We start from the raw sequence: 230,686 nt of genomic DNA, 5'->3' as shown, positions 1-230,686 counted from the left end.
CGCTGGATCGACAGGCCCCGGTCCGGCCCCTTGCCGACCAGGGCGGCCAGCGCGGTGCGGGCCGCGTCGATGCGCTGCTGCGCGGCCAGCACCTGCTGCTGTGCGGCCGGCACGCGGGCCTCGGCCTGGCGCACCTGCAGGTCGCTGTCGATGCCGGCACTGCGCCGCTGGCGGGTCAACTGCAGCGACTTCTGCGAGCGGCTCAGTTCTTCCTCGGCCACGTCGTTGAGCTGCCACGCGTAGGCCAGATCGGCATAGGCCTGGGCAATGCCGGTGGACAGGCTCAGCCGTGCGGCCTGGGCTTCGACGGTGGCGGCATGCGCGCCATCCACCGCAGCTTCCCAGGCAGCGCGCTTGCCGCCCCACAGGTCCACGCCATAGCTGAAATCGAAGGCAACCTGGCTGCTGCCCGCATAATGGCCGCCCATCTCGCTGCCGGCCATCGACTCGGGCAGGCGCAGGCCGGTGTAGCCACCGGACACCGACAGGCTGGGCAGGCGATCGGCACGCGCGGTACCGACCTGGGCCTGGGCCTGGCGCAGGCGCGCATCGGCGGCGTCCAGGCTCGGGTGGCCGGCCAGGCCTTCGGCAACCAGCGCGTCCAGCTGCGCATCGCCCAGCGCCTTCCACCAGTCCTGCGCCGGGAAGCCGGTGGCGCTCAGGTCAGTGTCGGCCAGGGTGCGTTCGCTGTGCAGGCTGTCCACGTCGAGCACGTGGCCCTGCGGGTTGAGGCCACGACTGCTGGCGCAGGCGGCCAGGGCCAGGGCCAGCGCTGACACCAGCAGCGCGCGCCCGGACCGGCGGAGAGTGGAATGCGGGATCGGGTTCATGGGGTCGTCAGTGAATCGCGGATTCGGGTAAGGAGAGACAGCAGCAGCGTGCGCTCGTCGGCGGAAAGATCACGCAGGGCGTAATCCATCACCGCGTCGCCGCGCAGCTTCAGCCGTGCCCACAGCGCGCGGCCTTCGTCGGTGAGCACGATCTGCAGTGCACGCCGGTCCTGCGCATGCGGCTCGCGGCGGACGCAACCCAGCGCTTCCAGCTTGTCCAGCAGGCGGGTGACCGCGCTGGGCACCTGGTCGATGGCCTGGGCCAGCTCGTTGGCCGTGCACGGGGCCATGTTGGAAAGCACCTTCAGCCCGATGTAGTGGGTGAAGCCGATACCCAGATCTTCTTCAGCCATGGACGCGTCGAGTTGCCGGACCAGGCCGTCGCGCACCTGGCGCAGCAGCAGGCCGAAGCTGGGGGGAGTGGTTGCAGGACAGATCATGGGGGAGCATTCTCTTCCAAAAAAAATATTTCTCAATGGAAATATTCGATCTGGCATCGAATGCTGTGTTGCAGCAGCGGGCTGGATCAGTGAAGGCGCCTACCTTAATGATCCGCTCAGGTGGCCCGGTAGTACAATTAAGCCAATGGATGACACATTTCAGCCAGCGGACATGATGAACAAGGCAGAAATCCCCCCTCCCAAGCGGCTGTTGCGTGATGACGCCCTGGATTGGTTCGAGCGCAATGACGGGCCACCGGTCGTCGCATTCCGCTTTGACAGCCCGCTGGGTCTGGTCCGTGAAGTGGACTGGCACCACCACGAGCGTGCCCAGCTGATCTGCGTCGAACGTGGCCTGCTGACCACCCGCACCTCGCATGGGACGTGGTCGCTGGCACCGGGCTCGGCCGGCTGGATGCCGCCGCTGGAGCCGCATACGGTCACCCTCGACGGCCCGCTGCGCGGCTGGGGCATGGCGCTGGCCGCGCCGGCCTGCGCCACCCTGCCCGCCGATCCCTGCGTACTGGGCCTGTCCAAGCTGGCGCAGGCACTGGCCGACCGCATCTGCGAATGGCCGCTGGGCTATGACACCACGCCCGAGCGCCAGCACATCATCGACGTGCTGCTGGACGAGATCCGCACCGCACCACGCCAGCGCATGCACCTGCCGATGCCACACGACCGGCGCCTGCTGAAGATCGCCTCTCAGCTGCTGGCCGACCCCTCCGACGAACGCAGCCTGGCCGAATGGGCGCATTGGGCGGGCCTGTCGCCGCGCAGCCTGACCCGCCACTTCCGCGACGAGACCACGCTCAGCTTCGCCCAATGGCGGCAACAGGCCCGCCTTTCCGAGGCCCTGCGACAGCTCACCGACGGCCGCAGCGTGGCCGACATCGCCCACGCGCTGGGCTTCAGCAGCGCCAGCGCCTTCGTCACCGTGTTCCGCCGCCACTTCGGGCTGCCACCGGGGCGCTACCTGGCACGGGCCGGGCACGGCCTGGAAACCGGGCTGGATCCTGCGCGCGGCTTGGCATCCCCCGCCGCATCCGGATAATCACAGGATTGCGAGCGGCGACCGCCGTCGCCGCCTCCCGACATAGGTAACAACGCCGCATGACCGAACTTGCCCGCCCCGTGTTCCACGGATTCGAACAACTGCCGCTGCGCGAGTACGCCGAACGCGCCTACCTCGACTACTCGATGTACGTGGTCCTGGACCGTGCCCTGCCGTTCATCGGCGACGGCCTGAAGCCGGTGCAGCGCCGCATCATCTATTCGATGAGCGAGCTGGGCCTGAATGCCGCGTCCAAGCCGAAGAAGTCCGCGCGCACCGTCGGTGACGTCATCGGCAAGTACCACCCGCACGGCGACAGCGCGTGCTACGAGGCGCTGGTGCTGATGGCCCAGCCGTTCTCGTACCGCTACCCGCTGATCGAGGGCCAGGGCAACTTCGGCTCCAGCGACGACCCGAAGTCGTTCGCGGCGATGCGTTACACCGAATCCAAGCTGACCCCGATCGCCGAAGTGCTGCTGGGCGAACTGGGCCAGGGCACCACCGACTGGGCACCGAACTTCGACGGCACCCTGCAGGAGCCGACCTGGATGCCGGCGCGGCTGCCGCACCTGCTGCTGAACGGCACCACCGGCATCGCCGTGGGCATGGCCACCGACGTGCCGCCGCACAATCTCAACGAGATCGTCAGCGCGCTGCTGCACCTGCTGGACAACCCCGATGCCAGCGTGCGCGACCTGTGCGAGCACGTGCAGGGCCCGGACTACCCGTCCAGCGCCGAGATCATCACCCCGGCCAACGACCTGCGGAACATCTACGAGACCGGCAACGGCAGCGTGCGTGCGCGTGCCACCTTCACCAAGGAAGCGCACAACATCGTGGTCACCGCGCTGCCGTTCCAGGTGTCGCCGTCGAAGGTGATCGAGCAGATCGCCGCGCAGATGCGCGCCAAGAAGCTGCCGTGGCTGGAGGACATCCGCGATGAATCCGACCACGCCAACCCGGTGCGCGTGGTGCTGGTGCCGCGCTCCAACCGCGTCGACGCCGAGCAGCTGATGGGCCACCTGTTCGCGACCACGGACATGGAACGCAGCTACCGCGTCAACCTCAACGTGATCGGGCTGGACGGCCGTCCGCAGGTGAAGAACCTGAAGATGCTGCTCAGCGAATGGCTGACCTTCCGCAGCAACACCGTCACCCGCCGCCTGCAGCACCGCCTGCAGAAGGTCGAGCGCCGCCTGCACCTGCTGGAAGGCCTGCTGGTCGCCTTCCTCAACCTGGACGAGGTGATCCACATCATCCGTACCGAGGACGAACCGAAGGCGGCGCTGATCGCGCGCTTCGGCCTGTCCGAGGAACAGGCCGAGTACATCCTGGAAACCAAGCTGAAGCAGCTGGCCCGCCTGGAAGAGATGAAGATCCGCGGCGAGCAGGACGAGCTGGCCAAGGAACGCGAGAAGATCCTCGGCATCCTCGACAGCAAGGCCAAGCTGAAGAAGCTGATCCGCGACGAACTGACCGCCGATGCCAAGAAGTTCGGCGACGCACGGCGTTCGCCGCTGGTGCAGCGCCAGGCCGCGCAGGCCATCGACGAGACCGAGCTGGTGCCGAGCGAGCCGATGACGGTGGTGCTGTCGGAGAAGGGCTGGATCCGTGCCGCCAAGGGCCACGACGTCGATGCGTCCGCCCTGTCCTACCGCGACGGCGACGCCCTGCAGGGCGCGGTACGTGCGCGCAGCACCCAGCAGGTTGCGTTCCTCGACAGCGAGGGCCGCGCCTACTCGACGCCGGTGCACACCCTGCCCTCCGCGCGTGGCAACGGTGAACCGCTGACCGGCCGCTTCTCGCCGGCGCCGGGCACCAGCTTCGTGACCCTGGCCAGCGCCGAGCCGGATACCCGCTTCGTGCTGGCCTCCACCCACGGCTATGGCTTCGTCACCCGCTTCGAGAACCTGATCGGCCGCAACAAGGCCGGCAAGGCGATGCTGAACCTGTCGGCGGGTTCGTCGGTGCTGGCCCCGTCGGTAGTCGCCAACGTCGCCACCGACCGCATCGTGGCGGTGACCAGTTCGGGCAACCTGCTGGCGATCGCCGCCAACGACCTGCCGGAACTGGACAAGGGCAAGGGCAACAAGATCATCGAGATCCCGAAGGCCAAGCTCGCCACCGAACGCGTGGTCGCCATCGTGGCGATCAGCCCGGGCCAGACCCTGCAGGTCCGCGCCGGCCAGCGCACCATGGGCCTGAAGTTCAACGAGCTCGATGCCTACCTCGGCGCGCGCGCGACCCGCGGCCACCTGCTGCCGCGCGGCTGGCAGAAGGTGGAAGGGCTGTCGGTGGAATGAGGGCAGGTGTCAACCCTGGTTGACACGCCTCGCCTGACGCAGGACACGAAAAAGCCGGGGCATTCCCCGGCTTTTTCGTTGTCGGCTGGCGGGCGGTGGAGCGGCTGGCGGGCGAAGGCTGGCTGGCGGTGCTCCGGTGCTGGCGGGCGACAGAACGCTGTGCTTCCGGTACAGCCGACCGCTGGTCGGCTGCTTTCTGCTGCTAGTAGAGCCGACTGTCAGTCGGCTGCCCTTTGAAGATCAGCCGAGCATGACTCCGGCTCTACGGAAGGGGACGTCGGCTCAGTGCGCCGGGGCACCGTTGCCGTCGATCTTGCTCAGCTGGTACAGCTCCAGGCCGATGCGCTTGATCAGGCCCAGCTGCTGCTCCAGCCACCAGGCGTGGTCTTCCTCGGTGTCCTTCAGCTGCGCCAGCAGCATGTCGCGGCTCACGTAGTCCCCCTTCTCCTCGCACAGCTTCATGCCGGCGGCGAGATTGTTCCGAACCGCGTATTCAGTGTCGAGATCCTTCTGCAGCATCTCCTCCACGGTCTTGCCCGGCTCGGTGGCATGCGGGCGCATGTCCGGGTCGCCGCCGAGGAACAGGATGCGGCGCAGCAGTGCATCGGCGTGCTGGGTCTCTTCTTCCATCTCGTGGTTCAGGCGTTCGTAAAGCGCGAACAGGCCCTGGTCCTCGTAGCGGCGGGAGTGGATGAAGTACTGGTCGCGGGCAGCAAGCTCGCCGCGCAGCAGTTCCTTCAGGCAGGCGATGACGTCCGGGTTGCCTTTCATGGGGGGGCTCCTGTGAATCGATGTGGCATAGGGTGCCGCATTTCAGAATCCGGTGATCTAATCGGAATCAGTCGCAGTTGCGCCTGCGGCTACAATCCGCCCACGAGTTCGGAAAGGACGTGCGATGCGACGTACATGGCGTTGGGTGGTGGGCGTGTTGATCGCCATCATGCTGGTCACCGCACTGGTCCTGTGGCTGCTGCTGCGCGGCAGCCTGGCCGACCTCGACGGCGAGCATGCACTGCCTGGGCTGGCCAGGCCGGTCACCGTCGAGCGCGATGCGCTGGGCGTGGTCACCATCACCGCCGGCAGCCAGGCCGACGCGATGCGCGCGCTGGGCCGCGTGCATGCGCAGGAACGCTATTTCGAAATGGACCTGATGCGCCGCAGCGCGGCCGGCGAGCTGTCGGCGCTGTTCGGGCCGAAGGCCATCGACGCCGACAAGCGCATGCGCGTGCACCGCCTGCGCGCGCGCACCGAGGCGCATCTGGACGCCGCGCTGGGCGGCAGCGGTGCGGTTGTGCGCGCCTATGTGGACGGCGTCAACGAAGGCCTTGCAGATCTCTCGGTGCGTCCATGGGCTTACCTGCTGCTGCGGCAGTCACCACACCCGTGGCAGGCCAGCGACAGTGTGCTGACCGGGCTGGCCATGTACGCCGACCTGCAGGACCCGGGCAACCAGACCGAGCTTGCGCTCAGCCGCATCCGCGCGGTAGTGCCGCCTGCGCTGTACGCGCTGATCGCCCACGACGGCACCGAATGGGATGCACCGCTGTTTGGTGAACCCACCGGCAACGCACCCCTGCCCGATGCCAGCCAGCTGGACCTGCGCACATTGAAGGAAAAACCAGGCGCCGAGCAGGAAGAGGCCGATGCCGTCGGCAGCAACAACTTCGCGGTAGCCGGGGCGCTCACCGCCGACGGCCGCGCGATCATCGCCGACGACATGCACCTGGGCCTGCGCGCCCCCGGCCTGTGGTTCCGCGTGCGGCTGCGCTACCCCGACCCGCAGGCCGCTGGCGGCCAGGTCGATGTCACCGGCTTCTCGCTGCCCGGCCTGCCGGCAGTGATCGTCGGCAGCAACGGGCACGTTGCCTGGGGCTTCACCAACAGTTACATCGACACGGCGGACTACCGTACGGAAGCAGCGAATGCCGCCGTGACCGTGCATGAAGAACGCATCACCGTGGCCGGCCAGGCCGACGTGGTGTTCCCGGTGCGCGAAACCGCCTGGGGGCCGATCCTGCACACCCATGCCGATGGCAGCGGCGATGCCCTGCGTTGGGTCGCGCACCTGCCCGGCGCGGTGCGCCTGGACTTTGGTGACCTGGCCCGTGCAGGAGACCTCGACAGCGCGCTGCGCTTCGCCGACGAGGCAGGCATCCCTGCGCAGAACCTGGTGGTCGGCGATCGCAGCGGACGCATCGCCTGGCGCCTGATCGGCGCCCGTCCGGACCGCGGCCCCGGCTGTGCACCGGCCGGCTTCAATGCGGCCAGCAACCAGGACTGCGCGCCCTGGCCAATCCGCAGCGATGCCTCGCCGGCACTGATCGATCCCCCCAACCATCGCCTGTGGACCGCCAACGGTCGCGTCCTCGACGGCGAGGCACTGGCTACCGTCGGCAACAGCGGCTATGACCTCGGTGCCCGGGCGCGGCAGATCCGCGACCTGCTGGCGATCCAGGACCGCTTCGATGAGCACGACCTGCTGGCGATCCAGCTCGATGACCGCGCCGTGTTCCTGCAGCGCTGGTGGGCCCTGCTGCACGACGCGATCGAACCCAGTGACGACCCTGCGCTGAAGCGCTTGAAGTCCGTCAGCCACCAATGGGACGGCCGGGCTTCGGCCAGCTCGGTCAGCTACCGGGTGGTGCGCGAGTTCCGCGCGCAGGTGATGGAGACGCTATCCGATGCACTGCTGGCGCCGGCCCATGCGCAGCTGGGCGATGCCTATCTGGAGCCGCGCCTGGCCCAGCTGGAAGGCGTGGCCTGGCCGATGCTGGAACAGCGCCCGGCCAACCTGCTGCCACCCGCTTTCGACAGCTGGGACGCGCTGCTGCTTGATGCAGCGCGCCGCACCGAGAGCGAGCTGGCCAAGCACGGCCCGCTGGCCCAGCGCAGCTGGGGGGAGCGCAACACTGCGGCGCTCTGTCACCCGCTTGCACGGGCGTTGCCCAGGATCACCCAGCGCTGGCTGTGCATGCCCGCCGACCACCTGCCCGGCGACCGCGACATGCCGCGCGTGCAGACGCCGAATTTCGGCGCCTCTGAACGCATGGTGGTCTCGCCCGGCCACGAGGCCGACGGCATCGTGCATATGCCCGGCGGCCAGAGCGGCCATCCGCTGTCACCGTACTGGGGCGCCGGCCACGAAGACTGGGTGCATGGGCGCCCGACGCCGTTCCTGCCCGGCAAGGCGCAGCACACCATGACGCTGGTCCCGGCGAGGTAGCGCCAGCACGGTCAGCCTCTACGCCGCTCGATCAGGCCCAGCAGCGGCCCGGTCATCGCCGTGGTCACCAGCGCCATGATCACCAGCACCGCGAACAGGCGGTCGCCGAGCAGGCCCAGTTCGTAGCCCAGGTTGAGCACGATCAGCTCCATCAGGCCACGGGTGTTCATCAGCACACCCAGCCGCCACGCTTCGCGCGATGGCATGCCCGCACTGCGCGCCGCACTGAAGGTACCCAGCAGCTTGCCGGCCGCGGCCACCACGATCACCACCACGCACAACACGATGTCGCTGGCCTGCAGCGCATCGGCGCGCATGCGCAGCCCGGTCATGGCGAAGAACAACGGCAGCAGCAGGGTCACCGCGAACGGTTCGACCCGGGCCATCAGCAGGTCGCGCAGATTCGCGTTGGACGATACCGCGACGCCCGCGGCGAACGCGCCGAACAGCGCGTGGATGCCCAGCATTTCGGTGACCAGCGCACTGCCCAGCGACAGCAGCAGGATGCCAAGCAGCCAGCGCCCCTCACGGCCCGGCGCAATCTGCTGGCGCGCGAACCATGGCTTCACCAGCCCCAGCATCAACGCCACGAACGCCACCACGCACAGCAGGTTCAGGCTGGCCGGCAACCAGCCGCTGGCCTGCGCAGCCGCCACGATCAATGCCAGCAGGCACCATGCCGTGGCATCGCCCAATGCCGCGCAAGCGATGGCGGTCTGACCCAGCGGCGTCTGCGTGATACCGCGGTCGGCAAGGATGCGCAGCAGCACGGGAAACGCGGTAATGCTCATCGAGATGCCGACGAACAACGCGAATGCGGTAAAGCCCACACCCTGCGGACCGTGTTGCGGATACAGCCAGATGGCCAGCGCCACGCCAAGCGCGAACGGCACTGCAATGCCGGCATGGCTGACCGTGAAGGCAAAGCGCCGGCGGCCACGCAGCGCCGCCAGGTCCAGCTCGGCACCGGCCACCAGCAGGAACATCAGCACGCCCAACTGGCTGAGCATGCTCAGCGGCCCCAGAGAACTGGCCGGGAACAAGGCGCCATGCAGCTGCGGCACCAGGCTGCCGAGCACCAGCGGCCCCATCATCAGGCCAGCGGCCATCTCGCAGATCACGGCAGGCTGGCCGAGGCGCTTGAGCAGTGCGCCCGCGCCCTTTGCCACCAGCAGCAGCACCAGCAGTTGCAGCAGGAACAGGGCCAGCGGTGACGCCAGATGCTGCACCCAGCGGCCTTCAGCCGCAGCCGTGGCGCGGGCAACCGCCTCAGGCGCCGCCGGCCCGGCATACCGCGCCAGCAGCACGCCGGCCAGCAAGGGCACCCCGGCCCAGGCCAGGTAGCGCCATCCCCACTTGATCGGCGGCGCCTGGCCCCCGGTCCGTACGTCCATGAACATTCCCCAATGTGCAGGGAGCGATGATACGAAAATGGGGACGGAGGGGATCAAGTCATTTGAGGCACAAACGACTTGATCCCCTCCGTCCCCTTTTCGGCGCTTAAGCCAGTGCCTGCGCGTGCACGCCGGCGATCGCGCGACCCGACGGATCTGCAGCGGCGGCGAAGCTGGCATCCCAGGCAATCGCCGCCGGCGACGAGCAGGCGATCGACTTGCCGCCCGGCACGGTTTCGGCAGCCGCACGGCTCGGGAAGAACTGCTCGAACAGGTGGCGGTAGTAATACGCCTCCTTGGTCTGCGGCGGGTTGTGCGGGAAGCGCTTGTCGGCCGCCGCCAGTACGCGATCGCTCACCTGCGCTTCGGCATGCGCCTTCAGCCCATCGATCCAGCCGTAGCCAACGCCATCGCTGAACTGCTCCTTCTGCCGCCACAGGATGCTGTCAGGCAGGTAGCCGTCGAAGGCCTCACGCAGCACCGCCTTCTCGATGCGGCGGCCACCAAAGCCGGCACCGACCATCTTGTGCGCGGCATCGAAGCGCATCGCCACATCAAGGAACTCCCGGTCGAGGAACGGCACGCGTGGCTCCACGCCCCAGGCCATCATCGACTTGTTGGCGCGCAGGCAGTCGTAGTTGTGCAGAGCGTCGAGCTTGCGCACCAGCTCATCGTGGAATTCACGCGCATCCGGTGCCTTGTGGAAGTACAGGTAGCCACCGAAGATCTCGTCGCTGCCTTCGCCCGAGAGCACCATCTTCACGCCCATCGCCTTGATCCGCCGCGCCAGCAGGAACATCGGCGTCGATGCGCGGATGGTGGTGACGTCGTAGGTCTCGATGTGGCGGATCACTTCCGGCAGCGCATCGAGGCCTTCCTCGAAGGTGTACTCGAAACCGTGATGCACGGTGCCCAGCGCTTCGGCGGCGATCGCAGCGGCGGCCAGGTCGGGCGAGCCCTTCAAGCCGATCGCGAACGAGTGCAGGCGCGGCCACCAGGCTTCGGTCTGCCCGCCATCCTCGATGCGGCGACGCGCATAGCGCGCGGCAACGGCCGCCACCAGCGACGAATCGAGGCCACCGGACAGCAGCACGCCGTACGGCACGTCGCTCATCAGCTGGCGCTCCACCGCATGCTCGAACGCCTGGCGCAGCTCGGCCAGGTCGGCCTGGCGGCCCTGCACGTCGGCATAGTCGCGCCACGGCTGCTGGTAATAGCGCACCAGCTCACCACTGGCACTGTCGAAATAATGGCCCGGCGGGAATTGCGCGACGTCGGCACAGGTATCGACCAGCGCCTTCATTTCCGACGCGACGCGCAGGCGCCCCTGGGCATCGTGGCCCCAGTACAAGGGCACCACGCCCACCGGGTCGCGCGCCACCAGCACGCGCCCGCTGTCACGGTCCCACAGCGCGAAGGCGAAGATGCCATTGAGCTGTTCCAGCCACTGCGCCGGCGAACCACCCTGGCGGTACAGCGCGTTGATCACCTCACAGTCCGAGCCGGTCTGGAAGTCGTAGGCGGTGGTCAGCGCCGCCTTCAATGCCTGGTGGTTGTAGATCTCGCCGTTGACCGCCAGTGCCAGCCGGCCATCGGCCGACAGCAGCGGCTGCGAGCCACCAGCCGGGTCGACGATGGCCAGCCGCTCGTGGACCAGCAGCGCACCTTCGTCGAGGTACACGCCGCTCCAGTCCGGGCCGCGGTGGCGCTGGCGCTGCGACAGTTCCAGCGCATGGCGGCGCAGGGCGGGAAGATCGTCACCGGCCTGCAGGCCGAAGATTCCGAAGATCGAACACATGGGGGGGGGGGCTCCTGTTGGGGGATTTCACGGGTGGGAGGTGTTCGACCGGCCATCCAGGCCCGGGTGGGGCTGCGCCCGGGCACAAAAAAACCCGCATCGACCGATGCGGGTTTTCTGGTGTCCGGGCGTATGTTGCTGTCTATCTGCCCAGGGCGCAGTCCCGCATCGGCCGCGCACGATTATTCGCGCGCAGATTATTGCGGTTGTTGTTGACGGCGGTGGCCAGGCGGATCGACATGGAAACGACCCTACCCCGGTTTCCAGCACGGCGCAACCGTTGCGTTGGCAACCACTTCCCGAAGCGCAGGTGGACCTGGGCGCGCTGCTCGAGAAGGTCGTGGGGCTACCGCGTGATCCGGCGCATGCGTTTCAGCTGTATCAGCACGCCGGTGAGCACGGGTTCGCCCGGGCCGAAGCTCAGCACTTCTGCATGGCGGCGCCCAGCTACTGGGAAAAAGCGATCAGGCCGCCGTTCTTCATTCTTTCAGGGAGCAGTGCCGGCGGGCGGTGTGCCGACCAACGGTCGGCACCCACCAACCTCACGCCAGCAGCCGTTCCACCAGCCGCTGGTACAGCCCTGGCAACGCCTCCAGATCGTCCACGCGCACGTTCTCGTCCACCTGGTGGATGCTGGCGTTGACCGGCCCCACTTCGATGCACTGCGCGCCCAACGGCGCGATGAAGCGTGCATCGGACGTGCCGCCGCCGGTGCTTTCTTCCGGCGCACGACCGATGTGCTCGGCCAGCACCGCACGCGCGGTGGCGCGCAACGTGCCTTCCGGGGTGTAGAACGGCTCGCCGCTGCGATGCCACTTCAGCGTGTACTGCAGGCCATGCCGATCCAGCAGCGCGGTGATCTCCGCTTCCAGCTTCGGTGCATCCCAGTGCGGGTTGTAGCGGATGTTGAAATCCACCTCCAGCTCGCCGGGAATCACATTGTTGGCACCGGTCCCGGCATGGATGTTGGAGATCTGCAGGCTGGTCGGCGGGAAACTCTCGTAGCCGTCATCCCAGCGCCGTGCACTCAGCTCGGCCAAGGCTGGCGCCGCCTGGTGGATCGGGTTGCGTGCCTTCTCCGGATACGCCACGTGGCCCTGCACGCCCTGCACGCGCAGCTTGGCCGACAGGCTGCCACGGCGACCTACGCGCAGCAGGTCACCCAGCGTCGCGGTCGACGACGGCTCGCCGGTGATGCACCAGTCGATGCGCTGGCCGCGCTCGGCGAACAGCCGTGCGACGTGGCGCACGCCATCGATGGCATCGCCCTCCTCGTCGCTGGTCAGCAGCACCGCCAGCGTGCCGGGGTGATCGGGATGTGCGGCGACGAACTGCTCGGCGGCCACCACGAACGCCGCCACGCTGCCCTTCATGTCGGCGGTACCACGGCCGTACAGCACGCCATCACGGATCTGCGGCGCGAACGGGTCGCTGGTCCAGGCCTCGCGCGGGCCCGCCGGCACCACGTCGGTATGGCCCAGCAACACCAGTACCGGCGCGCCCTGGCCGTGGGTCGCCCACAGGTTGTCGACCTCACCCAGCCGCAGGTGGTCGCACTGGAACCCGGCCTGCTGCAGGCGGGCTGCCAGCAGCGCCTGGCAACCGGCATCCTCCGGCGTCACCGAGGGCCGTGCGATCAGCTCGCAGGTCAGGTCGAGGACCGCGCTCATGCGTCACCCACGCCGAAGCGGGCCTTGAAGCCGTTGTCACTGAAACCCTGGCTGACCGTGCCGTCGGCGGTGACCACCAGCGGGCGCTTGATCAGTTGCGGGTACTCGCGCAGCAGCAGCTTCCATTCGGCCTCGGAGTCGGCGGCCTTGCGGTTGTCCGGCAGCTGCCGCCAGGTGGTGGAGGACTTGTTGACCATCGCGGCCAGGCCACCCAGCTGCGCCGCCCACGCCAGCAGCGTTTCCGGGCCGGGCGTGTTGTCGCGGTAGTCGACGAAGGTGTACGGCACGCCGAAGCGGTCCAGCCACTTGGTCGCCTTCTTGCAGGTATCGCAGTTCTTCAAACCGTAGACAGTGGTGCTCATGGCCATCTGTGATGCTGGAAAACAGACAGCCAGAATCTCACAACAGGCGCTCTGACACGACCCGGAACGGAACCGCTGGCAGGCGGAACGCCAGTCCATCGGCCAGGTTCACGCCCATCGCCTGCAACCGCGGGCAATGCAGCTCGCCTTCCAGCTGCAGCGGTTGCAGCTGCGCGATGTCCACCGGCAGCGCGATGCGGGTGCTGGCCCAGCGCTGGTCGCAGGTACGGGCGATGGCCTCGTCCTGGCAGGTCAGGAAGCGCAGCAGGGTTTGATGGCCGCCGAAGGAAGCCGTCCACGCCCCCGCGTCCCAGCCTGCAGCAGCCTGCCACTGCAGGTGAAGTGCTGGCGCACTGCCCTGCCCGCCTTCGATCAGGGTGTACCCATCGCCATCGGCGCGCACCCCGTGCTCGAAGTGCGCGGACAGGTGCGGCTGCATGGCATCGCTGAAGGCGCGCGCGCCGGCGACGAAGGCCAGCTGGTCCATCACGTTGCGATCGAACAGCACCACCGGCGTCCCGTCCGGATCGTCGTCACGACGCAGGTACCAGCGCCAGTTGCTCTGCCTGGGAGACGGCATCAGGGAGCGCAGCAGCCCCGCCAGCGCGGGCCCGAAGTGCCCGTGCTGGTAGCTGAGGATGGTGTAAGGCGTGCGTCCGGCATGGACCACGTAATGATGGCCCGGTGGTGGCGTCGGCGCGTGGCGCACGTCGACCCACCAGCTCACGTAGACCACGTCCACCACATCGCTGACCAGCCCCGGCATCGGCCAGCGCCGCAACAACCCGCGGCGCAACCGGGTCCAGCGCGGAGCGTGCAGCAGGCGCGGCAGCATCCGACCGAGCACGGTGCCGGACGGATGCTGGTAGATCGCGGACTGCGCCAGATCCGCCGGTGCCGCCATCTTCAGTCGGCCAGGCCGCGCAGCAGGTCGTTGACGCTGGTCTTGCTGCGGGTCTTGGCATCGACCTGCTTGACGATCACCGCGCAATACAACGAGTGGGTGCCGTCCTTGCTCGGCAGCGAGCCGGACACCACCACGCTGTACGGCGGGATGTAGCCGTAGGTGATCTCGCCGGTGGCACGGTTGTAGATGCGGGTGCTCTGGCTGAGGAACACGCCCATGCCGATCACGCTGTGATGGCCGACCACCACGCCCTCCACCACTTCGGAGCGCGCACCGATGAAGCAGTGGTCCTCGATGATGGTCGGGCTGGCCTGCAGCGGTTCCAGCACGCCGCCGATGCCGGCGCCGCCGGACAGGTGGCAGTGCTGGCCGATCTGCGCGCAGGAACCGACGGTGGCCCAGGTGTCGACCATGGTGCCTTCGCCGACGTAGGCGCCGATGTTGGTGAAGCTCGGCATCAGCACCACGTCCTTGCCGAAGTAGGTACCGCGGCGGGCGATCGCGCCCGGCACCACGCGCACGCCGCCACGACGGAACTTCGCTTCGTCATAGCCTGCGAAGCGCGACTCGACCTTGTCCCAGAACGGCGCCGGACGGGCGTCGACCACCGCCATGTCATTGACGCGGAAGTACAGCAGCACCGCCTTCTTCAGCCACTCGTTGACCTTCCAGCCGCCTTGGCCATCCGGCTCGGCGACGCGGAACTCACCACTCTCCAGGCCATCGATCACGCGATTGACCAGCGGCTTGGTCGAGCCTTCCAGTTCGTGCAGGGTCAAGGTGGCACGGCGCTCGAAGGCGCTCTCGATGCCGAACTTCAGCTCTTCCACGCCCGGTGCCGACGGCTTGCGCAGCGATTTGCGCGCGATGGTTTCGGCGCGGACCGCTTCGGCGCTCCTGGCCGGCGCCGGCTTCTTCACAGCACGCTTCACTGCAGCCGTTTTCTTCGCCGGGGCCTTCACCGCAGCGGCCTTCTTCGGCGCAGGGGTCTTCTTCGCGGCCGGTGCGGCGGCAGCAGGTTTCCGGGCCGCTGCGCTCTTCGGGGTCGCGGCGGTCTTCTTGGCGGGCTTGGTGGCCATCAGGCGGGGTCTCCGGCGTTTCGATCAGGGTCCAGGCAGGCCAGCATCGCGTCATGCAGCTGCTGCCGGGCAGGTTCAGTCAGGGGGAGGTCGTGTTCGTCACTGATCACGAAGGTGTCTTCGGCGCGTTCGCCGAACGTGGCAATGCGCGCATCATGCACGCGCAGGCCCTGGTTGCGCAGCACGAACGCCACGTCGGCCAGCAGGCCGGGGCGGTCGGGTGCGACCAGGGCGAATCGGGTTGCGCCCGGCTCATCGCGGAACTCGATGCGCGGGGCGAAGCGGAAGTGCCGCAGCTGCCGCGGCACCACCCGGCGTGACGGCCGCAGGCGCGACAGGTCACCGCTGAGTGCCTCGCGCAGGGCCGTTTCCAGGTTGGCGCTGCTGCCGTCGGCGAAGGTGTCGGCCGGGTTCACCTCGAAGGTATCGAAGATGGTGTCGGCCGGACCGTCCAGCACGCGTGCGCGATGGATGCCGTAGCCCTTGCGGTCCAGGGTCATCACGATCGCGGCGAACAGGCCGTCGCGGTCGGGCGAATGCACGAACACTTCCAGCGCCGGGTCGTCGACGCTGATCCGGCGTACCTTCACCAGCACCTGGCCCTGCTTCACCGGTACCAGTGCGGCGGCCTGCCAGGCCAGCTGCTCCGGGCGCAGGCGGATGAAGCCCTCATCAGGCATCACCGCGAACTGACGGTCGATGGTGGCATCGTCGTAGCCCTGCTCGCGCACCAGCGCGCGTACGCTGTCACGCGCCTCGGCCACGCGCTCGGCAGCCGGTACCGGGTGCTCCAGGCCCTCGCGCAGCGCGCGCCGGGTGGCGAAGTACAGATCGGCCAGCAGTCGATCCTTCCAGGCATTCCACAGTTTCGGGCTGGTGCCAGCGATATCGGCACAGGTCAGCAGGTACAGGTAGTCCAGGCGGTCGCGGCTGCCGACCAGGGTGGCGAAGCGATGGATCACCACCGGATCGGCGATGTCCTGCTTCTGCGCGGTCACCGACATGCGCAGGTGCTGTTCGACCAGCCATGCCACCAGCTCGGTATCGGTGCCACTGAGCGCATGCGCCTGGCAGAACGCACGCGCGTCCACCGCCCCCAGCTCCGAGTGATCGCCACCACGGCCCTTGGCGATGTCATGGAACAGGCCGGCCAGCAGCAGCAGCTCCGGCTTGCGCAGGCGCGGCCACACTTCGTGCGCGATCGAAAAGCGTTCGTCGGCGCGGCTGCTGGCAAACTGGCCGATGTTGCGCAGGACCATCAGCGTGTGCTGGTCGACCGTGTAGACATGGAACAGGTCGAACTGCATGCGCCCGCTGACCTGGGCGAAGGCGGGAATCCACTGGCCAAGCACGCCCAGCCGCGCCATGCGCGAAAGCGTATCAACCGGACGCTGGCCGCGCAGCAGGCCCAGGAACTGCTCGCGCGCATCGGTGTCGGCCTGGTCATGGGCCGGCAGCAGCGGCAGCGACTCGGCCAGCGCACGCGCGGTCAGCGAGTGCAGGCCGCGCACCTGCGGGTTGTTGGCCCAGCTGGAAAACAGTGCAAACACCTGGCCGATGTCGCCACGCGGCCAGTCGGCCTCGTTGGCAGCCAGGTAGCCACGGCGCAGGGAAAAACCCACGGTCAACGGTTCCGGCTGGGCCTCGCCATCGAACTGTTCCTCGAAGCGCTGCAGCAGGCGGTCGCTGATCCGGCGCACCACCAGCGCGGCGCGGTAGAAGCCCTGCATCATTTTCTCGACGCCGAGGTTCTCGGCATCGTCTTCGAAGCCCAGACGCGCGGCCAGGGTCTTCTGGTAATCGAAACGCAGGCGCTCTTCCGGACGACGCGCGACCAGATGCAGGCCGAAGCGCAACCGCGCCAGCACTGCACGTTCGCGCTTCAACGCCGCAGCTTCGTCAGCGCCCAGATGGCCCAGCCCGACCAGTGCATCCAGGTCACGCACGCCAAATGCACGCAGCGCCATCCAGCCCAGCGTATTGAGATCGCGCAGGCCGCCCGGGCCATCCTTCAGGTCCGGCTCCAGGTTGTCGGCGGTATCGCCAAAGCGCTGGTGGCGGTTGCGCATCTCTTCCAGTTTGGCCAGGAAAAAGGTGCGCGCCGGCCACAGCTCACGGTCGTCGATGGCCTCGCGCAGCGCGCGGCGCGCGGCATCATCGGCCAGGATCGGGCGCGCCTCGATCAGTGCGGTCAGCACGGTCTGGTCAGCCGCCGCCTCGCGGCACTGCGGCGCCGAACGCACCGCATGGCTGACCGCCAGCCCACAGTCCCACAGCAGTGCGAACAGGCGTGCCAGTGCCGCCTCATGAGCCAGCTGCGCCGGCGGATCGCCGAACACCAGCAGGTCGATGTCAGAACACGGGAACAGTTCGCCGCGGCCATAGCCACCGACCGCGAACAGCGACAGGCCGCTGTCGGCCGGCAGGCAGCGCTGCCACGCCAAGCGGATCAGGTGGTCGGCTGCGCGCGCGCGCAGCGCCAGCAGGCGCTCGATGTTGTCGCCCTGGTCGAAGCGGCGATACAGGCGCGCGTCGGCCTGCTGCAGCGCCTGGCGCGCGGCAGCAGCCCAGTCCGGGTCGTTCAGCGACGCGGCCGGCGTGTCCAGCAGCGAACTCGCCGGCAGCATCCTCAGGAGACCTGCGACTCGCCTGGCGACAGGGTCAGCACGTCCACGCCGGTCTCGGTGACCGCGATCATGTGCTCCCACTGCGCCGACAGCTTGCGGTCCTTGGTCACCACGGTCCAGCCATCCGGCAGCACCTTGTTGTAGCGGGTGCCCTCGTTGATCATCGGCTCGATGGTGAAGGTCATGCCCGGCTGCAGCACCAGGCCCTGGCCCGGGCGGCCGTAGTGCACTACCTGCGGCTCGTCGTGGTAGACCTTGCCGATGCCGTGGCCGCAGTACTCGCGCACCACGCTGAAACGCTCGCCTTCGGCATAGCTCTGGATGGCATGGCCGATGTCGCCCAAGGTGGCGCCCGGGCGCACCGCGCGGATGCCGCGCCACATGGCCTCGTAGGTGGTTTCCACCAGGCGGCGTGCCATCACCGACGGGGTGCCGACGAAGTACATCCGGCTGGTGTCGCCATGCCAGCCGTCCTTGATGACGGTGACGTCGATGTTGATGATGTCGCCATCCTTGAGCACCTTCCCTTCGCTGGGGATGCCGTGGCAGATGACATTGTTGACCGAGGTGCACACGGTCTTGGGGAAGCCGCGGTAGCCGACGTTGGCCGGAATGGCGCCCTGCACGTTCACGATGTGGTCGTGGCAGATGCGGTCCAGTTCCTCGGTGGTGACACCGGGCTTGACGTGGGGGGTGACGATGTCGAGCACTTCGCTGGCCAGGCGGCCGGCGATACGCATCATCTCGATTTCCTGCGGGGTTTTCAGATTCACGCTCATGGCACCCATTATCGCCGATCCGGCCGCAATCTGAACGAACGCCACCCAACTGGCGTTGCGGGCCATGCGCGCTTCCGGCAAGGAAAGTGAAAGCGTGATGACCTCCACCCTTTAGGTTCCCTCTTTCTCACGAAATACAGACACTTGCGCTGCCTAAGCTGGGGTCACCGACGTAAATGCGGCGCTGAATGCGCTGTCTTCGCTCTGTTCAACGGACCTTCGGGTCAGGGAGGTTGTCCATGCGATCCGCCGTTCGTTCCCCGCTGGCCTGGGCCCTGGCCCTGCTGGTGGCAGGCCCCGCCTCCGCCGCCGATACCGTCACCTTCAACGTGCTGCTGACCATCAACAAGGCCTGCACGATCACCGCGGCATCGGCCACCAACGTCAACTTCGGCAATGCCGATTCCAGCTCGACCACGCCGCTGAACGCGCAGGGCACGGTCACCGCGCAGTGCAGCGTCACCACGCCCTACACCATCGCGCTCAATGCCGGCCTCAACCCGGCCACGGCCGGCGACGTCACCACCCGGCGCATGCGCAATACCGATTCGGCGGTGACCGCCAACAACTTCGTCGGCTACCAGCTCTACCAGGACTCCGGACACAACACGGTCTGGGGCGCGACCACCGGCACCAACACGGTGGCCGGCACCGGCACCGGCGCCAACCAGGTCTACCAGGTCTACGGGCAGGTGGCCAACCCCAGCGTCAACAACGCCGCACCCGGTTCCTACCAGGACACCATCACCGCCACCATCACCTACTGAGGGCGTGCCGATGCCACTGCCCCCTGTGCGCCGGTTGCTGCGGCTGGCGTTGAGCGCGTTCGCGCTGCTGCCGGCCGTCTGCCTGGCGGCCAGCCTGCAGGTTTCGCCGACCCAGTTCGAGCTGCGCCCCGGCCAGAACGCCGAGGCGCTGTGGATCAGCAACAGCGGTACCGAGCCGGTGCAGGTGCAGGTCCGCATCTACCGCTGGCAACAGGTCGACGGCCGCGACCAGCTGGAACCCAGCGATGCGCTGCTGCCCAGCCCCCCGATGCAGTCGCTGGCCGCCGGCCAGCGCCAGCTGATACGACTGGTCCGTACCGACCCGGGCCCAGCGGCCGGGCAGCAGGCGTTCCGGGTGATCGTCGATGAGATACCGGTCTACGACCCGGCACGGCAGGGCATGCAGTTCGTGCTGCGCTACTCGATTCCCCTGTTCGTGCAGCCCGAAGGCGATGCACCGGCGCCGCAGCTGCAGGCGCGGCTGCTCGCGGCAGATGCCGGCCCGGCCACGCTGGAAGTGCACAACCGTGGCAACGGCCAGGCCCAGATTGCCGACCTCGCCGTAGCCATCGGCGGGCGCAGCACCCCCCTGCTGCCGGGTCTGGTCGGCTATGTGCTGCCCGGGCAGACCATGCGCTGGACCCTGCCGCAGGCGCCGGCAGGCCTGGCCAGCGGCACCTTCAGCGCGAGGATCAATGGTGGGTCGCAGCTTACGCCCCTGCCTGCAACGCCGCCGGCTCGCTGAGGCCTGCGTGCTGGCCTGCTGCACCGGCCTGGCTTCCGTCTCCGCGCACGCGGCCAGCCGTGCCCTGAGCGCGCCGGGCGCCGATATCGCCGCCGAGGCATCGCTGCCGGCGCCGACCCCGCTGACCGCGCCGCAGGCGCTGTACCTGGACACCACGCTGAACCAGGCGCGGCGTGGCCTGCTGCTGTTCCATGAACTGGCCGGGCGTCTGCAGGCGCCGGCAGCGACCCTGCGCCAGCTCGGCTTCCCGGTGAAGGGAGACGCGCCGGTCTACCTGGACCAGATCGCGCAGCTGGTGGTGCACTACGACGCCAGCCTGCAGGTACTGGATCTGCAGGTGCCGCTGCAGCAGCTGCAGCTGCCGGTCACGCAGCTGGGCAGGACCGCGGAAGCCGACGCCGTCGCCCAGGCATCGCCCGGCATGGCGCTCAACTACGACCTCTACGCCAGCCACAGCAACGGCCTGGGCAATGTCAGCCTCAACAGTGACCTGCGCGTGTTCGGCTTCGGCAACGGCAGCCTGCGCAACACGGCGATGATGCGCAGCTACCAGCTGCCCGGCGAAGGCTGGCGGCAGGAGTCGGTACGGCTGGACACCAGCTGGCGGCTGGACCTGCCTGATCAGGCCCTGAGCCTGACCGTGGGCGACTTCTACAGTGGCTTCCTGGAGTGGACGCGCCCGGCGCGCATGGCCGGCGTGCAGATCGGCCGCAACTATGGCCTGCAACCCTACCGTGTCCTGACACCGACGCCGGCCTTCCTTGGCGAAGCGGTGGTGCCGTCCAGCGTGGAGCTGTACATCGACGGCCTGCGCCAGTACAGCGGCCAGGTCCCGGTGGGGCCGTTCCAGCTGGCGGCGCAACCCGGCATCAGCGGCACCGGCAGCGCCCAGGTCGTGGTCACCGATGCCTTCGGCCGCATGCAGACCCTGGATTTCGCCTTCTACGGCACCCAGCAGCTGCTCGCCGCAGGCCTGTCGGACTGGTCGGCCGGCGTTGGCCGCCTGCGCCGTGACTATGGCATCCGCTCGTTCCGCTATGACACCGATACCGTGGCCAGCGCCACCCTGCGCCGCGGCGTGAGCAACCGCTTCACCGCCGAGGCCCACGCCGAAGGTGGCGGCGGAATCGTCAATGCCGGCCTCGGTGGCGCCTGGCTGCTCGGTCAGGCCGGCGTGCTCAGTGCCAACTGGAGCGAAAGCCGCGACGGACCGCGCAGCGGGCGCCAGTACGGGCTGGGCTACAACTGGAACAACCGCCGCTTCAACGTCAATCTCGCCAGCCGCCGCACCCACGGCGACTACCGCGACCTCGGCAGCCTGCAGGACAGCGTGCCGCCACGGATCAGCGAGCAGGCCTCGTTCGGCGTCGACCTGCAGCAGCTGGGGTCGTTCAGCATCAGCTACCTGCGCCTGGACCAGCCGCAGCCGCTGCTCGACGCCCCACAACCGGCGCCGCCGCAGGCACTGCCGTTCAGCCGCAGCCGCTACCTCAGCCTGTTCTGGTCGCGCGCCTTCGGCCGCTGGAACGCCTACCTGTCTGCCACCCAGGACATCGACCGGCGCCGCAATCGCAGTGTCTACCTGTCGCTGGGCACCCGCCTGGGCGAAGACCGCCAGGCCAGCCTGTCGGCCCAGCGCAATGGCGACCGCCACTACGCCAGCGCCGAGGTGATGCGGCCGGTGCCCGGCGACGGCGGCCGCGGCGGCCCGGGCTGGCGGCTGCAGGCCCGCGATGATGGTGGCGGACTGGCCGAAATCGGCGCGCTGGGCACCCATGGCCGCTACTCGGCCGGCGTCTCGCGCGACAGTGGCCAGACCTTCGCCTATGCCAATGCCAGCGGCAGCCTGGTCTGGATGGCCGGCAGCGTGTTCGCCGCCCGCGAGGTCCCGGACGCGTTCGCAGTAGTGTCCACCGGGCGCCCCGGCGTGCCGGTCCTGCTTGAGAACCGGCCGATCGGCGTGACCGATGCCAAGGGCCTGCTGCTGGTCACCCCGCTGCTGTCGTGGCAGCGCAACCGCCTGACCATCGACACCCTGGGCCTGCCGGCCGACCTGCGCGCCGACCAGGTGGAGACCCTGGCCACGCCGCGCCAGGGCGCAGGCATGCGCGTGGACTTCACCCTGCGCCAGTCGCGCGGCGCGCTGGCCACCCTGCTCGACGCCCAGGGCCAGCCGCTGCCGCTGGGTGCCCGGGTGCAGGGCGACGGGGTGACGCCGACCGTGGTGGGCCACGATGGCCAGGCATGGCTGGAGTTCAGCGCCGATGCGGCCACGCTGCTCATCGACAGCGAACAGGGCCGCTGCCGGGTGCAGGTACAACGGCCCGAGGCGGGCGTGCGTCGGCTTGCACCGGTGCGCTGCCTGCCGGAGCCGCAGCCATGACCCGCGTGCTCGGCCTGCTGCTGGCGCTGTGGCTGGGCAGCCTCGCACTGCCGGCCCAGGCTGCCACCAGCTGCTCGCTGACCAGCCCCACGCTGTCGTTCGGCCCGGTGTCCAACGGCCAGGTCGATACCACCACCACCTTCACCATCAACTGCACCACCGGTGCGGTCGCGCTGCTGGCCAATGTCCGGGTGACCTTCTGCGTGGGCCTGCCGGCCGGTACCGGCGGCACCACCATCACCCCCTCGCGCACGTTCGCCAATACCTTCGGCGACCGCCTCAACTATCAGATCTACAGCAATTCCACCCGTACCACCGTGATCGGCAGCAGCAGCGCCAGCAGCCCGGCGTGGGCCATGTACCAGATGCAGTACTCGGTTCCCGCGCTGGGCGGCTCCGGCGCCGGCACGGTCACCCTGTATGGCCGCTACCCCGCCAACCAGGTGCTGTCGGCCGGCACGTTCACCAGCACCCTGGCCGCCACCTTCCAGTACGCCTACAACGAGCCGGTGCTGGGCACCCCGGCCTACCCGGCCAACTGCACGACCGCCCCGCCCACCGTGACCGGCAATTCCGGCCTGATCACGGCGACGATGTCGGTGGTTGCCAACGCCACGGTCAACCCGGCCTGTGGCACCTATGTGACTGCACCGATGGATTTCGGCATCAGCACCGGCGCGGTGACGGCCAACATCGACCGCACCGCCGTGTTCAGCCTGACCTGCGTCAACCGCAGCCCCTTCCAGGTGGGACTGAACAACGGCAGCAATGCCGATGGCAGCGGCAACCGGCGCATGCGCATCGGCAGCACCGGCGCCACCGTCCCGTACGAGCTGTACCAGGACGCCGCGCGCACCGTGCGCTGGGGCAACGTGCTCAACACCAGCACCGTGCCCGGCACCGGCACCGGATCGGCGCAGACCCTGACCATCTACGGACGGGTCGCCCCCACCAGCGCAACGCTCACGCCGCCCGGCGCCTATACCGACACCGTCACGGTCACCATCACCTACTGAGCGGCCGGCCTGCGCCCTGGCGTGCTTCAGATCGGACCGCAGCGGCCGATACCGCCAGCGTCTCCTTCCACCGGCCCATGATGCACCTGCGTTCCCTCCTCGCGCTGGCCTGCGCCGCGTCATCGTGCATCGCCTCCGCGCAGGCGGCCGATGCGCCCGCGCAGGCTGGCCTGGCCATCACCCTGCAGATCACCGACCCGCGCGCCGCGCCACCGCCCCAGCAACGCAGCGACGCCGCCGAAACGGTGCCGCCGCAGGTCCAGGCGTTGTCGCCGGCACTGTCGGCGGACGAGGCCGCACAGCGCACGGTGACGGTGACCTACTGATGCTGCGCCGGCTCTGTCTCGCGCTCGCGCTGGCGGTGCCGGCGCACACCGTAGCGGCGCTGGAACTGTCCAGCACCCGGCTGCGGCTGCCGGCCACCCAGGCCGATGGCGAGCTGTGGCTGCGCAATCCGGAGGCGGCGGCCTGGAGCGGTGAGGCGCGGCTGTACCGTTGGGAGCAGCAGGGCGCGGGTGAACGGTTGCTGCCCGCAGACGGGGTCGCGCTCAGCCCGGGCCGGCTGCAGATCGGCGCGGGGCAGCGGCAACGGCTGCGGGTGGTCCGGTTGCGTCCGGCGCCCGTCGCCGCGCAGCAGGCCTACCGGCTGGTGATCAGCCCGACGCCCGGCCCGCAGGCCGCATCCGCCATCCGCTACTCGCTGCCGGTGTTCCTTGATCCGCCTGCACCGCTGGCCGCCGCCCTCCAGGTGAAACTGCAGGCGGAGGCCGGACAGCCGCCCCGGTTGTGGCTCTACAATGCCGGCAATGGCCATGCGCAGCTGGCCGATCTGGTGTTCATCGATGCCGGGGGGCAGCACCACCCGGTGATTGCCGGCCTGGCCGGTTACGTGCTGCCGGGCCGACAGCGCCTGTGGCCCTTGCCGGCGCGGGCCGGAGGCTACGCCGACGGCCATTTCCAGGCCCGCCTGCAGGACGGCCGCGTGGTCGAACTGACCGCGCCGGACCCGGCAATTGCAGCGAGCGCTCGCAGCGGGCTATAATCGTCCGGATTCCTGCTGCCTGCGTGCGCGGGAACCCGTCCACACCGGACGTCACCGGTGAATCCACACCTGCTGCCCCCATCCGTGCCGGGGTGCTCCGCAAGGAGTTCGGCCACGGAGGCAACAGGGAAGCCCAACCCCGGAACCGATCGCGTTTCCACGCGTCCCGCATACCTAATCCCGCGGGCGGAATCGCTGGTTCCATATCAGGAGTATTGCAATGCCCCAGGTCACCATGCGTCAGATGCTGGAAGCCGGCGTCCACTTCGGCCACCAGACCCGCTACTGGAACCCGAAGATGGCTCCGTACATCTTCGGCGCCCGCGGCAAGATCCACATCATCAACCTGGAAAAGACCGTCCCGCTGTTCAACGACGCGATGAACTTCATCTCGTCGGTTGCCCAGAAGCGCGGCACCGTCCTGTTCCTGGGCACCAAGCGCAGCGCCCGCGAAACCATCAAGGAAGAAGCCGAGCGTTGCGGCATGCCGTTCATGAACCAGCGTTGGCTGGGCGGCACCCTGACCAACTTCCGCACCGTCAAGCAGTCGGTTGCCCGCCTGAAGGAACTGGAAGCCGGTGAAACCGACGGCACCTTCGAGAAGCTGGTCAAGCACGAAGTGCTGGGCCTGCGTCGCGAGCGCGACAAGCTGGAAGCCTCGCTGGGCGGCATCAAGGACATGAACCGCCTGCCGGACGCCATCTTCGTGATCGACATCGGCCACGAAGACATCGCGATCAAGGAAGCCAAGAAGCTGGGCATCCCGGTCATCGCCGTGGTCGACACCAACTACAACCCGGAACTGGTGGACTACGCCATCCCGGGCAACGACGACGCCATCCGCGCTGTGCAGCTGTACGCCCGCGCCGCTGCCGACGCCGTGCTGGAAGGCAAGGCCGCTGCGCCGCACGCCGCTTCGGTGCGCGAGGAAGAGTTCGCTGAAGCCGCTGCTGAAGGCGAAGAGAAGCCGGCCCGCCGCGCTCCGGCCAAGAAGGCTGCCAAGAAGGGCGACGACGCCCAGGCCTGATCCAGGCCCCGGGGTGGACGCCCGGCGTCCACCCTCCCTGCGCGCAGCCCTTGGCGCGTGACAGGACCGTGTCACACGGGCCGGCCACCATGCCGGCCCAACCCCTTTCTTTCGTGAGGTAATCCCGTGGAAATCACTGCTTCCCTGGTCAAGGAACTGCGCGAGCGCACCGGCGCCGGCATGATGGAGTGCAAGAAGGCTCTCACCGAAGCCAACGGCGACATCGACGCTGCTGCTGAAGCCATGCGCAAGTCCGGCGCTGCCAAGGCCGACAAGAAGGCTGACCGTGTGGCCGCTGAAGGCCGCGTGGGCCTGGCCCAGGACGGCGGCAAGGCCGTGCTGATCGAGATCAACTCGGAAACCGACTTCGTTGCCAACGACGTCAACTTCAAGACCTTCGTCGACGCCGTCGCCGCTGCCGCCCTGGCATCGGGCGCCACCGACGTCGAAGCCGTGAAGGCCGCCAAGCTGGCCGACGGCCGTACCGTCGAGGAAGCCCGCGCCACCGCCGTGCAGACCCTGGGTGAGAACATCCAGATCCGCCGCATGGTGAAGGTCGACACCACCGGCAACATCGGTGCCTACGTCCACACCAACGGCAAGGTTGGCGTGCTGGTCGACCTGATCGGCGGCGACGTCGAACTGGCCCGCGGCCTGGCGATGCACGTGGCTGCGCTGAAGCCGCCGCACAACAAGGCGGCCGACGTGCCGGCCGAGTACATCGCCAAGGAAAAGGAAATCGAGCTGGCCAAGATGTCCGACAAGGACAAGGCCAAGCCGGCTGAAATCCTGGAAAAGATCATGGCTGGCAAGATCAACAAGATCGTCAGCGACGTGACCCTGTACGGCCAGACCTACGTGCTGGGCGACACCAGCGTCGAGCAGGTCGTCAAGGCCGCTGGCGCCGACGTGGCAGGCTTCAAGCTGCTGGTCGTCGGCGAAGGCATCGAGAAGGTGGTGGAAGACTACGCCGCCGAAGTTGCCAAGGCGATGCAGGTCTGATTCCAGCCCTCCGGCTGTGAAGCGACCAGAAGGAGCCGCGGGAAACCGCGGCTCTTTTTTTATGCCGGTGGGCCTGTGGGTGCGCACCGTGGGTGCGCACAGCGTCCGTTGGTGCGCACAGCGACACCCAGGCGCTTTGCGTTGCGCGCGAATCAAGCCGATACTCGGCGCAGGGAATCCACAGTCACCTAGCAGGAACGAAAATCGCGGACTGTGATGCATTCCTAGGTATTCTTGTCCCAATGGAATTGAACGACCCGACATGCCTCCCGAGCTGACAGCTGCCCTGGCACTCTGCCGCAACCTGCCTTCGCCACCCGGTATTGCCCTGCGCATCATCGAACTGGCCCAGGACCCGGAAGCGGACATCGCCACCGCCGCCGACATCATCGCCATCGACATGGCGCTGAGCGCTCGCATGCTGCGCATCGCCAATTCGCCGCTGTACGCCAGCCGCCGCCGCATCGAGAACCTCGGCCAGGCGCTGACCATGCTGGGCCTGAACGCCACGATCAGCCTCGCCCTCGGCTTCACCGTCACCCAGGGCCTGACCGGCGGCACCGGCGCCGACCAGGACCTGCGCCAGCGCGCGTGGAAGCGCAGCATCCTCAGCGCCCTGGCCGCCAGCCAGCTGGGCCAGGCGCGCGGCCTGCGCCGGCTGGAGGAACTGATGCTGGCCGGCCTGCTGCAGGACCTGGGCGTGCTGTGCCTGGCCCAGGCCGAGTCGGAACGCTACCTGCCGCTGTTGCGCGAGGCACGCGACAACATCGACCTGGTCGCCCGCGAGCGCGAAGAACTGGGCTGCAGCCACGCCGAGGTCGGCGCATGGGTGGCCGAGCAATGGGGCCTGCCGCGCTACCTGGTCGAGAGCATCAGCCACAGCGAGGACGAGGACACCGCCGAATCGCCGTTCCAGGCCTGCGTGCAGCTGTCCGGCGCCGTGGCCGACATCTGGCTGGATGCCGACGCCGATGCCGCGCGCGAGCGCGCCCTGCAGCAGGTGCACGACCGCCTGGAACTGGACAGCGCGCGCTTCGACCAGGTACTGGCCCGCATCAGCGAGGCCCTGCCGGACATCGCCAGCCTGTTCGATGCCGGCCTCAATTCACCATCGCGGGTGCGCGAGCTGATCGATCACGCGCAGGAGCTGGCCACCCTGCGCAACCTGCGCGAACTGCAGGATGCCGACCAGGCACGCCGCCGCGCCGACGAGTTCGAAGCGCGCGCCAAGCGCCTCGCCGACCAGGCCCATCGCGACGCGTTGACCGGCGTGCTCAACCGACGCCAGCTGGAAGCGGTGCTGGAGCAGGAATTCCTGCGCGCCGGCCGCCAGGGCTGGCCGCTGTCGGTGGCCTTCATCGACCTGGATGACTTCAAGAAGATCAACGACGCCCACGGCCACCTGACCGGCGACGAGGTGCTGCGCGCCTTCGCCGGCAAGCTGCAGGGACAGCTGCGCAACAGCGACACCGTCGCCCGATTCGGCGGCGAGGAATTCGTCGCGCTACTGCCCAATACCAGTGAATCGGTGGCCCTGGACGTGATCCGCCGGGTGCTGGCCAACATCGTCGCCACGCCGATGGCCGAACTGGAAGGCGGGCCGCTGTTCGTCACCTTCTCCGCAGGCGTGGCCACCCAGGGTGGCTACGAGCGCTTCGCCGACGTACAGGACCTGCTGCGTGCGGCCGACGATGTGCTCTACCGCTCCAAGAACCTGGGCCGCAACCGGGTGATCGCCCGCTCACCGGGCGCCCTCGGCCACGACGAGCTGTCGGCCACCGCCAGCGCCGAGCTGGGCTGAACGGGACGCCCGTTGACCCGGGCGAACCGCCGGATTCTGCGCCGCAGTGCACAAAACACTTTGGCACGACGCCGCATGCGCGTAGAATCGCCCGCGATTTCCACGCACCCGAGGTCCCCATGTCCAAGCTCGCCTATCGCCGCATCCTTCTGAAACTGTCCGGGGAGGCGCTGATGGGAGACGAGGACTACGGCATCGACCCGAAAGTCATCAATCGCCTGGCCCGTGAAGTCATCGAAGCCCAGCAGGCCGGTGCCGAAGTGGCGCTGGTGATCGGTGGTGGCAACATCTTCCGCGGCGCCGGCCTGGCCGCTGGCGGCATGGACCGGGTCACCGGCGACCAGATGGGCATGCTGGCCACGGTCATCAACGCCCTGGCCATGCAGGACGCCCTGGAGAAGCTGGGCGCCAAGGCGCGCGTGATGAGCGCGATCAAGATCAACGACGTGTGCGAGGACTACATCCGCCGCCGCGCCATCCGCCACCTGGAAAAGGGCCGCCTGGTGATCTTCGCTGCCGGCGTCGGCAGCCCGTTCTTCACCACCGATTCCGGCGCCGCCCTGCGCGCGATCGAGATCGGCGCCGACCTGCTGCTGAAGGCCACCAAGGTCGATGGCGTGTACGACAAGGACCCGAACAAGCACAGCGATGCGGTCCGCTTCGACAGCCTGAGCTACGACGAAGTGATCCGCCGCGGCCTGGAAGTGATGGACACCGCGGCCTTCGCACTGGCCCGCGACAGCGACCTGCCGATGCGCGTGTTCGACATGGGCCAACCCGGCGAACTGCTGAAGATCCTCAACGGCGCGAACATCGGCACCCTGGTCCAGGGCCGCGACCCGGCCTGAGGCTGAGCGCAAAGCGACGTCCGGGCCGATTCAGGCCCGGCAGCGTCCCGTATTCGCCTATAATCGCCCGATTCCAGATACATCCAGGACCGGGCGATGCTCAACGACATCAAGAACAACGCGCAGACGCGCATGGCCAAGAGCATCGACGCTCTGAAGCACACCCTCACTTCCATCCGGACCGGGCGTGCCACGCCGGCCCTGCTGGACCGCGTGACGGTCAGTGCCTATGGCAACGCCAGCACCCCGCTGAACCAGGTTGCGTCGATCTCCAACGCCGACGCGCACTCGCTGCTGGTCACCCCGTTCGACAAGAGCATGATCAAGGAGATCGAAAAGGGGCTCTACAATGCCGAGTTCACCCCGAACACCCTCGGCACCGCGATCCGCATCAACATGCCGCCGCCGACCGAAGAGCGCCGCAAGGAGCTGGCCAAGCAGGTGCAGAAGGAAGGTGAAGGCGCCAAGATCGCGATCCGCAACATCCGTCAGGACGCGAACAAGGAAATCGCCAAGCTGGTCAAGGACAAGGCGATCAGCGAAGACGAGAAGAAGCGCGGCGAAGACGACATCCAGAAGCTGACCGACGCCAACATCAAGGACGTCGACAAGGTCGTTGCCGACAAGGAAAAAGAACTGCTTTCGGTCTGAAGTCGATGCCTTCAGCCCCGCCTCCGTTGCCGGCCGCCCTGCCCCGCCACATTGCCATCATCATGGACGGCAATGGGCGCTGGGCACAGCAGCGCCGTCGCCCGCGCGTGATCGGCCACCGTGCCGGCGCGCGCGCGGTCAACCGCACCATCGAGCGCTGCCTTGAACTGGGCATTCCGGCGCTGACCCTGTTCGCCTTCTCCAGCGAGAACTGGGGCCGGCCGCAGGAGGAAGTGGATGCGTTGATGAAGCTCTTCCTCGGCGCGCTCGACCGCGAAGTGGACGAGCTGCACCGGCGCGGCGTGCGCGTGCGCTTCATCGGCGAACGCGAGCGCTTCGGCGCCGGGCTGGTCAGCCGCATGCAGCTGGCCGAGCAGCGCACCGCCGACAACACCACCCTGACCCTGTCGATCGCCGCCAGCTATGGCGGCCGCCAGGACATTGCCCGTGCCGCGCGCGCCCTGGCCGCCGAGGTGGCAGCCGGTCGCCTGTTGCCCGAGCAGATCGACGAATCGCTGCTGGGCAGCCAGGTGGCCCTGGCCGACCTGCCGCCGCCGGATCTGTTCATCCGCACCGGCGGCGACACCCGCATCAGCAACTTCCTGCTGTGGCAGCTGGCCTATACCGAGCTGTGGTTCACCGAGGCCCTGTGGCCGGACTTCGATGCCGGGCAGCTGCAGCAGGCGCTGGACGCCTATGCCGGCCGCGAACGTCGTTTCGGCCTGACCAGCGCCCAGATCGCCGCACTGGCCACCGAGACTTCCAGCCCATGACCAAGACCCGAGTCCTTGCCGCGCTGATCATGGCGCCGGTTGCCATTGCTGCGATCCTGCTGCTGCCCACGCAATGGCTGGCCGCCGCCGCCGCCGCGGTGCTGCTGATCGGCCTGTGGGAATGGCTGAAGCTGGCCGGTATCGAAGACACCCTGGCGCGCACCGTGCTGCTGGTGCTGAACCTGCTGCTGATGGTGCTGCTGGTCTGGGCCGATGGCAGTACGTTGGTGCTGTTCCAGATAACCACCCTGGCCGGCGTTGCCTGGTGGCTGGCCGCACTGGTCTGGCTGCGTTTCTTCAACTTCGGCGCACAACCGTCGGCGCCCTCGCGGATCCTGAAGATGCTGGCCGGTACCCTGGCCATCGTCCCGGCCTGGGCCGCACTGGTACTGATCCATGCCGGTGGCGATCCGCCGGGCAGGCAGGGCCACCTGTGGCTGCTGGCTGCGCTGGCACTGGTGTGGGCGGCCGACTCGGGCGCCTATTTCGCCGGCCGCCATTTCGGCAAGCACAAGCTGGCCCCGCGGATCAGCCCCAACAAGACCTGGGAAGGCCTGTTCGGCGGCCTGCTGGCCGGTGTCGCGGTGGCCCTCGGCCTGGGCTGGCTGGCCGGTCTCGATACCGCACACCTGCCGGGGTTGCTGATCACCGCGGTGGTGGCCGTGTTCGCCTCGGTGCTGGGCGACCTGTTCGAGAGCCTGATCAAGCGCCACGCCGGCGCCAAGGACTCGGGCCACCTGATCCCGGGCCATGGCGGTGTGCTCGACCGGGTCGACGGCGTCCTGGCCGCCGTACCGGTGTTCGCGCTGGGCAAGGAAATCTTCGGGTTCTGACCATGAATGCTGCTGCAGACCTGCGTCGGGTCGCCGTATTCGGCGCTACCGGCTCGATCGGTGCCTCCACGCTGGACGTGATCGCCCGCCACCCGCAGCGCTACCAGGCCACCGTGCTCGCCGCCGGGCGCCAGGTGCAGGCGCTGCTGGCGTTGTGCCGCCAGCACAAGCCGGCGCACGCGGTGATCGCCGACGCATCGCTGTTCGCCGAACTGCGCGACGGCCTGCGCGAGGCCGGCCTGGCCACCGAGGCCCATGCCGGCCAGGCCGCGCTGGACCAGCTGGCCGCCAGCGACGCCTGCGATACCGTGGTCGCGGCCATCGTCGGCGCGGCCGGCCTGTCCTCGACCCTGGCCGCGGCTGCCGCCGGCAAGCGCATCCTGCTGGCCAACAAGGAATCGCTGGTGCTGGCCGGCGAACTGCTGACCCGCACCGCCGAACGTGCCGGGGCCGAAATCATCCCGATCGACAGCGAACACAGCGCCATCTTCCAGTGCCTGCGCTCGCGCGACGCCAGCGTCGATGGCGCCGGGGTGCGCCGGATCCTGCTGACCGCCTCCGGCGGCCCGTTCCGTGGCCGCAGCCGCGCTGAGCTGGCCCAGGTGACCCCGGCGCAGGCCGTTGCCCACCCGAAGTGGTCGATGGGACCGAAGATCTCGGTCGATTCGGCGACGTTGATGAACAAGGGCCTGGAAGTGATCGAGGCCCACCACCTGTTCGCCGTGCCCGGTGACCGCATCGAAGTGCTGGTGCACCCGCAGAGCCTGGTGCATTCGCTGGTCGAGTTCGTCGATGGTTCGACCCTGGCACAGATGGGCCTGCCGGACATGCGCACCACCCTGGCCGTTGGCCTGGGCTGGCCGCAGCGCATCGAATCGGGCGTGGCCGGGCTGGACCTGCTGGCCCAGGGCCGCCTGGATTTCGAGGCCCCCGACACCGACGCCTTCCCCTGCCTGGCCCTGGCCTGGCAGGCGATGCAGGCCGGCGGCACCGCGCCGGCAGTGCTGAACGCCGCCAACGAGGAGGCGGTTTCAGCGTTTCTTCAGGGCCGGATCGGTTTCCTGACAATCCCGGAGCTGGTTGCTAACGCTCTTTCAACACTGCCGACGCAAGCAGCCGATACACTGGAAGTCCTGTTGTCCGCCGACCAGCGGGCACGCCAGCTGACCCTGAACGCCATCGACGCCGCCTGAACGACCGCCTCGCCCAGCATGACGACGCCGCCCCTGCCCGCCACTGTGAGCCTGCATGACTGACTTCATCGGATCGGTCTGGTGGATGATTGTCAGCCTCGGGCTGCTGGTCACGTTCCACGAGTTCGGGCATTACTGGGTCGGGCGCCTGTGCGGGGTCAAGATCCTGCGTTTCTCGGTCGGCTTCGGCCGGCCGCTGTGGTCGCGCCGCGACAGGCACGGTACCGAGTTCGCCATTGCCGCCATCCCGCTGGGTGGCTACGTGAAGTTCCTCGACGAACGCGAGGTCGAAGTCCACCCGCACGAGCGCGGCCAGGCCTTCAACCACAAGACCGTCTGGCAGCGCATCGCCATCGTCGCCGCCGGCCCGATCGCCAACCTGCTCCTGTGCATCCTGCTGCTGTGGGCGATGTTCGTGATCGGCAAGCAGGATTACTCGCCTACCATCGGCAGCGCCAGCGGCATCGCCGCCAGCGCCGGCCTGGCCAGCGGCGACCGCGTGCTGCGCGTGGACGAGCGCGCGGTGGCCACCCTCGGTGAGGCCAGCATGGCGCTGACCGCCGCTGCCATGGACCGCCGTGACGTGAAGCTGGAAGTACTGGATCCGGCCGACCAGGTGCGCGTGCGCACCCTGCCGCTGTCACAGCTGCCGGCCGGTTTCGATGAACGGCGGGTGCCGATCCTGGCCGGCCTGTACTGGCAGTCGTGGCTGCAACCGGCGCGGGTCGACTCGCTCACCGCAGACTCCGTGGTGGCCGGGCAACTGCAGCCGGGCGACCTGATCGTGGCCATCGATGGCCAGCGCATCGACAGCGTCGACCAGGTGATCGGCGAGATCCAGGCGCTGGGCCGCGCCGGTGGCCCGGGCATGATCGAGGTCATGCGAGGCGGAGAGCGCCTGGCGCTGGAAGTCACCCCGCGCCAGGGCAAGGACGGCAAGGGCAACCCGGTCTGGCAGATCGGCGTCGGCTTCCCCACCACCTACAGCCCCGCCTACGACACCCTGCTGCGCTACGGGCCGCTGGATGCAGTGACCGTCGCGGTGCGCGAGACCGGGCGCCTGGCGGCCGACTCGCTGGGCATGATGGGCCGCATCATCACCGGCAAGGCCTCGCTGCAGAACGTTTCCGGGCCGGTCACCATCGCCCGCGTGGCCAATGTCTCGGCCAAGCGCGGCCTCGACTGGTTCCTGCAGTTCCTTGCCCTGCTGTCGCTCAGCCTGTGCATCATCAACCTGCTGCCGATCCCGATCTTGGACGGCGGCCACCTGCTGTATTACCTTATCGAGTTGGTCAAGGGCAGCCCGCTGAGCGAGCGTGCCATCGCCGCCGGCCAATACATCGGCCTGGCGTTGCTGGCCGGGCTGATGGGGTTGGCGTTCTACAACGACATCCTCGGCCTGGTCCCGCGATGAACTTTTCCACGTTGTTGCCGTCTACAGCGTCGGCATCCCGCACCAATGAAATCGACCTTCCTACCGGACGTGACATGACGCGACTCCCCAATCGCCGCCTGCTGGCCCTCGCCCTCGCCGCCGTCACCGGCGCTCCCGCCCTGGCCCAGGCAGCCGAGCCCTTCACTGTCAGCGACATCCGCGTCGATGGCCTGCAGCGCATCAGCTCGGGCACGGTGTTCACCTACCTGCCGGTGGAACGTGGCGAGACGGTAACCGACAACAAGGTCGGCGAGACGATCCGCGCCCTGTACAAGACCGGCTTCTTCGAAGACGTGCAGCTGGACCGCCAGGGCACCATCCTGGTGGTGACCGTCAAGGAACGCCCGGCGATCAACAAGCTGACCGTGACCGGCAACAAGGACATCAAGTCCGACCAGCTGCTCAAGGGCCTGTCCGACATCGGCCTGACCGAGGGCGGCACCTTCGATCGCCTGAGCCTGGACCGCGTGACCCAGGAACTGCGCCGCCAGTACAACGACCGCGGCAAGTACAACGTCGACATCACTCCGACGGTGAGCCCGCTGGACCGCAACCGCGTGGACATCGCCATCGCCATCAAGGAAGGCAAGGCGGCCAAGATCCGCCACGTCAACCTGGTCGGCACCGAGAAGTTCGAGAGCAAGGACATCCTGGAGACCTGGGAGTCCAAGGAGCACAACTGGGCCTCGTGGTACCGCCGTGACGACCAGTACTCCAAGGAAAAGCTGTCCGGCGACCTGGAAAAGCTCAACTCCTGGTACCTGGACCGCGGCTACGTCGATTTCAGCATCGATTCCACCCAGGTATCGATCAGCCCCGACAAGCGCGACATGTTCCTGACCGCGGGCGTGACCGAGGGTGCGCAGTACAAGATTTCCGAGATCAAGGTCAGCGGCGACACCATCCTCCCGCAGGAGGACGTCGAGCGCATGGTGATCCAGAAGTCCGGCGACACGTTCTCGCGTGCCCTGCTGGAATTCAGTTCGGACACCATCACCAATTCGCTGTCCAACATCGGCTACGCGTTCGCCAAGGTGAACCCGATCCCGACCACCAACCGCGCCGAGCAGACCGTCGCCATCAACATGCAGGTCGTGCCCGGCCCGCGCGTATCGGTGCGTCGCATCCTGTTCCGCGGCAATACCCGTACTTCCGACGAAGTGATGCGCCGCGAGCTGCGCCAGTTCGAGAACAGCTGGTACTCGCAGGCCGCGATCGACCGCTCCAAGATCCGCCTGCAGCGCCTGGGCTACTTCGAATCGGTGGAAGTGGAGACCCCGGCGGTCAGCGGCAGCAACGACCAGGTCGACGTCGTCTACAACGTCAAGGAAACCACCTCGGGCAGCTTCGTGTTCGGCCTGGGCTATTCGCAGTCCTACGGCATGACCACCTCGGTGCAGCTGTCGCAGAACAACTTCCTCGGCGGCGGCAACCGTGTGTCGGTCGAAGCCTCGCGCAGCAGCTACCTGCAGCGCTACGGCTTCAGCTACACCAACCCGTACTTCACCGATGACGGCGTGTCGCTGGGCTACAACCTGTCCTGGCGCGAACTGGACTACTCCGACTTCAACACCGCGCAGTACAACAGCACCAATGGTTCGGCGCAGGTGGTGTTCGGCGTGCCGCTGACCGAGACCGATACCGTCTCGCTGATGTTCGGCATCGACAGCAACCAGATCACCACTTACGAAGGCTCGACCCCGCAGTCGATCATCGACTACATCAATGCGGTCGGTCAGCGCACCTTCCATGCCTGGCGTACCGAGCTGGGCTGGGCCCGCGACTCGCGCAACGACTACTTCATGCCGACCCGCGGCACCTACCAGCGCGTGGGCCTGGAAACCACGCTGCCGGGTTCGACCATCGAGTACTACAAGCTGAACTACCAGATCAGCAAGTACTGGCCGATCATGCCGTCGCTGGTGATCAACACCCGCGCGGAAATCGGCTACGGCGATGCCTACGGCAAGGACTACACCCGTACGCTGACCAATCCGGATGGCACCACCCGCACCGTCACCGCCAGCGGCCTGCCGTTCTTCGAGAACTTCTACGCCGGTGGCACCAACTCGGTGCGCGGCTTCGAGGACAACACCCTCGGCCCGCGCGAAGTCACCCGCGGTTATCCGGAAGGCCAGCCGCTGGGCGGTTCGCTGAAGACCGTCGGTTCGGTGGAAGCCTACTTCCCGCGCCTGTTCGACAGCCCGTCGGCGCGTGTGTCGGCCTTCGTCGACTTCGGCAACGTGTATACCGGCGTGGACAACTTCAAGGCCAACGAACTGCGCGTATCCACCGGTGTGGCGCTACTGTGGCGCGCCCCGGTCGGCCCGATCTCGATCAGCTACGCCTTCCCGCTGAAGAAGGAAGACGATGACAAGATCGAACGCCTGCAATTCACGTTCGGTGGCCAGTTCTGAGGAACTCTGTTCCTCAGAACTGATCCACCTCCGGTGAATTGCCCCCGCATTTCACCTATCCCCCGCGCCGTTACGCATGCCATCCATGGCATGCGCCCTTCGGGCCGTTGCATGGCAACGTTGGGAATCGCTCCTGCGATTCCCAGCGGCGCGCCCCCCTTAACAAAGGGGGGCTCTCCACCAGACGGGGTGCGAAGCGCCGGGCATTGCCCGGCGTTTTCGTTTTGCTTGCTCGCCGCCAGCCGTTACTTCCCGCGCTCGCGTGAAATCATCTGGTGATGGCGCAGGGGGCTGACCAGGACCGTTGGCGCCATGGATGGCGCCATCGAGCCCCCAGGGATGGGTTTACGGCGTGTCCTGGGCTGCCCCCTGCGCCATCACCCCGGGACATCAGGCAGGCGCCGCTTTTGACCCCGCATGACCGCAATGCCGTCACACGTTAAACTCCCGCCGTGAATACTCCCACCTACACCGCCCAGCAACTCGCCGAGCAGTTCGGCCTGCAGGTCCATGGCGACCCCGCCACCGCCATCCATGGCGTGGCCACCCTCGCCCATGCCGGCCCAGGCCAGCTGACCTTCCTCGCCAACCCGCGCTACCGCGCCCAGCTGGCCGACAGCCAGGCCTCGCTGGTGGTGCTGCGTGCCGACGACGCCGAGGCCGCCCCCGGCGCCGCGCTCGTGGCCAAGGATCCGTACACCACCTTCGCCAAGATCGCCGCGCTGTTCGACATCGCGCCGACGCGGCCGCCGGGCATCCACCCCAGCGCCGTCATCGATCCCAGCGCACAGGTCGCCGCCAGCGCCCATATCGGTCCGTTCGTCTCCATCGGCGCACGCAGCGTGGTCGGCGAGAACTGCATCATCGGCACCGGCAGCGTGATCGGCGAAGACTGCAGCCTGGGCAGCGGCTGCGAGCTGATCGCGCGGGTCACCCTGGTCACCCGGGTCAAGCTCGGCAAGCGCGTCCGCGTGCATCCCGGTGCCGTACTCGGCGCCGATGGCTTCGGCCTGGCCATGGACGCTGGCAAGTGGATCAAGGTGCCGCAGCTCGGCGGCGTGCGCATCGGCGATGACTGCGAGATCGGCGCCAACACCTGCGTCGACCGCGGTGCGCTGGAAGACACCGTGCTGGACGAAGACGTGCGCCTGGACAACCTGGTGCAGATCGCGCACAACGTGCAGATCGGCGCGCACTCGGCCATCGCCGGGTGTACCGGCATCGCCGGCAGTGCCAGGATCGGCCGCTACTGCCTGCTCGGCGGCCACGTCGGCGTGGTCGGCCACCTTGAAATCTGCGACAAGGTCGTGATCACCGGCAAGTCGGTGGTCCGCAACTCCATCCATGAGCCGGGCGAGTACTCGTCCGGTACCCCGTTGACCGACAACCGCACGTGGCGCAAGAACGCCGCGCGCTTCAAGCAGCTGGACGCACTGGCTCGCCGCGTCCTGGCTGCTGGCAAGGAGAAAGAATGAACGATTCGCTGCAGCTTCCGATCGACGTCTGCCAGATCCAGGAACTGCTCCCGCACCGCTACCCGTTCCTGCTGGTGGACCGGGTGCTTGAACTCGACGTCGAGGCCAAGCGCATCCTTGCGCAGAAGAACGTCAGCATCAACGAGCCCTTCTTCCAGGGCCACTTCCCGGGCCGCCCGATCATGCCTGGCGTGCTGATCATCGAAGCGCTGGCGCAGGCCGGTGGCGTGATGACCCAGCTCACGCTCGGCCGCGACTCGCAGTCCAAGCTGTTCTACATGGTCAAGGTGGAAAACGCCCGCTTCAACAAGCAGGTCGTTCCCGGCGACGTGTTGATGCTGGATGTGCAGATGAAGCGCCTGATCCGCAACATGGGCTGGTACTACGGCGAAGCCAAGGTCAACGGCGAAGTCGTTGCCTCGGCCGAAGTCATGTGTGCCGGCGCCAAGGGCTGATCCACTGGAGGCAGGAATGACTGACAACGCACCGCGGATCCACCCCACCGCCGTCATCGATCCGGACGCGCGCCTGGCCGATGACGTCCAGGTGGGCGCGTTCACCCTGATCGGGGCCGATGTGGAAATCGGTGCTGGCACGGTGGTCGGCCCTCATTGCAGCATCCACGGCCCGACGAAGATCGGCCGCGACAACCGCTTCATCGGCCACGCCGCGGTCGGTGGCGAACCGCAGGACAAGAAGTATGCAGGGGAGCGCACCGAACTGGTGATCGGCGACCGCAACGTGTTCCGTGAATTCGTCACCCTGAACCGCGGCACCGGCGGCGGCGGCGGCATCACCACCATCGGCGACGACAACTGGATGCTGGCCTACACGCACGTGGCGCATGACTGCCATGTCGGCAACTTCTGCGTGTTCTCCAACAACACCACCCTGGCCGGCCACGTGACCGTGGGCGATTACGTGATCATCAGCGGCTTCGCCGGTGCCCACCAGTTCTGCCGCATCGGCGCGCATGCCTTCCTCGGCATGGGCGCGCTGACCAACGGCGACGTGCCTCCGTTCACCATGGTCGGCACCGACTCGCTGGGCCGCCCGCGTGGCATCAACAGCGAAGGCCTGAAGCGCCGCGGCTTCGACGCCGAGCGCATTTCCGCCATCAAGCGTGCCTACCGCACGCTGTACGTGGCGGGCCTGCCGCTGGCCGAAGCCAAGGTGCAGCTGACCGAACAGGCGCGTGACAGCGATGACGTGAAGGCCATGCTGGACTTCATCGAGCACGCCGAGAGGCCTTTGCTGCGATGAGCAGCACGACCGGCCAGGCGCCGGCCGGCGCCGCGGTGATCCCGCTGGCCTCGATGGTCGGCAGCGTTCCCGCGCAGCGGGTGCTCAGCGAGCGCCCGTTGCGGATCGCACTGGTGGCCGGCGAGGCCTCCGGAGACCTGCTCGGTGCGGGCCTGGTGCGTGAACTGAAGGCACGCTTCCCGAATGCCGAATTCGCCGGCATCGGTGGCGATGCCATGCGCAGCGCCGGCTGCCAGACCTGGCACGATGCCAGCGAGCTGGCGGTGATGGGCCTGACCGAAGTGCTGCGCCACCTGCCGCGGCTGCTCAAGCTGCGCTCGGCGTTCCGCCAGCGCGCCCTGGAATGGCAACCAGACGTGTTCATCGGCATCGATGCGCCCGACTTCAACCTAGGCATCGAGCGCTGGCTGAAGCAGCGTGGCGTGCGCACCGTACATTACGTCAGCCCTTCGGTCTGGGCCTGGCGCGAGAAGCGCGCCGAGAAAATCGGCAGCAGCGCCGACCTGGTGCTGTGCCTGTTCCCGATGGAACCGCCGATCTATGCCAGGCACGGCATCGACGCGCGCTTCGTCGGCCACCCGATGGCCGATGACATTCCGCTGCAGGGCAACCGCGAGGACGCACGCGCCGCGCTCGGGCTGCCGGCCTCGGCCAAGGTGCTGGCGGTGTTGCCGGGCAGCCGCCTGGGCGAGATCTCGCGCCTGGGCGAACCCTTCTTCGAAGCCGCCTGGCAGGTTTCCGAACGCATTCCGGGCCTGCATGTGGTGGTGCCTGCCGCCAACCCGGCGTGCAGGCAGCTGATCGAAGAACAGCTGTCGCGCTCCGCGTTGCCGGTGGCCTACTCGCATGTGCTTGATGGCCAGGCGCGCAACGCGATGATCGCCGCCGACGTGGTGGTGCTGGCCTCCGGCACTGCGACCCTGGAAGCCATGCTGGTGAAGCGGCCGATGGTGGTCGGTTACCGCGTCAATGAACTGACCTACCGACTGGTCAAGGCGCTTGGCCTGATCAAGGTCGACCGCTTTGCCCTGCCCAACATCCTGGCCGGCCAGGACCTGGCGCCGGAGCTGATGCAGCACGACTGCACGCCGGACAGGCTGGCGGCGGCCATCCAGCAATGGTTCGACCATCCGCAGCGGGTGATCGACCTGCAGGACACGTACGTGCGCCTACACGAGCGCCTGCGCCGAAACGCCTCGGCGCGTGCCGCCGATGCCGTTGGCGAGCTGCTGATGCGCGACCAGGCGCAGGCATGAACCGCCGCCACGCCGCAGCGGCCAGCCTGGCCCTGTTCGACGGCACGGCAGTAGTCGAGCCGGAACGCCTGGTTGCCGGTGTCGACGAGGCCGGGCGTGGCCCACTGGCCGGGCCGGTAGCGGTCGCGGCAGTGGTGTTCGACCCGTCCCGGCCACGCATCAACGGCCTGGATGACTCCAAGCAGCTGACGGCGGCCCGCCGCGAGCAGTTGCATGACCGCATCATCGAGCGCGCCCTGGCCTGGCATGTGGTGCTGGTGGACGTGGACACGATCGATCGCCTGAACATCTACCAGGCCACCCTGCAGGGCATGCGTGACGTTGTTGCAGCGGTCGCGCACGTGGCCGGTTTCGCCCGCATCGATGGCAACGTGGTGCCCAAGGGTCTGGTGCTGCCGGCACAGGCCCTGGTCGGCGGCGACGGCATCGACCGGGCGATCATGGCCGCCTCGATCCTGGCCAAGGTCTCGCGCGACCGCTACATGCTGGATATCCACTCCCGCCATCCGCAGTACGGCTTCGAGCAGCACAAGGGCTACGGCACCCCCGCCCACCTGGCCGCACTGCGCGAACATGGCCCCTGCGTGGAACACCGGCGCAGCTTCGCCCCGGTGCGTGAATGCCTGGAAGCGGCGCAGGCAGCGGCCCCTGCCATCGCGGTGGCCTGAATCGCCTGAACGGCTGCCGCAACCCAGCGGGGGAACAGTCCCCCTGAGTCAGGGGACGCGCCAAGGGCGCGGGGGCGTGGAAGCGTGCTGAGACAGGGCCCGCGGTTCGCCTGCGAACCGTGGGAAGCGATAGCGCGAATGCGATATCGCGTGCCGTCAAGAGCTTGTCGCCTCCCCCTGCCCTCGCTACCCTGACCGGGCACTCCAGCGCATCCCGACCCCGGCGACGATCTTCCGTCAGCACCCGGGGCCCGCGCGCTCCAACCTGGTCCGGCATGTCCAACTCCCGCTTCGTACATCTCCACGTCCACACCGAGTTCTCGCTGGCGGACTCGACCATCCGCGTGCCGGCCAAGCCCGACCAGGCGGACCCGAAGAAGGCCAAGCAGGCCAACCTGCTGTCGCGCTCGGTCGAACTCGGCCTGCCCGCGCTGGCGGTGACCGACCTCAACAACCTGTTCGCCCTGGTCAAGTTCTACAAGGCCGCCGAAGGCGTGGGCATCAAGCCGATCGCCGGCGCTGACGTGCTGATCGCCGAGGAAGGCCAGGATCCGTGGCGGATGACCCTGCTGTGCCGCGATCGCGAGGGCTACCTGAGCCTGTCGCGGCTGCTGACCCGCGCCTGGATGGAAGGCCATCGCCCGGAGGGCGGCGTGGCAGTGCACCCGGACTGGCTGAAAGCCGGCAACGCCAACCTGTTCGCGCTGGCCGGCCGGCAGAGCCTGGCCGGGCGCCTGGCGCTGGACGGCAAGCATGAGCTGGCCGAGCAGCAGCTGGCCGACTGGCAGCGCGTGTTCGGCGATGGCCTGCACCTGGAGCTGACCCGCACCGGCCGCGAGGGCGAGGAAACCTTCAACCAGTTCGCGCTGATGGCCGCCGGCCAGCGTGGCCTGCCGGTGGTGGCCAGCAATGACGTGCGCTTCCTGTCACCGTCGGATTTCAGCGCGCACGAAGCGCGTGTCTGCATTTCCACCGGCCGCGTGCTGGACGACCCCAAGCGCCCGCGCGAATACAGCGACCAGCAGTACCTGAAGTCGGCCGAGGAGATGTGCGCGCTGTTCGCCGACATTCCCGATGCAATCGACAACACGCTGGCGCTGGCCGAGCGCTGCAACATCGAGATGCGGCTGGGCACCTACTTCCTGCCCAACTACCCGGTGCCGGACGATGAGACCCTGGACACCTGGATCCAGAAGATGTCGCGCGACGGCCTGGAAGAGCGCCTGCAGAAGAATCCGCTGGCGCCGGGCAAGACCCGTGAGGAGTACTTCGAGCGCCTGGAATTCGAGCTCAACACCATCATCAAGATGGGCTTCCCAGGCTACTTCCTGATCGTGGCCGACTTCATCCAGTGGGGCAAGAACCAGGGCATTCCGATCGGCCCCGGCCGTGGTTCGGGTGCCGGTTCGCTGGTGGCGTGGGCGCTGAAGATCACCGATCTGGACCCGCTGCCGTACAACCTGCTGTTCGAGCGCTTCCTGAATCCGGAACGCGTGTCGATGCCCGACTTCGACATCGACTTCTGCATGGACCGCCGCGACGAAGTGATCGACTACGTCGCGCGCAAGTACGGGCGCGAGCGCGTCAGCCAGATCATCACCTACGGCACCATGGCGGCCAAGGCGGTGGTGCGCGACTCCGGCCGCGTGCTCGGTTTCCCGTACGGCCTGGTCGACGGCGTCTCCAAGCTGATCCCGAACATCCTGGGCATCCACCTGAAGGATGCGCTGGGCAAGGGCAAGGAAGGCCCGAGCTCGGAAATGGCCTCGGCCGAACTGATCCAGCGCTACGAGACCGAGGACGATGTCCGCGACCTGATCGATCTGGCGCTGCAGCTGGAAGACCTGACCCGCAACGCCGGCAAGCATGCCGGTGGCGTGGTGATCGGTCCCGAGCCGCTGAGCGAGTTCTGCCCGCTGTACGCCGAACACGACGAGAACGGCCTCGGCAAGAACCCGGTCACCCAGTTCGACAAGAACGACGTGGAAGAAGTGGGCCTGGTGAAGTTCGACTTCCTGGGCCTGCGCACGCTGACCATCATCGACTGGGCGGTGAAGGCGATCAACAAGCGCCACGAGCGCGCCGGCATCCCGCCGGTGGACATCGCCGCAATCCCGCTGGACGACACGCCCACCTACAAGGACATCTTCGCCAACGGCAACACCGGCGCGGTGTTCCAGTTCGAATCCTCGGGCATGCGCCGCCTGCTGAAGGACGCGCGCCCCGATCGTTTCGAAGACCTGATCGCGCTGGTGTCGCTGTACCGCCCCGGCCCGATGGACCTGATTCCTTCGTTCAACGCGCGTAAGCACGGCCAGGAAGAAATCATCTATCCCGATCCGCGCACCGAAGCCATCCTGAAGGACACCTACGGCATCATGGTGTACCAGGAGCAGGTGATGCAGATGGCGCAGATCGTCGGCGGCTACTCGCTGGGCGGCGCCGACCTGCTGCGCCGCGCGATGGGCAAGAAGGTGCCTGCCGAAATGGCCAAGCACCGCGAGATCTTCCGCGAAGGCGCAGCCAAGGACGGCGTGGACGAGGCCAAGGCCGATGCCATCTTCGACCTGATGGAGAAGTTCGCCGGCTACGGTTTCAACAAGTCGCACGCCGCTGCATACGCACTGGTCAGCTACCAGACCGCCTGGCTGAAGCGCCACTATCCGGCCGAGTTCATGGCAGCCACGCTGTCCTCGGACCTGGACAACACCGACAAGGTGGTCGGCTTCCTCGACGAGGTGCGCAATCTGGGCCTGACCGTGCTGCCGCCGAAGGTGAACCAGTCGGCCTTCATGTTCGAGGCGGTGACGCCTGACACCATCCAGTACGGCCTGGGCGCGATCAAGGGCGTCGGCCAGGGTGCCTGCGAAGCGGTGGTGGACGAGCGCCTGAGGGGCGGCGAGTACAAGGACCTGCTCGACTTCTGCACCCGCGTCGGTTCGGCCAAGCTCAACCGCCGCACGCTGGAAGCGATGATCAACTGCGGCGCACTGGACGAACTCGGGCGCAACCGCGCCTCGCTGATGCTGCAGCTGCCGGAGGTGATCAAGGCCACCGACCAGATGGCGCGTGAGCGCGCCTCCGGCCAGAACTCGCTGTTCGGCGGCCCTGACCCGAGCGCGGCCTCGATCCAGCTGGACCTGCCCGAAGCCGAGGAATGGCCGCTGCTGCAGCGCCTGAACGGCGAGCGCGACACGCTGGGCTTCTACCTCAGCGGCCACCCGTTCGATCCCTGGCGCGACGACGTGCGCGACCTGGTCGGCAACGATCTGGGTTCGGTGGAGAAGATCTGGAGCGCCAACAGTGGTGGCGGTGGTGGCGGCGAGAAGCGCTGGCGCCCGGAAGTGCAGACCGTGCTGGCCGGCCAGGTGGTCGGCGTGCGCCGCAAGGGTGAGAGCCAGATCTTCATCCAGCTCGAAGACGGCCGCGGCCGCGTCGAGTGCAGCGCGTTCTCCGACGCGATGGCCGAGTTCGGCCACCTGATGACCAAGGACCGCATCCTGGTGGTCAAGGGCGGCCTGCGCGAGGACGAGTTCAACGGCGGCTTCGCGCTGCGCATCCGCCAGTGCTGGGATTTCGACGAAGTCTGCGCCAACTACGCCACGCGGCTGTCGCTGCGCCTGGACCTGCGCCAGCAGCGCCCGGTCTGGGAACGCATCGATGCCCTGCTCGACCGCCATCGCCCGGGGCGAACGCCGCTGCGCCTGGACCTGCTGCTGAAGGGCCCGCATGGTGGCGTCGCCGGCATGCTTGATGTGTCCGGGCAGAGCGCGGTGCGCATCGATTCCAAGCTGATGGAGGCGCTGCGTGCCGACCCGGCCGTGCGCACGCTGAAGGTGCGCTACAGCCCGCCATGGGCCAGCTAAGGCCTGCTCCCTGGTTTTGCCGAAACCCCTGCTTTCCCGTTCCATGTATCAAGGACGATTGCCGATGAAGACCCTGCTGTTCCCGTTCGCTGCCGCGCTGGCCCTGGCCGCCTGTTCGCCCTCGAAGGTCGAGTTCCAGATCGACAACCCGACCGACACGCCGCTGGCACTGAGCATCGATGGCCAGGACCTGCCGGTCGCCGCGCAGGGCTCGCGCCCGATCTCGCTGGCCGTGGGCGAGCATCGCCTGCACACCGACAAGCTCGGTGATGTGCGCTTCATCGTCTACGTCGACGGTCGTGGTGGCCTGATCAACCCGACCCTGAGCGAGTACGTGATCGCCCGCGAGATCTATGTCACCGACGAGAGCAAGCTGAAGAACTTCGGCACCGGCAAGGCCGGCATCGAGCTGGGCGGCGTCGACTTCGAGGGTCCGTTCGAGAAGAGCCACGCATTGTTCATCGACAAGACCTGGACCTACGGCGTGCGCGAACCGTTCCCGAAGGAAAAGGTGGTCGCCCACGTCGATTCCAGCGGCGGCCAGATCGTGGCCAAGGTGTTCACCGCGCCGGATTTCATCGCCTACGTGGAAGAAGGCATGGGCGAGCCCGGCGCCTTCAAGCGCGAGCAGCCGGCCGGCTACGTGGCCCCGGTGTTCAGCCTGGAACCGGCCCCGGCCAGCCTGCCGGCGCTGGTGCCGGCCTTCGAGGCGCATGCCGCGCCGCTGCGCGAGGTGTATGCGCGCTGGCTGAAGGCCACCACCGCCGATGAACAGAAGGCCCTGCGCAAGCAGGACTTCGCCGCGCAGATGGCCTTCACCTCGGCCACCGCCACCCTGGGCAGCGGGCTGGGCCGTGAGGCCAACGAGGCCTACAACGACTTCGTTTCCCAGCGCAGCCAGCTGATGGGCCGCAGTGCCCTGGTGGTGCCCTGAGCTGACTGGCGCCCCCCGCCCGGCTGCGCTACCGTCGCCTTCCAGACGAAGGCGTACGGGTGGTTTGCACGCATTCGGCTAGAATTCCCCTCTTCTTTACACGACGGCTTCCGATGAATCCGAACTACCTCGACTTCGAGCAACCCATCGCCGACCTGGAAGCCAAGATCCAGGAACTGCGCAACGCCAGTGCCGGGCCGGCGGTCAATGTCGAGGCGGAAGTGCACGCGCTGCAGGACAAGCTGCGCATGCGCACCGCGCAGATCTTCCGCAACCTGACTTCGTGGCAGGTGCTGCAGCTGGCCCGTCACCCGTCGCGCCCGTACACCGCCGACTACATCCGTATCATCTGCGATGAGTTCCAGGAGCTGGCCGGTGACCGTGCCTTCGCCGACGACAAGGCCATCATGGGCGGCCTGGCCCGCATCAATGGCCGCGCGGTGATGGTGATCGGCCACCAGAAGGGCCGTGACACCAAGGAAAAGATCAAGCGCAATTTCGGCATGCCCAAGCCGGAGGGCTACCGCAAGGCGCTGCGCCTGATGAAGATGGCCGAACGCTTCGGCCTGCCGGTGCTGACCCTGATCGACACCGCCGGCGCCTGGCCGGGCATCGATGCCGAATCGCGCGGCCAGTCCGAAGCGATCGCGCGCAACCTGATCGAGATGGCCGAACTGAAGGTGCCGATCATCTGCACCGTGATCGGTGAAGGCGGCTCCGGTGGCGCGCTGGCGCTGGGCGTGGGCGACCGCACCGTGATGCTGGAGTACGCGGTGTACTCGACCATCACCCCGGAAGGCTGCGCCTCGATCCTGTGGAAGGACGCCGGCAAGGCCAAGGATGCCGCCGAGCAGCTGGGCCTGACCGCGCCACGCCTGAAGAGCCTGGGCCTGGTCGACAAGGTCGTGCGCGAGCCCACCGGTGGCGCCCACCGCAACCCGACGCAGATGGCCAAGCGCCTGAAGGCCGTGCTGCTGAACGAACTGGACGCGCTGGACAAGCTGTCCACCGAACAGCTGCTGGAACAGCGCTATGCCCGCCTGCGCAGCTACGGCACGTACGAAGCGGCCTGATCGCTACCTGACGTCGGACAAAAAAGAGCCGGGCAGATGCCCGGCTTTTTTTGTCTGCACCTCGCACAGCATCTACGCATGGCATGAATCTACTGGGTGCAGCTGCGGCCGTTGACGTTCGGGTCCGCCATGAGTGAGCCGAGCATCGCAGGGGAATCAGGGGCGAAGAGGCGCCGGTGTCTGAGCGCAGCGAGTTCGGCGCCGTCCCCTGATTCACCGAGAAGCGCAGGGAACCGGTGCTCAGCACCGGCTCGCGTTCGGCGGCGTGTTCTTTGGTTACTTTCTTGCACGAGCAAGAAAGTGACATGTTCGAGCGCGCGGGATCTCAGAACGGCTTGGCCAACACCAGCCACACGATCGGGATGAACGCCAGCAGCGGGATCTCGTTGATCCAGCGCAGCGCGCGCGACGACGGCAGCGCCCTGCCCTTGGCCACGCCCTTCAGCAGGCGACCGATCCAGATGAAGTAGGCCAGAAGCACCACCACCAGGCCCAGCTTGGCGTGCAACCACCCGGCACCGTCCGCGGCGACCATGGTCGGGAAATCCGGGATGACCTTGTAGCCCAGCCACAGCACCAGCCCGAGCAGGAATGCCAGGCCGAACATCGAGTGGCCGAAGCGGTACAGGCGCAGGCCCATCAGCTGCAGGCGCTCGGTCACCGCCGGCTGGCCTGCAGTCTCGGCCAGGTTCACCAGGATGCGCGGCAGGTAGAACACCGTGGCCATCCACGCCACCACGAACACGATGTGGAAGGTCTTGACCCAGTAGTAGCTCTGCATGCGCTTGCTCCGGCGGCTGGCGTAGGTTGGCGGCCATTCTCGCACGCCATGGCGAGGTGGCCGCAGGCACGCGCGCCGCGACACATCGACGCATGGCGCGCCGCAACACCGTACGATAGGCGCCGTTTTCCCCGACCGCGCACCGCCCCATGGACAAGACCTACGACGCCGCCTACTTCCAACGCTGGTACCGCCGTGCCGACATCGGCGGCAGCGCCCGCCTGGCGCGCAAGGTCGCGTTGGCCGTGGCCAGTGCCGAGTACTACCTGGAGCGACCGATCCGCAGCGTGCTGGATATCGGCTGCGGTGAAGGCGCCTGGCGCGCGCCGCTGCTGAAGCTGCGTCCGAAGGTCGAATACCTGGGCTTCGACAGCAGCGAGTACGCTGTGCGCCGCTACGGCAGGACCCGCAACCTGCACCTGGCCCGCTTTGGCGATTTCGCCTGGCTGCGGCCCTGTGCCCCGGTCGACCTGCTGGTGTGTTCGGACGTGATGCACTACGTGCCCGATCGCGAGCTGCGTGCCGGACTGGCCGGCGTGGCGGAGCTGACCGGCGGCATGGCCTTCCTGGAGACCTTCGCCGCCGAGGATGCGTTCGAGGGCGACCACGAGGGTTTCCAGGCCCGCCCGGCCCGCTGGTACCGGCGTGAATTGACCCGGCAGGGCCTGCAGTCGGTCGGTTCGCACCTGTGGCTGGGCCCGTCCCTGGCCGGCGAGGCCGCAGCGCTGGAACGGATGTGAATCCGGATTCATTATTTTCAGCCGACTTAACCTGCGGGACGCCTGGATGGGATATGCTGCGCGGCAACATATGACCATACATATTCGGTCGTCATGCTCTATCAACTGCACGAACTGACCCGCAACCTGCTCGCCCCCTGGGTGCACCAGGCCCAGGCCAACGCCAAGTTCTTCGCCAACCCGGGCCACTGGTGGTCGCAGATGCCGGGTGCCGATCGCCTGGCCGCGGTCAACGAGCTGTTCCATCGCATCGGCAAGGATTACGAGAAGCCCGAGTGGGGCATCAACGAAATCGACGTCGATGGCGAACGCGTGCCGATCGTCGTGCACGAGGAAGTGAGCAAGCCGTTCTGCAAGCTGCTGCGCTTCAAGCGCCACAGCAATGAAGCCGACCAGCTGCACACCATGCTCAACCAGCCGTTCGTGCTGGTGGTGGCACCGCTGTCCGGCCACCACGCCACGCTGCTGCGCGATACCGTGCGCACCCTGCTGCGCGACCACCGCGTGTACGTCACCGACTGGGTCGACGCGCGCATGGTGCCGTCCAGCGAAGGCGAATTCGGCCTGGACGATTACATCGCCTACATCCAGGAGTTCATCCGCCACCTTGGTGTGGAGCGCCTGCATGTGGTGAGCGTGTGCCAGCCGACCGTGCCGGTACTGGCTGCGGTTTCGCTGATGGCCAGCCGTGGCGAACCGACGCCGCGCACGCTGGTGATGATGGGTGGCCCGATCGATGCACGCTGCAGCCCGACCGCAGTGAACAACCTGGCTACGCAGAACCCGCTGTCATGGTTCGAGAACAACGTCATCCACACCGTGCCGGCCAGCTATCCCGGCGTCGGCCGCCGCGTGTACCCAGGCTTCCTGCAGCACGCCGGGTTCCTGTCGATGAACCCGAGCCGCCACTTCAGCTCGCACTGGGATTTCTACACCGACCTGGTCAAGGGCGACCTGGAAGACGCCGACGCGCACCGTCGCTTCTACGACGAGTACAACGCGGTGCTGGACATGCCGGCCAAGTACTACCTCGATACCATCCGCGTGGTGTTCCAGGACTTCCTGCTGCCGCGCGGCGAGTGGGTGGTCAACGGCGAGAAGGTCGATCCGTCGGCGATCCGCGATACCGCGCTACTGAGCATCGAAGGCGAGCTGGACGACATCGCCGGCCTCGGCCAGACCGAAGCCGCGCAGGCGCTGTGCACCGGTATCGCGGCTGACCAGCGCGAGCATTTCATCGTCGAAGGCGCCGGCCACTACGGCATCTTCAGCGGCCGTCGCTGGCGCGAAGTGGTGTATCCCAAGGTGCGCGACTTCTTCGCCGCGCATGCCGATGCACCGGCAGCGAAGGCCACGAAGAAGAAGAGCAACGTCACCCCGTTGCGGCGAAAGGCGGGGTAATGCCCCGCCCGACCCGGGGTCGGATCCCTTTCCAACGGAAAGGGCTCTGACCCCAGCACGATCGGATCCGGGGTCAGAGCCCTGTTCTGCGAACAGGGATCCGACCCCTGACCGCTTACAACCGCACCAGCAGGTTCTTGGCGATCAGCCCGTGCAGTTTGCCGATGCCGCGTGCCAGGTGCATCGTCAGCAGCAGCAGCAACGCGCCCACGGCGGCAACCACGATCGCCACCAGCGGCGAGGCCGCCATCGGCAGCACGTTCACGCCGTCGACGTACACGCCCGGAATGTCACCACTGAAGATCGCCGCGACCGGCGCCCAGATCAGGCTCAGCGACAGCGACAGCAACGTCACCGCGATGGTGAAGTAGATGATGCCCAACGGCAGCATCAGCACGAAATACAGCAGGGTCAGCCAGGTGCGGCCATCGGTGAACATGTCGCCGATGCGCTGCAGCCACGTGCGGCTGCGGTCGGTGTAGCGCGGGCGGCGCGGCATGCGCTCGCCCAGCAGCGCTTCCACCAGCCGCCCTTCCAGCAGCGCCAGCCCGCGCACCGAGCCGAAGAACAGCACGGTCAGCGGAATGCCGATGATCAGGATCAACAGGCCCAGCGACAAAGACAGGCCGGTCACCACCCAGGTGAAGAAGAAGATGCCGGTGGCCAGCGACAGCAGCATGTAGAACAGCGCACCGTAGGTGTGCGGGTCGGTCACCACGCCAAAGAAGCGCGCCAGCAGGGAGCGCTGCACCGGCGCCGGCGGCGGCGCGGCCGGCTCCACGCCACTGGCTTCCGCCGCAGCACGCAGCACCGGCGTGGTATCCGCACGTGGCGTGCGCAGCGCGCGATTCACCGTCACTTCGGTCTCGCGGTAGATCTCGGCCACTTCGTCCGGCGCACCGTAGCTGCCGGCAACGTCGGCGATCACCTCGGCCTCGCTGCGGCCGGGCTGCGCCGCCAGCTCCGAGCGCAGGTATTCCTCGGCGTCGTACAGCGCGTCCTGCACCATCGCCGGGTCGGCACCTTCCAGCGCCGCACGCAGCTGCGCCAGGTACTGCGGGATGGTGCTGGGCAGGCCTGCGCCCGCCGGGTTCGGGACGTTCATTGCGGTACCCCCTCCAACACGGAATCGACGGAATCGCGGGTGGCCTGCCAGGCCTGGCGCCACTGCGCCAGCACGTCGCGGCCACGTTCGTTGATGCGGTAGTAGCGTCGCGGCGGCCCGCTGCTGGACGGCTCTACGTGGCTTTCCAGCAAGCCGGCGCCCTCCAGGTTGCGCAGCACCGGGTACAGCGCGCTCTGCTTGCCGCTCAGCACGCCCTCGCCCACCCGTTCCAGCTCCTTGGCGATCAGGTACCCGTACAGCGGCTCGCCGGCCCGGGCCAGCACTGCCAGCAGGGCCAGCGACACCGTTCCGGCGCTGAGCTCCTTCTGGAACTTCTTCAGCTGGACATCGTCCTCGGACATGACCGCCCTCCACTACGTTGAAGTCCACAGTAGTGCGAAGTTCGGTATAGCGAATGTGTCGTTAGTCATCGTGCCGGTTGGCGTCGCTGGGCGGCTCGCGCAGAATCGAAGCCTCGTTCATGTTCCGGGGTTCCCATGCCGCACCGTCGTCGCCTTGCCCTGACTGCCCTCGCCCTGTCCTGCCTGCTTCCCGCCATGGCCAGTGCGGCCACGCCCTACCGCAGCCCGCAGCAGATCCTCGATGCGTCGGCGGCCAGCGACTGGCGCACGCCGGACCCGGCCAACCTGCTGTACATGGACCTGCCGGCCGGGCGGGTGATCATCGAGCTGGCGCCGCAGTTCGCCCCGCGCCATGTCGCCAACATCCAGACCTTCGCCCACGAGCACTTCTGGGACGGCACCAGCATCTACCGTTCGCAGGACAACTTCGTGGTGCAGTTCGGCGATGCCGACGCCGATGATGCGGCCAAGGCCAAGCCGTTCGGCAGTGCCGCGCGCAAGCTGCCGGCCGAGTTCGAGCGCGCCAGCGCTGGCCTGAAGGTCAGCGTGCTGCCGGATCGCGATGGCTGGGCGGCGCAGACCGGTTTCGTCGACGGCTTCCCGGTCGGCCAGGACCCGCAGGCCGGCAAGGCCTGGCTGGCGCATTGCTACGGCATGCTGGGCGCGGGCCGCAGCAACGAGGAAGACAGCAGCATCGGCGCCGAACTGTACGTGGTGACGGGGCAGTCACCGCGCCAGCTGGACCGCAACATCACCCTGGTCGGCCGCGTGCTGAAGGGCATGGAGCTGCTCAGCGCGGTCCCGCGCGGCCCGGCGCCGATGGGCTTCTACACCGACCCGAAGCTGCGTACGCCGATCGTGTCGATCCGCCGCGCCAGCGATGTGCCGGCGGCCGAGCGCACGCCAATCCAGGTGCTGCGCACCGATTCGAAGACCTTCGCCGATACGGTGGAGGCGCGGCGCAATCGCGTGGATGATTTCTACAAGCGCCCAGCGGGGCATATCGATCTTTGCAATGTTCCGGTGCCGGTGAAGTAACGCCGTTGCGGGTTCTGCGCGTGGCGCGTGCTGAAGGTGCTTCATCGTTCATGGGCGTCACTTTTCTTTTCTCGCGAAAAGAAAAGTAACCAAAAGAAACGTTCCGCCGGTCACGAGCCGATGCGCGTTGCGCATCGGTGCCCTGCGCTCCTCGGCCCGTCGAGGGACGGCGCGGGAACTCGCTGCGCTCAAACATCGGCGCCTCTTCGCCCCTGATTCCCCTGCGATGCTCGGCTCGCTCAAGGCGGACTGGAAGGTCAAGATCAACCGCAAAAGCATCCACGCATGGCGTGGATCTACTGGGTGCAGCTGCGGCCTTTGATCTGGGTCCGCCTTGAGCGAGCCGAGCACCGCAGGTCCGGCGAGGGCGAAGAGGCGCGGGTGTCTGAGCGCAGCGAGTTCCCGCGCCGTCCCTCGACGGGCCGAGGAGCGCAGGGCACCGATGCGCAACGCGCATCGGCTCGTGACCGGCGGAACGTTTCTTTTGGTTACTTTTCTTGATGGCGCACATCCCTGTGCGCCACCCTCCGGGCCGGCTGCGCCGTTCCGCGCTGCTCCTGCAGCGCGGCGCGCGTACAAAGAAAAGTAACGCCCATGAACGATGAAGCACCTTCAGCACGCGCCACACGCAAAACGCCAACGCCTCAGCCCTTCTGACTCACCGCCACGCTACCCAGGATCAACACACCGGCAATCAGCATCTGCAGCGTCACCGGCTCACCCAGGAACAACCACGCAAACGCCGCACCGAACAGCGGAATCAGGTAGGTCACCGTCGACGCGCGCGACGGGCCGATACGCCCGATCAGGCGATAGAACATCAGGAACGCCAGCCCGGTGCAGGCCACGCCCAGGGCAATCGCCGCGCCCCAGGCCTTGGCCGGAATCGCCGCCTGCGGCCAATGGCTGACCGCCATCGGCAGCATCCACAGCGAGGCACACGACAGCGTTGCCGCAGCCGCCGCCGCCGACGGCAGGCCGGTCATGTGCCGCTTCACCAGGTTGACGCCCAGGCCGTACAGCAGCGAGGCCGCCGCACCGGCCAGCACCGCGGTGCCGATGCTCAGGCCCGACACCTTGGCCGTGGCCAGCACGACCACGCCGGCAAAGCCGACCAGCAACGCGCCAGCGCGGCGCATGCCGATCTTCTCGCCAAAGAACAGGAATGCGATCAGCGCAGCGAACAACACGGTCATCGCATTGCAGATCGCGCCGATCGCAGCAGGGGCCCGCTCCGCCGCATAAGCGAACAGCACGAACGGCAGCGCCGAGTTGATCAGGCCGATCGGTGCCAGCCACAGCCAGCGCCGCGGTGGGAACTGCGCGCGAGCGCGCCACAGGAATGGCAGCAGCACCAGCGCGCCCAGCACCAGCCGTACCTCGACCAGCGCGAACGGGCCGAACGACGGCACCGCCACCCGCATGAACAGGAACGAGCAGCCCCAGATGGCGCCCAGCAGGGTCAACTCCAGCGGTGTGCGCCAGTCGCGCTCGGCCGCCTGTGGGACCGCATTCATGTCCTGCCTCCGTCCATCGTCTGATCCTCGCAAGGCAGACAGGATCAGGCGCAGACGCCTGCCGCACAAGCGCGTAGTATCGCTGCCAGCCACAAATATGGTTTGAGGCTGGACATGCAGCTACGCCCTTCCCTGCTCCCCGCGCTGGCCGTGTTCGCTGTCGCCGCGCGCCACCAGAACTTCGCCCAGGCCGCACAGGAACTGCACCTGACCGCCAGCGCGGTCAGCCATCACGTGCGCCGCCTGGAGGAGGTGCTGGAGACCCGGCTGTTCCTGCGCCATGCCCGCGGCGTGCGCCTGACCGCCGAGGGGCGGCAGCTGGCCGATGCGGCCAGTGCAGCCTTCACCGATGTCGCGGCGGTCGCCCACCATCTGCACCCGGATGCGGACAGCGTGCCGTTGCGGATCACCACGCTGCGCTCGCTGTCGTACTGCTGGCTGCTGCCGCGGTTGCCACGCTTCACCCAGGCCCATCCGCACATCCGCATCGAGCTGCACACCGGCAGCGGCCTGGACCGCTACGACGATAGCGGGCCGGAGGTCGGCATCCGCTACGGCCTGGGCCAATGGCCGGGCCTGCGTGCGCAGCACCTGATGGATGACTACCTGTTTCCGGTCGCCTCACCGGCACTGGCCGGGGTGGAAACGCTGGTCGACCCGGCGCGCATCGCCGACCTCCCGCTGCTGACCGATCTGTCGCCGCAGGGCTGGCGCGACTGGTTCCGTCATGCCGGCGTGCGCCCGCCGTCGCCGCTGCCGCCGATGCACACCTTCGCCGACAGTACCGATGCGATGCGCGCGGCGGTGTACGGCATGGGCGCGGTGCTGGCACGCACCCACATCGCGCAGCCCTACCTGCAGCGCTACGAGGTGGTACGCCTGCCCGGCCCGGCGCTGAAAGCGCGCTATGCGTATCACGTGGTGCATGCCGAAGGGCAACCGCCGAGCCACGCCGCGCGCCTGTTCATCGACTGGTTGCTGGAGCAGGCGCAGGTCGAACGCACGCCGATTCCCGCATTGCCGGACAGCCTGCTCGGGCGCCCGGCCACGCACGGCTGACTGCGCCCTCACCCGTTCTTTGCTTCACGCTGGCTAGGCTGCTGGCGAACCCACAACGTACCTATGCCATGGCCATGCTGCGACTGCGCATCACCGGAACCGAAGACGACGCCCGTGCGATCAGCGATCTGCTGCTCGGCCTGGATGGCATCGAACATGTCGAGGAAACCGACGACCTGATGCCACACATGGACGACGACGATTCCAGTTCGGCCGGGCTGTCCGATGACATCGGCCCGGGCATCCACGAACTGGAAGTGGAAGTCGGCAATGAAAGCACCGCGCAGAAGGTGCGCGATGCGGTGCAGGAGCTGGCGCTGGAGCTGGATGTGTTCGTCGAGTACGAGACTGACGAGGGCTGATGCCGGCGGGCTACCGGCATCAACCATTGCCTCAGAGGGTGGGCGGCAGCTTGCGGCGGCGGCGACGCCACCACGCCCGCGCACCCCATGCCACGATCAGGGCCAGCACCGCCACCGGCAGCAGCGCGGCCGCAGCGCGGATCAGGAACGCAATGCTGGTGCTGAGGATGCTGCCCGATTCGCTCAGCGCCTCACCGATCTCGCTGCGGCTGCGCTGGCCGGACGTGGTATCGAAGTGGATCGTCACCAGCTGGGTATCGATGCGCCGGCGCTGCTGGGCGGCATCCTTGTTGGCCTGCTCGACGCCCGCTTCGATCTCCGACAGGCGCGTGGTGATCGCCATCAGGTCTTCGATCTTCAGGTCCTTGCGGTCCTGGTAGGACAGCAGCCGCGCATGTTCCTTCTCCAGCCGCGCCTTGGTCAGCGCCGTATCGGCCACGGCTTGCGCGAGATCTTCGGCACGCGTGTTGCGCGACTGCAGTTTTCCACCTTCACCGGCCATCGCGATCAGCGGCTCGGTGCCCTTCGGCGCGATGCGTACCCTGACCTCGCCGCTGGGCTGCTCGCCACTGCGCTGGTCGACCTGCAGCACCGCGCAGTCACCGAACTTCGCGTTCTGACAGGCCTGTGCCACCTGCTGGATGCGCGGTGCGATCTGCGCCGCCTCCAGCTGTACCTGCACGTCATGTTCATAGGCCAGGAAGGCACCTTCCGGTGATGCGACGGCAGCCTCGGCGGCAGTGGCGCCTGCATCGGCCGCCGCATCGCCGTGCTTGGCACAGGCCGCCAGCGCCAGCAGCAGTACCGGCATCGTCACCACACGCGTCCACGCACGCACCGGCCTCACAGTGCGGCTCCGTCATAGGACATCACCGCCAACGTGCCCAGATCCACCTGCGGCACGCAGCGCACGTTCACCGCCACCATCGGCGTACCTGTGCGCGGGTCCACCGCTTCGCTGTACGGCGCAACGCCGCACTCACGGCAATGGTGATGATCGATGTGGGCCTTGTTGAAATGATAGGTGGCCACGTCCGCCGGATCGGTCGTCAGCTGGAACGCCTCACGCGGCGTGAACCACAGCAGGCTGCCGCGGCGGCGGCACATCGAGCAGTTGCAGTCGATGACGTCGCTGATCGGCGCCCCGGCCTGTACGGTGAATGCGATCCTGCCGCAATGGCAGCTTCCCTGGTATTCCATGTCCTGCGCTCCGCTGGAGAGTCCTTGTCTGCCACCATGGTAATCCTATGGCACGGGGACAAAGCAGCCCCGGGGCCCTATGCTCGGGGTTTGACCCTGTACAGGAACGCCGATGCGCCCGCATCTTCTTGCCCTCGCCCTGGTCGCCGCCCTGGCCGGTTGCCAGCCGGCCGACGCCCCGACCAACGGTTCCACCCCGGCCGCCAGCCAGCAGGCCGGTGAGGCGGCGGTCGATGCCGCCTTCGCCGACCTGTCCAAGCGCGCCCTGGACACCTGGATGCAGCTGTCCCCGGTCAGCGCCACCCAGATCGGTGACCACCGCTACGACAGCGAGCTGGACGACCTGAGCGCCGCCGGCCAGCAGAAGACCGTGGCCGCCTACAAGGCACTGCTGGGCGAGCTGGACAAGATCGACGTGGCCAAGCTCGGCCGCGAAAACCAGGTGGACGCGGCGATCCTGCGCAACCAGCTGCAGTCGGAAATCTGGAACGCCGAAGTGCTGCAGTCCGGCAAGTGGGACCCGCAGCTGTACAACGGCATCGCCGGTAGCGCGATCTACGGCCTGATGGCGCGCGAGTTCGCGCCGCTGCCGGAGCGCCTGAAGTCGGCCACCGCACGCATGGAAAAGCTGCCGGCGATCTTCGCCCAGGCCCGCGAGAACCTGGATCCGGCCCGCGTGCCGAAGATCCATGCCGAGACGGTGGCCAAGCAGAACAAGGGCATCCTCAGCATCGTCGATACCTTCATCACGCCGCACATCGGTGAACTGCCGCAGGCCGACCAGCAGCGCCTGCAGGCCGCCATCGACGGCCTGAAGAAAGCGGTGGACGAACAGCAGGCCTGGCTGGACAAGACCCTGGTGCCGAATGCCAAGGGTGATTTCCGCATCGGTGCGGAAAAATACGACCAGAAACTGAAGTTCGCACTGAGCTCCTCGCTGTCGCGCCAGGAGATCGGTGAGCGTGCCCGCGCCGAACTCAAGCGCGTGCGCGAAGACATGTACGGCATCGCGCAGACCGTGCTGAAGGACAAGCCGGGTGCACCGGAAATGCCGGCCCAGCCGACCGACGAGCAGCAGCAGAAGGCGATCGAGGCCGCGCTGGAACTGGCCTACGCCGACAAGCCGGCACGCGACAAGGTGGTCGATGATGCCAAGGCCGCGCTGGAGCAGTCCACCGCATTCGTGCGCGAGCATGATCTGATGACGCTGCCCGACGCGCCGGTGGACATCATCCTGATGCCGGAATTCCAGCGTGGCGTGGCCGTGGCCTACTGCGATTCGCCGGGCCCGCTGGACAAGAACCTGAAGACCTTCTACGCCGTGTCGCCGATTCCGGACAACTGGAGCGAGAAGCAGGTCGACTCGTTCCTGCGTGAATACAACTCGCGCATGATCCACCTGCTGAGCATCCACGAAGGCACCCCGGGCCACTACCTGGAAGGCTGGCACTCGGCCAAGTTCCCCTCCACCCTGCGTGCGGTGCTGCGTTCGGGCCTGTTCGCCGAAGGCTGGGCGGTCTACACCGAGCGCATGATGCAGGAGCAGGGTTACCTCAACAACGACCCGCTGTTCCACCTGGTGCAGCTGAAGTTCTATCTGCGCACGATCTCCAACGCGATCCTCGACCAGGGCGTGCACGTGGACAACTGGGATCGCGAGAAGGCGATGCACCTGATGACACACGACGCGTTCCAGCAGGAAAGCGAAGCCGCCGGCAAGTGGGTGCGCGCGCAGCTGACCTCGGCGCAGCTGCCGACCTACTTCGTCGGCGCGCAGGAACACTTCGACACCCGCAAGGCGGTGCAGGACAAGCTCGGCGACAAATTCAACCTGAAGGCGTACCACGACCAGGTGCTGTCCTACGGCGCCCCGCCGGTGCGTTTCGCACGCCAGCTGATGCTGGACCAGCCGATCGAGTGATTGAGCCGGTGTGAGTTGAAAACAGAATGGCCCGGGGAAACCCGGGCCATTTTTTCTCCGGCGCTGCCCAAGTCAGAGCATGTGGATATACATTTTGCTCGAACCCTGCCGTGGATCCAAAAAGTACTCTGCACCACAGCCGCGGCAGACCGCTGGATGCTCTTCATCACTGCCTCTCTGGTTCTCCAGTGCGACCGCCACTATCGGGTGCTCGCAATCGAAGCAGTTGAAGGCCACGTTGTTGCCATGCGGATCAGCCTGAATCCGGTCACCATCACCGTTCATTACGAGAAAATCCGTGATTCTCACAAGCCGCACCTCGCGCTGGATTGATGGCATGAGGGTAGCTGAATCAGGAGCATGGATTGCGCCAGTGAGGGCATGCATTTCAATGCGGCGTGACGCCTGCCGCTCGCTGACTCCTGCCTGCCCGTCCCGAATACCCGCCGCTCGGCCTACTCCGCCTCACACATGGACAACATCTGCGGGCGCATTGTTCGCATCATCTCCCTGTTCCCGCAGACTCCAATGCGCCACCTGGTGTTAGTTCTTGGCTTGCTCTCCTCTGCAATGGCCGCCGCTACGGCCTTCGCCGCCTGCCCGTCGCCGCCGGCCGGGCAACCCGACATCCGGGCCGTGGGCTACTACACCGACAAGGCCGGTTCGGTGATCGACCCGGTACTGCACCAGCAGAACAAGGACGCCACCGCGCCTCTTGACCGCTATGCCGCCGACGTGGCGCGCATGAGCGACGACTACCTGCGCGACGGTGACCCGGCAGCGGCACAGTGCACCCTGAGCTGGCTGGGTGCGTGGGCCGACGATGGCGCCATGCTCGGGCAGATGGTCCGGGTCAACAACAACCAGTCGTTCTACATGCGGCAGTGGATGCTCGATGCGGTAGCGATGGCCTACCTGAAGGTGCATGACCAAGCTGATACCCGGCAGCGCGAGCGCATCGACCTCTGGTTGCAGAAGCTGGCACGGGCCAATCTGGCGTATTGGGACAATCCGAAACGGCGCCGCAACAACCACTACTACTGGGGCGGCCTGGGCGTGCTGGCCACCGGCCTGGCCACGAGTGACGAGACCTTGTGGCAGGCCGGCCACGCCGCCTTCCAGAAGGGCATCGATGACATTCAGGACGATGGCAGCCTGCCGCTGGAAATGGCGCGCGGGCAACGTGCCCTGCACTACCACGATTACGCATTGGCGCCGCTGGTGATGATGGCTGAGCTGGCGCGGCTGCGCGGCCAGGACTGGTACGCCAGCAGGGATCACGCTATCGACCGCCTTGCCCGCCGCGTCATCGAAGGCAGCAAGGACCCTGCATGGTTCAACGAACACACCGGCGTTGCACAGCTGCCCCTGCAGGCCAGCGGCTGGGTCGAGTTCTACCGGTTGCGATCACCGGATGGCGGCCTGTTCGATGTCGCGCATGCGCGCGGCCCGTTCCACTCGCCACGGCTGGGCGGCGACCTTACGCTGATGGCCACGCATGGCATCGTGCGCGCGCCGCTGCGTTAGCGGCGTACCTCAGCGGGCTGCCGGATGCAGCAGACGTTGGAACTCGGCGACGGTGCAGCCCTGTGCCGCGCACCCCGGCACACGAAGCGCGACGCGGCCCGCCGGCTGCGCGTTGGTCAGAGGCAGCACATCGCGCAGCTGCGCGGTGGTCGGGTAGACGTAGGCCAGGCGGATCCTTTCCTCACCGCTGTGGCGATCACGCCAGCGCTCGAACTGCAGCAGGCCGCCGATCGGCGTCTTCTCGTACTGGCCCGGCAGGCTGTAGTCGCTGATTCCCAACGCCGCCAGCACCGAACCGATGTTGGAATCGTGGCCGACCAGCAGGCTCACCTTCGGTGACGCCGGATCTTCGAACAGCGCGTTTATTCTTGCCAGAAGCGGCGCGGCCACGTCCCGCGCCACCTCGGGCGTTCCGAACAGGATGTCCTGGTAGCGGTTGCGGATCTGCGCCAACGCCTGCCATTGGCCTTCCGTGTTCAAGCGGCCCCACCCTTCGCGCGAAGTACTGCTTCCCTGGTAGTGCTCCATCAACAAGGCATCGACCAGTCCACTGGCCAGGGCCAGCGAACCGGACGCGCGTGGCTCCTTGCCCGGTTCCGCACTGAAGGTCGTGTCGGCCAGCATTAGATGGCAGTCGCTGCGCCCCATGCATGCCGCCGACTGCGGATAGCGGGTGATCGCCTCCACCACCGCCAACGCCGGTGCCAGATCCGATGCGGCCCGTGCCTGTTGCATCGCCGACACCGCACGTGCGCGGAAGGCCGCGTCATCGCGGTGGATCACCGGATTGAACAGCGGGTCCATCGTGCCCAGCGGCATGCGCTGCTCGATTGCAACATGGCAGCCCGGGAAGGCTCCGGCAACGAAGAACTGCGCGGTGGCCTGGGTGCGCTGCAGGCTGTTGGCGTGGGCGTGGAAGTCACCCGGCTGCGGGCAATCCGACGGCGGCAGCAGCTGCGCCTGCCGCAGCCACTGGCCGATGTAGCGGCCCATGTAGACCTCCAGCACGCCGCCCTTGGCGGTCAGCTCGCCTGGGGCGACGTCCCAGCCTGGCCAGCGCTCTGGCGTGGCATTGGCCAGCGCACCCGATGCCACCACCGGCGCGCGCAGGTTGTGGCGGCTGAGCAGGACCACCTGTTCGAGCTGGTCGCCTTGCATGGGGGCTGGCGTGGCTGCCGCCGCTGAACTGACCAGGGCAAGCGCGAGCAGCAAAGGGCGTAGCGGGTGGATCATGCGGGTCTCCGGAAACACACTGGGGTCAGAGCCCTTTCCTGCGGAAAGGGATCCGGCCCCAAGGGATGCATCCACGCATGGCGTGGATCTACTGATCGGCAGCCACAAAACCACCGGTCTGCCGCGCCCACAACCGCGCGTACAGGCCACCGGCCGTAATCAGCTCGGCGTGGGTGCCGGTCTCGACGATGCGGCCCTGGTCCATCACCACCAACCGGTCCATGCGCGCGATGGTCGACAACCGGTGCGCGATCGCGATCACCGTCTTGCCGCCCATCAGCTCGTCCAGGCTGTCCTGGATCGCCGCTTCCACTTCCGAATCCAGCGCCGAGGTCGCCTCGTCCAGCACCAGGATCGGTGCGTCCTTCAGCAGTACGCGGGCAATGGCGATGCGCTGGCGCTGGCCGCCGGACAGCTTCACGCCGCGCTCGCCGACATGCGCGTCGTAGCCACGACGCCCCTGCCCGTCCACCAGCGTATCGATGAAGGCTTCGGCACGCGCCTTGGTTACGGCTGCGCGCAACTGCTCATCGGTCGCGTCGGGACGGCCGTACAGCAGATTGTCGCGGATCGAGCGATGCAGCAGCGAGGTATCCTGGGTGACCACGCCGATCTGCTGGCGCAGGCTTTCCTGGGTGACGTACGCAATGTCCTGGTCGTCGATCAGGATGCGGCCACTTTCCAGGTCGTACAGGCGCAGCAGCACGTTGACCAGGGTCGACTTGCCGGCACCGGAAGGACCCACCAGGCCGATCTTCTCGCCGGGCTTCACCACCAGGTCGAGGCCGGCGATCACCCCGCCCTTCTTGCCATAGTGGAAGTGGATGTCCTGGAAATGCACGCCACCACGGGTCACCTGCAATGGCACTGCATCCTCGCGGTCCTGCACGGTCAGCGGCTGGGCGATGGTGGTGATGCCGTCCTGCACCGTGCCGATGTCCTCGAAGATGCCGTTGATGGTCCACATGATCCAGCCGGACATGTTGTGGATGCGGATCACCAGGCCGGTGGCCAGGGTGATCGCGCCGACGGTGATGTGGCCACCATTCCACAGCCACAGCGCCAGCCCGCAGGTACCGGCGATCAGGAAGCCGTTGACGATGGAGATGGTCAGGTCCATGCCGGTGGTGACCCGGGTCTGCGCGCGGTGCTTGACCGCCAGTTCCTGGATCGATTCGGCAACGTAGGCCTGCTCGCGTCCGCCATGGGCGAACAGCTTCAGCGTGGGAATGTTGGTGTAGCCATCGACGATGCGGCCCATCGCCTTGGAACGTGCCTCGGAAGCGATCCAGGCGCGTTCCTTCGCGCGCGGCACGAAGTAGACCATGATCACCGCATAGGCCAGCAGCCACAGGATCAGCGGCACCATCAGCCGCCAGTCGGCCTGCGCGAACAGGTACAGCGCGGTGCCGGTATAGACCACGATGTACCAGAGCGAATCGACCATCTGTACGGCCGATTCGCGCAGCGAGGTACCGGTCTGCATCACCCGGTTGGCGACGCTGCCGGCGAAGTCGTTCTGGAAGAAGCTCAGGCTCTGCCGCACCACGTAGTTGTGCATCAGCCAGCGCGAGCGGTTGCTCAGTCCGGGCACGATGGCCTGGTTGACCAGCAGGTTGTGCAGGCCGACCAGGATCGGCCGCGCGATGACCGTGATGAACAGCATCCAGCCCAGGTCATTGGCGTGGCGCTTGAAGAAATCGGCCCCCGGCTGCTCGGCGACCATGTCGACGATGCGGCCCAGGTAATCGAACATCGCCACTTCCACCAGCGCCAGCAGCAGGCCAGCGATCAGGGTCGCCAGCAGCACCGGCCACACCGGGCGCAGGTAGTGCAGGTAGAACGGCAGCACCTTGCGCGGTGGCATGCGCCCATCCACGGGCGGGAACACCGGGATCAGGGATTCAAACCAACGGAACATCGCACTCCCTCGCCTCTTGCAAGCGGCGAAGTATCCCACGCCGGATGTGTACGCCAGCCGATGATCGCCGCGGCTCCGGTCGTGCCGGCCGCCGGCCGGCACTACCCTCACTCCTTGACCGGGGTGAACAGCAGGTCCTGGAAATCGAAGCTGAAATCGGTCAGGTCGGAGATCGGCTGCATGCGCACCTCGCGCACCTTGCCGTCCGGGTCCAGGCTGAAGTTCACGAACGCATCGGCGTTGAGCGAGCGGTCATCCCAGCGCACGATGAAGGTATCGTGCTGCCAGTGCTCCAGGCGACCGCTCAGCTGCGCGGTCTTCATGAAGCGCAGGCGCAGGCCCCTGCCCTCTGCACTGACCTGCATGTCGCCATACCAGCGGTCGCGGAACGTGCCGGTGTAGCCGGCCAGTGCCAGCGATGGCTTGCTGCCCTTGTCGCGCGCGCTCTGGTGCTTGGCCCAGGCTTCGTCGGCCTTGCCCTGGCCCTTGGCCACGGCCTTGGCATAGGCGTCCACCCAGTCGTGCTTCTCGCCACCCAGATAGGCATCCAGCACGCTCAGGGTGATCGCGTTGAACGCCGCGCCCACTTCCTGGTTGGTCAGCACCACCACGCCCAGCTTCTCGCCCGGCACCAGGGTCAGCCGCGAAACCATGCCCGGCCAGCCACCGGTATGCCAGACCAGTTTCTGCCCACGGTAGTCGCTCAGGCTCCAGCCTTCGCCGTAGCCGGCAAAGTTGGCCCGCGCCGGCGCCAGCTCCGGCACGCTCGGCGCCGGGATCGACTGCGGGGTGATCATCCGCCACATCTGCTGCTGGCTCTTTTCACTGAACAGCGCAGTGCCGTCGGCCAGCTTGCCTTCGGCCAGCTGCACCTGCATCCAGCGTGCCATGTCGTGGGCGCTGGAATAGATGCCACCGGCGCCGGCATTGTTCGACCAGGTCAGCGGCGCGACGGTACGCAGGTCCTTGAAGTCGTACTTGGCGTGGCCGACCGCTGCCTTATCACCGGGCTTGAGGTGGTCGGCGTTGTAGCGCGTACCGGCCATGCCCACCTTGTCGAAGATGCGGGTCTGCAGGAACTGCTGGTAGCTCATGCCGGAGACGCGTTCGATCACCTGCTGGGCAACCGCGTACAGGATGTTGTCGTAGGCGTAGCTCTCGCGGAAGCCGCCCTTCAGCGGCACCTTGCCCAGCCGCTGCACCACTTCGGCGTTGCTGTAGGAAGTGGTCGGCCAGAACAGCAGGTCACCGGCCCCCAGGCTCAGGCCGCTGCGATGCGACAGCAGGTCGCGGATCGTCATCTGCCCGGTCACGAACGGATCGGACATGCGGAACGACGGCAGGTGATCGATCACCTTGTCGTCCATCTTCAGCTTGCCGTCCTCGGCCAGCAGGTTCAACGAGGTGGCCGTGAACGCCTTGGTGTTGGAGGCGATCGCGAACAGCGTATCGGCCTGCACCGGCTCCGGCTTGCCCTGCTCGCGCACGCCCCAGCCACGCTCCAGCACCACCTGGCCGTCCTTGACCACGGCCACGGCGATGCCGGGCACGTCGAACTGCGCGCGCACGCGCTCGACGGTCGCATCCAGGTCCTGCAGTGGCGGCGGGGTCGCCGCGCTCGCCATGGTCGTGCACGCCAGCAGCACGGCACCTCCGATCCAGGGTTTCATCCAGCACGATCTCCGAACAGGGGTAGCGGCCGTGTGCAGGCCGTCACCGGGGTTTCGCGGGATGGTAACGGTCCGCGGCGCACCCTGCCCTGTGCCATAGGAGGGGTGTCATGGGCGGGAACGGTCAACCCAGCAGCGGCTCCACCATCATTCCGTGCCTGCGCTACCGCGACGCGCAGGCCGCCATCGACTGGCTGCAGCGCGCCTTCGGTTTTCACGTCCAGGCGGTGTATGCCGACGGCGATACCGTGTTCCATGCGCAGCTGACATATGGCAACGGCATGATCATGCTTGGTTCGAGCAGCAGTAGTGGCGAATGGTCCAAGCTGGCGGTGATGCCGGACGAGGTCGGCGGACGCCAGACCCAGAGTGCCTGCGTGATCGTCACCGATGTCGATGCGCACTATGCCCGGGCCAAGTCTGCCGGCGCGCGCATCGTCATCGACATCGCCGACCAGGACTACGGCGGCCGTGGCTATGCCTGCGCCGATCCGGAAGGCTACCTGTGGTGGTTCGGCAGCTACGATCCGTGGCGCGCGGACCACGGCCAATGACCGCAACTGCCAGCCAGGCGGCGATCCGCTGCGGCATCGGCGGCTGGGTGTTTCCCGAATGGCGCGGCGGTGTGTTCTATCCAGCGGGCCTGCCGCAGCGCGAGGAACTGGCCCACGCCAGCCGCGCCCTGCGCTGCATCGAGATCAACGGCACGTTCTATCGCACGCCAACGGCGGCCCAGTGCGCACAATGGGCCGCACAGACACCCGACGGTTTCCGCTTCTCGATGAAGGCGCCGCGCTACCTGGTGCAGCGCCGCGACCTGTCCAGCACGGTGGAGGCCGCCGCACCGTTCCTTGAGGCGGCACTCGCGCTCGGTGACCGTCTCGGCCCGTTGCTGTGGCAGTTCGATCCGCGCCACCCCGCCGATGCTGAAGCACTCGGGGCTCTGATGGGGCAATTGCCGCATCAGCTGGAGGGCGTTCCGCTGCAGCACGCGCTGGAGGTGCGCAACGCCGAGGCACATGGCCCGGCGCTGGTCGCTGCCGCGCGCCGCCACGACGTGGCGCTGGTGATCGAGGACAGCGACGAGGCGCCCCTGCACGGTGATGTCAGTGCCGGCTTCGTCTACGCCAGGATCAAGCGCAGCCAGGCCCGCTTGAACGAGGGCTTGCCGGCACCCGTGCAGCAGCGCTGGGCCGAACGCGCGCTCCACTGGTCACGCGGCGAACCGGTGGACGACCTGCCCTGCCTGTCCGGGCCGGCACCGTCAGAGCCGCGCGAGGTCTACCTGCTGTGCATCGGCGCCGGCAAGGCACGCAACCCGCCCGCGGCGATGGCCCTGCAGCGGCGGGTAGATGGGGCCAGCAATTCCTCACGCGGATAGCGCTGCGGTCATCGCCTTGCCTCACAATAGGCCGATGAGCACACCCGACACCCGCAAAGCGCTGTGGCAGATCCATTTCTGTGTCCTGCTGTGGGGCGTCACCGCCATCCTCGGCAAGCTGATCACCCTGCCGGCGCTGCCGCTGGTGTGGTGGCGCATGCTGCTGGTGACGGCGATGCTGGCCCTGCTGCCGCGGGTCTGGCGTGGATTGCGCACGCTGCCCCTGCGGCTGGTGGCGGGCTACGCCGGCATCGGCGCGTTGGTCGCGCTGCACTGGCTGACGTTCTACGGTGCGGTGAAGCTGGCCAATGCCTCGGTAGCCGCCACCTGCATCGCGCTGGCGCCAGTGTTCACCTCGATCATCGAACCCTGGGTGGCCAAGCGGCCGTTCCAGCTGCGTGAACTCGCCTTCGGCCTGGCCGTGCTGCCGGGTGTCGCACTGGTGGTCGGTGGCGTGCCCGATGGCATGCGCCTGGGTGTGTTGATCGGTGCGATCTCGGCGCTGCTGGTGGCGGTATTCGGCTCGCTCAACAAGCGCATGGTCAGCCATGCGGATCCGCTCACGGTCACCGCACTGGAACTGGGTGCGGGCACCCTCACCCTGACCCTGCTGGCACCGCTGATGCCGTACCTGCTGCCAGCGCTGGCCAGCCCGCTGTGGGTGGTTCCGGACCTGCACGACGGCATCCTGCTGCTGGTGCTGGCCGGGTTCTGCACGCTGCTGCCGTTCGCCCTGGCCCTGGTCGCACTGCGCCATCTGAGCGCCTACACGGTGCAGCTGGTGACCAACCTGGAGCCGGTCTATGCGGTGGTGCTGGCGGTGGTGCTGCTGCGCGAGCAGCACGAAGTCACCCCATGGTTCTACCTGGGCGTGGCGATCATCGTCGGTGCCGTATTCCTGCATCCACTGCTGAACCGTCGCAAGCCGATGCAGCACCCGGAGATCCTCGGTACGGCCGAGGCGCGCAACATCGCCGATTGAGTGCATCCACGCATGGCGTGGATCTACCGGTCGTGGATCGCCGTATCAACGCTGCGGCCAATGCCATGCCGGGGCATCCAGCAGGCCCTGCCCGCTGAGCAATGTGCGGCCCTGTTCCTTGTGCAGGTGCAGCGAATGGCAACCCGGTGCCTGTTCCAGCGCCGCGATCAGTCGGCTGGCATGTGACACCACCCATACCTGGCTGCGTGCACTGGCCGCGATGATCAGCCGCGCCAGTGCCGGCAGCAGGTCTGGATGCAGGCTGGTCTCCGGCTCGTTGAGCACCAGCAGCGGCGGCGGACGCGGCGTGTGCAGCGCAGCGGCCAGCAGCAGGAAGCGCAGCGTGCCGTCGGAGAGTTCGGCCATCGACAATGGCCGCAGCAGCCCCGGCTGGTGGAAGCGCAATGCCAACCGGCCATCCAGCGGCTCGAAGCTGACCGTGGCACCCGGGAACGCATCGTCGACACTGCGCGCCAGTGCGCCCGGATCTCCGATCTCGAGGATGGCACCCACGCTGCGGCCAGATCGCGACCGTCGTGATGCAGCACCGGCGTGCGTGTGGCCATTGCCGGCTGTCGCGCCGGAGCATCGGCATCACTTCGGAAATGATCGTAGAAGCGCCAGCGACGGATGTACTCTCGCAGCGCGATGGTTTCCGGCATGCGCTGCGGGTCGCCCACCTGGGTGAACAGGCTGTCGAACAGTGACAAGCGATCGTCGACCAGATCCCAGCCACGCCCATGGCGTTGCCGCACCATCGCCCCGCGCCGGTCGACCAGCAGGTTGGCGCTGCGCAGGAACGGGCCCGCCCAGATCGCCTCGGCCTTGATCTGCGGGTCCAGCGCGAAGGCGGAGCGGCTGGGCGGCGGGTAGCCCAGATCGATGGCGTAGCCGAATTCGTCGGTGGCGAAGCCCAGCTTCAGTCCCACCGATTCCTGTCGCGGGCCGCCCTGCAATGGGATTTCGCCGGCAGTGACCCGGCGGTCCATTTTTTCGGGGCCCGCCCACAGCGCCGAAGCGAGGCCGCCTTCGCGGGCCAGCACCGCCGCGACGCCGCCCTGTGCGGTCTCCGCGAGCAGGCGCAGCGCGCGGTACAGGCTGGACTTGCCACTGCCGTTGTCCCCGGTGACTACGTTCAACTGCTGCAGCGGCAGTACCAGCCCATGCAGTGAGCGATAGTGGGCGATGGCCAGGGTCTGCAGCATGGTTGTGTCCGTGGGAACAGGAACGGCATATTCGCCGGGCGCAATCGCACAGGCCGCGACACGGCGTTACCCAATCGGCAAAAGCATCCACGCATGGCGTGGATCTACTGCATGCAGGGCTCAGCCCGCCCGTTCCACCCGGTTGCGGCCATTGCCCTTGGCGCGGTACAGCGCCTTGTCGGCGCGCGCCAGCGTGTCATCCACGCTTTCACCGGGCTGGTGCTGGGCCACACCAATACTGATCGTGACCGGAAATCCCAGCGGAAGGGCTGCCACAGCCAGGCGCAGGAACTCGCACTGCAGTTCGGCCGTGTGCAGGTCGGTGCCCGGCATCACCGCCACGAACTCTTCGCCGCCATAGCGCGCGGCCATGCCACGGCCGGCAAAGTGCGAGCGCAGCAGCACGCCCAGCTCGGCCAGCACCCGGTCGCCAGTGGCGTGGCCCTGGAAGTCGTTGATGTGCTTGAAATGGTCGATGTCCAGCAGCGCGACACAGGCCAGTCCAGGTTGCCCATCGATCTCCGCCACCGCCTCTTCCAGCGCTGCCGCCATCGCGCGACGGTTCGGCAGGCCGGTCAATGCATCGGTGCGGCTCTGCTCGGCCAGATCGGCATTCTGCGCCAGCAGCACGTCCTGGTACTCCGACAGCAGGCGCTCGTAGTCATCACGCTCCAGCATGTGTTTCTGGATGTCGAGCGCGAAGCGGCGCAGTTCCATCACCAGCATCACCTGCCGCGACAGCGCGGCCAGCGCTTCGGCCTTGTCGCTGGGCAGGCGCTGCGGTTGCGCATCGAATACGCACAGCGTGCCCAGTGGCAGGCCATCGGAACTGATCAAGGGTGCACCGGCATAGAAGCGGATGTGCGGGTCGCCGGTCACCACCGGGTTGTCGTGGAAGCGGATGTCCTGCAATGCATCCTCCACCACCATGATTTCCTGCGGCTGCAGGATGGCGTGGCCACACATCGATTCGCTGCGCAGGTTCTCCGCCGCGTCGATACCCTGGATCGATTTGAACCACTGCCGTTCGACGTCGATCAGGGTCACCGCCGCCATCGAGGTACCGCAGACCGCCCTGGCGATCGCCACCAGGTCGTCGAATGACTTCTCGCGCTGCGAATCAAGGATCCGGTAGCGGTACAGCGCCTCGAGCCGAAGAGCTTCGTTGGCAGGCTTGTCGGGCTTGATCATGCAGCGTCAGGTTCCGGCAGGTCACTTCGGAGTCTAGCTGATGCAGAACCGGGTCCATGCTCGGCTCTGCACCTATCGGTTTACCAGTCCAGCTGCTTCGGCAGCAGGCCCTGCAGTTCCTGCTCGGTCAGGTTGCGCCACTGGCCTGGCTTCAGCGCGCCAATCTTGATGTTGTCGATGCGCACGCGGCGCAGCTGGGTCACCCGATAGCCGAACTCAGCCGCCATCAGGCGGATCTGCCGGTTCAGGCCCTGCTGCAGCGTGATGCGGAAACCGAACTTGGCGATGCGCGAGGTCTTGCACGGCAGCGTCATCTGGTCGTGGATGCGAACGCCACGGGCCATGCCGCGCAGGAATTCATCGGTGACCGGCTTGTTCACCGCCACCAGGTATTCCTTCTGGTGGCCGTTCTCGGCACGCAGGATCTGGTTGACGATGTCGCCGTTGCTGGTCATCAGGATCAGCCCCTCCGATTCCTTGTCCAGGCGGCCGATCGGGAAAATGCGCTGTTCGTGGCCGACGAAATCGACGATGTTGCCCTTGACCGACGTCTCGGTCGTGCAGGTGACGCCGACCGGCTTGTTCAGCGCGATGTAGACGTGGCGACGGGCACCAGGCTTGCGGGCCACGCGCGCGCGCAGCGGCTGGCCGTCGACCAGCACCTGGTCTTCCTCGCCCACCACCGCGCCGGTGCCGGCCGGATGGCCGTTGACGGTGACCCGGCGGGCAGCGATCAGGCGATCGGCCTCGCGGCGGGAGCAGAAGCCGGTGTCGGCGATATGTTTGTTGAGTCGGGTGGTCATCGGTCCATTATCCGGCATCGCCGCCCGCTGCGCTTCATGCCGGGGCCGGCGGATCGAGTTCTTCACCGTCGAACACCCGGTCGCGGCCCGCACGCTTGGCCACGTACATGGCGTGGTCAGCCCGGCGCAACAGCGCAGCCAGGTCGTCCTCGCCCGGCCGCCACTGCGCCAGGCCGATGCTGGCGGTCACCTCCAGGCCCGGCACCTGCAGCGCCCGGCCCGCTTCGGTGATGTGCTGGCGCAGGCGATCCAGGCGTGCCGACGCCGCCTCGCGCGGCATGCCCGGCATCAGCAGCAGGAACTCCTCGCCGCCCATCCGCACCACCTGGTCCTGGCTGCGCACCGCCGCACGCAGTGCACGTGCCACCGCCACCAGCACCTGGTCGCCTACGGCGTGGCCATGGCGGTCATTGATGTCCTTGAACAGGTCGATGTCGAGGAAGCCGATCACCAGCGGACCACCTTCGCGTTCGACCCGTTCCAGCTGCCGTGCCAGCTGCTGCAGCCCGGCACGGCGGTTGGGCAGCCCGGTCAGGCCATCGGTTTCGGCCAGCTGGCGCAGCTCATCGCGCTGCTGGCGCAGGCGGCCCAGCCGCTGGTTCAGCGCATAGGCGGCCATCATCAGCAGCCAGGTCACCGACAGCTGCAGCGCCTCCACGCGGTACTCCAGCAACCACGCAGCGCGGCAGGCGTCAGCCAGGATCAACACCAGCATCGGCGCCAGCGCCGCCAACCCGGCCTGCGCCCAGCGGTCACCGCGCAGCCGCGCCCACACCCCGACCATCAATGCCAGGCCACAGCCCAGCAGGTAGGACACCTGCAGGCCCTGCGCCACCCAACCCAGGCTGTCCCACTGCAGCCAGGGCACCCATGCGGCCAGCACCAGCAATCCCCATAGCGCCAGCAGCTGCACCGGGCGCGAACGCGGCAGCAGGCGGTCGCCGCCGTTCAGACGCCACAGCGCCGGCAGCACCAATGCCTGGGACGCGGCGGTCAATGCCAGCAGCCACCAGGCACCGCGCTCGCCCACCGGCAGCCACGGCTCCGGGTAGCCGCTGAGGCCACCAAGGATGGCCTGCCACAGCACCAGCACGGTGGTACCGGCGATGTAGACCAGGAAGCTGCGGTCGCGGGTAGTGAGGAAGGCCATCAGCGCCGACAACGCCAATGCGATCGCCACGGCGATGCAGGCCGCACGCACCAGCAGGCGAGCGGTATCGTTCTGCTGCACGGGGCTGGGCGCCCCCAACCGCAGGGTCGGTACCCAGCGCGCCTTCAGCGGCGTCTGCCATGACACCAGGAATGGTTCATGGCTGCCCGCCGGCGGTACCGCGACCAGGCCGATGCCTGCGCGGAACCGTGAATCACGGGTACGGGCATCATGCATGTTGCCGCAGATTTCGCGATCCCCATGCTGCACGCGCACTTCGCCAGCGAACACATTGAACACGTCCAGTGCCTGCGGCTGGCCCGACCAGCCGCCGGCGGGCGCGGCCACCTGCACCTGCTGCCGTGGCCCCTGCAGCATCTCCGGCGTGCAGCCGCGATGCGGGGTGGGTTCATCGGTGGCTGCACCGACCAGCAGGTAATCGCGCCCGGCTTCGGCCACAGCGGCCCACAGCGGCCACGGCGTTGCCAACCACACCAGCAGCACGACCAGCACCGCTCCTGTTCCGTACTGCCACTGCCTGCCGCCCACGCCACGTCCTGTTCCTGCTTACGCCCGCGCCCGCTGCGCGTCGCCCCTGCCGGGCATTATCGCAGCCGCGGCTGCAGCGCACGTGTAGACCAAAGTCGCCGACAGTCGTTCAGCCAGCCGCCGGAGGCCCCTTCACCGCCACCAGGCGGACCGGCCTCAGGTCACTCAGGGTCATCCGTTCCAGCGGCTGCGGCCGCTCGACCGCATAGCCCTGCAGGCCCTGCACGCCGAGCCGGGTCAGCGCGGCGGCGACTTCGGCGGTCTCCACCCATTCGGCCACCACCTCCATCTGCAGTTCGCGCCCCAGTTCACTGATCGCGCGCACGGTGGCGTGGCTGACCGGATCGGTATCCATGTCGCGCACGAAGGCACCGTCGATCTTCAGGATGTCGGCCGGCAGCTGGCGCAGGTAGCCAAACGAGGACAGTCCGGAGCCGAAATCGTCCAACGCCATCCGGCAGCCACGCGCCTTCACCGCATCGATGAAGGCACGCGCCTGGCTGAGGTTGCTGATCGCAGCGGTCTCGGTGATTTCGAAGCACAGCTTGGAGGCCACTGCGCGGTTGCGCTCCAGCAGGTCGCAGACGAAGGCGAGGAAGCCTGGCTCGGCGATCGACTGCGCCGAGACGTTGACGTTGCACAGGCCCAGCTGCCGGACGTGCGCCGGGCACACCTGCAGATGCCGGAACAGCAGGCCCAGCACATGCCGGTCCAGCGCCACGGCCATGCCATAACGCTCCACCGCCGGCATGAACTGGCCCGGCAGGTGCAGGCTGCCATCGCTGCCGCGCATGCGCACCAGCACCTCATAGTGCAGGTACGCGGGATCGCCAACGCGGGCAATGCGCTGCGCATACAGCACCATGCGGTTCTCGGCCATGGCCAGGCTGACGCCCTGCAGGCGTTCGGCTTCCCGGCGCCGTTCCTCCAGCGCCATGCGGTTTTCGTTGAAGCAGTGCACGCGGTTGCGCCCGGCCTGCTTGGCCGCATAGCAGGCGCTGTCGGCGGCGCTCATCAGCCAGTTCACATCCGGTGCCTCGGCGCTGACCTCGACCACGCCGATGCTGCAGCTCAACTGCGGGCTGCCCTCGCTGACCGGGAACGTGGCCTGGCCCAAGTGGCGGATCACCCGCTGCAGCACGCGCTTGGCCTCGTCCTGCCCGGCATGGGCAAGGAACACCGCGAACTCGTCCGCACCCAGCCGGCCCACCCAGTCGCCATCGCGCACTGCCGCCACCAGGTAGTCGGCGAAGCTGCGCAGCATCTGGTCGCCGGCGGCGTGGCCGAAGCTGTCGTTGACCAGCTTGAAATGGTCCAGGTTGATGTAGCACAGCGCGTGCGTGCCGCCCTCGCTGCGCACCTGCAACAGCGCGCGCTCCAGCAGCCGCTCGATCTCCCGGCGGTTGATCAGGCCGGTCAGCGGATCATGGCTGGCGTGGTGCTCGATCTCGCGCGCCAATGCATGGTTCTGGCTGACGTCCTCGATGATTGCGAACACCGACAGGCCACCGCCGGTACTGCGCACGCCGGTGCCACTCCAGCGGCCCCAGACCAGGCTGCCGTCGCGACGGCGGAAGCGCAGTTCGCTCGGTCGCAGCTGGCGGTCCCAATCGATGCGCCCCACCCCATCGATGACCAGCTCGCCATCCATCAGCAGGTCCCCCAGCGACAGCTGCAGCAGCATGTCACGACGGTGATCGAGGATATCGGCCATCGCCTGGTTGGCCTCGACCACCTTGCCTTCGGCATCGAGCTTGAGCATGCCAACGTTGGCCTGGTAGAACGCAGCGCGGAAACGGCTCTCGTGTTCTGTCAGATCCTTGCCCACGCGCCGCGCCAGCGCGACCGCCATCAGGCTGATCGCCAGCACCGACAGGCCCGCAACCATCAACGTGGCCAGCCTCACCAGCGTCGCCATCCGCAACAGCGCCTGCGAGAACGCCTGGCTCTGTACCTGCATCCGCCGGTCGAGGTCGCGCAGCTGTTGCAGGTATTGGTCACGTACGGCGATCGGCACCGGGCCACCGTCATGCCGCAGCTGCAACTCCTCGATCAGGCGCTGCACGGCCATCAGGTCACCGTCGGTCTTCCGCCACAGCGCGGTCGCCTCGCGGAAGGCACCGATGTCGCGTGCATAGCGGAACGAGAACACCAGCCGCGGGATATCGGCGCGCGCATTGCCGCCCTGCAGGAATCCCTGCCTGGCTTTGGCTTCGTCCGGCTCGCCCTGTTCCAGCGCCAGCCGCGCCTGCAGATCACCCAATGGCACCTGCAGCGCCCTGCGTGCATCGTCCAGGTCCTGCGCATCGCCGTGCGCAAGATAGCGGCTGAGCGCAGCGGTCGCATCCTGCTGCCCCCGTGACCAGTAGCCCTGGCCGGCAATCCAGGCGGTGGAGGCCGCCTGCAGTTCCTGGATCAATGCGGACAGCGCAACCAACCCGATCGCCATGCCCGTCAACAACGCAAAGCGCAATCCCAGCCCACGGGTCATCGGCACCCGCCGGCTCTGCTGGTCCGTGCCACTTCTACCCATCCCGGATCCCCCCGAATGTGCTGCGGTGACAACCTCCCTGGAACCGGCCCAGCCTATGACCGGCAATGTGTGGGCCATGCGAAAAAGGGGACGGAGGGGATTAAGTCGTTTCCGGCATAAGCGCATGGCCTGCCATATACGACTTAATCCCCTCCGTCCCCTTTTTCTGGACGCCAGCCCCGAGGCTGGCGTTGTTCTGGACGGCTGCGGGTGCGGATCAGTAGCTGCGCGGGCCGCGCGGCTTGAAGCCATCGCGACGCGGCGGGCGGCTGTCGCGGTCACCGCCGCGGTCGCCACCGTGGCCACCCGGACCGCCCGGGCCACCACGACGCGGGCCACCCGGGCCGCCCGGACCACGCTTGTCGAAGCGCGGCTTGAACGGACGCGGGGCCGGGTTGGTGTCTTCACCCGGGGCCAGCGCACGCATCTGCAACTGCTGGCCCGATACCCAGACCTTCTGCAGGTGCGACAGCACGTCCGGCGGCATCTGTGCCGGCAGGTCCAGCAGCGAGAAGTCATCGTGGATGTCGATGCGGCCGATGAAGCGGCTTTCCAGGCCGGCTTCGTTGGCGATGGCGCCGACGATGTTGGCCGGCTTCACGCCGTGCTGGTGGCCAACCGAAATGCGGTAGGTCTCCATGCCCTGCTCCGGAGCACCACGCGGAGGAACCTCGCGGCGCGGACGCTGCTCGAAACCACCTTCGGCGTCATCGCGGCGCGGGCCACGCTCGAAGCGCGGACCACGCTCGTTGCGGTCGAAGCGATCGCCACGTTCCGGGCGGTCACCACGGTCGAAGCGTTCGCGCGGTGCGCGCTCTTCACGCGGGGCACGCACCGGCGGCTGCAGCAGGAACGGGGTGTCACCCTGCAGCATCTTGGCCAGTGCGGCAGCCACTTCAATGGCCGGCACGTTCTGCTCGCTCTCGAAACGCTCCAGCAGCTGGCGGTAGAAATCCAGGCCGCCAGCGCCAAGGGTTTCGCTGATGCGCGAGGTGAACTTGTTGATGCGGGTGTCGTTGACCGCTTCCACGCTCGGCAGCTGCATCTCTTCGATCGGCTGGCGGGTGGCGCGCTCGATCTGGCGCAGCATGCCCTTCTCGCGCGGGGTGGCGAACAGGATCGCCTCGCCGCTGCGGCCGGCACGGCCGGTACGGCCGATGCGGTGCACGTAGCTTTCGGTGTCGTACGGGATGTCGTAGTTCAGCACGTGGCTGATGCGCTCCACGTCCAGGCCACGGGCGGCCACGTCGGTGGCAACCAGGATGTCCAGCTTGCCTTCCTTCAGCATGGCGATGGTGCGCTCACGCTGGGCCTGCTGCATGTCACCGTTGATGGCGGCAGCGGCCAGGCCACGGGCCTGCAGCTTGCTGGCCAGTTCTTCAGTGCCGGCCTTGGTGCGCGCGAAGATGATCATCGCGTCGAACGGCTCGACTTCCAGGATGCGGGTCAGCGCGTCCAGCTTGTGCATGCCGCTCACCCACCAATAGCGCTGGCGGATGTTGGCCGAGGTGGTGGTCTTGGCCGCGATGGTCACTTCCACCGGGTCCTGCAGGTAGGTCTGCGCGATGCGGCGGATCTGCGGCGGCATGGTGGCCGAGAACAGGGCCACCTGGCGCTGCTCCGGCAGCTTCTTCAGCACGGCTTCGACGTCGTCGATGAAGCCCATGCGCAGCATTTCATCGGCTTCGTCCAGCACCAGCGTCTTCAGCTCGGACAGGTCCAGGGTGCTGCGGTCCAGGTGATCGATCACGCGGCCGGGAGTACCGACCACGATGTGCACGCCACGGCGCAGCGCCGACAGCTGCTGGCCGTAGGGCTGGCCACCGTACACCGGCAGCACGCGGAAGCCCGGGATCTTCGACGAATAGGACTGGAACGCCTCGGCGACCTGGATGGCCAGTTCGCGGGTCGGCGCCAGGATCAGGGCCTGGGGCTTGATCTGCTGCAGGTCGATGTTGGACAGTACCGGCAGCGCAAACGCAGCGGTCTTGCCGGTACCGGTCTGCGCCTGGCCCAGCACGTCGCGGCCTTCCAGCATCGCCGGGATGGTGGCGGCCTGGATCGGCGACGGAGTTTCGTAGCCAATGGCGGTGACCGCCTGCATCACGGGCTCGGACAGGCCGAGCTGCGCAAACTGCAGCGGCGCTTGGGAATCTTGGGACATGGGGAACTCCGAAGGCACTGCCGTCTTCCTGGCAGTGCGATAAAAAAGGGATGGTCCGCGCTTTGGGCGCCCTTCTTATCGCGTGCCCTGGCGCTGCTCGGTCGGAGGAGATTTCACTCGCTCAGAGCGGAATGATACCGCATTGATCCTGAACAACGCATACAGCTTTCCGTGCGCGTGCCGTCCTGCCCCGTGCTGGCGCACAATACGCGCCCTCTTTCCGGTCCGGCCGCTGGCCTGCCCTCTTCCCAGGAACCCCGCTCCATGCAGATTCTCGAATTCGACCTCGACGGTGACTACGTCGAACTCAAGCAGCTGCTCAAGCTGGCCGACCTGGTCACCAGTGGCGGCGAGGCCAAGATGGTCATCAGCGAGGGGCAGGTGCGGGTCGACGGCGAAGTCGAACTGCGCAAGGCCTGCAAGATCCGCGCAGGCCAGGTGGTCGAATTCGCCGACAGCCAGATCCGCGTGCTGGCTGCCGGCTGATCTGAAGCTGTTCAGGCCACGCGCTGGGTCAGGTGCGAGGCAATCAGCTGCCTGAACGGTGCCACGCCCTGCGCCAGGCGCAGGCCGGCCGCGCGCAGCAGGCGCGCCGGGCGGCGGTCGTCGGTATACAGGCTGGCGATCGCATTGGTGGCTTCGTACAACGGACGCGATGCCAGCCGATGACCGCGCTGGTAGCTGGCCAGCATGCCGGCGGCGGCAATGTCGGCGCCACGGCGCTGTTGCGCGATGATGCCCTGCGCCAGCCGCTGTGCGCTGGCCAGGCCCAGGTTGAAGCCATGCGCCGTGACCGGATGCATGCCCACTGCGGCATCGCCGATCAGCGCCGAACGCTCGCCGACGAAACGATGCGCGTACACCCCCACCAGCGGATACGCCTGCGGCGTGGCCACCGGCTGCATCCGGCCCAGGCGGTGCTCGAAGCAGGCACTGATGGCTTCACCGAAGGCCACCTCGTCCATCGCCAGCAGTTCTTCGATCTGCCGCGGCGGCAGCGTGATCACCGCCGATGCCTGGCCCTCGTTGAGCGGCAGCAGCGCCATCGTGCGGCCGTAGCCGAACCACTCCCACGCGGTGTGATGATGGTCGCGCTCGACCTGCATGCGGCACACCAGCATCGACTTGCCGAAGTCGCGCATCTGCGCACCGATGCCGAGCATGCGGCGGGTGGCGGAGAAGCGGCTGTCGGCAGCCACCAGCAGCCGCGCGTGCAGTTGGCTGCCGTCATCGAGCTTGACCACGTGGCCCTGCGCATCGGCCTGCACGCCCAGCACCTTGCGCCCGTCGAACAGTTCCAGGCCGTCCTGGCCCTGCACGGCATCCCAGGCAGCGCGGCGGATCAGATGATTGGGCACCAGCCAACCCAGCGGCTGGCCATCGACCTGGCTGCTGGCGAAGGTCAGCGCGAATGGCGAGCCGCCGTTCATCACCTTGGCATCGCGCAGCTCAGCGACTTCTGCCTGCGGCAGGCGCTGCCACAACCCCAGCTGTTCCATGCTCTGCCGCGAGGCATGGGTCAGCGCGATCTCGCGGCCATCGAAGGCGGCCTCGGCCAGGGCCTGGCGCGGCTGCACTTCGACCAGCCCGACCTGCAACCCGCTGCCGGCCAGCGCGCGCGCGAAGCACAGGCCTGCCGGTCCGGCGCCGACCACCACCACGTCCATCCTGCGCATGCGCGCCTCCTGCCGTTGATTCAGTCCGGGCCAGCATAGCGCCACGCACCTGACCGGCCTTGATCTGGATCAGGCCCGGATCACAACAACGCGAACACCAGCGCCAGGATCGACAGCAGCGACACCAGCCATACCAGGCTGCGCACATAGGGCACGCCTGCGGCATACAGTGGCAGATAGGCCACGCGCGCCCAGAAGTAGGCCTGCGCGGCCAGCGCTGTGGTGTCGTTGCTGCGCCCGGCCACGACCACTGCGATGGCGGCGGCGGCGAAGAACGGGAAGGTTTCCAGGAAGTTGGACTGGGCCCGCTGCAGGCGACCGGCCAGTGGACTGAGCGGCTTGGCCTCGCCATCACGCGCCGAGGCATTCCACTTCATCCCGCGCTCGCGGGTGACCACGGTGGAGGTGGCGAAGATGTAGGCGAAGCCCAGCAGCACCGACCAGGCCAGCATCGTCAGTTCAGTTGCCATCGTTCTTCTCCTCAGGGGGCCGACGCACGCAGGCTGTAACCGGCCAGGCGCCACACCTGGTCCTCGTCGAAACGGAACGAAACCAGCTCGCGTACCGGTTGTGCACTGTTGGCGAAGCGGGTCGGGAAGCTGACGTTGATGTACAGCCCTTCCGGCACTGCGGCACCGGCGCTGTACTTGACCCGGGTGATGGTTGGTTGGCCACGCCCGGCAAGTGCCCCCAGGCGCGTGCGCTCGGTGGCCAGCTGACTGACGAAGGCCGCCTTCGGTACCGCACGGCGCGCGACGGCCGAAGCGCCATCCCACAATTCCCCGGCGCGGTTGGCATCGACCAGCTGCGCTGCCTTCATTGCGGCCGCGCCCATTTCCGCATCCTGCTTCTGCACCTGGGCCTGCTGTGCAGCGGTCAACGCGGGGGTACCGGCGGTAGCGGGCTTCGCGGCCGCCGGCGAGGCGGGGGCCGGGCGTGCCGGGGCCGGTGCAGGCGTGGCCGGGGCAGGTGCCTGCGCCAATGCGGTCACGGGCAGCAGGGACAGCAGCAGGAGCACGCGCTTCATGGACACCGCCGGTTCTCGGGAAAGAACCGCAGTCTACGCCAGCGCCGTGAGCCGTTCGTCAGCGCGCGTTGGGGCTGCTTTCCACCGCTGCGGCATCGGCCTGCGCAGAAGGCGTTCCTGTGTCTGCCGGCGCCTGCTCGGCCACCGGCGGCGGCTCGGACGGTGCCGGTGGCAGCGTCGCCACATCGATCTCCGACAGCGGGCTTTCTTCCGGGCACACCGCATCCGGGAAACCGTAGCGCTGCTTCAGGGCCTGGCCGCAGCTGTTGATCGCTTCCATATCGGCGCCTTCGCGCTTGCACTGCTGGTCGAAAGCGATCAGGAAAGCGTCCTTGCGCTGCACGAAATCATCACCGCAGGCACGCATCTGCTTGATCCGTTCCAGATCGTCCTGCACCGCGTTGGTGCCATCCAGGCCGTACTGGCGCAACTCGTCCGGCGTCAGCAGGCGCAGGCTGCGGTTCGGCACGGTCATCATCAGATCGGCCACGCCCACCGCCACGCCATTGCGCTGCAGGTAGTCCTTCACGTTGTCGTAGACCTCGTGCAGCTCGCGGTTGAGCTCGGCGCGCGAAGTGGCCTTGGAGCTGATGCGCATCATGCGGTGGATGCCGACCTTGCCCGACAGCAGTCGATTGTCACCTGCGGCCAGCACGAACACGCAGGCGCTGTGGCAGATCGCGCCCTCGCGCACCCAGATGGTCCAGCCGGATTCACCGATGCTGTCACCGGCAACAATCGCCGATTCCACCTGGCCACCGCTGGAATCCAGATCGAGGATGCGCTTGTGGATCTTCTGTTCATCGGCGACCACCGCCAGCCGCCACATCATTTCGGCGAAGCCCGGGTTGATCTTGCCGGCGTAACGCACGCGCATCAGGCCACGCTCGGCGCACGGTGCCAGGGCCTGGCTGATCTGCTCGCGCTGCAGGCCTTCCAGCTCGACACCGTCGCCGGCATCGCCCGCATATTCCGTGCTGCAGCTGATCCACGCACGACCATTTTCCAGCTGCGCCTGCGGCCATGGCCGATCCGCCCGGCTGCGCGGCGGTGCCGGCGGCGGTGGCGCGTCGGCGGCATTGATTGAGACCATGTTCTCGCCATCACTGGCCGGCGCCCGCGCCGCCTTGTCGGCAGCGGTCACATTGCCCGGATTCTCCAGCTGACTGCAGCCCGCCAGGGCCAGGCACAACAGGGGCAACCAGCGGAATTTGGCGGACATCGGGCAACCGGGATTGAAGGGAGCAAGGCCCACAGTCTACCCGTCCAGGCCGCGCATTCAGCGCGTGGCACTGAACCCCTTCTGACCCTTGGGGAAGCGTGTCGACCAAGGTCGACACCCACCAGCACCAAAGCGTGCCGACCAACGGTCGGCACCCACCAACTGCAGCGACCAACTGTCAGAGGTGGGGCGATGGGGGCTGGCAGGACCGTTGGCGCCATGGATGGCGCCATCGAGCCCCCATGGACGGGTTTACGGCGTGTCCTGCCAGCCCACACCGCCCCGCTATCCCACGGACTGCCAGCTTTTGATTGAGACGTTGACGGTGACGTTGACGTTGCGGGTGCAGGGCTGCAAGCCCTGCCAGTACCCTCTCCAGCATCCATGTCCGAATGTGGCGAGTATTGCCACCCGCACCCGCCTAGACTGGCGCCATGGACACCGCCCTCGCCCTCGACACCGCCGCCTGTGACCGCGCCCGCCTGGCCCGCGACGCACGCTTCGACGGCGTGTTCTTCACCGCCGTGCGCAGCACCGGCATCTATTGCCGCCCGGTCTGCCCGGCGCCCCCGCCGAAGCCGCGCAACATCACCTATTACCCGACCGCCGCCGCCGCCGCCGCCGCCGGCTACCGCCCGTGCCTGCGCTGCCGTCCCGAACTGGCACCGCAGGCCCAGCAGGCATTGGCCGGGCAGACCGTGCAGCGCGCCCTGGCCCTGATCCATGGCGGCTTCCTGCAGGAGCAACCGGTGGCCGATCTTGCAACGAAGCTCGGCCTCAGCGCGCGCCAATTGCAGCGCCTGTTCGTCGAACACCTGGGCGCGACGCCCGGGCAGATCCATGCCACCCATCGCCTGCTGCTGGCCAAGCAGCTGCTGACTGAAACCACCCTCGCGGTGACCGACGTCGCACTGGCCGCCGGCTACAACAGCCTGCGCCGTTTCAATACCGCGTTCCTGCAGGGCTGCGGCATGGCGCCCACCGCACTGCGCCGCCAGCATCAACCGCTGGCCGCCGACGATGGCGGCCTGGTGCTGCGCCTGGGCTACCGGCCACCGCTGGACTTCCCGCGCATGCTGGCTTTCCTGCGCAAGCGCAGCCTGCCCGGCATCGAACTGATCGGCGAGGACAGCTACCAGCGCGTGCTCGGTACGCCGGAGCGCCCCACCCTGCTGCGCGTCACTGCGGACCCGAAGCGACCGGAGCTTCGCCTGCAGCTGGGCGCGGTGGATCCGCGCCTGATCCCGGACATCGTGCGCCGCGTGCGTCGCGTATTCGATCTGGATGCCGACCTGCAGCAGGTCCACGCCGCGCTGCATGAAGAACCATTGCTCGCGCGTGGCATCGCCGAGCGCCCGGGGCTGCGCGTGCCCGGTGGCTGGGATGGCTTCGAGGTCGGCGTGCGCGCCGTGCTCGGCCAGCAGGTCACAGTTGCCGCAGCCACCACCTTCGCGCGGCGGCTGGTCGATGCCTATGGCGCGCACCTGCCGGGCATGCCGTCCGACTTCGATCGCCAGTTCCCGGCACCCGAGGTATTGGCCGAGGCGCCCCTGGAATCGATCGGCCTGCCGCGCAGCCGCGCCGCCACCGTGCGTGCATTGGCCACCGCCTGCGCCAACGGCCAGCTCGACTTCGGGCCCGGCCAGGCGCTGGAAGAATTTGTTGTCCGCTGCGTTGCACTGCCCGGCATCGGCCCATGGACCGCGCAGTACATCGCCCTGCGCGGACTCGGCCAGCCCGACGCCTTCCCGGCCGGCGATCTTGTGCTGCAGCAAGTCCTCGGCCACGCGCAGGGCCAGCGCCTGAGCGAACGTGCAACCGAAGCGCGCTCGCAACCGTGGCGCCCGTGGCGCGCCTATGCCGTGCTGCACCTGTGGCACCTGTCCGGCACTTTCGTTGGAGAACCGACATGACCCTGTTGTTCGATCGTTTCGACAGCCCGATCGGCGTATTGACCATCGCCGGTGACGAGCATGGTCTTTCGCATGTGCTGTTCCCCGAGAACCGCCACCCCGCGCGCGGGCGCGATGGCTGGCACTACGCACCGGATGCATTGCCGCAGGCGCGCGAACAGCTGCTGCAGTTCCTGCACGGTGAGCGCAGCCACTTTGAATTGGAGCTGGCCCCCCGTGGCACGCCATTCCAGCTGCGCGTCTGGCAGGCGCTGGCGCTGATTCCGTTCGGCCAGACCTGGAGCTACCTGCAGCTGGCCCAGCACCTGGGGCAACCCAGTGCAACCCGCGCGGTAGGTGCAGCCAACGGCCGCAATCCGTTGCCGATCATCCTGCCCTGCCATCGCGTGATCGGCAGCAACGGCGCGCTGACCGGCTTCGGTGGCGGCCTGGAAACCAAGGCTGCGCTGCTGCGGCTGGAACAACGCCAGGCCCCGCTGTTCGCCTGAGAGGGCCGGCCGGGCGGCGCCCGGCACCCGCAGGGGCAACGGCAACGACAACAGCCGAAACAACAGCAGCATTCCGTGGGATGGCGTGGTGGGTCCACGCCATGCGTGGATGGAAGCATCAGGAACATGTCCGGGGAAAAGCCCCTTCTTGATGAAGGGCGCGCGCGGACAGGCGCGGGGATCAGGAAAAACGCGCGGACACGCTGCGCCCTTCGGCGCAAAGTGTCTCGGCTTGGTCATTGCAGCGGATTATCATAAGCAGATGACTTCCGTACGCCTGACCTGCGCGCTGGCGCTGCTGCTGCCATTGGCTGCCTGCACCACTGCGCCCGCCCCTACCGCCTCCGTTCCCACGTCCGTCGCTGCGGCTGCACCACCGAAGTTGCTGCTGATCTCCATCGACGGCCTGCGCGCCGATGCGCTGGACCGTGGGCTGACCCCGAACCTGCAGCGGATGATCGACGGTGGCGTGCGCGCCCGCTGGATGACGCCGTCCTATCCTTCCCTGACCTTCCCCAACCACTACACGATCGTGACCGGCCTGCGTCCGGACCACCACGGCATCGTCAATAACAGCATGGACGACGCCGCCCTCGGCCGGTTCGAACTGAGCAACCGTGAGGCGGTGACCGACAGCCGCTGGTGGGGCGGCGAACCCATCTGGGTCGGCGCGGAAAACGCGGGGGTGCGCACCGCCACTACGTCGTGGCCGGGCAGCGAATCGGAAATCCGCGGCGTGCGCCCGAGCCAGTGGCGCGTTTACGACGGCAAGGAACCGCTGGAACAACGCGCGGGCATCGTGCTGGACTGGCTTGCACAGACCGACGCCGACGCCCCCCGCCTGACCACGCTGTACATGGAGCACGTGGACAAGGCGGGGCACAACCATGGCCCCGAGTCGAAGCAGTACGCCGACGCGATCGCACGCGCCGATCTTATCGTCGGCCAGGTGCTCGATGGGCTGCAGCAACGCGGCCTGGCCGCCACCACCAACGTGATCGTGGTCTCCGACCATGGCATGGCATCGGTGCCTGAAAACCAGGTGATTTCCATCGAATCGATGGTCGATCCGGCCATCGCGCGCACTGTCAGCCAAGGCCAGTCGGTGGGCTTCGCGCCAGTGCCCGGTCGTGAGGCGGAGGCTGAACGTGCCCTGCTCGGCCGCCACGCGCACTACGAGTGCTGGAAGAAGGAAAACCTGCCGGCTCGCTTGCACTACGGCACCCATCCGCGCATTCCGGCCATCATCTGCAACATGGATGAAGGCTGGGACGCACTGCACCAGCAGAAGCTTGCCAAGCGCATCCATCAGGACCGCGGCTCGCACGGTTATGACAATGCCCTGCCGTCGATGCGCGCAGTATTCGTGGCCAGCGGCCCGTCGTTCCGCCAGGGCCTGGTGATCGACGGCTTCGACAATGTCGACGTCTACCCGCTGCTGGCCCACCTGCTGCAGGTGCCGGCCGCGCCGAACGACGGCAATGCGGAGACGCTGAAGAAGACGCTGCGCTGATCCGTTTGTAGAGCCGGGCCCACGCTCGGCTCGCCGAACAGGCATAAAAAAACGCGGCGCCAGGCGCCGCGTTTTCTTTGGACCGGTCGGTCAGCCCGATCAGGCCTTGGCGACGGTCTTCTTCGCCACAGCCTTCTTCGCCGGAGCCTTGGCCACGGTCTTCTTGGCAACCGGGGCGGCGGCGCCTACGGCGACCTTGCTCACGGTGTGCGAACGGGCGTTGCCGTAGCTGGCGTTGTAGCGCTTGCCCTTGGCGGTCTTGCGGTCACCCTTACCCATGTCTTCAACTCCTCAAGTGTGAAATCTGGTTACCCCGTACTGACACGGGTTCGGCGGGGCCGCCTTGCTGGGCGCCCCCGCGCACGATCGGAAATCCTATCACGGCGCACCTAGTGCGCGCAGCTGGCGTCGTGCACGTGGCCGTGGTTGAGGCGCAGGTTGACCAGATGGGCAACGCCCACCAGCAGGCCACCGATGGTCATCACCACCGCATGGGGCACCGCGTTGTGATGCAGCGGGTCGTACAGCACACCGGCCCACAACGCGACCAGGCCGGGGATCAGGAAGCCCAGCGCGCGCAGCGCACCGTGACGGCGGTAGCCCCAGACCAGGCTGAACAGCCCAAGCAGGGTCACGAACACCACCAGCGCCTGTTCCACGCCATCGCTCAGCCAGAACGACAGCCCCAGCGACGGCGCCGCCGCCAGCAGCACGGGGATCACCGCGCAATGCACGGCGCACAGCATCGAACCAGTGGCACCGAAACGGTCGAGCAGGTGGCGCAGGCGTGAGGACAGGGACATGACTTCCAGCAGGGTCGGCGAATCGTTATGGAATAATATAACATCCCTCTCCGACCCGCACGGTTTCCCTCCCCCTGTCCCATCGACGGGATTCGTGCGCCCCGTGATTGATACATTGTAACAAAGGACCCGTCCATGCCCGCCCACACCCCACGGCTCAAGCCGCATTCCCTGGCACTGGCCCTGGCCACCCTGCTGCCATCCGTCGCCCTTGCAGCCGGCCAGGACACCTCCCATCGTGACCGCCACCTGACCGAGCTGTCGTCGGTGCAGGTCACCGCATCGCCGCTGCAGGGCGATGCCGAATCGCTGGCGCGCCCGGTGGACGTGCTGGCCGGTGAGCGCCTGGACGAGCAGAAGGCCGGCACCCTCGGCGATACCGTGGCCAAGCTGCCCGGCGTGCAGAGCACCTTCTTCGGCCCCGGCGTCGGCCGCCCGATCATCCGCGGCCAGGAAGGCCCGCGCGTGGCCGTGCTGTCCAACGGCATGGGCAACATGGACGCCTCCACGGTCAGCGCCGACCACGCCACCAGCATCGAGCCGTTCCTGGCCGACCAGATCGAAGTGCTGAAGGGTCCGGCCACGCTGCTGTTCGGCAGCGGCGCCATTGGTGGTGCGGTCAACGTGGTCGATGGCCGCATCGCGCGCGAGCTGCCGGAGCGCCCACTCAGCGGCCGCGCCGAGCTGCGCGGCAATTCGGTGAACAATGAGCGCAGCGGCATGTTCCGCCTCGACGGCGTCAGTGGCAATGTCGTGCTGCATGTGGATGGCCTGGTCCGCAACGGCGACGACTACCGCATTCCCGGGTACGCGGTGATCGACAGCCTTGAAGATCATCATGAGCACGATCACGACCATGATCACGATGCGGCTGAGGGCGAAGAACCGCGCCGGGGCCGTCTGGACAACAGCTCGATCCGCACCCGCGCCGGCGGCGTCGGCGCAACGTGGCTGGGCGAAGGCGGCTACTTCGGTGTGTCGGCCAGCACCTACCGCACCAACTACGGCATTCCCAATGGTGCACACGTGCACGCCGACGGTGATGATCATGGCCATGACCACGATCACGACCATGGCGATGAAGAGGAAGGCGGCGACGAGCATGACGTGCGCATCGACATGGTGCAGAACCGCTTCGAGACCAAGGCCGGCATCTACAACCCGGTCTCGTTCCTGAAGAACATCAACGCACGCGTGGCCTACACCGACTACGAGCACGTGGAGCTGGAGGCCGGCACGCCGTCCACCCGCTTCACCAACCGCGGCATCGAAGCGCGCCTGGAAGCCGTGCAGCAGCAGATCGGCGGCTGGGACGGTGCCTTCGGCCTGCAGTTCGGCAACAGCGATTTCGGTGCCAAGGGCGAAGAGGCGTTCGTACCGGATACCGGCACGAAGAACATCGGCCTGTTCGTGCTGCAGGAAAAGCAGTTCGGCCCGTTCAAGCTGGAACTCGGCGGCCGCCACGACCAGGTCAAGCTGGACCCGACCGGCGACTACCGCCGCCGCACGTTCGGCGCCACCAATCTGTCTGCCGCCGGCATCTGGAAGCTCAACGATGCCGTTGACCTGCGCATCGGCGTGGACAGCTCCGAGCGTGCACCGACCAACGAAGAGCTGTACGCCGCTGGCGCGCACATCGCCACCCGCTCGTTGGAAATCGGCGACACCAACCTGAAGACCGAGCGCGGCCAGCGCGTGGAACTGGGTATCCACACCCACAGCGAGCGCCTGGACTTCTCCGCGTCGATCTACCAGACCAAGTTCAAGGACTTCATCTACCTCGCCGACACCGGCGTCACCGAGGGCCTGCCGGTCCGCGCCTGGACCCAGCAGGACGCGGTGTTCCGCGGTGCCGAGGCTGAAGCACTGGTGCACCTGTTCGAGGGTGGCGCCGGTGACTGGGATCTGCGCCTGTTCGGCGACTACGTGAAGGCCAAGCTGGATGGCAGCGGCAGCCGCGACCTGGACATTGCCGTGCCGCATGGCGACCACAACCACAACTACACGGTGGAGCTGGCCAACACCGGCTACCTGCCGCGCATCGCTCCGGCCCGTGTCGGTGCCGACCTGCGCTGGTCGAAGGATGGCTGGCGCGCCTCGGTCGGTGCGGTGCGTTACAGCCGCCAGAAGGATGTCGCCCAGAACGAAGCCCCGAGCGATGGCTACACCCTGGTCGACGCGCATCTGGCCTACCGCTGGGATCGCAACGCGAGCAACAGCTACGAGGTGTTCCTGGATGGCAGCAACCTGACCAACCGCGAAGTGCGCCCGCATACCTCGCTGCTGCGCGACTACTCGCCGCTGCCGGGCCGCGGTGTCGCATTCGGCATCCGCGCGTTCTTCTGATCGCGCACGGCGGGGTCGGATCCCTTTCCCACTGGAAAGGGCCCGGCCCCTCCTGCATCCACACAGGACGTGGATCTACCTGCCACTCCTTCCACACGTACCCAGCAGCGGGGGCCTTCGGGCCCCCGTTTTCATTTCAACCGATGCCATCACACACCCATCACAAAGATGTGCGTACGACAACAACCGGACAATCCCGTCACCCGATGTCTCGCCAAACGGACACTTTTGTCCGAAAATAATTCCATGACTGCCCAACGTGCCGATGCCGCTGCCCGCCGTGCCCTCATCCTCGACGCCGCCGACCATGTGTTCGGCCAACATGGCGTCACCGCCCCGCTGGACCTGGTGGTCGAACGCGCCCAGGTGGGCCGCGCCACCCTGTACCGCAACTTTCCCGACCGCACCGCGCTGATCCAGGCGCTGCTGCAACGCACGGTCGACCGCATCCGGCGCCAGGTTGAACAGCTCGGCGACCGCGACGATGCCCTGTTCGAAGTTTTCGAGGGCATGGCCCAGCGCATCATCGATTCACCGGCACTGGCCGATTACTGGCGCGCCGTCGATTCGGATGTGCCAGCCATGCGTACCGCGCGCGAAACCGTGCGCGACCTGCTGGAAGTGCCGATCGCCCGCGCCAAAGCGGCAGGCCTGTGCCGGGCTGATCTGGAAAAGACGGATATTTCACTGATCTCGGGCATGCTGGGCGCGGCCCTGCGCGGCAAGACCCGCGACGAGCGTGCCCAGTTGGCCGGGCGTGCCCTGCAGCTGCTGCGCGGGGGTCTCCAGGGAGCAACCAGCGAGGCCCGCTGATGGTCCAGCCGTATCTGAAGCCGGTTCCGGATTGGGAGGAGCACGAGAAGCCGACCATGCCCGGTTCGGCATCGATGCCCTGGCACCCACCGCACCGTCGGTTGGCGTATGCCCTGGTGTCGCTGCTGGTGGCGATCACCGGCGGCCTCGGCAACGCGCTGGTCACCGCCAACCTGCCGTTCCTGCAGGGCCAGCTGGCCCTGACCCCGACCCAGGGCAGCTGGCTGGTGGCCGCGTATGCGATGGTGAATGTCACCGCCAACCTGCTGGCCTTCAAGTTCCGCCAGCAATACGGCATCCGCCTGTTCGCCGAGATCGGCCTGGGCCTGTACGCGGCGCTCGCGGTGCTGCACCTGTTCGTCGGCAGCTTCGAGACCACGATGCTGACCCGTGCTGCCAGCGGCTTTGCTGGCGCGGCCTGTTCAACGCTGGGCACGCTGTACATGCTGCAGGCCCTGCCACGGCGGTTCACCGGCAACCTGCTGGTGGTGGGCGTGGGCCTCTCGCAGCTGGCGGTGCCGATCGCCTGGATCGTCTCACCGACGCTGGTCGATACCGGCCAGTGGCACCAGCTGTATTCGTTCGAAGCCGGCCTCGCCCTGTGCGCGTTCGCGGCGGTGGTGGTGCTGAAGCTGCCGCCGGGCATCCAGGTGAAGGCCTTCGAGCCGCTGGACTTCCTCACCTTCGCCCTGCTTGCGCCGGCCGTCGCGCTGCTGGTGATCGTGCTGGCGCAGGGCTACACGCGCTGGTGGCTCAACACACCGTGGCTGGGCTGGGCGCTGGTCACCTCGATCGCGCTGTCCACCACCGCTTTCATCATCGAACACTACCGGCGCAATCCGCTGTTGCAGATCCGCTGGCTGTCGAAGCTGCCGGTGCTGCACTTCATCGTCGGCGCGTTCCTGATCCGCTTCCTGACCACCGAGCAGTCCTACGGCGTGGTCAACCTGATGCGCACGTTGGGCATGGGACCGGACCAGATGCGCCCGCTGTTCGTGGTGATCCTGGCCGGGGTGATCGTCGGCATCGTCGGCGCCTCGCTGACCTTCGGCCCGAAGCGGCTGATCGCGCAGCTGTTGATGGCGATCCTGCTGCTGGGCGCCGCCGCGTTCTTCGACCAGCACCGCACCAGCTTGGACCGGCCGCATGACTTCTACGTCAGCCAGTTCCTGGCCTCGGTCGGTGCGGGCATGTTCATGGGCCCGTTGATCATGCTCGGCATTTCCGCCGCGCTGAAGCAGGGCGTGGATCACATGATCACCTTCCTGGTGACGCTGTCGATCACGCAGACGCTGGGCGGCCTGGCCGGCTCGGCGGTGCTGGGCACCTTCCAGCTGCATCGCGAGCAGTTGTACTCCAGCGCATTGACCAGCCAGCTCGACCCGGCCGACCCGGTGGTGGCACAACGCCTGCGTATCCAGCAGCAGCTTTACAGTGCACAGATCACCGACCCGGTGCTGCGCAGCGCGCAGGGCAGCGCGCAGCTGGCGCAGACCGCGCGCCGCGAAGCCAACGTGCGCGGCTTCAATGATGTGTTCACCCTGAGCGGCTGGCTGGCGATCGGCTTCCTGTGCTGGTTGCTGCTGCTTTCGCTGCGCACCGCTGTGCTCAAGCAATGGCGCAAGCGCCATCCCCCCATTCCCTCTGCGGCCACGCCGGCCGCGTCCCGTTGAGTCCCCCCATGCCTCCCGTCCCGCCCCGCTCCGACGACGCCGACAACGTTTCCCCGCCGCCTCCGACCGACGCGGCCCCCACGCCAACGCCGGTAGAACCCGCGGTCGCGCCGAAGTACCTCAAGCCCAGCGCACGCAGCGTAGTGGTGATGGTGGTGGTGGCCTTGCTGGGCATCGCGCTGATCCTGCGCGCCTGGCACCTGTGGCCGTTCACCAGCACCGTGATGGTGACCGACAACGCCTATGTGCGCGGGCAGATCACGGTGATGGCACCACAGGTGAACGGCTACGTCACCGAAGTGCTGGTGAAGGACTTCCAGCATGTGAAGCAGGGCGAGCCGCTGCTGCGCATCGATGACCGCATCTATGCCCAGCGCGTGGCCCAGGCGCAGGCGACGCTGGCCAGCGCACGCGCGGCACTGGCCAACTCGGACCAGTCGCAGGCGCAGAACCGCGCACAGATCGCGTCCGCGCAGGCCACGCTGTCGGCCGGCCAGGCCGAGCTGCAGCGCTCACGCAACGAGGCCAAGCGCTACGAGGAGCTGGCCGCGCAGCAGCTGGTGTCGATCAATGATCGCGACAAGTTCCGCACCACCCAGGCATCGGCACAGGCCAGCGTGCAGCAGTCGCAGGCGCAGATCCGCATCGCCGAGGAAACGCTGGTGTCGACCCGGGTCGCGCGCAAGAGCCTGGAGGCGCAGGTCGAAAGCGCGCAGGCACAGCTGGAACTGGCGCGCATCGACCTGGCCAACACGGTGATCCACGCACCGCGCGACGGCCAGATCAGCGAAGCCAGCGTGCGCGTGGGCCAGTACGTCGCCGCCGGTTCGCAGCTGCTGTTCCTGGTGCCTGACGCGCTGTGGGTGGTGGCCAACTACAAGGAAGGCCAGACCTGGGGCATGGCGATCGGCCAGCCGGCCACGTTCTCGGTGGACGCGTTCCAGGGCGAGGTGCTGCGGGGCCGCGTGGAAGAGATCGCACCGGCCACCGGGTCGGAGTTCAGCGTACTGCGCCCGGACAATGCCAGCGGCAACTTCACCAAGGTGGTGCAGCGGCTACCGGTGCGGATCTCGATTGATCCCGGCCAGAAACTGGCGGCAAGGCTACGGCCGGGCATGTCGGTGATCGCGCGCGTGGATACTGCGACCAAGCCGATGGATTAGGGTGCACGCCCGGTTGCGCCGATATGAAACGGGGTCAGATTCCTTTGCCAATGGCAAAGGAATCTGACCCCGCTCCCGCCCGTCCTCAGCCTGCGCAGCGCGCGCAGAGGCCGTGCACTTCCAGGGTCTGTGCCTGCGGCTGGAAGCCCAGCTCCTTGGCGCGCTTTTCCAGCTGGGTGACGATCTCGCGGTCTTCCAGCTCCACCGCGCTGTGGCAGCTGTTGCAGATCAGGAACGGCACCGAGTGCGCGGCGCTGCTGGGATGGTGGCAGGCCACGAAGGCATTGACCGACTCCAGCTTGTGCACGAAGCCATTGGCCATCAGGAAGTCCAGCGCGCGGTACACGGTGGGCGGGGCATCAGCGCCCACGCCCTTGCCGTTGCGCACCCATTCCAGCAGCTCGTAGGCCTTGACCGGCTTGCCGGCCTCGGCGATCAGCTTCAGCACATTGGCGCGGATCGGGGTCAGGCGCAGCCCGCGTTCGCGCGAGACACGCTCGACCACCGCCACGAAATCCGACGCGTCGTGGACGTGGTGGTGCGGGGCGGTACAGGCAGTGGCGGTCTTGGCGGGCATGCGTGTTCTCCGGTTCGGGCCTGGCAAGGATGCCTCAGGCCGTTGCTACCTTGGTGATGGCCACATCAATGCGTTTCAAGGCCTGCTCGCGGCCGGCCAGGTAAACGGTATGGGAAATGTCAGGACTGACCTGGGTGCCAGTGATGGCCACGCGCAACGGCTGGGCCACCTTGCCCATACCGATCTCCAGCGCCGCAGCCGCGTCGTGCAGGGCCACGCCCACCGATTCGGCGGTCCATTCCGGCAGGGCTGCAAGCAGCTCGCGGGCCTTGCCCAGCGCCACCTCGGCGCCGGCCTTGAAGTGCTTGGCCACCGCCGCTTCGTCGTACTCGGTCAACGGCTGGTACCAGACCACCGCCTTCTCGGCCATTTCCTTCAGGGTCTGCACGCGCTCACGCAGGGCGACCACCACGTCCTCCGGGGCGGGGCCGGCGGCCACGTCCAGGCCCAGCTTCTGCAGCTGGTAGACCAGGTGCGGCACGATCGCGCCCACGTCCTCGGTCTTCAGGAAGTGCTGGTTGACCCAGCCCAGCTTGGCCATGTCCAGGCGCGAGGCCTTGGAGTTGCAGTCCTTCACGTCGAACAGGTCGATCAGCTCCTGGCGGCTGAACAGCTCCTGGTCGCCGTGCGACCAGCCGAGGCGGGCCAGGTAGCTCAGCAGCGCGTCGGGCAGGTAGCCGGCGTCCTTGTACTGCATCACGTCGGCTGCGCCGGTGCGCTTGGACAGCTTGGCGCCCTGCTCGTCCAGGATCATCGGCATGTGGCCGAACTTCGGCACCGGCGCGCCGATGCCTTCGTACAGGTTGATCTGGCGCGGGGTGTTGTTGATATGGTCGTCGCCGCGGATGACCTCGGTGATGCCCATGTCCCAGTCATCCACCACCACCGCGAAGTTGTAGGTGGGGTAGCCATCCGGGCGGAAGATGACCATGTCATCCAGCTCGCTGTTGGCGATCTCGATGCGGCCCTTGATCAGGTCGTCGAACACCACCGTGCCTTCCAGCGGATTCTTGAAGCGGATGACGCGATTCGGGTCGTCCTTGTACGGCAGGCCCAGCTCGCGCGCCGCGCCGTTGTAACGCGGCTTTTCCTGCCTGGCCATGGCGGCCTCGCGCATCGCGTCCAGCTCTTCGCGGGTTTCGTAGGCGTAGTACGCCTTGCCGTCGGCGATCAGCTGCTCGGCCACTTCCTGGTAACGGGCGACGCGGTCGGTCTGGTAGATCGGGCCCTCGTCGTAGTCCAGCCCCAGCCACTCCATCGCTTCCAGGATGGCGTCGATCGCGCCCTGGGTGCTGCGTTCGCGGTCGGTGTCCTCGATGCGCAGCACGAACTCGCCGCCACGGTGGCGGGCCTCCAGCCAGCAGTACAGCGCAGTGCGGGCACCACCGATGTGCAGGTAGCCGGTGGGACTGGGGGCGAAGCGGGTGCGGCAGGTCATGGACGGCTCGAGGAACGGGAATCCCCCGATTTTACCAGCCCTCCGCCCCCGACGGAAAAAGGGGACGGAGGGGATTAAGTCGCGATTGCCCAGCCGCTGGTCCTGCAACCGGGAAACGGAGGGGAGATACGACTTAATCCCCTCCGTCCCCTTTTACGGTTCTACCTTGCGCGGGAAGGACTGCTCGCGCATCGCGGCGTTGTAGGCAAAGGAGGCGACGACGGCGGCGGCCTGCTTCAAGTCTTCCGGTTCCGCGTGGTCCCAGGTGTCCAGGTGGCTGTGGTGGACGTTGGTGAAGTAGTCCAGCCGGTCCTGGATGAACTGGAAGCCCGGCAGGCCGATGCGGTCGAAGCTGATGTGGTCGGTGCTGCCGGTGTTGCGGGTCGCCACGGTGGTAGCGCCGACGTCATGGAACGGGGCCAGCCAGGCTTCGAAGATCGGCATCGCCGCCAGGTTTTCCTGCGCATAGATGCCACGGAATCGGCCTGAGCCGTTGTCCATGTTGAAGTAGACCTGGAACTTGCTGTAATCGCGGGTCTTCTGCAACGCGCCGGTTGGCTCGCGCAGCGAGGCCGGCAGCGCCTTCTGCGCCGGGTCGGTGGGTTCCGGGAAACGACCGAAGTGCTTGGCCACATAGGACTGCGAGCCGACCAGGCCCTGCTCCTCGCCGCTCCACAACGCCACGCGGATGGTGCGCTTGGGCTTGGCACCGGTAGCCTTGAGGATGCGCATCGCCTCCATCATCACCGCCACGCCAGCCGCGTTGTCGGCCGCACCGGTACCGCTGTGCCAGGAATCCAGGTGCGCACCGATCATCACCACTTCATCAGGCTTGCTGCTGCCACGGATCTCGGCCAGCGTGTTGTAACCCGGCTGGTCGGCCTCGTCGGTGAAGCGCGCGGCCACATCCACGCGCAGGCGGACCGCCTGCTTGGACTCCAACGCACGCACCAGCGGGTTGAAGTGCTCGCTGATCATCGCCAGCTCGGGAATGCCCACCGACTCACCGGCCTTGCGTGAACCGCCACCGGCAACGCGGATGATGCCGTTGTCCCAGCTGCTGATGCTGATCGAGGCCAGCGCGCCCTCTTCCACGAAGAACGCATTGACCTTGGCCGCCAGTTGCTGGCGCTCCTGGTACTCCTTTACCCGCTTGGCACGTTCGGCAGTGGCGTCCTTGTCCTTGGGCAGGGTGAACTCCTGCAGACCTTCCAGCGAGGTGGCATCGTGGCGATGCGAATCCGCCTCGGTGCCGCGCTTGTACTCGCGCGCCTCGCCCAGCAGCAGGATCTTGCCGCGCAGCTTGCCGCGGTACTTCTCGATGTCCTCGGGCTTCTTGATCTCGACCTGCACCAGTTCGCCTTCAACCGGGCCCTGGGTGCCAGGCGTCCACGCCTTCGGCAGCGCGTGAAGCGGCTGCACCCGGTCACCCAGCATCTCCACGCTGGCCGAGGTGAACTCCCAGCCACGACCGAAGTCATCGAAGGCTTCGTCGTGGACGTTGTCCAGCTTCCATTCGTTGAACTTGCCACGGGTCCACGCGTTGGCGCGGCCCATCGCCGGCGAGTTGGTCAGCCGCGGGCCGATGCGCTCGGTGAGATAACTGAAGGTATCCATCACCTGCGACCGGTGGAAGGCCTCCTGGCGGATGCGGCTGACCATGTCCAGGTCCACCGTCTCGCGCTGCTGCGCGCCTGCATTGCCACCCATCGCCAGCGCTACCGCCAACATGCCCCACTTCATCACATCGCACCCCTGCCTTCCGGCCTGCTCATCAACCCATCGAGTCTAGCCAGCAGGGGCGCGCCGATACCGTCCCATCGGTCATGGACGGCGCGGAAGCGTGCGAACCAAGGTTCGCACCCACAGGAGAGTGGTTGGTTCGCACCTGCCACGCCACCTCACCCACTCCACCCCAGCCACAACTGCGCCCGTTCCGGCAGCAGCAGCAACCAGTGCCGCCGGTCGATGCTGCTGCAGCCGTACACCGCCGCATGTGCAGGCCAGTCATCAGGCAGGCCACCGATGCCGATCTCGGCCAGTGCCTCCGCCCCGGCCTTCCATGGCCGGTAGCGCGGCACCCGCCCAGCCAGCGCGCCGCGTCCCTGCCGCGCGCCCTGCAACCAGTCCAGCCCGTTGCCCTGCAATCCCTCGCAGGTCACCGCCGCCAGCTGGAAGCGGACCAGGCCGGGGGCGATCCGTGCCCCCGGCAGGGCCGCCAGCACGCCATGTGCCTGCAGCAGTGCATCCACTTCCAGCAGGGCCGGAATGCCCTGCCGTGCCCGTTGCCGCAATCCCTGGCGCCAGCTCATGGCGTGCTCCTTACTTCAGTTCCGCGCCAAGCGCGTACCAGTCCACCCGGCGGGTTACCCACATCGCCAGCGCCAGGATCACGAACAGCAGCAGCGACCCCATCAGCAGCGCGTTGTTCTCCGACACCAGCAGGCCATACAGCGCGCCGTACAGCACAGTCAGCAGCGCCGCGAAGCCGAGGCCGCGCTTCCAGTGGCCCAGCACGTTGGCCAGGTACACCGCCTGCAGGCCGATACAGGCCAGCGCCGAGGCCAGGTAGGCCTTCCAGAACGCGATGTGCTCGGACAGGCTGATCAGCAGCAGGAAGAAGATCGCCAGTGCAAGGCCGACCATCAGGTACTGCAGCGGATGGATGCGCAACGACTTGATCAGTTCGAACAGGATGAAGCCGACGAAGGTCAGCACCACGAACAACACGCCGTACTTCGAGGCACGGTCGGCCTGGGTGTAGGCATCGACCGGATCAACCAGCGACACCGTCACCGCCTGCGAATCGATCGGCCCCTCGCTGCGCAGCTGGCGCTGTGCGTCGGAGGCCAGCGAGGACACGGCCCAGCGTGCATCGAAACCCTGTGCATCGACGCGACGCTCGTTGGGCAGGAAGGCGCCGCTGAACGACGGGTGCGGCCAGCTCGAACGCAGCGCAATGCGGGTGTCATCGCCCACCGGCACCACCGACAGCATGCGGCTGCCGTCCAGGCGCAGCTCGAGTTCAACGGTGCTGGCAGCCAGCGTGCCGCCCTGTTCCGCAGCGAAACCGGCCACCGGCGCATGCAGGCCTCGCCCCACCTCGCTGGCCGCACCAACGCCCGGCAGCAACCGCAGCTGCTTGCCATCCACGCGCAGGTTCGGCGTACCGACCAGGCCACGCACATCGGACACACCCACCGCCACATACGGCTGGCCGTAACTGCGGCCGGACTTCACCGGATAGTCGTCTGCGGCGAAGGTCGCCTTCATCTGCCCGTTCCAGCTGTATACCGGCACCTTGAACAAGCCGACTTCGCGCTGGCTCGGCAGCATCTCGCCGCCCACCTCCAGCGACGCCGGCATCTGCAGCCAGTGGCCCTCGGTGACCTGCACCTCGGTCTTCTTGACGCCCAGCGGGTCGACCAATTCAACTTCCTTGCGCTCCACCCACGGCACCACCCGTACCGGGCCCACCAGCTGCTGCGTGCCGGCACGGCTGTCGGCCACCCGGGCAAAGGCCTCGTCGCGGTACTGGCTGCGCTCGGTGATGACCCCGCGGATCATCATCAGCGGCACCAGCAGCAGCAGGATCAGCCCGCCGACAATGGCGAACCGCAGCAGCATCTTCAGGGATTTCATGGTCCATCCTCGTTGGAGAGGGCTGCAGGATGGACCGCTGGGGTGAGCAGGGTTTGTGGCGAATTTGAAGCGAGTGTGAAGTCAGCGGCGCGGACGCTGGCCCGGCACTGCCAACGGCAGCCACAGGCTGGCCACGGTACCGCCGCCATCGCGGGCGTCGAGGCTGGCGCGACCATCATGCAGGCGCGCGACCTCCTGCACGAACGGCAGGCCCAGGCCGGAACTGCGCCGGCCGCTGCCGGGGCGGGCCAGCGAATAGAAGCGTTCGAACACCCGTTCTCGCGCGTAGTCGGGAATGCCGGCACCACGATCCGCTACCTGCAGGCGCACGCCCTGCCCGTCCACCTCGGCCTGCAGCGCGATGTCCGCGCCGGGCGGTGAGAAAGCAATCGCGTTGTCGATCAGGTTGTGCAACGCCTGCCGCAGCAGGTAGGCATCCCCCTGCACGCGCAGGTCGGGCACGCTGCCGATGCGGACCTGCACGCCGGCCGCCTGCGCACGCACCTGCGCCGCCGCTGCCGCGTCGGCCAGCAAGGTGGGCAGCGCGATCGGATCGCGGGTCTGCAGCCAGCCGTGCTGTTCCACTTCGGCCAGCGCCAGCAGCTTGTCGATGGTCTCGGTCAGCCGCTCCTGTTGATCGACGATGCTGCGCGCGAAGTGCACGCGGTCGGCCTCGGGCAGCGGCTCCTGCAGCAGCTCGGCGGCACCGCGGATCGCCGCCAGCGGGCTCTTCATTTCGTGCGTCAGCGACTGTACGTACTGTTCAACGTAGGCCTTGCCTTCCAGCTTGCGGCGCATGGTTTCCAGCGCCTGGCCGAGGTCACCGATCTCATCGCGGCGGCGCCGTGGCGGTGGCACCGGTTCGCCGGCGCTGACCGCGCGTGCATAGCGGCTGAGCTGGCCGAGGCCGGTGGTGAGCCACATCGTCACCAGCACACCGACCAGCGCCGACAGCCCGATCAACCAGGCGCCGCGCTCGATGATGGCGCGCTGGCTGGCGGCGATGAACGGATCGATGCTGCGGTTGGGCTGGGCCAGGCTGAGCACGCCGATCAGGGTGCGCTCATCGGCCGGGTCGTACACCGGCGCCGCCACATGCATCACCGTATCGCCTTCTTCGCCTGGCACTTCCGGGCTGGAGCGGGCGCCGTACTCGCCACGCAGGGTGCGGTAGACATCGTTCCAGCGCGAATTGTCACGCCCCAGGTCGCGGCCCAGCGAGTCGTAGATGACGATGCCCTTGGCATCGGTGATGGTCACCCGGTAATCCAGCGAGCGCTTGGGGAAACGCCAGACCATCGCCTTCAGGTCACGCTGCCGCGCCTTGGCCAGGTTGCGGGTGAAGCTGCCGCTGCGGATGGTGCCGTCCTTGACGTCGGCGGCGGCCATCTCGGCCAGCACGTTGGCCGCATCGACCAGGGTCGATTCCATCGCCTGGCGCACCCCCGGCTTCACCTCGTTGACGAACACGCGCATCACGAAGAACGCGGCGATGCCGGTGATCAGGAAGAAGCCGAGGAACAGCTTCAGTACCAGGCGCATCAGCTAGACCTCCAGCGCGTAGCCGAGGCCACGGTGGGTGCGGATCGGGTCATCGCTGGCACCGGCCGCACGCAGCTTGGCACGCAGCGTCTTTACATGGGTATCGACGGTGCGGTCGGCACTGTCGGCACTGCTGTCCCAGCCGCGATCCATCAGCTGGGCACGGCTGAGAATCGCCCCCGGCCGCTGCAGCAATGCCTCCAGCAACGCGTACTCGTAACGAGTCAGGTCCAGTGCCTGGCCACGGAAGCGGATGCGCCGGCCTTCGCGGTCGATGGCGAACGCACCATGTTCCTGCCAGCCGGCATCCGCGCGGGGCGCCGCGGCGACCGGTGCCGCACGGCGCAGGCGTGCACGCACCCGCGCCACCAGCTCGCGCGGCGAGAAAGGCTTGGTCATGTAATCGTCGGCGCCCAGTTCCAGGCCAAGCACGCGGTCCACTTCATCGTTGCGGGCGGTCAGGAAGATCACCGGCAACTGCGCCGCCGGCCCGGGCTGCGCGCGCAGCCGCCGGCAGACCTCGAAACCGCCCAGGTCCGGCAGGCCCACGTCCAGCACCACCACGTCGATATCGCCGGCCTGCAGCCGTTGCAGGGCTTCCCCGCCCAGCAGGCAGTGGCTGGCGGCATAGCCTTCGCTGCGCAGCGCATAGAGCACGGTTTCGGCGATGGCGGCTTCGTCCTCGACCACCAGGACATGGGCAACGGGAGCTGTCATGGCGCGCAGCATAGCCGCTGCGGCCGCCGCCCCGTACACTGCCGCCCATGAACTATCGCCACGCCTTCCATGCCGGCAACCACGCCGATGTGCTCAAGCACATCGTGCAGCTGGCCCTGATCGACAGCTTCAAGCGCAAGGACAGCCCGTTCTTCGTGCTCGACACCCACGGTGGTGCCGGCCGCTACCTGCTGGCCAGCGAAGAGAGCCGCAAGACCCTGGAGGCCGAATCCGGAATCATGCGGCTGATGGCCCAGCCCAAGCTGCCGGAGGTGGTCGAGCGCTACCTGAAGGCGGTGCAGGCCGACAACCCGGTGGGCGCGCTGACCAACTACCCGGGCTCGCCGCTGCTGAGCGCGCAGGCGATGCGCGCGCAGGACCGCATGGCGGTCTGTGAGCTGCAGGAGGCCGAAACGGCCACGCTGAAGGCCCTGTTCGCCCATGACAGCCGCGTCGATGTGCGCCCGGGCGATGGCTACGCGTTGCTGCGCTCGCTGCTGCCGCCGAAGTTCAACGGCAGCAAGATCGGTCGCGGCCTGGTGCTGATCGACCCGCCCTACGAGGCCCAGGACGCCGAATACCAGGCCGTCCTGGCCGCGCTGGCCGAAACCCTGGCACGCTGGCCGCAGGCCACCTGCGCGGTCTGGTTCCCGATCAAGCAGCGCCGCACCATCCTGCACTTCCTGCGCAAGGCCACCGCCCTGCCGGTGAAATCGGCAATGACGATCGAGTTCCTGGTGCGCCCGGACGACTCGCCGCTGCGCCTCAACGGCAGCGGCATGCTGCTGCTCAACCCGCCCTGGCAGTTCGACCGGGTGGTCGGCCCGGCCCTGCCGGCGCTGCGCCAGCACCTGGGCGAACCCGGGGCCAGCACCCGCCTGGATTGGCTCAAAGCCCCCGAATGACGGCCTTCACGAGGCTGTACCGCCGTGAGCCTTTCGTTCACGGAATGCAGCCCCGGTGATGCCACAATCGATGGACCACCAAGGAATCACCCGGTATGGCCACTCGCAACCGCATGCCGCCCTGGCATGAGATCTTCAAGGCTCCCAGCGGCCACGAGCTGCTGATCCGCCCCATCCGCCCGGAAGACGGCGCACCGCTGCAAGCGGCGTTCAGCCTGTTCGGGCCGGAAGAAATCCGTGATCGTTTCCTGCAGGCGGTGACCGAGCTGTCGCCGGAAACCACCCAGCGCCTGACCCACCCCAATCCCAAGACCGAGATCACCCTGGTCGCCGCCGAATCCCTGCCCGCTGGTGAGGCGGTGGTCGGCGCGGTCGCCCGGGCCTCGATCATCCCCGGCACCCGTGAAGCCGAGTACGCGATCCTGATCAGCCGCTTCCTCATTGGCCAGGGCCTGGGCCGGCAGCTGATGCGCAAGCTGGTGAAGTGGGGCCGCGGCAAGTACCTGGACCGCCTGTATGGCGACGTTGCCGCCGAGAACGAGCCGATGAAGCAGCTGGCCGCGTCGCTGGGCTTCAAACCGGTGCCACACCCGACCGGTGCCGAGGGCCTGGTACGGATGGTGCTGGAGCTGGACAACTGACGATAGCGCCGGGACATGCCCGGCGATGCATTCCTGTAGTGCCGGCCGCTGGCCGGCTTTCCGCCAGCCCAACGGCGCATGAGGCCGCCGGCCAGCGGCCGTCACGACCTGCCGGGCTTCGATCGGGCTTCTGCTAAAATCCGGGGTCCATGTCGCGTACCTCATACCCCGCCCCGCCGCTGCCGCGCGCCGGCCAGCTCCGCGCCTGGTGGCGCGCCCCCGCATCGCCGACCGCCCTGGCCTGGTACCTGGCCCAGGCCGCGCGTGCGCACGACGCGCCCCTGCTGGTGATCGCCCGTGACAACCACGGTGCCAACCAGCTCGAAGCCGACCTGCATACCCTGCTCGGTGGCGATCCGGCCCTGCCGGTGGTCGCCTTCCCGGACTGGGAAACCCTGCCCTACGACCGCTTCAGCCCGCATCCGGACATCATTTCGCAGCGCCTGTCCGCCCTGCACCGCCTGCCCACGCTGAAGCGCGGCCTGGTGATCGTGCCGGTGCAGACCCTGCTGCAGCAGCTGGCCCCGCGCAGCTACGTGATCGGTGGCAGCTTCGACCTGAAAGTCGGCCAGCGCCTGGACCTGGAGGCCGAGAAGCGCCGCCTGGAAAGCGCCGGCTACCGCAACGTGCCGCAGGTGATGGACCCGGGCGACTTCGCTGTGCGCGGTGGCCTGCTCGACGTGTACCCGATGGGTGCCGACCAGCCGCTGCGGGTAGAGCTGCTGGACGAGGACATCGACTCGATCCGTGCCTTTGACCCGGAAAGCCAGCGTTCGCTGGACAGGGTCGAGGCGGTGCACATGCTGCCGGGCCGTGAAGTGCCGATGGACGAGACCAGCATCGCCCGCGTGCTGTCCACGCTGCGCGAGCGCTTCGATGTCGATACCCGGCGCAGCGCGCTGTACCAGGACCTGAAGTCCGGGCTGGCGCCGGCCGGCGTCGAGTACTACCTGCCGCTGTTCTTCGAACGCACCGCGACCCTGTTCGATTACCTGCCCGACGGCAGCCTGCCAGTGGTCTGCGCCGGTGCCGGCGAGGCTGCCGAAGCGTTCTGGGCGCAGACCGGCGAGCGCTACGAACAGCGCCGCCACGATGTGGAACGGCCGCTGCTGCCGCCGTCGGCGCTGTACCTGTCGCCGGAACTGCTGCGCGAGCGGCTGAACGATGCCCCGCGCATCGAGGTATGGGCCGCCGACCACGCACGCATCACCGACGCGCACGCGCTGGGCGACCAGCCGCTGCCGCCGCTGCCGGTGGCCGCGCGCGAAGCACCGGCCGGCGATGCGCTGAAATCCTTCCTCGGCCACTACCCGGGCCGGGTGCTGATCGCCGCCGATTCGCCCGGCCGCCGCGAGGCGTTGCTGGAAGTGCTGCAGGCCGCCGAGCTGAAGCCGCCGGTGGTGGCCGACCTGCCCAGCTTCCTCGCCAACGATGCGCGCTTCGCGATCGCAGTGGCGCCACTGGAAGATGGCTTCGCGCTGGACGATCCGCGCATCGCGGTACTGACCGAGCGCCAGCTGTTCCCCGAGCGCGCCGGCAGCACCCGTCGCACGCGCCGCGCGGGCCGCGAGCCGGAAGCGATCATCCGCGACCTCGGTGAACTGACCGAGGGCGCACCGATCGTGCACGAGGACCATGGCGTCGGCCGCTATCGCGGGCTGATCGCGATGGACGTCGGCGGCATGCCCGGCGAATTCCTTGAAATCGAATATGCCAAGGGTGACCGCCTGTATGTGCCGGTCGCCCAGCTGCACCTGATCAGCCGCTACTCCGGCGCTTCGGCGGAAACCGCACCACTGCATTCGCTCGGTGGCGAGCAGTGGAGCAAGGCCAAGCGCAAGGCCGCCGAGAAGGTGCGCGACGTCGCCGCCGAGCTGCTGGAGATCCAGGCCCGCCGCCAGGCGCGTGCCGGCCTGGCACTGCAGGTGGACCGCGCGATGTACGAGCCGTTCGCGGCCGGCTTCCCGTTCGAGGAAACGCCGGACCAGCTGGCCGCGATCGACGCCACCCTGCGCGACCTGGCCAGCAGCCAGCCGATGGACCGTGTGGTCTGCGGCGACGTCGGCTTCGGCAAGACCGAGGTGGCGGTGCGTGCTGCATTCGCCGCCGCCAGTGCCGGCAAGCAGGTGGCTGTGCTGGTGCCGACCACGCTGCTGGCCGAACAGCATTACCGCAACTTCCGCGACCGCTTCGCCGATTACCCGCTGAAGGTCGAGGTGCTGTCGCGCTTCAAGACCACCAAGGAAATCAAGGCCGAGCTGGAGAAGGTCGCCGCCGGCACCATCGACGTCATCGTCGGTACCCATCGCCTGCTGCAGCCGGACGTGAAGTTCAAGGACCTGGGCATGGTCATCGTCGACGAGGAGCAGCGTTTCGGCGTACGCCAGAAGGAAGCGCTGAAGGCGCTGCGCGCCAACGTGCACCTGCTGACCCTGACCGCCACGCCGATTCCGCGCACGCTGAACATGGCCATGGCCGGCCTGCGCGACCTGTCGATCATCGCCACGCCGCCGCCGAACCGGCTGGCGGTGCAGACCTTCATCACCCAGTGGGACAACGCGCTGCTGCGCGAAGCGTTCCAGCGCGAACTCGCGCGTGGTGGCCAGCTGTATTTCCTGCACAACGACGTAGAAAGCATCGGCCGCATGCAGCGCGAGCTGTCCGAGCTGGTGCCGGAGGCGCGCATCGGCATCGCCCACGGGCAGATGCCCGAGCGCGAGCTGGAAAAGGTGATGCTGGATTTCCAGAAGCAGCGCTTCAACGTGCTGCTGTCGACCACGATCATCGAATCGGGCATCGACATCCCCAACGCCAACACCATCATCATCAACCGCGCCGACCGCTTCGGCCTTGCCCAGCTGCACCAGCTGCGTGGCCGCGTCGGTCGTTCGCACCATCGCGCTTACGCGTACCTGGTGGCACCCGACCGCCGTTCGATCACCCCGGATGCGGAGAAGCGCCTGGAAGCGATCGCCTCGATGGACGAACTCGGCGCTGGCTTCACCCTGGCCACGCACGATCTGGAGATCCGCGGTGCAGGTGAACTGCTCGGCGAGGACCAGAGCGGGCAGATGGCCGAGGTCGGCTTCAGCCTGTACACCGAGCTGCTGGAGCGCGCGGTGCGCAGCATCAAGCAGGGCAAGCTGCCCGATCTGGATGCGGGCGAAGAAGTGCGTGGTGCCGAGGTCGAACTGCATGTGCCGGCGCTGATTCCGGAAGACTACCTGCCGGACGTGCATACCCGCCTGACCCTGTACAAGCGCATTTCCAGCGCGCGCGACAGCGATGCCCTGCGCGAGCTGCAGGTGGAGATGATCGACCGCTTCGGCCTGCTGCCGGATGCGGCCAAGCATCTCTTCGCCATCGCCGAGCTGAAGCTGAAGGCCAACACGCTCGGCATCCGCAAGCTGGACCTGGGCGAGAACGGTGGCCGCATCGCGTTCGAGTCCAAGCCGAACATCGACCCGATGGCGGTGATCCAGCTGATCCAGAAACAACCGAACCTCTACGCCATGGAAGGGCCCGACAAGCTGCGCATCAAGCACCCGCTGCCGTTGCCGGAAGACCGCTTCAATGCGGCCCGCGCTCTTCTGACCACCCTCGCCCCGGGTTGATCGCCCCCTGAACACCCCGCACCGGTCCCCACCCGGTGCGGGCGGATGACCATGCTTCCTGACGCCGTACCCGCTCCCGACCTGCTGCACGCGCAGGCCTGCCTGATCGATGCCCTCTCGATGTCGCTGCAGATGCGCGACGCCTACACCCGCCACCATTGCGACCGCGTCGGCCGACTCGCGCAGCGCCTGGCCACGCACTGCGATCTCGATGACGATGCCTGTTCGCAGATCGGCCTGGCCGCGCGCTTCCACGACATCGGCAAGATCGGCATTCCCGACGATGTGCTGTTGGCGCCGCGTCGGCACACCGATGAGGAGCGCGCGATCATGCGCGAGCATCCGGTGCGCGGCGAGCATATTTTCCTGACCACCGGCCGCAGCGACGCGGCACCGGTCGCGCGGCTGATCCGCGCCCACCACGAAGCCTTCGATGGCAACGGTTATCCCGATGGGCTGCGCGGCGAATCCATCCCGCTGGGCGCGCGCATCGTCACCATCGCCGATGCCTACGATGCGATGACCAGCGTGCGCCCGTATCGTGCCGCGATGGAACGCGAAACCGCATTGCGGATCATCGAAGCGCAATCTGGAGGGCTGGTGGACCCCTACGTGTTGCAGCGCTTCCATCGCATGCTGGCGCGGGAGCCGGAGCTGGCCTGAGATTTCCACCGGGCATGGCCCGGTGCTACCGGCGACACAAACAAAAGGCCCGGCATTCGCCGGGCCTTCTGCATCACGCATTACGTGCGATCGATTACCAGATCACCACGCGCTTGTCGTCGGCGCGCACCATCGCGTCGCCGGCCTTGCACTGGAACGCAGCGGCATAGGACGGCATGTTCGACGGCGCGCCGTTGGCACGGAAGTTGGCCGGCGCATGTGGGTCGGTGTTCAGGCGGACGCGCAGCTCACCATCGGTGAAGTTGCGGCGCCACACGGTGGCCCAGTTCATGAAGAAGCGCTGGTCCTGGCTGTGGCCATCGACTTCGACATTCGCCTTCGGATCTTCCTTCAGCGCCATCTGCAGCGCATCGTAGGCCACGGTCAGGCCACCCAGGTCGCCGATGTTCTCGCCCAGGGTCAGCTTGCCCTTCACGAACACGCCCGGCACCGATTCATAGCCGTCGAACTGCGCGACCAGCTGGTCGGTACGCTCGGTGAAAGCCTTGCGGTCGGCGTCGGTCCACCAGTTGTCGAAGTTGCCGTTGGCGGCGAACTGGCTGCCCGAGTCGTCGTAGCCGTGCATCATCTCGTGGCCGATGACCGCACCGATGCCGCCGTAGTTCAGCGCCGGATCGGCTTTGGCGTCGAAGAACGGCGCCTGCAGGATTGCCGCCGGGAACACGATCTCGTTCTTGGTGGCGTTGTAGTACGCGTTGACGGTCTGCGGGGTCATGCCCCACTCGGTCTTGTCCACCGGCTTGCCGATCTTGTCCAGCATGTAGCGGTAGTTGAACGCACGCGCCGCCTGCATGTTGCCCAGGTAGCTGTCGCCGTTGGTCTGCAGGCCTGCCCAGTCACGCCACTTGTCCGGGTAACCGATCTTCGGGGTGAAGCTGGCCCACTTTTCCAGCGCCTTCTTCTTGGTTTCTTCGCCCATCCACGGCAGCTGCTCCAGGCGCGCCTTCAGCGCCACCGAGAGGTTCTCCACCAGGTGCTGCATGGCCACCTTGGATTCGGCCGGGAACACGGCGTCGACGTACAGCTGGCCCAGGGCCTCACCCATGCCACCGTTGACCGACTCCAGCACGCGCTTCCAGCGCGGCTGCATTTCCTTCTGGCCACGCAGGGTGGTGCCATAGAAATCGAAGTTGGCCTTCTCGAACTGGCTGCTCAGGTACGGCGAGGCGTCGTCGATGGTGTGGAAGCGCAGGTAGGCCTGCCACGTGGCAGCCGGCACGTCAGCCAGCATCTTGTCCATTTCACCGAAGAAGCCCGGCTGTGCCAGCGAGAACTTCTGCGCGGCCGGCACCTTCAGGGTGTCGAACAGCGCGGTCCAGCTGAAGTTCGGGGTCAGCTTGTCGGCGTCGGCCGCGCTGAGCGGGTTGTAGCGCTTGGCCGGGTCACGCATCTCGATGCGCGACATCGAGGCCTTGGCCAGGCGGGTTTCGAAGGCCATCACGGCCTTGGCCTGCTCGGCGGCCTGCGCCGCGTCCACGCCGGACAGGGTCAGCACCTGTGCGATGTAGGCCACGTAGGCGTCGCGGATCTTGGCCTGGGCGTCGTCAAAGTAGTAGCCCTTCTCCGGCAGGCCGAGACCGCCCTGGCCGACGTAGGCGATGACGTTGGCCGAATCCTTGTAATCGGCATTGGCGAACAGCGAGAAGAGCACGCCCTTGCCCTCGGCCTGGCTGTCGCGCAGGTACTGGGTGATGGCGGCGGTATCGTTCAGCGCAGTGATCTTGTCCAGCTGCGGCTGCAGCGGAGCGAGGCCGGCGGCTTCGATCTTGGCTTCATCGTTGCCGGTCTTCCAGATGTCACCGATCTTGGCTTCCACCGAGCCGGCCTTGGCCTGGCTGGCCGCAGCCTGCTGCACCAGCGCGTGCTGCACTTCCAGCGAGCGCTCGCGCAGGATCTCGAAGCTGCCCCAGGTGGTCTGGTCGCCCGGCACCGGGTTGGCCTTCAGCCACTTGCTGTTGACGAAGCCATTGAGGTCGGTACAGGCCGAAATGGCCGGATCCAGATCGGCGCTGCTGAGCGAGATCAGCGGCGTCTTGATCTGCGACAGGTCGAAGGCCGGCTTGGCGTCGGCGCTGGCCGCCGGCGCGGTTTCATTCTTGCCACAGGCCGCCAGCGAGGCAGCGATGGCGATGGTCAGGCCCAGCGGGACCAGGTTGCGGACGTTCATGAGGCTCTCCTGCGGGTAATTTCACAGGGTAGCCCCAGACAAGGCGGACGGGGACCGCCAAAGGTCACACTCAACCCCGGCCCCCATCGCCAGCCAGCGCATTGACCGCAGAGGGCCGCCTTGTGCAAATTGCAGGAGCTGCAGATTCAATACAACTGCTGCCACCAACATGCCACGCGGTTAGCCTGCTAGGAGGGCAATAATGACGTCCAGGATATTCATCGGCCTCAGCGGCCCAACGTTCTACGATTATCAGAATCCAGCGAACCAGACAAGGAATGATGGCGTAGGCGCTCCGAATCCGATCCTTGAAAATTCGTTGGCGCTAACAGTGTTCTATGACGAAATCTGGTTCCTTTGCGAAAGCCTCTGCCCGCAATCCCTGCGCGGCCATCCAAGCATCCGCTATCTGGACCGGGAAATCGACAGGCAGCCCACTCATGTCCAGGACAACGTAAGGAGCGCACTGAAACTCCCCCCGGACTACGGGGACGACGGCATGCGCGAGGTGATCCGTCGGAACTTTGAAGAATATTGGCCGAAAGCAGAACATGCCGGAGCATACTGGTGGGATTCTGAAGGCCGAAGAATCGACAATCACACGCGCTCGCTTGACATTCTTGGCGTCCATTGCATTGCCAACTCCAACTCACCCGCCACCCTTGCAACTGATATCGCAGTTCACAAGGCGCTTGAGAAATCACTCCCTACCACGCTCTCATTGAACTCCTTCTCGCAGGCTCTTTTTGCCAAACGATTCCCAACACAGTTCCATCCAACCCGGGACAAAAACACCAGGGACAGGACCGGAAGCTTTGTAATCAATGCAATGGTCGACAACTGCGTGTCATTTCAGGGACCTGACCCGGTCATTTTTGATCGCATTGCCACAAGTGATTACACCAAGCAATTCCGCGGTTACATCGCGAACAAGAACATTGAGGATGCGGCGAGAAGCTACCTTGATGTGACCGCCGAAATTCGCGATGCCACGACAAGGGCAATCAGGGGTCAGGCCGACCAAGCCCGTGTGGTTCGAGGGCTGGCCTCAGTTTTTCTCGATGTGGTCATTGATGCTCTCGGGATCGGAACGTACTTGAAAGCCTCGAAATGGCTCTATGGATTGGCCTCCCCTCCCCCTATCTCAGCAGCGGCCTTCCTTCTCGACCTCCAGGAGCAGAAGCCCACCGGCCCAAACTCCGATTCCAATGAGCAGCGATCCAAGTAAAGAAAAGGCCGGCTTGCGCCGGCCTTCTGCTTCTTTATTTCGCCTTGCCCTGGTTGGCCACGGCTTCAGCGGCCTTGCGCGCCGCTTCCGGATCACCCAGGTAGCGGAACGACTGCACGGTCAGATCGTCGTTCAGCTCGAACAGCAGCGGGATGCCGGTCGGAATGTTCAGCTCGAGGATTTCCTCGCGCGAGACGTTGTTGAGGTACTTGTACAGCGCGCGCAGCGAGTTGCCGTGGGCCGTGACCAGCACGGTCTTGCCGTCCTTCAGCTGCGGCGCGATGGCGTCGTGCCAGTACGGCAGCACGCGGTCCAGCGTGGTCGCCAGCGACTCGGTACCCGGCAGCGCGTTGCGGTCCAGGCCGGCGTAGCGACGGTCATGGATCGGGTGGCCCGGATCTTCCAGATCCATCGGCGGCGGCGGGATGTCGTACGAACGGCGCCACACCTTGACCTGCTCCTCGCCATGCTTGGCAGCGGTCTCGGCCTTGTCCAGGCCCTGCAGGCCACCGTAATGGCGTTCATTGAGGCGCCAGGACTTGTTCACCGGCAGCCAGTCCTGCTCCAGCTCGGCCAGCGCACCCTGCAGGGTGTGGATGGCGCGCTTGAGCACCGAGGTGTGGGCGATGTCGAACTGCAGGCCTTCCTCGCGCATCAGCCGACCGGCGGCGGCCGCTTCCCGGCGCCCCTGCTCGGTCAGGTCGACATCGACCCAGCCGGTGAAGCGGTTGTCCAGGTTCCACTGGCTCTGGCCATGGCGCAACAGTACGAGTTTACGGGTCACTGCAGGGTCTCCAACGCGAGGAAAGGCAGGCTGCCATTGTAGCCCCGGCCGCCGCTCACCGGGCCGTGGCACCGCGCATGCGATGCTGTGACCAATGAATACGGTGATCGACCCCGGGCGCTGGGAAGGCAGCGTCGCCGCTGCCCGCGCGCAGCAGATCCAGCTGGCTGGCCGCGTGGAGCGCCAGGACCGGCTGCCACGCAACGTGCGCTGGCTGGCCGGGCTGGATGTTGGCTTTGAGGACAATGGCGCCGTCACCCGTGCCGCGGCAGTGCTGCTGGATGCGAAGACGCTGCGGCCCGTGGCTCAGGAAGTCGCGCGCATCGCCACGGTGATGCCCTACATCCCCGGCCTGCTCAGCTTCCGCGAGTTGCCAGCGCTGTTGGCCGCGCTGGCGCTGCTGCCGCGCACGCCGGACCTGGTGTTCGTCGATGGCCACGGCATCAGCCATCCGCGCAGGCTGGGCGTGGCCGCGCATCTGGGCGTGGTCACCAACCTGCCAAGCATCGGCGTGGCCAAGTCGAAACTGGTGGGCCGGTTCGTCGAACCGGGCGCCGAGGCCGGTGCACATACGCCGCTGCTGGATGGCGATGAACAACTGGGCTGGGTGCTGCGCAGCAAAGTGCGCTGCAAGCCGCTGTTCGTGGCCGGCGGCCATCGGGTCAGTGCCGGTACCGCGCTGGACTGGGTGCAGCGCACCCTGCGCGGGTACCGGCTGCCGGAACCGACCCGGCTGGCGGATCGGCTGGCCTCGCGGCGGGACGAATAGCCACGCCGGGCACCACCCGGCGCGGCCCTCAGTTTCAATCAACGATGCACGTGACCGCGATGGCCCTGCGCGTCCTCGCCATGGTGGTGGCCTTCATGGCCCTCGTGCTCGCCGCCCTTGGCCGGCGCCGGCTCACCACAGGCTTCGCCGCAGTGGTCCGCTTCGATCTGCAGTGTCACGTGCTCGATGCCGAAGTCATCGTGCAGGCGCCCGCCCAACTCACGGCGCAGCGCATCGGCATCGGTGCCGTCGCGCATCACGATGTGCGCGGTCAGCGCCGGCGTGCTGGAGGCCAGCGCCCACACGTGCAGGTCATGCACGTCCAGCACCGCAGCGTGGCCTGACAGGCTGTCGCGCACCTTGGCCACGTCCATGCCCTTGGGCACGCCTTCCAGCAGCACGTTGATCGCCTCACGCATCAGCACGTAGGTGCGTGGCAGTACCCACAAACCGATCAGCACCGCCAGGATCGGGTCGATCGGCTTCCAGCCGGTCCACTTGATCAACAACGCGCCGGCAATCACCGCCACCGAGCCGAGCATGTCCGCCCACACTTCCAGGTAGGCGCCCTTCACGTTGAGGCTCTCGCCACTGCCGGCCTGCAGAAGGCGCATCGCGATCAGGTTGATGACCAGGCCTGCGGCGGCGATCACCAGCATGCCGGAGGAGGCGATCTCCTGCGGCTCGCGGAAGCGCCCGACCGCCTCCCACAGGATGTAGGCGGCAACCACGAACAGCATGGCGCCGTTGATCATTGCGCCCAGCGCTTCCAGACGTGCATAGCCGTAGGTGCGGCGTGCGTCCGGCGGGCGCCGACTCAGCCGCACCGCGACCAGCGCGATCATCAGCGCCAGCGCATCGGTGGCCATGTGCGCGGCGTCTGACAGCAGTGCGAGGCTGTTGGTCCAGAACGCGCCCACCACCTCCACGACGAGGAAGGTGGAGGTCAGGCCGAGTGCCCACCACAAGGGTTTCTCGTGACGGATCTCGGATGGCAGGTGATCGTGGTCGTGGCCCATGGCAACAGCTCCTTTGCGATGCGGTGCAGGCTACGCCGTGCTGGCGGGGGAGACTATTACGCTGTTTATAACATTGCAGGCCACGCGGTCCCTCACCGGACATGGCCCGGCGCTACCGGAGCGTGGCCGGCAGCGCCAGGCCACGCCTGGCGAACGCAGCGGATCGACGTCCGCGTGCGGTCAGAACCCGAAGCGCAGGCTGGCCCAGTACGCGCGGCCCGGCTCGTTGTAGGTCGCCGCGCCGGCATCGCTGCTGTTGGCCTCGCGGAACAGGCGCTTGTCGGCCAGGTTGTTGACGCCGAAGCCGAAGCTGACCGTCTCGGTCACCTTGTAGCGCGCGCTCACGCCCCAGATGTTGTACGCACCGCGATCCTGCAGCGCGATCGACGGGTCGCACGTGCCAGTGCAGCGCGGATCGTTGTTGATGTTGGTGGTGGCCGGCTTCTGCTTGCCATAGAAGGTGCCGGTCAGCAGCAGCGACAGCTTGTCGGTGGCCTGCCAGTCCAGCATCGTGTTGACGGTGTACTTCGGAATCACCGACAGCGGCTGGCCGGTGCTCTTGTTCTCGTTCTCCACCATGTAGGTGAAGTTGTTGCTCCACTTCAGGCGGTTGCCCTGCTCGCCCAGCAGCGGGATCACCAGGTTGCCTTCAAGCCCCTGCACGATCGCCTTGGGTGCGTTCTCCCAGCGGAAGATGCGGCCGCGGCCATCGGCAGTCAGGCCGATCTGGTCGTAGCCGGCCTGGATCTTGTCCTTGTAGTCGTTGTGGAAGTAAGTCAGCGACGCCTGCCAGCCGCTCTGCGGTGCCCACTCGATGCCCAGTTCCTTGTTCAGGCTGGTTTCCGCCTTCAGATCTGCGTTGCCACGCATGTAGCAACCGGCGCCGAGGCTCGGCAGTGCATTCGGGCAACCATTGCCACGGGTGTAGTAGAGATAGTCCGGATTCGACTGGTACAGGTTCGGCGCCTTGAACGCACGCGCGATGCCGCCCTTCACCACCCAGTCGCTGTTGATGCGGAACTGCGCATTGAGGCTGGGGCTGGTGTTGTTGCCGAACTGGCTGTGGTGGTCGAAGCGCAGGCCCGGGGTAACGATCCAGCGCTCGCCCAGATAGATGTTGTCTTCCACGAATACGGCGGTGGTCTGCGCATCGGCCTTGCCGCGCGCACGGTCGGCCGACAGCCCCGGGATGCCGCCGCCACTGCTGCTGGACTGGCTCATCGAATACGGGTCGGTCAGGCGGCTGTCGAGGTATTCAAAGCCCAGCGTCCAGATGTTCTCGGCCCCACCCAGCGTGGTCGGGAAACTCACTTCGCCATCCAGCTGGTAGTTGCGCAGGCGCGAAGTCGACCAGTCGGTGCCGTTGAAGCTGCCCTCCGGGCCCCCGGCCAGGCCTTCGTTGATGCGCGAGTTGTTCACCGCTTCCACTGCGGCCGTTACCCGCGAGGTCACGTCCCCCCAGCGGCCGCGATGGGTGATCGCGCCGGTGTTGCGGTACATGCGGTTGGTTTCCGCCTCGCCCTCGGCCAAGGCGGCCAGGTCGACTCCGGTCGAGGTACCGGTGGTGCTGACGGCGCGGTCACCGGCGTAGATGTTGCCCTGGCGGCTGGTGCCGGCTTCGAACTCCACCACCTGGTCGGCGGTGATGTCCCAGCGCAGCAACGCGTTGACGTCGCGGTTCTTGACGCCCTCGCGGCCAGCCGGCGGCACCGCGTTCGGGTTGGTCGCGTACTGGCGGTTGAGGTCCAGTGAGTCGGCGTCGGTCTTGTTGAGATTGCCGTACAGGCGGAACGACAGGGTATCGGTCATCGGCCCACTGAGCTGCAGGCCGACGCGCTCGCTGCCGCCTTCGGCGCTGTGCTCGGGCACCAGCCCATACAGGTCGACCGCACCGGTCAGGTCGCCGGTCGGGCGCTTGGTGATGATGTTGACCACGCCGCCGGAAGCACCGGAGCCGTAGCGCGCCGCTGCAGGGCCGCGCAGCACTTCGATGCGCTCGATCATTTCCGCCGGTACCCAGTTGGTATCGCCGCGCGTATTGCGTTCGCCGCTGCGGCCCATGCGCACGGCATCCCGCGCACCGATGCGCTTGCCATCGACCAGGATCAGCGTGTTCTCCGGCCCCATGCCACGCAGGTCGATCTGGCGGTTGTTGCCGTACTGGCCCGAGGCGCTGTTGCCGGTGAGGTTGACGCCCGGCATGGTGCGCAGCAGTTCGGCGATGTCGTTGGCCGGCGGGCGCCTGGCGATGTCCTCGGCGGTGATGGTCGAAGTACCCAGTGCCTGGCGGGCAATCTGCGAGGCAGTGACATGCACCGTGTCGATATCGGTGGCGTCGGTTTCGGCGTGGGCGATCAGGGCGCTGCCCGCCAGCAGGGCGGCAACGGCGAGCGCCAGCGGGCGCGGCGAAAGGACAACGGCAGGAGACATGATCTGGACCTTCTGGCAGGGCAACGGGGCCTCTGGCAAAGGGCTTGAGGCAACGACGAGGGGGAGTCGGAGCGTCGCCGCAGTCACCTGCGGCCCGATCCGTGCGCGCATTGTCCCATCAATGCAAGTGATTCTCAAATGCGTTCACTCATTGCCGCAGTGCCGCCGATGTGCTCCGCGCACCGTGCAACCCTGCATCGCGCTTAAACTGGCGGGCTTACCTGCCATCAACCGCACGCCACCGCGGCCGATACCCGTGGTTTGTCGTACGCAGCCAGAGATCGACGTGGAACCACCCCAACTGGACGATGCCAGCCAGCCGCTGGCCGAGGCCTGGCAGCACTGCCTGCAACAGGCCGGCCCCGCCGCCACTGCGCTGTTGCACGCGGCCGCCGACGACGCGCCCCCCACACTGGCCCAGCGCTTCTATGACGTCCTGCTGCAGGACCCGCGCGCGCGCCGTTTCCTGTCCCATGACCAGGTCAAGCAGCGCCTGCAGCCAGCCATGCAGCGCTGGCTCGTGCAGCTGCTGACCACCGATGCCAACGGCATTGCCGCCACTGTCGCCTCGCAACGGGTGATCGGCGATGTGCATGCCCGGGTCGGCATTCCGGTCGATCTGGTGACCCGTGGCGCGCGCGTGCTCAAGCACGAGCTGTTCGTGCGCCTGCGCGATGATGCGCCCGACAGCGCTACCGCATTCGCCGCCATCGACTGCCTCAGCGCGATCATGGACATCGCCATGGAAGGCATGACCCTGGCCTACACCCATGCCCGCGAGCGCTCCACCCGTGCCGATGCTGCGTACCGGCTGTTCTCACTGGTGCAGAACGTCGGCACCGAGCGCGAGCGCCAGCGGGCACTGCTGCTGGACTGGGAGAACGCCCTGCTCTACGCGTTGGCCGGTCATGTGCAGGCCAGCGACAGCGCCAGCCTGGCCACCTCGGAATTCGGCCTGTGGTTCACCCACAAGGGCATCCCCAGTTTCGGCGAGAGCAGCGAGACCCGGCAGGTCGGCCAGCTGATGGCCCGCATCGACAGCAACCTGCAGCGGGCAAGCAACGATGCCCCGGCGCAGCGCCTGGCGGTGCTGCCGGCCATCCGCGAGGACCTGGCCGCCATCCGCACCCTGATGACGCTGCTGTTCGAGCGCATCGGTGAACTGGATGCCGGCAGCGATGCACTGACCAACCTGCTCAACCGCCGCTTCCTGCCAACGGTGCTGCGCCGTGAGATCGAACTGGCCACGCGCAACCGCACACCGTTCTCGCTGCTGCTGCTCGACCTGGATCACTTCAAGGCGATCAACGACGGCCACGGCCACGATGCCGGCGACCGCGCGTTGCAGCACGTCGCCGGCCTGCTAGGCCAGCTGACCCGCGGCAGTGACTACCTGTTCCGCTATGGCGGCGAGGAATTCGTGGTGGTGCTGGTCGCGGCCAGCGAGTCGCAGGCCTCGGTGATCGCCGAAAGCCTGCGCCGGCAGATCGCGCAGTCGCCGGTGGCATTGGCCAACGGCCAGGTTCTGTCGCTGACTGCCAGCATCGGCGTGGCCGGCCATGACGGCCATCCGGACTACGAGCGGCTGATGGCACGTGCCGACGCAGCGATGTACGAGGCCAAGCGCAGCGGCCGCAACCGCGTGGTGGTGGCCAGTGCGGACCTGCAGGAAGCCCCGGGACGGCGCGCACTGCAGCGTTGACGGCATGCCGACGCTACCGACAGCCGGCTCTACCGATACGGGTGGCAGCCGCTCATTTCCCCGCCACCGCCCGCCACCCCGCCCACCACAGCAACGCCAGCGCCGCGATGCCGGCGCCCAGCAGGCACACCGCGGGCCAGCCATGCCGGGCCTGCATCCAGGGCCCGGCAGCCGCACCGGCACCACTGCCCACCGCATAGAACAGCATGTACAGCGCCACCAGGCGCCCATGCTGTTCTGCCGGTGCACGCAGCAGCAGCGCCTGGTTCGATACGTGCAGTGCCTGCCCACCGAGGTCGAGCACGATGACGCCCAGCAGCAGCAACGACAGCGACTGCGACAGGCCCAGCAGCGGCCACCACGCGGCAAGCATCAGCAGTAACGCGCCAAGGCTGACCCGACCAGTGAAACCGCGGTCCATCCAGTGCCCGACCCGCGCCGCCATCAATGCGCCCACTACGCCGGCCAGGCCGAGCGCACCGATGGCCGCGGTGGACCACTGCAAAGGAGGCGCCGACAACGGCAGCGGCGCCGCCGCCCAGAACACGTTGAGGCCAGCAAACAACAACAGAGCCAGCGGCCCACGCTCGCGCAGCGTGCGGTTCCGGCGCAGCATGCCCAGCATCGAACCCAGCAGTTCGCGCCAACGCGGTGGTAGCACCGGTACCGGCACCGCCGGCAGGCGCCGCCACAACAGTAACGCCAAGGCCCCCATCACCGCTGCCGACAGCAGGTAGACCGCCCGCCAGCCGATGGTGGCTGCGACCGCACCCGATACCACGCGCGCCAACAGCAGGCCGATGAACACACCGCCCTGCACCACACCGACCACGCGACCGCGCTGCTCGGGCGGTGCCAGCATGGCGGTGTAGGCGATCAGGCCCTGGGTCAGCGCCGTGCCCAGCAGGCCGGCCAGCAGCATGCCCGACAACAGCCAGCCCGCCGTGCGTGCCGATGCCAACCACAGCAAGCCCAGCACCAACGCCATCAACTGCAGCCGCAGCAGGCGTCGCCGGTCACCACGATCGGCCAGCGGCAGCAAGCCAAGCAACGCCAGCACGCTACCGGCCTGGGTAGCAGCCAGCACCGCGCCGGCCACGGCACGGTCCAGCGCAAAGGCACGTGCAAGCTGATCCAACAGTGGCTGTGCGTAATAGACGTTGGCGACGCTGGCGCCGGCGGCAACCGCAAGCAGGACCTGCAGCGGGCGGGGAAGCGATGTGGCACTCATGATGTGGTTGCAATTTGAAACTTGATGCAGGCTACCGACATTGGTTTTAAACTGCAACCACATTCGGAGATTCCCAGCATGCACGCCGACAGCCCCTGCCCCGTCGCCCGCAGCGCCGATCTGCTCGGTGACCGCTGGGCATTGCTGGTGATCCGCGACGCGTTCGACGGCATCACCCGCTTCGGTGATTTCCAGCGCAGCCTCGGCGCGGCGCGCAACATCCTCAGCGACCGCCTGCGCCGGCTGGTCGAGGCCGGCATCCTGCGGCTGCAGCCGGCCTCCGATGGAACGGCCTACCAGGAGTACGTGCTCACCGCCGCTGGCCAGGAACTGTTCCCGCTGCTGGTCGCACTGCGCCAGTGGGGAGAGCGCCATCGCTTCGAGGCCGGTGAAGCCCATTCGCAGCTGATCGAATCCAGCACGCGGCGACCGCTGCCCTACATGCAACCGCACGGGCGCGACGGTCGGCCCCTGCAGGCCGCCGCGACCCGCGTGCGCAAGCTCAAGGACGACGGGCGCGGCGCCTGATCCGCCCATTCGCGCACACCACGATCCGGCCGCGCCGGTTAGCATCGGATGTTTCCGCCGCCGGACGCCGCCGATGCCGCGCTATCGCCCTTCCCTGATGACCGCCCTGCTGCTGCCACTGCTGGCCTGCAGCGCCGGAGCCACGCAGGCCCGCGAAGTTGCCGCGCCCGCCGGCCACGTGCAGGCCGATGGTCCCTATGTATTCCGCGAGGGCACGCAGCTGCAGGCCAAGTGGATCTGCGACGACAAGGTCGAGTCGCACACGCTGGCCGCGCAGGCCGCAGGCACCGATATCGCCCCACGCTGCGGCTACGGGCACACCGTGCGTGTGGCCGCGCCGGATGCACCTTCGATCTCCGTACTGCCGGCCACACCGCGCATCGTCGCCCTGTCCGACATCCACGGCCAGTACGGGCTGCTGGTGCGCCTGCTGCGCGCCAACAAGGTGATCGATGCGCAGGACCGCTGGGCGCTGGGCACCAGCACCCTGGTCATTGCCGGCGATGTGTTCGATCGTGGCCCGCAGGTGACCGAAGCCTTCTGGCTGCTGTATGGCCTGCAGCAGCAGGCGGCAGCCGCCGGAGGCGCGGTGCACTTCGTGCTCGGCAACCATGAGACCATGGTGCTGTACGACGACCTGCGCTACGTCAACCCGAAGTACCTGCGCAGCGCCCAGCTGCTCGGCCAAAGCTACCCGAAGCTGTACGGTGCCGATTCGGTGATCGGGCAGTGGCTGCGTACCCGCCCGGTGCTGCTGAAGATCGGCGACACCCTGTTCCTGCACGGCGGCATCTCGCCCGAGGCGGTGGAACTGGCGCTGGACCCGGCGCGCACCAACGCGGCCTACCAGGCGTCACTGGGCCTGCCCAAGGCCGAGGTGAAGGCCGACCCGGCCACTGCGCCGTTGTATGACGGCAAGACCAGCCCGATCTGGTACCGCGGCTACTTCGATGGACGCCTCGACGCGGCGGGTGTACAGGCAGTGCTTGACCGCCTGCAGCTCAAGCGCATCGTCGTCGGCCACACCTCGATGCCCCACGTCAGCAGCTTCCATGGCGACCGCGTGATCGCCATCGACAGCAGCATCAAGAACGGCGAGAACGGCGAACTGCTGTTCATCGAGGAAGGCAGGCTCAGCCGTGGCCTGCTGGATGGCTCACGGGTGCCGCTGGCACAAGGCAAGCCCGGCCTGCAGGACTGAATGGCGGGACAGCGCGACCGCCGCCGGCGGTGCCGCCGCGCTCCACCTTCAGCCGGTTTGCCGCTACCCTCGGCAACCGAGAGGTCCACCCCGTCCTTCCGGTGGGCCTGACCGTCACAGGAGCCCCCCGCACATGCGCGTTCTGATTGCTGAAGACGACCCGGATATCGCCTCCGGCCTGTGCGCCTCGCTGCGCCGGCAGGGGCACGTGGTTGACCACGTCGACAACGGTGCGCACGCCGACGCTGCGCTGGGCTCGACCCAGTACGCATTGCTGGTGCTGGACCTGGGCCTGCCACAGCTGGACGGCCGCGACGTGCTGCAGCGCCTGCGCCAGCGCGGTGATGGCCTGGCGGTGCTGGTGGTGACCGCCCGCGATGGCCTGGCCGAACGCGTGCGCGTGCTCGACCTCGGCGCCGACGACTATCTGGTCAAGCCGTTCGCACTGGACGAATTCGAAGCACGCGTGCGCGCACAGCTGCGCCGGGTCACCAGCAATGGCAACCCGGACCTGCGCATCGGCCGCCTGCGCCTGGACCTGGCCGGGCACCGCGTATGGATCGACGACCAGCCGCTGGAACTGACCGCACGCGAGTTCGGCCTGCTGTCGGCGCTGGCGGTACGCGCCGAGCGCATCGTCTCGCGCGCGCAGCTGGTGGAAGCACTGTGCGACTGGGGCCAGGACCTCACCGACAACGGCCTGGACATCGCCCTGCACCGCCTGCGCCGCAAGCTGCAACCCGGTGGCATGGGCATCCGCACCGTGCGCGGGCTGGGCTACATGCTGGAAGACGCGCAGGACGAAAGCGCCTCGTGATCAGTGGCCCCCCCAGCCTGCGTCGACGCCTGCTCGCCTTCCTGGCGTTGCCGATGCTGGGCCTGCTCACCTTCAATACGATCCTGGCCTATTACGTTGCGCTGGACTATTCCAACCGCATCCATGACCGCAACCTGATCGATGACACGCATTCGTTCGCGCAGATGCTGAGCACCATGCCGGTGACCAGCGACCTGTCTCCGCAGGCACGCTTCCTGATCGAGTACGACCCCGACGGCCATCGCTACTTCAACGTCGACAGCAGCCGCATGGGTACGCTCAGCGGCAACGCGGACTTCAGCCCGTACGCCCCTTCGCAGGACTGCACCGGTGTGCATCCGGCGCTGTACGACGGCAACCTCAATGGCCAGCAGGTGCGCATGGCCACCGTCTGCACGCAGGCGATGAACGACCCGCAGGACCAGCTGGCGGTGACCGTGGCCGAAAGCATGGCCGACCGCCGCCAGCGTGCGCGCGAGATCCTGATGATCATCATTCCGCTGATGACCATGCTGGCGCTGGGCACCGCCGCCCTGGTCTGGTTCGGCGTGACCTACGGCCTGCGCATCCTGACCCCGCTGAGGACCCGCCTGGCGCAGCGCCGCGGCGAACTGGCGCCGATCTCCGATGCCGACGTTCCGGAAGAAATCCAGCCGCTGATCAGTACCATCGACGATCTGTTTGCCCGCCAGGCGGAAATGATCACGCTGCAGAACCGTTTCATCGCCGATGCCGCGCACCAGCTGCGCTCGCCATTGGCCGGCATGGCCCTGCACGTGGATCAGGCGCTGGCGCATGGTGACCCGGACACGGTGCGCGAAGCACTGCAGCACATCCGCCGGCTCAACCAGCGCACCGCGCGGGTCAGCACCCAGCTGCTGGCACTGAGCCGGGCGCAGACCGTCCCGGAAACCGTGGAAGCGCTGGACCTGTGCGAACGGGTGCCGCACTGGGTCCGGTTGCGCGTGCCCGAAGCCATCCGCGATGGCATTGATCTGGGTTACCGCGGCAGCCCTCGCCCGCTGCGCGTGCTCGGCAACGGTGCCCAGCTGCAGGAGGCACTGGACAACCTGATCGACAATGCGCTGCGCTATGCCGGCCGCGGCGCGACCGTCACGGTCGGCGTGCACGCGCTGGACGACAATGACGTCGAGCTGTATGTGGAGGACAACGGACCCGGCGTACCCGAGGACGTGATGCCGCGGCTGGGCGAGCGCTTCTTCCGCGCGCCCGGCACCACCGCCAGCGGCACCGGCCTGGGCCTGGCCATCGCCCACGAAGCGGTGGAGCACTTCGGCGGCCGCCTGACCTTCCTCAACCGTGCCGGCGGGGGCCTCAAGGTTGCCATCACGTTGCCGCTGCTGAAGGCCCCCTGACCCGGACCGGGACGCTGAAAGGCTGGCGAAAATCGCGCTTGCGATCCTGACCATCCCCACTGCCGTCCCGGAGCCGCCAGGTGACCGAATCGCACGACTTCTTCCTCCCCGGTGGCCCGCAGGGCGTGCTGCTGGTCCACGGCCTGACCGGCACCCCTGCGGAAATGCGCATGCTGGGCAAGGGCCTGAACAACGCCGGCTTCACCGTCCACGGCGTGCAGCTGCCCGGCCATTGCGGCACCGTGGATGACCTGCTGGCGACCACTTGGGAACAGTGGTACCAGGGTGTGGAAGATGCGGCGGCGAGCCTGCGTGGCAAGGTCGACCAGCTGTTCGTCGGTGGCCTGTCGATGGGTGCGGTACTGTCGCTGGCGCTGGCCGCGCGCCGCCCCGAGTGGGTGTCCGGCGTCGGCGTTTACGGCGCCACCTTCCGCTATGACGGCTGGAACATTCCCGCCGTGGCCCGCTTCTCGTTCCTGCTGCCGTGGTTCAAGCGCTTCAACATCGGCCGCGACCGCATGTTCATGGAAGAACCGCCGTACGGCCTGCGCGACGAACGCCTGCGCGCACAGGTCAGCGCCGCCATGCTGTCCGGCGACAGCGCTGCCGCCGGCCTTCCGGGCAACCCCTGGCACGCGTTGGCCGAGATGCGCGCCCTGAGCAACTGGACCCGCCGCCACCTGCACCAGGTCACCGCACCGTGCCTGGTGATGCACGCCCGCGAAGACGACGTGGCCAGCATGGGCAACGCCGAGCTGGTGATGTCGCGGGTCAGCGGCCCGAAGGAACTGGTGGTACTGGAAGACAGCTACCACATGATCACCATCGACCGCGAACGCCGCGACGTGATCCGCCGCAGCGCGCGCTTCTTCACCGAAATCGGTGAGCGCAGCGGCGTCCTCAAGGCGGTGGCCTGAAATGGGAGCACTCGCCACGCTGCTGTGGCTGGCCAATGTCGTGCTCGATACCGGTGGCCAGCTCGCCTTCAAGGCCGCCGCCAGCGACCCGCAGGACGGCGAAGGATTGCAACGCTGGAAACACATGCTCAGCCGCCCCTGGCTGTGGATCGGCATCGCCTGCTATGTGCTTGAATTCGTCGCCTGGATCGCGTTCCTGTCACTGGTACCGCTGTCCAAGGGCGTGCTGCTGGGCTCGATCAACATCGTGGCGCTGATGATCGCCGGCCGCTTCCTGTTCCGCGAGAAACTCACGCCATTGCGGGTAACCGGCATGCTGCTGGTCACTGCGGGCGTGGCGGTGGTGGGGGCCGGCTCATGAGGCGCCTGTATGTGATCGGCTTCCCCCTGCTGATGGCCTTCGACACGCTGGCCCAGCTGTGCTTCAAGTATGCCGGTGATGCGGCGCTGCCGGTCGAGGCCAACACGGCATGGCTGCTGCGCGTGCTGTCGCAGCCATGGGTGTACGGTGCCATCCTTGGCTACGTCGGTGCATTTTTCACCTGGATGAGCCTGCTGCGCCACGCACCCATCGGTCCTGCTTTCGCGGCTTCGCACCTGGAAGTGATCAGCGTGCTGCTGCTGTCGGCGTGGCTGTTGAACGAACCACTGACCCTGCACCACCTGGTGGGCGCGGTACTGATCGTGGCCGGCATCGTCTGCCTCGGCCGCGCCGAAGCGGATGACCCGCACAGCCCCGCCGAAAGCACCTCGTGAGCGGGCTGCGATGAACCTGTTCGCGCGCGAACTGCCTCCGACCGCCGGCCTGCCGATGCAGGCCAGCGACTTCCTCCCGGGGGGCGGCGACCTGCGCGACATCCTGGCCCACCAGCTCGGCACACCGCCGCTGCAGCTGACCTGTTCCGGCACCCACGCGCTGCTGATCGCGCTGCGCACCTTGCGCAAGCGTGCGCCCCAGCGCGATACCGTGATCCTGCCGGCCTACACCTGCCCGCTGGTGCCGATTGCCGTGCACAGCCTCGGCCTGCGCGTGCAACTGTGTGATACCCGCCGCGGCCACTTCGACTTTGATCCGGCACAGCTCTCGCGCCTGGCCGACGCACGCACGTTGGCGATCCTGCCCACGCACCTGGGCGGGCGCATCGCCGATGTCGAACTGGCCAATGACATCGCGCGTGGCGCCGGTGCCTGGGTCATCGAAGATGCCGCGCAGGCGCTGGGCGCCCGGGTCGGCAACAGCAGTGTCGGCCTGCGTGGCGATATCGGATTCTTCAGCCTGGCCGCCGGCAAGGGGCTGAGCCTGCACGAAGGCGGCCTGCTGGTCAGCCGCGATGACGAGCTGCGTGCCGCGCTGGCCGAACATGCCGCCGAGCAGGTGCGTTTCAGCCTGCGCTGGGAGCTGCTTCGCAGCGTGCAGCTGCTGGGCCTTGCCGCCTGCTACCGCCCCTCGCTGCTGTCGCTGGTGTACGGCAATCCACTGCGTAGCGCACTGCAGCGTGGCGATCTGGAAGAAGCAGTCGGTGACATCTTCCCGCTGGACATCCCGCAGCACCGGGTCAGCCAATGGCGGCAGAACATCGGCGCCCATGCTGCACGGCGGCTGCCTGCGTTCCTGCAGGCCGGGCGCCTGCGCGCATTGCAGCTGCGTGTGCAGCTGGCACAGCTGCCGGCCGTGGAGGTGGTCGATGGCCTGGCGGGCACCGGCGGCACCTGGCCGATGCTGATGCTGCTGCTGCCCAGCCAGCGCGCGCGCGATGCCGCACTGGACGAACTGTGGCCGCGCGGCCTCGGTGCCAGCCGCATGTTCATCCATGCCTTGCCCGACTACGCCTACCTGCGTGGCATCGTGCCGCAGGACGACATGCCGAACGCGCGCGACTTCGCTGCACGCATGCTGACCCTCGGCAACAGCGCCTGGCAGACCCGCGAAGAGACCGCGCAGATCCTGCGCGCACTGGCTGCAGCGCAGCCCTGAAACCGCGATTTCCGGGGCATTGCGCCTGTTCAGGGCACTCGATTCCTGAACACTTTCCTCATCCTGCGGTGCAGGCTTTCAACAGGAAAGGAACGAGAAAGGCTGCCTGCCTACATTGAGCCTGCCCCGGCACCGTGCCGGACGACTTTCTCATCGACGGACCTGCCATGCACTGGAGCATCCTGTGTGACTTCGACGGCACCATCAGCCTCGAAGATGTCATCGACTCGCTGCTGGAGAAGTACGGCCAGCCGGGGTGGCAGGAACTGGAAGACCAGTGGAAGTCGGGAAAGATCGGCTCGCGTGAATGCATGCAGGGCCAGGTTCGGCTGCTGGAACTGGACCCGGCCACGCTCGACGCACACCTGGACCAGGTACAGATCGACCCGGGCTTCGCTGCCTTCGTCGCCCGCGCCGAGCAGCTGGGCCTGCCACTGCGCATCGTCAGCGACGGCCTGGACTACGCGATCCACCGCATCCTCGCCAACCACGGCCTGCCGCCGTTGCCAGTGGTGGCCAACCACCTGCGCTGGTGCGAAGACCATTGGGAACTGGAATCGCCCTACCAGGCCGAAGGGTGCCGCAGCGGTACCTGCAAGTGCACCTGCGCCGCGCAGGCACGTGCCAACCAGGCACCGCGCGTGCTGATGATCGGCGACGGCAGTTCGGACTTCTGCGTGTCCGAAGATGCCGACTTCGTGTTCGCCAAGCGCCGCCTCATCACCCATTGCACGAACGCCGGCATCGAGCATGCCGCCATCGATACCTTCCACGATGCAATCGCACTGCTGCCGCGCTTGCTCGATGGCAGCCTGCTGCAGCCACGTCGCCTCGACGCCAGCCCACCGCCCGCCGGACTGCCCCTGCTGCTGGCCACCGCCTGAGCACGCCCCCCCCTTCCCCCTTTCGAACGTCCTTCACGGAACCGAACTGCATGAACATTTTTGACAAGAACGCCGACGCCGCTGCCTTCGACGCGCAGCTGCTGGCAGACGAAGCCCGCTACAGCTCCTTCGGCGATACCGTCCACTACGTCGACCCGCCGAAGATCTTCCAGCGTGGCGAAGGCAGCTACATGTTCGACGGCGCGGGCGTGCCCTACCTCGACCTGCAGATGTGGTACTCGGCCTGCAACTTCGGCTACAGCAACAAGCGCCTGAACGACGCGCTGAAGGACCAGATCGACACCCTGCCGCAGGTCGCCAGCCAGTACCTGCACCCGACCCGCGTGCAGCTGGCCAAGACCATTGCCGTGGACATGCACGAAAAGTTCGGCCTCGACGGCCGCGTGCACTTCAACGTCGGCGGCGCGCAGGCCGTTGAAGACTCGCTGAAGATCGTGCGCAACGCCCGCGGCGGCAAGAGCCTGATGTTCGCCTTCGAAGGTGGCTACCACGGGCGTACCCTGGGTGCCTCGTCGATCACCTCCAGCTACCGCTACCGCCGCCGCTACGGCCACTTCGGCGAGCGCGCGATGTTCATCCCGTTCCCGTACCCCTTCCGTCGCCCGAAGGGCATGACCCCGGACGAGTACTCCGACCACTGCGTCTGGCAGTTCGAGCGCCTGTTCGAAAGCGAATACAACGGCGTGTGGGATCCCAAGGTCGGCCAGGCCGAATACGCCGCGTTCTACGTCGAGCCGATCCAGGGCACCGGCGGCTACGTCATCCCGCCGCGCAACTTCTTCACCGGCCTCAAGCGCGTGCTGGACAAGTACGGCATCCTGATGGTCGTCGATGAGATCCAGATGGGCTTCTGGCGCACCGGCAAGCTGTGGTCGATCGAGCACTTCGGCGTGACCCCGGACGTGCTGGTGTTCGGCAAGGCGCTGACCAACGGCCTGAACCCGCTGTCGGGCCTGTGGGCGCGCGAAGAGCTGATCAACCCGACCGTGTTCCCGCCGGGCTCCACCCACTCCACCTTCAACTCCAACCCGCTGGGCACCCGCATGGGCCTGGAAGTGCTGAAGCTGGGCAAGGAAATGGATTACGAGCGCACCGTGCCGGAAAAGGGCGCGTACTTCCTCGACGGCCTGCGTGGCCTGCAGAAGCGCCACCCGGAAATCGGCGACGTCGACGGACTGGGCCTGGCCCTGCGCGCCGAGATCTGCCAGACCGACGGCTACACCCCGAACAAGGAACTGCTGGACCGCATGGTCGACATCGGCCTGGCCGGTGACCTGCTGCACGATGGCAAGCGCATGGGCCTCGTACTCGACGTGGGTGGCTGGTACAAGAACGTGATCACCTTCGCGCCGTCGCTGGACATCAGCTACCAGGAGATCGACCTGGCGATCACCCTGCTCGACCAGGCGATGACCAAGGCCAAGGGCTGAGGTCGATGCGCTGCCGGTTCCCGTGCCGATGGAGATGACGTCACGCGCGTCCAGCACCGCGCTGGAACCGGCCGCGCTGCTGGAGGGCTTCCTGGCCCACCCGCCGCTCGGGTTCGAGGCGGGCCGCCTTCCCAGCGGCCTGCCGACCTTCCGTGCGCCGCTGGACCTGACCACCACGATGGATGACGACCTGCGCGGCAAGCTGCTTGGCCTGCCGCTGTCGCGCCTGTGGCGGCCCTGGATCACCTGGAAGACCCGCTTCGTCGGTGCCACCAGCACCGAGTACACCCCGCTGCCCGCGCACGTCGCACCAGAGGCATTGGCCGAGGACGTGACGCGTCACGCGACCGGCGATACCCGGCTGCTGGTGGTCAAGGACCTGGCGATCGATTCGCCGCTGCTGGACGACGCCGCCAATGCACACAGCGGTGCCTTCCTGCAGGCGCTGCTGGCACGCGGCTTCGTCGAACTGGAAGGCATGCCGCTGGCCTGGGTGGCGATCGATTTCGATTCACTCGATGGCTATCTCGGCCGACTATCGTCCTCGCGCCGCAAGAACATCCGGCGCAAGCTGCGTTCGCGTGACCAGCTGCAGGTCGAGTGCATCGCCACCGGTGATCCGGCCCTGGCCGACCCGCAGCTGCAGGCCGAACTGTATGCGCTTTACCTGGGCGTGTACGCACAGAGCGCCGTGCATTTCGACCAGCTCGACCTGCCTTATTTCCAGTACCTGCTGGCCGACAGCCTGGGCCAGGGACGGATGTTCCTCTACCGCCACCAAGGCCAGCTGATCGGCTGGAACCTGTGCTACGCGCATGCCGGCAAGCTGGTGGACAAGTACATCGGCCTGGCTTATCCGCAGTCGCGCGAGCACAACCTGTACGCGGTCAGCTGGATGCACAACCTCGAATACGCGCTGCAGCACGGCCTGAGCCACTACGTGGCCGGCTGGACCGACTCGCGGATCAAGGCCGAGCTGGGCGCCCGCTTCACCTCCACCCGGCACGCGGTCCACGCACGCTCGCCGCTGCTGCGCGCCGCCCTGCGCAAGCTGGCCCCGCATCTGCAGGGCGAACCTGATGGAGGCGGTTGAACGATGCCATTGCGCTCCCCGTTGATCCTGGACCTTGACGGTGGCGTGCTGCCGCTGCCCCAGGCGCAGACCCTGGCCCTGCCGCAGTGGCACGATCCGCTGCGGTTCGCCTGCAGCAATACGACGCTGGGCCGTTTCGCGGCGGAAGTGCTGGCAGCGCTGCCGGCCCAGCTCGGCACGGTGATGCTCGGCAGTGGCGACTTCCATCACCTCAGCCTGCCGCTGCTGCAGCGCATGCGCGCGCAGGAACCGTTCCAGCTGGTGGTGCTGGACAACCATCCGGACAACATGCGTTTCCCGTTCGGCATGCACTGCGGATCGTGGGTGAACGCCGCCAGCAAGCTGCCGCAGATCTCGCACATCCACGTGCTCGGCATCACCTCCAGCGACATCGGCCTCGGCCATGCCTGGGAGAACCACTGGCGTCCGCTGATGGGCGGGCGGTTGACGTACTGGTGCATGGACGTGGACGTGGGCTGGGGGCAGCGCCTCGGCATGGGCCACGCCTTCCGCCGTTTCGAGCATCCCGAAGCGCTGGTGGCCGCATTCGCCGCAGAGCAGGCGAAGTCGCCACAGCCGACCTACCTGTCGATCGACAAGGACGTGTTCGCCGAGAACGTCGCCCGCAGCAACTGGGACCAGGGCCGCTTCCAGCTGGAACACGCACTGGTGGTGATCGAAGCGCTGCGCGCCGGCGGCCTGGTCGGCAGTGACATCACCGGTGAGGTGTCGCTGGCCAACTACCGGAGCCGCTTCAAGCGCTGGCTGTCCTCACTGGATGGCCAGCCCGACATCAGCGCCGACGATCTGCCGGTGTGGCAGGCACGGCACCAGCAGGTGAACCGTGAACTGCTGGCGGCGATGGCCGCCGTGCCGACGGCCTGCTGACCGCTTCCGGTAGTGCCGGCCATTGGCTCGGCAACTTCCTGTTCCCGGGCTCACGAGGATGCCGGCCCACAGCCGGCACTACACTGGGCGCCTGCCCCAGGAGCTCTCGTCATGCCCCAGACCGTCATCCCGCAACTGCGCGTGCGCCATGCCGACACCACCCTGCCGTTCTACGTGCAGGGGCTGGGTTTCGTGGTCGACTGGGAACACCGCTTCGAACCTGGTTTCCCGCTGTTCGCCCAGCTCACCCGCGACGGTCAGACGATCTTCCTCACCGAACACAGCGGTGACTGCGAGGTCGGTGGCGCCGTGTACTTCATCGTCGAGGACGTCGACGCCCTCTACCGCGCCTTCAGCGCTGCGGGCGTACCCATCGAACAGCCGCCGCATGACACCGAATGGGGCAGCCGCGAGATGCTGCTGCGTGACCCCGAAGGTAACCGCCTGCGCTTCGCTACCGACGCCAGCTGAACCAGGCGGCCTTGAGCGGGATATACGAAACATATACGCTTCGTATACTCACTGATCCAGGACCGCCCATGGGCATCGTCAACATCGATGACACCCTGCACGACCAGCTGCGCCGTGCCTGCACCGTCTCCAGCCGCTCGATCAACGCCCAGGCCAACTTCTGGATCCGGGTCGGCATGCTGTGCGAGATGAACCCCACGCTGAGCTTCCAGGACATCGTCGCCAGCGAACTGCGGGCAGCCGGCGTGCAGCCGCAGGCGCTGGCCCCCGGGCGGGCGTGACGTGGCGATCATCAAGCGCCCCGACGAGATCGCGCTGATGGCCGAATCCGGGCGCCTGCTGGCGCAGGTGTTCGCCGCGCTCGACCGGCTACCGCTGCAGGGTCGCAGCACCATGGAGATCAACGATTTCGTCGAACGCATGATCGTCGATGAGTTGCAGGCGCGACCGGCCAGCAAGGGGCAGTACGGCTTCCCGTATGTGCTCAACACCTCGATCGACAACGTGATCTGCCACGGCGTACCCAGCACCACCGACGTGCTGCGCAACGGCCAGATCGTCAACCTCGACATCACCCTGGAGAAGAACGGCTACATCGCCGACTCCAGCACCACCTACCTGGTGGGCGAGGCCAACTACGCGGCGCGCAGGCTGGTGCAGGCCACCTACCAGGCGATGTGGAAAGGCATCGCCGCGGTGCGCCCCGGCGCGCGCCTGGGCGACATCGGCCACGCCATCGCCCGCCATGCACGCAGCCAGGGCTATAGCGTGGTGAAGGAATACTGCGGCCATGGCATCGGCCAGGAGATGCACGAGGAACCGCAGATCCTGCACTACGGCCATCCCAACACCGGCATGGTGCTGGAAGAAGGCATGGTGTTCACCATCGAGCCGATGCTCAACCAAGGCAAGCCGGCCATCCGCCAACAGCCGGACGAATGGCCGGTCTACACCCGCGACGGCAAGCTGTCGGCGCAGTTCGAGCACACCGTGGCAGTTACCCGCAGCGGCGTGCGCGTGCTGACCCTGCGCCCCGGCGAAACGCCGTTGTGCGCGATGGACGCGGCCTAGAGCGGGCGCAACAGCAGCAGCGTGGCGAGGCAGAACATGAAGATCGCCACGCCGGCGTCCAGCACGCGCCAGGCGCCCGGCCTGCGGAACACCGGCTGCAACAGGCGCGCGCCATAGCCCAGCGTGCAGAACCAGGCCACGCTGGCGGCGCAGGCACCGGCGGCGAAGGCCCAGCGCAGGTCACCGGGATAGCGCGTGGACAGGCTGCCCAGCAGCACCACGGTATCCAGGTAGACATGCGGGTTGAGCAGGGTGAAGGCCAGGCAGGTCAGCAGTACCTGGCGTCCGGTGCCGCCCTGCCCCTCGGCGGCAGACAGCGCACTGCCACCGCGCCACGCCCGCAGCCCGGCCTGCAGGCCGTACCAGAGCAGGAACGCCGCGCCACCGAAACGCAGCACCTGCAGCAGCAGTGGCCACTGCAGCACCAGCGCGCCCATGCCGCCGACGCCAGCCAGGATCAGCGCGATGTCCGCGCCGGCACAGGCCAGCACCACCCTGCCCACATGGCGCTGCTGCAGGCCCTGGCGCAGCACGAAGGCGTTCTGCGCACCGATGGCGATGATCAGGCCGGCACCTGCGAACAGGCCGGCGGCGGTAGCGGCGATCCACATCAGGACAGGCCAGGCAGCGAGGGGATGCGCAGGGTGCGGCCGCCGCCCCTGTTTAGACAATCTGATTTTTCTTTATCCTGTGCAGCAAAACTGAAGAGGCTCCGGCATGGATCTGGTACATCCGCAACTGGCCGCGTTTGCCGCGGTGCTGGAGGAAGGCAGCTTCGAGGCTGCGGCACGCCGCCTGTCGATCAGCCCGTCGGCCCTGTCGCAGCGGATCAAGGCGCTGGAGGACAGGCTCGGGCAGGTCCTGGTAGTGCGCCAGGCACCGTGCCGGCCGACCGCGGCGGGTGAAGCGCTGCTGCGGCGGGTACGACCGATGCAGGCACTGGAAGCCGAGGCGCTGGCCGAGCTGCTGCCCGAGCGTGGCAGCGACGCTGCGCGCACGCCGATCCCGCTGGCGGTCAACGACGACTCGCTCGATACCTGGTTCGTACCGGCCATCGCCGACCTGCACCAGCGTCACGGTTACCTGTTCGACCTGCGCATGGACGACCAGGACCACACCCTGCAGCTGCTGCGCGATGGCAGCGTGCTCGGCGCGGTCACTGCCGAAGGCCAAGCGGTGAAGGGATGCAACGTGCACCCGCTCGGCGCGATGCGCTACCACGCCATCGCCTCGCCCGGCTTCGCCCGCCAGTACTTCCGCGACGGCATGCAGGCTGCGGCCGTGGCGCGCGCGCCGATGCTGGTGTTCAACCGCAAGGATGAACTGCAGTGGCGTTTCGCGCGGCGACTGACCCGCGCGCGGCTGCAGCCACCGTTACACTACCTGCCCTCCTCCACCGGTTTCGTCGAAGCCGCCGCGTGCGGACTCGGCTGGGGCATGGCCCCGGAAACCCTGGTCGCGCCCGCGGTGCGCGCCGGACGCGTGGTGGTACTGGAACCCCGCCGTTGGCTCGATGTGCCGCTGTACTGGCAGCATGCCGCCGTGCGCTCAAGCACGCTGCAGCACATCACCCAGGCGCTGCGCACTGCGGCCAGCGGCACCCTTCGTTGAGGACAAACCGATGATCGCAGACCCGGGCTTCACGCCGCGCGCACTACCGTTTGCGCACTTCATTACCACTGGGACGGCATGGGCGTGATCGGCCGACGTACAAGGACGCACCGCGCGAAGGCCGTGCTGGGGCTGGCGCTGGCAACCTGCCTGCCATTCGCTGCGCCCGCGCAGAGCAACACCGACGCACCCGCATTGGACTGGGAACAGGCACGGCAACGCCTGGAGCAGGTCTCCGATGCGCTGGCCGCCGCCGACGCCGCCGTGCGCAACAAGCAGGACCTGCAGGACGCGACCCGCCTGCTGCGCCTGCCGGAGATCACCGGCGAAGTGCGCCGACTGCAGTTCCAGAAGACCCTCACCCTGCCACTGGGTTCACTGGCACCGGTGGCCGAGGCCTATGGCATCGACTCGCCGCTGTCGTTCACCGAACGCGACTGGCGTACCCGCCCGGTGGTGACCGCGGTGCTGCCGCTGTACACCGGCGGCGTGATTCCGGCCGCGCAACGTGCGGCCAGCGCCGCGCACGAACAGGCCAGTGCCGAGCGCGAAGCCCAGCGTCAATCGTTGACCGTGCAGCTGGCCCAGGCCTATTTCGGCCAACGCTTGGCCGAGCAGGCGGTGGACGTGCGCCGCGACGTGCGCGATGGCCTCAACCGCCACCTCTCCGACGCAGAGAAGCTGGAGCGCGAGGGCTTCGCCACCCGCGCCCAGCGCCTGCAGGCCACCGTGGCCCGCGACAAGGCCGAGCGCGAATACCAGAAGACGGTGAACGACCTGGCCACGCTGAAGGCCGCGTTGGCCACGCTGCTGCGCAGTGGCGGCGAGGTGCAGCCGGTGTCACCGCTGTTCGTGCAGCGCGTGCCACTGGAACCGGTGGCCAGCTTCGAGCGCACCGCGCAGGCACGCCAGCCGCAGATCGCACGCCTGCGCGCGATGGTGGCGCAGGCCGAACAGGGCGTGCGCGTGCAGCAGGCCAAGCTGAAGCCGCAGATCTTCGCCTTCGGCCAGTACGACTTCCGCCGCCGCGACGAGATGCTGACCGATCCGGACTGGGCGTTCGGCATCGGCCTGAAGTACACCTTCCTGTCGCCGAACTCCCGGCCGGCGCAGATCAGCGCCGCGCGTGCGCAGCAGGACCAGGCCGAAGCGGGCCTGCGCGAGGCCGAGAACCAGGTCGCACTGGGCGTGCGCAAAGCCTGGAACGAGCTGGAAACCGCGCGCCAGCAGTACGTGCTGCTCGACAGCAGCATTGCCCAGGCACAGGAAAACCTGCGCCTGCAGGAGCTGGCGTTCCGCGAAGGCCAGGCGACTTCGCTGGATGTGATCGACGCGCGGCTCGGCCTCGGCGGCGCCCGCGTCGAGCGCGCACAGGCCGCCTACCAATACGATATTGCGCTGGCACAGTTGCTGGAGGTCAGTGGACAGATGGACCGTTTCGAAGAGTTCCGGCGGCGTGCGGACGAGGTGATCGACCATGAGTGATGTGCTGCACGACGATGCGACGACACCCCCAGGCAGGCGCCGGTTGGGACCGATCCTGATAGTGGTGCTGCTGGTCGTGGTGGTGCTCGGCCTGTGGCTGGCCTGGCGCAGCCCGGGCGACCAGATCCAGGGCATGGCCGATGCGGACACGATCAACGTGGCCGCCAAGATCACCGCGCGCGTGGCCGAGCTGAAGGTGCGCGAGGGTGACCGCGTGCAGCCCGGGCAGGTGCTGTTCCTGCTCGACAGCCCGGAAGTGGCCGCCAAGGAACAGCAGGCACACGGCGCATTGGCCGCCGCACAGGCGGTGGCCGACAAGGCCGACGAAGGCGCGCGCAGCGAGGACATCCGCGCCGCCGAAGCGAACTGGAAGCGGGCCGAAGCCGGTGCGACGCTGGCTGAAGCCACCTACCAGCGCGTGCAGAACCTGTTCAACGAAGGGGTGATGACCCGGCAGAAGCGCGATGAAGCACATGCCCAGGCCACCAGTTCGCGCGAACTGGCCCGTGCCGCCCGCGCGCAGTACGACATGGCCTTGGCCGGCGCACGCGAGCAGGACAAGCGTGCCGCGCAGGGCCAGGTGCAGCAGGCACAGGGCGCGGTGGCCGAGGTCAACGCCGCGCGTGTCGAAGTGGAAGGGCGCGCGCCGGTGGCCGGCGAGATCAACAAGCGCATGGCCGATCCGGGCGAACTGGTGCCGGCCGGCTACCCGGTGTTCACCCTGGTCGACATCGATCGCATGTGGGTGGCGATGAACCTGCGCGAATCGCAGATGCAGGGCCTGAAGGTCGGCAGCAAGCTGCAGGGCAGCGTGCCGGCACTCGGCCTGGACGGCGAATTCGAGGTCTACTTCATCAACCCGGCCGGCGACTATGCTACCTGGCGTACCACCCGCCAGTCGTCCGGCTACGACGTCCGCAGCTTCGAGGTGCGGGTGCGCCCGGTACGCCGCATCGAGGGCTTCCGCCCCGGCATGAGCGTGCTGTTCGCATGGCCCCAGCACTGAGCCCTGGCCGCGGCGGCTTCGCCGCCAGCTGGCGGCGCGAGCTGTGGTCGCTGCGCGGCAACCGCGCCGACCTGCTTCTCGTCACCCTGCTGCCCCTGCTGATGCTGGTGGTGATGGCGTGGATGTTCACGCCCTCGGTGATGCGCGACATCCCGGTCGCTGTGGTCGACCTCGACCACAGCAGTGACAGCCGCCTGCTGCTGCGCATGCTCGATGCCAGCCCCGGCGTGCGCGTCGCCAGCCAGCCGGTGGACCTGGAAGACGCACGCGCGCAGCTGCGCAGCCTGGATGTGTTCGCCATCGTACTGGTGCCGCGCGATGTCACCCGGCAGGCGCTGCGCGGGCGCCAGGGCACGGTGTTCGCCTATTACAACGCCACCTACATGACCACCGGCCAGTCCGCGTCGCGCGATATCGGCGACGCGGTCTCGGCCTGGAACGCACGCCTGCTGCGCGAGCGCATCGGCCTGCAGGTCGGCCCGGCCAAGCTGCGCGCGGCACCGATCGCGGTGCAGTCGGACATCCTGTACAACCCGGCGCGCAGCTACGAGCTGTTCCTGCTGCCGCTGATCTTCCCTGCGGTGCTGTCGCTGGTGCTGGCGCTGGCAGTGGCCGGCAGCCTCGGCCGCGAGATCCGCGACGGCACCCTGCCCGCCTGGCTGGGCCGCACGCCGTGGTCGGCGATTGCCGGCAAGGTCGCACCGTACATCCTGCTGTTCTCGGTGTATGGCGCACTCGGCATCGGCTACCTGGCCTGGCTGCGCGGCGATGGCGTGGCGGGCAGCGTGCTCCTGCTGCTGCTTGCACAGCCACTGTTCTACCTGGCCACGGCCGCCTACGCGCTGTTCTTCGTCGGCGTCACCCGCGACATGGGTACCGCGCTGTCCGCAGTCGGCCTCAGCATCGGCACCGCACTGGCGTTCTCCAGCGCCACCTTCCCGGTGCTGGACGGCCCTCTGTTCACCCGAATCTGGCATCAGCTGCTGCCGCTCAGCGCCTACATCAAGCTGCAGACCCAGCAACAGTTCATCGGTTCGCCGTTGCTGGTTTCGGTGTGGCCGCTGGCCACATTGCTGCTGATGTCGGTGGTCGCCGGTGGCATCGGCGGCCTGCGCCTGATCGCCTTCGCGCGCACGCCCGAAGCCGCACAACCGGCAGGAGCCGACGCATGAGCGCATTCTGGCGCAGCCTGCGGCAGACCCTGATGGCGGTGCTGTGCGACCGCTATGCGATCGTGGTGATGGTCGGCGCGGTGATCCTGTACTCGTTCTTCTACCCGGCCGCGTACCGTCACCAGGTGGCCGGCAACCTGCCGGTGCTGGTGGTGGATGAAGACCACAGCGCGACCAGCCGCGAGCTGCTGCGCAAGCTCGATGCACTCCGTGTTGCGCGCGTGGTCGGGCAACCGACGGACATCGACAGTGCCCGCCAGCAGCTGGAAGCCGGCCACGCCGAAGGCATCGTGCTGATCCCGGCCAACCTGGAGCGCGACATCCTGCGCGGCCACCCGGCCAAGCTGGTGCTGCTCGGTAACGGCGCCTACCTGGGCCGTGCCAGCTGGGTGCTGGGCAGCGTGGCCGATGCACTGGGCGCATTCGGGCGTGAGGCGGTAGTCGGCCAGGCCGCCTTCATGGGCGCGCCGCAGGCACCACCGGTCACCCTGGTGCAGCGCCCGCTGTACAACACCCAGGAAGGCTATGGCAGCGCCATCGTGCCCGGCGTGGCCGAGCTGATCGTGCACCAGACGCTGCTGATGGGTATCGGCGTCCTGCTCGGTGGCCGTCGTCTCGCACTTGGCCGGCGCCTGCGCTTCGACCTCCCGACCCTGGCCGGCATGGCGTTGGGCTTCGCCCTCATCGGCCTGTTTGGCCTGTTCTATTACGCCGGATTCACCGCCTGGGTGCAGGACTATCCGCGCGGCGGCAATCCGATGGGCCAGCTGCTGGGCGGCACCTTGTTCATCGCCGCCACCGTGGCCTTCGGCCTGTTCGTCGGCAGCTTCTTCCGCACCCGCGAACGCGCCTTCCAGTACATCATCGCCACCTCGATCCCGCTGTTCTTCCTGGCCAACCTGTCCTGGCCGGCAGTGATGACGCCACAACCGCTGGTCTGGCTGGCTCAGCTGTTGCCGACCACCTCGGGCATCAACCTGATGGTGCGCCTGAACCAGATGGACGCCAGCCTGGCCGAAGTTGGCCATGAACTGATCACCCTCACCGCCCTGCTGCTGCTCTACGGCAGCCTCGCCACCTGGCGCCTCCTCGCAAAAAAGGGGACGGAGGGGATTAAGTCGTAAGCGGCCGGTTGGGGGGATTGCGACTTAATCCCCTCCGTCCCCTTTTCCTGCAACGACGAACGCCGGCGCAGGGCCGGCGTTCGAGTACTGCGATGTGGAAGGGGAAAACGGGGCTGCCGGCGATCGATCAGCGATAGACACGTTCGCAGCGGCGCTCGACCACGCGGTCGCCGTTCTTCTGCTGGCTGTTGCCCTGGATCTGGCGGCCGGCCGCACCACCGGCAACAGCACCTGCCACGGTAGCGAGCTTCTTGCCATTGCCGCCGCCCACCTGGTTGCCCAGCAGGCCGCCGATCACCGCGCCGGTCGCAGTACCGGCAATGCGGTTCGGATCGCGCGAGTTGCGCTGCACTTCCACGTTCTTGCAGACCACTCGGCTGCCATCGTTGAACTTGCGTCCCTCATCGCGCGGCCCATAGGTCTGCGCGCCGGCCACCGACGAAGCCGCCAGCAGGGTGCCCAGCACAAGCAATCGGGTCGAGGTCTTCATGGCCATCTCCTGAGTTCCGGTATGGCGCAAGTGTCCTCCCGCGGTTGGCAACCGGAAGTGAAATGCGCGTGTCCGCGGGCTCATCGGCCATCGCACGTTCAGGAAGAAAATCCACGCCCACCACGATCAGCCATCGTGATGGGCGCCGTCTCCCTACCGGCGTGCTGCCTCGCTAGAACTCTTCCCAGCCACCGGCGTTGGCCGCCAGTGTCGGTTCGATGCGGGGTGAAAGCGCAGCGGGCCGGCGCACCGGGGTGACCGTCGCAGCCACCGCTGCCAATGCAGGGCGTACCACCGCCGCTGCCGTCGCCGCACCCGTGCGGAACACCGAAACCGCCTCGGCCAGCAGGTTGGCCTGCTCTTCCATCGAGCGTGCCGCCGCACTGGCCTCTTCCACCAGCGCCGCATTCTGCTGCGTGGTCTCGTCCATCTGCACCACCGCCTGGTTCACCTGCTCGATACCCGAGCTCTGCTCCTGCGATGCGGCGGAGATATCGGCCATGATGTCGGTCACGCGCTGCACCGACGCCACGATCTCACCCATCGTGGTGCCAGCCTGGCGGACCAGCGCCGAGCCGTCAGCGACCTTGCCGACCGAATCCTCGATCAGGCCCTTGATCTCCTTGGCCGCACCGGCCGAGCGCTGTGCCAGCGTGCGCACCTCACTGGCCACCACCGCAAAGCCCCTGCCCTGTTCACCGGCACGCGCGGCTTCCACCGCCGCGTTCAAGGCCAGGATGTTGGTCTGGAAGGCGATGCCGTCGATGACGCTGATGATCTCGGCGATCTTCTTCGACGAGGCTTCGATGGCCGACATCGTGGTGACCACCTGTCCGACCACCTCGCCGCCCTGCGAAGCAACACCATGTGCGCCGATGGCGAGCTGGTTGGCCTGGCGGGCATGCTCGGCGTTCTGCTTCACGGTAGAGGTCAGCTCCTCCATCGACGCAGCCGTTTCTTCCAGGTTCGCCGCCTGCTGTTCGGTACGCCGCGACAGATCGGTGTTGCCCGAGGCGATCTCGCCTGCCGCCAGGTTGATGCTGGACGCGCTGGACTGGATGCGACCGACAATCTGCTTGAGCTGGTCGACGGTGGCATTGCAGTCATCGCGCATGCGGGCGAACACGCCGTGGAAGTCACCCTGCATGCGCACGGTCAGGTCGCCGCGCGATATCGCCTGCAGCAGAGTCGACACCTGCACCAGGTTCTCGTCGGTGGTCTGCATCAGGCGATTGAGCCCGGCCACCATGTCGCGGAAATCATAGGCGAAGCGGTCTTCGTCGCCGCGCAGGCTGAAGTCACCCGCCGCCGCTGCCGTCGCCAGCCGGCGGATCTCACCATTGATCGCCGACAGGCTGGTCTTGGTCTCGTCCATTGCCTGGGTGATCGCCGCCTTCTCGCCCGGCAGCGGATCCATGTCCACCGACAGGTCGCCACGGGCGTAATGCTTCATCACCTCGATCAACCGGTTCTGCACCTGCACGTGCGAACCGACCAGCGCATTGGTCTCATGCACCATGCGCCCGTAGTCGCCGGGGAAGGCACTCTCGTCCATGCGGTAGCTGAGACTGCCCGCATCGTGCTGGCGTGCCAACTCGCCCTGCGCCGCCATCACCGACTGCAGCTGCGCCTGCATGCGCTGCATCGACCGGAGCAACTGGGTGACCTCGTCATTGCCGGAGGCGTCGATGCTGTTGTCCAAGCGACCGTTGGCGATGCCATCGGCCAGCTTCACCGCCCCTTCCAGCGGACGAGTCAGGCTGCGGGTGATCGCCCACGCGGCCAGTGCGCCGAGAATCAGGCTGAGCACACCGAAGGCGATGGACAGGGTTCCCGTCCACGCTTCCGTGGCACGGTATTCCTCACGGCTGCGTTCGGTCAGGGTTTCCTGATGCCGCAGCAATGTCGAGATGGCCTCGTTCCATGCGGTTGCCAGCCCATGCTCGGCGAGCAGTTCCTTGGCCGCGCCGTCGAAATCACCCGCCTTCATGCGCTCGTGCAGATGCTGGGTCGAGGCGTCGGTCGCCTTGCGTGCCGCGTCGATTTTCGCCACCAAGGCATCGCCGGTGGCATCGCGCGGAATCTTGATGTACTTGGCCCAGATGCCGTCGTAGGTCTGCGACAGCTCCTGCGCCTTCTGATAATCCTTGTCGAATTCTTCGCCGCGCTTGATCACCATCAGCCGGCGGTGCATCAACACCGCGTTGTTGGTATCCAGCATGTCGTTCAACAGCCGCATCTTGACCATGTTCACGCCCACCACTTTCTCGAACTGGGCGGACTTCAGATGGTTTCCGTACAGCACCAGGCCGACGATGGCCAGGATGAACAGCAGCAGCAGACCGAACCCGGCACCCAGCCGGGATCCCACTCGGAGGTTGCGTAAGGCGAGCATCTCAATTCCCTTGATCATGGCCGTACGATCGATGGCGGCGCAGGCAGGGGAAACTTTATGGGCCGATATTATTATATCGATCCAAAACTCTGGAACTGTGCAGACAGGTGTGAAATCAGACGACTCACGAAGGCGTTATATCCATAAGGTATATCGCCACGGGTAGCCAGAATGGGATCAGACCGGGGCCTGCCGCCCCGCTATCCGGCATTACGGCGCAGCAGGCCCCGGGAAGACCAGATCCTTCCCGAGCCTTGCCGCATAGACGCTCTCGAACTGGAACGAGAGCACAAACCGGTGCCCGCACGTCGCAGCGTAGCGCTTTGTGAAGCGGCAGATTTCCTCCCAGGCGCTTTCAAACCCGCTCGCGCGGAAATGAAACGAGCCGAGCAGGCCCACCTGCCACTCGGCTTCAATCCCTTCCGCTACGAGCGCCTCCAGCGGGTCGACGATGCCGAACCCGAAGCCGGTGTTGGACACTGGAAGATTCCCATGCAGACCGTCAGTACCGTCGGAGTACTCGGCCTGGATCGAATCCAGGGCATGCAGCACGGCATCCAGGTCGGCGCCGGCTTCGGCTTCGAGAAACAGCGAAATGCTCATTATCGAACCATCATTCTGAAGCCGACAGTTTCATGACTCGGCATGGCCGCTTTCGTCTTCCGCTTCATTTCTGTCCTGAAGAATTCCTGATTCATATGGACTGCCCCTGCCCCCCTCACCCATGGGAGCTCGCAATAATCCGACTACCGCTTCAGATCAGTGTAGGTAGCGCTCATATCCTTTATGCCCTGCTCGCTGTTCCCCATGGACGTTCTCACCGCGTCCAACCAGTCCTCCCACGCGCCTGGATCCATGGGACTTCGATCCTCCTTAAGACTCCAGCCAAGTGAACCCAGCAGCCCCCCGATCTCATCGCTGGGGCCACGGGAATAGTCGATCTGGAGGAAGTAGAACATCGCCATATAGGCTTCCTCGATCGTCAAGAGCTGTTCTTTCACCAATAATCTCCCTGCATGACCCCATTTCCGAAACCATCCTCGCCGGATGTCAGCGATCACAATCCAATGAGGGTATGCCGGTTGAAGAACCGCATCTTCCCCTCGATCGTGAAGTCCGTGCGCCTGATTTCGACCAGCATCATCTCGCGTTGGACGTCGTTCAACGTGCAGGGCTCCAGAACGGTGGCCTCCAGCACGCGCCCCGGGGGCGCCAGACGCAGCTCGACAATGCAGGCATTGCCCTCGGTTGGAACGCCCGCTGGCCACGCCGTCATTGCGATCGCACGCATTTGCTCCTGGTACACCACCCGCTCCGCTTCCTCTATCTGCGGGTCCGGCGGATACGGCGGGTTCGCCGCCACGTGCACAGCGGACTGCGTGGGCGTTGGCTCTGATATCGAACCAACGATCAGTTTGATAAGGGTGTTCTGTGAGGCCGTTACCGCCAAGGCGATCACCAGAGCGGTGTAGCTGACGCCGCCAGCCTTCTGCAGTTCAAGGTGCCGACGATGTGCCCCGCGATGCTCGGCATCAACCTTGCGGACAATCCTTCGACAGTGCGCCAGGTACAGCGGATTCGCCAGGATTCCTGCAAGTACGCGAAACACCACGAAAGAGAGCAAGGACAACCATGGCAGCCCCAGCAGCGCGAAGGTGGTCATCATCAACGGCGAAAGGATAAACCAGAGCGCTCCCCACGCATGCATGCGCCGGAAGAAGAACCAGAGTGACGAGAACAGGAATGCCGGCCAGTTCCATCGCCTTGGCGCCCTGCCGCATGCTTCGTACAGCCTCCAGTAGTGGAGATAGGTGGAGAACCTGTCGCCTACCACGATCGCCAGTGCGTCCTTCTCGCTCAGCCCATCGGAGGCTGTATCTGTGCGCTGTACTGCTTCACCGTCGGCGCCACCGAAGGTGGGTTCAATCCTTACTCTCATTATCTTCCATCCAAACTCACCACGAAATCACTCAAGTCCGATTCCCACGTAGCATCCCGGCCATTGAGATACGCCTGCCTGCATTCAAAGGCGATGCAGCGATGATTTGATCACTGCGGTTCGACAGAAATCCAACACACCAGTCAAACAGAAGGCCTCACCCGATGAAGCAGACGCTCAAATCAGGTCCAGACGTCTCCCTCAGGCGCGATCCAAACCAATCCAAACGGAGCATCTGTAAGAAACCAAAGTCCGTCCTCATCGAGATCTTCCTGATCTCTTGTGCTAGGCCACGCACGGCGCAGAACACCCAATTGCGCATCGATATCGCCATCGGCAAAGACGCCGTCCGAGGCAAGTTTCAGCTTCCCTTCCTCCATCAGCATCCTAAGCATAGAAAAGAACTCTTCCGTCTGCCGCTCAAACGCCCCCTCAAACTCCATATTCATATTTCTCCACAGAACCCCCATGGAGCATCCATAAGAGTAATGAAGAACATTCCTGATCGTGTCAGAAATCATTTGAACTCGACGCCCACAATTCTATACATCCAGCGCGCAATTTACTCCAATGGTATCGGCATTGATACCCAGCTCTGCCACCGACGTCCGTTTACCTCCGATGGCGGCATTGCTCTCGGTCAACGTGGCAAGAGGGTAGAGCCGCTGTCGCCAGTTCAATCAAGAAGAAATCGATATAAGAGAACCTTCACGCCACGCCACTCCCGACATAGAAAACAATCTATCAATCTCCTCAAAAAATCCCGACGCGAACACGGGCCCTTCTGCAGAAATCAAACATCTTGAAACCATGCTGGAGGATACCGAGGAGCCAACCATATAGGAATCAAGCCAATACTTCTCCCCATCTTCGGAAAGCGCAAACGGATCGAACTGCGACAGTCGAGCACAAAACTCCTCATCACTAGCCAACCCAAGCTCATCAAGAATGTTCGGGACTGAGAACATCCACACCCCTGAAACAAGACACCTGAGTGTCAAATCAACCGCAAACTGCCATTTCGCATCGTTACTAACCGCCCCCACTCCCAAAAGCGCGTGCGGCGAGCACTCATCCAAACTGAGCAAATACACGTACCACTCAGTCGCCTCGACAATATCAATCAATTCATGCGAATTCATGGCACCCCACTTCTCACAGGGAACTTCAATTTCAAAATCTGATCCTTAGCCTTATTGGCATTCAAAGAACTCACTCGCGCACTATTTATCTCGACAGTCGCGGTAGTAGCGGAATCTGATTCCAAATACGAAGTTGAGGAAGACAATCGGCCACGCGATCAGGCACGCCGACCAGATGGACAGATACACGCACTTCAACACGTCAATATGCCACGCATTTGTCCACTTCCCATGTGCTGACGTGATTGCCTCAACGGCCCCTCTGCCAGAAGGCACTCTCGAACCGCGATCTACAGGAACTTCTGAAGGTCATGCTCAGAAGTCGTCCTCAAGCCTGGAGACATCCCCGCCTGCATCCTTGAATCGACGGACAGCCTCTTCACCCTCAGCCTCATACTCGAACTCGAACGCCGCTGGAGGTCGATCCTTCTTTCGCGGGCTGACTGCTCGGAAGGAAGAGTACATATCCAGGACACTGATAATCTGCGCCTGCTTCAACAATGCAACATTATTTTTATTCCATCTGGAAAAAATCAGGAACAGGTCCCCCACGCGCAAGACTGCATGCCCCTCCCCATAGTGAACGCACTCTCCGCCACTGGCAGCAGGTGCCGCAGTTTCGAATAATTTCCGAACGCGTCGCTCACTGCCTGTGCCAAGAAAACCGAAGTCACCATCCAACCATGCAGCAATCTCCCCGACCCCATCCCCCTGACCATACAAGACAGGCTCTGAATCACCAATTCTCTCATCTGACGAGACAACATACTCATCACCATTCCAATAAGGAAACAAAATTGCACCCATAACCATTCTATTTAGCCCCATAAACCGGATATGCCGTGGCTGCTCCGCCATCCGGGCGTGTGTAGTAGCCTTCAATCTTAACACCACTGGAAGAAGTGCCCTCCCAATATGGCTGACCATTCCTGTACTTCGTTGACGATTTCGCAAATGCGCTTTCGATCTCCATCTCCACCCTGCGCCGGGTCCACTCTCTCGGGAAAAATGTTGTCTCGGCCCTCTTGGCCACCCACTTACCAGTTGCGGGATCACGAATTTCGACCATCCCCCGCGTGATGCCCTTTCGATCCGGCCCCATGGTCACTTCAACAACCCTTACATTATCTGATCGCAGATAATGACCACCAACACCATCACCACGCGCATTCAAGTTCCCGTCTAGAATGTGTTCATAATCTACCGGCGCAGTTCTGCCTGCCGTCCCCCTTTGCTGTTCGATCAGTTCGGCGGGCGTTTTTGACGCCTCTACTTCATTGAGATAGTCGTTCTTGGGGCGTCTTTCACCCATATCCACAGGCGATTTCGGTTTTCCAGCACCAGATGCGGCCTCACGCTCCAGCGCCGCCAGCGTCCTCGCCTTGGCCGCAGCGCGGATTGCAGTGATGTCACCCAGGCTGACCACGGCCAATGCTGCATCAAGTCCCATATCGCCCTTGGTGAAACCGTTGCCCGCAACATCCGCAAGGTTCCACTTCTGGTTCAGACCGAGCTCGTAGGTCGCCGCATCCCAGCCATTTCCGAAGTAGCCAGTGATGGATGACCAGGCGCCGATACCCTTCTCCTTGACGAGGCCCCACCCACCTATTTCCAGCGCACGATCATAGTCATGCTTGGCTTGCTTGAAACTCTCCACAGTGGCATAGATCTGGTTCATCTTGGCCACGTCCATCACCATGCCGCCCGCGTTGGTCGTAACGCCCGCAGCAGCCCCAGCCTTGTCAAACAACAGATTGATGGCGAAATTGGTCATCGCCTCCTGCATTCGTCCATCCAGGACCAGTGCACCCGCAGTGAACGGATCGCATCGCCCGGCGGCGGCGCAGGTGATCTTGTACTTAGCATCGATCGAAGAAGTATGAGTGAGCAGATCCGACGCGATCTTGCCCCCATTCCCCTTCGTCAGGGCCGCCTCAGCCAGGGCAAGCCCGTTGTCCTTGATCCATTGGGTATAGACGGATTCACCCTGTGCGAGCGTCCAGTACGCGTCTCCCAGTTTGGACTTCTCCGCCTGGCACGCTGACGAGTTCGCCGCTCCCGTGCACGCGGCAATCAAGGCCGAATTCCTCGCGTCGGACAACGCAGCGAGTTCTTCCTTCTCGCCGCAGCGTTCACCGCTCTTCGTGCAGCTCAGCATGGCGTCCAGGAACTGCATGCGCTCTGCATGATTCAGGTAGTTGTTCTCGACGGAGTTCTTGGCAATGGTGGCTCCCAAAGCCGCCCCCATCGCGCCATCCCCACCGATTCCACCAGCCATCGCTCCAACGGCCTGCCCCAGTACTTTGATCTTCTGTTCCTGCTCGGGACTCAGCTGCCCTCCATTCTGGCGCGCGTAGTAGTCGCCCAGGACCTTCGCCGCCAACTCACCACCACCAGCCGCCAACGCCCCGCTCCCCGCCTTGCCACCATTGGCCTCAGCCAGCAGCGCGCCCAGCAGCGCGTGCGACAGCATCTGCATGGCCTCGCTAGGCACAGCACTCTGCTTGTTCGGATCAAACGTCTTGCCGATCAGTTCAGCCGCATACGGCGCCAGCGCGCTGGAACCCAGCTGACCCAGCCCCTGCCCTTCAACACCACCGACCAACGCGCTGGTCACTGCGCCGAGCGCGCGACCATAGACACCATCAGGGGCCCACTTCTGCTGGGTCACCAGTGCATCGGGGTAGGATGCATCGAACGCGACGAGGCGCTTGAACTGCTCGTCCGAAGGAAGCGCATCGAACGCCCGTCTCTCTTCGGGACTCATCGGCTCCCGATATTTATCCGTGATCTTCTTCGCATCTGCACTGCCAATATCCCAGGCAATCTGCTGGCTGGTGGCCATCACCGTCCCCGCCGCAGCCGCCATCGCCTGCTGGTCCGCCAGCAGCTTGCTCGCATCCGGCAATGCCTCCAGCGCACGATGCGCTCCACTGGCGTCGGTATTGATGCCCAGCTCAGCCGCCGACGTCTGCTTGCCACCGATGGTGATGTTGCCCTCGGTCAAAGTGGCAAGGGTGGAGCTGCTGTCGCTGCCCTTTTCCATCATCGGCAGGCCCGGACCACCACGGGGCGCGGCCGTTCCCGGCTTGGGCGTCCAGCCATCCATCTCACCGCCGGCACCACCACTGATGCTGCCCGAACTGGCCGTGTAGTCCATGTGGTTCTGCAGGTCGGTGAACGTCAGCGAGCCCGCAGTCAGTTCACTGTTGCCCGCATGGGTGCTGGCAATCGCGCCGCCCACCAGGTTCACGTGACCTGCATCGACGTGGTACCCGCCATTGCCGGCGAACAGGCCGCTCTGCTGGCCAACACCCTGGTAGCTGCCGCTGGCCTTGCCTGCACTGGCATACCCGTCAGCATTCCATGCGGTGCCGATCGACACCTGCACGCGGCCACCCACCTGGCTGTTCCTGGACATGCTCTCGGCGATGTCCTGCAGCGATTCGATGGTCAGCGTCCCGCCGGTCTTGACGTCGATTCGGTCAGCGGTCGCCGTGGCGCCACGCAGGGTGGTATCGCCCTCGGCCTTCATCGAAATGTTCTTGCCGGTCAGCGTGGTGTTCTGCCAGGTGCTGCTCTCGGCATTGGCCTTGCTGCTGCCGACACTCGCTTCGGCGTACACGTACACGCCGGTCTGCGCGCCTACAGAGACGCCTACGCCGACTTCGGCGCCGGCATTGCTGCTCTTGCTGCGGTCGGCCACATGCGCCTTGCCAGCTTCCAGCAGGATATCTCCGGCCGAATCCAGGCTGAGCGTGTTGCCTGCGCTCAGGTTGCCCTGCACCACATGGATGTTGCCCTGGGTGCTGGTCAGGTTCACGTTTCCACCACCCTGGATGGTCGAGCCACGCGACACCATGCTGCTGCCATCGGCACTGCTGTTGGCGGTCTTGAAGCCGATGCCTGCTTCAGCACGGAACAGTTCGCCACTGCCGCCACGGCCGGACAGTGCCGAGATCGCACTGGCTGCCTGGTAGGCATTGGCGCCTGCCGCCATGCCCTGCATCTTCTGCAGGCGATCATCGGACTGACGGGCCGCATCCACGTTGTTGATCAGGTCGATCAACGGCGACCTCACCCGCGCGAACACGCCGATCTTCAGGTCCTTGTCGCTCTGCGAGTAGTGACCGCTCTCATCGGCGGTCAGCAGCTCGATTTCGGCGGCGGTGATGTTCACATCCTTGGCGGCCACCACGTTGCTGGCCGTCTGCGTGTACTTGCCACCGGCGGTAAGGTTCACGCTGCCGCCCAGACTGCCGATGCTGCTGGCCACCTGTGACACCTGCGCGCTGTCGTCCTGGTGCTGCTCGCGGTGCCAGCCGGAGAACTTCTCGGTATCCGATATCTGTACCGTGCCGATCGCCTTGCTGTCCGACGTATTGGCGTTGCTGACCGTATCCTGCCCGCTGCGGACCAGCAGATCACCGGCCGCACGGATGCTGACGTCCTTTTCGGCGGCGATGTTGGCTGCGGTCAGGCTGATGTTGCCCTCGGTGGTGGCCATGCGCACGCCGCCGCCGACCGACAGCTGCGTGCCGGTGATGGTGTCACTGCTGCCGCTGCCCTGGCTCTGCGAGTTGTTGGTACCGAACGGCAGGCCGCTGGTGTTGTTGGCAAAGCCCCAGCCCTTGCCGCGGCTGCTGCTGTCGCTGCGCTCGGTGTTGTGGGCCACGTCGAACACGATGTCCTTGGTGGCCAGCAGCACAGCGTTGCCCTCGGCCGACATCTGCGTGCCCTGGCTGAGGATCGAGCCCCCATTGGCAATCAAACTGAGATCGCCGCCTGCAGCCAACTGGCTGACGCGGGCATCACTGGTCGAATGGCTCTGCTCGCTGTTGGCGCGCTGGCTGCCGGCAGTCACCACGGTCGAAGTAGTGGCCGCACGCAGGCCGGAGGCTGCGCCTTATATCCATAAGGTATATCGCCACGTGAAGCGAGGTGGAATCAGGCTAGGAACTGCGACCCTGTTGTAGGGCATTACGGGACAACAGGCTCCGGGAAGACCAGATTCTTCCCGAGCCTTGCCGCACAGGCGCTCTCGAACTGAAAGGAGAGCACAAAGCGGAATCCGCAGGTCGCGGCGTAGCACATGATGAAGCACACAGGACTCCATCTGAGGTCGCACTTACTTCTTGCTCATACGTGAATTGTAGCTTCCCGCATTCCAGCCACTCTCAAATGGCCGACCCTGTTTCAGTGCCCACCCCTGCTTCTGCTGTTTCACCAGATAAAAACCGTCGCGTGCATCAAGGCATCACAGGCGCCTATCCACGGAAATTGACTCCCAAGATGGAGCAATTGAATTCTCCTCAAGATAGGTCTCAAGATCCCGAAACGGAGAAACGCCGATGTCACTCAAAGAAAACCATACAGCATCACATTCGTCGCAGACAAAAATCTGAGCCACACTCTCCTTGACGCGAGCCTCAAGTATCTCACCTTGCTCACACCGCGGACAAATCACGAAACACCTCACTGTACGGGATACGCAGACATTATTTTATTGGCGCCAGGCTTAACAATAATTCTTATGTTCTTCTCGCCGGCAGTGCCAATCACTCGCCCCATTGGGACGATGAACGTCCCCGGATCTCCAGGCACCGCACGCCCTTCATCCTCCAAGCCTCGTCGATAAGAGAGATCAACTTGGATCTATCCTCAACGAAAACCGAATGCGTGGCCTTTGCGGGGTTTTGAATCGTATGTGCCAATATGTACTTGATACGATTTCCATGTATAGAGCCCATCCCGCAGCATCCCGGCCATTGAGGTGCGCTTGCCTGTCAAGCGCGGCTTTTCACGAACTCAATGCAACGACCAGAAACACCCTCAAGCCACAACGCAGATTGCAGTCACGACCTGCTCCGGCTCATCCTCGAGCGGCACACCCCAACCGGAAATTTCGAGGACCCCGTAATCACCTCCGCTACAGAACCACTCCTCCGCCTCATCGAAATGCAACTCGCTAAAAACAAGAAAATCAGAAACCAGACTACCCAGGCCAATTGATCCTGCCGCAAGTCCACGATAGGACTTACGTGCAACAACATCCCACGGCATCCCCAATGCGTAAACCTTGAGCGCCCGCACAACCCAGCCCTCGATCGTAATAGAGAGCGCAGCCATGTCACCAGCGCGATCACCGCCAGGCAGGGAGAACAGGAGCCCGCCATTTCCGTGCTCGTCAGGACCACATCTTTCCAGACGAAGATCAGGCCCGCCCTCAAACCTGTACAGCTGAGCATCCGCGTCAATCAGATATGCGGCGAGAACCGCGTCCAGATCACCGTATGACGCATGCAGAGGTATAGCTGCCATCGATACACCAGGAACAATAGGTGCATCCCACGCAATGGAGAAACTAATGGAGATATTCATTCTGGAATCCAAGTATTCGTTGAATGATTAAATTTAACTTTCTGACCCTGCGGATTCAAGTATATCGTATTGTTGTCGTAAATCGGATCACCGGGGCCACGGAACTTAGGACGGTACCCCGAAGGATCAATAACCTTAACCTTACTCCCATCGAAATAGGTCAACTTGTAATATTCCCCAACGTGCACCGATTTTTGCGCCGACCCTGCTGTTGAGGGACTGTATTGAATCTCTCTGATGCCCGTTGCCCCGCCGCTAACCCTATATACCTGAGCATTGCCAGAGCTATTCGCTTTCGCAGGAATTCGCACCAACGTCGCACCATCCAAACTAAATGACTGCCGAATCAGATCAATTGACTTTCCCCATATATTGGCTGGAGCCTTAAGAATATCCCTTGGAATTCCCGCCTGCCCCGCCAAACTTTCGCGCAACCCAACTCTTGCGGTCGCTGAACTTGCAGGCACCATCCTGCCCTGCGGCATCCCGGCCAATCCGAGGGTCATCGAAACCGCAAGATCCTGCCAGTACTCGCCACTGGTGAAGATGTTGGACATATCACCAAACGCTTGGCCGAAATTCCCTCTCAAGCCGTGTGAAAAATAGGAACCCAGATCCAATGCGTAACCAGGCGTCATGCCCCAAAGCGGCGGAGGCAGTCCAGATACAACGAAATCGTTGTACTCATCCTTCTGCATGATGAGCCGAGGAGTTCCGTCTGACTCTGTCAGCGTGAAGCTGACAGTCTCGCCAGTTTCCTTGTTCTGATTCGCTATGACTTTATAGGCAACCTCATCACTACTGTCGGAAATAACAACCGCCTTGGTGTTGTCCGACATCTCAAGAATGGTGGAACAGCCTCGCACAGCGGGGTTTGCCTTGCAGACATCCAGAGCTTCCAGGTACTGGTCCCAGTGCATCTGACGGTTGAACTGATCTCCCAGCAGCGCAGTGCCCGCACCATCGGTACCACCCACGACCCCGCCCAACGCAGCACTGGCCAGTTCGATCAAGCTGTTGAACTCACCACTTCGCGGATCCATGCCCTGACCGGTAAGGAAGCGTGTCATTGCCTCCTTGGCCAGCGCTGCACCGGTGGCACCCGCAGCGGCGCCACTAATATCGCCGCCACTCAATGCCGCAACGGCAGCGCCTGTCAGGCCATGCAGCAAGACCTTATTGCGCCCGCTTTCACCCCACTCGCTGATCCGCCGCAGCGCGTCGGCCTCGGCCTCGGCATCACCATTGGCGCGCGCAACTTCCAGGTCCACCTTGGCCTGGGCACTCTTCTTGGAGGCCAGATTGCCAACGGCCTTGAAACCGATCTCTCCCAGGATATGCGTGAGTTCCTGCCGCTCCTGAACCTTCTTCTCGTCAAAGATGGGCGCAAACCCGTTGGCGTTGTCCAGACTGGTTACGCCGCGCTGCAGGTCTGCCAGCGTGCTGCTGTCTCCGTTTCTAATATCGATCGTGCCGTCGGCTACGCCGCTCCGCGTGGTGGTGCTCTTGCGGTCACCCGTTGGCATGCCCGGCATCACCGACGGGTTGAAATTGAACCCGTCCGAGGGGCTCCCACCGCCGCTGGTACCGCCACTGATCGATGCAGAAAGGAACTCCGCCCGGTTCTTGAGATCCTCAACCGTCAAGCTACCCGTCGACAGCAGATTCTTCGACGGATCCGCGGTACTTGCGATGACGGCTCCGGCCAGATGCGTGTTGCCCCCAACCTGCAACTGGAAGCCCCCATCACCAGCGGCGATTCCCGTCTGCTCACGGACACTGCGGTAGTCACTGTCAATCAAGGCGGCGCTGCCGCTGGCACTACCCTCGAAGCCATAGCCAATCGTGGCTTCACCTTTTGCCGCAAGCTGCTGACTCTTGTATCTATCCGTGTCCTGCTCTGTGCGCACCGCCAGATTGCCCGCCACTTGGCCAATCACCTGGTTGGCAACCAGCTGTGCGCCCTGCAGAGTCGTGTCTCCACCACTCGCAAACGTAAGGCGATCCCCGGCCTTGATGATACTTTCGTTGTGGACGGTGCCGTTCCCGTCGGCCTTGCCACGCGCGGCATTGGCGCCAACATAGACACCGATCGCTGCACCGCCGCCGCTGCTTCCACTGATCGCAACACCGATCTCTCCACCCTGGGACTGGTTTCTGCTGTCCTGGGCGTAGCGATCCTCGCTGCTTCTGATCATCAGATCCTTGGCCGCCGCAAGATCTACGTTGCGACCCGACACGCTACTGCCCACCACGGTCAGATCACCGCCCGTGGCTGCGATCACCACATCGCCATCACTGTGCAATGTGCTGCCACGATGGGTCGTCTGCTCCATCGTCGTTTCCGACTGGGATCGCTGGGTTCCTGCGGTCACCCGGACGTTCAATCCGGCGCCGCCACCTCCATCGCCCGACTGCTGCCCCGCAGCCTGGGCCACAGCGATTGCCCCCTGGGCCGCCTTGTACGCATAGAGCGCCTTGAGGCGATCGTCTTCGACCTCGTCTGCGCGTTTGGCTAAGGCGTACACGGCGCGTGCACCTTGAATCGTATCAACGGTCGCACCGCCCACGGCGACGTTCAGACCTGACTGCCTGAAGTAGTTCCTGTCGTTGTACTCCGAGTGCTGTTCTGCTGAATCGATGCGTACATCCTTGCCAAGCAACGTCATTCCGTTCTTGGAGAGAACATCGGATCCGCCGATGTGCAGCGTTTCTCCCGCCGTTAGTGTCACGCTGCCCAGCGCGCTGCCGATGATGCTTCCTTCCGCGACCGTTTCGGTCAGGGAGCTGCTGTTGCCGGCACTTCGGCTGCCGAAGGTAACTCCGAAGCTGCCATTCATCCCCCCAAGCAGCCCGGACTTCTTGCGATCGCTACTGTGCTGTTCGGAATGAATGGACTCCGCAGCAACAATACTGAGATTGCCCTTGGCGGCCATCACTACATCGCCAGTGGCCGCAATCTTGGCGCCCTCGGCTGTGATGTCACGACCTGCGCCGATGCTGATCCGCTCACCCGACAAAACCGTGCCAACGACCAGGATGTCTTGGGTCGCATCGTGCGTTGCGGTACGCGTAGTGGACGTTAGTCCACGCTTCTTGCGCTGGGTGTCTTGCTCCCAGGTGTGCTCTTCCTGCGCGGATGTCAGATTCACATCACGGCCAGCACCAATACTGATCGCGTCCTTTTCGCTTCGTACCTCCGCGGCTACCAGGTTCGCATCGCGGCCTGCACTGAGTGCGATTCCGCCGTCAGCAGACAACTGGCTACCCCGCACCGTCTCATCACGCTGGCTGACCTGCAGCGAGCTGCGCTTGCCTGCATTGGCAAAATCGCGGCTCTCGCTGTCCACCAGCGCCTGGCTGTTGATGTCCCCACCGGCCTGCAGTGCCAGGCCGCCCCCCGCCTTGATCTGCGCGGCGGCCAGGGTGATGTCCTTGCCAGCGGCCAGCACCACATCGCCAGCGCCCTGTACCGACGAGGCAGCGTGTGTCGTCCTGCTGCTGCGCTGGTGGTTGCGCTCATCGAAGGTGGCGTCGCGGCGTTCTTCCAGCGCAATAGCGCCAACATCCAGATTGCCGCCTGCGGCCAGCTGGGTCAGGCCGTCAGTGCCAGCGTTGCGGAGCTGTGCGGCCTGCAGGCTGATGTCCCCGCCAGCCACCACCGACAGCATGCCGTCGCCACTGGGGTTGGTTACATACAGGCCGGCGACCCGATCGATGCGATTGGTTTCGTACTGGTAGGTGCCACCGCCCCGCTGTGTCTCCACCGTGGAGGCCACCGAGACGTTGCCCGCCGCCTTGACCGACAGCGCATCGGTGGCCGTCACGGCGGCACCGACAACGCGGATGTCCTTGTCCGACGACAGCCCGACGTACTGGCCGGAAATGCTGCCGCCCAGATGCTCGATGTTGCCGGCATCGATGGTCACCAGCTTGCGGCCGGCGATATTGCCGGTGTTGACCAGGCCATTGCCCAGTTTGATATCGACATTGGCGCCGGCCAGCAGTGCACCGTTGCCGTCCAGGTCGCCCGGTCGCAGGCGCAGGTAGACCTGCGGCACCAGCGCGGTGGTGGTGCTGCCATCGGCCAGGGTGACGGTCTGCTCGACCAGCCAGACGATGTCACTGGTCAGCTGTGCCATCTGTGCTTCGGTCAGCGCCACGCCAGGGCGCAGGCCCCATTCGCTGGCCACCGTGGCACCGGCCTCCAGCAGCGCGCGGTACTGCGCCTCGTCACTGGCGTAGCCGTCGAGGAAGCGTCGACCGGTCAGCTGGCCGATCTGCTCGCGCACCAGCTTCTGCTCGTAGTAGCCATCGCCCAGGCGCTTGTGCACGGTATCGGGCGAGTAGCCCATCTGACCCAGCAGGTGGTCCGAGCTCAGCCAGGTCTTGTGGTCGGTAAAGCGCGGATCGGTCTCGACCAGGTAGTGGCCACCGTTGGGATTGACGTTGAACAGGCTGGCGCTCGGCGCGCGCGTGTCCGGTGCGCCCATCGCGATCCGGTCCGGCGATCCACCACTGGCCGCGACCACGCGCGGCCCGGAGCTGCTGCTGTTGCCGCTCACGCCGCCGACGCTGCCGCCCTGCTGGGTGCCGGCGGCATCGGCCGCCTGTGCCAGCGCGCGTTCGGCACCGGTGCCGGTGGACTGGCCGGGCCCCTGCGCACCGCCGTGGCCCGGCCCATCCGGCAGGGTCTTGGGACCCTGCACGTTGAGGTTGGCCATGGCCGAACCGTTCTGCACGTTCGGCGCGTTTCGCCCTTGGTTGAGGTTGCTCAGGTCACCGACGTCGATGCTCAACGAGCCGCCGCTGACAATGCTGCCGCCAATTTTACCGGTCACCTCGGAAATGGCCGGCGTGCTCCAGGTCATTACGTCACCGCCGAAGGTATGGCTGACGTTGGAGAACTGATGCGTGCGATACAGCGTGGCCGCCAGGTTTTCCACCTTCGCCGCGCCGCTCAGGCCGACAATGTCCAGATCGCCGCCGGCGGCGATGCTGCCGTAGTGGTTGCGCAGGCCATCGGTGCGGATGCGCATCGCGCCCCCGGACCGGATGACCGCATCGGCACCGACGCCCGGCTGCAACACATCTTCGGTCACCGTGCGCGTGGCCAGGCGGTACTGCTCGTTGGCACTGGTTGAATTGCCGCCCGCAAACTGTGGGCTGGTCAGAATGCGGTCGGGATCGTAGTCCTTGAAGGTCCACAACTGCACGCAATTGGTCGTGCAGGTGCCATACGCCGAGGAATAGGTGAGTCTGTCATCGACGTAGCGGAATGCCGGCGAATCGGGATGCAGGGTGGTCAGCTCGGCAAAGGGATCGTCGGCACCACCGGCAGCCTGGTCCGGATTGACCTGGTTGTCCTGGCGACCGACGTAGTACATCACCACCGTGCCATCCTGCACGTTCAGGCGCGATCGCTCTCCCAGCGCGGCATACAGTCCACCACGCCCGAAGAAGTACGCGCTGGTCTGCGCGGTCAGCCGCACCACGGCACGGTGCACGGTGAAGCCGTCCGGCGTGATGTGCGGTGTGTCCTCCAGGATGTCGGCCGGGTTGAGGTAGTACACCTCGTGCGCGGAGTAATGGCTGGTACTGCGGATGTTCTCGGTAGCGTTCTTGCCGTTGCGCCACCATGCGGGCCGGTCCATGCGCACCGGGGCATTCACGGTCGTGGCCTGTGTGATGACCACGTTCTCGCGGATGTTGTTGACCACGTGCGCATCGATGGACAGGGTGCCGGTCACATCGATGACCGAGCTGATGTTGTCGATCCGCCCGGCAATGCCGCTGGCGATCCGATCGGCCCCCAGCGATCCACCGATGGCCGCATCACCGCCGCTGTAGATCAGGCCCTTGCCGGTGTTCTGCAGTTCGCGCACGCCCAGGTCCAGCCGCTCGCGTGCGGCCACGGTGCCGACGCGGGTGGCACCACCGGCCTCTTCGGCGCGGTTCTTCAGCACGCCGGTGGAGATCGCCACGCGATCGCCGTAGATACGCCCGGTGCCGAGATTGTCGATCTCGCCGGCCTCCAGGTGGGTCAGCGCGCCATCGATCAGGCCGCGGTTGGTCAGCTGGCCACGGGCGTTGAGGTGGGTCGTGCCCTGGCTGGAGATCTCACCCGAGGCTGCGTTGGTGATGTTCTGGGCGTTGAGGTCGAGGTTGCCACCGCGCATCACACCCTGGTTGTCGAGGTCGCCGGACAGGTTCAGCGACAGCGTGCCGTTGGCGATCCATTCGCCACGTTGGCGCATGCCCTGCTGCAGGGTGAGGCCGAGGTCACGCTGCGCATGCACCTGGCCGTCTTCGCTGAGCACACGTGCCACCAGGGTCTGGCTGCCGTCGGCCCGCAGCAGGCCGCCACTGTTGGCGACGTTGTCCGCCCGGCTGTCCAGGTTGCCGCCGGTGCTGATCACGCCGCCGGTGTTCTGCAGCTGGCCGTTGATCTGCAGCCGCGCCCCGCCATCGGTGACGACCTGGCCCTGGCTGTTGTCCAGCCACTGCGTTGCGAACTGCAACTCGCCCGCCTGCAGGCCGCGGGTGCCATCGCCACCGCGGGTATTGCGGTTGTCGACGCTGGCGGCGGTGAGGGTCAGCAGCTGACCGGCGGCGATTGCACCGGCAGCGTTGTCCAGATGCCCGCTCAGGGTCAGGTCGAGATTGCGCCCGGCCTGCACGCGCCCCGCGCCGTTGGCCAGCGTCGTGGCCTGCAGCGACAGGCCTGCAGCGCTGACAAGCGTACCGCCGGCGCTGTTGTCGGCACTGGCCAGCAGCAGCCGCGCATCGCCCTGCGCGTTCAGCGTGCCACCACGGTTGTCCAGCGCGCCTCCTTCCAGCTGCAGCTTGCCCCCCGCCAACAGGCCGCCACTGCTGGCCGTGCCGCGGTTGTCGATGGCTTGCCCTGTGGTATCGATCAGCAGATCGGCGGCCGACTGCACCCGGCCACCCTGGTTGTCCAGCGCGCCGCTGTGCACGGTCAGCGCACCCTTCTGCGTACCCAGCGTACCTGCGCTGTTGTCCAGCCGCTGGCCGCGGGTATCGACGGTCAGCTGGCCACCCAGCAGCGTGCCGCGCTGGTTGTCAAGGCCATTGGCCTGCAGCTGCAGCAGCTCGCCGGCCTGCATCGCGCCATCGCTGTTGTTCACGCCTGCAACCGTGGTCAGCAGCAGGTCCTTGCCTGCCACCACCGTGCCGTGCCGGTTGTCGAGGCTGGCGGCGTCCAGCGTCATCGCACCAGCGCTGGACAGCAGCCCCTGGCTGCCATTGTCGAGGCGACTGTCGATGCCCAGTACCAGCTCGCTGCCACCGGCGTGGACGGTACCGCCGAGGTTGTCGAGGCTGGCGGCATTGAGCGTGCCCGCGCCACCCAGCAGGATGCGCCCGCTCTGGTTGTCCAATGCCTGGCCGATGGCCAGGGTGGAACGGCCGCTGCCGGCGCCCTGCAGGATGCCCTGCGCATTGATCAGCTGCCGCGCGGAAACGTCGAGCACGCCATTGCTGGCCAGCGAGCCGCCGCGATTGTCCAGCAGCCCCTGTACCCGCAGGCGCAGCGCCTCGTCGCCGGTGGCAGTGAGTGCACCTCCGGCCGTGATCAGGCTATCGGCAATGACGTCGATGCGTCGCGCCGAGGTGGTCGCCTTCGACAGGTCAAGCGTTTTGCCCTCCAGCACCAACGTGCCATTGCTGAGCACACTGCCGCTTGCACCCAGCAGGGTCTGCGCGAGCACCTGCAACCGGCCGCTGCCGGCGTGCTGGATCTTGCCTGCGCTGTTGTCCAGCGCCTGCGCCTGCAGCGTCAGGTCACCATTGCTGGCCAGCGTGCCGCCGGCATTGCCCAGCGTGGTGGCATGCATGCGGCTGGCACCCTCGCCACTGGCGACGATGCGGCCACCGGCGTTGTCCAGCGTTCCGGCCTCGAGGTCGAAGCGATCCGCCCCCAGCGTTGCGTCGCGATGGTCTACCTCATCCGCGCGCAGGGTGAGCGTAGCCGCAGAGACCAGCGTGCCCTTGCTTCCATCCAGGCGGGTCGTGGTGATATCCAGGCCCTGGTTGCCGGCGTGGCGGATGGCACCGGCGGTGTTGTCGACCCGCGCGGCAGCAATGGTCAGCCGGTTGGCATTGCTGGCGATGGTGCCTTCATGGTTGTCCAGCGTACCGTTGACCTGCAACGTGCTGCCGGCTGTACCGGCAGCACTGAGCGTGCCCTTGCGGTTGAGCAGTTCACCGGCCTGCACATCCAGGGCACCGTTGCCTGCGATCGTGCCGCCGCTGTTGTCCACGCTCTGTGCCACGAGCAACTGCAGTGCATCGCTGCCGGTGGCGCTGAGGTTGCCGCCGGCGTTGTCCAGGCGTTCGGCATTGATCGCAATGTGCTCTGCCTGGGTGATACTGCCGGCACCCAGCACCAGCTCGCCGCCCTCGAGCGTCAGCGTGGACTGGCTGAGGATCCGCCCCGCCGCGCCCTGCAACGCATCGGCACGGATCTGCAGCGTGCCGCTGCCGGCGTGTTCGATTGCACCGCTGCGGTTGTCCAGCCGCGCCGCCTGCAACAGCACGTTGCCGCTGCCCGCCAAGCGGCCGCCATCGCGATTGTCCAGCAGTTCGCGGGCCTGCACCTGCAACAGGCCGCTCCCCGCAGCAAGTACCTTGCCGCCCTGGTTGAGCAGGCTGCCGACGTGCAGCTGCAACTGGCCGTTGCCAGAGATCGCACCGGCGCTGTTGTCCAGATCGTCGCGCACGGTCAGGGTCGCGCCCTGGCTACCAGCCGACTGCAGCGTGCCCTTCTGGTTGTCGATGCGGCCCGCATCGATGCGCAGGCCCGCATTGCCAAGCACCTGCCCGCCGTTGTTGTCGAAGGTGCCACGTACCTCCAGCGCCAGCTCGGAATTGCTCAGCGAAACGATCTGGCCACCGGCGTTGCGCAGGCCGTCTGCCTGGATCTGCACGCGCTGCGCCGAGGTGGTGCCGCCACTCACATCCAGCTGGCCACCGGTCAGCGACAGGTCGCCGTTGCTGAGCAGGCGGCCTTCGCTGCCACGCAGCGTATCGGCGTGAACACGCAACGCGCCGCTGCCTGCCTGCTGCAGCAGGCCCTTGCTGTTATCCAGCGTGGTCGCCGAGACGGTCAGTTCACCATTGCCGGCTACGGTGCCACCGGCACTGTTGTCCAGCATACCGGCCCGCAGCATGCTGCCCTGGTTGCCCAGCGACAGCAGGCTGCCGCCGCGGTTGTCCAGCGTGTCGGCGGCGATCTGGAACAGCGCTGCGCTGAGCGTGCCATTGCGCACATCCGCGTTGCCCACCGTCCAGTCCAGGCGACCGAGCGTGCCCAGGCGACCGCCGGCACCGGTCCAGTCGCCCGTGGTCAGCGACAGGCCGCCGCTACCGGCATGCTCGATGCGGCCACCGGCATTGAAGACCCGACCTGCCCCCAGCGTCAGGCGCTCGGCATTGGTCGCCAACAGGCCGCCCTCGTTGTTGAACGCGCCTTGCACGGTCCAGGCCGACTCGGCACTGCCGGCATGGCGCAGCTCGCCTGCCCGGTTGTCCAGCGACTGTGTCAGCAGCTGCAGCGCACCGGCCACACTCAGCGCGCCCTTCTGGTTGGACAGCGTGCCCAGCTGCAGCGCAGCGTCACCGTGCACCTGCAGAGTGCCGCCATCGTTGTTCAGATCGCCCGTGGCGCGCAGCGAGGCCACACCAAGGCGGCCTCCGCTGTTGTCCAGGCCATTGCCCGCAACCAGCGAAACACGACCGCCGTTGCTGATGCTGCCGCCGTTGTTGTCGAGCGTGCCGGCGATGTCCAGCACACCGGCGGCCAACGGAACCGCCGGCGTCACCGGCGCACCGCCTGCGCCCGTACCCGGAGTACCCGTACCGGGCATGCCGGTTCCGGGCGTACCGGTACCTGGCGTTCCACCGCTTCCCGGCGAGGTGCCACTGCCAGGGGTACCACCGGTGCCGCCCGACGCCACCGCATCCAGCGCACCGATCAGGCCTTCACTGCGATTGCTCACGCTGCCAGCGGTGAGGCTCAACGCCTGCACGCCGGTCTGCTCGATGGCGCCGCCACGGTTGCGCAGGGCCTGCGCCTGCAGCTGCAGGCGCTGTGCATTGAGCTTGCCGCCACTGTTGTCCAGCGTGCCGCCGGAGATGATCGCCGCTTCATGCGTGGCAGCGATGGTGCCGGCATTGGCCAGATCCCCGCTCGCCTGCACGCGCACGTTCTGCAGTGACTGCAGCGCGCCGGTGTTCTCCAGCCGGCCGTCCACCGTGACCACGAGTTCGCCGGCCTGCGCGCCAATGCTGCCAGCATTGCGCACGCCCACGCCGTGCTCGTTGCCGACCAGCCAGATCTTGTTGGCGAACATGCCGCCCAGCGCGCCCACGTCCAGCGCGAAGGTCGGCGCTTCGCCACTGGCCGCGCTCGCGCTGGCCTGGCTGTGGTCGGCACTGACCACGTTGCTGCCCAGCGTCGCCTGCAGCTGGTTGGCCCAGATGCCGGCATTGACCTTCAACGAACGGGTGATCAGGTCGGTGTAGTCGGCACGACTGGCATCGAGGCCATCGCCGTTGACCTCGATTGCCCCAGCACTGACCCGATAACCTTCCAGCGAGCCGCTGCCGCTGAACATCGGGGTGCCGGTGGTCAGGGTCACCCGGCTGGCATTGAGGAAGCCCCCCCCGTTGACCTGGATGCCGGCCGGATTGGCGATGATCACCTCGGCGCGCTGTCCGGCCACTTCCACGTAGCCATTGAGTCGGCTCGCCGGGCCGTTGACCTCGTTGAGGATGACCCGTGCGCTGCCGGTGGCCAGCCATGGATTGCCCTGCACCCAACCGCCCAGCTGCGTCTGCACCTGGCCACGCGCGTTGTTGAGGATCACGCCCTCGCGGCCGACATCGAACTGCGAGTAACGGTTGCGCGAAACACCACCGGCCGACGGCGTGGTGATGTTGACCATCGGCACACCGCTCGGCGCGGTGACCACGGTGGGACGCTCACGACCGGGCGCATTGGGATCGGACGCGATGTGGCCGACCGATTGCGCTGCAGCCACGGGCACCAGGCTGACCCATCCCAACGCGCACATCAGCGCGAAGCCAAGCGGCGACACGGCCGCCGTCTGCCGGCCGGCAACCTGGCCGACCAGGCCACCACCGCCTTTCACCAGTTCCGAGGCGACCTGCCACACGCGCAGCGCGCGGTTGAAAACCAAGCGATAGATGCTGTTCATTTCACGAATCCTTGTGCCAGATCAGTAGCGCCACGCCAGGCTGAAGCCGAAGGTGGTGTAGTCAGTCGGGAAGTTGGAGGGCTTGTGCAGGGCCGAGCCCACGAAGCCGTCCCAGGAAAGCTGCTGCCAGCCGCCGCGCAGGCCCAACGCCATGCCGGCCAGATCCCGGCCGGATTGCCATTGCGCCGAAGGCCCGCCGATGCGGCCGTAGTCGGCGGCCACGTAGAATTCCTGGCCGCCACCGATGCCCAGCGAAAGATCGTTGCGCAGCGACCAGCCACGCTCACCGCTGAGCGAGCTTTCACCGTCGAAACCGCGCACGGTGTAGCGGCCACCGATGGCGAAGCGGTCCTGCGGCGAGAGTGGCGTGCGGTTCCACTGCGCGCGCCAGGCGGCGGTGTAGCGCAGGCGCTGCGTGCCCAGCTGGAACGGCACGCTGAACTGCGCGTCGGCGGTGATCAGCTTCATCCGCGAGGTGCCTTCCAGCGGCAGCGTCGGGTCCCACTGCTGCGCCCTCTCTTCCGGCGAGCGCAGGGCGTGGAAGGCGCCCGTGCCACGCCGGTAGGCCACGCTGGCATCGAGCGTGGCACTGCCGATGAACTGCTTGTGGGTCAGGCCGAGCTCCCAGCCCGAGGTACGGCGACGCTGCACCTCGATCTCGGTATCGTCGATGTAGTTCTTCGACGTGCGCTGCCAACCGCGGCCATAGATACCCAGCTTGGTCTTGGCGTTGCGCAGCAGCAGGCGATCCACGCGTGCCTCGGCGTTGCCGCTGCGGCCGCTGTAGTCATAGCTTTCGTACGCGCCCACCACGTTCTGGCTGTAGTCGTAGGCGCTGGCGGTGGCGCCGAACAGCCAGTAGCCGTAGGGCACGTCGTAGTGCGCGGTCCAGCTGTTGGTGTCCTTTCCCCGGCCATTGAACACGCCACGGCCGGCGCTGACGTAGAACAGCTCGTTCAGGCCCAGCGGATTGTCCAGCGACAGCGTCGCGTTGGCTTGCAGCTTGCCGGTCCCGCGGCTGCCGGCATCGTCCAGGGTGACGCTGGCGCGTACCGGTGAGCGCTGCTTCCAGTCGATCTGCAGGTCGCTCTGGCCCGGCGCCGCACCCTCGCCGTCGGCCGGCGCGATCTTGATGTCGGCGCTGACCGTGGGCACGCGCTGCAGGTTCTCCAGCCCCTGCTCGATGTCACGCAGGTTGAGCAGGCCGCCGCTGCGGATCGGCAGCGCATTGGCGATGGCCGGATGCCGGCCCTGCGGATCGGAGAACACGGCCTCGCGGAACCGGCCCGGCACCACCGACAGCGTCAGCGTGCCCTGGTTGAGGTCCTGCGGTGCAGACAGCACCCGCGTGGTGACATAGCCACGGGCGATGATCGCGTTCTGCACGCGCTTCATCACCACGTTGATGCCCTCGGTGCCGAGGCAGCGCCCGCTGGCCGGATCATGTGCGGGGTCGGCCGCGGCCAACGCCCACTGGAAGCGCGCCGCGTCATCGCCCTGCAGCACGATGTGATCCACGCGTACGCAGGGCGCTTCCTGCACGGGCAGACGATCGCCCTGCGCTTCCTCGCTGCGCTCAAGGCGTACGTCGGGTCGGCTTTCCTGCTGCTCGCGCAGCACGCGTTCGCGTTCCTGTTGCCGCAGCAGTTCCTGCGTCGCTGGATCGCCCCCCTGCTGGGCGGCAACATTGAAGGCCATGCCAAGCAGCACCAGGCACCCACCACGACGGCATGCATGCCGCCCCTGCTTCTTCCCTGATTGCACAATCTGTCCCTGAGTCTTGACGCTACGCGCCGGCCGCCCTTTCCCGGGAGTGAGGGAGCCGGCACATCAGCTTGAATGAGGTCTGCCGGCACACAAGCGACAGCACGCCACCGCGCGAAGCGCGAAGTGGCGGAACCGTAATCGGCCACCCAGGGAATTTCTATAGGGGCAAATTCAAAGCCGCACCGATACACGGATGCCAGCCCCCTCCGGCGACCGCGACAGGCAAGCGCCAGCCGGGCCTCTCCAGCACACGGGCCTTCTCCCGCCAACGCTATAGTCCGCCCATGACCCTCCACCTGCAGATCGAAGGCGCGGCCATTGGCGACATTCCCAGCCTCTATGCCGAGATCAACCGCGTATTCATGACCGGCGAGGACTGGCAACTGGGGCCCAGCCTGGATGCGCTGGACGACCTCCTCTACGGCGGCTACGGCGCCCTGGCCGGGCATGCAACGGCCACCGTGGTCTGGCGCGACATCGAACACAGCCGTGCGTCGCTCGGCGTGGATGCCACCCTGGCATGGCTGGACGCGAAGCTGGAGCAACCCGGCACCTTCAACGCCGATGCGATCAGCCGTCAGCGTGCCGCACTGGCGCGCGGCAATGGCCAGACCTATTTCGAGATCGTGATGGAGATCTTCGCCGGGCATCCCCGGATCAGGCTGGTGCCGGCCTGAAAGCCACGCGGCACCTGCATCGGGTGCCCGCCGACCCGCCTCCAGCCGTTACCATGGGCGGCCCTGTACCCGCTGCAGCCTGCCGCCGACCGGCGCGGGCGCATGCCCCAGATCCACGAGCCCCATGTCCAAAGACAAGTCCGCCGAACACACCCCGCTGATGAAGCAGTTCTTCGCAGCCAAGTCCGACTATCCGGACCTGCTGCTGTTCTTCCGCATGGGCGACTTCTACGAGCTGTTCTACGACGATGCGCGCAAGGCCGCGCGCCTGCTCGACATCACCCTGACCCAGCGCGGCAGCTCCGGCGGCGCGCCGATCCCGATGGCCGGCGTGCCGGTGCACGCGTATGAAGGCTACCTGGCACGGCTGGTGGCGCTGGGCGAATCGGTGGCGATCTGCGAACAGATCGGTGACCCGGCGCTGGCCAAGGGCCTGGTCGAGCGCAAGGTGGTGCGCATCGTCACCCCCGGCACCGTCACCGACGAAGCGCTGCTGGACGAGCGCCGCGACACCCTGCTGATGGCGCTCTCGCGCAGCAAGCAGGGCTACGGCCTGGCCTGGGCCGACCTGGCCGGTGGCCGCTTCCTGGTCAATGAAGTCGAGACCGACGACGCCCTGGAAGCCGAACTGGCCCGGCTGGAGCCGGCAGAGCTGCTGGTGCCCGACGAAGAGAACTGGCCGGAGTTCCTGCGCCAGCGCACCGGCGTACGCCGCCGTGCGCCGTGGCTGTTCGACGCCGACAGCGGCCGCCGCCAGCTGCTGGGCTTCTTCAAGCTGCATGACCTGAGCGGCTTCGGCATCGACGACAAGCCGCGCGCGACCGCTGCCGCCGGTGCCCTGCTCGGCTATGTCGAGGAAACCCAGAAGCAGCGCCTGCCGCACCTGACCTCGATCGCGATGGAAACCGCAGGCGAAGCGATCGCGATGAACGCCGCCACCCGCCGCCACCTGGAACTGGATACGCGCGTCGACGGCGATACCCGCAATACCCTGCTGGGCGTGCTCGACAGCACGGTGACCCCGATGGGCGGCCGCCTGCTGCGGCGCTGGCTGCACCGCCCGCTGCGCCTGCGCGAGGTGCTGGTGCAGCGCCACCACGCAGTGGAAACCCTGATCGACCGCGGCAGCGACGCCGATATCCGCGAGCAGTTCCGCCGCCTCGGCGACCTGGAGCGCATCCTCACCCGCGTCGCACTGCGCTCGGCGCGTCCGCGCGATTTCTCCACCCTGCGCGATGGCCTGGGCCTGCTGCCGGCGGTGCGCGACGTGCTGGCGCCGCTGGATTCGCCGCGCCTGCAGGCCCTGCATGCCGCGCTGGGCGAACACGGTGAGTGCGCGCAGCTGCTGGCCAGCGCCATCGCCGAAATGCCGCCGCTGAAGCTGAGCGACGGCGGTGTGCTCGCCGATGGCTTCGATGAAGAGCTGGACGAGCTGCGCCGCCTGTCCACCCATGCCGACCAGTTCCTGGTCGACCTGGAACTGCGCGAGCGCGAGAGCAGCGGCATCCCCACCCTGAAGGTGGGCTACAACCGCGTGCACGGCTACTACATCGAAATCAGCAAGGGCCAGTCCGACCGTGCGCCGGTGCACTACACGCGCCGCCAGACGCTGACCAATGCCGAGCGCTACATCACCGAAGAACTGAAGGCGTTCGAGGACAAGGTGCTGTCCGCGCGTGACCGTTCGCTGTCGCGCGAGAAGTACCTGTACGAACAGCTGCTGGATACCCTTGGCGGGCAGCTGGAACCGCTGAAGCAGTGCGCCGCTGCGCTGAGCGAACTGGATGTGCTGGCCGCCTTCGCCGAACGCGCGCAGGCGCTGGACTGGGCGCGCCCGGAGCTGCAGGCAGAGCCGTGCCTGAAGATCGAGCGCGGCCGCCACCCGGTGGTCGAGGCGGTACGCGAGCAGCCGTTCGAACCGAACGATCTGGACCTGCATCCGGACCGCCGCATGCTGGTCATCACCGGCCCGAACATGGGCGGTAAATCGACCTATATGCGGCAGAACGCGCTGATCGTGCTGCTGGCCCACATCGGCAGCTTCGTGCCGGCCAGCCGTGCGCTGATCGGGCCGATCGACCGCATCCTCACCCGCATCGGCGCCGGCGATGACCTCGCGCGCGGGCAGTCGACCTTCATGGTCGAAATGGCCGAGACCAGCTACATCCTGCACCACGCCACCGCGCATTCGCTGGTGCTGATGGATGAGATCGGCCGTGGCACCTCCACCTACGACGGCCTGGCGCTGGCCGATGCAGTGGCCCGCCACCTGGCCTACCAGAACCGCTGCTACACGCTGTTTGCCACCCACTACTTCGAGCTGACCGCGCTGGCCGACGAGCAGCACGAGGGCGGCCGCAGCGGCATCGCCAACGTGCACCTGGATGCGGTCGAGCACGGCGAAGCGCTGGTGTTCATGCACGCAGTGAAGGACGGCCCCGCCAACCGCAGCTTCGGCCTGCAGGTGGCCGCACTGGCCGGCCTGCCGCGCGCCACCGTGGCGCAGGCGCGTCGTCGCCTGGCCGAGCTGGAGCAACGTGGCGGTGAAAGCCATGCCGCCGAACTGGCGCCGCAGGCGCTGGATGCGCCACAGCAGTTCGGGCTGTTCGCAGCACCGTCGAACAAGGCCCAGGAAGCGCTGGCCGCCATCGACCCGGACGAGCTGACCCCGAAGCAGGCGCTGGAAGCCCTGTACCGGTTGAAGGCGCTGCTGTAACCGCAGCGCACGCCCAAGGCCTCCCGCCTACCTTGCGGGAGGCCCATCGAAAGGCTCTGCAAATCCGTTTCTGATTTTCAATTGACAGAATCTATCATCATGAATGGATCATTCGATTATTCATTTCATCTGGCCCTAGCTAAAGTCGAGTGAAGATGTTCCACCCCGTCTTCACCCGCAGGAGCCAGCCATGAGCCAGTCCGATAACAACAGTGCCAAATGCCCGTACCACACCGCGCCGTCGCCTGCGGAAGGCGCCGAGCAGCAGCGCGAGCTGAGCACCACGCCGAAGCAGAAGCACGGCGACGATCCGGTCACGCCGATGACCACGGCCTTCGGCGCGCCGGTGGTGGACAACCAGAACAGCAAGACCGCCGGCCCGCGCGGCCCGCTGCTGATGGAAGACGTCTGGCTGCTGGAAAAGCTGGCCAACCTCAATCGCGAGATCATTCCCGAGCGCCGCATGCACGCCAAGGGCTCGGGCGCGTTCGGTACCTTCACCGTCACCCACGACATCAGCAAGTACACCCGCGCCAAGCTGTTCGAGAAGGTCGGCAAGCAGACCGAGATGTTCGCCCGCTTCACCACGGTGGCCGGCGAGCGTGGCGCCGCCGACGCCGAGCGCGACATCCGCGGTTTCGCACTGAAGTTCTACACCGAAGAAGGCAACTGGGACCTGGTCGGCAACAACACCCCGGTGTTCTTCCTGCGCGACCCGCGCAAGTTCGCCGACCTCAACAAGGCGGTCAAGCGCGACCCGCACACCAACCTGCGCAGCGCGCGCAACAACTGGGACTTCTGGACGCTGCTGCCCGAAGCGCTGCTCCAGGTGACCGTGGTGATGAGCGACCGCGGCATTCCGCGCAGCTTCCGCCACATGCACGGTTTCGGCTCGCACACCTACAGCTTCACCAACGCCGACAGCGAACGTTTCTGGGTGAAGTTCCACTTCGTCAGCCAGCAGGGCATCGAATCGCTGACCGACGCGCAGGCGCAGATCCTGGTCGGCCATGACCGCGAAAGCCACGGCCGCGACCTGTTCGCCGCGATCGAGAAGGGCGACTTCCCGAAGTGGAAGCTGTTCATCCAGGTCATGCCGGAGCTGGATGCGGAAACCTACCGCGTGCATCCGTTCGACCTGACCAAGGTGTGGCCGAAGAGCGACTACCCGCTGATCGAAGTGGGCCAGTTCGAACTGAACCGCAACCCGGTCAACTGGTACCAGGACGTGGAGCAGTCGGCGTTCGCACCGAGCAACCTGGTGCCGGGCATCGGCCCGTCGCCGGACAAGATGCTGCAGGCTCGCCTGTTCGCCTACTCCGATGCGCAGCGCTACCGCCTGGGCGTGAACCACCACCAGATTCCGGTGAACGCCGCGCGCTGCCCGGTGCACAGCAACCACCGCGACGGTGCGATGCGCGTGGACGGCAACTACGGCGGCCTGCCGCACTACGAGCCGAACAGCTACGGCCAGTGGCAGGAGCAGCCGCAGTACCGCGAACCGCCGATGAAGATCCGGGGCGACGCCGACTTCTGGAACTTCCGCGAGGACGACGCCGACTACTTCAGCCAGCCCGGCGCGCTGTTCCGCAGCTACAACCAGGCACAGAAGGACCGCCTGTTCGCCAACACCGCCCGTGCCCTGGGCGATGCGCCGGACTTCATCAAGCAGCGCCACATCGACAACTGCAGCAAGGCCGACCCGGCCTACGGCGCCGGCGTCGCCGCGGCGCTGAAGGCGCTGGCCAGCCAGCCGTCGGATCCGTTCAAGCCGGCGCAGCCGGAAGCGGACTTCCCCACCGCCACCCCGGGCGCCGAAGACATCGAGCTCTGATTGCCCTCCCCCATGAACGGCACGCCGCCTCCCCGTGAGGCGGCGTCGCCGTTTTAACGGTCCGCGTCGTACCTTCTGCACGCCCAACCCCAATCAAGGATTCCGCAGATGAGCCTGACCGACGAACTTCTCGCCAAATTGCAGGGCGCTCCGCTGCAGCAGGTATCGCAGCAGCTCGGCATCAGCGATACCCAGGCGTCCGGCGCGATCAGTGCCGCGCTGCCGGTGCTGATGGGCGCGCTGGGCAACAACGCCTCGCAGCCGCAGGGCGCGCAGGCCCTGCTCGGCGCCTTGCAGAACAACCACAGCGGCCTGGACCTGGGCAGCGTGCTCGGCTCGGTGCTGGGCGGCGGTGGCGGTGGTGCCGCCAGCGACGGCGCCGGCATCCTCGGCCACATCTTCGGCGGCAACCAGCAGAAGGTGGAAACCGGCCTGGCCCAGGCCACCCAGCTCGACAGCGGCCGTACCAGCCAGCTGCTGCAGATCCTCGCACCAATCGTCATGGCCTTCCTCGCCCAGCGCCTCGGCGGCGGCCAGGCCGATGCCGGCTCGCTCAGCCAGGCGCTCGGCCAGGAAAAGCAGCAGGTACAGCAACAGGGCGGTCTTGCCGGTGGCCTGCTCGGCAGCCTGCTGGACCAAGACGGTGACGGCCAGCTCGGCGTGGGCGACCTGCTGAAGATCGGCGGCAGCCTGCTGGGCGGCAAGCGCTGAGGCCGGCGGGCGCCGGGAGCACGCCGGCGCCCGCTACAACGCGTCGATATCGCCCAGCGCGCGGATCAACCGTCGCGCGCGTTTGTCAGGCTTGTGCTCCGGCGGCTGGAAACCATCGCGTGCAGCGATGCGCAGCGCACGCTGCTCGGCGCGACGGGCCCTGGAGGCCTCACTCTCGGCATACAGCTGCTGCGCCGTCGGCGCCGGCCCGCGCTGGTCGCTCAGCCCCAGCACCTGGATCTCGAAATGTTCCTCGCCACGGTGGACCTGCAACTGCTCGCCGACACGCACCGCGCGCGAGGATTTCGGGCGCTGCCCGGCGACGCTGACCTTGCCGGTCTCGATGGCCTGCTTGGCCAGGCTGCGGGTCTTGAAGAAACGGGCCGCCCACAGCCAGATGTCCAGGCGGACACTGGGCGACAGCGGGGAAAGCTCGGTCATCGGCAGGAACTACTCCGTTCGCTTGTTCAGGGGCCGCGGGTTGTCGGGGTCGGTGCGGCAGCCGCTGCCCCCGATCAGGGTGGGAACGCCGGCGGAAAGATCCTGGCGCTGGCTGCCGACCAGGCACTCGGGGCGGTCGGTTGGCCGCACCTGGGTATCGCCCAGCCGGTCACCTGTCGAACATGCGGCCAGTACGGCGCCGATCAAGGCCAACGCCATGCTCCATTTCACCTGCGGTCGTTGATGCATTGCCACATCCTGCAAACCGGCTTGGTGCTAGTGTGCGCCTCCCGGGATTCGATCACCACTCCATGGCCAAAGCGCCGCTTGACCTGACCTCCGGCCCGATCGGCCGCAATCTTCTGCTGTTTTCCCTGCCGATCCTGGCAGGCAACATCGCGCAGTCGCTGAACGGTTCGGTGAATGCGGTCTGGGTCGGGCGCTTCCTCGGCGAGGCGGCGCTGACCGCCACCGCGAACGCCAACAACATCATGTTCTTCCTGATCGGCTCGGTGTTCGGCTTCGGCATGGCCTCGACCATCCTGATCGGCCAGGCGATCGGCGCGCGCGATATCGCACAGGCGCGGCGCGTGGTCGGCACCAGCGCCACCTTCTTCATCGGCCTGTCGGTGATCATCGCCATCGCCGGCTGGTTCATGGCCCATCCGCTGCTGGCGGCGATGGGCACGCCGGCCGCCTCGCTGCCGCTGGCCGAGGCCTACCTGCAGATCATCTTCCTGGCGATGCCGACGCTGTACGCGTTCGCCTTCCTCACCGCCGCACTGCGCGGTGCCGGTGACTCGCGCACGCCGTTCCGTTTCCTGATGGTGTCGGTGGCACTGGACATCGTGCTGAATCCGGTGCTGATCTTTGGCATGGGGCCGCTCCCTGCGCTGGGCATCGCCGGCTCGGCCTGGGCCACGCTGGTCGCGCAGACGCTATCGCTGGCCGGCCTGCTGCTGTACATGCGGCACAAGCGCCACACGCTGTGGCTGGGCCGCGCCGACATGCGCCTGTTCAAGCTCGACATGACCATCCTCAAGTCGCTGGTGGTCAAGGGCGTGCCGATGGGCCTGCAGATGGTGCTGATCTCGCTGTCGGTGATCCTGTTGATGACCATGGTCAACCAGTACGGCACCGATACCGGTGCAGGTTATGGCGCCGCGCTGCAACTGTGGAACTACCTGCAGATGCCGGCGATGGCGATCGGTGCGGCGTGCTCGTCGATGGCCGCGCAGAACGTCGGTGCGCAACGCTGGGACCGCGTGCGCGGCACCGCGCGCCAGGGCGTGCTGTTCAACTTCCTGCTCACCGGCGCGCTGATCCTGCCGCTGGTGGTGTTCGATCGCCAGCTGCTGGCGCTGTTCCTGCCACCGGCCAGCCAGGCGCTGGACATCGCCCGCCACCTCAACCACGTGGTGATCGGCTCGTTCCTGTTCTTCGGCGTCAGCTTCGTCATCTCCGGCGTGGTGCGCTCCACCGGCGCAGTGATTCCGCCGCTGCTGATCCTGGCCGGTTCGCTGTGGGGCGTACGCGTGCCGTTCGCCGAACTGCTGCAGCCGTACTGGGGCGCCGATGCGATCTGGTGGAGCTTCCCGGTCAGCTCGCTGGTGTCGATGCTGCTGTCGCTGGCCTATTACCGCTGGGGCGGCTGGCGCAAGGCGAAGATGATCGGCAAGCCCTCGCACGCCGAGGAACTGGCCACGCCCTCGGAGATTCCTGCCTGCCCACCTTCGCCGGTGGCCGACCCGGATGCAGCGCTGGAGCCAGCCCCGCCACGTTGAGGTGGGTGCGGACGGTTGGTCCGCACAGGCCTGTCAGCCGAGCATGGGCTCGCCGCTACAGAAGACGGTCAGCGCTTCTTTTTCGCCGCGTTGAACGTCGCCGCCTCGCGCAGCAGCGCCTTCAACGCCGCCGCATTGGGCATCGCGCCTTCATGGATGTCGATCGCGCGCCGCGTGTTGCCCTCCAGGCTGGCGTTGAACAGGCCCTTCGGGTCCGCCAACGCTGCACCGTGGGCAAAGGTCAACTTCACCGCCTGCTTGTAGGTTTCGCCAGTGCACAGGATGCCGTCTTGCTCCCACACCGGCGTGCCGCGCCACTTCCAGGTTTCCTGCACGTCGGGCAGTGCTTCATGGATCAACGCACGCACGCGTGCCAGCGTTTCGCCACGCCAGTCACCCAGCTCGGCAATGCGCGCATCAATCAGTTGAGCCGCCGGTGTCCCGGCATCGGCAGGGTTCGGTGCATGCGTGGCCATCATGGGGCTCTCGTCGGGAAAGAAGTCGGAAGGTCGGGCTTACATCTGCTCGCCGGGCAAGGCGGCAGCCTGGCGCACCCAGTCGAGGAACTGTGCTTCATCCAGCGCGCCATCCTGCGGAATGTGCAGGTAGCGCGTATCGGCACTTCTGGACGGCTCGGGCGGCACCGGCTTCAGCGCAGCACCGCGGAAGAACGCCACCTTGATGTAGCGGGTGAAGCAATGGAAGCTGAGGAACCAGCCCGCGCCCGGCGCAACCGCATACATCGGCGAGTTCCACTTCACCGCCTTGTGCACGCCAGGTACGGCCTGTTCGACCAGCGCATCCAATTGTGCGCCGATCGGACGTTTCCAGTCCGGCATGGCGGCGATGTACGCCTGCACCGGAGCGTCGCCCTCGCCCTTGGCGATCTGCGGGTTGCCGCCGGACAGCAGCGTGGGCGCGGTGGAAGGTGCGGTTCGCTTGGCAGGCATCGCACGGTACGTCCATCGGGATGAAGCCGCAGCCTAGCGCGGTGCGTGCCTGTCGGTCACGGCGCAGTGCGCCATCGGCTCAGTCCGCTTGCCGCGCCCGGAACTGCTGCCAGTCCGGCAGCTTGCGGTGGCGGCGCAGCGAGCGCATCAGCGCCGCCATCACCACACCGAACAGGGCCGGCCAACAGCCCGGCCACCAGCAGCAAGGCCAGCGGGCGCTCGCTGCCCTGCCACAACATCAGCCACATCAGCGCGGTCCAGAACAGTCCGAACAGCAGGCCCTGCACCAGCGCATTGGTGCCGAAGCCGGCCAGGATCGGCGGCGGCAGCGCGATGCCCGCACGCCACAGCAGGCGATGCAGCAGCGGTGCCGACTGCACGCGTGCCAGCCCCTTGCCGTCGAGGAAGCGCAGCGCCGACTGGATCACGGCCGGATAGCGCGGGTTGATGTCATTCATCGCCTGATCGTGGCCGATGCGGTGCCGGAAACGCAAACGGCCACCCGAAGGTGGCCGTCGCGGCAACAACCGAAGTTGTTTATCAGGCCTTTTCGGCCAGACGGGCAGCCTTGGCGGCAGCAGCGGCAGCCAGGTCTTCCTTGATGCGGGCAGCCTTGCCTTCCAGGCCACGCAGGTAGTACAGCTTGCCGGCGCGGACCTTACCACGACGCTTCACTTCGACCGAGTCGATGATGGCGCTGTGGGTCTGGAAAACGCGCTCGACGCCGTAGCCGTGCGAGATCTTGCGGACGGTGAACGAGGAGTTCAGGCCGGCGTTCTTGGTGGCGATGACAACGCCTTCGTAGGCCTGCACGCGCTCGCGGCTGCCTTCCTTCACCTTCACGTTGACGACAACGGTGTCGCCCTGGCTGAACTTCGGCAGTTCACGGGTGATCTGGGCGGATTCGAATTCCGCGACGATGGACTTGTTCAGCTTGCTCATGGGTTACACCGATTCTTGTTCGGGTGGGCGTGTCGTATCGACAACGTAGGCTCATGCAGTCACCGGACTGTGCTGCACGTTTGTTTTGGGTACTGCGCGCGCCGGCCGGGGCCGACGGGAATTGGCCATGATAGCCGATAACGCCAGCCCTGCGCTAGGGGCTGGCCTTGTGTTTCTGGGCCTGGCGGCCCTCCTCCAGCAGCCTGCGGTCGGCCTTGCCCAGCGCCTGTTCATCCAGCAGGTCCGGGCGCCGCTGCGCGGTACGGAGCAAGGACTGCTGGCGACGCCAGGCCGCGATGGCCGCGTGGTTGCCCGAGCGCAGCACGTCCGGCACGTCACCCAGCGGGTGCTGGGCCGGCTGGCTGTAGTGCGGGCAGTCGAGCAGGCCGAGGTCGCCCTCGAAGCTGTCCTGCGCCGCCGATTGCGCGTCGTTCAGGGCACCGTCCTGCAGGCGGGCCACGGCGTCGATGATCACCGCCGCGCCGAGCTCGCCACCGGACAGCACGTAGTCGCCGAGGGAAATCTCCTCGTCGACATTGGCCTCCAGGAAACGCTCGTCGATGCCTTCGTAGCGGCCACAGAGCAGGACCATGCGCGGCAGCGCCGCCAGTTCCCGCACCTTGGCCTGGGTCAACGGCGCCCCCTGCGGGCTGAGATGGATCACCCGCGCCGGGGTCGGATCAGCATCACGGATCGCCTGCAGGCAGGCCTGCAGCGGCTCGATCAGCATCACCATGCCCGGGCCACCACCGAACGGGCGGTCGTCCACCCGGCGGTAGTTGCCTTCGGCGTAATCACGGGGGTTCCAGCCGTGCAGGCTGAACAGGCCCTTCTCCTGCGCGCGCCCGACCACGCCCAGTCCAGCGGACTGGGCGAGGAACTCAGGGAACAGGGTGATGACGTCGAAACGCATGCTCACACTCAGAACTCGGGATCCCAGTCGACCACGACCAGGTTCGCCTCGAAGTCGACCGACTTGACGAAGTCCGGCTGCACGAACGGAATCATCCGCTCGCGGTCACCCCGGACCACCACCACGTCGTTGGCACCGGTGCTGAACAGATGCGAGACCTGGCCCAGGGCAACGCCCTCGGTGGTCTTCACGTCCAGGCCTTCCAGATCCACCCAGTAGTACTCGTCGGGCTTCGGCGGCGGCAGTGCACTGCGGGCCACGTAGATCTCGGTGCCGCGCATCGCTTCGACGGTATCGCGGTCCTCGACGCCGGGGAAACGGGCGACCAGGTGCTTGCCGCTGTCGCGGCCACGCACACCTTCAATCGTGGTTTCCACGCCGGACGGGCTGCGCACGATCCACGGCTGGTAACGAAAAATGGCGGAACGTGGCTCGGTCCAGGACTCGAGCTTGATCTCGCCGCGCACACCAAAAGCGCCGACAACCCTGCCCAGCAGGATGCGGCGCTCGATATCTTTCATCTGCTTCAACCAAGAGGGCCACGCCGAAGCGTGGCCCGTCAGGATCAGGCCGCAGCGGCCTGGGACTTGGTCGCTTCCTTGATCAGGTTGCGGACCTTGTCGGTCGGCTGGGCGCCGTTCTTGACCCAATGGTCAACGCGGGCCAGGTCCAGCTCGATGCGCTTCTCGGCGCCCTGGGCGACCGGGTTGTAGAAGCCAACGCGCTCGATGTTGCGGCCGTCGCGCGCGCTGCGCACGTCGGTGACGATGATGTGGTAGAACGGACGCTTCTTGGCGCCGCCGCGGGTCAGTCGAATCTTGACCATGGTGTTTTTCCTATTGCCCAGTCGCCAGGATGGCGAGGTAAGCGGGCGATTATAGCGGCAGAGCCCGGCCGAGCCAAGCCCAGGGATGAACTCCCGGGGTCAGATCCCTTTTACACCGCAAAAGGGGTCTGACCTCAATCTGTCCCAAGCCACCTCCGCCAGCACCGCCCTTCCCTGTTCAGCCAAGGCCTGCGAGCCGGGCAGGACATGCCCGTCGATGGCCTCCAGTGCCCACAGGCCGCTGGCGTTGCAGGCAAAAGCGGCGTTCACACCGGCCAGGTCCGCCAGCCGCAACGGCTGCGTGGCCTGTGCCCCCGGCCAATGCTGCTTCAACAGCGCCTCGGCGGTACCGCGCAGCGCCGGCGCCTGCGGCCAGAGCAGCCGTTCACCATCGTGCACGGCCAGGTTCCAGGTGCTTCCTTCACTCACTTTGCCATCGGCAGTCACGAACAGCACATCGTCGTATCCTTCCGCCATCGCCGCGCGACGCTCGGCAAACAAGCCAAACGTGCCGACGTGCTTGATCTGCGGCAGTTCACGCTGCCAGGTCACGCTGCGCACGCGCTTGGGTGCGGCCAGCGCCACCGGCGCGGATATCGCCACCAGCACGTCCACCGGCACGGCCGTCAGCGGATTGCGGAAATCGAAGCGGCGCGAATACACCGTCACCCGCAGCGAGGCATCGGCCAGGCCGGCCTGCTGCAGCGCCTGCGCCATCCAGCCCTGCACCTGCGCCATATCCAGTTCGCTGCCGAACAGTTCGCGCGTGGCCTGCGACAGCCGTTCCAGATGCAGGTCCAGCCCCTGCACCGCTCCGCCCCGCACCTGCAGCGAGGTGAAGTGGCCGTAGTTCACCAGCGCCGGCAGCAGATCCTTCACCTGCGCCGGCTGGCCGTTGCAGGTCAGCGTCATCGCAGCAGCGCCTGCGCCTGTTTCCACATATCACGCAGCACGTCGGCAGCGGGCTGTGCCTGGGCCATCCACGCTGATTGCCCGGCCCAGGCCTGCATCGCGGCAAGGCGGTTTTCCTGCGCCGCCTGCTTGCGCATCGGCGCGGTCAGGCCGCGCTGTACCGGGTACGGGCGCGGCGCCGGGGCACCCTCTGCGGCGGCGGCGCGCACATAGGGTGTCGCCAGGCCACGGCCCAGGCGACCGCTGAAGGCGCGGGTCGGCCAGGTGTCTTCCGGCTCGCTGGCCGCCAATCCATCGGCCCACGCCGAGGCGATTGCCGCTTCGGGTGTGCGCAGGAAGGCGGTGCCGATCTGCACGGCGCTGGCCCCCAGGGTGAGTGCGGCAGCGATGCCGCGGCCATCGGCGATGCCACCGGCGGCGATCACCGGAATCTGCAGGTGATCGGCCAGGCGCGGCAACAGCGCGAACAGGCCGACCAGCTGGCGTTCGGCCATCGCCGGATCAAAGGAACCGCGATGTCCACCGGCTTCCACGCCCTGCGCAACCACTGCATCGGCGCCGGCATCCTGTGCCGCGCGTGCTTCGGACAAGGTGGTCGCACAGGCGATCCAGGCAATGCCGGCGTCCTTCAACTGCTGCACGTGGCGCGGCAGCAGCACGCCCATGATGGTCGAGGCCACCGCCGGGCGCGCCGCCAGCAGCGCGGCGAACTGTTCTTCGAAGTCGGCGGGCGTGGCATCGGCGGCGCTGGCCGGCACGTCCGGGCCCCACTGCGCGAGGAAGGCGCGGCTGGCGGCCTCGGCAGCGACATCCCGGGTCGGTGCGGGGTCCGGCACCCACAGGTTCACCTGCGCCGGGCCGGTGGAGGCCGCGCGGAAGTCCTCCATCCAGCGACCGATATCGGCCGACGACGACAGCACCGCGCCCATTGCGCCCATGCTGCCGGCATTGGCCAGCGCGGCCGACAGCGGCACCGGGCAGGCACCGGCCATCGGTGCCAGCAGGATCGGAAGCTGCAATGAAAAACGCCGACAGAAGGTGTCGGCGCGCTCAAGAATCGGCGATGCGTTCACGCGACATACCAGTTGGAGAAGTCGCCGCCCAGCATACGCCAGTCATTGTGACCGAGGCCGGATCGCAATGCGCGCCGGCCCCGTCGCTGCATCAACGGAACGGCATGCCGCGGCCGCCCATGGCGCCCATCATGCCCTTCATGCTGCGCAACATGCCCTTCATGCCGCCGCCGGCCATCTTGCTCATCATCTTTTCCATCTGCATGTACTGCTTCATCAGCTTGTTGACGTCGGCCGGGGTCACGCCCGAGCCCTTGGCGATGCGCGCACGGCGCGAGCCATTGAGCAGGTTCGGGTTGCGCCGTTCCTTCTTGGTCATCGAGCTGATGATGGCGATCATGCGCGGCACCTCCTTGCCCTGGCTGACCTGCTGCTTCAGATGGTCCGGGATGTTGCCCAGGCCCGGCAGCTTGTCCATCAGGCCGCCGATGCCGCCCATGTTCTGCATCTGCTCGAGCTGGTCACGCATGTCGTTCAGGTCGAACTTCTTGCCCTTGGCAACCTTCTCGGCCAGCTTGGCGGCCTTGTCCTTGTCGACCTGCTGCTCGACCTGCTCGACCAGCGACAGCACGTCGCCCATGTCGAGGATGCGGCTGGCGATACGGTCCGGGTGGAATACGTCCAGGCCTTCCGGCTTTTCGCTGACACCGACGAACTTGATCGGCTTGCCGGTGATGTAGCGCACGCTCAGCGCGGCACCGCCGCGGGCGTCGCCGTCGGTCTTGGTCAGCACCACGCCGGTCAGCGGCAGCGCATCACCGAAGGCCTTGGCGGTGTTGGCCGCGTCCTGGCCGGTCATGGCGTCGACCACGAACAGGGTTTCGGCCGGGTTCACGGCAGCGTGCAGGGCCTTGATCTCGGCCATCATCGCTTCGTCGATGGCAAGGCGACCGGCGGTATCGACCAGCAGCACGTCGACGAACGACTTGCGCGCATCGTCGATGGCGGCGCGGACGATGGCTTCCGGCTTCTGGTCGGCGCTGGACGGGAAGAACAGCACACCGACCTGCTCGGCCAGGGTCTTCAGCTGCTCGATCGCGGCCGGGCGGTAGACGTCGGCCGAAACCACCATCACCTTCTTCTTGCGCTTTTCCTTCAGGTGCTTGGCCAGCTTGCCCACGGTGGTGGTCTTGCCGGCACCCTGCAGGCCCGCCATCAGGATGATCGCCGGGGCGGGTACGTTGAGGTTCAGGTCGCTGGCTTCGGCGCCCATCACCGCGGTCAGCTCGTCGCGCACGACCTTGATCAGGGCCTGGCCCGGGGTCAGCGACTTCAGCACTTCCTGGCCGACCGCACGCACCTTGATGCGCTCGATCAGGGCCTGCACCACCGGCAGCGCAACGTCGGCTTCGAGCAGCGCGATGCGCACTTCGCGGGTCGCCTCGCGGATGTTCTCCTCGGTCAGGCGGCCGCGGCCACGCAGGCGCTCGATGGTGCCGGAAAGGCGCTGGGTCAGGGACTCGAACATGCGGCGCAACCTGTCTGAAAGCGGGGGACAATAAGGCAGACAGTATAACGGGTCCGGCTGTCTGCCCGGACTGCGGCCACGGGGCCGTCGCCAGCATCCCGGGGGTATGCGAAACTGCAACGATGACAATCGTTCTCATCGCCGTCCTGCTCTATCTGGCCGCCAGTGCCCTGCTGGTGCGCGCGCTTGGCCGCGATGAAACCACCGGCTCCCCCACCTGGCTGTGGCCCGCCCTGCCGGCGATGCTGCTGCATGGTGGCTACCACGTGATGGTAGCGATGCGCACCAACGGCGGCCCGGACATGCACTTCTTCGCCGCGCTGTCGCTGGTTGGCCTGGGCATGGCCTGGCTGACCTCGCTGGTCGGCGCGCGCGGGCGGATGTCGGCGCTGGGGGTGGTGGTGTTTCCGCTGGCCGCGGTCCTGCTGCTGGCCTACCACGGCTACGGCCACGAACCGAGCAAGGTGCTGGGCTGGCGCCTGGCCAGCCACGCCTGGCTGGCGCTGCTGGCCTACGCCACGCTGAGCATCGCCGCGCTGCTGGCGATCATGCTGTGGCTGCAGGAACGCGCCCTGCGCCGCCGCGAATTCCGCCCGTGGCTGCGTGCACTGCCGCCGCTGGCCGACCTGGAATCACTGCTGTTCCGGGTGATCACCGTCGGCTTCGCACTGCTGACCCTGACCCTGGTCACCGGCGTGCTGTTCGTCGACGACCTGCTGGCGCAGAAGCTGGTGCACAAGACCGTGCTGAGCGTGCTGTCGTGGATCGTGTTCGGCGTGCTGCTGATCGGCCGCCGGCGCTACGGCTGGCGCGGCATGAAGGCGGTGCACTGGACGCTGGCGGCGATGCTGTTGCTGCTGCTGGCGTTCTTCGGCAGCCAGTTCGTGATCGAACTGGTGTTCGGGCATACGCGATAAGGCATGCCGACCAACGGTCGGCCCCCGCCCCGGTAGTGCCGGCCGCTGGCCCGCAACTGGGCCGCCCCCTGCGTGGATGCCGCAGGCGGTTCAGGGCACCGTCTGGGCCAGAATCTTCCGCACCGAGCGGCCGCTGTTGGTGAGGATGTCATCGACCTGCCAGCAGCCCTGCCCCTGGCGCACCATCGGCAGGTGGGTCACGTAGGCCTTCTTCCATACCGAATAGCGCATCTCGACCTGGCCGGCGGTGGCCGACGCCTCTTTCCAGCTGTAACGCACCGGGGTTTCGATGTCGCCGTCCTGCGCATCCAGCCACGGATCGGAATCGATCGTGCAGATGCCTTCTTCCCGCTGTTGGCAGGCGCGCTCGCCGCGCAGCGCCTTGCCGAAGGCGGGGCTGACCAGCGCCGGGGGCGGCTCCAGCAGGTCGCCATCGCCCGTCGTTGCCTCGTAGAAGGCGCGGGCCACAGCCACGGGTTCCTGGCAGGCTGGTGACGCCTGCACGTTGGCGGCCAGCAGCAGCCCGGCGATCACGAACATCCCTGTTTTCCGCATGTATTTTTCCTTGAGGTAGTGCCGGCCGCTGGCCGGCACTACAGGATATCCCGGCGCTGCCGGCCAGCGGCCGGCACTACCCGATACCCGGCTTACAACCCGTAACGCTCGATCACATCCAGATGCGGCTGGCGGTCCTGGTCACAGGCTTCGGCCAATCGCAGCCAGCAATGCGGATGCGGCCACTTCGCGGTCTCCTGCTGCAGGAAGCGGTGCAGCGCCAGCGGCGCATGGTCCTGCGGCTGGGCGACGGTGAACAGCAGGCCCGGCAGGGTGCCTTCCTCCATGCCGGGGTCGGTGACCGTGTAGTCCGGGCGGCTGTGCGACCACACCTTCCAGCCCTGCGCCTCGGCGGCTTCGACGAAGGCATTCCACGCGTCTTCGCCCGGGTGCGCGCCGTCGACCAGCCAGCTGCGGGCGAAGCCGCCGCGCTCCAGCACATGTACCTGCGCATAGGTCGGGATGAAATGCTCGCGCGCTTCTTCCTCCTCCGGCGCCGGGTGCACCAGCGCGGCATCGAACACCACCCAGTCGCCGACCTGCTGGGCACGGTTGGCCGGCGCGTTCTCGACGATGCGCGCGGTGACCGGGCCGCTGCGACGGGCGTAGTACTCCATCGGCTCGCCGTTCTCTTCGCTGCGGATGATCACCCAGCCCCATGGCTCCTCGACCACACCGTCCTGGCTGGACAGCTCCATGCCGATCGCTGCCGCCGAGCGGCGCACCGCATCCCAGTCGCGTGCCGCGCTGGCTGCACTCATATGGTCCCAATGTGCCGCGTTGGGTTCTTCCAGCAACTCCACCAGCTGCGCATAGCAGGCCTGGGCCTCGCTGAAGCGGCCGGTTTCCATGTACATCCGTGCCAACGTGCCACGTGCACCGTGCGAACCCGGCGATGCCGCCAGCAGCGCCTGCGCGGCCCGCTCCAGCGCTGGCCAGTCGGACACCCGACGGGCGCGCTGCACGTCGCACCAGTGCGCGAACACCGGCACGCTGCCGCGATAGAGGTCGGCCAACTGGCGCAGGCCATCGTCGTCGCCCTGCTCGGCCAGCCAGCGCATCAACGTATAGGCGGCCGGACCGTCATCCTGCGTGTGTGCGCGCACGAAGCGCCACAGCAATGCACGCGCTTCGGTCTGTGCACCACAGGCGCTCAGCGCAGAGGCGGCCATCTCGGCCAAGGCCTCGTCATCGGGCAGCTGCGCCTGTGCCTGCAGCAGCCACTGCGCCTCACGCTCCGGGTCGCGCGCCTGGTTCTGCTCCCCCTGCGCCTCCAGCCATGCCAGCAGTTCGGCGGCCGGCACCGGCAGCGGTGCGACATCCGGCAAGGCGTCGATGCGTGCGGCCAGGCCGGCCACCAGGGCAGCTGCGCCACGGTCCTGCCGCAGCTGCGCAAGATGGGTGCGGGCCAGTTCCAGCTGGCGCTGTGCTACCCAGCGCGCCCCCCGCTGCAACGCCAGCTCCAGGCTGAGCGCCGCGACTTCGATCAGCAGGCGATGCGAACCGACCCGGGCGAAGTGCTCGATGATCGTGTTGAAGCGCGTGCCCAGGTCCCACGTATTGCGTGCCGGGTCGCGCTGGCACAGCGCTGCGGCGGTGTTCGCCCACAGCCGCCAGTAGTTCGGGGTCAGCTCGCTCCACGGCACCAGCTGCTGCAGCGCCGCTTCGTCGCGACCCAGCTGCGCCAGCGCCCACGCCTTGGACAGGCGGCGCGGCACCGTGCAGTTGGCCGGTTCGTACTCACCCGAAGCCGCCACTTCGGCCTCGCGTTTCTCGATCAGTGCCAGCGCCTCTTCGGCCCGGCCGACCGCGAGCAGGATCTTGATCTGCATCTCCGGGAAGCTGTCGAACACTTCCTTGCCACAGGCCTCGATCGCATCGGACTGCACCTGCAGGTAATCCAGCGCCTCCTGGCCACGGCCGTCGTCGAGCAGCGCATCGGCTTTCTCGCAGCTCAGGCACTGGAAGCAGGCCCAGCTGGGATCGATGCGGCCGAGGGTCTCGTCGCACACCTCGATGCGCTCGGGCACCCAGCCCGGGCCATCGATGTTGCCGTAGCAGGCCGCCAGGTCCTGGGTCACGCAGATCGACTGCGGACATTCCAGCGTGTCCTCGCGGTGTGCGCGCTCGAACAGCGCTACGGCTTCGCCAAGTGCACTCTCGCCTTCCACGCGGTTGCCGACGCGGTTGCGCAGCGCCCAGTGGCCGACGTAGACATCGACCCAGGGGTTGTCGAGCGCCTTGCCCAGCGCACGCGCTTCGGGCAGCAGTGCATCGACGCGATCGATCTGCAGCTCACTGACCTCGTCGGCGAGGCGGTTCAGCAGGTGCGCGTTCTGCGCCTGGCCGGCCTGGCGCAGGTCTCCCTGCAGTTTTTCGACCCAGTTCCAGATGTCCATGGGGTAAGTGCTCCTGTCTAGCGAAGGCTGGATGAGAGGGTGCGGTGCTCAGCGCAGCATCTGCTGCAGGGCACCGGCGATATCGGTAAAGGCGCCATTGAGATCCGGGCCTGGCGTGGCGGTCGCTGCCCGGGCCAGGGGACGGCCCTGTGCAGCGACGATGATCTTCAGCGAGCGCAGCAGGCGCGCTGCGGCTTCGGCCTGTGGATGGCCCTCGCGCTGGGCGCGCAGCAGCGCCTGCACCGCCGGGTTGTCGAGATTGAGGTACAACCGCGAGGGTGCACGCGATTCGATCCGCGCGGTGAACTGCCGGGCCAGGCGCAGCGCCGCCATCGATACGCGCTTGTCGTTCTCGTCATCCTCCAAGCGCTGCTTCAATTCGGCTTCGCGGTCGGGCACCACCACCACGGGCAGCGCCTCCGGGCTGAAGCGCGCCGGCAGCAGCTGCTCGCCGTCACCCAGCTGCTCGCGCAGCCACGCCAGCTGCGTCTCATCAAGGCTGTCATCCGTACGGAACAGCGCGCGGTTGCCCTGCTCGGTGCCGAGTTCGACCAGGCGCAGGCCCTTGGCCTGGGCCCAACGCCGCAGGAACGGCACCACCGCATAGCGATGACCATGCGCGACCGGTACGCCCATCGCGCGGAACAGCATCTCTTCGAAACCACCGCCATTGTCGAGGATGACGTGCACCGCGCCACGCGCCGGCAATGCGCTGGCCGGCAGGTCGCCCTGCGAGGTCGGCACGCGCACGTGCTCCAGCAGCAGGTCGAACAGGCGGTCATCGCACAGCGCCGCGCCCAGCAGCGCCTCGTTGTGGCGGCTCAACACGCGCCGCCACGCTTCCGGTTGCTGCTTCGCAACGTCGGCCAGGCCTTCGATCAGCGCCTCCAGCAAGGCATGCTGCACGGCGCGGTACTGGTCATCGCGCTGCAGGTCTTCGCGGCTGGCGGTGGGGGTCAGCCGCGAGGATTCGATCACCCCGCCGATGAAGCCGGCCCACGGCGGCAGCAGATCACGAGCGTCGTCGTCCAGCAGCATGCCGCGCACGAACACCGACAGGTTGCGGTTGTCGCTGGTGCCATAGGTGGCGCCGTCCTGCACCCACAGCAGGCCGGTGGCATCGCTGCTGCCATCGGCGCGCAGCGGCACGGTGACGATCGGCTCGAAGTCGTGCTCGAAGCGCGCGGCGAACTGCAGCGCCTGGCGACGCGCCTGCACCGGATGCACGGCGACATCCCCCTGGCCGCGCCACGGCGGCGGCTCGGGGTTGAGCGCCTCGCCCGCAGCGCCGATGAAGATCGGCTCGGACAGCAACGCGCAGTAGCGGCCCAGCACCTCGTGCAGGCGCGCCTCGTTGGCCAGCGGCAGGAAGTCCGGATGCAGCTCCAGCTCCACCTCGGTCCCCACCGCGCGTGCCGGCACTTCGCTGACGGTGTACTGCTCGGCGTTGCTGGACACGTACAGATGGCCCAGATCCGGCGCCTGGTACGAGGTGGTACGCACGCTGACCCGGCGCGCCAGCACGAAGGCCGACAGGAAGCCGAGGCCGAACATGCCGATCAGGCCCTCATCATCCTCGCCGCCCTGGCGCAGGCCACGGGTATAACCAACGCCGACGGTGGCCAGGTAATCGTGGATCTCCTGGCGGGTCAGGCCAGCACCGGTATCCGTGATGCGCAGCACGCCGGCACCGGCATCGACCTGCACCGAAATGCGCGAAGGCACCTCGATGCCAGGCTGTTCGATGCGGCGGCGGATGATCGAGTCGTGCGCGTTCTGCACCAGCTCACGCAGCGCCACCACCGGGGTGGAATACAGGTGCTTGCCCAGCACCGTCATCAGTCCATTGAGATCGACCCCGGCACGCCGGATCTCGGCGTCGGGCGTGGTGAACGCGGTGTCCTGCATGTAATCGTTTACTCCTGGGCACGGAAAGACGCCAGGGGGCGTCTTCGTCGAGCGGGAAAAACTAGCACAAGCTGACCCTTGCCGTGTTTGACGTCTGTGCGCCTACAGCAAGGGCATCACGCCGCGTCGATGGCCTCGGACAGGCGCTCCACCGCGATCACTTCCATGCCTTTCACCGAGCCCCCCTTGGGCGCATTGGCCTTGGGCACGATGGCGCGCTTGAAGCCATGGGTGGCGGCCTCGCGCAGGCGGTCTTCGCCATTGGGCACCGGACGGATCTCGCCGGACAGGCCTACCTCGCCGAAGGCAATGGTCTTTTCCGCCAACGGCCGATCCTGCAGCGAGGACAGCACCGCCAGCAGCACCGGCAGGTCGGCCGCGGTCTCCTGCACGCGGATGCCACCGACCACGTTGACGAACACGTCCTGGTCGCCGACCAGCACGCCGCCGTGGCGATGCAGTACCGCCAGCAGCATGGCCAAGCGGTTCTGCTCCAGGCCGACCGCGACACGGCGCGGGTTCGACAGCGGCGACGCATCGACCAGTGCCTGCACCTCCACCAGCAGCGGCCGGGTGCCCTCGCGGGTGACCATCACGCAGCTGCCCGGCTGGTGGGTGCTGCCGCCGGACAGGAAGATCGCCGACGGATTGGAGACCTCCTTCAGGCCCTTGTCGCCCATCGCGAACACGCCCAGTTCGTTGACCGCGCCGAAGCGGTTCTTGAACGCACGCAGCAGGCGGAAGCGGCTGCCGCTCTCACCCTCGAAGTACAGCACCGCGTCGACCATGTGTTCGAGCACGCGCGGGCCAGCGATGCCGCCCTCCTTGGTGACGTGGCCAACCAGGAACACGGCGGTCCCGGTCTCCTTCGCAAAACGCACCAGCCGCGCCGCGCTCTCGCGCACCTGGCTGACCGAGCCCGGCGCAGCGGTCAGGCTCTCGGTCCACAGGGTCTGCACGGAGTCGGCCACGATCAGCCGCGGGCCGGCCTTGGACGCATGCTGCAGGATCGATTCGACCCCGGTTTCGGCCAGTGCGTTGACCCCGTCCAGCGGCAGCTCCAGCCGGTGCGCGCGGCCGGCCACCTGCGCCAGTGATTCCTCGCCGGTGACGTACAGCACCGGCAGCTCGGCCGCCATCTTCGCTACCGCCTGCAGCAGCAGGGTCGACTTGCCGATGCCCGGGTCACCGCCCACCAGCACCACCGCGCCCTCGACCAGGCCACCGCCCAGCACCCGGTCGAACTCGCCGATGCCGGTGGAGACCCGGCGATGCTCGGTCTGCTCCACGTCCTTCAGGGCGGTGATCTTCGGCGGGTCGATCTTGCCGGCCCAGCCCGCCCGGCGCGAGGCCGACGCCTTGGCCGCCGCCGCGCTTTCCAGCACGATTTCCGACAGCGAGTTCCAGGCGTTGCACTCGGTGCACTGGCCCTGCCACTTGCTGAATTCGGCGCCGCATTCATTGCAGACGTAGGCGGTGCGGGCTTTTGCCATCGGATGATTTCCAGCAACGGGAACAGGCGTGGCAGGATAGCCGAGCCGGGTCGCAGGTGCTGCGACCGCTCAAGTCCTGCCCACCCGCGCCGATAGGGGTCGCGGGCGTGCGCCTTGCGGGCGCCCCTCCCTCCCCCACTGGATTCAACATGACTGGCAGTTACAGTCAGAGCCTGGTCATCATCTCCCTGTTGGTGGCCATTCTTGCTTCGTACACAGCGCTGGACATGGCCGGGCGACTGGCCACGGCCGAGGGCCGCGTGGCCCGCTGGTGGCTGGCCGGGGGCGCGGCGGCCATGGGGCTGGGCATCTGGTCGATGCACTTCATCGGCATGCTCGCCTTCGACCTGCCGATCCCGGTGGGTTACGACCTTGGCATCACCCTGTACTCGCTGGCGGTGTCGATCGGTGCTTCCGCCTATGCGCTGTGGCTGGTGTCGCGGCCCAGCCTGCCGTGGCGACGGCTGCTGGCCGGGGCCGTGCTGATGGGCCTGGGCATCGCCACCATGCACTACCTGGGCATGGCAGCGATGCGCATGCAGCCCGGCATCGACTACCACCCGGGTTGGTTTGCCGCCTCCATCGCGGTGGCCATCGGTGCCGCCGGCGCCGCCCTGTGGATCGCCTTCCGCCTGCGCGCCGAGCACCGCCATACGCTGCTCCTGCGCGCGCTTGCATCGCTGGTTATGGGCCTGGCCATCGTCGGCATGCACTACACCGGCATGGCCGCGGCGCGCTTCGCCGAGGGCAGCATCTGTGGCGCCGTCGGCAGTGGCGGCATCGACACGCGCTGGCTGGCGGTGCTGGTGATCGTCACCACCGTGGCCACGCTGGGCATCGCCCTGGTGGCCTCGCTGTTCGACCGGCAGATGCGCGTGCGCACCGGGCTGCTGGCCGACTCGCTGGCGCACGCCAACAACAAGCTGATCCAGGCCGCACTGCATGACCCGTTGACCCAGCTGCCCAACCGCATGCTCCTGCAGGACCGCATCGAGCAGGCCATCGAGAAGGCGCGGCGCCGCAACCATGCGGTGGCGGTGATGTTCTGCGACCTGGACGGCTTCAAGGCGGTCAATGATGCCTATGGCCACCAGCTCGGCGACCGCCTGCTGGTGGCGGTGGCGCAGCGCATCGGCGGCCTGCTGCGGCCCCAGGATACGTTCGCCCGCCTCGGCGGCGACGAGTTCGTGATCGTGCTGGCCATCGATATTCCCGACGATGCGGTGGTGGTGGCCGAGCGCATCATCGCCGCCGCCGGCGAACCGTTCACGCTGGACGCGGCCGAACTGCAGGTCAGTGCCAGCCTCGGCATTGCCCTGTACCCGGACGATGCCAGCAATGAGCGCGAGCTGATGGCGCATGCCGATGCGGCGATGTACCACACCAAGGAAACCGGCCGGAACGGCTACACCTTCTTCACCCCGTCGATGCAGCTCAGTGCCAACCGCCAGCTGCGCCTGCTGCAGGACCTGCGCAAGGCCATCGCCCGCAACGAACTGGTCCTGCACTACCAGCCCAAGTTCCCCGCCGCGGGCGCACCGGCCACCGGCGCCGAAGCGCTGCTGCGCTGGCAGCACCCGGAGCTCGGCCTGCTCGCACCGGATGTATTCATTCCCATCGCCGAACGCAGCGGCCTGATCCTGCCGATCGGTGACTGGGTACTGGACCGCGCCTGTGCGCAGCTGCGCGCATGGCACGAGGCAGGGCATGCGGAATGGTCGATGGCGGTGAACCTGTCGCCGCTGCAGTTCGCCTCGCCGGTGCTGCTGGACAGCGTGCGCGAAGTGCTGGAGCGGCACCGGATCGAGCCGGCCCGGCTGACCCTGGAGATCACCGAGACCACGGCGATGAAGGACGTCGATGCCAGCCTGGCGATACTCAACGACCTGACCGCGATGGGCGTGCACATCGCCATCGATGATTTCGGCACCGGCTATTCCAGCCTGCTGTACCTCAAGCGCATGCCGGCCACCGAACTGAAGATCGACCGTGCGTTCGTGCACGACCTGGAGGGCAATGACGAAGACGCCGCCATCGTCTCGTCGATCATCGCGCTGGGCCGCACCCTGCAGCTGCAGGTGGTCGCCGAGGGCGTGGAAACGCAGGCGCAGCGCGAGTACCTGAGCGAACTCGGCTGCGACCAGCTGCAGGGCTACCACCTGGGTCGGCCGATGGACGCCGAGGAATTCCTGCGCCGGGTGGGCTGAGGCCCCAGTTTCGGGCTCGGATCCCTTGCCGCAGGCAAGGGCTCTGACCCCGTCCACGCAACCCCATCCACGCGTGGCCTGAATCTACCGGGCCCCGGGGTCAGAGCCCTGGCCTGCGGCCAGGGATCCGACCCCATCCAGCTGCAAACAAAAAGGCCGCCCGAGGGCGGCCTTTCTGCGTGGCAACGTCGCGAGGACGTCAGTGCATCATGTGCACGTTCATGTTGTGCATGACCCACAGGGTGCCGGCCACGATGATGCCGATCACCACGACGGTGAAGGCTGCAGCGTTGACGTTCCAGCGGCTTTCCGAAGAGCGGTCCAGGTGCAGGAAGAACACCAGGTGGACCAGCATCTGCAGCACCGCGGTGACCGCGATCACCACACCGTTGACGGTGCGCGAGAAGTCACCCGACATCACCATCCAGAACGGGATGACGGTCAGCACCACCGCCAGCACGAAGCCGATCAGGTACGACTTCACGCTGCCGTGGCTTTCGCCGCCGGTGCCGTGATCGTGTGCATGGTTGTCATGTGCCATTACAGCGCTCCATTGAGGTAGACGACGGAGAACACGCCGATCCAGATCAGGTCCAGGAAGTGCCAGAACAGGCTCAGGCACGCCATGCGGGTCTTGTTGGTCGGGGTCAGGCCGTACTTCTTCAGCTGCACGAACATCACCAGCAGCCACAGCAGGCCGGCGCTGACGTGCAGGCCGTGGGTACCGACCAGGGCGAAGAACGCCGACAGGAAGGCACTGCGGTCCGGACCGTAGCCCTGGTGGATCAGGTGCTGGAATTCCCACACTTCCATGCACATGAAGCCGAAGCCCAGCAGCCAGGTGATGCCCAGCCACAGGTACATCTGGCCCATCTGCTTGCGGTGCATGGCGATCATGCCCAGGCCGAAGGTCAGCGACGAGGTCAGCAGCAGCGCGGTTTCCCACGCCACGAACGGCAGCTCGAACAGGTCCTTCGCGGTGGGGCCACCATCGGTTCCGCCGGCCAGCACCACGTAGGTGGCGAACAGCGAGGCGAAGATGAGGCAGTCGCTCATCAGGTACACCCAGAAACCGAAGACGGTATTGCCGCCGGTGTCGTGGTGCTCGTGGTCGTCATGGCCATGGGCCGCCGCGTGCGCGGCATGCCCGTGGCTCAGGGTCGAGGTATTGGTGCTCATGCCTTCAGCTCCGACTTCACCAGCCCCTGGGCTTCCAGGTGCTTGCGGTGTTCGTTCTCGATGCGTTCCACCTCGGCGGCCGGGACCCAGTAGTCCACGTCCTGGTCGAAGGTGCGGTAGATGAACGTGGCGATCATGCCGACGAAGCCGACGATGGCCAGCCACCAGATGTGCCAGATCATCGCGAAGCCGAACACCAGGCTGAAGGCACCGATGACAACGCCCGTGCCGGTGTTGCGCGGCATGTGGATGTCGGTGTACTTGGCCGGCTTCGGCCAGGCTTCACCACGCTGCTTGCGCTCCCAGAAATCGTCCAGCTCGGTGACTTCCGGCAGGGTGCCGAAGTTGTAGAAGGCCGGCGGCGAAGAGGTTTCCCACTCCAGCGTACGCGCATCCCACGGGTCGCCGGTCAGGTCGACGGTCTTCTTGCGGTCGCGGATCGACACGGCCACCTGGATGATCTGGCACAGGATGCCGGCGCCGACGATGAAGGCACCTGCAGCTGCGACCAGCAGCAGCGGCTCATAGGCCGGGTTGACCGTGCTCTGCAGACGACGGGTCATGCCCATGAAGCCCAGCACGTACATCGGCATGAAGGTCACGTAGAAGCCGATGAACCAGCACCAGAACGCGCACTTGCCCCAGAACTCGTTGAGGCGGAAGCCGAACATCTTCGGCCACCAGTAGGTGATGCCGGCGAACATGCCGAACACCACGCCGCCGATGATGACGTTGTGGAAGTGGGCGATCAGGAACAGGCTGTTGTGCAGCACGAAGTCGATGGCCGGGATCGCCAGCATCACGCCGGTCATGCCGCCGATGACGAAGGTGACCATGAAGCCGATGGTCCACAGCACCGGGGTGGTGAAGTGCACGCGGCCGCGGAACATGGTGAACAGCCAGTTGAAGATCTTCACACCGGTCGGGATCGAGATGATCATCGTCGTGATGCCGAAGAAGGCATTGACGTTGGCGCCCGAACCCATGGTGAAGAAGTGGTGCAGCCACACGATGAACGACAGCACGCCGATGCAGGCGGTGGCGTAGACCATGCCCTTGTAGCCGAACAGCGCCTTGCGCGAGAAGGTCGCGATGACTTCGGAGAACACACCGAACGCCGGCAGGACCAGGATGTACACCTCCGGGTGGCCCCAGATCCAGATCAGGTTGATGTACAGCATGGCGTTGCCGCCACCGTCATTGGTGAAGAAGTGCGTACCCAGGTAACGGTCCAGGGTCAGCAGCACCAGGGTGATGGTCAGCACCGGGAAGGCCGCGACGATCAGCACGTTGGTCACCAGGGCGGTCCAGGTGAACACCGGCATCTGCATCAGCTTCATGCTCGGGGTGCGCATCTTGAGGATGGTGATGAAGAAGTTGATACCACTGAGCGTGGTACCCAAACCCGCCACCTGTAGACCCCAGATGTAATAGTCCATGCCGACGCTTGGACTGTATTCGATGCCCGACAGCGGCGGGAACGCCAGCCAGCCGGTGGCAGCGAACTCACCGATCCACAGCGACAGCATGATCAGCACCGCACCGGACACGAACAGCCAGAAGCTGAGCGAGTTGACGAACGGGAACGCGACGTCGCGCGCACCGATCTGCAACGGCACGGCCAGGTTCATCAGGCCGGTGATCAGCGGCATCGCCACGAAGAAGATCATGATCACGCCGTGGGCGGTGAAGATCTGGTCGTAGTGGTGCGGCGGCAGGTAACCCTCGGAACCACCGACGGCGATGGCCTGCTGGGTACGCATCATGATGGCGTCGGAGAAACCGCGCAGCAGCATGACGAAGGCGACGATGAGGTACATCACGCCGATCTTCTTGTGGTCCACCGAGGTGAACCACTCCTTCCACAGGTAGCCCCACAGCTTGAACTTGGTGATCAGGGCCATGACGCCCAGGCCACCCAGCACCGCGCCGACCAGGGTGGTCAGCACGATCGGATCGTGGGGGATCGACTCAAGAGAGAGTTTTCCCAACATGTTCATTCTCCCGAACCCGCGTGGCCGGCATGGCCTGCGTGTTCGTGTTCGTTGGCATCCAGGTTTTCACCCGATTCCTTGGAATCATGCGCGTCACTGGGGGCATGGCCCTCGTGCGCTTCATGGCTGGCGGCATCGGCAGCGGCGGCACCGGCGTGCGAGTGCTTCATGCCGTAATGCTTGTTGTCGCCCATGTGCTTGGCGATGACCCAGTCGAACAGGCCTTCTTCGGTCTTGCCGAAGTAGGTGACCGGATACCACTCGGCATTGCGTGCTTCGCCCAGGGCCTTGAACGAGGCCTTGTCCAGGGTCTGCTCGCCGGCACGGACCTGGTCCAGCCACTGGCGGTATTCGGCATCGGTGACCGAGTAGGCGGTGAAGTGCATCTTGGCGAAGCCCGCGCCGCTGTAGTGCGAGGACATGCCCGGGAATTCACCGGTCTCGTTGGCGATCAGGTGGAGCTTGGTCTCCATCGCAGCCATCGAGTAGATCATGCTGCCCAGGTGCGGGATGAAGAAGGCATTCATCACCGAATCGGACGTGATCTTGAAGTTCAGCGGCGTGTTGACCGGGAACTTGATTTCGTTGACGACCGCCACCTTCTCTTCCGGATAGATGAACAGCCACTTCCAGTCCAACGAGATCGCCTCGATGGTGACCGGCTTGACGTCCGAATCCAGCGGACGATAGGGGTCCAGTGCGTGCGACGAGCGCCAGGTCAGGACCGCCAGCACCAGCACGATCATGCAGGGAATGGACCACACCACCACCTCGATCGCCGTCGAGTGGGACCACTTCGGCTCGTAACGGGCCTTGGTGTTGGAGGCGCGATACTTCCACGCGAAGGTCAGGGTCATGATGATGACCGGGATGACGACCAGCAGCATGAGCACGGTGGCCGTGATCAGCAGGGTCTTCTCATCCTGGCCGATCTGGCCCTTCGGACTGAGGATGGCCACCGCATCGCAACCGGTGAGCATCACCAGCAACGACAGCAGCAGGCCCGGGCGCAACCAGCGCCCAAGGGTTTTCAACGGAATCATCGGTCGATCCAATTGCGAGGGAATGCCGTTCCCCGTCCTGCCTGTTCCGGCCAAAGCCGGTCCCACCGGTCCGGAAGACAGGCAGGGAGGTGGGGTCGAGTCAGCCTTTCAATTTTAGGCCGTCACCCACCATTTAAGAAAGGCATTGACAATGATCGAGCGCAGGAAAGGCCCGATTCTGGCTGCGACACGTTGTCGCACCGCGCAGGCGCGGCGGGCAGAACACCCGGGGGCGGCATCCTAGCATCGGGTGCTGGCCGGCGGTCCGGACTCGTTCGGCAAAGTCGTCTGAACCTGTTCAGGCGTGCTGGCGGGTAGCCGGCATGGGATGCTCGGCGCAGGAGGAAGGCCCTTGGACAAGATCGACTTCAGGAAGCGCGACCAGACGCTCTATCAACCGCCCGCCGGCAGGTTCGTACGGGTCGATGTGCCCCCCCTGCCCTACGTGATGGTCGATGGTCGCGGCGACCCGAACACGGCCCCCGCCTACCTGCAGGCCGTGCAGTGGCTGTATTCGGTGAGCTATGCATTGAAGTTCGCGCTGAAGGCCATGGGCCAGGATTACGTGGTGCCACCGCTGGAAGCACTGTGGAGCGCCGAGGATCCGGCCAGCTTCGTCGCGCGGCGGAAGGATGAGTGGGCCTGGACCGTAATGATCCGCACGCCCGAGGGCATCGCCCCTGCACAGTGGCAGGCCGCGATCAGCAAGGCGCGCACCAAGCTGGGAGAGGCTCCGCCCAGCCTTCGCCATGAAATCCTTGCCGAGGGGCCCAGCCTGCAGACCTTGCACGTGGGCGCCTACGATGACGAAGGCCCCACCCTGGCGCATCTGCATGACGAATTGATGCCCGCACTGGGATACACCTTTGCCGGCCCCCATCATGAGATCTACCTGAGCGACCCGCGCAGGACCGAGGCGGCACGATTAAAAACCGTGCTGCGGCAACCGGTGCGGCCGATTGAGCCTGATGAGGGCTCGCACACGTGATACATGGAATGCCATGCGCCTGATCAGCCGACTGCTGCACTGGACTATCCTGCCCACTGGGCGCCGCCTGATGGCCGTGCTGGGTGCTGCGCTGGTGATCGTGCTGGCCTGCAATCCGGATCTGCTGCCGTTGCTGCCTGTGGTGGACGCGCTGGGGCTGGATGTACTGATGCTGTTGCTGGGTGCACAGGTGGTGGCGGTACTGCCTTGGGCGCGGGAGCATGCCGCGCGCGGGACCAGGGTGCTTGCACGCCTGATGATGGGCACATTGGCGGGAGCGGCAGGTGGATATCTCCGGCAGCTCGCGTGGTGGATGGCACGGGGTGCGGTGATCGCTGGACGTGAATGAAAGTGTGTTTCATCAGTGACGTTGCCAACCGCTCATTTCCCTTGGGCACAAACAGAAAGCCCCGGCAACGGCCAGGGCTTTCTGTTGATGTAACTGCTCGTCTTGCGTGAAGTGCGTCTAGAACGCGGTCGGACCGATTTGAATCACACCATCATGGGTCAATGCGAGACGGATCCTGGTTCTGCCACCCGCCGTGACCACGTGGGAAATTTCGCGCCTGTGCGCCGATTCATCCCCCCATGAACAGAGCCCTTTACCCGCGAAACTTGCGCTGACAATGCGATTGCCGGCAGGCACAGACAGCGAGACAGACTCTCCCCGCTGCAGATGGGCCGCCAGGGTGCCGTCGATATACAGTGCAAGTGGGCACGCCCCACCAACCGCGCCGACGTCGCGCGTCACGATGACCTGTCCGGAAGCACTGTCCCCCATCCCATTGAAGGCGAAAATGCGCTCGGCAGGCACCGGTTGCGCCTGTTCGGAGCTGACCTGACGGGTCGCACAGCCGGCGAGAACCACGCACGCAATCAGACTCACCACGATCTTCTTCATGACACCCCCTGTTGATTGAAACTGACTTGCCCGGTCCAGCCCAGCGCCGCACGCAATCCATGACGGCAATGGTAATGACCCCGACCGAGCCGGTACATGCCTGCAGTTCCATCGGACGCTTCCGCCGGGGTCGGGCCGCGCCAGCACAGCCCAAACAAAAAGCCCCGACCTAGGCCGGGGCTTTTCATTACAACTGGTGCCGGAAACAGGAGTCGAACCTGCGACCTACGCATTACGAATGCGCCGCTCTACCAACTGAGCTATTCCGGCGGAGCCCGCGATTTTACGGGCTGGGCGCCCCGGCGGTCAATCCACCCGGCTCAGCCCGCCTCCACCCGGTTCGCACACACCCGCCCTTCGGCGAAATCCTGCAGGTTCCCCAGCGTGATCGCCGAGATCTCCTGCAGCGCCTCCACGGTGAAGAAGCCCTGGTGGCCGGTCACCAGCACGTTGGGGAAGGTCATCAGGCGCTGGAAGGCCTCGTCGTCGATGATCTCGCCGGAGAGGTCCTGGAAGAACAACGCGCTTTCCTGCTCGTAGACATCAATGGCCAGGTGGCCCAGCCGCCGTGACTTCAGCGCTCGGATCACCGCATGGGTATCGACAAGTGCGCCGCGCGAGGTATTGACCAGCATCGCGCCGGTCTTCATCCGCGCCAACGAGGCGTCGTTGATCAGGTGCTGGGTATCGGGCGTCAGTGGGCAATGCAGCGACACGATATCGGCGCGCGCCAGCAGTTCATCCAGCCCAACCATGTCGCCCACGCCGGCGAAGGCCGGCGATGGATACGGGTCGTGCCCCAGCACGGTGCAGCCCATGCCGTTGAAGATGCGCGCGGTGGCCAAGCCGATCTTGCCGGTCCCGACGATGCCGACCGTGCGCCCATGCAGGGTGCGCCCGAGCAGGCCATCGAGCATGAAGTTGCCCTCGCGCACGCGGTTGTAGGCGCGATGGGTCTGCCGGTTGAGCGTCATCACCAGCGCCAGCGCGTGCTCGGCCACGGCTTCGGGGGAATAGGCCGGCACCCGTGCGACGAACAGGTCCAGCGCTGTCGCGGCGGCCAGATCCACATTGTTGAAGCCGGCGCAGCGCAGCAGTACGGCGCGCACGCCCAACGCATGCAGCGCGTGCAGAGCCGGCGCGTCGAGGCGGTCATTGACGAACACGCAGACGGCGGCGCAGTCCTGCGCAAGCGCGGCGGTATGCACGTCCAGCGCGACATCGAAGTACACGAACGCAAAGCCCTGCCCGGCCGCATCGCGCTGGTTGGCCTCGTCCAGGAAGCGACGATCGTAGGGGCGGGCACTGAAAACGGCGATCTGCATGGACGGGCCTGGCTGGAGTTCCCTGCCGACCATACCGCAGCACCTGCCCTGATGGGATGGCCCCGGCGATACGGATATCGCCGGGGCCGAGTACCCCTTAGAACCGGTAGCCCAGGCCCAGCATCACGCCGTTCTGGATCTGCCCGTCGCGGCGCTCGCCCACGTAGTCGGCCATGATCGACAGGCGCTCGCTGGCGCGACTGGTCACGCCCACGTTCCAGGCCAGCACCTGCTCGCCCACGGCCTGGCTGCTGGCACCAAACACCAGGTCCGGGGCTGCGGCGAAACCGGTGCTGTAGCGCGCCTGCGAATCGCCCAGCTCCTTCTGCCAGACCACGCGGGCACGCGGAGTGATGCGCTCGCCGTTGTTGCCCTCGAAGGTCTTGAACAACTGCAGGCCGGCACCCACGCGGATACTTTCCAGGCTGCCGCTGCGACCGGCCAGCGCACCGGCACCCTGCCCTTCGTTGAAGCGGGTTGCCGACGTCCGTGCGTAGTCCACCACCGGCAGCAGCGGCTGGATCACCAGCCCCTTGCCAGTGGTGAAGGAGAAGGCATGTTCGACCCGCGCCGAGATCGCATCGTTGCTGTATCGGGCACGCAGCGGCTGCTGCAGGCCCTCGATGGCGGAGAGGCTGCGGCGGGTGTCATGGCGCAGATCGGTGTAGCGCACGGCCGCTGACAGGTAGCCACGCGAATAGGTCGCGTCCAGGTAGCCGCCCACGTCCAGCGCGCGCACGTCGCCGCTGAAGCCGGAGCCATCGCTGGCCTTGGTCGACATGTCGGCCGCGGCCACGCTGGCACCCAGGGTGACGCGGTCATCGGCCAGGCGGGTGTCGGCACCGACCACGATGCCACCGATGTTGTGGCTCAGGCCGCCCACGCCACCGTCGGCGTCGATGCGGCCATGGCTGGCGAAACCGCGTGCCCACAGGCCATGGCTGCGTCCCGTCGCACCGCCACCGCCAGTCCCCTCGCCGGCCGGTTCGACCAGATGCATGGCCAACTGGTTGAACAGGCTGCCATGACGCATGCCCGGCTGCGCCGAGACCGACTGCGCCGCCTGCGAAGCCAGTCCATCGGCATCGCCGCCACTGCGCATCGCCGCCTGGTGCTGCTGCACCACGTTGCCGATGCTGCCCAGCAGTGCGTTGTCGGCCAGGCGCAGGCTGGCATGGGCATCACCGCGCAGGGCGCCGGCCTGCTGTGCGATCACATCGCGGTCGGTGAACTGCAGCGCGCCGAGCAGCGACTTCAGGCCGCTGTCCTGGCGGTCCGATGCGGCTGCCAGCGCGCGCCCCAGACCGTCGCCGGAGGTGCCGTTGGCAAACAGCCCCAGCTGGTCGAAGCCCGGGTTGGCGGTCAGCCACAGGCCATCGGCCGTCTGGTTGACGTTGAAGCTGAGCAGCGAATTGTGGCGCGGGCGGAACACTTCACCGCCGGTGATGCTGGCGCTGTAGCCGGCATCGCCCAGCCGCACGACATCCTGGAAGCCGCCCTGGTAGATCGGCCCTTCCACCAGGTCGCGGCGGTAGGCACCGGCATAGAAGCCCTGGGCAACATTCAACGCCAGGTGTGCACCCTGCGCGATCACCAGCGCGCCCTCCTCGGCACCGTCATCGTAGAAGCTGCCGACGCGCAGGCGGCCACTGCCGGTGCCACCGGCCTCGGTAACGTCGAACAGCAGCTGGCCGCCGGGCATGATGTTGACGTAGCCGTGGGTCACCAGATCACCGCCGCGCGGCATCAACGTGCCGAACACGCGCAGGCGGTTGAAGCCGTCCTCGCGCCAGGAGGGGCCGGTGCCATCCAGCAGTGCATCGGTGTCGATGCCCACCGATGCGATATCACCGTGACCGACCACGACGCTGCCCGGCATCACCCGCAGCTCGGGGGTGCGCAGCGCACCGCCCTCCAGTGCGATGGTGCCGTTATCGACCAGCATGAAATCGGCGCCGGTGGTTTCGGCGGTGCGCCACGTGGCGCCATTGCTGACACGGATCACGCCGGCGGAATTGGCCAGGGTCGAAACGTCCAGATCGGCCAGCCGCAGCTGGCCGCGCAGCTCATCCTGGAGGTCGGGGTCGCCGAGCAGCTGCTGCAGCGACTGTGCGCCGATGCCGTTCGGCCCCCGCGTGGAGACGTTGTACAGGCTCACCGCGTAATTGACGTAGGTGCTGGCCCAGTCGGTGTTCCAGCGCGCGAAATCGTCATCGACGAAGGCCTGCAGCTGGCGCGCGGTGCGCAGGTAGCCCGGGTTGATGTCGCCACTGACGTTACTGGTGATACGGAGGGTGTCGCCCGGATCACGGTAGCCTGCCGTGTTGATGATGTTGTTGCCGCGGATGTCCTGGCCCGGGAACGACTCCAGCTTGCTGCCGCTGCCATCCGGATCGAAGGTGACCGATGTACCCGTGGTACGCGCCGGGTCGCGGAACACCAGCAGGCCGTTGGGCGCCACCACTTCGTACATGGCCTTGTGCAACAGGCCGGCATCCATGCCGCCGCCATAGTTGCCGGTGTAGATCTGGGTCATGCGCGGCGACGGAGCGTAGGTGATCCTGCCACCACTGCTGGCAGCATGGATCTGCACCGAATCGACCAGCGGCAGATCGCCGCCGAGATAACGGTTGACGCCGCCGGACTGCATGATCGAGCAGGACGAAATGCAGTGACCGGACACGATGGTGTCCAGGCCCTGGGTACGGATCACTGCCTGCAGCCACTCGCCGGCGATCAGCGCGCCACCGTTGGACGTACGCAGCACGACTTCACGGATCGGACGGCCTTCAGCCTGCGCCTTGGCCAGCAGTGCAGGCAGCGCCACCACATCGGCAACGGTGACGCCGCCGCTGAGGAAGACGCGATCGTCCTGCACGTGATAATTCATTGCCATGACGTCATCAACCGCCGCCATGGCGGTGATGCCCATCAGCCCTGCCAGGGCCAGGCTCAACTTCGAATGCTTCATGTGTTCTCTCTCCACCCGCAACACACGGGTCAGGAGTTCAACGTCCGGGTGGCGCGATCTCCCCCAGCGCACCGGCCCTCGAAACATGAATGCATTCACAATGAAATCATGGACCATGCCCACTCTTCCCCATCCGGTCATCGTCGCGTAAAACTCGAAGACGTACCCGCCACCGACGCCCGAGGCCAGCCCTGTCCGCCCCCTCTCCTCTGATCCATCGCGCGCCGGACCTGTCCGTGCCGGCGGACGCGTTCATTGCGTTCGTGCGGGAGGAACGCGCGCCGTTGTGCGCCTTCCTGCGCACGCGCGGTGTTGGGCCGGAGGATGCCGAGGACATCGCGCAGGACTGCATGGAGCGGCTGATCCGCTATCGCACGCACAGTGCCGACGAGTTGCGGCTGCTGCTGTATCGTATCGCCCGCAACCGCCTGGCAGATCGCGGGCGTTCGTCGCAGTCGCGACCGCATCTGTCCCTGGCCGAGCACGATGGCGGCAACGAGCCTTCCAGCACGTCGCCCGATCCATTGCGCCAGGCCGAGTCCGGGCAGATGCTGTCCCTGCTGCGGCAGGCCCTGTTCAAGCTGCCCGAGCGCGCGCGCGAGGTGTACCTGCTCAACCGGATCACCGGCATGAGCTATACGCAGATCGCGCGCCACTGTGGAATTACCGCCAAGACCGTGGAAAAACATATCGCCCGCGCCCTGCAGGGCCTGCGCCAGGAACTCGGATCGGATCCGCTGCACAACGACAGGGACAACGGATGAGTCAGGCGAGGCCCCGGGAAGACACCCAGCTGTTCGAACGCGCCAGCGCCTGGGTAGCGCGGCTGGAAGCTCCGGACTGTACGCCGGGCGAGCGCGAGACGTTCGAGGACTGGCTGGCCGAAGATCCGGCCCATGTCAAAGCCTGGATCCAGGCCGAGACGCTGTTCCAGCAGGGCGAAGTATTGGCCACCGACCCGTGGCTGCGCACTGCCGCGGCACGCGTGGCGCGGCCGGTGCGGCGCCGCTGGCTGCCGGCGGTGACCGCTGCCGCAGGCGTCTGCCTGGCCATCGGGATCGGCTGGATGGTGGCGGTCGATGGCAACCCCACCCCACTTCGCTATGCCAACGATTCCCACCAGCCCCGGCAACAGACGCTGGCCGATGGCAGCGTGGCCACGCTGGATGCCGGCACCACCCTGCACGCCCGTTTCGGCTGGCGCCATCGCAACCTGGTACTGGAACGTGGCCGCGTGCAGCTGCAGGTCGCACCGTCGGGCAAGGCGCTGCAGCTGCGCGCCGGCGACAGCACCATCCGCGACATCGGTACCACCTTCCAGGTGGAACGCCTGCACGACGGCCTGGTCGAAGTTGCGCTGCTGGAAGGTGCGGTAGAAGTCAGCAATGGCGGGACCCAGCACACGCTGACGCCCGGCCAGCAATTGCAGGTGCTGCCGTCGGGCCGCATCCAGCCCGGTCCGGCACTGTCGTCCAATGCCGCTGCCGAAGGCTGGCTGCAGGGGCAGCTGGTGTTCGATGCCACGCCGCTGTCGATCGTTGTCGAGCGCATGAACCGCTACGGCCGCACGCCGCTGGTGATCGCCGATCCCGAGATCGCCAGCCTGGCGGTGAGTGGCACTTTCCGTGCCGGCGACGCGCAGGAGCTGCTGTCGGCACTGGAACTGGGTTGGTCGGTGGCTGGCCAGACGCGACCGGATGGCGCGCTGGAACTGCGCCGCACGTACTGAGGAGGCCTGCGGTGATGGTAGTACCGGGCGCGCTGCAGGGAGGGCTGCTCCGCACCCTGTTCTGCTTCGCGCTGAGCATCCCCGCGCTGCCGTCTGCCGGTGCGGCCGAGCAGGCGGGCACCCTGGAGGTCGATGTGGGTTCAGGCCCGCTGGCACCCGCCCTGCAGCATTGGGCGCGACAGAGCGGCATCGCCCTGCTGTTCGATGCGCGTGAGCTGGATGGCCTGCGCACGGCCGGCACCCATGGCCACCGCGATGCGGCCACGGCCCTGAAGGAACTGGTTGCCGGCATGCCGGTGAACATCCTGCGTACGCCTGCTGGCGGATTCGTCGTCCGCCGCACCCACCCCGCGCCGCCATCGCCATCGGCGGTCGCGGCCCGCGCCACGCCCGCGGCACCTTCGCCACACAAGGCCGCCGACGCGCCACCGCAGGTGGAACTGGCGCCGATCCATGTCACCGGCAGCCGGCTGCCACGCACCTCCGTGCAGACCACGCTGCCGGTCACCATCATCGACCGCCATGACATCCTGCGCAGCGGCTACGGCAGCCTGTTCGACCTGCTGCGGCACTTGCCGGGCATGAACGGCCACCCGGCGATGAGCACCTCGCGCAGCGGCGATTCGCAGTACCTGCCGGTGGGTGCGGCCACCACCACCAGCCTGGACGGCATGGGTCCGCGTGCGACCTTGTTCCTGGTCAACGGCCGGCGCCTGCCACGCTATCCCATGGTGTCGCTGGAACAGGGGGGGCTCACCGATCTTGGTGGAATTCCGCTCAGTTTCGTCGAACGCATCGAACTGGTACGCGGCGGCGCCTCGGCCATCTATGGTGCCGACGCGATGTCCGGCGTGGTCAACATCATCCTGCGCGACCAGGCCGATGGCCCGGAAGCCATGCTGCAGACCGGCCTGAGCGGACGCGGTGACGCCGGCCAGTATCGCCTGCAGGCGGCCACCGGCGGTGTGCGCGACGGAGGGGACCGCTGGTTCGCCGGCATCGACCTGCACCGCATCGATCACGTGGCCGGTGATCGCCGCCAATGGCATGCGGAAACTTCGCAGTACCTGATCGGCGCGTTCCGCGATGGCCTCTACTGGCCGGCAAAACGCTGCGAAGGGCCATTGAAACGGCGCGATGGTGCCTGCTGGTTCGACAGCGCGCGCCCGCGTTCGCTGCAACCTGCCTCGGATACGGCCTCGGCCTACCTGCGCTACCGGCATGAACGTGGCGAAGGCCGCTATGCCTACGCCGAGGCGCGGGCCAGCCACAACCGGCAGCGCTTCGACCTCGGCCCGACCGCCGTTGCCATCGGCCTGTATGGGTTCACCTTCAACAGCGTGCTGCGCGAAGCCGGCAACGTGCGTCCGCATGTACGTGCCACCGATGCCGACGTCACCTTCGGCATCGGCCGCGACCAGGGCCGGCGCAGCTGGGATGCCGGCATCAGCGCACAGCGCAGCGATGTCACCCTGTCCACGTCGGGCACCGTGCGCGCCGAGCCGCTGCTGCGTGCGGCGGAGACGCTGGACTTCCTGCCCGGCTTCACGTCGCTGCCGGCAGGCGCGGCCGAGCAGTTGTTCCCGTCGATCCGCAACCGCGGCCGCACTGAACAATGGCAGGGCTGGTGGGGCATGCAGCGCGAGTTGATGCCGCTGGCCGGTGGCCACGCACAGCTGGCCACCGGCATCGACCTGCGCCAGGAACGCTGGACCTCGCATCCCGACGCACTGCTGAGCCAAGGTGACCTGGCGCTGGGCCTGCCGCAGGAGCAGCGCCACCTGTCGCGCCGCAGTGGCGGCGCCTACGCCGAACTCGGCCTGCCCCTGGCGCACACGCTGCGCATGGACCTGGCAGCACGCTGGGACCGCGACGGCGACTACCAGGCCTTCTCGCCCCGTGTGGGCCTACGCTGGAGTCCCACGCCACAGTGGTCATTCCTGCTTGCCAGCGGGCGCGGCTACCGTGCCCCCAGCCTGTTCGAGCAGCGGCGTCCACCGGGCTACTTCGGCGCGATCGAACTGCCCGCCTCCAGCGCGCTGCCGGACTGCGCGCAGAGCACTGGCAACGGACGCTGCAACGTTACCGTGGACGTGGTGGAGAACGATGCGCTGAAGGCAGAACGGTCGCTCAGTCATTCCCTGGCCGCCACCTGGACGCCGACCGATACGTTCTCGCTGTCACTGACCCACAACATCGTCGAGCTGCGCAACGAGATCCTGGCCCTGCAACCGGCCGACGCAGTGTGGAACCGCAGCACCTGGGAGCTGGACGAGGATGGCCACCTGCGCAACCTGCGCCTGTCCTTCGACAACATCGGCCGCACCACCTCGCGCAACTGGGTACTGCGCGGGGAGTACCACATCGACACCGGCAACACCGGCCAGTGGCTGTTCTCGCTCGATGCACTGAAACAGCAGGAACTGCGCCGCGAACGTGGCCACGATGCAACGGTGGACCTGCGTGGCCATGTCACACCCACGATGGCTGCCGTGCTCAATGTGCAGTGGCAGAACAGCAACTGGGACATCGCCCTGCGCGGCAACCAGGTCGGACGCACGCGCGCCTGGTTGCCCGGTGCAGAGTGCCCGGAGGATCAGCGCGGGCAGAACCACTGCATGAACCCCCGGCAGCTGCGCTGGAACCTGCATCTCGCACGGCGCCTGGGGCCGCGCGTGGTCGCCGCGCTGGACGTGCACAATGTGCTCGACACGCAACCGGTGAACTATCTGGTCGGCAATGGTGGCCAGATGCCGGGGCTGGATGACCCACTCGGCCGCTACTTCCTGCTGACCCTGCAGATCCGCTGAGCGTAGTACCCTACGCGCCCTGTTCCATCGGTCCCCCACCACCCCATGAAGGCCTATCTCTGGTTCTGGGGCGCGTTCCTGCTGTTCTTCGCGTTACCCTTTCCGTGCATCCTCTACCTCGGCACGTCGTGGCCGGTGCAGCTGGCCGACCGCAGCGCACCGTGGCTGGCACTGCTGTTGCTCGCCGTATCGCTGGCCCTGTGGCTGGCGTTGCTGCTCGCCTTCCTGCACTACCTGCTGCTGGGTCCACCGCGCGCCCTGCATCGGGTGCGTTCGATCTTGGCCGACGGTGAGCCGCGTGATGCCTTGATCGAACAGGCCGAACAGACCGGCATACAGGTACGTGGCTTCCCACAGTGGAAGCTGCAGTTGCGCTTCCAGAACCTGTCCGGCACACCGGTCAGCGAACAGATGCTGGTGGTGGACAGCAAGCCACAACTGCAACGCTTCATTGCCGGCAAGCGTATCGAGGCTCGCCTGAGCCGTGCGCCGGGCGAGTTCCCCAACGTGGTGCTCGACGGCGCCCAGCCGGAACTGGATGTCGGCAGCCTCTGGCGCCGTGGCATCGGTGCGGCGATCGGCATCGTCGCGGTTGCCAGTGCCTACGTGTTCGCCTATCGGCTGCAGAGCGAAGGCCTGGGCTGGACCTTCCTGTCGTTCGGCCATCCACTGCTGGTGTGTCCGCTGGTGTTGTGCGGCTATGCGCTGGGCCTGCGCCTGCTCGGCCGCCTGCTGCAGGCCGATGCCCGCGGTGACGCGCTGAAGTACCGCGGCATCGGCGTGGAGGCGAAGGTGCTGAAGCTGCGCCAGACCGGCACCTATCTCAACGAGCAGCCACAGGTGGAGTTCCAGCTGGAATACACCGACCGCGAGGGTGCCGTGCAACAGGCCAGCGTACGTCGCTTCATCCCACTGATCGAACTGGCCAACCTTCCGCGCGAGCAGGTCACGCTGCTGTACGACCCGGAAGATCGCGGCAACGTTCGCCTGGAGGGAATATGAAGCAGCCGCCCTCGACCCGGCTGGTGTTCTGCGTGGTGTTGCTGGCGCTGGCCGGCGTTGCCGTGGCAGGGGGTGCGCTGCAGACGCTGGGCGAAACGCTGGGCCATTCAGTGCAGGCCGATCGGTTGCCACCCTTCGTTTCGTCGCAACCGCCGCGCGAACAGCCTGCATCGCTTGCGCCCGGCGTTACTGTGGCTGCTGGACCGCAGCCTGCCCCGATTCCCGCGCGAAGCAATCGCCTGTTCGATGCCGACCACCTGCTGGCCGCACGCCAGGCGCTCGAGGAACTGCCGGCGCTGGCCGGGCATCGGCTGACGGTGTTCCACAGCATCCACTTCTACGATGATGGCCGCATCAACCTGGACCTGGTCGATCCGCAGCACCCCTCGCGCGTTGACAGCTACCACTTCGAGCGCGGCCAGTGGCGCAGGGGCAGCCCGGTCGATCCGCAACGCTTCGCCCCCACCATCACCCTGCGCCGCAGCAGCACGGCGCTGGCCAATATCGATTTCGAGGCGGTGCCACGCGTCGCCCAGGCGCTGCAGGCGCAGCGAAACGCGTTGATGGGCACACCGGGTGAAGTCGGTCACGTCTATGTGATCGTGCGCAAGGGTGGCACTCTGGTCTGGCTGCCGGACGAGGTCGCCGGTGACCGCCAGTCCGTACGCCTCTCGTTCGACGCACAGGGTGCCCTGCGCGGCACGAGCCACCGATAGTCAACGCAAAAAAGGGGACGGAGGGGATTAAGTCGTTTATGCCATGGTGCCGTCTGCGACTTAATCCCCTCCGTCCCCTTTTCACTGTTTCACCGAGCGGGCGATGGCGTACTGCGCGCCGTAGTAGGTGGACAACACCAGCAGGCTGGCCAGCGGCAGGCCGCCGGCGAAGCGGTCCCAGGCCAGCAACGAATCGCTGGCGACGAACAGCAGCGCACCGGCGGCAGCCCAGCGCGCACTGCTGCCTTCCACGGCTCCGGGCTGCGGCCGGCGCCACTGGCGTGCCAGTGCCAACACCGCCATCGAGGCCAGCACCATCACGTACGCCAGCACCGGAATACGCATCGGTGCAGGCAGGTGCGGCCACAGACCCAGTACATTGAGTACAGCGAACGCGCCGAGCAGGACGCCGGCGGCGAGCAGGCCGCGTCCAGCACGCAGGCCATCGCGGAAGGCGACGATGTAGCAGAGATGCGCCAGCAGGAACGCCACCAGCCCCGGTACGAAAGCGTCCATCGGCAGCATCAGCGCGATGTCACCCACGCACGACAGCAGCATGCCGGCCAGCACCGCGCGACGGTAGAAAGGCTGCGCGGGATCACGCACCCGCCAGGCGATGGCGGCGATCAGCAGCGTGGTGGCCGGCTTGGCCAGCCAGTGCAGCCAGTGCCCATCGCCGTGCAGGAATGCACCCACGATGGCGAGAATCGCCATCAACAGGACCACGCCATCGCGGGCGCGCGGCTTCATCGTGCCTTCCACAGATCCGCAAGGCGGTCAGGTTTGCCGGCGATTCTCTCCAGCACCGGATACTGCAGGCCACCGTGATAGTCGATGTTCATTGTTTCAATGCGGTCGAACCGCTTCACCAGCAGCACGATCGGCGCCTTGTCCTTCGCCGCGCCGGCGACGGCGTCCTTCAAGCGCTGGCTGCTGTACTCGCGGCCGCCAACGGCAATCACCTTCATGCCCGGCGCCAGGCCGGCATTGAACGCCGGGCTGTCCCAGATCACGTCGCCGACCACGCCGCTGTCGAGCACCGTCGCGCCCAGCGAGTACGCCAGCAACGCCGCCTTCGCGCGCTTTTCCTGCGCCTTGTAGGCGTCGTTCGGAGTATCGCGGTAGGCCAGCTTCCAGCCCGCCAGTTCCAAGCCACCGGTCAACGAACCATGGCCATCCAGGCGCCCGCGCAGGAACGTCGCCCAGTCATACGGCGCGATGCCGTTCAAGGTCGTGACCACGTCATCGAAGGTGTACGGGTTGACCTCCCAGTCGCCATTGCCGACGCCGAAGAAGGCGCGCGCGAATTCGTCCAGGCTGCGCCGGTTGCCGCTCAGTTCGCGCAGCTTGCCCTCCACTTCCAGCCACAGCATCTGGCCGCCGGAGTAGTAGTCCTCGCTCATCTGGTAATTGCGGTAAGGCAGCGTGCGGCGCTGCGCGATGGTCGGATCGTTGGTGGTGTCCTGCAGCGGGCGCCAGGCCAGGCCCGGCCGGCCACGATCATAGGTCGCGGCCACATTGGCCAGCATGTCGCGCGCCTGCGCGGTCGACCACAGGCCCGAACGCGCCGCCAGCACCTGCCCCCAGAACTGGGTCTGCCCTTCGTACACCCATAGCAGGCTGTCGCCCATCGGCACGTTGAAGTTGGCGGTGGCCAGATCCGCGCCGCGGCGGTACTTGCCGTTCCAGGAATGGGTGTACTCGTGCGGCAGCAGGTCGCGCATCCAGGCGTTGCTGTCCCACTCGGTGAAGTAGCCCGGGTCGGCGCTGTTCTCGCTGGAACGATGATGCTCCAGGCCGATGCCGCCGAGGCGGTCGGTCAGCGCCAGCAGGAATTCATAGTGGTTGTAGTGGCGCGCGCCGTAGAGCTTGTCGGCCTGCTGCACCAATGCACGGTGCATCGAGATCTGCGCCTCGCTCGGCTTCAGTGACTTGGCGTCGTCGGCGAACACATTGAGGTGCACCGGCACCTTCGCACCCGGGTCGAGATCGATGCGCTGGTAATGCTCGCCGGCGAACAACGGTGAATCGACCAGGTGGTCATACGAGATCGGCTTGAACACCACGGTATCGCCATCGCGGCGCGCGGTTTCAAGCGCAGTGGCGAACGACCAGCCCTTGGGCAGGGTCACGCTGGCCTGCGCCTGCAGGTTGCGTGCATCCACCCCGGCCGGGTACAGCGAGTTGGCGTTCCACTGCAGGTTGAGCATTTCCGGGGTCATCACCACCCGCCCCTGGCTGCCACCCTGCGAGGACAGGAAGTCGAAGTGGGCGACGATTTCAGTCACGCCCTCGGGTACGTCCACCTTGAACGCATAGACGTTGTACTGGTCGCGCTGCCAGGCCAACGGTTTGCCGTTGGCGGTCACGCGCAGGCCGGCCAGCTTGTCGATCGGGCCGGTGGGTGAGTGATTGCCGGGAATCCACTGTGGGTACAGCAGGGTCATCGGGCCGGGCTTGGCCGGCACGCTGGCGGTCACCTTGAAGATGCGCCGGGCCAGGTCGCGTGCGTCCACAGCGATGCGCAGCAGGCCGGGAGCGGCCGCGTTCGCCGGTGGCGAGGTCTGCGCCAGTGCAGGCGTGGCGGTCAGCGCGAACAGCAACGACATGGCCAGGGCACGGGTCTTCATCGGGCAGGTTCCAACAACGGAGAATCCTCCGATGCTAGGCCTGTAGAGTGCCCTGCCCCATGGCCAAAGGTCATGGGCGGACCGCCCATCCGCGCCTGCCAAAAAGCGTGCGAACCAAGGTTCGCACCCACCTTGTGCAGGTTCGCACCCACAAGAGTCAGGCTCGGTCAGTCGACCAGGCGCAGGCGCAGTTCCTTCGGCAGCGCGAACACCATCGATTCCGGTTCGCCGTCCAGCTCGCCGACGCCGGTCGCGCCCAGCTCGGCCAGGCGCGCCAGCACGCCATCGACCAGCACCTGCGGTGCCGAGGCACCGGCGGTCACGCCGATGTGCTGCTTGCCTTCCACCCAGCGCGGGTCGATCTCATGCGCGCCGTCGATCAGGTACGACTCCACGCCCTCACGACGGGCCAGCTCGCTCAAGCGGTTGGAGTTGGAGCTGTTCGGCGAACCGACCACCAGCACCAGATCGCAGCGCTTGGCCAGGTCGCGCACGGCGTCCTGGCGGTTCTGCGTGGCATAGCAGATGTCGTCGTTCTTCGGGCCCTGCATCGCCGGGAAACGCTCGCGCAGCGCATCGATGATGCCGCGCGTGTCATCCACCGACAGCGTGGTCTGGGTGGTGTAGGCGAAGTTTTCCGGCTGGTTGATGTGCAGCGTGGCGACCTGTTCCACATCCTCCACCAGGTAGATCTGGCCGGTGCCGGCTTCACGGTTCCACTGGCCCATAGTGCCTTCCACTTCCGGGTGACCGGCATGGCCGATCAGCACCACGTCACGGCCGGCACGGCAGTGGCGGGCCACTTCGAAGTGGACCTTGGTCACCAGCGGGCAGGTGGCATCGAACACCTTCAGGCCACGGCGCTCGGCTTCCTGGCGCACGGCCTGGGACACGCCATGGGCACTGAAGATCACCGTGTTGTTGTCCGGCACTTCGTCGAGTTCCTCGACGAAGATTGCGCCGCGCTGCTTCAGGTCGTCGACCACGAAGCGGTTGTGCACCACTTCATGGCGGACGTAGATGGGCGCGCCCAGCGTTTCGATCGCGCGCTTGACGATCTCGATCGCACGATCGACACCGGCACAGAAACCACGCGGGTTGGCGAGCAGCACATCCATCAGTTCAATCTCCCGGCAGCGGCCGGCTTACGGTTTCGGGTTGGCATTATCCGCCTTTTTGGCGGACTTGCCGTCGAACAGGCCAAACAGGGCGATGCCGATGGCACCCACCACGATGGCCGAGTCGGCGATGTTGAACGAGGGCCAGGTGTAGCTGCCCACGTACCACTGGATGAAATCGACCACATGACCATGCACCTGGCGGTCGATCACGTTGCCGATGGCGCCGCCGATGATCAGCGCATACGGCACGGCCGCCTTCCAGTTGCTGCGGGCGGTGCCGCGCAGCCACCAGGCCATCAGGCCGCTGATGGCGATCGCCAGCGCGGTGAAGAAGTGCTTCTGCCAGCCACCAGCGTCGCTCAGGAAGCTGAACGCCGCACCGGTGTTGTAGGTGCGGTACCAGTTCCAGAAGCCGTCGATGACCACCACCGGTTGGAACTCCGGCAGGCTCGACAGCACCCAGGCCTTGGACCACTGGTCCAGGCCGATGATGGCGGCCGACAGCAGCAGCCAGACCAGGGCGTTCGGATGCGGACGTGCGGCGCTCATCAGAACCAGCTCCGCAGTTCGCCGGCGCCGGTGACGTTGCTCACGCAGCGGCCGCACAGTTCCGGATGGTCCGCGTTGCTGCCGACGTCGGCGCGGTGGTGCCAGCAGCGCACGCACTTGGCCTTGGTGGTTGGCTGGGCGCTGACGAACACCTCGTCGGTGGTCGCCGGGCGCACCTGCACGTCGCCGCTGATGAACAGGAAGCGCAGTTCATCGGCCAGCGGCTGCCAGCGCGCGGCCTGCTCTTCGCTGGCGGCGATGGTGATTTCCGCTTCCAGCGCGGCACCGATGGCGCCGTTGGCACGCATCGGCTCGAGCACCTTGGCCACCTGCTCGCGCACAGCCAGCAACTGGTCGAAGTCAGCGGCGTTGAGCTGGGCATCGGCCGGCAGCGGCGCCAGGCCGTCGTACCAGGTGGTGAACAGCACATGCTCAGCGCGTTCGCCTGGCAGGTAGCCCCACAGCTCGTCGGCGGTGAAGGTCAGGATCGGCGCGACCCAGCGGGTGAATGCTTCGGCGATGTGGTACATCGCGCTCTGTGCCGAACGGCGACCGCTGGAATCGGTCGGCATCGTGTACAGGCGGTCCTTGGTCACGTCCAGGTACAGCGAGCCCAGGTCAACGCTGCAGAAGTTCAGCAGCAGCTGCACGATCTCGGCCATGTTGTAGCCGTCGTAGGCCGCCTTGATCTTCTCCTGCAGCTCCCACGCGCGATGCACGATCCAGCGGTCCAGTGCGACCATCTGCTCGAGCGGTTGCAGGTGCTGGGCCGGATCGAAACCGTCCAGGTTGCCGAGCAGGAAGCGTGCGGTGTTGCGCAGGCGACGGTAGGCGTCGGCGTTGCGCTTGAGGATTTCCTGCGACAGCGACATCTCGTTGCTGTAGTCGGCCGAGGCGATCCACAGGCGCAGGATGTCCGCGCCCAGCTTGTTCATGATGTCCTGCGGCTCAATGCCGTTGCCCAGCGACTTGGACATCTTGCGGCCGTGCTCGTCCACGGTGAAGCCATGGGTCAGGCACTGCTTGTACGGGGCGCGCTTGTCGATCGCCACGCCGGTCAGCAGCGAGGACTGGAACCAGCCGCGGTGCTGATCCGAACCTTCCAGGTACAGGTCGGCCGGCTTGCCGAAGCCACGCGCGGCGAGCACGCCTTCATGGGTGACGCCCGAATCGAACCAGACGTCGAGGATGTCGGTGACCTTCTCGTAGTCGGCCGCTTCGGTGCCCAGCAGTTCGGCGGCATCCAGCGAGTACCACACGTCGATGCCCTCGGCTTCGACGCGGTCGGCGACCTGCTGCATCAGCTCCACCGAACGCGGGTGGATCTCGCCGGTCTGGCGATGGGTGAACAGTGCGATCGGCACGCCCCAGGTGCGCTGGCGCGAGATGGTCCAGTCCGGGCGACCGTCGACCATGCTCTGGATGCGCGCCTTGCCCCAGGTCGGGAACCAGCCCACGGTATCGATGGCGGCCAGCGCATCGTTGCGCAGGTTGGCCTTGTCCATCGAGATGAACCACTGCGGGGTGGCGCGGAACACCACCGGCGTCTTGTGGCGCCAGCAGTGCGGGTAGCTGTGGCGGATCGGATGGAAGGCCAGCAGCGAACCGTTGTCGCGCAGCACGCCGACGATAGCCTCCTGCGCCTTCCACAGGTGCTGGCCAGCCAGCACCACGTCACCGGCCGGCGGGGTCGATTCCAGGTACACGCCACGGCCGTCGATCGGAGTCACCTGGCCGGCGTTGTACTTGTCCAGCAGGCCGTACTTCTGGCTGACCACGAAGTCTTCCTGGCCGTGGCCGGGGGCGGTGTGCACCGCACCGGTACCGTCCTCGTCGGACACATGGTCGCCGTTGAGCACCAGGATCTCGCGTTCCGGGTAGAACGGATGCGCCAGCAGCTGGTTTTCCAGCGCCGCGCCGGTGGTTTCACCGTGCAGCACCACTTCGTCCACGCCGTAGCGCTGCAGCGCGCGCTCGGCCAGGGCTGCGGCCAGCACCAGCCAACGGCGCTTGCCGTTGTGGGCCGGGCCCTCGGCCAGCACGTAGTTGATCTCCGCGCCCAGCGACACCGCCAGCGAAGCCGGCAGCGTCCACGGCGTGGTGGTCCAGATCGGTACAGCCACTTCGACATCGGCCGGCACGCTCACACCGAAGGCCTGGCCGATGGCCTGCGCATCACGCGCGGCGTAGGCCACGTCGATCGCCGGCGATTCCTTTTCCTGGTACTCGATCTCGGCTTCGGCCAGCGCCGAGCCACAGTCGAAGCACCAGTACACCGGCTTGGCGCCACGCACCAGGTGGCCGTTGGCCACGACCTTGGCCAGCGCGCGGATCTCGTTGGCTTCGAAGTCGAAGCTCAGGGTCTTGTACGGGTTGTCCCAGTCGCCGGTCACGCCCAGGCGCTTGAAGTCGACGCGCTGGATGTTGATCTGCTCCTCGGCGAACTCGCGGCACTTCTGGCGGAACTCGACGGCGTCGAGCTTGGTGCCGACCTTGCCCCACTTTTTCTCGACCGCGATCTCGATCGGCAGGCCGTGGCAGTCCCAGCCCGGCACGTAGGGCGCATCGAAGCCGGCCAGGTAGCGCGACTTGACGATGATGTCCTTCAGGATCTTGTTGACCGCGTGGCCCAGGTGGATGCGGCCGTTCGCATACGGCGGGCCGTCGTGCAGCACGAACAGCGGGCGGCCGGCGGCGTTGTCGCGCAGCTGCTGGTAGAGCCCCTGCGCTTCCCACCGCGCCAGAATGCCCGGCTCGCGCTTGGGCAGGTCGCCGCGCATCGGGAATTCGGTGGCTGGCAGGTTCAGGGTGGTCTTGTAGTCCTGGCTCACGCAGTGGCTCGCAATCTATGTTCGGAAAGGATGGCGCGCGCCTGTTCGGCGTCGCGGTGCATCTGGTCGGTCAGCGCCGCCAGATCATTGAATTTCTCTTCGTCGCGCAGCTTGGCGACGAACTCCACGTCGATGTGGCGCCCGTACAGGTCGCCCTGGAAATCGAACAGGTGGGCTTCCAGCAGCGGCTCCACGCCGTCTACCGTCGGCCGCGTGCCGAAGCTGGACACCGACGGCCACGGCTGGTCGAACACGCCGTGCACCCAGGTCGCGTAGATGCCCGACAGTGCCGGGGTCTTCGGGAAGCGCAGGTTGGCGGTGGGGAAGCCCAGCGTACGGCCGAGCTGGCGCCCGCGCACCACACGCCCGCTGATCGCGTACGGACGGCCGAGCAGGTCGTTGGCGCGGGCGAAATCGCCGTCCTGCAGCAGCTGGCGGATGCGGGTGCTGGAGATGCGCTCACCATGCAGGTCCACCGCTTCGATCTCGCCCGCGGTGAAGCCGAGTTCGGCGCCCATCTTCTGCAGCAGGGCCAGATCGCCGCGGCGGCGGTTGCCGAAGCAGAACTCCGGCCCGATCCAGACCTCACGCGCGCCCAGCCGGTGCGCCAGCAGCTGGCGCACGAAGGTCTCGGCCGGCATCGCCGCCATCGCCGCGTCGAAACGCAGCAGGCCGATCGCATCGACGCCCAGCTCGCGCAGGATCTCGACCTTGCTGCGCGCCAGGGTCAGCCGCGGCGGCGGCGTGCCCTGGGCGAAGAATTCACGCGGCAGCGGCTCGAATGCCACGGCCACTGCGGCCACGCCCAAGGCGCGCGCGCGGGCAACCGCGTGGCGGACCAGCGCACGATGGCCCAGGTGGAGGCCGTCGAATGCACCGATACAGACCACGCTTCCGTTGGGGAACAGCTCCCCGCCCTCGACGCTTCTGAACAGCCTGCTCATCAACTCTCGTTCCGGCCCGACCGGGGCCGCCGCTTCAATGGTGTAACCCTGAAGTATAGCCGCCACGGGCCGCGATCAATGCCCGCGCAGGTCGCGCGGGCGGAAGCCCATCGCCAGCATGGCCACCGCATAGGTCGCGCCACCGCCGCCGACCAGCAGCGCCAGTGCGCCGATCCGCTCCCACACCCCCATCGCCGGGAAGCCGGGCAGCCAATGCAGCAGGGCCAGCAGCACACCGACCATGGCTGCGCAGGCCAGCAGCAGGCGCAGCAGATAGCCACCCCAACCCGGCCGGCGCTGGTAGACATCGGTCTTGCCCAGCCAGTACCAGAGCAGGCCCAGGTTCAGGTAACTGGACAGCGCGCTGGCGATGCCCAGCGCCAGGTGCAGGCCCGGCTGCTTGCCGATGGCCGCCATCACGCCCTGCGCCTTCAGCGCGTCCGGCACCATCACCTGGTACAGCACCGCCAGCAGGATGAAGTTGAACACCATGTTGGCCACCAGCGCGGCAACGCCGGCGCGCACCGGGGTCTTGGTGTCCTGGCGGGCGTAGAAGGCCGGCAGCACTACCTTCAGCAGGGCGAACGCCGGCAGGCCGAAGCTCAGGCCGTACACCGACAACGCGGTCATGCGGGTATCGAAAGCACTGAACTGGCCGTGCTGGAAGATGGTCGCGATCAGCGGCTCGGCCAGCAGCAGCAGGCCCAGCATGGCCGGCACCGAGATCAGCAAGGTCATGCGCAGGCCCCAGTCCAGCGAGCGCGAAAAACCCTCGCGGTCGGTGCTGACGTGGTGGCGGGCCAGCGCCGGCAGGATCACCGTGCCCAGGGCCACGCCGAACACGCCCAGCGGCAGCTCAAGGAAGCGATCGGCCAGCGACAGCCAGGACTGCGAGCCGTCGGTCAGCTTGGCCGCGATCACCGTATCCAGCAACAGGTTGATCTGCGCCACCGAGGAACCGAACAGCGTCGGCACCATCAGCGTCATCACCTTGCGCACGCCCGGATGGCTCCAGCCCCAGCGCGGCAGGGTCAGCAGGTTGATGCCCTTCAGCGACGGCAGCTGGAACAGCAGCTGCAGGATGCCGGCGGCCAATACCGCCCAGCCCAGCGCCAGGATCTGCTTTTCCGGGGTGCCGCCCAGCCGCGGCGCCAGCCACAGTGCGCCGGCGATCATGCAGAGGTTGAGGATGACCGGGGTCAGCGCCGGCATCGCGAAGCGCTGGAAGCTGTTGAGCGCGCCGCCGGCCAGTGCGGTCAGCGAGACGAACAGCAGGAACGGGAAGGTCAGGCGGAACAGGTCGACCAGCAGGCCCTGCTTCACCGGATCCGTATCAACGCCGCTTGAGAAGACCGAGGCCAGCTGCGGCGCGAAGATCAGCGCCAGTGCGGTGACCAGCATCAGCACCCCACCCAGGGTGCCGGCGGTCCGGGCCATCAGTTCACGCAGCTCGGCGTGGCTGCGGGTTTCCTTCACTTCCGTGAACACCGGCACGAAAGCGGTGGCGAAAGACCCTTCGGCGAACAACCGGCGCAGGAAATTGGGTACCCTGAAGGCGACCCAGAAAGCATCAGTGATGGCGTTGGTGCCGAACGTGGTGGTCACCACGAAGTCCCGGACAAGTCCGAGAACGCGCGAGACCATGGTCATGCTGCTGAACGACAGCAGGCCCCGCAACAACTTGGGTGAACTCACTCAGCGTCCCTCTTGACAATCGACTTGACGTGCATTTCTTACGCCATCATACTAGCTAGCTTGCTGTTCCCATAACACCGATTTTTTCAGGAAACCACCACCGTGGCCAATATCAAGTCCGCCAAGAAGCGCGCCAAGCAGACCGTCGTGCGCAACGCGCGCAACGTGGCTCAGCGCTCGATGCTGCGCACCGCTGTCAAGAAAGTGATCAAGGCGCTGGACGCCAACGATGCCGCCGGCGCCGAAGCCGCCTTCGCCGTTGCCCAGCCGATCCTGGATCGCTTCAGCGCGCGTGGCCTGATCCACAAGAACAAGGCTGCTCGCCACAAGAGCCGCCTGAACGACCGCATCAAGGCTCTCAAGGCCGCCTGATCCGGCGTTGCCGCCTAGCCCCTCGGGGCTGGGCTGCAGACAAAAGCCCGGCCCCTGGCCGGGTTTTTTGTTGCCTGCTCGCCCGGGGCCAGATCCCTTCCCAGCGGAAAAGGGATCTGACCGCAACAACAGAAAACCCGGCCGAAGCCGGGTTTTTCGCGCGGAACCACAACAGCATCACTGCGCGTTGCGGGCTTCCAGCTCATCTTCCTTCTGGCGATCAAAGAACGCCATGATCCGGCTCATGATCGGGAAAGTGCCTTCGCGACCCAACGCGGAGACCAGGAACCACGGCTCCTTCCAGCCCAGCTCGGCGACGATCTGCTCGGCCGCCGCCTGCGCTTCGTCCTCGAACATCAGGTCGGCCTTGTTCAGCACCAGCCAGCGCGGCTTGTTCAGCAGCTCCGGATCGTGCTTCTCCAGCTCGCGCTCGATCGCCCGCACCTGCTCCACCGGCGAAATGCCTTCCACGCCGCCTTCCATCGGCGAGATGTCCACCAGGTGCAGCAGCAGGCGGGTGCGCTGCAGGTGGCGCAGGAACTGCGCGCCGAGGCCGGCACCATCCGCCGCGCCCTCGATCAGGCCGGGAATGTCGGCAATCACGAAGCTGCGGTAGTTCTCCACCTTCACCACACCCAGATTCGGGTACAGCGTGGTGAACGGGTAATCGGCCACCTTCGGCGTTGCCGCCGAAACGGCACGGATCAGGGTGCTCTTGCCGGCGTTGGGGAAGCCCAGCAGGCCGACGTCGGCCAGCAGCTTCAGCTCCAGCTTCAGCGTGCGCTCCTCGCCCGGCTCACCCGGCAGCGCCTGGCGCGGCGAGCGGTTGGTCGAACTCTTGAAGTGCATGTTGCCCAGGCCGCCGCGGCCACCTTTGGCCACCAGCAGCCGGTCGTTGTGCTGGGTCAGGTCGCCGATGACTTCATCGGTGGCGACATTGATGACCACGGTGCCCACCGGCACGGTGATGGTCAGGTCTTCGCCACCCTTGCCATAGGCCTGCCGGCCCATGCCGTTCTCGCCGCGCTGCGCCTTGAAGATGCGGTCATGGCGGAAGTCGACCAGGGTGTTCAGGTTTTCGTCGGCGCGGATGTACACGCTGCCGCCCGCACCGCCGTCGCCGCCGTCCGGGCCGCCGAGCGGAATGAACTTCTCGCGACGGAAGCCAATGCAGCCGTTGCCGCCGTTGCCGGCGAACACTTCGATTTCTGCTTCGTCTACCAGTTTCATTGTTTCGATGCCTACGATGGGCGCGGCCTGCCTGCCGTCGCCTTGAATGTTATGCCTGCCGATGGCCGGCAGCCCGGCCTGGCCGGTCTTGCGTTCACTCTAACGAAAAGCCCCGCCGAAGCGGGGCTTTCCATGCAGCGTGCTCTTCATCCAGCACGGCCATGCCTGGGCACGGGTGCCGGCGATGCCTGGATCAGGCGTCGGCCGAGACGATGCTGACGGTGCGACGCTTCTTGGCGCCCTTGACCGAGAACTCCACCTTGCCGTCCACGAGGGCGAACAGGGTGTGGTCACGGCCCAGGCCAACGCCCGAACCCGGGTGGAACTGGGTGCCGCGCTGACGCACGATGATGTTGCCAGCTTCGATGGCCTGGCCGCCGAAGATCTTGACGCCCAGGTACTTCGGGTTGGAGTCGCGACCGTTGCGCGAGGAGCCTACGCCCTTTTTATGTGCCATGACTGCTTCTCCTGATGCTTAGCCGGCGATGCCGGTGATCTCGATTTCGGTGTAGTACTGACGGTGACCCTGACGCTTCATGTGGTGCTTGCGGCGACGGAACTTGATGATCCGGACCTTGTCAGCACGACCCTGGGACAGGACCTTGGCGGTGACGGCAGCGCCCTTCAGCGCATCGCCCAGCTTCACGCCATCGCTGTCACCCAGCATCAGGATGTTGTCAAACTTGATCTCGCTGCCGACTTCGACTTCGAGCTTTTCAATGCGGAGCTTTTCGCCCTGCGCCACGCGGTATTGCTTACCGCCGGTGACCAGTACTGCGTACATGACCAGGCCTTCCTCTGTAGTTATTGTGGTCTGAGCTGCCGCCATCGAGGGCGGACAGGAGCGGGATTGTACGCAGATCAGCGGGCGCGGGTCAAGTCAACCCCTGAACGGCCTGGAGGCCGGGCCGGAACGGGGTCAGATCCCTTTTCACGTGGTGAAAAGGGATCTGACCCCCGCCTGTCAGCCTGTCTCATCAGGTGAGACCCCGGGCTGGCATTGTCGCCCATTGCCCCCATCTGGTCACCTCGGTAGGCTGACCGATTGCCGTTCCCTGCTGGCCCGGCACCCAGCCAACGCCCCCACAACCGGATCCCCCATGGCGATGGATTTCATCCGCATCCGCGGCGCGCGGACGCACAACCTGAAGAACCTCGACCTCGACCTGCCCCGCGACAAGCTGATCGTGATCACCGGCCTGTCCGGTTCGGGCAAGTCATCGCTGGCGTTCGACACCATCTATGCAGAAGGCCAGCGCCGCTACGTCGAGTCGCTGTCGGCCTACGCGCGCCAGTTCCTGAGCGTGATGGAAAAGCCGGACCTGGACCACATCGAGGGCCTGTCTCCGGCGATCTCGATCGAGCAGAAGTCGACCTCGCACAACCCGCGTTCGACGGTCGGCACGATCACCGAGATCTACGACTACCTGCGCCTGCTGTACGCCCGCGTCGGCACCCCGCGCTGCCCGGATCATGGCTATCCGCTGGAAGCGCAGACGGTCAGCCAGATGGTCGACCAGGTACTGACCCTGGACCCGGAACAGCGCTACATGCTGCTGGCCCCGGTCATCCGCGACCGCAAGGGCGAGCATGCCCAGGTGTTCGACCAGCTGCGCGCGCAGGGTTTCGTGCGCGTGCGCGTGGACGGCGAGCTGCACGAGATCGACGCCGTGCCGCCGCTGGCGCTGCGCCAGAAACACACCATCGAGGCGGTGATCGACCGCTTCCGCCCGCGCGAGGACATCAAGCAGCGCCTGGCCGAGAGCTTCGAGACCGCGCTCAAACTCGGCGACGGCATGGCCTCGGTGCAGAGCCTGGACACGGCCGACGCCGCGCCGACCCTGTTCTCCTCCAAGTACTCCTGCCCGGTCTGCGACTATTCGCTGCCGGAGCTGGAACCGCGCCTGTTCTCGTTCAATGCACCGATGGGCGCCTGCCCCGGCTGCGATGGCCTGGGCATGGCCGAATTCTTCGATCCTTCGCGCGTGGTGGTGCACCCCGAGCTGTCGCTGGCCGCCGGTGCGGTGCGCGGCTGGGATCGCCGCAATGCCTACTACTTCCAGCTGATCGCATCGCTGGCCAAGCACTACAGATTCGATGTCGACGCGGCCTGGAACTCGCTGCCGCAGAACGTGCAGCAGGCCGTGCTGTACGGCAGTGGCGATGAAGCGATCACCTTCACCTACTTCACCGAAGCCGGCGGCCGCACCCAGCGCAAGCACCGCTTCGAGGGCATCATTCCCAACCTCGAGCGCCGCTACAAGGAAACCGAATCGCCGGCGGTGCGCGAGGAGCTGTCCAAGTACATCAGCGAACAGCCGTGCCCGGAATGCCATGGCGCGCGCCTGAACAAGGCGGCACGCAATGTGTTCGTGGCCGACCGCCCGCTGCCGGACCTGGTGGTGCTGCCGATCGACGAGGCGCTGAAGTTCTTCAGCGAACTGAGCCTGCCGGGCTGGCGTGGCGAGATCGCCTCGAAGATCGTCAAGGAAATCGGCGAACGCCTCGGCTTCCTGGTCGATGTGGGCCTGGATTACCTGACCCTGGAGCGCAAGGCCGACACCCTGTCCGGTGGCGAGGCACAGCGCATCCGCCTGGCCAGCCAGATCGGCGCCGGCCTGGTCGGCGTGATGTACGTGCTCGACGAGCCGTCGATCGGCCTGCACCAGCGCGACAACGAGCGCCTGCTCGGCACCCTTACCCGCCTGCGCGACCTCGGCAACACGGTGATCGTGGTCGAGCATGACGAGGATGCGATCCGCCTGGCCGACTACGTGCTGGACATCGGCCCGGGCGCGGGCGTGCATGGCGGCGAGATCGTCGGCCAGGGCACCCTGCAGGACATCCTGGAGGCACCGCGTTCGCTGACCGGCCAGTACCTGTCGGGCAAGCGCGCGATCGAGATCCCCGCGCGCCGGCACAAGCCGAACCCGAAGATGACGCTGCACCTGCGCGGCGCCAGCGGCAACAACCTCAAGGGCGTGGACCTGGCGATTCCGTCGGGCCTGCTGACCTGCGTGACCGGCGTGTCCGGCTCCGGCAAGTCGACCCTGATCAACGACACCCTGTTCTCGCTGGCCGCCAACGAGATCAACGGTTCCTCGCACCCGATCGCCCCGTACAAGGAAATCGATGGCCTGGACCTGTTCGACAAGGTGGTGGACATCGACCAGTCGCCGATCGGCCGCACCCCGCGTTCGAACCCGGCCACCTACACCGGCCTGTTCACCCCGCTGCGCGAATTGTTCGCACAGGTGCCCGAAGCGCGTGCACGCGGCTACTCGCCGGGCCGCTTCAGCTTCAACGTACGTGGTGGCCGCTGCGAAGCCTGCCAGGGCGACGGCCTGATCAAGGTCGAGATGCACTTCCTGCCGGACGTGTACGTGCCGTGCGATGTCTGCCATGGCAAGCGCTACAACCGCGAGACGCTGGAGATCCTCTACAAGGGCTTCAACATCAACGACGTGCTGGAAATGACCGTCGAGGATGCGCTGAAGCTGTTCGAGCCGGTGCCGTCGATCGCGCGCAAGCTGGAAACGCTGGTCGACGTCGGCCTCAGCTACATCAAGCTGGGCCAGAGCGCGACCACGCTGTCCGGCGGCGAAGCGCAGCGCGTGAAGCTGTCCAAGGAACTGTCGCGCCGCGATACCGGCCGCACCCTGTACATCCTCGACGAACCGACCACCGGCCTGCACTTCCACGACATCGAAGCGCTGCTGGGCGTGCTGCACAAGCTGCGCGACGAAGGCAACACGGTGGTGGTGATCGAACACAACCTCGACGTGATCAAGACCGCCGACTGGATCGTCGACCTGGGCCCGGAAGGTGGCCACCGCGGTGGCACCATCCTGGTCACCGGCACGCCGGAAGACGTGGCGGCCTGCCCGCAGTCGTACACCGGCCAGTTCCTGGCCCGCATGCTGCCCTCCACCAGCGCGCGCCCGGAACAGCCGGCCGCCGTGGCCAACAAGCCCGATGCGCGCCCGCCGCGCAGGGTAAAGCCTGAAAAGCCTGCCAAGGTGGCGAAGAAAGCCGTGGCCGCCAAGAGCACCGGCAAGGCCAGCAAGAGCACGACGAAGAAGAAGGACGCCTGATGAGCAGCGAACACAAGATCCTGGCCCGCATCCCGATCAGCGTGCGCTGGCGTGACATGGACAGCATGGGCCACGTCAACAACGCCAAGTACATTTCCTACCTGGAAGAAGCGCGCGTGCGCTGGATGCTGGGCGTGGAAGGCGTGTCGATGACCGACCGCATCGCACCGGTGGTGGCCGCGACCAACGTCAATTACCGGCTGCCGATCGTGTGGCCCAACGACATCCTGGTGGAACTGTTCGTCGAGCGCCTGGGCAACAGCAGCGTGACCATCGGCCACCGCATCGTCGACCAGCAGGATGAGTCGAAGCTGTATTCCGACGGCAACGTGGTGGTGGTGTGGATGGATACGCAGACCGGCAAGAGCGCGCCGCTGCCGGACGCAATCCGCAGCGCGTCTACCTGACGCGTCCTCGGTAGATGCCGACCTTGGTCGGCATTGGCCCCGTCGGGCATGGCCCGGCGCTGCCGTTTTCGTTCAAAGGACTGACATGATCCACAAGACCGAACTGAGCGACCTGCTGCCCGGCATGGTCGCCTTCCCCACCGAGGTCTTCCCCGCCGACCAGGCCTGGCTCAGCGAGCACCTGCTGCCGCTGCTGAAGATCGACCTGGGCGTGCTGCGCCCGGAACTGGCCGGCCAGGTGGCGACGATGCTGTGCCCGATCGAGCCGTATGACGGCTGCATCGGCGAGACCACCGAAGAGCACCACAACGATTTCACCGGCACCAACTGGATCGCCTTCGAACTGACCGCCGGCAACGAGATGCGCTTCCTCGGCAACGAGGGTTATTTCATCGGCGACGCGGTGCAGGACAAGGACGCGCAGGAGCACATCGCGCAGATGCGCGACAGCTACGCCAAGGCCCGCGATTACCATGCCGCCCATGGCCGCCTCGCCTGCTACTCGCGCTACGGCAAGGGCGAGGCCAGCGAGCGCGATTACCTGGACACGCTGGGCGGACAGATTTCCTGCGGCAACTGGATCGAGACGGCTGACATCCCGAACGCCTTCACCCTGGAATTCACCGATGCCGCCAACGACCGGCATGCACCGGATGATGCGGAGCGGGCAATCATCCGCCGCGATGGCAACGCGTTCTTCGCGGTGGCAGAAGTGGCCGGCTACAACTGGTGCGCCACCGGCGCCGATGCGATCGTGATGTTGTACGAGCCGGAAAGCCGCACGGTGCTGTTCTCCTACGACTGGTCGTAAGACCCGTCGGTGGTGCCGGCCGCTGGCCAGCACCACCATCGCGTTACGGCGCCGCCCTGCGCGCGTTCAACACCGCGCTGACTTCGGTGCCATCCTCCAGCTGCAGCTGCAGCCACACCGGCTGCCCCTCTTCCAGGGTGCGGTAGCCGTCCATCAGCATCAGGTGCAGGCCACCGGGCTTGAGTACGGCCCTGGCGCCGGGTGCCAATGGCAGGCGCCGGACCTCACGCATCCTGCTGACCCCATCGACGATCGTGGTCTCATGCAGCGACACATCGCCGAAGCTCGCACTGCGTGCACCGGTGATCGCCACCGCAGTGGCGCAGCCATTGCGGATCACTGCATAACCGGCAGTCATTGCCATCTTCGGGTTGGGCAACAACCGTACCCAGCCCTGCTCGACGGTGACGCACTTGGTCTCGGCAGCCGAGGCCGATGCTGCAAACGCACACAGCACCAACAGTACGCCAACGAATGGTTTGGTTATCATCGCCCAGGTTCCTTCTTCGCAACGAGACCGCAGCATGACGACGCTCATCGAGGTGATCAACCATGGCCCCATCCGCGAACTGCGCCTGGCGCGCCCGCCGGTCAACGCACTGGACACCGAACTGTGCCGTCAGTTGATCCATGCCATCGAGCAGGCCATGGCCGAAGACGCGCACGGCATCGTGCTGTCGGGCAGCGAGCGCATCTTCACCGGCGGCATGGACGTGCCGCACCTGCTCTCGCATGGCGATGACAAGCACAAGCTGCTGGACACCTGGAATGCCTTCTTTGGCGCCGTGCGCACGCTGGCCGAGAGCCGCATCCCGGTGGTCGCGGCGATTACCGGCCACGCCCCGGCCGGCGGCTGCGTGCTGGCCCTGTGCTGCGACTACCGGGTGATGGCGCGCAGCGCCGATCCGTCGCGCCCCTATGCCATCGGCCTGAACGAGGTGCAGGTGGGCCTGATTGCACCGGAGGGCATCCAGCGCCTGCTGCGCCGTGCGGTGGGCGTGCACCGCGCCGGTGTCCTGCTGACCACCGGTTCGCTGGTACCGGCCGAACAGGCGCTGCAGATCGGCCTGGTGGATGAGCTGGCCGAGGGCGATCTGGTGGTGGCGCGTGCCGTTGCCTGGCTGCAGAACCTGCTCAAGCAGCCGCGCCAGCCGATGCTGCTGACCCGCGCGATTGCCCGTGCCGACCTGCACGTGGCGCTGCAGCCGGACCTGATCCAGCTCGACCGTTTCGTCGAGGCCTGGTTCGCCCCGGATGCGCAGAATGCCCTGCAGGCACTGGTCGCCCGGCTGGGCAAGTAAGGTTTGCCCGCGCCCGGGGTCAGATCCCTTTCGCAATGCGAAAGGGATCCGACCCCTGACCGGTATAATCGGGCCCTCTTCACTGCTGTGGCCGCCCCCTTGAACGACACGCCCGAACCCGTCGTCTCCGAGCTGATCGACCTGCTCACGCTGGAGCGGCTGGAGGACAACCTGTTCCGCGGGCAGAGCCGCGACATCGGCACCAAGTACGTGTTCGGCGGGCAGGTGCTGGGCCAGGCGCTGGCCGCGGCACAGGCTACGGTCGACAACGGCCGCCACGTGCACTCGCTGCACGCGTATTTCCTGCGCGCCGGCAACATCGACCACCCGATCGTCTACGACGTGGACCGCACCCGCGATGGCGGCAGCTTCTCGGTGCGCCGGGTCACCGCGATCCAGCACGGCAAGGTGATCTTCTTCTGCGCGGCCTCGTTCCAGCAGGCCGAAACCGGCGCCGAACACCAGCACAAGATGCCCGAAGTGCCGCAGCCGGAAGACATCGAGCCGAACCGGCCGCTACCGGCCGAAGTGTTGGAACGCCTTCCGATCAAGGTGCAGCGCTGGCTGTCGCGCGGCGGCCCGTTCGAATTCCGCCATGTGTACCCGCGCGATGAACTCAACCCGCCCAAGCGCCCGCCGTACCACCAGGTATGGCTGCGCCTGAGCGAGCCGGTCGGCGATGCCCCGGAGCTGCACCAGGCGCTGCTGGCCTATGCCTCCGACTTCCACCTGCTGGGCACGGCGACCTTCCCGCACGGCATCAGCTACTACCACCCGCACGTGCAGATGGCCTCGCTCGACCATGCGATCTGGTTCCACCGCCCGTTCCGCGCCGACGACTGGCTGCTGTACTCGCTGGACAGCCCCAGCGCGCAGGATTCGCGCGGCCTGGCCCGCGGCCAGTTCTTCACCCGCAATGGCGTGCTGGTGGCCAGCACCGCGCAGGAAGGCCTGATCCGCGTGGTTCCCGACCAGGCAGCGGCCGCTGCCGTGCCGGCCAAGGATTGATCCGATGCGCCAGATCTTCAGCAGCCAGCGCGTGGAAACCGTCGAAGGCGTCGCCGAGCTCCTGCGCGAGCATGGCATCGACGTCAAGGTGACCAACGGGCGCTCGTACAAGACCCGCCGCCGCGGTCAGTTCAGCTATACCGACCTGGGCAACGCCAATGCTTACCCGGCGGTGTGGATCGTGCGCGCCGACGACCAGCCGCGCGCGCGCGAAATCCTGCGCGAGGCGCGCCTGCTCGATACCACCCGTCGCGACCACCCAACCGCCGAGTTCGCCTTCCGCGACACGCCGGAACAGGGCAACAGCGGCCGCAGCTGGGCCTGGCGCATCCGCATCGCCCTGCTGGTGGTGATCGCCGGCGTGGCGCTGGTGATCGGCCTGCGCCATCGCGGTGCCCCGGCTCCGACGGCTCCGGCCCCTACCCCGCAGGCGCAGCCGCAGCCGGCGCAACCGGCCCCGCAGGCCGCACCGGAAGAGGAAGAAGTCCGGGTCCGCATCCAGCCCTCCAAGTAAGAGGCGGTGCCGGGCCATGCCCGGCGAGCACAGCGGCCTGGCAGCAAGGCCACGATTTCACCGTAACCCGTCAGGATTGGAGCCCCCTTGTTGTTCAAGGGGGCGCGCCAGCGGCGCGGGGATGAGGTGGAATGCGCGGACCGCAGATGCATCGGCATCTGCGGTCACACTTCGCGCGCGGCTCCGTCATGGGACACAATCCCAGCAGGAGAGCCGCCGCCATGACGACGTTCGCCGCATCGATCGACCAGACCCTGGAACGCGAACTGCCTGCGGCCGCTGGCGGTTGCCAGCATGCCTACGGCCGCATCGTGCTGGCCTGCCAGAACACGGTCACCGCCATCGCGCTGGCCATCACCCGCGACCGCCAGGCCAGCGAGGACATCGCCCAGGAGGCCTTCGTGAAGGGCTGGCAGCAGCTGCACCAACTGCGCAGTTCGACCAGCTTCCTGCCCTGGCTGCGGCAGATCACCCGCAACCTGGCCCGCGACTGGCTGCGCGCGCAGCGCGGCCGACCGCTGACCGGTGAGGCCGCCGAGGTAGCGATGGGCATGGCCGCCGATCCGGCCCCAGGCGCGGCCGACCGCCTGCAGCGGGTGGAAGAAGAAATCGCCGCCGAGGACATCATTTCCGCGTTGCCCGCCGACAGCCGCGAAGTGCTGCTGCTGTACTACCGTGAAGGCCAGCGCTCGCAGCAGGTCGCCGACCTGCTCGGGCTCAGCGATGCGGCCGTGCGCAAGCGCCTGTCACGCGCCCGCGCCCTCGTGCGCGACGGCCTGCTGCAGCGCTTCGGCGAATTCGCGCGCAGCAGTGCCCCGAGCGCGGCATTCGCTACGGCGGTGGTGTCGATGGTGCTGGTGGCGGCGCCCGGCACCGCCAGCGCCGCAATCCTGCTCGGCACCGGCGTCGGCATCGGCGGCAGCAAGCTCGGCCTCGGCGGTGCCAGTGCTGCCGGCGGTACCGCGATGGGATCGTTGACCGCGACGCTGGGCCAGCTGCACGTACTGCCGGCCGAAAGCTGGGCGGCGGTGATCGGTGGCGTGGTCGGTGGTGCGATCGGCAGCTATCTGGGCGGGCGCTTCCTGATGTCGTACACCGAAACGGCGTCCGAGCGCGCCGATGTGCGCCGTTTCCTCTATCTCAACATCGTCACCGGCATGTTCTGGTGCCTGGCGATCCTGCTGGCCGTGATGCTGCAGGCGCCGGTCTGGGCGCAGCTGACGGTGCTGGCGGTCGGGCTGGGCGTGGTCAACTACCAGTGCCTGGTGCCGCTGCAGCGGGTAATGGCGCCGATGATCGCGCGCGATTCGGCGCGGCGCGGGCGAACCGGCATCAACTGGAAGTTCGAATCGATGTACGGCCGCACCGGCATCGTCGCCATGAACCTGATGGTCATCGCGCTGGTGGCGTACTCACTGATGCGCAGCGGCCGCCTGTAACAGACAACGCCGGCAGTGCGCCGGCGTTGTCCTCATTCACTGCGTTGAACCTCAGCGCTGCGGCTTCGGCGCGGCGCCATCGCGCGGACCGCCGTGGCGCGGGCCAGCGTGCATCGGGCCCTTGGCGGCATCGAACTCGGCCTTGCTCAGCTGGCCGTCCTTGTTGGTGTCGGCGGCAGCGAACCAGGCATCACGACGCTGCTTCATGCGCAGCTCGCGGTCGGCCTTGTCCAGGTAGCCATCCTTGTTGAGATCAAGCTGGTCGAAGCGCGCGGCCAGGCGCGGGTCGGCCTTGGCTTCCTCGCGGCTGATGCGGCCGTCCTTGTTGACGTCCAGCTTGGCCCAGCGCTCGCCGCCGTGGCCACGGCGGCCATGCTGCCAGCGCGGCATCTCATCGCGCGACAGCTTGCCATCCTTGTTCTTGTCCAGCTCGTCGAACTTCGCGGCCAGGCGCGGGTTGGCAGCGGCTTCGCTGCGGTCGATGACGCCGTCGCCGTTGGTGTCCAGCTTGGCCGGGCGCTGCGCCGGCGTGGTCGGGGTGTCGGCCGCCAGCGCGATACCGGAAGCGGAGGTGCCGAGCAGCAGGGCCAGCAGCAGGGGGGTACGGATCATGGGTCACTCCTGGGAATGGGAATTGCGTCGGGGTGATCACTTCACCCTCGGGAGACAACAACGCCCCGGCGCGACATCGGTTGACGCCACTGCCGGTTCCATTCATCCGGCGGACAGTCGCCGCCACTGCGACAGGCTGGGGCTATGCTGTGCCCATGGCGATTCACGGCGACAGAGACGACGAACTGCGACTTTTCCAGACCGGCGAGCACCCCTGCGGGTACTGGTCGGACCGGGTGGCGCGTGACCTGGTGCTGGACCCGAACGATCGCCGCCTGGGCGGTCTGTACCCGCTGGCACTGAGCTGGGGCTTCCGCCGCAGCGGCGACCTGGTCTACCGGCCACATTGCGCACACTGCCAGGCCTGCGTGGCGGTGCGCATCCCGGTGGCGCGCTTCGCCCCGGACCGCAGCCAGCGCCGCTGTGCCGCCCGCAATGAAGACCTGGAGGTGCGGATCACCGCCGCCACCGCCCGCGACGACCTGTTCGCGCTGTACCACCGCTACCTGACCCACCGCCACGCCAACGGCGGCATGGACGACCACGGCCCGCACGAGTTCGAGCAGTTCCTGATCGGCAGCTGGTCGCACACCCGTTTCATGGAGATGCGCCTGCCCGGCCACGACGGCCAGCCCAGCCAGCTGCTGGGGGTGGCGGTGACCGACGTCACCGAGCACGGCCTGTCGGCGGTCTACACGTTCTTCGACCCGGACCACGCCGCGCGCGGGCTGGGCACCTTCGCGATCCTGCAGCAGATCGAGTGGGCGCGTCGCGAGGGGCTCCCGCACGTGTACCTGGGCTATTGGATCCGCGGCCACCAGAAGATGGACTACAAGCGCCGCTTCCATCCGCTGGAGGCCTACGACGGCCGCCGCTGGCACGATTTCGACAAGGATCTGGACGGGCGCTGACAAACCGCTGACACCGGGCCGGGTGCACAATACGGCCCATGAACGCCAAACCCCTGATTCTCGCCCTGGCCCTGCTCTGCGGCGCCACCGCCCCCGCCTTCGCCACGTCCCCTGCGATGACCGAAAAGCCGTCCGCTGCGCTGCGCCTGGCCACCTACAACACCTCGCTGTACTCCGATGAGACCGGTGGCCTGATCAAGGAACTGGAAGGTGACAGCGAGCACGCACGCAAGATCGCTGCGGTACTGCAGCAGGTGCGCCCGGACCTGGTGCTGCTGAACGAATTCGACTTCGACGATGCGCATCGCGCCGCCGACCTGTTCCAGAAGCGCTACCTGGAAGTGGCCCAGCCCGGTGGCGGCAAGCCGCTGCACTTCGCCTACCGCTACCTGGCGCCGGTCAATACGGGCGTGCCGAGCGGCCTGGACCTGGACAACAACGGCGTGGTCGGCGGCGAAGGCCGCAGCCGCGGCAACGATGCCTGGGGCTACGGCCTGCACCCGGGCCAGTACGGCATGCTGGTGCTGTCGCGCTACCCGATCGATGAAGCCAAGGTGCGCAGCTTCCAGCTGCTGAAGTGGAGCGCGATGCCGGGTGCGATCCGCCCGGTCGATCCGCGCACCGGCAAGAGCTTCTACAACGATCATGTGTGGTCGCAGCTGCGGCTGTCGTCGAAGTCGCATTGGGACGTGCCGGTGAAGACCCCGGCCGGTGTGGTCCACGCGCTGGTCTCGCACCCGACCCCACCTGTGTTCGACGGCCCGGAAAAGCGCAACGCCGCGCGCAACCACGACGAACTGCGCCTGTGGCAGGAATACCTGTCCAAGGGTGAAAAGCCGTGGCTGTGCGACGACAAGGGCCAGTGCGGCGGGCTGGCGCAAGACGCGCGCTTCGTGATCCTCGGCGACCTCAACAACGATCCGGTCGATGGCGATGGCCGCCACGAGGCGATCGTCGAGCTGATCGAGAACGCCCGCGTGCTGCGCTACCCCACCCCGCGCAGCGTCGGTGGTGAGCAGACCAGCCTGGCCTATGCCGCCAAGGGCATCGAGCGCAAGGGCGCACCGTTCCATGCCACCGGCGATTTTGGCCCGAAGTCCGGCACCATGCGCCTGGACTACGTGCTGCCCTCGACCGGTTTCGAATACGTGGGCAGCGGCATCTTCTGGCCGGCCAACGAAAGCCCGGAAGCGAAGATCGCCGACGGCAGCGACCACCATCTGGTGTGGGTGGATGTGAAGCCGTAACCGATGATGAGGGAGTACCGACCAACGGTCGGTACCCACCGGAATGCGGTAGGCGACGACCGTTGGTCGTCGCTCCTTTTTCAGGGGCGCAGTTCGACGCCGATGGCGTCGGCGGCGTCACGCGCGATGGCGCGGGCTTCGTCGATGGTTTCCGCGCGCGCCAGGGTCACGCCGACGCGGCGATGGCCATGCACGCTGGGCTTGCCGAACAGGCGCACGGCGGTGTCCGGCACCTGCAGGGCGGCGGCGACGTTGTTGAAGTACGGCACGCCTTCGCCGTGCGCCAACAGCGCGCACGAGGCCGACGGGCCGCTCTGGCGGATCACCGGGATCGGCAGGCCGAGGATGGCGCGCGCGTGCAGCGCGAACTCGCTCAGTTCCTGCGAAACAAGCGTCACCAGGCCGGTGTCGTGCGGGCGCGGCGACACTTCGCTGAACCACACCTCGTCGCCCTTCACGAACAACTCGACGCCGAACAGGCCCCAGCCGCCGAGGTCATCGGTGATCGCACGCGAGATCTCTTCGGCACGCGCCAGTGCCTTGCTCGACATCGGCTGCGGCTGCCAGCTCTCGCGGTAATCGCCGTCCTTCTGCAGGTGGCCGATCGGCGCGCAGAACGAGGTGCCGCCGGCATGGCGCACGGTCAGCAGGGTGATCTCGTAATCAAAATCGATGAAGCCTTCGACGATGCAGCGGCCCGCACCGGCGCGGCCACCGGTCTGCGCGTACTCCCAGGCCGGGGCGATGTCCGCCTCGCTGCGCAGGGTGCTTTGGCCCTTGCCCGAGGACGACATCACCGGCTTGACCACGCACGGCAGGCCGATGGCGGCCACGGCGGCCCGGTACTCGGCCTCGGTATCGACGAAGCGGTACGGCGAGGTCGGCAGGCCCAGGGTCTCGGCGGCCAGGCGGCGGATGCCTTCGCGGTCCATGGTCAGGCGGGCGGCACGCGCGGTGGGGATCACCCGCAGGCCCTGCTCCTGTTCCAGCTGGACCAGGGTTTCAGTGTGGATGGCCTCGATCTCCGGCACCACCAGGTGCGGCTGCTCCTGGGCGATCAGGGCACGCAGGGCCATCGCATCGAGCATGTCGATCACGTGCGAGCGGTGCGCGACCTGCATGGCCGGGGCATCGGCATAGCGGTCGGCGGCGATCACTTCCACGCCCAGCCGCTGCAGCTCGATGGCCACCTCCTTGCCGAGTTCGCCCGAGCCCAGCAGCAGCACGCGGGTGGCAGAGGGGGACAACGGAGTTCCAAGCTTGGCCATGGCGGTTCCAGCAGCAATGTGAAGGCGGGTGGGCATTCTAGCTGCCCGCGCACCCTGGCCATGGCATCCGACGAACGGCAGTCGAAAACTGATATCACTTTGATATCTTCATTACGAACCCTCAAGGACGTACCGCCATGAAAGAGAAGTCGCTGTCTTCGCTCAACGGCCTCGGCACGCTGGCCGGCGCCCTGCTCGTCGGCCTCGCCGGCGCCGCCCTGTTCGTGGTCGGCGTTGCGGCCAATGCCAGCACCGGCTCGCCCAACCTGCTGCTGATGCTGCTGGGCGCCCTGCTGGTGGCGCTGGGCGTGTTCATCCTGGCCGGCCTGTACACCATCCAGCCCAACCAGGCGGCGGTGCTGAGCCTGTTCGGCAAGTACGTGGGCACGGTGAAGGACAACGGCCTGCGCTGGAACAACCCCTTCTATGCCAAGCGCCGGGTCAGCCAGCGCGTGCGCAACTTCGAGAGCGGCAAGCTGAAGGTCAACGAGCTCGATGGCAGCCCGATCGAAATCGCCGCGGTGATCGTCTGGCAGGTGGTCGATGCCTCCGAGGCGGTCTACAACGTGGATGATTACGAGAGCTTCGTGCACATCCAGTCCGAATCGGCGCTACGCGCGATGGCCACCAGCTATCCGTACGACCAGCATGAGGAAGGCCAGCTGGCCCTTCGCAGCCACGCCAGCGAGATCTCCCAGCACCTGAAGAACGAACTGGCCGAGCGCCTGGCCGATGCCGGCGTGCAGGTGATAGACGCGCGCATCAGCCACCTCGCCTACGCCGCCGAAATCGCCCAGGCGATGCTGCAGCGCCAGCAGGCCAACGCGGTGATCGCCGCACGCACGCGCATCGTCGCCGGTGCGGTGGGCATGGTCGAGATGGCGCTGGCCGAACTGCAGAAGAACGGCGTGGTGCAGCTGGACGAGGAACGCAAGGCACACATGGTCAGCAACCTGCTGACCGTGCTGTGTTCGGACCGCGGCACCCAGCCGATCGTCAACGCCGGTTCGCTGTACTGAACCACCCTCGCAACGGGGCGCCCCACCGCCCCGCCAGGAGCTTGCATGAGTGAGAAGAAAGCCTACCCGCTGCGGATCAACGCCGAGGTCCTGGCCGCCGCGCAGCGCTGGGCTGACGACGAGCTGCGCAGCCTCAACGCGCAGATCGAATACGTGCTGCGCGACGCCCTGCGCAGGGCAGGACGCCTGCCGAAACCCACCCCACCGCCGGAGGACAAGGAATGAGCAAGCGCTGGAGCTACCAGACCATCGAGGTCAAGACGTCCATGATGGGCGTGCTCAAGCCAGAAGACGTGCAGACAGAACTCAGCCGCCAGGGCCAGCTGGGCTGGGAGCTGGTGAACGTCATCATCCCGGCGCCGATGTGCCCGGCGATGCTGGTGTTCAAGAAGGAAGCCTGAACCATGGGCGCCAGCGACCCGAAACAGTACGAGGTAACCGAGAGTTCGCCGTTGCGCGTGCTGTGGATCGTGCTGCCCCTGCTCGCCGCCTTCGGGGCCTGCCTGTATGCGCAGCTGTACAAGGCACCGGCGACGGCGCCCTGGATCGAAGTAACGCTGTCGCCGCCCTGGTTCCGGATGGGCGGCAGCGCCGCCTGGAGCCTGGTGGTAATCGCCGCGCTCGGCATCGGGCTGGGCGCGGCCTTCTTCCGGCGCCGGGTGGAACTGGCCGACGACGTGCTGGACGTGCGCTCGACGATGTACCGTCGGCGCGTGCCGGTCGCGCAACTGCGGCTGGACCAGGCCGAGGTGGTCGATCTCAGCCGCGACCGCCGCTATGGCATCCGCTTCAAGACCAACGGCTATGCGATGCCGGGCTTCTACTCCGGCCACTTCCGCCTGCAGGGCGGCGGCAAGGGGTTCGCCCTGGTCACCGACCGCGCGCGCGTTCTCGCCCTGCCGGTCAGCGATGGCAGCACGCTGCTGCTCAGCCTGGACCGGCCGCACGTGCTGCTGGACGCACTGCGCAAGGTGGCCGCGCCGGCGCTGCGGCAGTAAGCTGCGCCGATGCAACGACGCCCGCCCCTGCTGATCAATACCGAGACCATCGAACTGTGGCCCGCGGACCTGCTGCGTGCACGCAGCAACCTTGACGCGCGCCTGCTGTCACAGGCGCGATGGGTGCTGCGACGCAAGCGCGATGGCCGCTACCTGGCAGCCGTGCTACCGCACGGCGTACATTCGATGGTGCCGCGCCTGCCACGCGAGCCCGGGGTCGAGGACGCACTGGCGCTGCTGGATGCAGCGGCGGCACGTCCGTTCGGCGCTGCGCTGGAAGAACAATGGCTTCCACTGGCCGGCCTGCAGCAGCACCTGCAGCAGCTCGGCCTGGATGCCCAGCGCTATGCCGACGACAGCGGCCTTCCGCTGGAACCCGAACCGTGCCTGCTGCACTTCGCCGGCCGCGATCGCTTCGCCCGCCCGCTCTGGCTACGCCGTGGCGCCGCGCAGGGCTGGCGGCGGATGCGCCTGCACGCCGCGCGCGATGGCGTGGCGCTGGATGCAATCTCTGGCTTCCGCAGCCATGCCTACCAGCTGGGCATCTTCGAACGGAAACGGGCGCGCGGGCTGAGCGTGGCGGAAATCCTGAAGGTCAATGCCGCGCCAGGTTTCAGTGAACACCACAGCGGCCATGCGCTGGACATCGGCACACCGGGCGATGCCCCGGCCGAAGAATCGTTCGAAGCCACTGACGCCTTCGCGTGGCTGCGGGCCCATGCCAGCACGCACGGCTTCCAGCTGAGCTACCCGCGCGATAACCCGCACGGGATCGTCTACGAACCGTGGCACTGGTGCTGGGGACCGGCCAACGGCTGAGCCCCGCTTGGCGGCTGCAAAGCAAACTCTTTGGAGCTGTCCGCCACGGAATGGAACAAGAGAACAAAGACAAAAGCGGGTCGCTTCACTCGAAGCCTCTGCAACGGATCAGCGTGCAGCTGTTGGGTCCGCCTTCAAGCGAGCCGAGCACCGCAGGTCTGGCGAGGGCGAAGAGGTGCGGGTGTCTGAGCGCAGCGAGTTCCCGCACCGCCCCTCGATGGGCCGAGGAGCACAGGACACCGGTGCGCAGCACCGGCTCGCGGCCGGCGGCGCGTTTCTTTTGGTTACTCTTCTTTTCGCGCGAAAAGAAAAGTAACGCCCATGAACCATCACGATCGCATCGGCATGGATCGGAGCGAGAGCACTGCGACCCTCACCGCCTCAACGCATTGATCGCCAGCAGCACCCAGCCGGCCATCATGCTGGTGCCACCGATCGGCGCCATCCGCGTCGGCCACTGCCACAGCGCCCCGCCCGCCAGGCTGCCGGAAAACAGCAGTACGCCCAGCAGCAGCACATACAGCGCCAGGTGCGCGATCGCCCCTTGTGCGCGCGGCCCGAGTGCCACCAGTACTGCACCATGCGCGAACGCATACAGCGCC

193 protein-coding genes, 1 tRNA gene and 3 pseudogenes (2 of these 197 cut by a window edge) are annotated in these 230,686 nt (G+C 66.8%); 102 read left to right on the top strand and 95 right to left on the bottom strand.

Annotation, left to right across the window (positions count from 1 at the left end; all coding sequences use genetic code 11):
- A protein-coding gene (emrC, locus tag B9Y82_RS04965; protein WP_100471775.1) for a multidrug efflux transporter outer membrane subunit EmrC crosses the window boundary here: on the bottom strand, positions 1-830 show its 5' portion. Its footprint begins 664 nt before the window's first position; only the first 830 of its 1,494 coding nucleotides appear in the window; its start codon is at positions 828-830; the stop codon falls past the left edge of the window.
- Positions 827-1,270, bottom strand: a complete 444-nt coding sequence (gene emrR, locus B9Y82_RS04960; protein WP_005415875.1) for a multidrug efflux system transcriptional regulator EmrR — start codon at positions 1,268-1,270, stop codon at positions 827-829. Before emrR ends, emrC begins: the two co-directional genes overlap by 4 nt.
- A gap of 172 nt (positions 1,271-1,442) precedes the next feature.
- On the opposite strand from emrR, the gene B9Y82_RS04955 reads away from it, so the two are divergent.
- A complete protein-coding gene (locus B9Y82_RS04955) occupies positions 1,443-2,324 on the top strand; it encodes a helix-turn-helix domain-containing protein (RefSeq protein WP_202908116.1) in 882 nt (293 codons plus the stop codon).
- A gap of 59 nt (positions 2,325-2,383) precedes the next feature.
- Complete coding sequence (gene parC, locus B9Y82_RS04950) at positions 2,384-4,627, top strand: DNA topoisomerase IV subunit A (RefSeq protein ID WP_100471773.1); 2,244 nt, start codon at positions 2,384-2,386, stop codon at positions 4,625-4,627.
- A gap of 282 nt (positions 4,628-4,909) precedes the next feature.
- Here parC and bfr read toward each other — a convergent pair whose 3' ends face one another.
- Complete coding sequence (bfr, locus tag B9Y82_RS04945) at positions 4,910-5,398, bottom strand: bacterioferritin (RefSeq protein ID WP_004151115.1); 489 nt, start codon at positions 5,396-5,398, stop codon at positions 4,910-4,912.
- A gap of 124 nt (positions 5,399-5,522) precedes the next feature.
- On the opposite strand from bfr, the gene B9Y82_RS04940 reads away from it, so the two are divergent.
- Positions 5,523-7,850: a penicillin acylase family protein gene (locus B9Y82_RS04940; protein WP_100471772.1), complete on the top strand. Its 2,328-nt coding sequence runs from the start codon at positions 5,523-5,525 to the stop codon at positions 7,848-7,850.
- Between the two features lie 11 nt (positions 7,851-7,861).
- Here the strand turns inward: B9Y82_RS04940 and B9Y82_RS04935 are convergent, their stop codons facing one another.
- From B9Y82_RS04935 to map (B9Y82_RS04895), 8 genes are all read right to left on the bottom strand, one after another.
- A complete protein-coding gene (locus B9Y82_RS04935) occupies positions 7,862-9,250 on the bottom strand; it encodes a cation:proton antiporter (RefSeq protein ID WP_100471771.1) in 1,389 nt (462 codons plus the stop codon).
- A 100-nt stretch (positions 9,251-9,350) separates the two neighbouring features.
- Positions 9,351-11,042, bottom strand: a complete 1,692-nt coding sequence (asnB, locus tag B9Y82_RS04930) for an asparagine synthase B (RefSeq protein WP_100471770.1) — start codon at positions 11,040-11,042, stop codon at positions 9,351-9,353.
- A 542-nt stretch (positions 11,043-11,584) separates the two neighbouring features.
- Positions 11,585-12,712 (bottom strand): succinyl-diaminopimelate desuccinylase, encoded by a 1,128-nt coding sequence (gene dapE / locus B9Y82_RS04920; RefSeq protein WP_100471769.1) that lies wholly within the window; start codon positions 12,710-12,712, stop codon positions 11,585-11,587.
- Positions 12,709-13,080, bottom strand: a complete 372-nt coding sequence (locus tag B9Y82_RS04915) for an arsenate reductase (protein ID WP_202908115.1) — start codon at positions 13,078-13,080, stop codon at positions 12,709-12,711. The genes dapE and B9Y82_RS04915 overlap by 4 nt, the downstream gene beginning before the upstream one ends.
- Before the next feature lie 31 nt (positions 13,081-13,111).
- Positions 13,112-13,978, bottom strand: coding sequence for a hypothetical protein (locus B9Y82_RS04910; protein WP_100471768.1), 867 nt, complete (start codon positions 13,976-13,978; stop codon positions 13,112-13,114).
- A gap of 2 nt (positions 13,979-13,980) precedes the next feature.
- Positions 13,981-15,060, bottom strand: coding sequence for a 2,3,4,5-tetrahydropyridine-2,6-dicarboxylate N-succinyltransferase (gene dapD / locus B9Y82_RS04905; RefSeq protein WP_100471767.1), 1,080 nt, complete (start codon positions 15,058-15,060; stop codon positions 13,981-13,983).
- Positions 15,060-17,687: a [protein-PII] uridylyltransferase gene (locus tag B9Y82_RS04900; RefSeq protein ID WP_100471766.1), complete on the bottom strand. Its 2,628-nt coding sequence runs from the start codon at positions 17,685-17,687 to the stop codon at positions 15,060-15,062. The genes dapD and B9Y82_RS04900 overlap by 1 nt, the downstream gene beginning before the upstream one ends.
- 2 nt (positions 17,688-17,689) lie before the next feature.
- Positions 17,690-18,532 carry a type I methionyl aminopeptidase gene (map, locus tag B9Y82_RS04895; RefSeq protein ID WP_087922002.1) on the bottom strand — a complete coding sequence of 281 codons (843 nt, stop codon included), beginning with the start codon at positions 18,530-18,532 and terminating at the stop codon, positions 17,690-17,692.
- 173 nt (positions 18,533-18,705) lie between these two features.
- Between map (B9Y82_RS04895) and B9Y82_RS04890 the strand changes: the two genes are divergently transcribed.
- The 24 genes from B9Y82_RS04890 (at position 18,706) to B9Y82_RS04775 (ending at position 46,934) form a co-directional block, all read left to right on the top strand.
- A complete protein-coding gene (locus B9Y82_RS04890; RefSeq protein ID WP_100471765.1) occupies positions 18,706-19,233 on the top strand; it encodes a Csu type fimbrial protein in 528 nt (175 codons plus the stop codon).
- A 4-nt stretch (positions 19,234-19,237) separates the two neighbouring features.
- Positions 19,238-19,978, top strand: coding sequence for a fimbrial biogenesis chaperone (locus B9Y82_RS04885; protein ID WP_428993168.1), 741 nt, complete (start codon positions 19,238-19,240; stop codon positions 19,976-19,978).
- On the top strand, positions 19,929-22,361 hold the full coding sequence (locus B9Y82_RS04880; RefSeq protein WP_100471763.1) for a fimbria/pilus outer membrane usher protein: 2,433 nt from the start codon (positions 19,929-19,931) through the stop codon (positions 22,359-22,361). Before B9Y82_RS04885 ends, B9Y82_RS04880 begins: the two co-directional genes overlap by 50 nt.
- The gene (locus B9Y82_RS04875; RefSeq protein ID WP_100471762.1) at positions 22,358-23,377 is read left to right on the top strand and encodes a Csu type fimbrial protein; all 1,020 of its coding nucleotides are present in this window, start codon (positions 22,358-22,360) and stop codon (positions 23,375-23,377) included. The genes B9Y82_RS04880 and B9Y82_RS04875 overlap by 4 nt, the downstream gene beginning before the upstream one ends.
- A 77-nt stretch (positions 23,378-23,454) precedes the next feature.
- Entirely contained in the window at positions 23,455-23,703 is a 249-nt protein-coding gene (locus B9Y82_RS04870) for a hypothetical protein (protein WP_100471761.1), read from the top strand.
- Complete coding sequence (locus B9Y82_RS04865) at positions 23,703-24,419, top strand: fimbrial biogenesis chaperone (RefSeq protein ID WP_100471760.1); 717 nt, start codon at positions 23,703-23,705, stop codon at positions 24,417-24,419. Before B9Y82_RS04870 ends, B9Y82_RS04865 begins: the two co-directional genes overlap by 1 nt.
- A 220-nt stretch (positions 24,420-24,639) precedes the next feature.
- Positions 24,640-25,446 (top strand): 30S ribosomal protein S2, encoded by an 807-nt coding sequence (gene rpsB / locus B9Y82_RS04860; protein ID WP_005408748.1) that lies wholly within the window; start codon positions 24,640-24,642, stop codon positions 25,444-25,446.
- Positions 25,447-25,572: 126 nt separating this feature from the next.
- A complete protein-coding gene (gene tsf, locus B9Y82_RS04855) occupies positions 25,573-26,448 on the top strand; it encodes a translation elongation factor Ts (protein ID WP_100471759.1) in 876 nt (291 codons plus the stop codon).
- A gap of 262 nt (positions 26,449-26,710) precedes the next feature.
- The gene (locus B9Y82_RS04850; protein ID WP_100471758.1) at positions 26,711-28,249 is read left to right on the top strand and encodes a GGDEF domain-containing protein; all 1,539 of its coding nucleotides are present in this window, start codon (positions 26,711-26,713) and stop codon (positions 28,247-28,249) included.
- A 119-nt stretch (positions 28,250-28,368) separates the two neighbouring features.
- On the top strand, positions 28,369-29,097 hold the full coding sequence (pyrH, locus tag B9Y82_RS04845) for a UMP kinase (protein ID WP_014646500.1): 729 nt from the start codon (positions 28,369-28,371) through the stop codon (positions 29,095-29,097).
- Between the two features lie 96 nt (positions 29,098-29,193).
- Complete coding sequence (gene frr, locus B9Y82_RS04840; protein ID WP_014036506.1) at positions 29,194-29,748, top strand: ribosome recycling factor; 555 nt, start codon at positions 29,194-29,196, stop codon at positions 29,746-29,748.
- 5 nt (positions 29,749-29,753) lie between these two features.
- On the top strand, positions 29,754-30,521 hold the full coding sequence (gene uppS / locus B9Y82_RS04835; protein ID WP_100471757.1) for a polyprenyl diphosphate synthase: 768 nt from the start codon (positions 29,754-29,756) through the stop codon (positions 30,519-30,521).
- The gene (locus B9Y82_RS04830) at positions 30,518-31,354 is read left to right on the top strand and encodes a phosphatidate cytidylyltransferase (RefSeq protein WP_100471756.1); all 837 of its coding nucleotides are present in this window, start codon (positions 30,518-30,520) and stop codon (positions 31,352-31,354) included. The genes uppS and B9Y82_RS04830 overlap by 4 nt, the downstream gene beginning before the upstream one ends.
- A gap of 2 nt (positions 31,355-31,356) precedes the next feature.
- A complete protein-coding gene (locus B9Y82_RS04825; RefSeq protein ID WP_100471755.1) occupies positions 31,357-32,547 on the top strand; it encodes a 1-deoxy-D-xylulose-5-phosphate reductoisomerase in 1,191 nt (396 codons plus the stop codon).
- A gap of 55 nt (positions 32,548-32,602) precedes the next feature.
- The gene (gene rseP, locus B9Y82_RS04820; RefSeq protein WP_100471754.1) at positions 32,603-33,961 is read left to right on the top strand and encodes an RIP metalloprotease RseP; all 1,359 of its coding nucleotides are present in this window, start codon (positions 32,603-32,605) and stop codon (positions 33,959-33,961) included.
- 74 nt (positions 33,962-34,035) lie between these two features.
- On the top strand, positions 34,036-36,399 hold the full coding sequence (gene bamA, locus B9Y82_RS04815; protein WP_100471753.1) for an outer membrane protein assembly factor BamA: 2,364 nt from the start codon (positions 34,036-34,038) through the stop codon (positions 36,397-36,399).
- Positions 36,400-36,851: 452 nt separating this feature from the next.
- Positions 36,852-37,874: a UDP-3-O-(3-hydroxymyristoyl)glucosamine N-acyltransferase gene (gene lpxD, locus B9Y82_RS04810; RefSeq protein ID WP_100471752.1), complete on the top strand. Its 1,023-nt coding sequence runs from the start codon at positions 36,852-36,854 to the stop codon at positions 37,872-37,874.
- Positions 37,871-38,329: a 3-hydroxyacyl-ACP dehydratase FabZ gene (fabZ, locus tag B9Y82_RS04805; RefSeq protein ID WP_100471751.1), complete on the top strand. Its 459-nt coding sequence runs from the start codon at positions 37,871-37,873 to the stop codon at positions 38,327-38,329. The genes lpxD and fabZ overlap by 4 nt, the downstream gene beginning before the upstream one ends.
- A gap of 16 nt (positions 38,330-38,345) precedes the next feature.
- Positions 38,346-39,137, top strand: a complete 792-nt coding sequence (gene lpxA / locus B9Y82_RS04800; protein WP_100471750.1) for an acyl-ACP--UDP-N-acetylglucosamine O-acyltransferase — start codon at positions 38,346-38,348, stop codon at positions 39,135-39,137.
- A 53-nt stretch (positions 39,138-39,190) separates the two neighbouring features.
- Positions 39,191-40,393 (top strand): lipid-A-disaccharide synthase, encoded by a 1,203-nt coding sequence (gene lpxB / locus B9Y82_RS04795; protein ID WP_236494455.1) that lies wholly within the window; start codon positions 39,191-39,193, stop codon positions 40,391-40,393.
- Positions 40,390-41,061: a ribonuclease HII gene (locus tag B9Y82_RS04790; protein WP_100471748.1), complete on the top strand. Its 672-nt coding sequence runs from the start codon at positions 40,390-40,392 to the stop codon at positions 41,059-41,061. Before lpxB ends, B9Y82_RS04790 begins: the two co-directional genes overlap by 4 nt.
- Positions 41,062-41,336: 275 nt before the next feature.
- A complete protein-coding gene (gene dnaE / locus B9Y82_RS04785) occupies positions 41,337-44,927 on the top strand; it encodes a DNA polymerase III subunit alpha (RefSeq protein WP_100471747.1) in 3,591 nt (1,196 codons plus the stop codon).
- Between the two features lie 64 nt (positions 44,928-44,991).
- Positions 44,992-45,861, top strand: coding sequence for a hypothetical protein (locus B9Y82_RS04780; RefSeq protein WP_100471746.1), 870 nt, complete (start codon positions 44,992-44,994; stop codon positions 45,859-45,861).
- A 113-nt stretch (positions 45,862-45,974) separates the two neighbouring features.
- The gene (locus B9Y82_RS04775; RefSeq protein WP_043034849.1) at positions 45,975-46,934 is read left to right on the top strand and encodes an acetyl-CoA carboxylase carboxyltransferase subunit alpha; all 960 of its coding nucleotides are present in this window, start codon (positions 45,975-45,977) and stop codon (positions 46,932-46,934) included.
- A 325-nt stretch (positions 46,935-47,259) separates the two neighbouring features.
- On the opposite strand, the gene B9Y82_RS04770 is transcribed toward B9Y82_RS04775, so the two are convergent.
- The gene (locus B9Y82_RS04770) at positions 47,260-47,715 is read right to left on the bottom strand and encodes a CopD family protein (RefSeq protein WP_100471745.1); all 456 of its coding nucleotides are present in this window, start codon (positions 47,713-47,715) and stop codon (positions 47,260-47,262) included.
- Positions 47,716-47,864: 149 nt separating this feature from the next.
- On the opposite strand from B9Y82_RS04770, the gene B9Y82_RS04765 reads away from it, so the two are divergent.
- Together B9Y82_RS04765 and B9Y82_RS04760 are read left to right on the top strand one after the other, a co-directional pair.
- Positions 47,865-48,455, top strand: coding sequence for a class I SAM-dependent DNA methyltransferase (locus B9Y82_RS04765; RefSeq protein ID WP_100471744.1), 591 nt, complete (start codon positions 47,865-47,867; stop codon positions 48,453-48,455).
- Between the two features lie 93 nt (positions 48,456-48,548).
- Positions 48,549-49,856: a polyhydroxyalkanoate depolymerase gene (locus B9Y82_RS04760; RefSeq protein WP_100471743.1), complete on the top strand. Its 1,308-nt coding sequence runs from the start codon at positions 48,549-48,551 to the stop codon at positions 49,854-49,856.
- 115 nt (positions 49,857-49,971) lie between these two features.
- Here B9Y82_RS04760 and B9Y82_RS04755 read toward each other — a convergent pair whose 3' ends face one another.
- Positions 49,972-50,961 (bottom strand): sensor domain-containing protein, encoded by a 990-nt coding sequence (locus tag B9Y82_RS04755; protein WP_100471742.1) that lies wholly within the window; start codon positions 50,959-50,961, stop codon positions 49,972-49,974.
- Positions 50,958-51,323, bottom strand: coding sequence for a PadR family transcriptional regulator (locus tag B9Y82_RS04750; RefSeq protein ID WP_014036489.1), 366 nt, complete (start codon positions 51,321-51,323; stop codon positions 50,958-50,960). The genes B9Y82_RS04755 and B9Y82_RS04750 overlap by 4 nt, the downstream gene beginning before the upstream one ends.
- A 135-nt stretch (positions 51,324-51,458) precedes the next feature.
- On the opposite strand from B9Y82_RS04750, the gene B9Y82_RS04745 reads away from it, so the two are divergent.
- Positions 51,459-52,361 (top strand): peptidylprolyl isomerase, encoded by a 903-nt coding sequence (locus B9Y82_RS04745; protein ID WP_100471741.1) that lies wholly within the window; start codon positions 51,459-51,461, stop codon positions 52,359-52,361.
- A 644-nt stretch (positions 52,362-53,005) separates the two neighbouring features.
- Here B9Y82_RS04745 and B9Y82_RS04740 read toward each other — a convergent pair.
- Positions 53,006-53,878, bottom strand: coding sequence for a DMT family transporter (locus B9Y82_RS04740; protein ID WP_100471740.1), 873 nt, complete (start codon positions 53,876-53,878; stop codon positions 53,006-53,008).
- A gap of 114 nt (positions 53,879-53,992) precedes the next feature.
- Here B9Y82_RS04740 and B9Y82_RS04735 point away from each other — a divergent pair, with 114 nt between their 5' ends.
- Together B9Y82_RS04735 and B9Y82_RS04730 are read left to right on the top strand one after the other, a co-directional pair.
- Entirely contained in the window at positions 53,993-54,937 is a 945-nt protein-coding gene (locus tag B9Y82_RS04735) for a LysR substrate-binding domain-containing protein (RefSeq protein WP_100471739.1), read from the top strand.
- 68 nt (positions 54,938-55,005) lie between these two features.
- A complete protein-coding gene (locus tag B9Y82_RS04730; protein ID WP_005415831.1) occupies positions 55,006-55,299 on the top strand; it encodes a hypothetical protein in 294 nt (97 codons plus the stop codon).
- A 31-nt stretch (positions 55,300-55,330) separates the two neighbouring features.
- Here B9Y82_RS04730 and B9Y82_RS04725 read toward each other — a convergent pair whose 3' ends face one another.
- Both B9Y82_RS04725 and B9Y82_RS04720 read right to left on the bottom strand, forming a co-directional pair.
- Entirely contained in the window at positions 55,331-56,110 is a 780-nt protein-coding gene (locus B9Y82_RS04725; protein ID WP_202908143.1) for a DUF4349 domain-containing protein, read from the bottom strand.
- A 32-nt stretch (positions 56,111-56,142) separates the two neighbouring features.
- The gene (locus B9Y82_RS04720; protein ID WP_100471738.1) at positions 56,143-56,499 is read right to left on the bottom strand and encodes a GFA family protein; all 357 of its coding nucleotides are present in this window, start codon (positions 56,497-56,499) and stop codon (positions 56,143-56,145) included.
- Between the two features lie 112 nt (positions 56,500-56,611).
- Between B9Y82_RS04720 and B9Y82_RS04715 the strand changes: the two genes are divergently transcribed.
- From B9Y82_RS04715 to B9Y82_RS04705, 3 genes are all read left to right on the top strand, one after another.
- Positions 56,612-58,420: a DUF885 domain-containing protein gene (locus tag B9Y82_RS04715; RefSeq protein ID WP_100471737.1), complete on the top strand. Its 1,809-nt coding sequence runs from the start codon at positions 56,612-56,614 to the stop codon at positions 58,418-58,420.
- A 15-nt stretch (positions 58,421-58,435) separates the two neighbouring features.
- Complete coding sequence (locus tag B9Y82_RS20560; protein WP_157804593.1) at positions 58,436-58,753, top strand: hypothetical protein; 318 nt, start codon at positions 58,436-58,438, stop codon at positions 58,751-58,753.
- A 195-nt stretch (positions 58,754-58,948) separates the two neighbouring features.
- Positions 58,949-59,947 carry a polysaccharide lyase gene (locus B9Y82_RS04705; protein ID WP_100475171.1) on the top strand — a complete coding sequence of 333 codons (999 nt, stop codon included), beginning with the start codon at positions 58,949-58,951 and terminating at the stop codon, positions 59,945-59,947.
- A 9-nt stretch (positions 59,948-59,956) separates the two neighbouring features.
- Here B9Y82_RS04705 and agp read toward each other — a convergent pair whose 3' ends face one another.
- The 3 genes from agp to B9Y82_RS04690 form a co-directional block, all read right to left on the bottom strand.
- Entirely contained in the window at positions 59,957-61,180 is a 1,224-nt protein-coding gene (agp, locus tag B9Y82_RS04700; protein WP_100471736.1) for a bifunctional glucose-1-phosphatase/inositol phosphatase, read from the bottom strand.
- 88 nt (positions 61,181-61,268) lie between these two features.
- Positions 61,269-63,101 carry a multidrug efflux ABC transporter SmrA gene (gene smrA / locus B9Y82_RS04695; protein ID WP_100471735.1) on the bottom strand — a complete coding sequence of 611 codons (1,833 nt, stop codon included), beginning with the start codon at positions 63,099-63,101 and terminating at the stop codon, positions 61,269-61,271.
- 107 nt (positions 63,102-63,208) lie between these two features.
- A complete protein-coding gene (locus B9Y82_RS04690) occupies positions 63,209-64,771 on the bottom strand; it encodes a serine hydrolase (protein WP_100471734.1) in 1,563 nt (520 codons plus the stop codon).
- A gap of 110 nt (positions 64,772-64,881) precedes the next feature.
- Between B9Y82_RS04690 and B9Y82_RS04685 the strand changes: the two genes are divergently transcribed.
- The 3 genes from B9Y82_RS04685 to B9Y82_RS04675 are packed head-to-tail and all read left to right on the top strand — an operon-like array spanning position 64,882 to position 67,134.
- Positions 64,882-65,325 carry a VOC family protein gene (locus B9Y82_RS04685; protein ID WP_100471733.1) on the top strand — a complete coding sequence of 148 codons (444 nt, stop codon included), beginning with the start codon at positions 64,882-64,884 and terminating at the stop codon, positions 65,323-65,325.
- Entirely contained in the window at positions 65,322-66,152 is an 831-nt protein-coding gene (locus B9Y82_RS04680) for a DUF72 domain-containing protein (protein WP_100471732.1), read from the top strand. Before B9Y82_RS04685 ends, B9Y82_RS04680 begins: the two co-directional genes overlap by 4 nt.
- 34 nt (positions 66,153-66,186) lie before the next feature.
- On the top strand, positions 66,187-67,134 hold the full coding sequence (locus B9Y82_RS04675; protein ID WP_100471731.1) for a DMT family transporter: 948 nt from the start codon (positions 66,187-66,189) through the stop codon (positions 67,132-67,134).
- Positions 67,135-67,179: 45 nt separating this feature from the next.
- On the opposite strand, the pseudogene B9Y82_RS21010 reads toward B9Y82_RS04675, so the two are convergent.
- The 6 genes and pseudogenes from B9Y82_RS21010 to B9Y82_RS04645 all read right to left on the bottom strand — a co-directional run bounded on the left by B9Y82_RS21010 (position 67,180) and on the right by B9Y82_RS04645 (position 76,729).
- Positions 67,180-68,339, bottom strand: a pseudogene (locus tag B9Y82_RS21010) (AAA family ATPase).
- A 120-nt stretch (positions 68,340-68,459) separates the two neighbouring features.
- Entirely contained in the window at positions 68,460-69,530 is a 1,071-nt protein-coding gene (locus tag B9Y82_RS04665; RefSeq protein WP_100471730.1) for a GGDEF domain-containing protein, read from the bottom strand.
- 80 nt (positions 69,531-69,610) lie between these two features.
- Positions 69,611-70,333, bottom strand: a complete 723-nt coding sequence (locus B9Y82_RS04660) for a pseudouridine synthase (protein ID WP_005408708.1) — start codon at positions 70,331-70,333, stop codon at positions 69,611-69,613.
- A 34-nt stretch (positions 70,334-70,367) separates the two neighbouring features.
- Positions 70,368-72,032 (bottom strand): sensor domain-containing diguanylate cyclase, encoded by a 1,665-nt coding sequence (locus B9Y82_RS04655; RefSeq protein WP_100471729.1) that lies wholly within the window; start codon positions 72,030-72,032, stop codon positions 70,368-70,370.
- 109 nt (positions 72,033-72,141) lie between these two features.
- The gene (locus B9Y82_RS04650; RefSeq protein WP_100471728.1) at positions 72,142-74,565 is read right to left on the bottom strand and encodes a putative bifunctional diguanylate cyclase/phosphodiesterase; all 2,424 of its coding nucleotides are present in this window, start codon (positions 74,563-74,565) and stop codon (positions 72,142-72,144) included.
- 217 nt (positions 74,566-74,782) lie between these two features.
- Positions 74,783-76,729 (bottom strand): DEAD/DEAH box helicase, encoded by a 1,947-nt coding sequence (locus B9Y82_RS04645; RefSeq protein ID WP_100471727.1) that lies wholly within the window; start codon positions 76,727-76,729, stop codon positions 74,783-74,785.
- Positions 76,730-76,993: 264 nt separating this feature from the next.
- On the opposite strand from B9Y82_RS04645, the gene B9Y82_RS04640 reads away from it, so the two are divergent.
- Positions 76,994-77,215, top strand: a complete 222-nt coding sequence (locus B9Y82_RS04640) for an RNA-binding S4 domain-containing protein (protein WP_014036469.1) — start codon at positions 76,994-76,996, stop codon at positions 77,213-77,215.
- An 11-nt stretch (positions 77,216-77,226) separates the two neighbouring features.
- Here the strand turns inward: B9Y82_RS04640 and ubiM are convergent, their stop codons facing one another.
- The 4 genes from ubiM to B9Y82_RS04620 all read right to left on the bottom strand — a co-directional run bounded on the left by ubiM (position 77,227) and on the right by B9Y82_RS04620 (position 80,654).
- Positions 77,227-78,405, bottom strand: coding sequence for a 5-demethoxyubiquinol-8 5-hydroxylase UbiM (ubiM, locus tag B9Y82_RS04635; protein ID WP_100471726.1), 1,179 nt, complete (start codon positions 78,403-78,405; stop codon positions 77,227-77,229).
- Between the two features lie 80 nt (positions 78,406-78,485).
- Positions 78,486-78,875, bottom strand: a complete 390-nt coding sequence (locus B9Y82_RS04630) for an MAPEG family protein (RefSeq protein ID WP_100471725.1) — start codon at positions 78,873-78,875, stop codon at positions 78,486-78,488.
- 11 nt (positions 78,876-78,886) lie between these two features.
- Complete coding sequence (locus tag B9Y82_RS04625) at positions 78,887-79,432, bottom strand: DUF4019 domain-containing protein (RefSeq protein WP_100471724.1); 546 nt, start codon at positions 79,430-79,432, stop codon at positions 78,887-78,889.
- Between the two features lie 58 nt (positions 79,433-79,490).
- A complete protein-coding gene (locus tag B9Y82_RS04620; RefSeq protein WP_100471723.1) occupies positions 79,491-80,654 on the bottom strand; it encodes a hypothetical protein in 1,164 nt (387 codons plus the stop codon).
- Positions 80,655-81,088: 434 nt separating this feature from the next.
- Here B9Y82_RS04620 and B9Y82_RS04615 point away from each other — a divergent pair, with 434 nt between their 5' ends.
- The 3 genes from B9Y82_RS04615 (at position 81,089) to B9Y82_RS04605 (ending at position 84,568) form a co-directional block, all read left to right on the top strand.
- The gene (locus B9Y82_RS04615; RefSeq protein ID WP_100471722.1) at positions 81,089-82,567 is read left to right on the top strand and encodes a DNA-3-methyladenine glycosylase 2 family protein; all 1,479 of its coding nucleotides are present in this window, start codon (positions 81,089-81,091) and stop codon (positions 82,565-82,567) included.
- On the top strand, positions 82,564-83,055 hold the full coding sequence (locus B9Y82_RS04610; RefSeq protein ID WP_100471721.1) for a methylated-DNA--[protein]-cysteine S-methyltransferase: 492 nt from the start codon (positions 82,564-82,566) through the stop codon (positions 83,053-83,055). The genes B9Y82_RS04615 and B9Y82_RS04610 overlap by 4 nt, the downstream gene beginning before the upstream one ends.
- A 262-nt stretch (positions 83,056-83,317) precedes the next feature.
- A complete protein-coding gene (locus B9Y82_RS04605; protein ID WP_100471720.1) occupies positions 83,318-84,568 on the top strand; it encodes an ectonucleotide pyrophosphatase/phosphodiesterase in 1,251 nt (416 codons plus the stop codon).
- 99 nt (positions 84,569-84,667) lie between these two features.
- On the opposite strand, the gene B9Y82_RS04600 is transcribed toward B9Y82_RS04605, so the two are convergent.
- A complete protein-coding gene (locus tag B9Y82_RS04600; protein WP_100471719.1) occupies positions 84,668-84,847 on the bottom strand; it encodes a 30S ribosomal protein THX in 180 nt (59 codons plus the stop codon).
- Positions 84,848-84,957: 110 nt separating this feature from the next.
- Positions 84,958-85,371: a MerC domain-containing protein gene (locus B9Y82_RS04595; RefSeq protein WP_008264835.1), complete on the bottom strand. Its 414-nt coding sequence runs from the start codon at positions 85,369-85,371 to the stop codon at positions 84,958-84,960.
- Positions 85,372-85,506: 135 nt separating this feature from the next.
- Between B9Y82_RS04595 and B9Y82_RS04590 the strand changes: the two genes are divergently transcribed.
- The 4 genes from B9Y82_RS04590 to B9Y82_RS04575 all read left to right on the top strand — a co-directional run bounded on the left by B9Y82_RS04590 (position 85,507) and on the right by B9Y82_RS04575 (position 91,366).
- Entirely contained in the window at positions 85,507-87,717 is a 2,211-nt protein-coding gene (locus B9Y82_RS04590) for a TonB-dependent receptor (RefSeq protein ID WP_100471718.1), read from the top strand.
- 246 nt (positions 87,718-87,963) lie between these two features.
- Positions 87,964-88,530 (top strand): TetR/AcrR family transcriptional regulator, encoded by a 567-nt coding sequence (locus B9Y82_RS04585; protein ID WP_100471717.1) that lies wholly within the window; start codon positions 87,964-87,966, stop codon positions 88,528-88,530.
- Positions 88,530-90,203, top strand: a complete 1,674-nt coding sequence (locus B9Y82_RS04580; protein ID WP_100471716.1) for an MFS transporter — start codon at positions 88,530-88,532, stop codon at positions 90,201-90,203. Before B9Y82_RS04585 ends, B9Y82_RS04580 begins: the two co-directional genes overlap by 1 nt.
- 8 nt (positions 90,204-90,211) lie before the next feature.
- Complete coding sequence (locus B9Y82_RS04575) at positions 90,212-91,366, top strand: HlyD family secretion protein (RefSeq protein ID WP_100471715.1); 1,155 nt, start codon at positions 90,212-90,214, stop codon at positions 91,364-91,366.
- Between the two features lie 85 nt (positions 91,367-91,451).
- Here B9Y82_RS04575 and B9Y82_RS04570 read toward each other — a convergent pair whose 3' ends face one another.
- From B9Y82_RS04570 to creB, 7 genes are all read right to left on the bottom strand, one after another.
- On the bottom strand, positions 91,452-91,943 hold the full coding sequence (locus tag B9Y82_RS04570) for a Fur family transcriptional regulator (protein ID WP_004150412.1): 492 nt from the start codon (positions 91,941-91,943) through the stop codon (positions 91,452-91,454).
- Positions 91,944-91,977: 34 nt separating this feature from the next.
- A complete protein-coding gene (gene gltX, locus B9Y82_RS04565; protein WP_100471714.1) occupies positions 91,978-93,381 on the bottom strand; it encodes a glutamate--tRNA ligase in 1,404 nt (467 codons plus the stop codon).
- A 153-nt stretch (positions 93,382-93,534) separates the two neighbouring features.
- Positions 93,535-95,112 (bottom strand): M20/M25/M40 family metallo-hydrolase, encoded by a 1,578-nt coding sequence (locus B9Y82_RS04560; protein WP_100475170.1) that lies wholly within the window; start codon positions 95,110-95,112, stop codon positions 93,535-93,537.
- Between the two features lie 170 nt (positions 95,113-95,282).
- Positions 95,283-95,693, bottom strand: coding sequence for a hypothetical protein (locus B9Y82_RS04555; RefSeq protein ID WP_100471713.1), 411 nt, complete (start codon positions 95,691-95,693; stop codon positions 95,283-95,285).
- 10 nt (positions 95,694-95,703) lie between these two features.
- The gene (creD, locus tag B9Y82_RS04550) at positions 95,704-97,023 is read right to left on the bottom strand and encodes a cell envelope integrity protein CreD (RefSeq protein WP_100471712.1); all 1,320 of its coding nucleotides are present in this window, start codon (positions 97,021-97,023) and stop codon (positions 95,704-95,706) included.
- Between the two features lie 81 nt (positions 97,024-97,104).
- Positions 97,105-98,565 carry a two-component system sensor histidine kinase CreC gene (creC, locus tag B9Y82_RS04545; RefSeq protein WP_100471711.1) on the bottom strand — a complete coding sequence of 487 codons (1,461 nt, stop codon included), beginning with the start codon at positions 98,563-98,565 and terminating at the stop codon, positions 97,105-97,107.
- 3 nt (positions 98,566-98,568) lie between these two features.
- A complete protein-coding gene (gene creB / locus B9Y82_RS04540) occupies positions 98,569-99,294 on the bottom strand; it encodes a two-component system response regulator CreB (RefSeq protein ID WP_100471710.1) in 726 nt (241 codons plus the stop codon).
- 35 nt (positions 99,295-99,329) lie between these two features.
- Here creB and B9Y82_RS04535 point away from each other — a divergent pair, with 35 nt between their 5' ends.
- The 4 genes from B9Y82_RS04535 to B9Y82_RS04520 all read left to right on the top strand — a co-directional run bounded on the left by B9Y82_RS04535 (position 99,330) and on the right by B9Y82_RS04520 (position 105,105).
- Entirely contained in the window at positions 99,330-100,187 is an 858-nt protein-coding gene (locus B9Y82_RS04535) for a 23S rRNA (adenine(2030)-N(6))-methyltransferase RlmJ (RefSeq protein WP_049446337.1), read from the top strand.
- Positions 100,188-100,282: 95 nt separating this feature from the next.
- Positions 100,283-100,828, top strand: coding sequence for a GNAT family N-acetyltransferase (locus B9Y82_RS04530; protein WP_004150340.1), 546 nt, complete (start codon positions 100,283-100,285; stop codon positions 100,826-100,828).
- A gap of 149 nt (positions 100,829-100,977) precedes the next feature.
- Complete coding sequence (gene mfd / locus B9Y82_RS04525; protein WP_100471709.1) at positions 100,978-104,442, top strand: transcription-repair coupling factor; 3,465 nt, start codon at positions 100,978-100,980, stop codon at positions 104,440-104,442.
- A gap of 45 nt (positions 104,443-104,487) precedes the next feature.
- Positions 104,488-105,105, top strand: coding sequence for an HD-GYP domain-containing protein (locus tag B9Y82_RS04520; RefSeq protein ID WP_100471708.1), 618 nt, complete (start codon positions 104,488-104,490; stop codon positions 105,103-105,105).
- 94 nt (positions 105,106-105,199) lie between these two features.
- Here the strand turns inward: B9Y82_RS04520 and B9Y82_RS04515 are convergent, their stop codons facing one another.
- A complete protein-coding gene (locus tag B9Y82_RS04515) occupies positions 105,200-107,293 on the bottom strand; it encodes a M13 family metallopeptidase (RefSeq protein WP_100471707.1) in 2,094 nt (697 codons plus the stop codon).
- A gap of 202 nt (positions 107,294-107,495) precedes the next feature.
- Between B9Y82_RS04515 and B9Y82_RS20555 the strand changes: the two genes are divergently transcribed.
- Positions 107,496-108,521 (top strand): hypothetical protein, encoded by a 1,026-nt coding sequence (locus B9Y82_RS20555; RefSeq protein WP_157804592.1) that lies wholly within the window; start codon positions 107,496-107,498, stop codon positions 108,519-108,521.
- Positions 108,522-108,555: 34 nt separating this feature from the next.
- Here the strand turns inward: B9Y82_RS20555 and gpmA are convergent, their stop codons facing one another.
- The gene (gene gpmA / locus B9Y82_RS04500) at positions 108,556-109,305 is read right to left on the bottom strand and encodes a 2,3-diphosphoglycerate-dependent phosphoglycerate mutase (RefSeq protein WP_100471704.1); all 750 of its coding nucleotides are present in this window, start codon (positions 109,303-109,305) and stop codon (positions 108,556-108,558) included.
- A gap of 94 nt (positions 109,306-109,399) precedes the next feature.
- Between gpmA and nfi the strand changes: the two genes are divergently transcribed.
- Positions 109,400-110,074: a deoxyribonuclease V gene (nfi, locus tag B9Y82_RS04495; RefSeq protein ID WP_100471703.1), complete on the top strand. Its 675-nt coding sequence runs from the start codon at positions 109,400-109,402 to the stop codon at positions 110,072-110,074.
- Positions 110,075-110,112: 38 nt separating this feature from the next.
- Here the strand turns inward: nfi and B9Y82_RS04490 are convergent, their stop codons facing one another.
- Together B9Y82_RS04490 and B9Y82_RS04485 are read right to left on the bottom strand one after the other, a co-directional pair.
- Positions 110,113-111,093, bottom strand: a complete 981-nt coding sequence (locus tag B9Y82_RS04490; RefSeq protein WP_100471702.1) for a cation diffusion facilitator family transporter — start codon at positions 111,091-111,093, stop codon at positions 110,113-110,115.
- A 180-nt stretch (positions 111,094-111,273) separates the two neighbouring features.
- A complete protein-coding gene (locus B9Y82_RS04485; RefSeq protein ID WP_100475169.1) occupies positions 111,274-113,523 on the bottom strand; it encodes a TonB-dependent siderophore receptor in 2,250 nt (749 codons plus the stop codon).
- Positions 113,524-113,809: 286 nt separating this feature from the next.
- Here B9Y82_RS04485 and B9Y82_RS04480 point away from each other — a divergent pair, with 286 nt between their 5' ends.
- The gene (locus B9Y82_RS04480) at positions 113,810-115,225 is read left to right on the top strand and encodes a GGDEF domain-containing protein (protein ID WP_100471701.1); all 1,416 of its coding nucleotides are present in this window, start codon (positions 113,810-113,812) and stop codon (positions 115,223-115,225) included.
- A gap of 52 nt (positions 115,226-115,277) precedes the next feature.
- Here B9Y82_RS04480 and B9Y82_RS04475 read toward each other — a convergent pair whose 3' ends face one another.
- Positions 115,278-116,456, bottom strand: coding sequence for an MFS transporter (locus B9Y82_RS04475; RefSeq protein WP_100471700.1), 1,179 nt, complete (start codon positions 116,454-116,456; stop codon positions 115,278-115,280).
- A gap of 78 nt (positions 116,457-116,534) precedes the next feature.
- On the opposite strand from B9Y82_RS04475, the gene B9Y82_RS04470 reads away from it, so the two are divergent.
- The 15 genes from B9Y82_RS04470 to map (B9Y82_RS04400) all read left to right on the top strand — a co-directional run bounded on the left by B9Y82_RS04470 (position 116,535) and on the right by map (B9Y82_RS04400) (position 129,128).
- Positions 116,535-116,984, top strand: coding sequence for a winged helix-turn-helix transcriptional regulator (locus tag B9Y82_RS04470; protein WP_100471699.1), 450 nt, complete (start codon positions 116,535-116,537; stop codon positions 116,982-116,984).
- A 73-nt stretch (positions 116,985-117,057) separates the two neighbouring features.
- Entirely contained in the window at positions 117,058-118,185 is a 1,128-nt protein-coding gene (locus B9Y82_RS04465) for a metallophosphoesterase (protein ID WP_100471698.1), read from the top strand.
- Positions 118,186-118,318: 133 nt separating this feature from the next.
- Positions 118,319-119,002, top strand: a complete 684-nt coding sequence (locus tag B9Y82_RS04460; protein ID WP_100471697.1) for a response regulator — start codon at positions 118,319-118,321, stop codon at positions 119,000-119,002.
- Entirely contained in the window at positions 118,999-120,378 is a 1,380-nt protein-coding gene (locus tag B9Y82_RS04455) for a sensor histidine kinase (RefSeq protein ID WP_100471696.1), read from the top strand. The genes B9Y82_RS04460 and B9Y82_RS04455 overlap by 4 nt, the downstream gene beginning before the upstream one ends.
- An 80-nt stretch (positions 120,379-120,458) precedes the next feature.
- Complete coding sequence (locus tag B9Y82_RS04450) at positions 120,459-121,295, top strand: alpha/beta hydrolase (RefSeq protein ID WP_100471695.1); 837 nt, start codon at positions 120,459-120,461, stop codon at positions 121,293-121,295.
- 1 nt (position 121,296) lies between these two features.
- Complete coding sequence (locus tag B9Y82_RS04445) at positions 121,297-121,656, top strand: EamA family transporter (RefSeq protein ID WP_006425769.1); 360 nt, start codon at positions 121,297-121,299, stop codon at positions 121,654-121,656.
- Complete coding sequence (locus B9Y82_RS04440) at positions 121,653-122,051, top strand: DMT family transporter (protein WP_075674983.1); 399 nt, start codon at positions 121,653-121,655, stop codon at positions 122,049-122,051. The genes B9Y82_RS04445 and B9Y82_RS04440 overlap by 4 nt, the downstream gene beginning before the upstream one ends.
- Positions 122,052-122,061: 10 nt before the next feature.
- Positions 122,062-123,270 (top strand): DegT/DnrJ/EryC1/StrS family aminotransferase, encoded by a 1,209-nt coding sequence (locus B9Y82_RS04435; RefSeq protein WP_100471694.1) that lies wholly within the window; start codon positions 122,062-122,064, stop codon positions 123,268-123,270.
- Positions 123,271-123,437: 167 nt separating this feature from the next.
- The gene (locus B9Y82_RS04430; protein ID WP_100471693.1) at positions 123,438-124,154 is read left to right on the top strand and encodes an MtnX-like HAD-IB family phosphatase; all 717 of its coding nucleotides are present in this window, start codon (positions 123,438-123,440) and stop codon (positions 124,152-124,154) included.
- Between the two features lie 50 nt (positions 124,155-124,204).
- Entirely contained in the window at positions 124,205-125,605 is a 1,401-nt protein-coding gene (locus tag B9Y82_RS04425; protein WP_100471692.1) for an aspartate aminotransferase family protein, read from the top strand.
- Between the two features lie 28 nt (positions 125,606-125,633).
- The gene (locus B9Y82_RS04420) at positions 125,634-126,698 is read left to right on the top strand and encodes a GNAT family N-acetyltransferase (RefSeq protein ID WP_100471691.1); all 1,065 of its coding nucleotides are present in this window, start codon (positions 125,634-125,636) and stop codon (positions 126,696-126,698) included.
- Between the two features lie 3 nt (positions 126,699-126,701).
- Positions 126,702-127,586, top strand: coding sequence for an arginase family protein (locus tag B9Y82_RS04415; RefSeq protein ID WP_100471690.1), 885 nt, complete (start codon positions 126,702-126,704; stop codon positions 127,584-127,586).
- A 111-nt stretch (positions 127,587-127,697) separates the two neighbouring features.
- A complete protein-coding gene (locus B9Y82_RS04410) occupies positions 127,698-128,057 on the top strand; it encodes a bleomycin resistance protein (protein ID WP_100471689.1) in 360 nt (119 codons plus the stop codon).
- 68 nt (positions 128,058-128,125) lie between these two features.
- Positions 128,126-128,338 carry a ParD-like family protein gene (locus B9Y82_RS04405; protein WP_006425741.1) on the top strand — a complete coding sequence of 71 codons (213 nt, stop codon included), beginning with the start codon at positions 128,126-128,128 and terminating at the stop codon, positions 128,336-128,338.
- 7 nt (positions 128,339-128,345) lie between these two features.
- On the top strand, positions 128,346-129,128 hold the full coding sequence (gene map, locus B9Y82_RS04400) for a type I methionyl aminopeptidase (RefSeq protein WP_100475168.1): 783 nt from the start codon (positions 128,346-128,348) through the stop codon (positions 129,126-129,128).
- Here the strand turns inward: map (B9Y82_RS04400) and B9Y82_RS04395 are convergent.
- Complete coding sequence (locus B9Y82_RS04395; RefSeq protein ID WP_100471688.1) at positions 129,125-129,739, bottom strand: LysE/ArgO family amino acid transporter; 615 nt, start codon at positions 129,737-129,739, stop codon at positions 129,125-129,127. The two genes, map (B9Y82_RS04400) and B9Y82_RS04395, sit on opposite strands and share 4 nt — an antisense overlap.
- Positions 129,740-129,845: 106 nt before the next feature.
- Between B9Y82_RS04395 and B9Y82_RS04390 the strand changes: the two genes are divergently transcribed.
- From B9Y82_RS04390 to B9Y82_RS04370, 5 genes are all read left to right on the top strand, one after another.
- Positions 129,846-130,739 (top strand): LysR family transcriptional regulator ArgP, encoded by an 894-nt coding sequence (locus B9Y82_RS04390; protein ID WP_100471687.1) that lies wholly within the window; start codon positions 129,846-129,848, stop codon positions 130,737-130,739.
- A 78-nt stretch (positions 130,740-130,817) separates the two neighbouring features.
- Positions 130,818-132,224: a TolC family protein gene (locus tag B9Y82_RS04385; protein ID WP_100471686.1), complete on the top strand. Its 1,407-nt coding sequence runs from the start codon at positions 130,818-130,820 to the stop codon at positions 132,222-132,224.
- Positions 132,217-133,230, top strand: coding sequence for an HlyD family secretion protein (locus B9Y82_RS04380; RefSeq protein WP_100471685.1), 1,014 nt, complete (start codon positions 132,217-132,219; stop codon positions 133,228-133,230). Before B9Y82_RS04385 ends, B9Y82_RS04380 begins: the two co-directional genes overlap by 8 nt.
- Positions 133,215-134,402, top strand: coding sequence for an ABC transporter permease (locus B9Y82_RS04375; RefSeq protein WP_100471684.1), 1,188 nt, complete (start codon positions 133,215-133,217; stop codon positions 134,400-134,402). The genes B9Y82_RS04380 and B9Y82_RS04375 overlap by 16 nt, the downstream gene beginning before the upstream one ends.
- A complete protein-coding gene (locus tag B9Y82_RS04370) occupies positions 134,399-135,526 on the top strand; it encodes an ABC transporter permease (protein WP_100471683.1) in 1,128 nt (375 codons plus the stop codon). The genes B9Y82_RS04375 and B9Y82_RS04370 overlap by 4 nt, the downstream gene beginning before the upstream one ends.
- A 127-nt stretch (positions 135,527-135,653) precedes the next feature.
- Here B9Y82_RS04370 and B9Y82_RS04365 read toward each other — a convergent pair whose 3' ends face one another.
- From B9Y82_RS04365 to B9Y82_RS04305, 12 genes and pseudogenes are all read right to left on the bottom strand, one after another.
- Positions 135,654-136,022 (bottom strand): glycine zipper 2TM domain-containing protein, encoded by a 369-nt coding sequence (locus B9Y82_RS04365; RefSeq protein WP_005415760.1) that lies wholly within the window; start codon positions 136,020-136,022, stop codon positions 135,654-135,656.
- A 166-nt stretch (positions 136,023-136,188) separates the two neighbouring features.
- Positions 136,189-138,411: a methyl-accepting chemotaxis protein gene (locus tag B9Y82_RS04360; RefSeq protein ID WP_100471682.1), complete on the bottom strand. Its 2,223-nt coding sequence runs from the start codon at positions 138,409-138,411 to the stop codon at positions 136,189-136,191.
- 210 nt (positions 138,412-138,621) lie between these two features.
- Positions 138,622-139,014 (bottom strand): hypothetical protein, encoded by a 393-nt coding sequence (locus B9Y82_RS04355; RefSeq protein ID WP_100471681.1) that lies wholly within the window; start codon positions 139,012-139,014, stop codon positions 138,622-138,624.
- A 143-nt stretch (positions 139,015-139,157) separates the two neighbouring features.
- Complete coding sequence (locus B9Y82_RS04350) at positions 139,158-139,412, bottom strand: hypothetical protein (RefSeq protein WP_100475167.1); 255 nt, start codon at positions 139,410-139,412, stop codon at positions 139,158-139,160.
- Between the two features lie 56 nt (positions 139,413-139,468).
- A complete protein-coding gene (locus B9Y82_RS04345; RefSeq protein WP_100471680.1) occupies positions 139,469-140,350 on the bottom strand; it encodes a DUF2628 domain-containing protein in 882 nt (293 codons plus the stop codon).
- 182 nt (positions 140,351-140,532) lie between these two features.
- On the bottom strand, positions 140,533-140,799 hold the full coding sequence (locus B9Y82_RS04340; RefSeq protein ID WP_157804591.1) for a DUF596 domain-containing protein: 267 nt from the start codon (positions 140,797-140,799) through the stop codon (positions 140,533-140,535).
- Between the two features lie 231 nt (positions 140,800-141,030).
- Positions 141,031-141,492 (bottom strand): hypothetical protein, encoded by a 462-nt coding sequence (locus B9Y82_RS20550; protein WP_157804590.1) that lies wholly within the window; start codon positions 141,490-141,492, stop codon positions 141,031-141,033.
- Positions 141,493-141,807: 315 nt separating this feature from the next.
- Positions 141,808-142,299: a hypothetical protein gene (locus B9Y82_RS20545; RefSeq protein ID WP_157804589.1), complete on the bottom strand. Its 492-nt coding sequence runs from the start codon at positions 142,297-142,299 to the stop codon at positions 141,808-141,810.
- A 7-nt stretch (positions 142,300-142,306) separates the two neighbouring features.
- Positions 142,307-146,398, bottom strand: a pseudogene (locus tag B9Y82_RS04325) (hemagglutinin repeat-containing protein); the annotation flags it as partial.
- 926 nt (positions 146,399-147,324) lie between these two features.
- Positions 147,325-147,873, bottom strand: a complete 549-nt coding sequence (locus tag B9Y82_RS04315) for a hypothetical protein (RefSeq protein ID WP_100471674.1) — start codon at positions 147,871-147,873, stop codon at positions 147,325-147,327.
- Positions 147,870-159,113, bottom strand: a complete 11,244-nt coding sequence (locus B9Y82_RS04310; RefSeq protein ID WP_238381537.1) for a hemagglutinin repeat-containing protein — start codon at positions 159,111-159,113, stop codon at positions 147,870-147,872. Before B9Y82_RS04310 ends, B9Y82_RS04315 begins: the two co-directional genes overlap by 4 nt.
- Positions 159,114-159,134: 21 nt before the next feature.
- Complete coding sequence (locus B9Y82_RS04305; protein WP_100471673.1) at positions 159,135-160,811, bottom strand: ShlB/FhaC/HecB family hemolysin secretion/activation protein; 1,677 nt, start codon at positions 160,809-160,811, stop codon at positions 159,135-159,137.
- Positions 160,812-161,164: 353 nt separating this feature from the next.
- Here B9Y82_RS04305 and B9Y82_RS04300 point away from each other — a divergent pair, with 353 nt between their 5' ends.
- From B9Y82_RS04300 to B9Y82_RS04285, 4 genes are all read left to right on the top strand, one after another.
- Positions 161,165-161,557: a barstar family protein gene (locus B9Y82_RS04300; protein ID WP_100471672.1), complete on the top strand. Its 393-nt coding sequence runs from the start codon at positions 161,165-161,167 to the stop codon at positions 161,555-161,557.
- A 124-nt stretch (positions 161,558-161,681) separates the two neighbouring features.
- Entirely contained in the window at positions 161,682-164,273 is a 2,592-nt protein-coding gene (gene mutS, locus B9Y82_RS04295; protein WP_100471671.1) for a DNA mismatch repair protein MutS, read from the top strand.
- A gap of 190 nt (positions 164,274-164,463) precedes the next feature.
- Positions 164,464-166,107 (top strand): catalase, encoded by a 1,644-nt coding sequence (locus B9Y82_RS04290; protein ID WP_100471670.1) that lies wholly within the window; start codon positions 164,464-164,466, stop codon positions 166,105-166,107.
- A gap of 108 nt (positions 166,108-166,215) precedes the next feature.
- On the top strand, positions 166,216-166,818 hold the full coding sequence (locus B9Y82_RS04285) for a DUF937 domain-containing protein (RefSeq protein WP_005408604.1): 603 nt from the start codon (positions 166,216-166,218) through the stop codon (positions 166,816-166,818).
- A 33-nt stretch (positions 166,819-166,851) separates the two neighbouring features.
- On the opposite strand, the gene B9Y82_RS04280 is transcribed toward B9Y82_RS04285, so the two are convergent.
- The gene (locus B9Y82_RS04280) at positions 166,852-167,259 is read right to left on the bottom strand and encodes an RNA-binding S4 domain-containing protein (protein ID WP_100471669.1); all 408 of its coding nucleotides are present in this window, start codon (positions 167,257-167,259) and stop codon (positions 166,852-166,854) included.
- Positions 167,260-167,268: 9 nt separating this feature from the next.
- On the bottom strand, positions 167,269-167,508 hold the full coding sequence (locus tag B9Y82_RS04275) for a hypothetical protein (protein WP_100471668.1): 240 nt from the start codon (positions 167,506-167,508) through the stop codon (positions 167,269-167,271).
- 62 nt (positions 167,509-167,570) lie between these two features.
- Between B9Y82_RS04275 and B9Y82_RS04270 the strand changes: the two genes are divergently transcribed.
- A complete protein-coding gene (locus B9Y82_RS04270) occupies positions 167,571-169,043 on the top strand; it encodes an MATE family efflux transporter (RefSeq protein WP_100471667.1) in 1,473 nt (490 codons plus the stop codon).
- Positions 169,044-169,111: 68 nt separating this feature from the next.
- On the opposite strand, the gene B9Y82_RS04265 is transcribed toward B9Y82_RS04270, so the two are convergent.
- From B9Y82_RS04265 to ffh, 10 genes and pseudogenes are all read right to left on the bottom strand, one after another.
- Complete coding sequence (locus B9Y82_RS04265) at positions 169,112-169,519, bottom strand: DUF1801 domain-containing protein (RefSeq protein ID WP_100475166.1); 408 nt, start codon at positions 169,517-169,519, stop codon at positions 169,112-169,114.
- Positions 169,520-169,558: 39 nt separating this feature from the next.
- Positions 169,559-169,993, bottom strand: a complete 435-nt coding sequence (locus B9Y82_RS04260; RefSeq protein ID WP_100471666.1) for a DUF1801 domain-containing protein — start codon at positions 169,991-169,993, stop codon at positions 169,559-169,561.
- 79 nt (positions 169,994-170,072) lie between these two features.
- A pseudogene (locus tag B9Y82_RS04255) lies at positions 170,073-170,451 on the bottom strand (DUF6404 family protein).
- Between the two features lie 82 nt (positions 170,452-170,533).
- Positions 170,534-170,935: a 50S ribosomal protein L19 gene (rplS, locus tag B9Y82_RS04250; protein WP_005408597.1), complete on the bottom strand. Its 402-nt coding sequence runs from the start codon at positions 170,933-170,935 to the stop codon at positions 170,534-170,536.
- Positions 170,936-171,089: 154 nt separating this feature from the next.
- A complete protein-coding gene (gene trmD, locus B9Y82_RS04245; protein WP_100471665.1) occupies positions 171,090-171,848 on the bottom strand; it encodes a tRNA (guanosine(37)-N1)-methyltransferase TrmD in 759 nt (252 codons plus the stop codon).
- An 8-nt stretch (positions 171,849-171,856) separates the two neighbouring features.
- On the bottom strand, positions 171,857-172,369 hold the full coding sequence (gene rimM / locus B9Y82_RS04240) for a ribosome maturation factor RimM (protein WP_005408595.1): 513 nt from the start codon (positions 172,367-172,369) through the stop codon (positions 171,857-171,859).
- A 44-nt stretch (positions 172,370-172,413) separates the two neighbouring features.
- Positions 172,414-172,674: a 30S ribosomal protein S16 gene (gene rpsP / locus B9Y82_RS04235; protein ID WP_005415733.1), complete on the bottom strand. Its 261-nt coding sequence runs from the start codon at positions 172,672-172,674 to the stop codon at positions 172,414-172,416.
- Between the two features lie 99 nt (positions 172,675-172,773).
- Positions 172,774-173,586, bottom strand: coding sequence for an aminotransferase class IV family protein (locus B9Y82_RS04230; RefSeq protein WP_100471664.1), 813 nt, complete (start codon positions 173,584-173,586; stop codon positions 172,774-172,776).
- Positions 173,583-174,659 carry an NAD(P)H-dependent flavin oxidoreductase gene (locus tag B9Y82_RS04225; RefSeq protein ID WP_100471663.1) on the bottom strand — a complete coding sequence of 359 codons (1,077 nt, stop codon included), beginning with the start codon at positions 174,657-174,659 and terminating at the stop codon, positions 173,583-173,585. Before B9Y82_RS04225 ends, B9Y82_RS04230 begins: the two co-directional genes overlap by 4 nt.
- A gap of 91 nt (positions 174,660-174,750) precedes the next feature.
- A complete protein-coding gene (ffh, locus tag B9Y82_RS04220; protein ID WP_005408591.1) occupies positions 174,751-176,127 on the bottom strand; it encodes a signal recognition particle protein in 1,377 nt (458 codons plus the stop codon).
- Between the two features lie 122 nt (positions 176,128-176,249).
- On the opposite strand from ffh, the gene B9Y82_RS04215 reads away from it, so the two are divergent.
- The gene (locus B9Y82_RS04215; RefSeq protein ID WP_075675019.1) at positions 176,250-177,044 is read left to right on the top strand and encodes a cytochrome C assembly family protein; all 795 of its coding nucleotides are present in this window, start codon (positions 176,250-176,252) and stop codon (positions 177,042-177,044) included.
- Between the two features lie 90 nt (positions 177,045-177,134).
- On the opposite strand, the gene B9Y82_RS04210 is transcribed toward B9Y82_RS04215, so the two are convergent.
- From B9Y82_RS04210 to radA, 4 genes are all read right to left on the bottom strand, one after another.
- Positions 177,135-177,599 carry a hypothetical protein gene (locus B9Y82_RS04210; protein ID WP_100471662.1) on the bottom strand — a complete coding sequence of 155 codons (465 nt, stop codon included), beginning with the start codon at positions 177,597-177,599 and terminating at the stop codon, positions 177,135-177,137.
- 92 nt (positions 177,600-177,691) lie between these two features.
- A complete protein-coding gene (locus B9Y82_RS04205; protein WP_100471661.1) occupies positions 177,692-179,998 on the bottom strand; it encodes a tetratricopeptide repeat protein in 2,307 nt (768 codons plus the stop codon).
- Between the two features lie 48 nt (positions 179,999-180,046).
- A complete protein-coding gene (locus tag B9Y82_RS04200) occupies positions 180,047-181,906 on the bottom strand; it encodes an ATP-binding protein (protein WP_100471660.1) in 1,860 nt (619 codons plus the stop codon).
- Between the two features lie 116 nt (positions 181,907-182,022).
- Complete coding sequence (gene radA, locus B9Y82_RS04195) at positions 182,023-183,399, bottom strand: DNA repair protein RadA (protein WP_100471659.1); 1,377 nt, start codon at positions 183,397-183,399, stop codon at positions 182,023-182,025.
- Between the two features lie 149 nt (positions 183,400-183,548).
- Here radA and B9Y82_RS04190 point away from each other — a divergent pair, with 149 nt between their 5' ends.
- A complete protein-coding gene (locus B9Y82_RS04190) occupies positions 183,549-185,606 on the top strand; it encodes a putative bifunctional diguanylate cyclase/phosphodiesterase (RefSeq protein WP_100471658.1) in 2,058 nt (685 codons plus the stop codon).
- Between the two features lie 199 nt (positions 185,607-185,805).
- On the opposite strand, the gene cyoD is transcribed toward B9Y82_RS04190, so the two are convergent.
- Genes cyoD through cyoA form a run of 4 tightly spaced genes read right to left on the bottom strand, consistent with a single transcriptional unit; the run spans position 185,806 to position 189,822 of the window.
- The gene (gene cyoD / locus B9Y82_RS04185) at positions 185,806-186,147 is read right to left on the bottom strand and encodes a cytochrome o ubiquinol oxidase subunit IV (RefSeq protein WP_100471657.1); all 342 of its coding nucleotides are present in this window, start codon (positions 186,145-186,147) and stop codon (positions 185,806-185,808) included.
- Positions 186,147-186,785, bottom strand: a complete 639-nt coding sequence (cyoC, locus tag B9Y82_RS04180) for a cytochrome o ubiquinol oxidase subunit III (protein ID WP_005408583.1) — start codon at positions 186,783-186,785, stop codon at positions 186,147-186,149. The genes cyoD and cyoC overlap by 1 nt, the downstream gene beginning before the upstream one ends.
- Positions 186,782-188,779, bottom strand: coding sequence for a cytochrome o ubiquinol oxidase subunit I (cyoB, locus tag B9Y82_RS04175; RefSeq protein WP_100471656.1), 1,998 nt, complete (start codon positions 188,777-188,779; stop codon positions 186,782-186,784). Before cyoB ends, cyoC begins: the two co-directional genes overlap by 4 nt.
- Before the next feature lie 2 nt (positions 188,780-188,781).
- Positions 188,782-189,822 (bottom strand): ubiquinol oxidase subunit II, encoded by a 1,041-nt coding sequence (gene cyoA, locus B9Y82_RS04170; protein ID WP_049446433.1) that lies wholly within the window; start codon positions 189,820-189,822, stop codon positions 188,782-188,784.
- A gap of 352 nt (positions 189,823-190,174) precedes the next feature.
- On the opposite strand from cyoA, the gene B9Y82_RS04165 reads away from it, so the two are divergent.
- Together B9Y82_RS04165 and B9Y82_RS04160 are read left to right on the top strand one after the other, a co-directional pair.
- The gene (locus tag B9Y82_RS04165; protein WP_100471655.1) at positions 190,175-190,810 is read left to right on the top strand and encodes a GyrI-like domain-containing protein; all 636 of its coding nucleotides are present in this window, start codon (positions 190,175-190,177) and stop codon (positions 190,808-190,810) included.
- 13 nt (positions 190,811-190,823) lie between these two features.
- The gene (locus B9Y82_RS04160) at positions 190,824-191,159 is read left to right on the top strand and encodes a hypothetical protein (RefSeq protein ID WP_100471654.1); all 336 of its coding nucleotides are present in this window, start codon (positions 190,824-190,826) and stop codon (positions 191,157-191,159) included.
- A gap of 117 nt (positions 191,160-191,276) precedes the next feature.
- Here B9Y82_RS04160 and B9Y82_RS04155 read toward each other — a convergent pair whose 3' ends face one another.
- From B9Y82_RS04155 to B9Y82_RS04140, 4 genes are all read right to left on the bottom strand, one after another.
- Entirely contained in the window at positions 191,277-191,711 is a 435-nt protein-coding gene (locus B9Y82_RS04155) for a hypothetical protein (RefSeq protein WP_100471653.1), read from the bottom strand.
- A 194-nt stretch (positions 191,712-191,905) separates the two neighbouring features.
- Positions 191,906-191,981, bottom strand: a tRNA-Thr gene (locus tag B9Y82_RS04150).
- A 50-nt stretch (positions 191,982-192,031) separates the two neighbouring features.
- A complete protein-coding gene (locus tag B9Y82_RS04145; RefSeq protein WP_100471652.1) occupies positions 192,032-193,036 on the bottom strand; it encodes a 2-hydroxyacid dehydrogenase in 1,005 nt (334 codons plus the stop codon).
- 97 nt (positions 193,037-193,133) lie between these two features.
- Complete coding sequence (locus B9Y82_RS04140) at positions 193,134-196,007, bottom strand: autotransporter domain-containing protein (RefSeq protein WP_100471651.1); 2,874 nt, start codon at positions 196,005-196,007, stop codon at positions 193,134-193,136.
- 236 nt (positions 196,008-196,243) lie between these two features.
- Between B9Y82_RS04140 and B9Y82_RS04135 the strand changes: the two genes are divergently transcribed.
- The 5 genes from B9Y82_RS04135 to B9Y82_RS04115 are packed head-to-tail and all read left to right on the top strand — an operon-like array spanning position 196,244 to position 202,264.
- Positions 196,244-196,771: an RNA polymerase sigma factor gene (locus B9Y82_RS04135; protein ID WP_100471650.1), complete on the top strand. Its 528-nt coding sequence runs from the start codon at positions 196,244-196,246 to the stop codon at positions 196,769-196,771.
- On the top strand, positions 196,768-197,736 hold the full coding sequence (locus B9Y82_RS04130) for a FecR family protein (protein ID WP_100471649.1): 969 nt from the start codon (positions 196,768-196,770) through the stop codon (positions 197,734-197,736). The genes B9Y82_RS04135 and B9Y82_RS04130 overlap by 4 nt, the downstream gene beginning before the upstream one ends.
- 14 nt (positions 197,737-197,750) lie before the next feature.
- On the top strand, positions 197,751-200,546 hold the full coding sequence (locus tag B9Y82_RS04125; RefSeq protein ID WP_100471648.1) for a TonB-dependent receptor plug domain-containing protein: 2,796 nt from the start codon (positions 197,751-197,753) through the stop codon (positions 200,544-200,546).
- 45 nt (positions 200,547-200,591) lie between these two features.
- Entirely contained in the window at positions 200,592-201,548 is a 957-nt protein-coding gene (locus B9Y82_RS04120) for a hypothetical protein (RefSeq protein WP_100471647.1), read from the top strand.
- Positions 201,545-202,264 carry a hypothetical protein gene (locus tag B9Y82_RS04115; RefSeq protein ID WP_100471646.1) on the top strand — a complete coding sequence of 240 codons (720 nt, stop codon included), beginning with the start codon at positions 201,545-201,547 and terminating at the stop codon, positions 202,262-202,264. The genes B9Y82_RS04120 and B9Y82_RS04115 overlap by 4 nt, the downstream gene beginning before the upstream one ends.
- Before the next feature lie 81 nt (positions 202,265-202,345).
- On the opposite strand, the gene B9Y82_RS04110 is transcribed toward B9Y82_RS04115, so the two are convergent.
- The 7 genes from B9Y82_RS04110 to murJ form a co-directional block, all read right to left on the bottom strand.
- A complete protein-coding gene (locus B9Y82_RS04110) occupies positions 202,346-203,014 on the bottom strand; it encodes a lysoplasmalogenase (protein ID WP_100471645.1) in 669 nt (222 codons plus the stop codon).
- Positions 203,011-204,894 (bottom strand): M61 family metallopeptidase, encoded by a 1,884-nt coding sequence (locus B9Y82_RS04105; protein ID WP_100471644.1) that lies wholly within the window; start codon positions 204,892-204,894, stop codon positions 203,011-203,013. Before B9Y82_RS04105 ends, B9Y82_RS04110 begins: the two co-directional genes overlap by 4 nt.
- A 167-nt stretch (positions 204,895-205,061) precedes the next feature.
- Entirely contained in the window at positions 205,062-206,012 is a 951-nt protein-coding gene (gene ispH, locus B9Y82_RS04100; RefSeq protein WP_014036381.1) for a 4-hydroxy-3-methylbut-2-enyl diphosphate reductase, read from the bottom strand.
- Positions 206,013-206,039: 27 nt separating this feature from the next.
- On the bottom strand, positions 206,040-206,564 hold the full coding sequence (lspA, locus tag B9Y82_RS04095; protein WP_100471643.1) for a signal peptidase II: 525 nt from the start codon (positions 206,562-206,564) through the stop codon (positions 206,040-206,042).
- Positions 206,564-209,395 (bottom strand): isoleucine--tRNA ligase, encoded by a 2,832-nt coding sequence (ileS, locus tag B9Y82_RS04090; RefSeq protein WP_100471642.1) that lies wholly within the window; start codon positions 209,393-209,395, stop codon positions 206,564-206,566. Before ileS ends, lspA begins: the two co-directional genes overlap by 1 nt.
- Positions 209,392-210,339 carry a bifunctional riboflavin kinase/FAD synthetase gene (locus B9Y82_RS04085; RefSeq protein WP_100471641.1) on the bottom strand — a complete coding sequence of 316 codons (948 nt, stop codon included), beginning with the start codon at positions 210,337-210,339 and terminating at the stop codon, positions 209,392-209,394. Before B9Y82_RS04085 ends, ileS begins: the two co-directional genes overlap by 4 nt.
- A gap of 75 nt (positions 210,340-210,414) precedes the next feature.
- The gene (murJ, locus tag B9Y82_RS04080) at positions 210,415-212,019 is read right to left on the bottom strand and encodes a murein biosynthesis integral membrane protein MurJ (RefSeq protein WP_100471640.1); all 1,605 of its coding nucleotides are present in this window, start codon (positions 212,017-212,019) and stop codon (positions 210,415-210,417) included.
- A 117-nt stretch (positions 212,020-212,136) separates the two neighbouring features.
- Here murJ and rpsT point away from each other — a divergent pair, with 117 nt between their 5' ends.
- On the top strand, positions 212,137-212,406 hold the full coding sequence (rpsT, locus tag B9Y82_RS04075; protein ID WP_005408560.1) for a 30S ribosomal protein S20: 270 nt from the start codon (positions 212,137-212,139) through the stop codon (positions 212,404-212,406).
- 177 nt (positions 212,407-212,583) lie between these two features.
- Here the strand turns inward: rpsT and cgtA are convergent, their stop codons facing one another.
- The 3 genes from cgtA to rplU form a co-directional block, all read right to left on the bottom strand.
- Entirely contained in the window at positions 212,584-213,636 is a 1,053-nt protein-coding gene (gene cgtA, locus B9Y82_RS04070) for an Obg family GTPase CgtA (protein ID WP_014036376.1), read from the bottom strand.
- 193 nt (positions 213,637-213,829) lie between these two features.
- Positions 213,830-214,093 carry a 50S ribosomal protein L27 gene (gene rpmA, locus B9Y82_RS04065; RefSeq protein WP_005415704.1) on the bottom strand — a complete coding sequence of 88 codons (264 nt, stop codon included), beginning with the start codon at positions 214,091-214,093 and terminating at the stop codon, positions 213,830-213,832.
- A gap of 18 nt (positions 214,094-214,111) precedes the next feature.
- The gene (gene rplU / locus B9Y82_RS04060) at positions 214,112-214,420 is read right to left on the bottom strand and encodes a 50S ribosomal protein L21 (RefSeq protein WP_005408557.1); all 309 of its coding nucleotides are present in this window, start codon (positions 214,418-214,420) and stop codon (positions 214,112-214,114) included.
- 316 nt (positions 214,421-214,736) lie between these two features.
- Between rplU and uvrA the strand changes: the two genes are divergently transcribed.
- From uvrA to B9Y82_RS04045, 3 genes are all read left to right on the top strand, one after another.
- Entirely contained in the window at positions 214,737-217,730 is a 2,994-nt protein-coding gene (gene uvrA / locus B9Y82_RS04055) for an excinuclease ABC subunit UvrA (protein WP_100471639.1), read from the top strand.
- Entirely contained in the window at positions 217,730-218,137 is a 408-nt protein-coding gene (locus tag B9Y82_RS04050) for an acyl-CoA thioesterase (protein ID WP_025873855.1), read from the top strand. Before uvrA ends, B9Y82_RS04050 begins: the two co-directional genes overlap by 1 nt.
- Positions 218,138-218,222: 85 nt before the next feature.
- Entirely contained in the window at positions 218,223-218,948 is a 726-nt protein-coding gene (locus B9Y82_RS04045; RefSeq protein WP_100471638.1) for an enolase, read from the top strand.
- A gap of 43 nt (positions 218,949-218,991) precedes the next feature.
- Here B9Y82_RS04045 and B9Y82_RS04040 read toward each other — a convergent pair whose 3' ends face one another.
- Complete coding sequence (locus B9Y82_RS04040; RefSeq protein WP_100471637.1) at positions 218,992-219,438, bottom strand: copper chaperone PCu(A)C; 447 nt, start codon at positions 219,436-219,438, stop codon at positions 218,992-218,994.
- A 34-nt stretch (positions 219,439-219,472) separates the two neighbouring features.
- Between B9Y82_RS04040 and B9Y82_RS04035 the strand changes: the two genes are divergently transcribed.
- The 4 genes from B9Y82_RS04035 (at position 219,473) to B9Y82_RS04020 (ending at position 223,210) form a co-directional block, all read left to right on the top strand.
- The gene (locus tag B9Y82_RS04035; protein WP_100471636.1) at positions 219,473-220,249 is read left to right on the top strand and encodes an enoyl-CoA hydratase/isomerase family protein; all 777 of its coding nucleotides are present in this window, start codon (positions 219,473-219,475) and stop codon (positions 220,247-220,249) included.
- An 87-nt stretch (positions 220,250-220,336) separates the two neighbouring features.
- On the top strand, positions 220,337-221,257 hold the full coding sequence (gene tesB / locus B9Y82_RS04030; protein WP_004148214.1) for an acyl-CoA thioesterase II: 921 nt from the start codon (positions 220,337-220,339) through the stop codon (positions 221,255-221,257).
- Between the two features lie 4 nt (positions 221,258-221,261).
- Positions 221,262-221,771, top strand: coding sequence for a pathogenicity-like protein (locus B9Y82_RS04025; RefSeq protein WP_100471635.1), 510 nt, complete (start codon positions 221,262-221,264; stop codon positions 221,769-221,771).
- 221 nt (positions 221,772-221,992) lie between these two features.
- On the top strand, positions 221,993-223,210 hold the full coding sequence (locus B9Y82_RS04020) for an RNA polymerase sigma factor (protein ID WP_100471634.1): 1,218 nt from the start codon (positions 221,993-221,995) through the stop codon (positions 223,208-223,210).
- 51 nt (positions 223,211-223,261) lie between these two features.
- Here the strand turns inward: B9Y82_RS04020 and B9Y82_RS04015 are convergent, their stop codons facing one another.
- Positions 223,262-223,822 carry an EF-hand domain-containing protein gene (locus B9Y82_RS04015; protein ID WP_100471633.1) on the bottom strand — a complete coding sequence of 187 codons (561 nt, stop codon included), beginning with the start codon at positions 223,820-223,822 and terminating at the stop codon, positions 223,262-223,264.
- Between the two features lie 155 nt (positions 223,823-223,977).
- Between B9Y82_RS04015 and B9Y82_RS04010 the strand changes: the two genes are divergently transcribed.
- Together B9Y82_RS04010 and B9Y82_RS04005 are read left to right on the top strand one after the other, a co-directional pair.
- Positions 223,978-224,733 carry an arginyltransferase gene (locus B9Y82_RS04010; protein WP_100471632.1) on the top strand — a complete coding sequence of 252 codons (756 nt, stop codon included), beginning with the start codon at positions 223,978-223,980 and terminating at the stop codon, positions 224,731-224,733.
- A 38-nt stretch (positions 224,734-224,771) separates the two neighbouring features.
- Complete coding sequence (locus tag B9Y82_RS04005) at positions 224,772-225,980, top strand: endonuclease/exonuclease/phosphatase family protein (RefSeq protein WP_100471631.1); 1,209 nt, start codon at positions 224,772-224,774, stop codon at positions 225,978-225,980.
- Between the two features lie 80 nt (positions 225,981-226,060).
- Here B9Y82_RS04005 and purT read toward each other — a convergent pair whose 3' ends face one another.
- Positions 226,061-227,248 (bottom strand): formate-dependent phosphoribosylglycinamide formyltransferase, encoded by a 1,188-nt coding sequence (purT, locus tag B9Y82_RS04000; RefSeq protein WP_046985246.1) that lies wholly within the window; start codon positions 227,246-227,248, stop codon positions 226,061-226,063.
- 137 nt (positions 227,249-227,385) lie between these two features.
- Between purT and B9Y82_RS03995 the strand changes: the two genes are divergently transcribed.
- The 5 genes from B9Y82_RS03995 to B9Y82_RS03975 are packed head-to-tail and all read left to right on the top strand — an operon-like array spanning position 227,386 to position 230,084.
- The gene (locus tag B9Y82_RS03995) at positions 227,386-228,267 is read left to right on the top strand and encodes an SPFH domain-containing protein (protein ID WP_100471630.1); all 882 of its coding nucleotides are present in this window, start codon (positions 227,386-227,388) and stop codon (positions 228,265-228,267) included.
- A 45-nt stretch (positions 228,268-228,312) separates the two neighbouring features.
- Complete coding sequence (locus B9Y82_RS03990) at positions 228,313-228,492, top strand: Arc family DNA binding domain-containing protein (protein WP_100471629.1); 180 nt, start codon at positions 228,313-228,315, stop codon at positions 228,490-228,492.
- Positions 228,489-228,668, top strand: coding sequence for a DUF4177 domain-containing protein (locus B9Y82_RS03985; protein WP_100471628.1), 180 nt, complete (start codon positions 228,489-228,491; stop codon positions 228,666-228,668). The genes B9Y82_RS03990 and B9Y82_RS03985 overlap by 4 nt, the downstream gene beginning before the upstream one ends.
- Positions 228,669-228,671: 3 nt before the next feature.
- Complete coding sequence (locus B9Y82_RS03980; RefSeq protein ID WP_100471627.1) at positions 228,672-229,265, top strand: PH domain-containing protein; 594 nt, start codon at positions 228,672-228,674, stop codon at positions 229,263-229,265.
- Between the two features lie 9 nt (positions 229,266-229,274).
- Complete coding sequence (locus tag B9Y82_RS03975) at positions 229,275-230,084, top strand: M15 family metallopeptidase (protein ID WP_100471626.1); 810 nt, start codon at positions 229,275-229,277, stop codon at positions 230,082-230,084.
- A 373-nt stretch (positions 230,085-230,457) separates the two neighbouring features.
- On the opposite strand, the gene B9Y82_RS03970 is transcribed toward B9Y82_RS03975, so the two are convergent.
- Positions 230,458-230,686: the 3' portion of a DUF423 domain-containing protein gene (locus B9Y82_RS03970; protein WP_100471625.1), read on the bottom strand. 143 nt of this gene lie beyond the right edge of the window; 229 of the gene's 372 nt are visible here — the last part of the coding sequence; its start codon lies beyond the right edge, outside the window; its stop codon occupies positions 230,458-230,460.

Origin of the sequence: Stenotrophomonas maltophilia, assembly GCF_002799155.1 — a bacterium.
In the GTDB taxonomy this organism is placed as follows: Bacteria; Pseudomonadota; Gammaproteobacteria; order Xanthomonadales; family Xanthomonadaceae; genus Stenotrophomonas; species Stenotrophomonas maltophilia_R.
This window is presented reverse-complemented; position numbering and strand designations above follow the sequence as displayed.

Coding starts and splice junctions, on each gene's coding strand:
- agp (WP_100471736.1), bottom strand. CDS start 61,180: ATGATCCACCCGCTACGCCCTTTGCTGCTCGCGCTTGCCCTGGTCAGT.
- B9Y82_RS04870 (WP_100471761.1), top strand. CDS start 23,455: ATGATGCACCTGCGTTCCCTCCTCGCGCTGGCCTGCGCCGCGTCATCG.
- B9Y82_RS04425 (WP_100471692.1), top strand. CDS start 124,205: ATGAACATTTTTGACAAGAACGCCGACGCCGCTGCCTTCGACGCGCAG.
- B9Y82_RS04535 (WP_049446337.1), top strand. CDS start 99,330: ATGAACTATCGCCACGCCTTCCATGCCGGCAACCACGCCGATGTGCTC.
- B9Y82_RS04365 (WP_005415760.1), bottom strand. CDS start 136,022: ATGGCCATGAAGACCTCGACCCGATTGCTTGTGCTGGGCACCCTGCTG.
- ubiM (WP_100471726.1), bottom strand. CDS start 78,405: ATGCGCAGGATGGACGTGGTGGTGGTCGGCGCCGGACCGGCAGGCCTG.
- B9Y82_RS04890 (WP_100471765.1), top strand. CDS start 18,706: ATGCGATCCGCCGTTCGTTCCCCGCTGGCCTGGGCCCTGGCCCTGCTG.
- B9Y82_RS04610 (WP_100471721.1), top strand. CDS start 82,564: ATGACCCTGTTGTTCGATCGTTTCGACAGCCCGATCGGCGTATTGACC.
- B9Y82_RS04440 (WP_075674983.1), top strand. CDS start 121,653: ATGAGGCGCCTGTATGTGATCGGCTTCCCCCTGCTGATGGCCTTCGAC.
- B9Y82_RS04755 (WP_100471742.1), bottom strand. CDS start 50,961: ATGAACGTCCCGAACCCGGCGGGCGCAGGCCTGCCCAGCACCATCCCG.
- B9Y82_RS04615 (WP_100471722.1), top strand. CDS start 81,089: ATGGACACCGCCCTCGCCCTCGACACCGCCGCCTGTGACCGCGCCCGC.
- B9Y82_RS04735 (WP_100471739.1), top strand. CDS start 53,993: ATGCAGCTACGCCCTTCCCTGCTCCCCGCGCTGGCCGTGTTCGCTGTC.
- mfd (WP_100471709.1), top strand. CDS start 100,978: ATGTCGCGTACCTCATACCCCGCCCCGCCGCTGCCGCGCGCCGGCCAG.
- B9Y82_RS03985 (WP_100471628.1), top strand. CDS start 228,489: ATGAGCAAGCGCTGGAGCTACCAGACCATCGAGGTCAAGACGTCCATG.
- B9Y82_RS04875 (WP_100471762.1), top strand. CDS start 22,358: ATGACCCGCGTGCTCGGCCTGCTGCTGGCGCTGTGGCTGGGCAGCCTC.
- cyoB (WP_100471656.1), bottom strand. CDS start 188,779: ATGTTGGGAAAACTCTCTCTTGAGTCGATCCCCCACGATCCGATCGTG.
- dapE (WP_100471769.1), bottom strand. CDS start 12,712: ATGAGCGCGGTCCTCGACCTGACCTGCGAGCTGATCGCACGGCCCTCG.
- B9Y82_RS04750 (WP_014036489.1), bottom strand. CDS start 51,323: ATGTCCGAGGACGATGTCCAGCTGAAGAAGTTCCAGAAGGAGCTCAGC.
- rplS (WP_005408597.1), bottom strand. CDS start 170,935: ATGAGCAAGCTGAACAAGTCCATCGTCGCGGAATTCGAATCCGCCCAG.
- B9Y82_RS04850 (WP_100471758.1), top strand. CDS start 26,711: ATGCCTCCCGAGCTGACAGCTGCCCTGGCACTCTGCCGCAACCTGCCT.
- B9Y82_RS04580 (WP_100471716.1), top strand. CDS start 88,530: ATGGTCCAGCCGTATCTGAAGCCGGTTCCGGATTGGGAGGAGCACGAG.
- B9Y82_RS04310 (WP_238381537.1), bottom strand. CDS start 159,113: ATGAACAGCATCTATCGCTTGGTTTTCAACCGCGCGCTGCGCGTGTGG.
- B9Y82_RS04410 (WP_100471689.1), top strand. CDS start 127,698: ATGCCCCAGACCGTCATCCCGCAACTGCGCGTGCGCCATGCCGACACC.
- B9Y82_RS04015 (WP_100471633.1), bottom strand. CDS start 223,822: ATGATCCGTACCCCCCTGCTGCTGGCCCTGCTGCTCGGCACCTCCGCT.
- B9Y82_RS04940 (WP_100471772.1), top strand. CDS start 5,523: ATGCGACGTACATGGCGTTGGGTGGTGGGCGTGTTGATCGCCATCATG.
- ffh (WP_005408591.1), bottom strand. CDS start 176,127: ATGTTCGAGTCCCTGACCCAGCGCCTTTCCGGCACCATCGAGCGCCTG.
- dapD (WP_100471767.1), bottom strand. CDS start 15,060: ATGGCCACCAAGCCCGCCAAGAAGACCGCCGCGACCCCGAAGAGCGCA.
- B9Y82_RS04415 (WP_100471690.1), top strand. CDS start 126,702: ATGCCATTGCGCTCCCCGTTGATCCTGGACCTTGACGGTGGCGTGCTG.
- parC (WP_100471773.1), top strand. CDS start 2,384: ATGACCGAACTTGCCCGCCCCGTGTTCCACGGATTCGAACAACTGCCG.
- B9Y82_RS04230 (WP_100471664.1), bottom strand. CDS start 173,586: ATGACGCTGACCTGCAACGGCCAGCCGGCGCAGGTGAAGGATCTGCTG.
- B9Y82_RS04360 (WP_100471682.1), bottom strand. CDS start 138,411: ATGCTCGCCTTACGCAACCTCCGAGTGGGATCCCGGCTGGGTGCCGGG.
- B9Y82_RS04560 (WP_100475170.1), bottom strand. CDS start 95,112: ATGTTGGCGGTAGCGCTGGCGATGGGTGGCAATGCAGGCGCGCAGCAG.
- cyoA (WP_049446433.1), bottom strand. CDS start 189,822: ATGATTCCGTTGAAAACCCTTGGGCGCTGGTTGCGCCCGGGCCTGCTG.
- B9Y82_RS04585 (WP_100471717.1), top strand. CDS start 87,964: ATGACTGCCCAACGTGCCGATGCCGCTGCCCGCCGTGCCCTCATCCTC.
- B9Y82_RS04045 (WP_100471638.1), top strand. CDS start 218,223: ATGATCCACAAGACCGAACTGAGCGACCTGCTGCCCGGCATGGTCGCC.
- B9Y82_RS04915 (WP_202908115.1), bottom strand. CDS start 13,080: ATGGCCATGAGCACCACTGTCTACGGTTTGAAGAACTGCGATACCTGC.
- rseP (WP_100471754.1), top strand. CDS start 32,603: ATGACTGACTTCATCGGATCGGTCTGGTGGATGATTGTCAGCCTCGGG.
- B9Y82_RS04340 (WP_157804591.1), bottom strand. CDS start 140,799: ATGAATATGGAGTTTGAGGGGGCGTTTGAGCGGCAGACGGAAGAGTTC.
- B9Y82_RS04790 (WP_100471748.1), top strand. CDS start 40,390: ATGAACCGCCGCCACGCCGCAGCGGCCAGCCTGGCCCTGTTCGACGGC.
- smrA (WP_100471735.1), bottom strand. CDS start 63,101: ATGTTCCGTTGGTTTGAATCCCTGATCCCGGTGTTCCCGCCCGTGGAT.
- creB (WP_100471710.1), bottom strand. CDS start 99,294: ATGCTGCGCGCCATGACAGCTCCCGTTGCCCATGTCCTGGTGGTCGAG.
- B9Y82_RS04465 (WP_100471698.1), top strand. CDS start 117,058: ATGCCGCGCTATCGCCCTTCCCTGATGACCGCCCTGCTGCTGCCACTG.
- B9Y82_RS04675 (WP_100471731.1), top strand. CDS start 66,187: ATGAGCACACCCGACACCCGCAAAGCGCTGTGGCAGATCCATTTCTGT.
- map (WP_087922002.1), bottom strand. CDS start 18,532: ATGGCCCGCAACGCCAGTTGGGTGGCGTTCGTTCAGATTGCGGCCGGA.
- B9Y82_RS04575 (WP_100471715.1), top strand. CDS start 90,212: ATGCCTCCCGTCCCGCCCCGCTCCGACGACGCCGACAACGTTTCCCCG.
- pyrH (WP_014646500.1), top strand. CDS start 28,369: ATGTCCAAGCTCGCCTATCGCCGCATCCTTCTGAAACTGTCCGGGGAG.
- B9Y82_RS04650 (WP_100471728.1), bottom strand. CDS start 74,565: ATGGGTAGAAGTGGCACGGACCAGCAGAGCCGGCGGGTGCCGATGACC.
- rpmA (WP_005415704.1), bottom strand. CDS start 214,093: ATGGCACATAAAAAGGGCGTAGGCTCCTCGCGCAACGGTCGCGACTCC.
- B9Y82_RS04520 (WP_100471708.1), top strand. CDS start 104,488: ATGACCATGCTTCCTGACGCCGTACCCGCTCCCGACCTGCTGCACGCG.
- B9Y82_RS04375 (WP_100471684.1), top strand. CDS start 133,215: ATGGCCCCAGCACTGAGCCCTGGCCGCGGCGGCTTCGCCGCCAGCTGG.
- B9Y82_RS04600 (WP_100471719.1), bottom strand. CDS start 84,847: ATGGGTAAGGGTGACCGCAAGACCGCCAAGGGCAAGCGCTACAACGCC.
- B9Y82_RS04190 (WP_100471658.1), top strand. CDS start 183,549: ATGACTGGCAGTTACAGTCAGAGCCTGGTCATCATCTCCCTGTTGGTG.
- B9Y82_RS04935 (WP_100471771.1), bottom strand. CDS start 9,250: ATGTTCATGGACGTACGGACCGGGGGCCAGGCGCCGCCGATCAAGTGG.
- cgtA (WP_014036376.1), bottom strand. CDS start 213,636: ATGAAACTGGTAGACGAAGCAGAAATCGAAGTGTTCGCCGGCAACGGC.
- B9Y82_RS04640 (WP_014036469.1), top strand. CDS start 76,994: ATGCAGATTCTCGAATTCGACCTCGACGGTGACTACGTCGAACTCAAG.
- bfr (WP_004151115.1), bottom strand. CDS start 5,398: ATGAAAGGCAACCCGGACGTCATCGCCTGCCTGAAGGAACTGCTGCGC.
- B9Y82_RS04430 (WP_100471693.1), top strand. CDS start 123,438: ATGCACTGGAGCATCCTGTGTGACTTCGACGGCACCATCAGCCTCGAA.
- B9Y82_RS04770 (WP_100471745.1), bottom strand. CDS start 47,715: ATGCAGAGCTACTACTGGGTCAAGACCTTCCACATCGTGTTCGTGGTG.
- B9Y82_RS04420 (WP_100471691.1), top strand. CDS start 125,634: ATGGAGATGACGTCACGCGCGTCCAGCACCGCGCTGGAACCGGCCGCG.
- B9Y82_RS04380 (WP_100471685.1), top strand. CDS start 132,217: ATGAGTGATGTGCTGCACGACGATGCGACGACACCCCCAGGCAGGCGC.
- B9Y82_RS04210 (WP_100471662.1), bottom strand. CDS start 177,599: ATGCGGAAAACAGGGATGTTCGTGATCGCCGGGCTGCTGCTGGCCGCC.
- B9Y82_RS04775 (WP_043034849.1), top strand. CDS start 45,975: ATGAATCCGAACTACCTCGACTTCGAGCAACCCATCGCCGACCTGGAA.
- creC (WP_100471711.1), bottom strand. CDS start 98,565: ATGCGCCTGGTACTGAAGCTGTTCCTCGGCTTCTTCCTGATCACCGGC.
- B9Y82_RS04900 (WP_100471766.1), bottom strand. CDS start 17,687: ATGCTGCCGGCGAGTTCGCTGCTGGACACGCCGGCCGCGTCGCTGAAC.
- B9Y82_RS04445 (WP_006425769.1), top strand. CDS start 121,297: ATGGGAGCACTCGCCACGCTGCTGTGGCTGGCCAATGTCGTGCTCGAT.
- B9Y82_RS04660 (WP_005408708.1), bottom strand. CDS start 70,333: ATGACCACCCGACTCAACAAACATATCGCCGACACCGGCTTCTGCTCC.
- B9Y82_RS04680 (WP_100471732.1), top strand. CDS start 65,322: ATGACCGCAACTGCCAGCCAGGCGGCGATCCGCTGCGGCATCGGCGGC.
- B9Y82_RS04475 (WP_100471700.1), bottom strand. CDS start 116,456: ATGAGTGCCACATCGCTTCCCCGCCCGCTGCAGGTCCTGCTTGCGGTT.
- radA (WP_100471659.1), bottom strand. CDS start 183,399: ATGGCAAAAGCCCGCACCGCCTACGTCTGCAATGAATGCGGCGCCGAA.
- uppS (WP_100471757.1), top strand. CDS start 29,754: ATGCCTTCAGCCCCGCCTCCGTTGCCGGCCGCCCTGCCCCGCCACATT.
- B9Y82_RS04020 (WP_100471634.1), top strand. CDS start 221,993: ATGACGACGTTCGCCGCATCGATCGACCAGACCCTGGAACGCGAACTG.
- B9Y82_RS04955 (WP_202908116.1), top strand. CDS start 1,443: ATGATGAACAAGGCAGAAATCCCCCCTCCCAAGCGGCTGTTGCGTGAT.
- B9Y82_RS03975 (WP_100471626.1), top strand. CDS start 229,275: ATGCAACGACGCCCGCCCCTGCTGATCAATACCGAGACCATCGAACTG.
- ispH (WP_014036381.1), bottom strand. CDS start 206,012: ATGGATGTGCTGCTCGCCAACCCGCGTGGTTTCTGTGCCGGTGTCGAT.
- B9Y82_RS04690 (WP_100471734.1), bottom strand. CDS start 64,771: ATGAAACCCTGGATCGGAGGTGCCGTGCTGCTGGCGTGCACGACCATG.
- B9Y82_RS04035 (WP_100471636.1), top strand. CDS start 219,473: ATGACGACGCTCATCGAGGTGATCAACCATGGCCCCATCCGCGAACTG.
- B9Y82_RS04630 (WP_100471725.1), bottom strand. CDS start 78,875: ATGGCAACTGAACTGACGATGCTGGCCTGGTCGGTGCTGCTGGGCTTC.
- B9Y82_RS04145 (WP_100471652.1), bottom strand. CDS start 193,036: ATGCAGATCGCCGTTTTCAGTGCCCGCCCCTACGATCGTCGCTTCCTG.
- B9Y82_RS04385 (WP_100471686.1), top strand. CDS start 130,818: ATGGGCGTGATCGGCCGACGTACAAGGACGCACCGCGCGAAGGCCGTG.
- B9Y82_RS04260 (WP_100471666.1), bottom strand. CDS start 169,993: ATGCCTGCCAAGCGAACCGCACCTTCCACCGCGCCCACGCTGCTGTCC.
- B9Y82_RS04745 (WP_100471741.1), top strand. CDS start 51,459: ATGCCGCACCGTCGTCGCCTTGCCCTGACTGCCCTCGCCCTGTCCTGC.
- B9Y82_RS04200 (WP_100471660.1), bottom strand. CDS start 181,906: ATGCAGGACACCGCGTTCACCACGCCCGACGCCGAGATCCGGCGTGCC.
- B9Y82_RS04290 (WP_100471670.1), top strand. CDS start 164,464: ATGAGCCAGTCCGATAACAACAGTGCCAAATGCCCGTACCACACCGCG.
- B9Y82_RS04515 (WP_100471707.1), bottom strand. CDS start 107,293: ATGAACGTCCGCAACCTGGTCCCGCTGGGCCTGACCATCGCCATCGCT.
- purT (WP_046985246.1), bottom strand. CDS start 227,248: ATGGCCAAGCTTGGAACTCCGTTGTCCCCCTCTGCCACCCGCGTGCTG.
- B9Y82_RS04460 (WP_100471697.1), top strand. CDS start 118,319: ATGCGCGTTCTGATTGCTGAAGACGACCCGGATATCGCCTCCGGCCTG.
- B9Y82_RS04725 (WP_202908143.1), bottom strand. CDS start 56,110: ATGCCGGTACTGCTGCTGGCGCTGGCGGCCTGTGCCAAGCACGGCGAT.
- B9Y82_RS04285 (WP_005408604.1), top strand. CDS start 166,216: ATGAGCCTGACCGACGAACTTCTCGCCAAATTGCAGGGCGCTCCGCTG.
- rpsP (WP_005415733.1), bottom strand. CDS start 172,674: ATGGTCAAGATTCGACTGACCCGCGGCGGCGCCAAGAAGCGTCCGTTC.
- rpsB (WP_005408748.1), top strand. CDS start 24,640: ATGCCCCAGGTCACCATGCGTCAGATGCTGGAAGCCGGCGTCCACTTC.
- B9Y82_RS04205 (WP_100471661.1), bottom strand. CDS start 179,998: ATGGACATCTGGAACTGGGTCGAAAAACTGCAGGGAGACCTGCGCCAG.
- B9Y82_RS04825 (WP_100471755.1), top strand. CDS start 31,357: ATGAATGCTGCTGCAGACCTGCGTCGGGTCGCCGTATTCGGCGCTACC.
- B9Y82_RS04280 (WP_100471669.1), bottom strand. CDS start 167,259: ATGACCGAGCTTTCCCCGCTGTCGCCCAGTGTCCGCCTGGACATCTGG.
- B9Y82_RS04740 (WP_100471740.1), bottom strand. CDS start 53,878: ATGAATGCGGTCCCACAGGCGGCCGAGCGCGACTGGCGCACACCGCTG.
- B9Y82_RS04485 (WP_100475169.1), bottom strand. CDS start 113,523: ATGTCTCCTGCCGTTGTCCTTTCGCCGCGCCCGCTGGCGCTCGCCGTT.
- cyoD (WP_100471657.1), bottom strand. CDS start 186,147: ATGGCACATGACAACCATGCACACGATCACGGCACCGGCGGCGAAAGC.
- B9Y82_RS04395 (WP_100471688.1), bottom strand. CDS start 129,739: ATGTGGATCGCCGCTACCGCCGCCGGCCTGTTCGCAGGTGCCGGCCTG.
- nfi (WP_100471703.1), top strand. CDS start 109,400: ATGAATACGGTGATCGACCCCGGGCGCTGGGAAGGCAGCGTCGCCGCT.
- B9Y82_RS04025 (WP_100471635.1), top strand. CDS start 221,262: ATGCGCCAGATCTTCAGCAGCCAGCGCGTGGAAACCGTCGAAGGCGTC.
- B9Y82_RS03990 (WP_100471629.1), top strand. CDS start 228,313: ATGAGTGAGAAGAAAGCCTACCCGCTGCGGATCAACGCCGAGGTCCTG.
- creD (WP_100471712.1), bottom strand. CDS start 97,023: ATGAAATCCCTGAAGATGCTGCTGCGGTTCGCCATTGTCGGCGGGCTG.
- B9Y82_RS04595 (WP_008264835.1), bottom strand. CDS start 85,371: ATGTCCCTGTCCTCACGCCTGCGCCACCTGCTCGACCGTTTCGGTGCC.
- B9Y82_RS04590 (WP_100471718.1), top strand. CDS start 85,507: ATGCCCGCCCACACCCCACGGCTCAAGCCGCATTCCCTGGCACTGGCC.
- B9Y82_RS04405 (WP_006425741.1), top strand. CDS start 128,126: ATGGGCATCGTCAACATCGATGACACCCTGCACGACCAGCTGCGCCGT.
- B9Y82_RS04555 (WP_100471713.1), bottom strand. CDS start 95,693: ATGAGCTGGCGCCAGGGATTGCGGCAACGGGCACGGCAGGGCATTCCG.
- bamA (WP_100471753.1), top strand. CDS start 34,036: ATGACGCGACTCCCCAATCGCCGCCTGCTGGCCCTCGCCCTCGCCGCC.
- B9Y82_RS04685 (WP_100471733.1), top strand. CDS start 64,882: ATGGGCGGGAACGGTCAACCCAGCAGCGGCTCCACCATCATTCCGTGC.
- B9Y82_RS04760 (WP_100471743.1), top strand. CDS start 48,549: ATGCTCTATCAACTGCACGAACTGACCCGCAACCTGCTCGCCCCCTGG.
- B9Y82_RS04665 (WP_100471730.1), bottom strand. CDS start 69,530: ATGATCAAGCCCGACAAGCCTGCCAACGAAGCTCTTCGGCTCGAGGCG.
- B9Y82_RS04130 (WP_100471649.1), top strand. CDS start 196,768: ATGAGTCAGGCGAGGCCCCGGGAAGACACCCAGCTGTTCGAACGCGCC.
- B9Y82_RS04265 (WP_100475166.1), bottom strand. CDS start 169,519: ATGGCCACGCATGCACCGAACCCTGCCGATGCCGGGACACCGGCGGCT.
- lpxB (WP_236494455.1), top strand. CDS start 39,191: ATGGTCGGCAGCGTTCCCGCGCAGCGGGTGCTCAGCGAGCGCCCGTTG.
- B9Y82_RS04270 (WP_100471667.1), top strand. CDS start 167,571: ATGGCCAAAGCGCCGCTTGACCTGACCTCCGGCCCGATCGGCCGCAAT.
- B9Y82_RS04605 (WP_100471720.1), top strand. CDS start 83,318: ATGACTTCCGTACGCCTGACCTGCGCGCTGGCGCTGCTGCTGCCATTG.
- B9Y82_RS04715 (WP_100471737.1), top strand. CDS start 56,612: ATGCGCCCGCATCTTCTTGCCCTCGCCCTGGTCGCCGCCCTGGCCGGT.
- B9Y82_RS04470 (WP_100471699.1), top strand. CDS start 116,535: ATGCACGCCGACAGCCCCTGCCCCGTCGCCCGCAGCGCCGATCTGCTC.
- B9Y82_RS04570 (WP_004150412.1), bottom strand. CDS start 91,943: ATGCCCGCCAAGACCGCCACTGCCTGTACCGCCCCGCACCACCACGTC.
- B9Y82_RS04050 (WP_025873855.1), top strand. CDS start 217,730: ATGAGCAGCGAACACAAGATCCTGGCCCGCATCCCGATCAGCGTGCGC.
- B9Y82_RS04315 (WP_100471674.1), bottom strand. CDS start 147,873: ATGAATATCTCCATTAGTTTCTCCATTGCGTGGGATGCACCTATTGTT.
- B9Y82_RS04115 (WP_100471646.1), top strand. CDS start 201,545: ATGAAGCAGCCGCCCTCGACCCGGCTGGTGTTCTGCGTGGTGTTGCTG.
- B9Y82_RS04085 (WP_100471641.1), bottom strand. CDS start 210,339: ATGAGCAGGCTGTTCAGAAGCGTCGAGGGCGGGGAGCTGTTCCCCAAC.
- B9Y82_RS04780 (WP_100471746.1), top strand. CDS start 44,992: ATGAAGACCCTGCTGTTCCCGTTCGCTGCCGCGCTGGCCCTGGCCGCC.
- lspA (WP_100471643.1), bottom strand. CDS start 206,564: ATGAGCGCCGCACGTCCGCATCCGAACGCCCTGGTCTGGCTGCTGCTG.
- B9Y82_RS04910 (WP_100471768.1), bottom strand. CDS start 13,978: ATGGCGGCACCGGCGGATCTGGCGCAGTCCGCGATCTACCAGCATCCG.
- B9Y82_RS03995 (WP_100471630.1), top strand. CDS start 227,386: ATGAAAGAGAAGTCGCTGTCTTCGCTCAACGGCCTCGGCACGCTGGCC.
- frr (WP_014036506.1), top strand. CDS start 29,194: ATGCTCAACGACATCAAGAACAACGCGCAGACGCGCATGGCCAAGAGC.
- B9Y82_RS04275 (WP_100471668.1), bottom strand. CDS start 167,508: ATGCATCAACGACCGCAGGTGAAATGGAGCATGGCGTTGGCCTTGATC.
- B9Y82_RS04120 (WP_100471647.1), top strand. CDS start 200,592: ATGAAGGCCTATCTCTGGTTCTGGGGCGCGTTCCTGCTGTTCTTCGCG.
- B9Y82_RS04125 (WP_100471648.1), top strand. CDS start 197,751: ATGGTAGTACCGGGCGCGCTGCAGGGAGGGCTGCTCCGCACCCTGTTC.
- B9Y82_RS04215 (WP_075675019.1), top strand. CDS start 176,250: ATGACAATCGTTCTCATCGCCGTCCTGCTCTATCTGGCCGCCAGTGCC.
- B9Y82_RS04370 (WP_100471683.1), top strand. CDS start 134,399: ATGAGCGCATTCTGGCGCAGCCTGCGGCAGACCCTGATGGCGGTGCTG.
- B9Y82_RS04625 (WP_100471724.1), bottom strand. CDS start 79,432: ATGAAGCGCGTGCTCCTGCTGCTGTCCCTGCTGCCCGTGACCGCATTG.
- B9Y82_RS04435 (WP_100471694.1), top strand. CDS start 122,062: ATGAACCTGTTCGCGCGCGAACTGCCTCCGACCGCCGGCCTGCCGATG.
- B9Y82_RS04390 (WP_100471687.1), top strand. CDS start 129,846: ATGGATCTGGTACATCCGCAACTGGCCGCGTTTGCCGCGGTGCTGGAG.
- B9Y82_RS20550 (WP_157804590.1), bottom strand. CDS start 141,492: ATGAATTCGCATGAATTGATTGATATTGTCGAGGCGACTGAGTGGTAC.
- B9Y82_RS04865 (WP_100471760.1), top strand. CDS start 23,703: ATGCTGCGCCGGCTCTGTCTCGCGCTCGCGCTGGCGGTGCCGGCGCAC.
- lpxA (WP_100471750.1), top strand. CDS start 38,346: ATGACTGACAACGCACCGCGGATCCACCCCACCGCCGTCATCGATCCG.
- mutS (WP_100471671.1), top strand. CDS start 161,682: ATGTCCAAAGACAAGTCCGCCGAACACACCCCGCTGATGAAGCAGTTC.
- B9Y82_RS04530 (WP_004150340.1), top strand. CDS start 100,283: ATGGCCACTCGCAACCGCATGCCGCCCTGGCATGAGATCTTCAAGGCT.
- B9Y82_RS04490 (WP_100471702.1), bottom strand. CDS start 111,093: ATGGGCCACGACCACGATCACCTGCCATCCGAGATCCGTCACGAGAAA.
- B9Y82_RS04730 (WP_005415831.1), top strand. CDS start 55,006: ATGGCCATGCTGCGACTGCGCATCACCGGAACCGAAGACGACGCCCGT.
- B9Y82_RS04765 (WP_100471744.1), top strand. CDS start 47,865: ATGGACAAGACCTACGACGCCGCCTACTTCCAACGCTGGTACCGCCGT.
- B9Y82_RS04645 (WP_100471727.1), bottom strand. CDS start 76,729: ATGTCCCAAGATTCCCAAGCGCCGCTGCAGTTTGCGCAGCTCGGCCTG.
- B9Y82_RS04720 (WP_100471738.1), bottom strand. CDS start 56,499: ATGGAATACCAGGGAAGCTGCCATTGCGGCAGGATCGCATTCACCGTA.
- B9Y82_RS04110 (WP_100471645.1), bottom strand. CDS start 203,014: ATGAAGCCGCGCGCCCGCGATGGCGTGGTCCTGTTGATGGCGATTCTC.
- B9Y82_RS04880 (WP_100471763.1), top strand. CDS start 19,929: ATGGTGGGTCGCAGCTTACGCCCCTGCCTGCAACGCCGCCGGCTCGCT.
- B9Y82_RS04300 (WP_100471672.1), top strand. CDS start 161,165: ATGACCCTCCACCTGCAGATCGAAGGCGCGGCCATTGGCGACATTCCC.
- B9Y82_RS04105 (WP_100471644.1), bottom strand. CDS start 204,894: ATGAAGACCCGTGCCCTGGCCATGTCGTTGCTGTTCGCGCTGACCGCC.
- fabZ (WP_100471751.1), top strand. CDS start 37,871: ATGAACGATTCGCTGCAGCTTCCGATCGACGTCTGCCAGATCCAGGAA.
- B9Y82_RS04705 (WP_100475171.1), top strand. CDS start 58,949: ATGCGCCACCTGGTGTTAGTTCTTGGCTTGCTCTCCTCTGCAATGGCC.
- asnB (WP_100471770.1), bottom strand. CDS start 11,042: ATGTGTTCGATCTTCGGAATCTTCGGCCTGCAGGCCGGTGACGATCTT.
- B9Y82_RS20545 (WP_157804589.1), bottom strand. CDS start 142,299: ATGGGTGCAATTTTGTTTCCTTATTGGAATGGTGATGAGTATGTTGTC.
- uvrA (WP_100471639.1), top strand. CDS start 214,737: ATGGCGATGGATTTCATCCGCATCCGCGGCGCGCGGACGCACAACCTG.
- B9Y82_RS04620 (WP_100471723.1), bottom strand. CDS start 80,654: ATGTCCGCCAAATTCCGCTGGTTGCCCCTGTTGTGCCTGGCCCTGGCG.
- rplU (WP_005408557.1), bottom strand. CDS start 214,420: ATGTACGCAGTACTGGTCACCGGCGGTAAGCAATACCGCGTGGCGCAG.
- B9Y82_RS04160 (WP_100471654.1), top strand. CDS start 190,824: ATGCGCCTGATCAGCCGACTGCTGCACTGGACTATCCTGCCCACTGGG.
- emrR (WP_005415875.1), bottom strand. CDS start 1,270: ATGATCTGTCCTGCAACCACTCCCCCCAGCTTCGGCCTGCTGCTGCGC.
- B9Y82_RS03980 (WP_100471627.1), top strand. CDS start 228,672: ATGGGCGCCAGCGACCCGAAACAGTACGAGGTAACCGAGAGTTCGCCG.
- B9Y82_RS04355 (WP_100471681.1), bottom strand. CDS start 139,014: ATGAGCATTTCGCTGTTTCTCGAAGCCGAAGCCGGCGCCGACCTGGAT.
- B9Y82_RS20555 (WP_157804592.1), top strand. CDS start 107,496: ATGACGTCCAGGATATTCATCGGCCTCAGCGGCCCAACGTTCTACGAT.
- B9Y82_RS04140 (WP_100471651.1), bottom strand. CDS start 196,007: ATGAAGCATTCGAAGTTGAGCCTGGCCCTGGCAGGGCTGATGGGCATC.
- trmD (WP_100471665.1), bottom strand. CDS start 171,848: ATGCGTTTCGACGTCATCACCCTGTTCCCTGAGTTCCTCGCCCAGTCC.
- B9Y82_RS04345 (WP_100471680.1), bottom strand. CDS start 140,350: ATGAGAGTAAGGATTGAACCCACCTTCGGTGGCGCCGACGGTGAAGCA.
- gltX (WP_100471714.1), bottom strand. CDS start 93,381: ATGACCTGCCGCACCCGCTTCGCCCCCAGTCCCACCGGCTACCTGCAC.
- rimM (WP_005408595.1), bottom strand. CDS start 172,369: ATGAAAGATATCGAGCGCCGCATCCTGCTGGGCAGGGTTGTCGGCGCT.
- B9Y82_RS04040 (WP_100471637.1), bottom strand. CDS start 219,438: ATGATAACCAAACCATTCGTTGGCGTACTGTTGGTGCTGTGTGCGTTT.
- B9Y82_RS04305 (WP_100471673.1), bottom strand. CDS start 160,811: ATGGCCTTCAATGTTGCCGCCCAGCAGGGGGGCGATCCAGCGACGCAG.
- B9Y82_RS04005 (WP_100471631.1), top strand. CDS start 224,772: ATGAACGCCAAACCCCTGATTCTCGCCCTGGCCCTGCTCTGCGGCGCC.
- B9Y82_RS04830 (WP_100471756.1), top strand. CDS start 30,518: ATGACCAAGACCCGAGTCCTTGCCGCGCTGATCATGGCGCCGGTTGCC.
- cyoC (WP_005408583.1), bottom strand. CDS start 186,785: ATGAGCACCAATACCTCGACCCTGAGCCACGGGCATGCCGCGCACGCG.
- B9Y82_RS04155 (WP_100471653.1), bottom strand. CDS start 191,711: ATGAAGAAGATCGTGGTGAGTCTGATTGCGTGCGTGGTTCTCGCCGGC.
- dnaE (WP_100471747.1), top strand. CDS start 41,337: ATGTCCAACTCCCGCTTCGTACATCTCCACGTCCACACCGAGTTCTCG.
- B9Y82_RS04010 (WP_100471632.1), top strand. CDS start 223,978: ATGGCGATTCACGGCGACAGAGACGACGAACTGCGACTTTTCCAGACC.